This is a genomic window from Scytonema sp. HK-05 (assembly GCF_963872035.1).
Classification (GTDB): Bacteria; Cyanobacteriota; Cyanobacteriia; order Cyanobacteriales; family Nostocaceae; genus Kalymmatonema.
In genome coordinates this window covers 1-222,175 of sequence record NZ_CAWMYC010000103.1, presented here as the reverse complement: position 1 = coordinate 222,175, position 222,175 = coordinate 1, and the positions used below count along the sequence as shown (strand labels likewise).

The following is a 222,175-nucleotide window of genomic DNA, read 5'->3' as shown; positions in this document are numbered from 1 at the left end:
TCTTAACTGTCTTAACTGTCTTAACTGTCTTAACTGTCTTAACTGTCTTAACTGTCTTTTTCTTAACTGTCTTAACTGTCCTTGACAAAGAATTGCAATTTAAGAGATATTAGGTACGATGTTTACTGATTGCCAAACAACAAGCAGTTAAGTGAATGCCGAAACATTGAAATTTCAAAAAGAAGCGCAAAGGCAAAGTCAGAATGAATCTTTGTAAAGATGCTTTAGAGATTCTCAAAGAAACCAGTCGGACTTTTTACATCCCAATTAGTCGTTTGCCAAAAGGACTTCTAGAGGCTGTTGCTTCAGCATACTTATGTATGCGTGCGATTGATGAAATTGAAGACGATCCAGATCTGGATAACTCTACCAAAGCAAAGCTGTTGCGAACAATTAGCGTCAGTTTACAGGCAATGGGTGGCGCTGTTACTGCTGATGAACTGTCTTTGGCATTGAGCAAGCACCAGACGCCACTTCCAGAAGTATCGATTCGTATTGGTGAATGGGCAATGCTTGCACCAGAAACTATTAGCCCTCGGATTTGGGATGCAACGGCAGCAATGGCTGATAGAATGGCTTACTGGGCTGAGTGCAGTTGGAAAATTAACACAGAAGCCGATTTGAATTGTTATACGTTTAGCGTCGCTGGCTCTGTGGGGTTGTTACTTTCTGACTTATGGGCTTGGTATGATGGTACACAAACCAACCGAGTTGAGGCTATTGGATTTGGTCGGGGCTTACAAACGGTCAATATTCTGGTTAATCGTGGTGAAGATATACAACGTGGGGTTAATTTCTTTCCTGATGGCTGGACTCAAGAGGATGTAAAGAAATATGCACGTTATAATCTCACTTTAGCTGATGCTTATACAAATGCTCTCCCGAAAGGTCCTGCTTTAGACTTTTGTAAAATTCCGCTTGCTTTGGCTTATGCAACACTTGATGTTCTAGCTCTGGGAGAAACTAAGCTTACCCGCAACGCAGTTCTAAGTATTGTAAATCAGGTTGCTAGTAAGAACTGAAAAGTAAAATTTCAAGGCTATTAAACAGTAAAGTATGCAAACTCAAAACAGAGTTACAGTATCTAGCGTTGCAGAGGCAATCTCCAGAAGCCAGAACTATCTACTCTCAATTCAAAATCCAGCAGGCTATTGGTGGGCAGAACTGGAAGCTAATGTTACCTTGACAGCAGAGGTCATCCTGTTTCATAAAATCTTAGGAACGAGTGCAGGAAGACCCTTGTATAAAGCTGAGGCATATCTGCGTCAACAGCAACGCGAACATGGCGGTTGGGAAATCTTTTATGGAGATGGCGGAGAACTCAGTACCTCCGTTGAAGCTTATATGGCGCTCAAGCTTTTAGGCGTACCAGAAACAGACCCAGCAATGAAAAAAGCGCGGGCATTTATTTTAGAGCGAGGTGGTATCAGTCGGACTCGCGTTTTTACCAAATTCCACTTGGCGCTGATTGGATGTTACGACTGGCGCGGTTTGCCTTCGCTCCCACCTTGGCTAATGTTATTGCCAGAGTGGTTTCCATTTAATATTTACGAAATGTCAAGCTGGGCAAGGTCAAGCACTGTCCCGCTACTGATTGTATTTGATAAAAAACCAGTATTTAAGATTGCTCCATTCTTTACCTTAGACGAGCTGTATACAGAAGGCGCTGAGAATGTACGGTATGAATTACCGCGTCAATCAGATTGGACAGAAGTATTTAACCGCTTTGATGATCTGTTCAAATTAACAGAAAGTTTGAATTTGGTTCCCTTTCGTGATGAAGGGATAAAAGCTGCTGAAAAATGGATATTAGAGCGACAAGATGCTACAGGTGATTGGGGAGGCATTCTTCCGCCGATGCTAAACTCACCTCTGGCTCTATACTGTCTAGGTTACGACGTAAATGATCCAATTATTCAAAGAGCGTTACAAGCTGTTGACCGCTTTGCGATTGAAACTGAAGACAGTTACCGAGTTCAATCCTGTATTTCACCTGTTTGGGATACTGGTTTAGTCGTGCGATCGCTTGTAGAATCTGGTGTTGCACCCAACCATCCAGCTTTGGTAAAAGCTGGAGAGTGGTTGTTAAGCAAACAAATCTTAAGCTACGGTGATTGGGCAGTCAAAAATCGCCAGGGCAAACCAGGTGCTTGGGCGTTTGAGTTTGACAATAGCTTTTATCCAGATGTAGACGATACAGCTGTTGTAGTGATGGCTCTTTCTGCATTGCAACTTCCTAATGAAGCACTAAAACGAGCTGCAATCACTCGTGCAGTTAACTGGATTGTTTCCATGCAGTGTCAAGGAGGAGGTTGGGCTGCATTTGATATGGACAACGATCAATATTGGCTTAATTATGTACCTTATGGCGACCTCAAAGCCATGATTGACCCCAATACTGCTGATGTGACTGCAAGGGTTCTAGAAATGCTCGGTCGTTGTAACTTATTGACCGACAATCAAAGCGTTAACCGCGCTCTAGCTTATCTGAGTCGTGAGCAAGAAACCGAAGGTTGTTGGTATGGTCGTTGGGGAGTAAATTACATCTATGGAACCAGTGGCGTACTGGCTGCACTCTCACTTGTCGCTCCCCAGTCTCATAAAATTAATATCGAACGAGGTGCCGCTTGGCTAATCAAATGTCAGAATCCAGATGGTGGATGGGGCGAGACTTGCTTAAGCTATACAAATCCACAGCTAAAAGGAAAAGGGCGCAGTACAGCATCCCAAACAGCTTGGGCATTAATTGGTCTGATGGCAGCAGGCGAGGCAACAGGAACCTTTGCCAAACAAACAATTGAGCGTGGAATTAAATATTTGTTAGCAACACAGCAATCAGATGGTACTTGGAATGAGGCAGAATTCACAGGTACTGGCTTTCCGGGTTACTTTTATATTCGGTATCACCTCTATCGACAACACTTTCCTTTAACAGCCCTGGGTCGTTATCAAGCATTATTTGCCCAGTCTTAGAGATGGTTTATCAAGCATTAACAATTAACTATTTAATTGGATTTGCTATCAAAAATCATCTGAAAAAAGTTAAGACTAAATAAAACTAGAAAAAATCAGATTTTCATTTTTGGAGAAAATGTATGACTACTAAGGAGATACCAGTAGCTAAAGGATTACCACTAATTGGAAATATTATTCCTTTAATACAAAATCCCTATCAGTTTTTTGTCAAAACTTATCAGCAGCTTGGTCCTCTTTACAAAGTTTGTGTTCCCGGAAGAGTATTAACAGTATTAGGGGGGCCAGAAGCAAATATTTTTGTCTCTCAGACGAAGGTAAATTACTTTAGTAATCGTGAAACTTACGCTGATTTTGTTAAAGAATTAGGTGTAAGTCTTTCAGTTGAATTGGATGGTGATGAGCATCGTCGCTATCGCAAGATAAATGAGACCTTTTACTCTCAAAATAAAGCGGAAAAATATGTAAAGCCAATGATCCAAGCCATTTTAGATGTGTCAGAAAAGTGGCAATTAGGTCAGCGTTTGGAAGTAGATCATTTGATGCAACAACTTACTTGTACACAAGTAGGGTTAGCTTTTCTAAGCTGTAAAGTAGGTGATTACTATAAAGATATTAATACATATTTTGACACAGTTATGAAAGTCGCCCAGCTTAGGATTGCATCAAAGCAAGAACTCCATAAAAGAAAATATATAACAGCTAAAAATCGAACTTTCACTTTCATAAAAACACTTATTGAAGAACGAAAAAAAATGGGCATTCTAAGTGAAAATCCAGATATGCTTGATACATTACTCATCATGACTCATGATGATGGACAATATCTTACAGAAAACGAAATATTTAGCTTTACGTTGTCAGTTTTTTTTACCGTACCTGATACGGTTGCTAAAACTGCATCATTTCTCTTATATGAAATTCTCAAAAATCCAGAATTACACGAAAAAGTGATAGCAGAAGTGGATGTTGCTTTTGCTAATGGTATTCCTGATATTGAAGATATTAAAAATATGAAAGTCTTGCGTTGGGCAGCAATGGAAACCTTGCGTATGTATCCAGTCGGATTTATGCTGCCACGCTATGTAAAACATCCATTTGATTTTGCAGGCTATAGAGTTGAGAGTGGACAATTAATATATATTGCTCTGGGAATATCACATTTTTTACCACAATTTTACCCTGAACCCTATACTTTTGATGTAGAACGTTATAGTCCACTTCGGCAAGAACATAAGCAACCAGGAGCATTTGCACCATTCTCTTTTGGGGAACATACTTGTACGGGAGCAAGATTGGGAGAAATACAGCTGATGCTAATAGTAGCAACTCTTTTATACACAGTCGAGCCCGAAATCGATCCACCAAATTACACTCTCAAAACAACAGTCTTTTCCAAGAAAAGCGTAGCATTAACAGCGGTAGATTTTTACATCAAAACAAGAAGTAGAAATCCCTTAGTCTCTCAATCAAGTCTTATTGATTTGAGACGCTAAGATTTTAGAACTGAAGTCATGTATAGATAAACGTCACCATGAATCTTGAAAGGACAAACATGAAACGCTTCCCATTTTCTTCATTCCCAAACGGTTGGTTCCGAGTCGCTTATAGCAAGGAGCTTACTCCAGGAAAAGTGATGCCATTGTATTATTTTGGAAAACATCTTGTACTTTTCCGTACAGAAGACGGTACTCCTTGCGTACTCGATGCTCATTGTCCTCATATGGGAGCGCATCTTGGATATGGTCAAGTTGAGGGTAACATGATCCGGTGTCCATTTCACCATTGGGGTTTCAATCAAGATGGTAATTGCATTAACGTACCATATACCAACAAATTTTCTCCCAAACCACGCATCCACTCTTGGCCAGTGTGTGAAATAAATGGACTGATTATGGTTTACCACCATTCTCAAGGAAAAGCGCCTACTTGGAAAATACCTGAACTTTCTAGATGGACTGCAAACGGCTGGACTTCTTTTAAAAAGCATCATTGGAAAGTTCGTACCCACGTACAAGAAGTGGCAGAAAATAGCATGGACAATGCACACTTCGTGTATGTACATAAACTTGCTTATCGGGCGCTGATAGACACTTCTTTAGAAGTAGATGGCCCGATTTTAACTCGCCATATCAAGTCCAAATTGGCTTGGGGTGGAAAATTAGGCATTGAAGAGGATTGTTCACAGGAATTTACATACCACGGATTGGGCTATGGTGTAATTTATTCCTCTCTCAAATCAATAGTTGATGTCAGCACTCTAGTTGTCATACTCTTAACCCCGATTGATGAAGAATATGTAGACGTTCACTTACTTTTTAGCGTCCAAAATCTTAGTATTGGCTTGTTGACCCCATTATTACATCTCAAAGGTATGGCTGATTGCATTGAATCAATGGAACAGGAAATACCGATTTTTGAGAATAAGATATTTGTAAAGGAACCCTTACTTAGTGAAGGTGAAGGGTCAATTATGCAATACAGACGTTGGGTACAACAGTTTTACTCAGATGAGGCAGAGCAAAGCATCACCTTAAACAACCTTGCTTGTTTACAAGAAAACTTAACCCTATAAGAGTGACAAAACAGGGTTAAGCATACAGAATCTTGCTTCGATTATTGACAAAAGACGGTTAAGCGTTACGATGACTACTAATTTGAACTCTTTCGAGAATTTGAGTCTTGTAGAAGACACTTTACAACTATCTGCAACTACTCACAAAACCCGTTACGTTCCACGTCATCATCGACGTATCCTTTGCATCTTTCCCAAGTACAGCTGTTCATTTGGCACTTTTCACCATTCTTACCCACTCATGGGTGGTGTCAAAGCTTTTATGCCTCCTCAAGGTATTTTAATTGTAGCTTCTTACTTACCTAAAGAGTGGGAAGTCCGTTTTATTGATGAGAATGTGCAATCAGCAACCAGGATTGATTATCAATGGGCAGATGTGGTCATTGTCAGCGGAATGCATATCCAAAAACGGCAGATTAATACAATTAATGAACTAGCCCATCGCGAAGGTAAAATTACAGTCTTAGGCGGACCTTCAGTATCTGCTTGTCCAGAATATTATCCAGAATTTGACATTTTGCATCTCGGTGAATTAGGAGATGCAAGCGATGAGATGATTGAATATTTAGACGCATATGATACACGTCCCCAAAAGCAAATTTGCTTTAAAACTAAGGAACGTTTACCCCTGAGTGAATTTCCAATTCCCGCCTATCATTTGCTGGATATCAATCAATATTTTATGGGCAATGTGCAGTTTTCTAGCGGTTGTCCTTACCGCTGTGAATTTTGTGATATTCCTGAACTTTATGGACGTAATCCCCGCCTGAAGACACCAGAGCAAGTTATATCCGAATTGGATGCTATGCTTGAATCTGGCAATCCAGGTGTAGTTTACTTTGTAGATGATAACTTTGTTGGCGATCGCCGTGCCGCTATGAAGTTGCTACCTTACTTAATTGACTGGCAAAAACGCAACGGCTACCCCGTCCAATTCTCCTGTGAAGCCACACTCAATCTCGCCCAGAGTCCCAAGCTTTTGGAAATGATGCGCGAAGCTTATTTTTGTACAGTATTTTGTGGCATTGAAACACCTGAAACTAATGCCCTCCAAGCAATTTCCAAAACTCACAACTTAAGTATGCCAATATTAGAAGCGGTAAAAGTTTTAAATAGCTATGGCATAGAAGTTGTATCAGGAATCATCATGGGACTAGATACAGATACCCCCCAAACCGCAGACAGAATTCTTGAGTTTATTCGTCTATCCCAGATTCATATGTTGACAATAAACCTAATTTATGCATTACCTAAAACACCATTGTGGCGCAGATTAGAACAAGAAGGAAGGCTACTTTCAGATGAGGATCGTGAGTCAAATGTTGAGTTTTTATTACCTTATGAAACAGTAATACAAATGTGGCGGCACTGTATCACATCTGCCTATAAACCAGAATTTTTATATGAGCGATTTGCTTATAATATCGAGCATACTTACCGCAATCGGATTGCAGTTCCTAATAGTCCAGCGCGGACATCTTGGGCTAATATCCGCCAAGGTTTAACCATTTTAGCTAATGTCTTAATAAGAATTGGGCTTTTTAGTAACTACCGCAAAACCTTTTGGAAAAGGGCTATACCAATGCTGAAAGCAGGCGATATTGAAAACGTGATTCGTATTGGAGTGATGGGACATCATCTCATTAAGTTTGCAGAGCAATGTGCTAGAGGTGAAGAATCTGCCTCTTTCTACTCACAAAAAGTACAAGATAATCACAAAAGTTAGGTTGTGTCTGTTTTTTCCTGACATAAGTCCTAGATTTATACTTGTGAAAAGGAGACGAATCTTTTCAAGACGTAAGGAGTATTGAGTTTGATTAGTACCCCAGCTATCCCAGTTTGAACTGATAGTAAAACATTCTCAGAAGTAGTTAACTGTTTCTACCAATTCTCTATGAGAATGCATAGAATCAAGCTTCTTGAAACAGAGCTTAGAGGATGAAATCATATTAATTGAGTTAGAGAATTCAATCTATTTTAGATAGTTCAATCTAGTTTCTCAATATTATTAACAATTAAGATGCGTTCGCCCTGACTGATCCACTCCCTTTCCTAAGTTTCAGAATCTCGATTCACAGTCTCAGGTGAGAAGGCTGGAAGACAGACGGAAATATATTCTGCACCTTCCTGACTAGGAGTACTATAGCGAACCGACTCACCTGCACGCGCAATCACTGCCTGTCCCGCTTGAACGTCCATTTGACCGCCCTCATATTCAACCCGAAGCATTCCTTTAAGAATAACAGTGAACTCGTCGAAATCGGGTTTTTGTCCAGGTTCTATCCAACCACCAGGGGAACGCATATGGGCAATACTAACAGCTGCGGTTTGAGTTGATACTCGACCGATATACTCATCAATCAATTTGGGCTTATTTCCTGCGGCTTCAATCCGATTCGGTTGAGGTATAAGTTGCGGCATGGTTGTTTTATACAATTGTTGTGATTGTCAAAGTAAAAGTTTACTCTAATCTGAGTTTATTAAAGAAACTGGTTATAACCGATACAGCAAAGTTCTGGAAAGTTCTGGTAAAGTTCTTGAAAGTAGTTTTGCTTAGCTCATAGAAATACGCTTATACGTCCAGATTTTTGTTAACTGGACGTATAAACCTTCCTAAATCACCCATTATGCTAATATTAAGTATTAAGAAGTACAGGTTAAACAAAATTAATAGCTAACCGCTTCCTGTGCGCTGTACCTTGACAACCTAGAATATAGGGTTCCATCCAGTAACTAGATTTCATGCTCAATCGCTTTCTGTGGATGGGTAAAATTCTAGCAGTACAAAGGTTTGAACATTTTGTATTGTTCAACTGTGCGTAGGGGGATCTCGTGCAGTATAAAGAAAGCGAGAGTCTTTGTCCGACGGGATACCGGGAGTCGCTGAGAAGCCCACATTTACAGCTAGCTGAAGTGTGGGAGTATGTCACCATCTGTTAAGTCTACCCTGCTCAAATTGGTACCATTGAGGTTGGCATTCCTCAAGTTGACCCTTCTGTCATTCAGATAACTAAGGTCATATATTCCCAGTTTTCCAAAATTTGCCGCTCCCACCAAGTTGGCTCCACTCAGGTTTGCATATGTGAGGTTAGCATCGCTGAAATCTGCCCCTCTCAAATCTGCCTTGCTGAGATCTGCGCCAAAGAGGTTGGCTCCCCTTAAATCTGCTGCACAAAGATCTGCTCCAGAAAGGTTAGCGCCACAGAGATTGGCTCTGTTGAGGTCGGCAAATCTTAGACTAGCCTGACTCAGATTTGCATAACTGAGGTTCACTCCACTGAGACTAGCCCGAAAAAAAAGACCGTGACTAATAACGCATATACCTAAGTCTGCCCTTGTGAGGTTCACTCCACTTAAGTTGGCTCCATTAAACTCGACTGAACCTAAAAATAATCCATCACTAAGGTCTGCATGAGTCAGGTCTGCTCCACTCATATCTACCATAGTAAAATCTGCTCCTCTCAAGTCTGCATTGCTAAGATTTGCGTTTTGCAGTTCTGCAAAGTAAATTTTTGCACACTTGAGGTTCGCATGACTGAGATTCACATCGTCTAAAATCCCAGACAATTCTACATAACTTAGGTCAGGCTTAAACTCTGGGTTGCTCTCCCTCCTTTTGTTCCAGACTTGAACTCCTAGCTCAAGTAGCGTCAAGTCATCGACATTTACCATAACAGTACTACTGTGAATATTTCTGAAGATAAGTTGCGATCGCAACTAGGATGAAGAGCTATTATATGCAACCTCAAATCTTACATAAAAGTACTGCGAGAGAAACTTTATAATGACTTTTCGATTCCTTTAATATCAATTCCTAAAATGGCTGCTATTTTAGATTTAATTATGTCTGTTTCAGCGACTAGTTTAGTATCAAGTCCTCTGTTTGGAGATTCTTCTGAATTTCCTGCTCTAAGTCTTGAATAAGTTCTGCTAGCATTTATCCGTTGCTCTTCAAACGACTTTCACTATTATGATGCTATTTTTCCTAGAGTAGGCGATCGCCCAAAAACAAAAAATGAAGCTTTCACCCTTAGATGTTTTCTCTCAGTTTTTTAAAGAATTTATAAACTTTAAAAAAATAATATTATCTGTGTACGAATCAAGAATTAATTTCATTTTCGGTAGGAAAAATAGAGAAATTTTCGCTAGCTTTTAGTTATTAAATTTACATAAAAAACACAGTAGCGTACTATTTTACATTAGAAAATATCTGGGTAAAAGTTAAGTTGAGGCTTTATGTTGTGCAAAAGCGTTGAAGAGATGAAAATAGAGTACCGCCCTATTGATAATTATTCTGGAGGTGCTGGCTTTGAAAAAGACAACCTTGAACAATTAGAAATTCGTCAATGGAAGTGGGTCTTGCCAAGGCGAGAGCAGAATAGTGGTTTTTACCTAGGTACTTGGAAATGCTCGTTTTTCTCTGACGATCGCAGTCGTCGCTATTTATTTGGCTACGTTTTAGTCTTTGAAAAAATTGAAACAATTCGAGCATTCATACACTTCTTTGACCGAAATTTAGATTTTGGATGGCAGCGTCAGGAATTAGAAAGTGAACATTTCGATGTAGAATGCGCCAAGAAATGGTGTGAAACCACAGCAGAAGAAATATTGAATCATATTGAACTACAGCGACAGAAGTTTGACGAATTGGTCAGAATAACATAGTAAAATGCAACTTGGTATCAAGCTCTACGTGCATCTACTTTTCTTTCAAGCTAAATCCAACTGCTACAGTGTTTGTAAGGATTCAGCCTAGCCGCCTTAATATATAGCAGTCCTATTGGATTCGTGAAAAGTGGGAGACAAGGATAGACTTGGAGGACAAGGCAGACTTGGGGGAGGTATTTCACAAGTCCTTCTCAACTATAGTCATGTGTACAGGAATTGTGAACTTATCGTTAAGCAAGTCTTGAGTTTAGAGTCAGTTTTGACAAGTGAGATTTTGACTTTTGACTAACCAGACCGTGGGTTTCACAACTCAAATGGGCCTGCTATAGTTTTCTTTTGGCTCACTTTTTCCTGTAGAACTAATATTAAAATTTTTGTGAAGAACTTCTTAAAAATTTGATGAACATCCTTTATCTCTCATATGATTTTCTGTTGTTTCCTGTTCACTATTAAAATTAATTGAATAGAATGAAGGGCTTTGATATTAAGGAGAATCGAAATGGGACTTAGCAATGGTCTGTCAGATCCAAATAAAAAGAATATGGTGGTGGCTGACTGCGCAAAGTTGTTAGACACGCAGGTTGCTTCAATGGGAGGAGTTTCTGGTCTCGCCTTGAAAGCCGGTTACGCGGCTGTAAAAGGGATCGCGCCCAGTTATTGTGCCGAAGCCATCGAGCGACTTTTACCGGAATCTTTCACGGCACTCGATCCGATTTGGAGTGAAGGCGTACAAACGGGCAACCCGGCGGAACACCTGATCCAGAACCGCTCTCGCACGGCGGACGCGTTGCTGGGCATCACTGACACAAAGATCGAGAAAAGCAGAAACACAACCGTCAAAGGCGTATATGGCAAACTCCGCAACTCAGCTAAGAAGCACGTCGAGGACGCGGTACCGGGCTTAGCCAAGATCATTGATAACTACACCAAGAGCTGAGCGCGTATTTGGTGATAGCTGTTGACTGCTGAGTGTTACCACTCAACAGTCTCAAGTTACGTGTTTGAATGCAACTTGGTATGGTAAATATAATTACGGCAGTTCAAATACGTTGTTAAAGACAATTTGTTTAGGCGATCGCCCAAAATGTCCATTCACGACGCTCAAATTATTTGTCGCTTTATTTGTCGCTTTATTTGTCGCTCAACTAGAACGCCTTACAAGTCGCCAACATTCACAAGCAATTTCCCAATCTTCTTCAGTGTGAATCACCAATACCCGCACTGCTGAGTCAGGGGTGGCAATATCGATATCAACAGGCTTGTCTGCATTTTTTTCGTCGTCAAGTTTTAGCCCTAAAAATCCAAAAGCTTCACAAGCGGCGGCGCGAATCTCAGGAGTATTTTCGCCCACACCTGCGGTAAACACCAATGCATCTAATCCCCCTAAGCTAGCGAGCATCGCACCGATATAAGATCGTAGGCGATGCACGTAGATATCCCACGCCAGTTGAGCACGGGAATTACCTTGAGAAATTGCCTCGCTAATCTGCCGCATATCATTAGAGACGCCAGAAATTCCACGTAAGCCAGAAGCACGATTTAGCACATTATCGAGATGCTCAAGCGAGTTATCAGATTGCCGTAACAGGTGAATCAGAATCCCTGGATCAACAGCACCAGAACGAGCGCCCATCATCAATCCATCTAGCGGCGTAAATCCCATAGTCGTGTCAACACTACGACCGTTTTTTATCGCGGCTAAAGAGCAACCGTTGCCCAAATGACAAGTAATTAACCGTAGAGATGCTAATTCTCGACCGAGGATACGAGCCGCACGCGCAGCACAGTACTGATGACTAATGCCATGAAAGCCATAGCGACGGATACCTTGCTCTACCCACTCATAGGGACCAGGATAGATGGCTGCTGCATCAGGGAGATGAGAATGAAATGCGGTATCAAATGCTGCTACTTGAGGAACAGAACCCCAATGTTGTTCAATCGCTTTTATGCCTTCCAGGTTAGCAGGATTATGGGCAGGAGCAAGCTCGGCAAGACGGGCGATCGCCTTTTTCACTTCCTCAGTAATTTCTACACTTTCACGGTAATCTTGTCCACCATGTACCACGCGATGCCCCACCACATCAATTTCTGATGGCTGATCAATCACCTGAGTGGAACCGTTGCACAGTGTATCAAGCATACGAGCCATGACTTGATCTCGGGAGTCTGCCGGGATTTTCTCTTGCAATTCACCCTTGGCTGTTTTGACCTCGATTTCTGCAAAGCCTTGTTGGTGAGTCCAGTCTACTTTCGCTTCCCAAAGCGGTTTGAGGGGTTCTTCGGGGAGAGTATCACCCGTAATTTCGTACACACAACTCTTTTGACTGCTAGATCCGGCATTCAGTACCAGTATTTTCATGAGGAGGCAGAAACTGATTTTCAGAGTGGGTATGGCACAAACAATTATGAGATGATTTCACTAGACGAACATCTGTCTAATGTGCCGTGTCCTAAATATTTTTAACGCTGTTCTATATTTACTGGACATCTTTGGACATCGGTCAACATTTCTTGCTTCAACCTGGGGAGTCGGCTCCTTCCAGTCCACAAGCGTTAAGTTCGGGGCGAACCAACAACGTTATATCCATGATGAGCAAATTCTAAGGCGGTGGCTTTGCCGATTCCTTGCGATGCACCTGTGATGATGACAGTGTTAGTCATGGGATATCTGAGGTATCATTTGTTCTGACTGAACGGCAGTAGGCAAAACATGATCGGTTTTCAGGACTTTTGCCGATTATTTATAACTCATAAATAATATTACCAACAACAAAGAAAAGATGAACTTAAGCAATTTACTGGAAAAAGAACTTGCCCGATGGAATGATATTATTTCTACCCGTACTCATGAGCCCAGAGCTTACATACACCGGGGGATGGTTCATTTTAAGCTAGCTAACATCGATGAGTCGATTGCTGACTTCGACATTGCAGAACAACTGGACTCTCGTTTAACACCATACTTGTGGCAGCGGGGGTTATCATACTACTACGCTGAAAAATTTGCTGATGGTGCCAAACAATTTGAGGTGGACTTGAGCGTCAACTCTCAAGATGTGGAAGAAACAATATGGCGCTATCTTTGCATTGCCCGCCTTTACGGTGCTGCCAAAGCACGTCAGTCTTTGTTGTCAGTGAAAAATGACCCCCGACTTGTGATGCGGCGCGTATATGATTTGTATGCAGGACATTGTTCAACAAATGATGTCCTGACTGTTGGTACGAACAACGACAAGCGTGCCAAGTTTTACGGTTATCTTTACGTAGGATTGTATTTTGAAGCAGAGAACCAAACAGACCAAGCGCGACACTACATGACTCAAGCACTCAACGAATACGAGATTGACGATTATATGTGGCACGTGGCTGCCATACACCAAAAATTGCGAGGGTGGGATTATACCAATTCAAAATTCAAAATTCAAAATTCAAAATTAAGAAAGTCAGATGCCATCTAAATTTTAAAATTTGCATCTGTTGCCGGATTTTAGAGAATTGGTATTAGGTGCGAATCTTGCCTACTGAAAAGTTTCCACTTTGTTTTTCAAGAAGCACCTGAAGTTTAACTGTCCAGTTCAAAAGCCCATAAAATCTCGAATACGAAAAACCTGCTCTTAAAAAGGGGTTAGGGGTGGGGTTCCTTTGAGAATGACTAGTTCTCTATTGCTCAATGCCCACCCCTTAAGATTAGGTAATAACTGTTGGCTTGTCCATTCCAGTCAAGGTACGAATTTGGGCAATTTCATCTGCAATGGTGATAAGTTCTGCCAATGCTTGCTGGGGGTCGAGATTCTGCTTTGCCGGATCGGGTTCGTAGCTTTCTAAATAAAGCCTTAATGTCGCGCCTTGTGTGCCTGTACCGGATAGCCGGAAGACAATCCGTGAACCATCGGTGAAGCCAATACGAACACCTTGCTTTTGACTAACGCTACCATCAATTGGGTCAGTGTAACTAAAGTCGTCACTGTACTCAACTTCATAGGAACCAAACCGCTTTCCTTTGAGTGTTGGCAGCATAGCACGCAGACTTGTTATGAGGGTATTGGCGCGATCGCTATCTACCTCTTCATAGTCATGGCGAGAGTAATAATTGCGCCCGTAGGTTTGCCAATGTTCTGTGACGATCTGCTCTACTGACTGTTGCCGCACTGCTAAGATATTTAGCCAGAACAACACTGCCCAGAGTCCATCTTTCTCGCGGATATGGTTGGAACCTGTGCCGAAACTCTCTTCACCGCAGAGGGTTGCTCTACCTGCATCTAGCAAATTGCCAAAAAATTTCCAGCCTGTGGGAGTTTCATAACTTTCAATTCCAAGATGTTTCGCTACACGGTCTGCTGCTTGACTGGTGGGCATAGAGCGGGCAATTCCAGCAAGACCAGAACTATATCCAGGAACTAATTTAGCATTTGCTGCGAGTATTGCTAAGCTATCGCTGGGAGTGACGAAAAATTGACGACCCAAAATCATATTGCGATCGCCATCTCCATCAGAAGCAGCACCGAAATCAGGAGCATTTTCCCCGAACAGAATTTCCACCAAATCATGAGCGTAAACGAGGTTGGGGTCGGGATGTCCACCGCCAAAGTCCTCCAGAGGTGTGCCATTCGTGACAGTCCCTTGCGGTGCGCCCAAACGCTCCTCAAAAATATTGTGAGCATAAGGACCCGTCACAGCGTGCAACGAGTCGATACACATACGGAACTGCCCGTTAGTGACCAGTTCCCGGATACGGTCAAAGTCAAACAGCGACTGCATTAACTCTGCATAGTCTGCAACAGAATCAATGACTTCCACCGCCATATCACCTATATTAAACTTTCCTAATGTATCAAGATTGACATCAGGAGCTTCCAAGATTTTGTAGCTATCAATCTCTTTGCTACGTTGATACATGGCTTCCGTCACTTTTTCTGGGGCTGGTCCACCATTATCAATGTTGTATTTTATACCAAAATCACCGTCTGAACCACCAGGGTTGTGGCTTGCGGAAAGAATTATACCACCAAAGGTGCCATACTTGCGAATAATAGCAGAAGTAGCCGGGGTAGAAAGAATTCCACCTTGACCAACCAGCACTCGACCAAAGCCATTGGCGGCTGCCATTTTGAGGATAATTTGAATTGCCTGACGATTGTAGTAGCGACCATCGCCTCCCAAAACCAGAGTCTGACCTTGATATCCTTGCAGGCTATCAAAGATGGACTGCACAAAGTTTTCTAAGTAATGAGGCTTTTGGAAGACAGAAACTTTCTTTCTTAGTCCAGAAGTACCTGGTTTCTGGTCGGTAAACGGTTGGGTTTGTATAGTTTTGCTAACCATAGCGATATTTGAGGCAGAGTTCACAACAAAAATTGCTTGATAGTCCTAACACTACTTAAGCAGATGTTGCCGCAACAACCTCGTGTTAAGTTCTAATTTCCCTCCTCAGGTCGAATCTTAATGGAGCTTATATCTCATTTAGCGGTATGTTTGAAATAGGCATTTTGCCTAATGACAGCGCTTTTTACATGATTAGACCACAAATCTTTGGGTGGGTATTGCCCGTAAAAGCCCATAGGGTGCACTTTTGAGATATTTGTGAGCAATGCCCACCTTACAGAAAACCGCTGTATGTTTTGTTATGCAAACAAACTGCATAGCTGCTAAATTGTCAGATTTCCTACATAGATTTAACTGCTTACTTGCACGCTCAACACAATCAATCAGCACACACTCCTTGGTCACAGATGACTTTTATCAAAAGGAGATTGGCAATGGCTAATCACAAATTTTTCCAGCTAAACCTTGCTATTTCCCAGTCACAAGGCATACACAAATTATTTGCCACAGCGATATTGCTGTTTACTATAGTTTATCCGTCCTCATTTGCTCAAGCGGCTGACTCAAATAAGAACCATTTCAACAATACTTTTGGACAAGGAAGTTTAGAGCTAGGAGTCAACCCAGTTGGAGATCAACCTCAACCATTAGTCGTAGCTAGAAGATACGACAGAAGATCCCGAGTTCGTAGAATAATCATTGGCGGACCAGTCAGGCGAAATCAAGTTAGACGAGTCCGTGTACGACCAGTCAGGCGAAATCGAGTTCAACGAGTCTATCAACCAGTCAGGCGAAATCGAGTTCAACGAGTCTATCGACCAGTCAGGCAATACAACAGATACAGGGGTCAGCGGGTGTACGTACGGTGAAGAATGATTGGGGTGCCTCAGCAGGAGCTTGACGCCCCTGCAATGTCTTATTCTGATTTAGAGGGCAAAAATCAAGCTTTTGCGACTTCTACCATCTGAATAACTGCGCCCAACCCAGCGCTCATTTCTTGTGGTGTAATTTTGCCGTCTTTGTTGACATCTAGTGCATCAAACACGGCGTCGGTTCCCATCCATTCTTCGCGGGTGATGAAGCCATCGCCATCTAAATCGTAGATATGAAAAATATCCTGAGTGGCATGGCTGAGGGTATCTTCTCCGTCCAAACGGGCAAGTCGTTCTGCCAGTAATGTTTCTAAGGTTTCCAGTGCCTTGGTAAAACCTTTGATACCTTCTTCCAATTTTTCGGATGCCATTCGGTCAGCAGCGTGCATCTTGTCAAAGGTAGCTTTGTCCATCGGTATCTTTTCGATGTCTGTTGCTGCTGCTTTGGCGGGGTCAAGTTTACGAGGTAGTTCCCCAGTTGTTGCGTTCAACTCAGCTAACAGTGCAGGAGAAATGGTCAGCAAGTCACAGCCAGCTAGTTCTGTAATTTCACCAACGTTGCGGAAACTGGCTCCCATGACTTGGGTTTGATAACCAAATTTCTTATAGTAATTGTAAATATTTGTAACAGAAACGACTCCTGGGTCTTCCGCAGGCGAGTAACTATCGCGTCCAGTGTCTTTTTTGTACCAGTCGAGAATGCGCCCAACAAAGGGGGAAATTAGAGTTACGCCAGCTTCCGCACAGGCGATCGCCTGGTGAATCCCAAACAACAGAGTCAAGTTGCAATGAATACCTTCTTTCTCCAAGATTTCCGCAGCCCGAATCCCTTCCCAGGTAGAGGCGATTTTGATGAGAACGCGATCGCGCGAAACACCACCCGCTTCATACTGAGCAATCAAGTCGTGTGCTTTAGCAACAGTACCTTCCGTATCGTAGGAAAGGCGTGCATCGACTTCTGTAGACACCCGACCAGGAATAATTTGCAAAATCTTCAACCCAAAGGACACCGCCAAACGGTCAAACGCCAGAGTCGCCACTTCCTTTTGGCTTGCTTGCGGTCCTGCATCTTTCTTTGCTTGAAGTAAAGTCTGATTTACAATTTCCCGATAGTTTGGCATCTGTGCCGCAGCAGTAATCAGAGAGGGGTTAGTTGTCGCATCTTGTGGCTTGAACTTTTCTATCGCTTGAATATCCCCCGTATCTGCAACCACAACAGTTATTTCCCGTAGTTGTTCTAGTAAATTTTTAGACATATGAACTCCTGAAATCAAAGATTTAGATGAGCAACAGACTGCTGGCAACTGTTACTTTTTTGGGAAAATTAAAAATTATACATTTACAATTATTTTCTCACGGATGAATCAGCACTACACTTCTTACACAAGTCATTTTTTGGAAATCAAACCACAGATAAACAACAGATGCACACAGATAAATTATCTGCGTATATCTGCGTGCATCTGCGGTTCCAAATATCCCATTACCGGATTGCTGCTACAAATGTAGTTAACAGTTCTCAGTTATTACTATTTACTAATATAGCGGTAAGAACCCGGAGTAAGGTAGACCAAAGAAATAATGAACCACAGATGGACACAGATGGACACAGATAAATAATGACTTCATTCAATTGAGCTGCGCTATAACTGTTAAGCTACAGCAGTCGCTACGCGTTCCAACAGACCTTCCTTCTGTGCCATAGACAACATGAGGTCAATAACGCGATTCGAGTAACCCCACTCATTGTCGTACCAGGCAACAACCTTAAAGAAGTTAGAATTCAGTTCAATACCAGCACCCGCATCAAAGATGCTAGAACGGATATCGCCCTGAAAATCTGTAGAAACAACTTCGTCTTCTGTGTAGCCCAAAATACCTTGAAGCTCTCCTTCGGAAGCCTGCTTCATCGCAGCGCAAATTTCTTTGTAGCTGGTGGCTTTGGCAGTTTTAAAGGTTAAATCAACTACAGAAACATCGGGCGTCGGAACCCGGAATGCCATACCAGTCAACTTGCCCTTTAACTCCGGCAAAACAAGTGCTACAGCTTTTGCTGCGCCTGTAGAAGAGGGAATAATGTTTTGTGCCGCACTGCGACCTCCTCGCCAGTCTTTTTTGCTGGGACCGTCTACAGTTGGTTGAGTGGCGGTCATGGCGTGTACTGTAGTCATCAGCCCTTCAGTTAATCCAAAGTTGTCGTTGATGACCTTAGCGACAGGAGCCAAACAGTTTGTGGTACAGCTAGCATTAGAGACGATGGTGTCTTTTGCGGGATCAAATAGGTGATGATTTACACCTACTAGCAGAGTAGGAACCCTGTCTGGGTCTTTCGTAGGAGCAGATATTATAACCCGCTTGGCTCCTGCTTTGAGGTGATTTGCTGCTCCTTCATGGTTGGTGAAAAGCCCTGTAGATTCTACTACATAATCTGCACCGGATTTACCCCAAGGCAATTCTGCTGGATTCCTAATTGACACACAAGGAATGAAATGTCCGTTGACAACAATGCCATCATCCTTTGCTTCAACTTTGCCCTTAAAGGTTCCGTGGGTTGAATCGTACCTGAGTAGGTAAGCGAGGTTATCTGGTGGTACTAGGTCGTTAATGCCGACAAACTCGATGTTGGGGTTGTTGATGCCAGCGCGAAACACAAGTCGCCCAATCCGACCAAATCCATTAATACCAACTTTCAGCTTAGTCAATTTGAAAACTCCTGTTGTTGAAAATCACAACACTAGGGATTTCTGGGGGTTTTGGTCCCAAAAGAGAGTCGGGGAGAGTAGGAGGAGCAAATTTTTCCTCATTTCCCTCATCTTCCCCTGGCTCTTCAATATCTTCTTGACCCAATCCTGACAGTATATGCAACAGAAGGCGGATTTAATTGGCATCTTTTAAGGTTTGTTAGGGTTTGAGGACTTAGGAATTTACCCAGTCCCCAATCACTAGTCCCTAGTCCCTTTAGTGGGGCCACTTCCAGTTCTGAATTTCCGGCATATCCTCGCCGTACTTGTGAATGTAGTGCTTGTGTTCGATCAGCTTGTCTTGCAGCATCTGCTTGACATAAGCCGCCTTGTACCCTAGATGTGGCACACGATTAATCACGTCTATCGCTAGGTGGAAGCGATCCACATCGTTAACTACGGTCATATCAAAGGGCGTAGTGGTCGTTCCCTCCTCTTTGTAACCCCGCACATGAAGATTTGCATGATTTGTCCGGCGATATGCTAGACGGTGAATCAGCCAAGGATAACCGTGGAAGGCAAAGATAATCGGTTTGTCGGTGGTGAAAATACTGTCGAAGTCTTTGTCGTTGAGTCCGTGCGGGTGTTCGCTTTCAGGCTGAAGTTTCATTAAGTCCACCACGTTCACTACCCGCACCTTGAGATCAGGGAAGTTCTGCCGCAAGATGTCCACCGCCGCCAAACTTTCCATAGTGGGAATGTCTCCTGCAGATGCCATGACCACATCTGGCTCACCACCTTTGTCATTGCTTGCCCATTCCCAAATACCGAGACCTTTGGTGCAGTGTTTGATTGCTGCATCCATATCCAGGTATTGTAGAGCGGGTTGTTTCCCAGCAACGATGACGTTGACATAGTCACGGCTTCGCAGACAGTGGTCAGTAACTGACAGCAAACAATTGGCATCGGGGGGCAAATACACCCGAACAACTTTTGCTTTCTTGTTGACTACAAGGTCGATAAAACCGGGGTCTTGGTGAGAAAAGCCGTTGTGGTCTTGCCGCCAAACATGCGAGGTGAGCAGGTAGTTGAGGGAAGCAATGGATCTGCGCCAGGGAATGTCCTGGCTGGTGTCAAGCCACTTGGCGTGTTGGTTGAACTGGGAGTCTACGATGTGGATGAACGCCTCGTAGCAGGAGAACAAGCCGTGGCGACCACTGAGGAGGTATCCTTCTAACCACCCTTGACAGGCATTTTCGCTGAGGATTTCCATCACCCGACCTTCAGGAGACAAGTTTGCGTCTTCAGGAAGTCTCTCGGCTACCCAAGTGCGGTCTGTTACCTCAAATACAGTATCTAAGCGATTTGATTTGGTTTCATCTGGACCGAAGATGCGGAAGTTGCGGCTTTCGGTGTTGAGTTTCATCACATCCCGCAGGAACTTTGCCATCACCTTAGTCGCTTCGCCAACATCCCTGCCTCGTTCGGTAACCTTGAGGGCATAATTCTCAAAGTCGGGTATCCTCAAGTCGCGTAGCAGAAGACCGCCGTTGGCATGAGGGTTATCACCCATGCGCCGCTGTCCCTTGGGAGCCAATTGTGCTAGTTCTGGAATGAACTTACCGTTCTCATCAAAGAGTTCTTCTGGTTTGTAACTCCTCAACCACTCTTCTAGGAGTTTGAGGTGCTCTGGCTTGCTTGTCAACTCACCAAAAGGAACTTGGTGCGATCGCCAATAATTCTCCGTTTTCTCGCCATCGACTTCCTTGGGTCCCGTCCAACCTTTGGGGCTTCTCAGGATAATCATGGGCCATTGTGGACGCTGGCTGAAGCCATTGGTACGGGCGTCTTCCTGAATTTCTTTAATTTCGTTCATGGCAGTCTCCAGAGTTGCTGCCATCAACTGGTGCATGGTTTCCGGGTCGGACCCTTCCACAAAGTAGGGCTTGTAACCGTAGCCTACAAATAAGCTTTCCAATTCCTTATGGCTGATCCGTGCCAGCACCGTCGGGTTGGCAATTTTGTAGCCGTTAAGGTGGAGGATCGGGAGAACTGCACCGTCATACGCGGGGTTGAGGAACTTGTTCGAGTGCCAGCTTGTCGCTAGAGGTCCGGTTTCCGCTTCGCCATCGCCGATTACACAAGCAACGATCAGGTCGGGGTTATCAAAGGCAGCACCGTAGGCGTGGAATAGGGAATATCCGAGTTCACCACCTTCGTGGATGGAACCAGGAAGTTCTGGGGTACAATGGCTGCCGACGCCACCTGGGAAAGAGAACTGTACGAAGAGTTTCTTTATACCTTCAGCATCTTGGGAGATGTTGGGATAATACTCACTGTAAGTGCCTTCTAAGTAAACGTTTGCAACGACACCGGGACCACCGTGACCAGGACCAGCAATGTAGATCATGTTCTGGTCATACTTTTTGATCATCCGGTTCAGGTGAACGTAGAGGAAGTTAAGACCAGGAGTTGTTCCCCAGTGACCCAAAAGTCTGGGTTTGATGTGTTCTATCTTCAGCGGTTCTTTCAGCAGTGCATTGTCGAGTAAATATATTTGTCCAACTGAAAGATAATTCGCTGCACGCCAATAGGCGTTCATCTTCCGCAATTCTTCATCTGTTAAAGGCTTTGTCTGTGGAGGACTTGCTAAAGTCATGTCAAAACTCCATTACAAAAGGATGTAGACGAAATCACCTGGAAGTTTAGTTGTCTTCGGCATGATGATCATCTTACTCATGACCAATCTTTCCAGTAGTTAACTGGAAAATGTCGCTTACTTTTCACTGTTATCTGGAAGACCTCGCTTCCATTCCTCTCTGCTATAAGGAGAGAGGAACCTTGATTTTTCCCCCTTCCCTTTTAGGGAAGGGGGCTAGGGGGTTAGGTTTTTCGTGGATTTTTCCACATGGCGTGAAAAGTCAGGAAAATGTCGAAGTAGTAGCTATTTTGTCGTATCTAAAAAAACCTGAACAAATGCGGTTAAAAACCTCTATAAAACGCTAGCAACCCAGGTGTTACCTCGGCTTTTATTTAAGAATCATTTAATCTAAGTCTAGAAATTGAGATAACTTTTTTACTTCTAAAGCTTGACCCAAATTAAATTCTATCTTTAGGTAGAGGAATATTTTCTGATTGACAAGTAATTTAATTCCCCATTCTCTAATCGTTTATTTCCAATAAGCCATCTGGGGGCGTAATTTCAATGCGCCTTGCTGCTATGTCTACAACTGGCGCGATCGCTTTCACAAATGGAATCAAAACAGTCTTCTGTTTTTTGTCTTTTGTCGTTTGACCTTTGTGCTGTTGCTGCGGCAACTGTACTTCCAACAAATCATGACCAGCAGGGATCACATCTACCACAGTACCAACAAGTTCGCCAGATTCCTGCATGAAAACTTGCAAGCCAATTAAATCTACGACATGATATTCATCTTCTCCCAATTGAGGGCGATCGCTCTCTGGAACCATCAATTTACAACCACGCAACTCCTCAGCTTGCTCGCGATTTTCCACAAGAGCAAGTGTGACGATGCATAAGTTTTTCCCTTCAACATAACGTCCTGACAGCAATTCTACAGGTTGCGGTTCCGTCTCGCCCGGACGCAACAACCACCGTTTTCCAGGCACCTCAAAACGTTCGGGGAAGTCCGTGTTAGGGTAAACCCGCATTTCCCCACGCAACCCTTGAGGTGCAACAATCGTACCAATTTCCAGCCAACCTTCTGGTATTGGGGGGGATGAGGGGGATGAGGAGGATGAGGACGATGAGGGAGATGTTGCTCCCTTATCTCCCTTATCTTTTTTCTCTCCCCTTGTCCCCTTATTCCTCATCTTTCCCTCTGCGTCCTTGGCAACGCCAGTCGCCTGCTGTCGGGAAACAAGGACTGCATAGCGCTGGCTTGTCTTAGCGTTTTGTTTAAGCACTTACAGCCGAAAGCTGATAAAGCTGTTGTACAACTTTTGCCAGACGCTGCATACCCGTAGCAATTTCCTCATCAGTTCCGGTCAAGCTAATACGCACACACTGCTGCTTGTGTTTCCACTCTTCGTGTAAACCTGGGAAGAAGGTACTACCAGGTACAACTATGACACCCACACGCTTGAGTTCCTGGTAAAATTCCCAGTCAGTTATTGGCAAATCCGGCAACCACAACCAAGCAAAAATTGCCCCTTCACCGCGATGAAGGAACCAAGGTAAGTCCTTGGGCATCGCCTCGTCTAAGGTGCTTTCTAGAACGGTAAACTTACTTTGGTAAAAGGGGCGGATCACTGTTTCAGCAATTTCCACTAGCGCACCAGATTCAATGGCACGTGCTGCAATAGCTTGTCCATATCGTGAAGCGTGAAGACAGGCATTTGTTTGGAAAGACTCCAGAACTTGAATTACCTGTTCATCCCCAATAGCAATTCCAATACGTTCTCCTGGCAACCCAGCTTTGGATAAACTCATGCAGTGGATAATGTTCTCGCCGAAAATAGGCGTCATTTGGGTAAAGTTTAACGCCGGGAAGGGAGGCGCATAAGCCGAGTCGATAAACACTGGCACATTGTAAGGCGCAGCAAGGGCGGCAATTTTTTTCACTTCATCATCAGTCAGGACATTGCCAGTGGGGTTGCACGGGCGAGAGAAAATGACGCAACCGGTGTTTTCTGTAATTGATAGTTTGCTGAAGTCAGGGCGATATTTAAATTTGTGTGCTGCTGCGTCGATATCTAAAGCTGGTTTGTAGGCAATTAAGGCTTCTGGCACTAAAGTGACGCCGCCGTAACCTGTGTAGTCGGGGCTAAGGGGCAAAACAATTTTTTTCAATTGACCGGTGGTAGTGTAGCCACCAAAGGCATTAGCAGCGTAGAAGTAAAGGCTTTGACTTCCGGGGGTGATGAGAATGTTGCGATCGCTCAAATTTAACCCATACCGCTGATTAAAGTCTTTAACGATCGCTTCAATCAACGGTGCATAACCCTGACTCGATCCGTAGCGACACACTACCTCACCATATTCTGGGTTATTCAGTAATTGTGCGGTACAATCACGCCATAATTGTTCTACCTCTGGCAAAATCACTGGATTGCCAGCACTCAAATTAATCAATTGCTGCCCCGCACTAGCTTGTAAAGTTTCAATAATGTCCTTCATAATGGCTCTGACGCCTGTCAGGTTGGACATATGAGCGCCGAATTGAGTCAGGGCAGGGTTCATAGGCGATTAAAAAATAGGTGTAATTTAGTGGTGGACAAGTTATTTAGTCGTTGCTGCTGATATGCTGTTGCCAAAACAGATGCTACCGCTTTTATCCAATTTAACTAGAAAATGTCATTATCGTATACCAACACTATAATTTATAGCGCTTCTTACTCGTAGAAAAAAGATACAGATTTAGAGAAAACGAATAGTACAGCCGCTGATCTCCTTAATACCCAGGGGAGATATTACGCTCATATTGAATTTATATGTATAAAAAATACCAATCATTGGCAATAAATTCTTGAAATTTTAAAAAAATCTGCTGAACCGCTCCTGGCTCTAAACTCAAATTAGCCCGTTTACTGAACTTAAAGAGGAAGGCGCAAGAGTGGAAGTTAAAGCAGCAGTCGCTTACAGTTCTGGTAAGCCGTTAACTATTGAAACAGTTCAACTAGAGGGACCGCGTGCCCTTGAAGTGATGGTGGAGATTAAAGCCAGTGGAGTTTGTCACACCGACGCTTACACTCTTTCTGGTGCTGATCCTGAAGGTTTATTCCCGGCAATCCTAGGACATGAAGGCGCTGGCGTTGTTGTGGAGGTAGGGGAAGGCGTTACCAGTGTCAAGCCGGGGGATCATGTTATTCCCCTCTACACTCCAGAATGCCGCCAGTGCGAATATTGTCTGAGCTTCAAAACAAATCTTTGTCAAGCAATTCGCGCCACTCAAGGGCGCGGTGTCATGCCTGATGGCAGCAGTCGCTTTTCCATTGATGGGGAAATGATCCACCATTATATGGGCACATCCACCTTTTCAAATTATACAGTGCTGCCAGAAATCGCCGTGGCAAAGATTCGCGAGGATGCGCCGTTCGATAAAGTTTGTTACATTGGCTGCGGTGTGACAACGGGAATTGGTGCAGTCATCAATACGGCAAAAGTAGAACCGGGAGCTAATGTGGTGGTTTTCGGTTTGGGCGGTATTGGTTTAAATGTTATCCAGGCAGCGAGGATGGTAGGAGCCAATATGATTGTGGGGGTAGATATCAATCCCAACAAGAGAGCTTTGGCAGAAAAGTTTGGCATGACTCACTTTGTCAACCCCAAGGAAGTTGAAGGAGATTTGGTTCCTTATCTGGTTGACTTAACTAAAGGCGGTGCTGATTACAGTTTTGAATGCATTGGCAATGTAAATATCATGCGCCAAGCCTTGGAATGTTGTCACAAAGGTTGGGGCGTTAGCGTAATTATCGGCGTCGCTGCTGCTGGCGAGGAGATTCGTACCCGTCCTTTTCAACTTGTGACTGGGCGCGTTTGGAAAGGTTCGGCGTTTGGTGGGGCAAGAGGACGTACAGATGTACCAAAAATTGTTGATTGGTATATGCAGGGCAAAATCAACATTGACGATTTAATCACTCATGTGATGCCTATTGAGCAGATTAATGATGCTTTTGATTTGATGCACAAGGGAGAGTCAATTCGGAGTGTGGTGACGTTTAATTAGGTGACGAACCACACCAGACGCACAGACAGCACAGAAGATTAAGAGCACAGCTAAATAAGCACTCGTTTTTCTCTCGTTCCCAGCCTCCGGCGGGGAATGCCTACCGTGAGGCTCTGCCTCAGATATAACGGTTCTGCTTTGGATGCAACACGGGCTCTTGGGCACAACATTGTTGTGCCCCTACAAAAACCTGTATTTTACCCAATTGATAACTGCCATATTTGTACAATACCAAAGAGGCATCAGCCTCGCAAAGAAGAAAACTATATGTTTTGCGAATTTCTGTAAATAGAAACAGAAAATTTAGTTTTGAGACAAATAAAATTGAATGGCTCATCTCAACCTCATTTCAGAATATAAATCCTTCGGTGGCAAACTCGGCTTTTACTCTCATCCCTCCTCTACCTGCAACGGGGAAATGCGATTTGCCGTTTACCAACCACCGCAAGCCAGTCAGAAACCTGTGCCAGTTCTCTATTTCCTCTCCGGTTTGACTTGCACAGAAGAAAATTTTATGGTAAAATCAGGCGCACAGCAATATGCGGCAAAATACGGTTTAATACTCATAGCACCGGATACTAGCCCCCGCAATACTGGTATTCCTGGTGAAGATGACGATTGGGACTTTGGCACGGGTGCTGGTTTTTATGTGGATGCGACTGTTGAACCTTGGGCATCATACTACCGAATGTATAGCTATGTCGTCCACGAGTTGCCTGCTTTGATTGCTCAACATTTCCCCGTACAACCAGAGCAACAAGGCATTTTTGGTCATTCAATGGGGGGACACGGTGCGCTTGTGTGCGCTATAAGAAACCCCCAGCAATACAAATCAGTATCAGCCTTTGCACCCATCGCTGCACCAATGCGCTGTCCTTGGGGTGAAAAGGCGTTTAGCCGTTACCTTGGCGAAGAGAAAGAAAGTTGGCGTGCCTACGATGCCAGTGAATTGATCAGGCAGTTCGGATACCATAGTTCCATTCTCATCGACCAAGGTACGGCTGATAAATTTCTCAAAGAGCAGTTGCTACCCGAGGTGTTTGAGCAAGCTTGTGCGGCAGTGAATCAGCCGCTCAAGTTGCGTTATCAGCAAGGCTACGACCACAGTTACTATTTCATCGCCAGTTTCATCGAGGATCACATCCGCCACCATGCTGATTCACTAGGGGATTGAAACTGCAAACTAATTCGTCATTGAGTCGCTAAGGGACTTCCAAAAAATAAATGATTCAATCTTGTGCGGGGTGGGCATCCTGCCCGCACAAGATAAGTGGCAGTTCACGTTGCCTGCCTCCACAAGGGGTATTTGGGTACTTTTTTATTTGAAAGTCCTTAATTCCGAATAAGCTTCGCGAAGCCAAAGGCTTGGCGAAGCGTCTGCGTCAGCAGAAGGAAATTTTAGCTATTACGAATTACGCTGCGCCTTTTCCAAGCAATCCTTCAATTTCTCTGCTAGTACCCCTACATTGGGTTCGTCAAGAAAGGTTAGGTGAGAACCGGGAAGGTGATGGATATCTACTCCGCCAGTCACTACTTCGCCCCAACCGAATTGCGGATCGTATTGTACGCCTACAGCTTCGTCGCGATTCTTATCTTCAGTCCGCAACAAGGTCATTCGACCTGGGTAAACTTGGAAGGTATAAACGCTTGCAGCCTCCACATTAGCACCTATGATGCTTAAGTGCTTATCCGTTTCTGGTAAATCATGCACTACATTCAAGTAACGCTTGTATCTGTGTTTAAGATGGTACGTACCCCACTCTCTCCAGCCTGCCAGCTTCTGCCAAAGGTAGGTAGGTCCTTGTTGTAAAACATTCTTGAAATGCAAGAGAATTCTCAGAAGGAATGGCAATCGTTTGCTATAACCAGGACGGCAGGTATCCAACATAACTAGAAGACCTACTTTCTGACCTTGCTTGTGAAGTTGGTGAGCCATCTCGAAGACGATTGTACCCCCAAACGAGTAGCCTACCAGAAAATAAGGACCATTAGGCTGAATAGTCTGGATTTCCTTAATGTAGTGCGCTGCCATGTCTTCAACTCGGGTATAGGGAGGGAGTTTTCCATCTAGCCCTTGTGGTTGTAGCCCATAAACTGGTTGATCCGACCCCAGATGCATTGCCAAAGGGCGGTAACACAGAATTTCTCCACCAAGCGGGTGCATGCAGAACAAAGGCGGCTTGGAACCGTTGGGTTGAATTTCTACTAGGGATGACCAAGGAGTTTTTGATTTTTCCTGATCACCAGATGCTAGTCGCTCTTGTTCTTGGTAGAGCATCTTAGCAAGAGTTTCTACTGTACCTGATTGGAAGAGTGTGGCTAGGGGAATTGATGTACCGAATTTCTTCTCTATTTGAGCGAATAAGCGTACGGCTAGCAAGGAATGCCCCCCCAGGTCAAAGAAGTTATCCTTTATGCTTATGGGTTGGATGCCTAAAACTTCTTCCCAAATCTGCGTCAGCTGGCGTTCTATCTCAGTTCGTGGAGCAACAAAGGTTTCTTCCACCTCTTGCCTGACTTGCTCTGGCATTGGCAACGCTCGACGATCTACTTTACCGTTAGGAGTTAACGGTAGAGCGTCAAGCATCACAAAAGCTGAGGGAATCATGTATTTGGGCAGCTTCTCTTTGAGAAAGCGCCGCAGTTCATCGGTTGTAGAGACTTGCTCCTGCTGTGGAACGACATAGGCAACTAAGCGCTGATCACCTGGTTGGTCTTCGCGGGCAATGACTATCACTTCTCGGACAGCAGGGTGGAGACCTAACACCGTCTCTATCTCTCTGAGTTCAATGCGTACCCCTCGGATCTTAACTTGACGATCCAGGCGACCAAGAATTTCCAAAGAGCCATCTGGACGATAGCGTCCGCGATCGCCTGTATAGTAAAGCAAATCTTGTTCGTCGTTGCCCAAGGGGTTCTTGACAAACCGAGAACGATTTTCTTCCGAGGCATTGATGTAACCTAAACTACGGAATGGTGTCCGTATAACAATCTGACCTGGTTCACCAGTACCACACAGCTGGTTGTTTTCTCCTAAAACCAGTGCTTGGGTTTCTGGCTGTGGTGAACCAACAGGTTGTACTCCAGGCAAAACATCAGCACTGACTCGGTAAAAGCACTTTGCCAAAGTTGTCTCTGTCGGTCCATAGAGATTGACAATTTCGCCTCCTTCTGGGAACGTTTCCCTCCACCTACGTATGAGTGTATCTTTGAGAGGTTCTCCGGCAAAGAAGATACGTTTTAAGGCACGTAGAGAAACGGACGGTGGTACATTAACTAACCACGATTGGGCAAGAGTTGGAACAGTGTGCAGCACAGATATCTGCTCGCGTTCCAACCAACGCAGAATTCGTGTCGGTTCTAGTTCATCCCCTTCTGCTGGTAGACAAAGAGTTGCTCCACTGGTCAAAGGTAAGAAAATATCTCTAAGGACGACATCAAAGGAAAGCCCTGTCAATTGGGCGCTGCGGTCTCGCTGGTCAATTGCAAAAGTTTGTCGTTGCCAGTGGAAAAAATGCGCCATCCCTTTATGACAACCCAACACACCTTTAGGAACACCAGTAGTCCCGGAAGTAAAGAAAATATAAGCTGCATCGTCAGGAGACAGTTGAGGTAGCTGTATTGCACTACTGCTATCTATATCGGCATTTATTGCTACTCCTGTGTCTGGATCTACGCAGATGGTAACTAGGGACTTCCATAACTCCTTCTGTTCTGGCTGCTCGTCACCGATGCACAATAGATACTTTGCCTTGGATTCTTGGAGCATGACCTGCTGCCGCTGGCTGGGAAGCTTCGGATCAATAGTCAGTAACACACCTCCACTCAAGAGTATGCCCATCATACTGGCAATCAACCCAAAGCTTCGTGGTCCGAACACCGCCACAACTTCACCCCGCTTGACCCCATGATTCAGCAGAACCCTTGCTAGGGCATGAGCGCTTGTGGACAATTCGCTGTAGTTCCAGGAGCGATCGCCTTGGCGGACTGCTGAGTGTTCTGGTGTGGAATTTACCCAAGAGGTGAACATTGTAGTCACCAATTCGTACCGTGGCTGGGGCAACACCGCACTCAGATCTGGAAGCAAAAGTCGGGATTCTGGTGTGACGAGCGAATATAACCCGATTGAGCTGTCTGGAGTGGCAATGATCTGCTCAAGCAGATACTGGAATTGATTCAGAAGGCACCTCATGCGTGCAGCAGAAAATAGAGCCCGCTGATACACGAGTTCTAAACTCAGTTCACCTAAGTGTTCCTCAACATACAAAGTCATTGAGAATTTTGATTCAGGTTCGTTGAGTTCTAGCAAGCTCAGCGTCAATCCAGGCAGTTCTAAAGCCGTCTGGGGAGTGTTGATGAAGTTGAACATCACATCAAACACTGGGTTTCGGCTCAAGTTACGTTCTGGATGCAGTTCTTCTACCAGCTTCTCGAAGGGTATGTCTTGGTGTTCATAGGCATCTAAAGCCACCTTACGAACTCGACCTAGCAGTTCCAAGAAACTCGGGTTGCCGCCAAGGTTGCTACGCAAGGGGACCGTGTTAAGAAAACAACCAATGAGTTCCTCAGTTTCAGTCTGGTTGCGACCAGCGATTGGAGTACCGACGATAATATCTTCCTGTACTGTATAGCGGTAGAGTAATGTCTTGAATGCCGCTAATAGCGTCATGAACAAGGTCGTATCTGACCGCTGGCTCAGTGTTTTGAGTGCCTTAGTGAGTTTCTTTGATAACACTAAAGATTCGCGTGCCCCCTGGTGGTTCTGCACTGGCGGTCGCGGTTGATCAGTGGGCAATTCCAAAGGTGTGATGCCCGCTAGCTGGTTTTTCCAGTAGTCTAGCTGGGTGTCCAGTACTTGACCAGATAACCATTGGCGTTGCCAAGCGGCAAAGTCGGCATACTGGATGGGCAATTCTGGCAGGGGATTTGGCAAATCGTTCAAAAACGCTTCATACACGGCTGCCAACTGTTGGGACAGGATGCCCATCGACCAGCCATCAGAGGCGATGTGATGCATGACTAACAGGAGTATATGCTCCTGGTGGTCTATTTGCAGCAAGGTAGCTCGCAACATCAAGTCAGATGTTAAGTCGAAGGGACGTTGTGCCTCATGCTTCAACAGACGCTGCGCTTGCTCTTCTTGATTGCTTGCTTGCTCCTGTGTCAAGTCAATGATTTTAAGTTCTACTGACCTCGGAGAACTGATGATCTGCACTGGCTCACCATCCTCTGTGATAAAGTGAGTTCGCAGGACTTCGTGATGAGCAACGATCGCATCCAAAGACTGTTGCAATACATTCACATTGAGCTTACCCAACAAGCGTTGTGCCAGCGGCATGAGATAAGCCGCGCTGTTAGGCTCTATTTGCTCCAAAAACCAAATCCTTTGCTGGGTAAAGGATAGGGGGGCTGATTGCCGAGCAGCTAGTTGAGGAATAGTCTGCTGTTCTAGGACTTCTGTACTCTGGTTCCCAATCTCAGTGTTAGCCAAGCTTAACGAAGTTATCGCACTTGCTAGACCTGCAATAGTTGGTGTTTCAAACAACAAACGTAGCGGAATTTCCAAACTCAAGCTTTGGCGTATCCGAGAAATCACTTGCGTCGCCAGCAGTGAATTCCCCCCAAATTCAAAGAAGTTGTCGTGGATACCCAAGCGCTCTAAACCCAAAACTTGCCCCCAAATAGCGGCTAACACTTCTTCGGTAGCGTTGCGGGGTTCAACAAAGCTGTTGGCATCACCGAAATCTGCTGTATCCGGTACTCTCAATGCGCGGCGGTCTACCTTGCCATTGGGGTTTAATGGCAGCGTATTTAACAAAACAAAAGCTGCGGGCACCATGTACTCGGGTAGCTTATTCTGCAAAAAGCTGCGCAATTCACTTGGGCTGGGTGAAACTTGTTCCGGGTGTGCCACTAAATATGCCACCAAGCGCTTGTCGCCCGGAACATCCTCTCTGACCATGACTAAGGTTTGTTGCAGCGCAGGATGTGTAGCTAGGGTTGCTTCAATTTCTCCCAACTCAATGCGGAAGCCACGAATCTTGACTTGGTGGTCAATACGACCGAGGAACTCTATGTTCCCGTCGCTCAAGTAACGCGCCAAGTCCCCAGTTTTGTAGAGACGTGCGTTCGGTGCGCTACTAAAGGGGTTGAGAATAAACTTTTCTGCAGTCAGTTCGGGACGGTTGAGATAGCCTCGCGCCAAACCGATACCGCCAATGTGCAGTTCGCCCGAGTGACCGACAGGCACAGGCTGCAAATTCTTATCCAATATATAAGTCTGTACATTGGCAATGGGGCGACCAATGGAAGCAAAGGCATGATGAGTACCGCGCTGGCATATCCAAATGGTGACATCAATGGAAGCTTCTGTCGGACCGTAGCAGTTTATTAAAATATCGTCCAAATTCAATCGGTTCAAGAAGCGTTCCCCAAGTTCGATCACTAACGCTTCACCACCAGTGGTGACGTGTCTCAGAGATTGGCAATTCTCAATTCCCTCTTGTTCCAGTAAAACTTGGATGATTGATGGTACCAAGCCAGATACAGTAATTTGCTGTTCGGTAAACACTTTAACCAGATAAGCAGGGTCTTGATGTCCACCAGGGCGAGCCATGACCAACTGTCCTCCAAACGACAACGGCCAGAATAACTGCCACACAGAGGGGTCAAAGCTAAAAGGAATGGTCTGTAAGACTTTGTCTCGTTCGGTTAATTGAAACGTTGCTTGCCGCCAGTAGAGGTGATTGCAGATTCCACGGTGAGCAACCATGACACCCTTAGGCTTGCCTGTAGAACCAGAGGTGTAGATGATGTAAACTAAGTTATCAATTGTTACCTCAGACACAGGGTTCTCTTCGCTGTGCTGGGCAATGAGTTGCCACTCAGAATCCAAACAAATTACTTGCGCTTGATGAGCTGGTAAGCTGTTGACCAATTTCTCTTGGGTGAGCAACACTGGTGTCTGGGTGTCCTCCAGCATGAACTCTAAGCGCTCTTGTGGATACTCTGGGTCGAGAGGCACATAAGCACCACCTGCCTTGAGAATTCCCAGTAGTCCCACCACCATCTCTAGGGAACGTTCGATACAAATCCCAACGAGTACATCCGGTCCTACGCCCAGAGTTTGTAGGTAGTGTGCCAATTGATTGGCGCGATTATTCAACTGCTGGTACGTAAGTTGCTTGTCCTCAAAAACCACCGCCACGGCATGAGGCGTCTTCTCCACCTGCTGCTCAAACAACTTATGAATACACTGCTCTTGATACTCTGCCTGAGTATTGTTCCACTCAACAAGTAACTGCTGTCGTTCATTTGGAGTGAGCAGTGGCAATTGGGTAACGTGCTGTTGTGGATCACTCACAATTGCTTCGAGCAATGTCTGGAAATGCTCGCTCATCCGCTCGATACTACTGGCATCAAACAAGTCAGTATTGTATTCCCATAACCCGCGTAGTCCCTGTTCTGTTTCCTCAATTGATAAAGTGATATCAAATTGGGATGCCAAGTGATCCACGTCTACGGAAGTGATGCTCAGTCCTGGCAACTCTAATGTTTGATTGGGAACATTCTGCAGAACAAACATCACTTGGAACAGAGGGTGGTAACTTAATGAACGCTCTGGTTGTAGCTGTTCTACAAGCTTTTCAAACGGCAAGTCTTGGTGGGCATAAGCGGACATTGCCGTTGAGCGCACCCTTTGCAACAGTTCCCTAAAGTTGGGGTTGCCAGACATATCGGTGCGTAGAACCAGGGTATTGACAAAAAATCCAATTAGCCCTTCTATTTCCTCGCGATTTCGCCCCGCAATCGGAGACCCGACTAAAATATCTTCTTGTCTGCTATAGCGATACAGCAAGGTCTGGAACGCCGCCAACAATGTCATGAACAAGGTCACACCTTCTTGCCGTGACAATCCATGCAGTGCTTGCGATAAACTCTGGGGTAATACAAAAAATTGCCTGGCACCTCGGTAAGACTGGACTGGTGGTCGTGGTCTATCTGTGGGCAATTCCAGGACTGGGGTTGCACCCGTCAACTGCTGTTTCCAATAGTTGAGTTGCTTTTGCAGCACTTCACCAGAAAGCCATTCGCGTTGCCAAACTGCAAAGTCGGCATACTGAATCGGTAATTCTGGCAATGGATTAGATAAGCCGTCCTTGAACGCTTGGTAAAGCGTTGTCAACTCCTCATATAAAATGCTCATCGACCAACCATCGGTGGCGATGTGGTGCATGACCAACAGCAAGATATTCTCTTGTGGCGATTGCCCAAGGGGCAGTGGCGGAGCCAATCGCTGTATCAAACACGCACGCAGCATCAAGTCTGATGTTAAATTGAAGGGGCGCAGCGCTTCATTTTGTAGCAGTTTTTGTACAGTGCTGCTGTCTTCAGTTAGCGACTCATTGATCAGGTTAATTACCTTCAGTTCCACTGACCGAGGAGCGCCGATAACCTGCACAGGATTGCCATCTTCAGCAATATAGGTGGTTCGCAGGATTTCGTGGTGAGCGACAATTGCATTTAATGACTCTTGCAATGCATCTATGTTGAGGTCGCCTTGCAACTGCATTGCCTCAACAATGTTATATGCTGCACTGTCTGGTTCTAACTGTGCCAATAACCACAGTTGCTGCTGCACATACGATAAGGGGGCTGACTGTCGGTTCGCAACTCGGGCAATAGTCTGGTGTTCCTCTATACCTATACCCTGGTTTTGACTTTGGGTAATGGCAGTTGCTAAATCGGCAATGGTTGGTGTTTCAAACAGCAGCTGTATCGGAATTTCTACACCAAAGGCTTGGCGTATCCGAGAAATCACTTGCGTCGCCAGCAGCGAATGTCCGCCCAATTCAAAAAAGTTATCGTGGATGCCTACGCGTTCCAGACCCAATACTTGCGCCCAAAGAGCCGCTAAAACCTCTTCCGTAGAATTACGAGGTGCAACAAAGTTGTTGTCACTAATGAAATCGGATGTATCTGGTGCAGGCAAAGCGCGGCGGTCTATCTTACCATTAGGTGTTAATGGCAGTGTATCCAACAACACAAAGGCTGTGGGCACCATGTAATCGGGTAGCTGCTCCTTCAAAAAGCGGCGTAGTTCACTCAGACTAGGGGGAATATGCTCTGTCACAACCACATATGCCACGAGCCGCTTGTCTCCAGGAACGTCTTCACGGGCAATGACGACAGCTTGCAGGACAGATGGGTGTTGTCGCAGTACAGCCTCTATCTCTCCCAATTCAATGCGGAATCCGCGTATTTTTACTTGATTGTCAATACGCCCAATATAGTCAATATTACCATCAGGTAAATACCGGGCTAAGTCCCCTGTCTTGTACAGGCGTGACCCTTGTTCCTGGCTAAAGGGGTTGCGGATAAATTTTTGGGCTGTCAACTCTGGGCGGTTGAGATAACCTCGCGCTAGTCCATCACCGCCGATGTGCAGTTCCCCAGGCACTCCAATAGGCACTGGTTGCAGATGGGAGTCGAGCAGATAAATTTGCGTGTTGGCGATCGGGCGTCCAATGGGGATTGATGTCTGAGATAATAATTGCGTTGCTGCTACTTCAAAGACGGTTGACCAAACCGTCGTCTCCGTAGGACCGTACATATTCCAAATCGCAGCCCCTGTTGCTAATAATTGCTGCGCCAAGTCACCAGGTAAGGCTTCACCGCCGCAAAGAATTTTCAACCCAGGAACACCACCCCATCCAGCAGCCAGAAGCATCCGCCAAGTGGCTGGGGTAGCTTGCATCACTGTAGCTCCACCCGCAGCGATTTGCTCGCTCAGCAGTCTGCCATCGCTTGCCACTTCCCGCGTCACCAAGTCAATACGCGCGCCTGTTATTAGGGGCAAATAAAGTTCCAAGGCGGCAATGTCAAATGATATCGTTGTCACCGCTAAGACGACATCGGCCTGTGTTAATCCGGGTTGGCGCTGCATGGATGTGAGGAAATTGACCACAGCACCGTGCGGAATTTGCACTCCTTTGGGCTTGCCAGTCGAGCCGGATGTATAAATAACGTACGCCAAATGAGCGACGGTAGAACAAGGTGTAGGATTTTCGGTGCTAGTAGTGGCAATGCGATCCCAGTCTGTATCTATGCAGACGACTTGCAATGGCGACACTGCATCCTCCCTAATATCTTTGTTTATAGGGAGTTGGGGAGAACTGATTTTTGGTGAAGAATCAGTTAACAGCAGTGATACCTGAGCATCCGACAAAATGTAATTTAGCCGCTCTTGGGGGTATGCTGGATCTAGAGGTACGTATGCTCCACCCGCTTTAAGGATTGCGAAGAGTCCTACCACCATCGAAAGCGATCGCTCTACACAAATTCCCACAAGGGCATCTGGTTTGACTCCTAGCTCTTTAAGGTAATGTGCTAGTTGATTTGCCCGTTGGTTGAGCTGCTTGTAGGTGAGTTGTTCGCTGCCAAACACGACTGCTACCGCATCCGGTGTCTGTTCTACCTGAGCCTCAAACAATTCATGGATACAGACTTGTTTCGGGTAATCTGCTTGGGTGTTGTTCCACGCGAGCAACAGCTGTTGTTCTTGAACACTCAGCAAGGGTAATTCTGAAATGGAGCGATTGGGATGAGCAACAATTTCCTCCAGCAATGTCTGAAAGTTTCGATTCATCCGGGTAATTGTGGCATCATCAAACAACTCAGCGTTGTATTCCCACTCCCCTTTGAATCCTTGTTCTGTCTCCTCCATTGACAAGGTCAAATCTAACTTGGATGTCACCTTATCTAATTCAGAGGCTGTGATGGTCAATCCGGATAAATCCAATGTTTGTTCAGGTTTATTCTGCAAAACAAACATCACCTGGAACAGGGGGTGATAACTGAGCGATCGCTCTAATTGCAATTCTTCCACCAGCTTCTCAAACGGCAAGTCTTGGTGAGTTTTGGCTGACAAAACAACTGATTCCACCTTTTGCAGCACTTCCCGAAAACTGAGATTACCCGATATATCAGTGCGTAGGACAAGGGTATTAGCTTTCAGTCCACTTAGCCATTCATTCTCCACCACAATGGGAGAACCCACTAAAATGTCTTGTTGTCCACTGTAGCGGTGCAGTAAGGTTTTGAATGCCGCTAACAATGTCATGAACAGTGTCACATCCTCTTGCTGTGACAATGTATCCAGCGCTGCAGATAAATTCTGGGGTAGCACGAAAGATTGCTTTGCACTTTGGTAAGTTGGCACTGGTAACCGTGGTCTATCCGTAGGCAATTCCAGTACTGGTGTTGCACCCGCCAGTTGCTGTTTCCAATAGTTGAGTTGCTTTTCTAACTCAATATTTGATGGAAGGTGTAAATTTTTATCTGTTAAGCGCATAGATACCTTGTTACAAAAATGGTTTTGTTAATCAATAGACTCAGTTACCAACTTTTATCACTTGAATACTAGTGCAAGAAGACAGAAGTAACGAGACAGAAGGCAAAATCCTGTAAGGCTGCATTTCACTTTTGTAGATATAGACTCAACGACAAACTCTAGTTGCCGCTTTCGGGATTTCTGAGCATATCTGTTTACACAAATGAAATGCACCCAGGCTCTAATGCTTACAAAATCAAATTATCTGCCAGTTTTTAACTGTCTAGTTATTTCTGTCGAGTAGTACTAGTAATACAAATTCACAGAGATAATATTACTCTTATGAATTAAGTTGGTGAATCAGTAGTTTCTCTCAAGGAGCAACTTGACTTATGGCTGAGTAACATTTAAATGCACTCAATTTTCTTCTTGCAGTTGCTTATGTGCTAACTCCAATAGTTGATGAGCATTTTTTAACTTTTTTTCATCTTTAATTTTATGACCAAAATACTTTAAATAAGCTTCGTGAGAGGTAATACTTAAGCGCGGATCGTCTGCATGATGCATAAAAGTAAGGTCAGCTTCAGTCATAGGGCGGATAACCAGCATGGGGATGGGGCTACGAAGTGGACGGAAGTTTGGGTTGTGCAAACCTGGGCTTTCAGTACGGTTGTGAAATTCCCCTATCATCAGTCCTGCTTTAACAAAGAAAGGCTTAAGTTGTTTGTGGACAACATCAATTATTTTGGGAGCATCCTCTATATCGATATCAGGAAAGATGAATAATATTGCTTTGTTCAGGGCAGCTGGTTTTTCTCTTGGTTCTAACTCAAGGAAGATATCTAGGTAGGGTAAAATAATGTCTGCAATTTCCTGCAAAGCCAAATTTTTAGAACGAAGAACTGTTAGTCGAATGCTGTTTAACTTTAGTGAGGGAGGCACAAAAGGGCAAACAACACCAGATCTCCCTAAATCAGGGTGAGGTTTTGCCACAAAATTTTTAAGCCACTCCATGATTTCAATTAAGTAGGGAAGGTCTTGTTGAAGCTGGTGAACGTCTGTAGGTGTATAAAGTTGCATGGTTAGTAGAGTGATAAGGGATAATGATGAACTTTTTTTCAGGAGTCATCTAAAGTTATGCACAATGAAGCTAATCATTCCTAGAACACCAATTCAGTAGAACTCACCTAGTAAATGTTTGAAAATAGCACGTTAAAACTCGCATTTTCTCATTACCACTCCGATTACTGAATCGATGTTCTAGGCACAGAGAAACTGCGTTGATTTCTGATAGGATAGTTTCTCCTAAGCTCGTGTCTATCCGAAACACAGAAAATAACACTGCAACAACTATTCTTGATTTAACGCCGTTTCGGTAAATATTTGCGTCTGAGCTTAGTGGTATTAACTCCCTGTTTTGTGTCTTTTGTGAGGGTTTAGAAGAAAAATAATTAAGGCTTCTGCTTAAATTATTTTTCCTAAAAAAAGGATGAAACTTTTTTAATCAACCCTGAGACTGATTTGTATCTGTCCACAACACTATTATGATTCTTATTATTAACTAGATTGTAAAGGAGGCATTTAAATGCTTATTGAAATTGTGAATTTTCAGTATAGGGATTAAAGCATTCTTATGGCAAGAAATAGCCATTTTAATACCTCTTTATTTTTTGTTAATAAAAAATCATTAATTGATTGAGGTTATTGTAGTAGATATAAATGTGAACTAGCAGTGCTTTTTATTTAGATATGATGAAGTATGGTAAAGATTTCAGTATGGAAACAGCCATATATCAAGTTTTTTCAAAAAAATATGGATGATCAGTAATATTACTGTTGTGAGATATAAAATTTTCTTGTTTTATGCGTCAAGCAATATTTGTGTAAAGAAATAATACTAAATTAGTATTGTTTATCTGCGTATAGATTTCGATTGTTGAGCGATCGCCCAATCGTCTGTAAGGGCGCTACGCTGTCTGTCGTTTTTCTGTCCTTACTCGGGTACGCTAAGACGCCCTACACCCGAGGACACACCGGATGCAAAGACACCCCGAAGTTCCATTAAGATTGCTTGCTTGTTGGAAGAACAACGCAGGCTTGTTTCCGACAGATAGCGAGAACCGGGACAAAGCCTACACTTACCGCTTGCAGAAGTCTAGGTAGTTTACAAAACCTAACAAGACAAAAACTAAATTAAAACAATGTCAATTAATTTGATGTAGAAAAGCTGTCAAAATTGGCAAAAAAGAAGGATGATTTGGAATGAGTCTGGAAAAAGTAAAAACCGTCGAAAAAATGCTCCACGTATCAGAGGATAATTCCCAGACGCAAAATAAAGCGCAAAAACCGAAAAGGAGCAATTGTTTTGCAAGCAGATTTTGACGGTAAAAGAGAAAAACTAACAGAGAACGTAAAATATTATGAACATCAGCAGTGCAAACACCGCAGCTTTGGCGCTGCGTGAGAAATTACCTTTTCCACTCAAGCGCTTAGGAGATTTGGCTTATAACTATTGGTGGAGTTGGACGAGCGATCGCCTTGCGCTGTTCCAAACCATTGATCCCCAGGCATGGGAACGCTGCGGGCACAATCCAGTAGAAATCTTAAACTTAGCGACACACGAACGCCTCACACAGCTTGCTGAAGACCCCTTTTACCTGAAGCAGATCGGGGCGCTGGTGCGTGAGTTTGACGAATATATCACCACAAAAGACACTTGGGTGAGCCGCGTAGCACCGCAGATTACCCAAGAACATCCGATTGCTTACTTTTGCGCGGAATTTGGTATTCATGAATCTCTCCCTGTTTACTCTGGTGGTTTGGGCATTCTCGCTGGGGATCACCTAAAGTCAGCCTCAGATTTGGGAGTCCCAATGGTTGGTATAGGCTTGCTGTATCGCCAAGGTTACTTCCGACAGCGGTTGAACCGCAACGGTTGGCAAGAAGATTACTACGTTGACAACCCCTTCCCCCAAATGCCTTTGGAGTTAATTAAAAATGAGCAAGGGGAACCAATCACAATAGAGGTAGAAGTTCGCCAACGATTGGTGAAAGTGCAAATATGGCGAGTGCAAGTGGGGCGCGTGAGTCTTTATTTATTGGATAGCGATCGCCACGACAATGATCCCATCGACCGCTGGTTGACAGGACACCTTTACGGCGGGAACCAGGAAACCCGCATAGCCCAAGAAGTCGTCTTAGGAATTGGCGGCGTGAAAGCCCTCACTGCCTTAGGAATTCAACCTTCTGTCTATCACCTCAACGAAGGTCATGCGGCATTCTGTACATTGGAAATTTCGCGGCAAGAAATTGAACGCACTGGCAAATCCTTCTACGACATCGAAGCCGACGTGCGAAATCGTTGCGTGTTCACCACCCACACACCCGTTCCCGCAGGTCACGATGTCTTCTCGCCTGATTTGATAGACTCCTTCTTTGCCCACTACTGGACGAAGCTACGCCTATCCCGCGAGCAATTCTTGGCATTAGGCGCACGGCGACTGGGCGATCCTTGGGAACCCTTTGGCATGACAGTTTTGGCACTGCGGATGTGTCGTGCAGCCAATGGCGTGAGTGAATTGCACGGTCAGGTTTCTCGCAAAATGTGGACGATTCTGTATCCAGAACGTCCTGAAGACAAAGTGCCTATCGGTTATATTACCAATGGTGTGCATGCACCCACTTGGACTGCTCCCTTGTTAGCAGAGTTGTACGCTCAATACTTAGGCGCAGACTGGAAAACTCGTGTCATTGATCCCAAGACGTGGGAGAAAATTGACGAAATTCCAAATGAGGAACTGTGGTGGCGGCACCTAGTCCTCAAAGAGCGACTCATTGCTCACACCCGCTATAAAATTAAGAAAGCACGGGAACAGCGCGGTGAAGAATACGAAAAAATTCAGGCAACAGAAACACTGCTTGATCCCAACGTGTTGACTATCGGATTTGCCAGACGCTTCAGCCCATATAAACGAGGTCATCTGCTTTTACGTGACGCTGAACGGGCGCTAAGAATTTTTGGTAATGCCCAACGTCCCGTACAGATTATCTTTGCAGGTAAAGCTCACCCAGCCGATGAAGAAGGCAAACGGATTATTCAACGCTTGATGGAGTGGTGTCAACATTCAGCAATTCAGCATCGAGTTGCATTTATTGAAGACTACGATATTTACGTTGGTCAAAAACTCGTGCAGGGCGTTGATGTTTGGTTGAACAATCCCCGTCGCCCCTTAGAAGCATCTGGAACAAGTGGGCAAAAAGTCTGCTTTAATGGTGGCATCAATTGCAGCGTCCTAGATGGCTGGTGGTGCGAAGGATACAAAACAGATGCCAATGGTCAAGGGATAAATGGTTGGGCAATTGGTGAGGATGCTCACACCAGCGATCAGGATTTACAAGATAGGATAGATTCGGAATCACTTTATAAGCTCTTGGAAGAGCAAATAGTGCCTTTGTACTATGACCAGGATGCTAACGGCACTCCTCACCGCTGGGTGCAGATGATGAAGGCATCAATCAAGACGAATGCACCGCTGTTCAACACAGATAGGATGATTGCTGATTACGTGTCGCAGGTTTACGTTCCAGAAATCGCCACTCGTGTTGGACCGATTTTAGCGAAGGTTCTGGTTTAGAGAATTTTAGGTTTCTTGGTTCAGCATCCGGGCAGGTTTTAAACCTGCCCTTTTCTTATGTTATTGGCAACAAGATTCCCGACTTCTTGAAGAAGTCGGGAATCTTATTACTTACGTGTCTCCTATCGGAGGAGCTTACGGTAACAAAGTAGCGTGTCCGTAGGCCTTATGATTTAAGATTGCTATATCTGGATAATATAGCGCTTTTCGTTTGGATGAAGTAATGATCTATCTGTGTCCACCCCCCTCATTCCCCCCTCTTGAGGGGGGAAGACAGAGGAAAAACTTTTATTTATTGTCCATCTGTGGTTCTTATTTCTTGATGTAATGATTGTTAAGATGCGCTTACCCTGCTCTTACCCTGAGGCATAAAGTGAGCGGTAGAACCAAAAAAATTAAGAAAATCTTGGCTCTCAGTTAGACAGGGTAGCTTCTTCTGCCCTGGATTCCATTCACCAACTTTTGTTTTTGCCAAAATATATCTGTCAAATTCTCCTGCTGGTAGACTGATTACATGCAATGGCTGAAGGGCATTCGCTTTTCGTACATCAGCATACGACACATTTAATTCAAAGATAGATTGCTCGATATCCGTTGCGAATTGATCTAAATCCTGTGGAGGAGTAGAAAAATCAATGGCAACAACGTAGTGTGGACGTGGTTCAGTCACCGCCGTGCATAAATACTCCCGATGCACACACTGATTCTTTCTTATTGCTTCACTTAGAGCTACTTTTATGTGAGTTTCACTCATTTTTTCCGCTGCTATGTTAACCTCTTTTACCAGCCGTCGTGAATATAAAAATAACAGAGGCTGAGTAGAAACAATTTTAATAATGTCGCCAGGAATATAGGTGGTAAAACCAAGATAATTAGAGATGCAAAATACATACTCCTTACCAGGTTTGACATCAGCTACTGTGTATCGCGTTGGGGTACTTCCATTCTCAAACTTCCAATTGATATACTCATCAACATCTAGAAACTCATAGAAAGCATTGTTTGGCGTGAAAACCATCGCCGGATTGTTTATATCATACTGAAATCCATAAAAACCTTCTGAACCAACGTAACTCTGAAAAATTAGACTATTAGGCAAAATTTCATCTATCCAACTTCTATATTTATATGGATCGACACCAGCTAGTTGTAGACATAATAAATTAGACCATATTCTAGAGATTTTTAGCTTGCCATCTTCTCGATATAATTGCTGTAACTCTGCTGCTCGTTCTGGATTCTTTTCTGCCAATACTGAAAATAGTTTGCCACCAAAAGCATTTTCTATTTCTTGTAAAAACATTAATACGTAATTTGTAATCCCCCCGATGCGCGTGAGATTTCTTTGCACATAATAAACTCCTGTTTGCAGCATTCTCTCCTCCCAGTCTTCAATCGATTGAATACCTACAGGAGGTGCAAAAGGATTTTCTGGAGAACTATGTTTTGCTATCCAGCCACTAGCAAATGCTAAAGTTTTTTTTGTGGCTCCAGTTCCCACAGTGCCACAATTACCACTAGCGTGTATTAATAAACTTTCACCTTCTAATATTTTTCAAGCTTTAGAACCAACACGATGGATAAAACAATTAAGAATAGCATTGCCAGAAGTAAAAAAAGTTTTTTCAAACTCTGTATTATAAGGAAACAGTTTAGGTGAACCAGTTGTGCCTGAAGTTTGAATCCAATGAGTAGGTGGTTCTGGATAAAGTACATTGGTTTCACCTGCAACAATCCGCTGAATATAAGGTTTTAAATCGCTGTAATGCTGAATAGGGGTTTGAGCTTGGAATTGTTCAATACTTTTAATATCAGCGTAGCCTCTTTCTTTACCTACAGCAGTGTCTTTGAGTTTATTTAATAGAGAGAACAGAAACTTTTCTTGAGTGATAAAAATATTATTATATTCTTTGAACCAAGCTTCCATTTCACTTTTAATTTGTTCGTACATAATAAGACCTGGCAATTAATGTCTTCACGAAGTTTACCTAACTAGAGTTTAACCTAACCTGCACTACCTCCTGCTGTTTTTTAGTTCAGTCGAACTCACGTTAAATTTAATAAAGTAAGAAAACCACTGTAGGCAGAACCATGCAATCGTTAAAGTCAAAACCTTTTATTTATTAGATGCAAATGAAATCACCTTATGCACTTAATTTAATAAAGGCGTTGTGTTCGCACCAGCAGAGGTTCTGCCGATGGCGGTGACTACAAGGCAGTCTCAAAATGAGCGGATACTTCAGACTCAGTCTCATTAAGTGCTAAATTGAACTGCCAACAGGCTGATTAGGTTGCTGTTGACGCACGCGCTTTCCCATGTTCACCATCTTGAACCTAGCAGCAGGGGCGAGAAAGAAGCCTCGGCGCTGTGGTTTCACTGGTCTGCTATCAGCCAAAGCTAGTTGATAATTTGATACGATTGTCGCTACTACCAGTTTCATTTCAAACATCGCCAATGCCGCACCAACACAGCGACGATTGCCTCCACCAAAAGCAAAAAACTCAAATGGCGAGTATTGCCGTTCTAAAAATCGTTCTGGTTTAAACTGTTTTGGTTGTGGATAAAGATCCTCTCGCTGGTGAGTCAGATAAATAGAAGGAAGCAGCACGGTATCAGTATCAAAGTGATAGTCTCCCAGCTTTAAGGGAGCTTTCAAAATCCTAGGCCAAGTCAGGAATAATGGTGGATAAATACGCAGTGTTTCTTGGCACACAGCGGTTAAATACGGCAGAGGAACAATGTCTGTGGGGTTAGAATTTTCACTAAGGCTACTGAGTTCTTCCAGTAGCTTGTCCCGTACCTGTGGCTGGTAGTGAATCCAGTATAAAGCCCAGCATAAAGAACTGGCTGTGGTTTCGTGACCAGCTAACAGCAGAGTTATGAGTTCATCGTGCAACTCTTCATCTGTCATCCCCTCACCCTGCTCATCGCGAGCTGAAATCATTAAGGAGAGGATATCAGTACGCTCACGGTCGTTTTGTCTACGCCTGTCCTGAATTTCGGCGTAGAGTAGCTGATCAATTCGCTCCTGGCGACGCCGAAAGCTTCCCCACGGACTCCAAGCCCCTAAATCCTTTTGCAAGAACTTAAAGAACAGCATAGACGCCCGTAAAGGAGAAACTGTCAGATCCATCATCTCTGCTAGCAGTTGTCTCAGTTCCTCATAACGCGGTCCTTCATTAAGACCAAAAACAGCTTGCAAGATGACTCGCAGACTTATTTCTTGCATCGATTCCCTGACACAGAAGGGCTTGCCAATAGTCCACTGACTGCTGACTTGTTTGGCGAGGGTACAAATCAAATCGCCATAGGCTTGCATCCGTTCGCCATGAAAAGGGGGGGTTAAAAGCCGTCGCTGACGCTGGTGGCTAGATCCATCCAACAAAAGCATAGAGTGTTCTCCGACGAAGACTTTTCCCAGTCCATTCCCTCGACCAGAGTCAAACAGTTTAGGATCAGCTGTGAAAATTTCTTGAATTGCTTGCGGATTACTGATGAACACCGCTTCGGGGTAGAGATTTCCCCACCGGGCGGTGAAGAAATCTCCGTAGCGTTGGAAAGACGTTTCCATATAACCTAAAGGGTCAGCAACCCACTGTAATAGTTGCAACCAAGGGGGGGTTTTAGGTCCATCAGGTAATCTCATAGTAAATACCCCTACTTTAATGTCAAAAATTTATTCAAAGCTGTTACCATACTGGGAGGCCAACGCCGAACATTTGCCACCCACTTAATATCTTTATAGCGTTGATCAAGTCCGACTGCTGAGACCCAGTTACTCTCGGCTTCACCTTGTTTTCCCTGTACCCAATAGGCGGCGGTGATGGCGGCGCGCACATCGGCAAAGTTAGGATATTTCCGGAGAATATTGCGCATTTCGCGAATTGCTTCGTCTACTTGACCAGTTTCATACAAAGCAAGGGCGTAGTTAGCACGGGCAAAGGCAAAATTTGGGGCAACTTCAGCGGATTTTTTGTAATCTGCGATCGCCTGCTCCCATTTCCCCAAACCAGCATTGGCATTGCCCCGATTGTTGTATGCCATTGCATCTTTCGGGTCAAGTTCTAGAACGTGATTGTAATCTGCGATCGCCTCTTGCCATTTTCCCAAACCCTCCAACGCCGTACCACGATTCAAGTAAGGGTCAGTCACATTCGGGGCAAGTTCTACCGCCTTATTATAATCTGCCAGTGCTTCTTGCAACTTATTTTGACTAACTCTAGAATTTCCCCGGTTACTCAAAGCAGCTGCATTATCCGGGGATTGCTCAATAATCTGCGTCCAGTAACGTTCAGCTGTCGTAAAATCACCTTTATCTGTAGCCGCAAAAGCCTTTGTCGCTAACTCATCGCGTTGCTGTAACTGTTCTTGACTTAAATTGGGAGACTGAGTTTGTGCCATGACAACCTCACCCCACCCAAACACAAGCAACAGACTCAGAAAAATAACGATTAATCTCATTTTAGTGGTTAGTGGTTAGTAGTGAGTAATTAGTAGTGGGTAGTAGAAATTTTTAACAACTATCAAATGTAGAGACGCGCTATGGCGCGTCTCTACAACTACCTACAAACTTAAGGCAATAATGACAATTGTTCGTTTGGGGGTTTAAAACCCAAATGCTTGTAAGCTGCTGGTGTCGCCACCCTACCACGGGTTGTCCGGCTTAAATAGCCAATCTGCATCAGATAAGGTTCATAGACTTCCTCAATGGTTTGTGTATCTTCACCCGTCGCTGCGGCGATTGTTTCCAATCCCACTGGACCACCGTTAAAGTTTTCAATAATCACACTTAACATCCGCCGATCTGTCCAATCTAAACCGCAGGGATCGACTTGAAAGAGTTGCAATGCTTCTGCTGCCACTTTTTCGTTAATTTCCCCAGATAATTTGACTTGGGCATAATCACGGACTCGCTTGAGTAATCTATTGGCAATACGCGGTGTTCCCCGCGCCCGACGGGCAATTTCTGTAGCACCATCTTCTGTGATGGCTGTTTGGAGTAATTCGGCACTGCGCAGGACAATTTTGCTCAGTTCATCCACTTCATAAAATCTCAGTTTTTGAATTAAGCCAAAGCGATCGCGCAACGGAGATGTCAGCGCCCCAACACGAGTTGTTGCCCCAACCAAGGTATACTTTGATAAAGGTATGCTCCGAGTTTTGGCGCTGGAACCTTTACCAATAGTAATATCTAGGCGATAATCTTCCATTGCCGGGTATAAAATTTCTTCGCTCATCCGCGACAGGCGATGAATTTCATCGATAAACAGAACATCTCCTGGCTTCAGATTTACCAGTAGCCCGACAATATCCCTGGGACGTTCTAAAGCTGGCGCACTGGTAATTTTGCAGTTTACTCCCATCTCGGCTGCTAATATCATAGCCATTGTGGTTTTCCCCAATCCCGGAGGACCGTATAACAGCAGGTGATCCAGCACCTCGCCCCTAGACTTCGCGGCTTTAATGGCAATTTCTAGTACGTCCTTTAAATCTTTTTGCCCGATGTAGTCAGCAAATCGGTGCGGTCGTATACTTTCTTCTTGCTTACCTTCATCAACAGCTGCTTCGGGTTGTAAAAGATTTTCCTTTGGAGGGGATGAAGCAACCGGACGACGCTGCTTTGGTTGTCCGTTGGGTTCTGGGGGCTGTTTTTTCGAGGAGATAATCGCCATAGTTGCTGCTGTTAATCAGTATACGATTGCACCAGGAGTCTTTCGGGGGTAGGGCGTAAGGGTGTAAGCGAACAAAAGTGCAATTGACTCTTAAGAGTTGACAATGCTAAATTTTTCAGCGCTTACACGCCCATTTTCCTACACCTCTACACCCTTATTTTCTCCTGCCCCCTTACTCACGTACGAAAATTTTGTTTCTGTAATACTCTCGTCAATTTAAAATTTAGATTCCGGGTAATCACAACAGGAGTGTAAAACGAAGGAATGCTAGCTAAAAGAATCTTACCGTGCCTGGATGTGAAGGCGGGACGAGTTGTCAAAGGAGTTAACTTTGTTAACTTGAAGGATGCAGGCGATCCGGTAGAACTGGCAAAGGTTTACAACGATGCAGGTGCAGATGAGTTAGTGTTTCTGGATATTACAGCCACTCATGAAGACCGGGGCATTATCATCGACGTAGTGTACCGAACTGCCGAACACGTCTTTATTCCCCTGACTGTAGGTGGTGGCATCCAATCCTTAGAAAATGTTAAAAATCTTTTACGAGCTGGAGCAGACAAGGTTAGTATTAATTCTGCGGCGGTACGTGAGCCAGATTTTATTAATCGAGCAAGCGATCGCTTTGGCAACCAATGCATAGTCGTTGCTATTGATGCCAGACGACGACTAGACCCCAATAACCCTGGTTGGGATGTATATGTCCGTGGTGGAAGAGAAAATACTGGCATTGATGCCCTATTTTGGGCGCAAGAAGTTGAAAAACGTGGCGCAGGAGAACTCTTAGTCACAAGTATGGATGCTGATGGCACTCAAGCAGGTTATGACACAGAGTTAACTCGGGCAATTGCTGAAGCCGTACAAATTCCAGTGATTGCATCTGGTGGTGCAGGTAATTGCGAACACATCTATACCGCCCTTACAGAAGGTCAAGCAGAAGCAGCATTACTTGCCTCGCTTTTACATTACGGACAATTAAGCGTTGCTGAGATTAAAAGTTATCTGCGCGATCGCCAAGTTCCGGTGAGAATGTAATCTCCAGTAACAAATCTTTATCTAACCAAAGATAGACCAAAACTAGAGTATTTCAACACAGTTCTTGAAAATGATGTTAATATAAATTAACTAGATTTAAGAAATATTAAAAAATATGTTGATACCTATTTTAGTTTTTGATGTAGCGCTAGTAGCCTGGTCGCTGCACCTGATGGAAAAGGCATATGAGAATAAAGAATTTTCCTTAATGTTAGCTGGTACGCTGGTTGGCTTAGCGGCAGCTGCCATGCTAGTGGTTTACTTCCTGATGGGGCATTGTATGAGCTACTTGCTGCAACTATCTTGAATTGACAATTGCGCTCGGCTATTTGCTAATAGCAGTAATTAGCAATTAGCAAATAGCCAGTCTTTAATTAGCAGTATTGACAAATAGTAAATTTATAAACTAAAATTTCTAATGCACGATAGTGCGGGGTTATAGCTCAGTTGGTAGAGCACCTCAATGGCATTGAGGGGGTCAGCGGTTCGAATCCGCTTAGCTCCATGTAGGCTGATATTATGACGTTTTTTGGCGACAGCAAGTATTACTTGCCAAGAATGGTCATATGTTGCCTTTAAGTATTACTTTATTTTGTCAGCGTTAAAAGATTTACTAATTGCTCTGGGCTAGGGTTGCACTTGACGTGGTGGTAGTCGCTTCCTTAATTTTTAGAGTCCCAACAACTGTAAGCTTCACAAAGAAGCAAATTTAATACCATTAACCACAGAAAATTGTTACCAGAAAAACAGCCAGGAGAGTATATCCGTAAATTGGGTGAGGAGCGACGCCAGTCAGCAATCCTGCTTTATGCTCTTGCAGTGGGTGTTCTGATTGGTACAGTGCTGTTATTCAGTATCTTAAGGACTTCTTCCTTGAAAGTTTTGCTCTCGCTAGGGGGATTGGTAGGCTCATACTACCTATACTGCAATGGGCAACACCTGGTCAAACGAGCTGGTGATGCTCAACGTGGTGCTATAGCCGAAACCGAAGTAGCTGCATTATTGCGTTCCCTGGAACGTCAAGGATGGCAAGTAGAATACAACATACCAATTAAGAGATGGGGAGATGCCGATGTGGTATCGCACTCTCCCAAAGGCAACTGGTACGTAGTCGATGTCAAATCCCACGGTGGAACCAAAGTTTATGAAAGCGATCGCCTGCGAAAGCGCTACGGCAGAAACACCTATGATTTTAAAGAGGGCGATTTGATTGAAAAAGTCAAAGGTCAAGCAAAAGAAGTGAGGCGCAATATATTTAATGGAGCAAGATGGAAATGAGCGATAAGTTTACTAACGGTCATGCACTATTAATTGGCGTGGGAGAGTCTGCTTATAGTAAATTGTCACTACCAGTAACTGTCAAAGATACTCAGGCAATTTATGCTGCTTTAATTGACTCGGAACTTTGCGCCTATCCCGATAACAAAGAGCATATTCGGGTGCTAAATAATCAGGAAGCAACGAAGGCAGCTATTGTGGATGGATTGAATTGGTTAAAAGGAAAAGCAGAATCCGACCCAAATGCAACCGTATTTGTTTACTATTCAGGACATGGCTGGGTACATGAAGAAACCAAACGCTATTACTTACTACAACATGATGTTAAGCCTACCAAGCTTGCCAGTTCTGCACTATCAGCAGAAACTTTCACCGATGCATTGCGACAAATTCAAGCTGAACGTTTGTTAGTCGTCATTGATAGCTGTCATGCAGCAGGAATGGCAACTTCTAAAGAGGCAGATGCTGAATTAGAAGAAGAATTTGATGATTTCCTCCGAGTTGCCCCATCTAAAGGCTTTATTGATGAGTTGAAACAAGGTGAAGGCAGAGTTGTTTTTACTTCCTCCAAAGGACAGCAAAAATCTTGGATAAAAAATGAATCAAGCAGCATCTATACTTATCACTTTCTCGAAGCTTTGCAAGGTGCAGGAAACAAACCTGGTGATACAGAAGTAAAAGTTTCTAATTTAATGAATCATCTGGGTAAAGCAGTGCCTGAAAGTGCTCGTAAGCTGTACAACACAGAGCAAATTCCTCATTTTGACATGGATGCTGGAGATTTTGTGATTGCCAAGCTTCGGGGTGGTAAGGGTTTACCCGATAAAGGATGGGATGAGGTTAAGCCTCAAGCGATGCAAAAGATTAATAAAATTGCCGACGTGATAAAGCAAAATGGGAAATTTATCACTAATATCAATGAAGCCAGTAATTTTCACATCGGTGATGTTTACAATAAATAACTGCGGCAAGTGCGATAGGGAATGACTAATGGCTATCCCAGATGAACTGAAGGTTATTATTGAAAAACTTGCAGCAGGTATTGCAACAGATGAGGAAATTGAAGCCGTCCGCCAAGCTTGTAAAGGTAGTGAAAGGATATCATCCCAACTTGGGAAGTATGTCATCAATATTGAGCAGGGACAAGGAATACAGATTGGCGATCGCATCTATATAGAACTTAACAGTGAGGCACCGCAAGCTCCGATCCAGCTTCCAACGCTAAGCCCAGAAGCCCTACGGGAAGCTGTCCGTCAGTTTCTAGAAGACATCGAAAACACCTTCAAGTCCATTCACCTATTCCATACACCGCAGCCGATCACCCTAGAAGACCAATACATTCCCATCCAAGTCTCCCTAGAGCGTCGCTACCGCCATGAAGTAGAAAGCACTTGGAGCTATGCGGAATCGGAAGCTGATCTCAAACGTGCTTATGCTCTTAAAAGTGGAGACAACGAAAGCCCGCAGGAGCAGGTGAACTGGAAGACGGCGAAAGCCCAGCATAAAAATATCATTGTGTTAGCAGATCCCGGCATGGGCAAGTCTACACTGTTACGTCTGGAGGCGCTATCCACTGCCCAGCAAGCACGCCAGGAAATTGAGAACGGGCAAGAGTTGGATGTTGTTGTCTTTCCGCTCTATCTGCGGCTTTCGGATTTAGCCGATAGTCCGAAAGAAGAAGAAATCCTTGAAAGTGTGTCTCGCTTGATACAACTGGACTATCCGAAGATAGCACCAAATATTCTACTGTTGTTGCGAGAAAAGTTGAAAGTGGGGCAGTGCTTGTTACTGTTGGATGCTCTAGATGAGGTGCCACAGGAGAAACGCATTTCCCTCTCACAGAAGCTGAACCGCTTTGCTCAAAATTATCCTTGCCCAATTGTTAGCACATCCCGAATAGTCGGTTACTACAGTGGGGCATTTGTGGACGGGGTGAAGGAAGTGGAAATTGTCCCTTTTAGCCACCGGCAGACGGAGCAGTACGTAGAAACTTGGTTCCGCAATGCGGCGAGGTACTTGAATAATAATACTGTGTTGGCATCGGAATTGATTCGAGAGTTACGCAATAAACCCCAGATTCGAGGCTTGGCGCAAAATCCACTGCTGTTATCGTTAATTTGCAGTCTGTATCAGGAGAAAGGGCTGACATTGCCTACACGACGCTGGCAAGTTTATGAGAAGGCAGTGGAATACATATTGAGCAGATGGTGTATTGATAATCGTAGGCAAATTCCAGATAGTGCATGGGTGTCAGTCAAACAAGAGCTACTGGGAGAACTTGCCTATCAATTTAGCTGCGAGAGGAAGGAGATTTTTACTATGTATGACCTCCGCAGCAAGCTCGAAAAATATTTGGGAAATGAGTCTATCTCAACAGATTTCAGAAGTATTAGGACTTCCGATCTAATAGCAGAACTATCTGAAAAAGATGGCATCTTGCAAAAGTTGAGTAGAGATAGAAAGCAATACTTGTTTCTGCACCGGACGTTCCAGGAGTATCTAACAGCCTGTTACTTGAAGCACTCCATAGAAACAGACCTAAGCAGAGGTGTTTCTCTAGTAAGAAAATATTTCCGTAAATACGAATGGCATGAAACTTTAAGCCTTCTAGCAGGATTGCTGGACGATCCAATTCCTTTGCTCCAAGCTATCACTACAGAAAAGGACGATATTTTTTATAGTCTTTTACTGCTGGCGGGTCAGTGTATTGCTGAATGTGAAGATAAATCTCATCCCCTCATCCAAGAAATTATTGAAAGAATCTATAAATTATGGTACTCACGCCCGTCTATCGGTTTTTTTAGCTTAGCTGTCGAAAGACTCGCTTGTACGAATAGCACAATGTTAGAAAAATTATTACGCCAAGCACTAAAAGACGGTTCTAAAGAGGTTAGATGTGGGGCTGTAAAGATTTTAGGGAATATTGCTACTTCACAAGTTACTGAACACCTAATTACAACTATTAAAGATGACGATGTTTCTGTAAGATTTTGGAGCGCCCTATATTTAGGCAGTATTACTGAAGAAAAAGCAATCACAGAATCTTTAAGACAAGCGCTAAAAGAAAATAATGCTAACGTAATAAAAGTTATTTTTTTAGTTTTAAGTAAGAATAAGAACGATCAATTTTTAATAAAAGTAATTACCAGTTTAATGATTCCTGTAGATGATTATATTATCGAAAATTTTATTATAGGAAAAATTTTTGACTACATTAAGAAATCTGTGATTATTTTTGAATATCATAAATTTCATTTAAATAATTTTCAGAGAATCAATACTTTTTGTTTTGTTAATTTTTTACTAGAATGTTTTAAATTTCTGCATGGCTCTTTTATAAAAGAAGCTATAACTTTACTGGGAGACTTGGATGATTTAAATGCGCTTGCAGGGTTAACGAGAGTGTTGCAACCCTTAGACAAGGATATTAGAAGATGGGTCACACAAGCTTTGGCAACCATAAAGGATTCGCAATTTATTCAAGTACAAATCCAAGATACCTATGATTATGATTATGACGATGAAAGTGAACTTAGTAAGAAACTAGCTAAAGAATTAGCAAAAATTGATAGTCAAGAAGTCACAGAGAAAGTAATCCAAAAACTTTATATTCGTTGTAGCGAAGTCAGAAAGAAAGCCGCTATTGCTCTAGGGAAACTTGGTAATTCACAAGCAGTCGATATCTTGAGCCACACTCTTAACGATTCAGATAGCGAAGTCAGAAGGGAAGCCGCTATTGCTCTAATTAAAATCGATAATTTACAAGCAGTTGAAACATTAAGGCAGGTTGTAAACAATTCGGATAGCAAAGTTAGACGGGAAGCAACAATAGCTCTGGGAGCAACTGATATACCTCAGGCGATTGAATTACTCACTCAACTTCTCAATGACCAAGATGGCGACATCAGATTGTGTGCAACCACAGCCTTAGGAGAGATTGGTAGTTCCCACGCTGTAGAAATTTTAATCCGCACTCTCGGTCATCCAGATGGTGACGTCAGACGAGAAGCTGCTGCGGCTTTGGGAGAAATTGGTAGTCCAGAAGCGGTTGACGCCTTAATTAACGCTCTCAAGCATGAAGGAAATAACGAAGATAGAAGGTGGATTGCAGCAGCGCTCGGAAAAATCAAATGGGCAGCAAAAGACTTAAAAAATCATAGAAATACACAAATAGTTGAGAGTTTAATTCATACTCTTAACGATTCTGACAGTTATGTTAGAAGATGGATTGCAGTTACCTTAGGTAAGATTCGCCATTCTAAAGCAGTAGAACCATTGATTGGCGCTCTCAGTGATCAGGATATCAGCGTTAGAAAACATGTTGCGATCGCCTTAGGCAGAATATGCGACCCTAAGGCAGTTGTAGCATTGGTTAACGTTATCAAGGATCGAGACAATGAGGTGAGAGAACAAGCCATTTTGGCTTTAGCGAGGATCGGCGATCCGCGAGCGACAAAAGCTTTAATTTCAGCTTTAAGTTCTCCGGATAACAATTTCAGAATGGGGGCTGCTGCTGTTTTAGGAAAGATGCAGTGGGGTATATATGTCATTGTGCAAACTTTTAATAAAATTCGCATACCTAGAATCTTGCCTGTATTTCCATCTTTAACGTCTCCATCTAGAAATTTTCAAGTGTTACCTCCTATTACTTTAAGAAAAACTGAAGATGTACAAGTATTTTCAGCAATAATCCGCGCTCTCGATCCTCCAGACAGCTGTGTAAGATGTCGAGCAGCAACAGCTTTAGGAGAGATAGGTGATTATGAAGCGGTCAAATCATTAGTTCGAGCGCTTGTCGATCCAAATAGCGATGTTAGGGGACGAGCAGCAGCAGCTTTGGGAAAAATTGGTAGTCCACAAGCAATTAAAGCCTTAATCCAAGCTCTAAGCCATCCGGATAGAGGGGTACAAAAAGAAGCTGTAGCAGCCCTAAAAGAGCTCGGTACATCAAAAGTTCTAAAGAGTATTACGCACTCTCCTAAGATAGACCTTTACGATCCTGATGTATATACCCTGGCAAGAATACTAGCGATTAAAGCTAGCATGAGCGAGCAAAAAGATAAATTTTTTCCTGTTTATCCTACAAAAGTTCAATGAATTGATATATCTGTCGTTATCTGCTATGAATTTGTTTGAACTTTTTCTTTGCTATAAGTAACTAACACCCATGCTTCTCCTTTATGATGCGAATTTGCTCTCGAAATTTAGCTCCCTTTTCAGGATCAACCATGTAAACAAAATTTGCAAAGCCCTGAATTGAGGCGATGAGATCCTCGGACTTCCCCCAGTGTTTACCCTCTAAACCATCTTTCTCAATTTGATAAAGAGTTGCACGAAAACGTTTCAACTTTTGCCTAGAAATACTGAGTTTACTGTTGACTACAATACCAGTAACTTCTAGCCGATTGCATTTACGCAGAATTCTGGTCTTGTCTTTGTTGATTTCAAAACCCTCATGTCTCACAATCGATTCTGTCTGCCTAAGAATATTGCAGATATTGCATAGGCTTTCATTAGAAGCTGAAAAGGTGAGGTCATCAGCATAGCGAGTATAACGAAATCCAAAGCGCTCACCCATCTGAGTTAATCGTCGGTCAAGACGGCGGCATATCAGATTCGTAATCATTGGACTTGTTGGTGCGCCCTGTGGCAAATAACTGCGATGGTTTACAAAGGTGACAGTACAAAGTAAACCAAAGATTGTTGAAGCTGACTCTGAATATCCAAAAGACTTGAAAAGACCCTTAACACGCCTATAGGAGATAGAAGGAAAAAAGTCTTTGATATCTATATTAATAAGTACATCTGCTCCCACATGAGGCTCTGCATTTGTCACAATTGAGCGGCGTTTTCCAAATTTTATTTTGCTGGAGGACAAGCTAAGAGTCAACAGATAAATTGTAGATTTTATTCTTCTCCAAAAATTGAAGAGATTACCGAAATGTCTTGGTTCTAAATGTTGTAGCGACCGTAAGAAATCATTTTTCCCATTAGTTTCTGTCTTTATTACTCTGCTACTACGAAAACCATGGGCAGCATCGTGAAGAGAAGAGTCTAGCTTCTTTAGAATGTTATTTAGAATCCAATACTGTGCATCTTTGAGACGTCGTGTAGGAGCAGAAATAACTCGTTCCCCACCTGTCTTTTTAGGAATATAAAAGCGAATATAGTGATGTTTCGTTGCTGCGTCTAGTTTGGGCGAGAAAACCAACAGACGTAGCTCTTCTAAGTCAACTTCCATTGCTTGAGAGATCCCCCGGAAGGAATTGCATTTAGGCAACCCATATTTCCGTAGTATTTCCTCGTTACCTTGTTGGTTTCGCTTAGCTTTACCCTGTAATTGCTTTTGCTGCCAGTAGTTTTCTGCCACAGCATTTGTCTCTTGCCACCATCTATTTAGTTGTTTCTCTATGTCTTCATCATCTTCATAATTGTCGCCAGAAGTTCCCCTTGGATTAACTTGCATTCACCCACCCTTTCTCTCATTCCTCACACTAATTTTCCAGGTCAAGTACAAATAACTGAGTTACTCAATGTGGAAATTTGAACGTAAAGTAAAAGAGGGTAAGCATAACAGTTAGCAGGTTTCCCCTTCGTGAACATCGAGTTCACCAAAGCTAAAATTTAGCGTTAACTTGATACATGGACGGCGATCCACCGCCCAGATTGCAAGGTTGTTTTTCCTACCAAGTTATGCACATTACCCTCATATGTAGTATAACAAGCAGATGTTTCAAAAGTTGATTATTGATGATATGAAGCAAAATCTGAGCGTCCATGGCCACACTCTCATGCAGTATTGCCTCATTTTATCTCTGATCTACTCTCTACACCCTGCACGAAGCACATCGAGATTCTTGCCCCAATTTGCATACGTGTGACTCAGTTTTTTAAGAGCGTAAGTTAGGGCAAGTCTTTAGTCTTGCATTTTCTCTATCACCCTATCAAAATAAGCATATCTAACTACTATGAGTCAACAAGTCTACCAATAGACAGTTGTTTGCATCTTTCTAAGTAATTTCCGCAAGCGCTTCCCTAAAAATTTGCAATCCTGGTAATCTTTCTCAGATGTATTTCCGTTTTCTCTGAATTCCTGATCAGTTCAGCTTAAAAATTCCGCAAATGTACTATATGTAATACCGGGTGTTTGATTTTATTCTAGGTATTTAACCAAGAAAAAGAGTGTAGGAAAGTGACCCAACCAAAGTTCGCCAATCGAGTTCGTTAGAGGAGAATTTAAGGAAGAGCGATGCCAAAAAATGAGCGGGAAAAAATACGCCACCTGTTGGTTATCAAAGACCTTCAAGGACAGCGAACTATCCCCCTTCAAGAGGCGACTTATTCTCTCGGGCGGGATTTGAGGAATGGTATTGTTCTACGTTCTCGGTCAGTTTCTAGGCAACACGCAATTCTATTACGGGTCACTGTTCCAGAAACGGATCAATATGCTTTTCGGATTATTGATGGGAGCTTTAAGGGGAAAAGAAGTACAAATGGCTTATTTGTAAACGGTACAAAATGCTTTTCTCATGACCTGATGCATGGAGATGTGATAGAGTTTGGCAACAATCAAGTTCAGGCTCAATATTATATCATTTCTAACATCTCAGAACAAGCTTTTTCTGAATCTTGTGAAGCTGAAGACATATCTAGGTTGATATTGGAGCAAACCAATTCAGCTAATGCTTTTGAAACCCTAAGTTTCCCTCCTAATACCGCCCTTGAAGGAGCGGGTGAAATCGCCTTAACTCGTTTAGCGTCTTTTCCTGAACTCATCCCCAATCCGATTATTGAGATCGATTTGGAGGGAAGCGTCACTTATCTCAATCCCGCTGCTGCACGCAAATTTCCCAATCTTAGGGAAGCACGTCAGCAGCATCCCATATTGGCAGGGGTTCTCACCGCAGTTCAAAATGACCAGGAAAGTTCTTTTGTTCGGGAAGTGGTAGTTGGCACAGAAGTTTTTGAACAATCAATTCACTACCTTGCTGAAAGTGATTTAATCAGGACTTTTATTATTAGAGACATTACAGAACAAAAGCAAGCCGAAGCCGAATTACGCCAACGCGATCGCTTGCAGCAAGCAGTTGCTGAAGCCACAAATTATCTACTGGCAGAATTGAACTACGAAATAGCTGTTGACAAGGCTCTTGCTGTGCTGGGCGAAGCTGCTAAAGTGGATCGCGTCTACGTGTTCGAGAAGCATCCTCATGTTGCAACAGGTGAGATGGCTTTGAGCCTAAAGTTTGAATGGACGAGTTCCGATTATCAACCTTCGCTTCAGTACTGGCAAAACCAGCCTCAGCAGACTTCCGCACTCGCTCGCTGGAACACAGTTCTTGAAAGTGGAAACTCGATCAGCGGACTGACCGGAGAATTTCCCACTGCTGAACGAGAACTTCTCACTCAATGCGGCATTGCGTCTCTGCTTTTAGTACCTCTGCGGTTGGATGAGAAATTCTGGGGTTATCTTGGTTTGGCTGACTGTTCCTCACAGCGTCAATGGTCAAGGCATGAAGAATCAACTCTCTTAACAATGGCAGCCAGTATTAGTGGTGCTAAGCAACGTCAGCAGGTGGAGCAAAAGATTCGCTACCAGGCGCTGCATGATTTGTTGACTGAGTTGCCCAATCGCCTGCTATTTGGCGAGCTGCTTTCCGTTGCTTTAGCCAATGCAGATCGGAGTGAGGAAAGTTTAGCTGTGATATTTCTCGACTTGGATCGCTTCAAAACCATCAATGACTCTCTTGGACACACCCTCGGAGATCAATTATTAAGAAGCGTTGCTCAAAGATTGCGAGATGCCCTCAGAACAGGGGACACTGTTGCCCGTTGGGGAGGAGATGAATTTACAATCCTATTACCTCGCATTCATCAAGTTGAAGAAGTCGTCCCTGTAGCCCAAAGAATTCTGCAAGCATTTGAGGATGCCTTCTATCTTGAAGGAAACGAACTTCACGTCACTGCCAGCCTTGGCATTGCTCTGTTCAATGACGATAGTCGTGATGCCGAAACTTTAATCAAACATGCGGATGCTGCTTTGTATCAAGCCAAAGATGCCGGCAGGAATAACTATCAGTTCTACACCACTTCCCTAAGTACCAAAACTCCCAATCTCCTAATTTTAGAGAAGAGCTTACGCTATGCCTTGGAACGGGAAGAATTAGTCGTATACTACCAACCTCGAGTGAACATTGCAACGGGAAAAATTACTGGTATGGAAGCTCTATTGCGGTGGCAGCACCCTGAGATGGGATTGGTGGCTCCCAATGTTTTCATTCCCCTTGCTGAGGAAAGTGGATTAATTATCCCCATTGGCGAGTGGGTTCTGCAAACAGCCTGTAAACAAAATAAAGCCTGGCAGGAGGCGGGATTTCCTCCTCTGACAATGGCTGTCAATCTTTCTCCCAAACAGTTCCGCCAACCCAAACTGGTGGAGACTGTGGCAATGATTTTGAAACAGACGGGGCTAGATCCGCACTTTTTAGAGTTAGAAATTACCGAAAGCACCGCTATTGAGAATTTAGATTTTACTACAAATGTGTTGCAAAAGCTAGAGACTATGGGCGTTTACCTCTCGATTGACGACTTTGGTACGGGTTATTCTTCCCTGTCACGCTTGCAACTATTGCCACTCCATATTTTAAAAATTGATCGGTCGTTTATCCAAAATTTAACAACTGATTTCAAAGTCGCTCAGATTGTCAAGGCGATCGTTGCTTTGGGGAATAGCTTGGGCTTGAAACTCACCGCTGAAGGGGTAGAGACGCAAGAAGAACTCGAGTTCTTAAAATCTATCAACTGCGAGAATGTACAAGGTTTCCTGTTCTATCGACCGCTTCCTGCCGAAAGAGCGACAGAAATCCTCATAAATGGAGGCGCAACATAACAGCATCAAGTTTTCCCCGTGGAGTAAAGATAAATTTGGATAAGCGCCTTTCTAAGGCAAATATAGTCGTTTTCAATTGAGCTTGTAGGGGCAGAGGATGTGCCCCTACCTTGTGGTGCATACAACTGAGAACCGCTATAAAGGCGGCGATCGCCAGAAACTTTCTCTTATTGACATCCCAAAGACTCACGCGTGGAAACACCAGTTTTAGAATTCACCCCACTTGCCTCAGCACAAAGTTTTTTGACTTCCAGACGATCTAAAACTGCATTGCTAAAATCAGCGCCTGTAATGTTTACATTATCAAAAGTAGAACGCAACATCATTGCGTTTGTAAAAATTGCATCGCTTAAATCAGCGCCCTTGAAGACGACCAGGTAAGCTATGCCATCACTAAAATCTACACCATGCAAATTTACTCCCTGCAATACCGAACCGTTAAAAACGCCACCACGCAAATCAGCATCGCTAAAGTTAGCGTTCTCCAGAATGAGATTACTATACTCTTTTCCAATCAAGCTTTGACCAGAGAAATCCTGACCTTTGAGTGCATTGCCTGCAGAACGGCTGATACTGGAAGAACTTGCTGCTTCTGCCGACAAGGGAAACAAGAAAAGAACTATAGCTAAGACCAACCCAGCTAGAACTTGCCAATATCTCATAATGCCAATTTAATAAATCTCAACATTTTATTATTAAACCTTATTAAGAAACCCGATTTCTTCAAGAAATCAAGTTTCTCGGCTGGCAGCCCCTCATAAATTTTCAAACATCCTCTTAGGAATTCCAGACCAACTTTGCGGTACAGCCTGGAATTATGTAAAATTATTTACAATTAACTTTAACAACAATCACAACGGAGAGTGTATTCCTAAGGTAGACTTGGGAATGAAACATTCTCTAGATCCTACCTTTAACCAATCTCCTCATATTGAGTTGAATGTGGCAACTTATCTCCGTTTTCCTGTTGCTCATCGTTACTGTTATCAAAAGCACTATAGCTAGTATTAGTACTCATGTGATCCATGTGTGGCGTCTTAGCACACACTAGCAATAGCGCACCCAGAATAAACAGTAACCCACAAATTGATGCAGTTTGAACCCAAGAAATTTCCAGCACTCCGTGAACAACCACTTCTCGCAGTACAGATACTATTGTTACCTCCACAGCCACCCCTACAGCGACGCTATGCTCCTGCAAGTAGACTATTAGCAGTCGGAATAACTCGACCAAAATCAACAAAAATAGTATTTTTGCAGTTACTTGTTGATGATCTAATGGCAGCACGAGATTGGTAAATATCTCCCATAACTCCATAACCATATAGGCAAACAAACCCAAACACAGGACAATCACAATTAAGTCTTGGAAAGCCTCCATGTTACGAACAATTCGTTGTCTGTCAATCCAGCGATTGCGAAATAAATATTGACTCTTCTGGCGCTTTTTCATTTGCATTTTCATTCTCATAAGCACAACTACAGAACAATTTAGTCAGTCCACCTAATGCTATTAACAAGAATTCAGGTTGTCGAGAATTATTTGAATCACAAGCCTCAGACAAAAGTCATTTGCCATTGCTTGCAAAATCTCTTCAAACAAACATTTTCGTGATTTTATTTAGGCAATAAAATCGCGGAATGCCATGAAAATATAGCAGGCACAATCTCTGAGAGAGGTGTCGTAGAATAAACACTTTTTATCTCTGATGAGAGAGTATTTGATACCAAAACTTGGGTAAGTAGGTCAACCTAATTAAACGTAATATCATGTCCGGCTAATTAGTTATGATTCCGACGTTGACTGCACCCCACACGCCAGTCGCCTAGGTCGGGAAACCCTCCAAAGGGCGCTGGCTCCCCTTTATCCCCTCCCCCTTCGGGTTCGCCAGTCGCCTACGGCGGGAAACCCGCCTGCAGCGCTGGACTCACCGCTCGCGGTTCGGGGACGTGAAGCGTAGCTTTACGGGGGACTCGGGGCCCCCTCTGGGGATAGGGGGAGGGGGTTCTTCAGGAATGATAAGTAATCAACCGAACCTGATATAAGACCTCGCTTCCATTCCTCTCCCCTTGTAGGGGAGAGGCTTTGACTCTCCCCCGGACCTTATAGGGAAGGGGGCTGGGGGGTTAGGTTTATTTTATGTTTTTTAAGGTTGACCTACTTACAATCCCTTCTAATTTTATAGCTTACTTTGTTAGACCGATGGCTTTCCAAAAAGTAGAGCAGACTCGATGCTTAAGCTGCTATGTCTTGCCCAAATTCGCTCAAGAATCTGAACGCCTTCATAGCTTAAGCCTCTCTCAGTTCACAATTCCCCTGCAAGACGTAAAGCATTCTCAATTAAAGGCTTTGCAATGCGAAAATCTACTTGCGCTAATGCAGTTAACAGCGGTTTCACCTCAGCAATGACACCTTTTTGTTTGGCGCGTAGCAGCATTCCCACTGTGCCAATAACTTTTAAACCTAATTGTTGAAAGGCTCAGATTCCCGACTTCTTCAAGAAGTCGGGAATCTTGTTGTTCACGAGTAAGTCTATGAATGTTCGTTTGGAATAATGCGCTAACTTTGCAGCTTGTCCTAATGATAGTTTTCCAGTTTCAAAGAGCTTAACTGCCAGCAGCAGTTGTGCTTCCTCAATGGAAATATTTGGGGGTAGTTCTATCGTTAATTGGTTGATATTTTTGTTTCTTTTTGGAAAAGAATCTAATTCATATCTCTTACTTTAGATAGGTGCGTTAACGCAATGTAACGCACCCTACGCCTGCTTAAGCTGCTATATCTTGCCCAAACTCGGTCAAGAACCTGAACGCGTTGACAACATAGGTGGCGCACTCTCTAGGAGAGGTGTTGTAAAACGATCGCCATGCGCTCGCTTTATCCTCATCGTACCGCTCCCTTCTTCCAGGATTACCTTCTAACCATGCCAATCGTACAGCGTGACCAATTAACACATCTAACACGATATATTCTTCGATGTGCAAGTTGGGGTTGTTGGATACAATTGCTGCCAATTCCATCAACGTCTCAATATTAACTTGTCGGTACTCTGGAGCTTCAATTTTATTCAACAGATGCTCTACCTGCAAGGCAAAATTCTTTTCCCCTGGTGTCATCTCCGCCAGAACTAACTGACTATCCAAGCGGTTGCGGCGCTCTAACTTATCACCAATCACCAAGCCTTTGCAATGTTCCATCAACAGCCAAACATTCTGGAAAAACTCTTTTGGCACGCGTCCCGTTGCTCCCTCGGCTTGGCGGAAGCGCCGCCAACCACCAGGGGCTACTTCTATTTCCTCAATAAGTCCTGGTTGCACCACCCAATCAATGTCACTTTCTTTTTGTTTGACGTGCAGAGATTCTTGCTGGCGTAACAGTTGGCTCATGCTACCGTATTCAAATAATACCTGACGTACCCGTGTTCTCACGTCAAAAGGCGAGAGTTGCATCAGGTGTTCGTATGCCTCATCTTGGGTGACATTAAGCTCGCGTGCCAGTTCGCTGGTAATCAAAAGGATGAAATAGCCCACTCTGAGTGTCAGGAGTCCTTTAAACAGTTCCGGTTCTGACTTGATTAAGTTACTCAGATTAATCAGAATTTCTTGAGTCAGAACGCGATCGCTGATATCCTCCCGACAAAAGTGATTGATTTTCTCAACAATTTCGCTGTGCGACAGTGGCAAAGTTATCAGCGAAGCTTCACTATAAGCTTTACCTACCGCAATTTGCTTACCGCGCACCACAATACTCGTCACCACGTCCGATAAGCCGATATCGCTCATTTGCCGCAACCCTGCTGCACGACGCACAACTGCCCAAATGCCCGAGGCACCTGCTTTGGTGTAAACTTCATCGAGCAAATCTGCCACCGTCACGGGACGCCCCGGTCCGCCAAAGCCTGTATCAAACTCTAGCCCTTCCAAACGAATCAAAGTCTGCAACAACTCAATTTGCTCGTAAAGATTTTCTGATGAGCGCAAAGAAGAAAGCAAGAATTTTAAGTTGGTTTCACACTCCATCTGGAATTCTTGAGTATGCTTTAGAGTCCAGTTTTTGTCTGGATTGTAAATCAGATAAGAGCAGCGAAGTGCAGCATCTTTGACGGAAGACTGAGAAAATTCAAAATCTTCTTGAAGAAAATCAACCCGTTGTGTTCCAGCCGTCAACATCAACTGATTAAGCCGCCCCAATTTCACCCGGACACCGTTACAAACACCATCTTTCAGTTCTTGTATCAGGGCAAGTAATGCCTCACTACCGGTTTCTAACATGGTGTGAGTTAACATTAAAGTGAGGATAGGACGCCCCAAATCAATCCAATATTTTTGAATGTAAGCAAGTTCACTTTTAATTTCATACACCAAAAAATGGTAATCAAGAGTTAAGTAGAAAACTTGAGCATCCAAAAACGAGGGCAGAAAGACAACTGTTTCGCCACGGAGGCGAAAAATTTTAGATGTTGTCAAACTCCGCAGACGCCGCACTGGACGCCCAGTTAAACCAAGTTTATCGTTGCGCCCAATTTGAGTATAAATGGCTGAAAGGTCGTCTGCTTGTCGAACCTGAATTGGTTCTACTTGCTTGGGCGTTTGCGTTTCAATGCCGTGAACTGCGAGTTTTCCTTGTAAATCCTCATCTTCTGCTAGTAAGGCGATTTGTACCAAAGGTTCCCGGTATTTTCCCATGTACAAATGCCTTCCCAAAGGGTCGATATCTCCAACCGCTATTAACCCTTCACTCAACATTTGACCAAGAAAATACAAACTCTGCGCCCATACTAAGGGAATATTTTCGTTAGGTAAACGCGGCTGACTTTGGGGTGCTAACTTCTCTGCCTCTACAAACTCTTCTGGGACATAATAAAGTTCTGGCAGCAGATGCAAGCCATCATGTTCAACTAATAAAGACTCTAAACGCTCTTGGTAATGTTTCACGTGTTCTTGTTCGCCACGAAACAAACCATCAAGAAATAAATAGGTGAAAAATAAAGGCCATTCACACTCAATATGCTCAAATTGTTTGAGTTCCAACGGTTCGTAGTGCAAGCGGTTTGTGTCTTCTAAAACTGTTTGGTGTCCGTCGCGCAGGAAACGCTTGCAACCGTATTTTCCTTCGAGTTTATTGATGATATCATTGCGGGTGCGATCGCGCAGTTGTACATCTTCTACGGCAAACGCCGGAAAACTAATCACACTCAACAGCGCCGCATCGATTTCTTTTGATGGCGATTCTCTCGGCAATAGAGATTCTAGCGTAATTCTGGCACGGGCAATTTCATCTGGCAATGCGTGAATCACCGATGCTTGACAACCATGTACGCCAAATAAATCCAAGCCATTAATCGCTTCCAATGCGGCTTTTGCCATACCCACAGAACTGGCGTTCAATTCTGCGTTGCCATGATTAATTTTATTGCCTCGTTCCCAAATACCGTAATCTGGAGTACGGTACGCTCGTCCAATATAATAAACCAAATTTTGGACGAAATTCACTTCGTCAAACGTGTAAATGATTTGCAATCCTGAAGCAGTCATCTGCGCCAATATCAGTAAAAATATTGACGTTGCATCAAGTTGCAAATGTCCCCATTCGTCATCGCCAACAACGATATCACCAGTTGCAGTATTATATTTGGCGTGTAAAGCATCCAAAGGCGATTGGGTATGCTTGAACTGCTCTACTTTAGAACTCTGACGCATCATGGCAAACAACAAACCCCGCATCAGCTTGACGACGCTGTGTTCTAACTCGTAGGCGCGTCCCTTGTCTTCATCAACCTTGCGGTAAGCAAGTGCCAACCCCCAAACCGCCAGAATGCTGTAAACGTTATCACGTACCCAAGCATCGGTATAATCACCGTGTGCGGTTATTGCTGTACTTGCAGGCAGCAAACCTGTAATCGGATTCTGACGGGCAAGGATGATTGTCTTGATTTGCTGATAATAACACTCAAGACGAGCTTGCAGTTGAGTCGCTGTTTTCATACTTGATTTTTTACGCTGTTTCCGGAATACAACCCTGAGACTGTGAAGTAAATTATGTTAGCACCAAGATTACTCTGTAGTAAGCAATGATATAGCAGCTTTAAGTGAAAAATGAATTTGTTGTCTCCTGTTAAGATACAAGCTAGTTTTTCAGTTTCTAGAATATACTCTAAATTTCATATTCTTTCAATTGTTTCTCAGTCGCTAGTCGATTCTCTCTTTCTAATTCAATGATTTTCATAATTATAAATCAGGGAAAAGGCAACAAATCACCACATAACAAAAATCATTATACAAAGGCTCGTTAAGTTGATAAAATAACACAATTAAAATTATTTTTATGAATCAAGGAGGTTTTTTATGTCTGTGCGTTATAACCAAAATAATTCTCCACTAGTAAAAGTTGTTTACTCTCAAGTTAAAGTCAATGGCAAGATTGAACTGGTACCACTAGAGTTATACGCCGATGGCTCACTTAAGCGGGTTGCATAAACTTGTTTATTATTAGTCCATAGTTCAAAGTGGGTCATTTAATAACTAAAATTTAATATTCCTCCTCGCATTATCCTCCCATAACCAAAGGTTGTGGGAGGTTATCTATATTGCTGGGAACCAACGCTCGTAAGATAGGTTTAACACTGTTTAATGTATGCCTTATGTGGAGAAAATATGCAGATAAAAGAAGTGCCTTTCACTCTTCGGTTTGGGATACTGAAGAAGTACCACACAATGGTAGAGGTGGAAACTTTTCACTGAGAGGAACCAGTGGAATTCATTGCATCAAAAGTCTTTTTTATGATTGAGGTACCAGACAGTAGCTTAAAATACGATTGCGAGACTAATGCTAAAATCTATGCTCAATCAGCAATTTGACATATTGGGAACTAGATGTTACTAACCACAAATCCCATCTATTTGGAGAACCTATTCAGGCGAGATATCAAAGTGAAGTTATTCTTCTGTGAAAATGCAAGTATTTCAGCTTTGGATTTTTCTGTCTTAATCATTGCGATCGCTGATATATTTCCACTAGTGATTACCAAATCATGACCAAAATAGTTCTGAATATCTAATGCTGTAGCTCCCAGGAGAGGGTCTTCGCGCGTGGTAGAGTGTGATGATAGTATTTTTTATTTTTTATTCTCCGGACGAAGTATTCAGTACTGAGAAAAAGATTGTATACAGACGATTTATTTAGGGAGAAAAAAAAGCTTTTTTTCCTTGTTCTATCCTCCGGTTCACCCGTGTGGATCGATTTACAACTCAGGATTCAGCACGCTATGTAGAAAATCTGATAGCTGTTATTGTAGAGCAGGATGAAATTGCTTCAACCGCACTTGGCAACTGCTTAGAGCGACGTTTGTCTAGCAAATACCTGGACTCTGATAGTAGTCCAATATGATGACACCGCCTCTATCTTTAGTATGTAAATAAAGGTTGTTGATCGTGAAGTAAAGATTTTAACTATATGAAGTTTCTTTGGAAATGAATTTGTACGGTTGACACAGATAGCAACAATAGTAGAATCTACTCAAATCAACAGGCATCAGGGCGATAGGAAATTCAGCAGGGTGCAAGCGGATTAAATTCCTGACACTGAATTTTCAGTATCTACCGGATTACACTGTCCTGAGTTAGGATTATTAATTAGCGATGCCATTGATTGGTAATCGATGTTGAATTTTTGAGATTTTATGGACCAAAGTCCACAAGATGGCAGTACCAACCTCCTCTGAGCTGTGAGCTTGTCTCCCAGCGCGGGGGAGACCATAGGAGGTTTTATGATGCTCATGCAGGATGTTCGCAATTCAGGTATTGACATTGCCGACTTAAACCAGCTCAAGTTGGATTTGAATTGTTTACAACCCGTGGATGCGGGAGAGTACATAACACAATTGCCCAAGCAACAACGGGCGATCGCATTCCGTTTACTCAACAAACATCAGGCAATTGATGTTTTTGAATATCTGCCAAAAGAAGTGCAGGAAGAAATCATAAATTCCCTGCATGATGTTCAGGTTGCGCAAATTGTCGAGGCGATGAGTCCGGATGAACGGGCAGAATTGTTTGACGAGTTGCCGGCTGGAGTTGTCAAACGCCTGTTACAAGAACTGAGTCCAGAACAACGGCAAGCAACAGCAACAATTCTCGGCTATTCTGAAGGCACCGCAGGACGCGTGATGACAACAGAATACGTGCGTTTGCGGCAAGGATTGACTGTCGGAGAGGCTTTGAGTAAAATCCGCTGCCAAGACGAAGATAAGGAGACGATTTACTACGCCTACGTGACAGATGATAACCGCAAGTTAGTGAGTGTTGTCTCGCTGCGACAGCTGCTGTTTACGTTTCCTGATGTTTTGATCAGAGATATTGCCAGCGATCGCGTGATCAAGGTGAAAACGGAAACACCCCAGGAAGAAGTTGCCCGAATCATGCAGCGATATGACTTAATCGCAGTACCTGTGGTTGATCGGGAAGATAGACTAGTGGGTATTATCACGATTGATGATGTGGTTGATATCTTGCAAGAGGAAGCCACAGAAGATATTCAAAAACTAGCAGGTGTGAGTGGAGACGAAGCAGCTTTGTCTCCTCCTCAAGTCACGATTCGCAAGCGCTTGCCTTGGTTATTGGGAAATATTGCGTTGTACATTGGTGCAGCTAGTGCGATCGCCCCTTTCCAAAGTGTTATTTCTCACGTACCTGTTCTGGCAGTCATTATGCCAATTTTATCTAACACCAGTGGTAATGTTGCTATTCAAGCCTTATCAGTGACAGTACGAGGTCTGGGTGTCGGAGAAGTGACACCGATGGATACCATGAAAATTCTCCGTAAGGAAATCCTAGCTGGGTTAGGCACCGCTATAGCTTTAGGTACTGCCCTCGGCACACTTTCATTAATTTGGTCGGCTGCCCCAGAAAGATGGGTATCTATAGTTGCAGCTACGGTTATGGTAGTGAATGTCTTCATAGCCGCCTCCCTGGGAACAGTGCTGCCAATGACTTTGAAGCGGTTAAACCTCGATCCAGCCTTAATTAGTGGTCCCTTGTTGACGACTACCTTGGATGCGATCGGGTTTTTGACATTCCTATCGATGATTTCAGTGGCGTTGCAAATATTTAAATAAGTGTGCATCCATTTGGAAGAAATTGTTAGTTGTTAGTTGTAGAGACGCAACCCGGCGCGTCTCTACATTGTGTTCCTGATAAGGATTCTGGTCTTATCTGAACGGTATTGAACTATGTTCACAATATGTGTTGGATGCCATTTTCGGCTACGTTAAGAAGAATGCAGAACGCAGAACCGCAGCGCGCGAATATCCCCACGGATGGAATCCGGGGGATTTGAGAATGGAAAAATTTTCTTTTTCTCTCGCATTTAAATTCGGGGGCAGCCATACCAATACTCAAAAACCAGAACTCTTGACTCATAACGAGAAAACGCGTTTCATATTCTGATCTCTGAGTTCTGTACCTATCGTTCTTTTTTGGTGATGTTTTTTACTTTGTTAATCTATCTTGCGTACTGATGGATTTACCGTCAAAAAAATAGTTGAGAGCAGCATAATGCCACCTGCAACACTGAAAAGAATTGTCAAATTTAAATCAGCTAAAACACCAGCTAAAGCATAGGAAAAAGGAGCAATACCAAAGGAAGAAAGCATCCCCAAACTCATAACTCTTCCTAACATTTCAGGTGGAGTTCGCTTTTGAATCCAGGTAATTCCTACAACAGTAAAACAGCCACTGCACAAGCCCAGTACAGCGATTGTTATACTAGCCAGTATTATATTTGGTATAAAACTAAGTAGGAACAGACCCAAACCTTGTATGCTAGCAAGACTAAGCATCAAAACTCCAAGCTTGGGAAGGTTTTTGAGGACTTGAGGCATCAGCGTTCCTAACAACCCACCACCACCCCAAGCGGAATTCATTATTCCTAGAGCAACAGCACCGCCTGGAAAACGACTATGAGCCAATGAAGTGATGCCGACTTGTAATGGACCAATAAAAAGAAAATTTAACATTACCAATACCAGCAAAACTGCTCTAAGAGCCGGATTATGCCATGCATAGTTGAGTCCCTCACCGATACCAGCAATTAAACTAATAGTCTTATTTGTTGAGGTAGGATTTTGAATAGATGAGTTATAAGCTTCTTTTAATTCCTCACGCAACACAGTCTCTTTAGTCGTCGTCACAGTATTTGACTTAAGACTGCTTTTCATCAGCAAAAGTGTTACGGTTGTAAAAATAAAAGTGGCAGCGTCAATTGCAAACGCTGTCTCAATACCGCTAGTTGCAATGAGCAAACCACCTAAAGCTGGTCCAATCAGCAGAATCAGTTGGGAAGTTCCTTGGCTCAAGGTGTTACTTGCTACCAACTGTTCTTTTGTCACAAGGCTAGGTATGATTGACTTTGCGGCTGGGATAAAAAAGCCATCTGTGATTCCAAAGCTGATAGCAAACAGATAAAGATGCCATAGTTGTGTTACTCGAAAGGCAACGATCGCCGTTAGTAAAATTGTCAGCACCACACGGAAGCCATTAGAAACAAGCATGACTAACCGGGGTGAGAAGCGATCGCTAACTACACCACCAATTAGCATCAACACAGCGCGAGGAATTGCAGCTGCCATTAGGACTGTGCCTAAGCTAACACCAGAGTTAGTTAACTGAATAGTCAACCAAGGCAATGCTATTAAATAAAATTGATCGCCAAGAAGCGAAACACTTTCACCTACATATAAAAGTAGAAAATTGCGTACAGTTAATGGTTGCCAAAGAGGAACCCGGTCTTTACTAGAAACTGTTTTCATCCTTCTGCCCTCTGCTTTTATTGGTCAATTAACATGACGTTGATAGCCTTGCCAATATTTTTCCCGCAGTTTGCCCTTTTGTAATTTACCACTTGGTGTTCTTGGTAAGGATTGAGTAAATTCAACACTTCTAGGTAACTTGAAATCGGCAATTTTACCCCGTACAGAACTGATAATATCTAGTGCGGTTGCCTTCATCCCTGGTTTTAAAACAATAATTGCTTTAACAGTTTCTCCAAAATCTTGATCAGGAACACCAATTACCGCCACCTCGGCTACTGCTGGATGTTCATATAAAACATTTTCAATCTCTGCCGGATAAACATTTTCACCGGCATAGCAAATCATATCTTTAACGCGATCGCAAATATAAATGTAGCCTTCTTCGTCAAAATAGCCTGCATCACCCGTATGAATCCAGCCATCTACTAATGTGTTGGCTGTAGCTTCGGCTAATTTCCAATAACCAATCATATTTGCAGGCGATTTGATACAAATTTCACCCACTTTACCTAATGGTACGTCTTTGCCCTCCTGATCTAAAATGGCTACTGACACGCCAGGAAAGGGTTTACCTGAAGATTTCAATCTGTTTGGATTTGTAGAGGTATGGGCATCCGCAGGTAAACACACAGCACAATTTCCCGTTTCGGTCATACCATAAATTTGTACAAAGTTACAGGCAAATGTAGCGATCGCCTTTCTTAATAATGATTCAGCAATCGGAGAACCGCCGTAAACAATGTATTTTAGTGAGGAAAAATCTGTTTTTTTACACTGAGGTTCAGATAACAGAACTTGAATCATGGCAGGAACCATACACGTTTTGGTGATATGGTACTTTTCGATAGCAAACAACACCTCAATTGCGTCAAAAGTTTCCAGCAAAATATTTTCGGCTCCAGATGCCAAACCACGGATAGCCCACCATAAACCTCCGATATGGAATGAAGGTAAAGTTATCAAGCTTTTATCTTTTGCGTTCCAACCGATCCAGCTTTTTCCTTGCTGAACAAATTCTTTGGCGATCGCAAAAAAACTATAATGCCCTAGTTGAACACCTTTAGGTCGCCCAGTCGTACCACTGGTATATATTTGTACAGCTACATCATTTGGTTGAATGGCGACATCAGGCTGAACATCACTATGTTGCTGCCACCAAGTATCATAAGTGAGCCAATTATATTCAGATTTTTCTAAGGCAATGAAGGTTTTAATACCATCAAGCTCATCTTTAATAGATTCAATCAACCGATGAAACTCAGATCCAACAAAAAGAACTTCAATGTTAGCATCTCTGAGAATATAGCTGATTTCTGGAGCAGCTAAACGCCAATTAATAGGCACTAAAACAGCATTGATTTTAGAACAAGCAAATAATATTTCATAACTATGAAGTGAATCTTTAGCTAATAATCCAACTCGCGATTGCGCTTCCACTCCTTGGGCTAAAAGAGCATTAGCGACACGATTACTTTGTAAATCTAGCTGTAGATAGGTGAGAGCATTATCCTTAAATATCAATGCTCTAGCATCTGGAAATTGGTGGGCTTGTACACGCGGTAAATCTGCTAATGTTGAAATTTCATCGTTATATATCATTGGTATTTTCCAAGAGTTGTGAAACGCAGAGGGACGCAGAGGTAAGCGCAGAGGGACGCAGAGGTTTTAGTTTTTCTGGTTGTTTAACTCAGGCGATTGCACAGTTAAAAGATATGCTTGCAATTCTTGTGCTAGTGCCGTAATGTGGGGAGGACGCATGATGGTGAAGTGGTTGCCATCTAAAATTTCTGTGTGAGTTGTGTTGGTAGTATACTGACTCCAATTGGTATGAGATAATTTGGCTGCAAGTTGTTGTGAAGCCCACCAAACATGAAGTTTAGCTTCAATTTGGGGTACACGGTGAATTCTTAGCAGTTGTTGGTGAATTTCTGTCAGCTCTAGCTGTTTTTGCAAAATCTCAATTGATACTTCCGTTGAGAGTAGATTTCGTTCTTCTCCCCAGATCTTCATCCGCCGCAAACGTTCAACATAGGGTAAACCTGTCAATTCGTCTCGCAATTTCTGCTGTTCAATAGCATCCAGCGTTATAAAAGCATCAACAAAAGTACCGCCAAATACCAACGCTAATTCGTACAATGGATCGCGTTCAAAAGTTGGTGCGTTGTCTGGAATTAAAAAGGAATCTACAAGTCCGACAAAAGCTACCCTCTGCCCTTGTTGCTCTAAGTGTTTAGCAATACTGACAGCAATTACCCCACCCATAGACCATCCCATGAGAAAATAAGGGCCATCAGATTGAGCTTGGCGAATAGCTTGAGCGTATTCAACAGCCATATTATCAATGCTGTTATGCTCTTGATCTGGGTTGTTGAGAGCGCAAGACTGGAGAGCATATACAGGTTGATCCAATCCTAGACAAGCAGCTAGATGTTGATACACCATTACTTGTCCCCCGACTGGATGAATACAGAACAACGGGGGTTGAGTTCCTTTTACCTGGATTGGAACTAAATATGTGGTTTTTAATGAAGCATCAGTATTTTTAGTAATAAAATTTGCTATCTCCGCCAGAGTTGGACGCTGGAAAAGTATACCAAGGGATATGTTTGTACCCAGTTTTTGATTAATTTTAGAGATCAGTTGCAACGCCAAAAACGAGTTTCCACCCAACTCAAAGAAGTCATCATGGATGCCTATGCGATCGCTTTGGAATACTTCAGTCCAAATTCTTGCCAGCAACTCCTCAAGCGGGTTGCGAGGAGCCACAAAAGTTTTTTCTAACTCTGGTATCCTGTGTTCAGGTACCGTAAGCGCCTGACGATCAACTTTGCCGTTAGGTGTGAGCGGCAGTGACTCTAACAACACGAAGATTGAGGGTATCATGTACTTTGGCAACTTCTGTTGTAAGTACTCCCGCAACTGCACAGAAATTGAGTTAGAACCGCGATCGCTTTTGGCAAACCACTGCTTAGTTTGAGTTAAATCGATTTTTCCACCCACAAAACTATAAAGCAGAACCTGACTTGATTCGAGCTTAAATAAATTTTGCAGTTCCTCAAATTCCAGGTAGCCAATTGGACATAATCCGATTTGGTTTTTTGGTGCAGAACTCATCAGCAACTGACCAATGTGACCTGCTTCTAAAAGACAGAAATCTTTTGCCAGTTCCCCATATATCGGGGCGATCGCACTTAGTTGTCCAATCAAAAATAGTGAAAAAGCTGATTGTTCAAAAAGTGGTTGATTACCACCATAAACACTGCTCTCAATTTCACTGGTGACACTAAGTAATACTAAACGGTGAGCGGCGGGATGATAGTAGTATATTCCTGCTTCAAGACCTTCGACTCGATTGGGTTTTATTAACAAATATGTCTGCACGGGATAGAGACTCCCGGCGGAAGGATAGTGATATTTCGGTAGAGGATAATCATCCAGTTTCATCTGCTGCAAGCAGCTTAAAAACTGACTAAGCTGTTCCAAGGAAATAGGTTGAGGCAGAAATTGCCGATAACTCTGACGCTCAAGGTAAGCTTGGGTGAGTACTTCATCAAACTCTGGTTGGGGCAATTGTATGCTGGGTAGAGAAGATTCTAGCTGTCGTAATCCGGGTTGCTTAAGTTTAAATTCGATGCGTTCTCCAGGATCGGTCAAGACTCCTTCAAGTTGACGGGGTTGGTAAGCTTCTGCTGAGTTTTGAGCTGATATCAACTCGCTATTAGGGACGACATAAGCCACAAGTTGCTTATTCTTTTGTGATTCTCCCACCGCAGTAACCACCGCCTGTTTAATAGCGGGATGTTGTTTCAAAGCTCCCTCAATTTCCCCGAGTTCAATCCGGTAGCCATTGATTTTGACCTGAAAATCTTCCCGACCCAAAAACTCAATATTGCCATCGGGTAAATAGCGTCCCAAATCACCAGTTTTATACAATCGCTCCCCGGTAAGTGGATGAGTCATAAAGCTGGCGTTTGTCTTTTCTTCATCCTGCCAGTAACCTTTTGCCAGTCCAATCCCTGCAATATAGAGTTGTCCAGTCACCCATACGGGACAGAATTCTAATGCTTCATTAAGTACATATAAACGCTGATTATTCAGTGGTTTACCGTAGGGAATACTTTTCCAATTGGGGTCAACTGTCTCAATTGGATAGTAAATCGACCAAATGGAAGCTTCGGTTGCTCCTCCCAAACTGACTATCTGCACATTTGACCACAGTGCTTGCATTTGCCTTGGTAAACTCAGAGGTAGCCAATCCCCACTTAACAAAACTAAACGTACAGATGATAGTGCTTTTTGTGGCTGCTGGGATAAATATTCCACCAACATCTGCATTAAAGCCGGAACTGAGTTCCAAAGAGTGACTTGCTCAGATACCATTAACTCTAGCCAGTGCGCGGGGTCTTTAATTTTGTCTGGGGCTGGGATAACAATCGCTCCCCCCGCCGCTAGGGTGCCAAAAATATCGTACACTGACAGGTCAAAGTTCAATGCCGAGAGTGCTAGCACTCGGTCAGATGACCCGACTCCAAAGCGGTGGTTGATGTCCAGAATTGTATTAACTGCAGCTTGATGAGCGATCGCAACCCCTTTGGGTAAACCTGTAGAACCGGAAGTGTAAATGACATAGGCTAAATCACTGGGAGCCTGCACTGATTCCAAGAAGCTAGAGCCGCTCTCCCCTAACTCCTCACTCTCAACACACAAGCGCTGAATACCTGATAGCCAAGATAGGTTGCGATCAAGGTAGGGCTGGGTCACAACTAGCCCCACTTGTCCTTGTTCAAGCAGATACCACTGTCGTTCTTGGGGGAGTTCTGGGTCGATGGGGAGATAAGCCGCCCCGGACATCAAGATTCCCAGTACCGCGACAATCTGCTCCCACCCCTTATCCATTACTACAGCAACTAGAGTGTTGGGAGTGGCTCCCAACTGCTGCAAACGATATGCTAAGTGCTGGGCGCGTTGGTATAATTCCTGGTAAGTAAGGGTGCGGTCTGGGCTAATTACTGCTGGGGAATCAGCTCGCACTTGTACCCGCTCGATAAACAGACCGTGCAAAGTCTGCTCAGAAATGGGTGCAGCAGTATTATTCACCGCAGTTCGCACTTGAAGTTGAGCCTCGCTTAACAATTGTCGGCGGGTCTCAACCCAAGCTGATTGTGAGGTAGCTAGCTGCTCGATAAAATTGCAGTAAGCCTCAAACATATCGTCAAAAAGACCTGTTGGGAAGAGTTCTTCGACTGCATCCCAGTTGAATACCAATGCCCCTTTTTGCTCTGTAACTTGATGATCTAACCAAACTTGTGGGGTTTGGCTGATACTATAAACCACTTCTCCTAACTGATTTAGCGTTGATAAGTTTTGACCAAGTGAGTCCAAACCTAGGGTGCTGGTAAAGACAACTGGCATAAATTGATACCTTTCTCGCCGACGGCTGAGTTCTCGCTGAACCTGCAAACCACTAACGTAGCCGTGGTCTAAATCTTGCCACAGTTGTTGTTGTAATTGTTGAGCGCGGGCGGTAAATTTATTAGGGACTGAGTTGTCTACTTCCAAAAGCGTCAGGGAGGTGAAATCTCCGACAATTTCATTGACTTGGGGGTGCAGGGGTAGACGCTTAAAGAGTGTGAGATTGATAGTAAACTTTGCACTTTTGCTCCACTGACTGAGGATTTCGGCAAAAGCACCCAATAGCACCCCGGAAGGCGTTAAGTTTAGTTGGTTGGCTCGGTCTTTCAATTGTTGCCATTGGGCTTGTGAAAGTTGAGCGCTACGACGTTTAAATCTAGGCTTGGTGATGGAATTTGGGTTTTTAGCTAAGGGTAATTCTGGCGGTGGTGATAAGGTGTCTAGGCGGTTAAACCAATACTCCTGAGAACGCTGGTATTGTGGTGTATTTTGTAGAGTTAACTCCGCAAGCACATAATCTCGGAACGACAGTTCCAGTGGTGGTAATACAAGCTCAGGATTTTGATACAGTTGCGACCACTCTCGGACAATCACAAACAAACTCCAAGCATCGCCGATCAAAGCGTCAAAGCTGAGGTGGAGTCGAGTACGCTGTTCATCTAAACGAGTAGCTTGTAGCTTGAACAGAGGCCATTGATCCGCAGGTAAAACTTCATGAGACATGCGATCGCGAATCAATTCTAACTGTGTCTCGATATCTTCAGGTGTCTGTTGCAAATCCACAACTTCTATTTCATATGCAGGTACTGTTGTAAAAATTTGCTGTTGACCATCTGGTAAAATCACTGCCCTAAGCATATCGTGACGCAAGACGAGTTTTTGCCAAGCCTGGTTCAACCTTGCTAAATTTAAGCGATCGCAATCTAGCTCTATATAACCATGAGCAGCAATATTCCCCAGTTCAAAGGCTTCATTGCGCCCCAACCAGTATGCTTGTTGAATCTCGGTGAGGGGAAAAGGCTGATAGCGCTGCTCTGGATCTGGGACAATTGTTGGTAAATTAACCAAAGATTCTGTCTTTGTTAAAGATGCAAGCGCCTCATTTAGTCCGGCGACTGTGGGATATTCTAACAAAGAGCGTAGCGGTAACTCAATATTTAAGGTTTGTTGTAAGCGAGAAATAACTTGAGTTGCAAGTAAGGAATGTCCCCCTAATTCAAAGAAGTTATCATGAATGCCTACTTGTTTTAGTCTCAAAACAGAGGCGAAGATGTTGGCGATCGCTTCTTCAGTCGGTGTCCGGGGCGGTACAAACTCTAAGAGTCGATACTGTTCTATATCTGGTGCTGGTAGGGCGCGTCGGTCTACCTTACCGTTGGGTGTCAAAGGCAGAGCCTCCAGGATCACAATAGCAGACGGTAGCATGTAATCGGGCAACTTCTGTTTGAGGAAGTTACGCAGTTCATCAATGCTTAGAGATTCCTGACGAGGAACAATATAGGCAATTATGGATTTGTTGTCAGCTTGTTCTTCTCGGACGATAGCCACTGCTGCTTGTACTTGAGGATGCGTACTAAAAACGGCTTCAATTTCCCCTAGTTCGATACGAAAGCCACGAATTTTCACTTGATCATCAATTCGACCAAGCAACTCGATATTTCCGTCAGGAAGATAACGTGCTAAGTCTCCTGTTTTATAGAGACGATCTGAAGAAGGCAAAACAGAAGAATTTACCTCTGTTTCTTTTTCCTTTTTACTTTTTACTTTTGCCTTATTAAAGGGATTAGGAATAAATTTCTCTTTGGTCAAGTCTGAGCGGTTGAGGTAGCCTTGAGCTAAACCAACACCTCCTATGTGGAGTTCACCCGCAACAAGCATCGGAACTGCTTGGAGATAGCGGTCTAAAATATAAATTTGCGTATTGGCAAAGGGACGACCAATTGGGACTAACCCATTTCCTAGTTCCCCAGTCCCTAATTCAAAATACGTACTATCAATAGTAGCTTCAGTTACTCCGTAGGAATTAATTAAGCGAGTCTCAGAACCGCAGAAACGCTGAAATTCCTGATACTCTTTCACATACAAGCTATCTGAACCAACTACTAGCAACCGCATGAAGTGAAGATTTTGCGCTTGTCTTTCTAGATACTGAACCAAGTTTCTGAGAACAACTGGAACAAACTCGGCGCAATCAATCTTTTCATACAGCATCAATTTATACAGCTTATCTGGTTCCAAAAGCCACTCACGCGGGCATAATACTAACTTAGCCCCAGAACAAAGAGCGCGAATCAGATCCCCTGAAAAAACATCAAAGGAGAAACTAGCCATTTGCAGATGACTTGTTAGAGATTGAAGCTGATAGGCTTTTTCCCAAGCCTGATAGGCATTTACTAGACTGCGATGAGCGATCGCCACTCCTTTAGACTTGCCTGTAGAACCCGATGTGTAAATGACGTAGGCTAAATTTCCGCCTGTAATATTGCTAACCGGATTCGTTTCGCTTTCCTGGGAAATTACCTGCAAATCTGTATCTAAACAAACTACACGTACATTCTGTACTGGCAGACTTGCTACCAGTTTTTGTTGAGTTAGTACCACTGAGACTTGTGAATCAGAGAGCATGAAAGCCAAGCGTTCTTGGGGATAGGCGGGGTCTAATGGCACATATGCCCCACCCGCTTTCAGAATCCCTAGCAATCCCACGATCATTTCTAGGGAACGCTCAACACAAATGCCTACTAGCACTTGTGATCCTACTCCCAAAGAATGCAAGTAGTGTGCTACCTGATTAGCTTTGGTGTTTAACTCTTGGTAGGTAAATTGCTCTTGTTGAAATACCACCGCCACAGCGTTTGGTGTCTTTTTCACACAGTTCTCAAATAACTGATGAATGCACTGAGTTTGGGGACACTCAACTTGGTTATTGTTCCACTTCCACAGCAAATCACGTTGTTCGGCTTCCGTCAGTAGTGGTAGTAAGGCAATTTGCTGCCCTGGATTAGTGATAATCCCCTCTAGCAATATCTGGAAATGACAAGCCATTCGGCTAATTGTCGTCGCATCAAATAGGTCAGTATTGTACCTAAAAATACCAAGTAGTGATTCACTCATCTCCATCATGTCAAGGACAATATCATTCTGTCCTTCTTGCTGGGGAATCACAAAAGGCTCTAGCGTTAATCCGCCCCAATCTTTTCTAGTTCTTGTTTGATTAGATACAGATAATTCATAATCCTGAGCCATTTCCCCTAATTTCAACAGGTTAAACGAAACTCGGAAAAGTCCTGGAAGGCTGGGATCGCGGTTCACCTGCAATCGCTCGATTAATAAAGGAGAGGGATAATCTTGATGTGCGATCGCGTTCAATACTGTCTGGCGTACTTGGGATAGAAGCGCAGAAAACGTGGAATTGCCAGCAAGATTGACTCGCAAGGCAAGCATATTGACAAAGAAGCCTACAGTCTCAGCAAATTCAGGCTGACTCCTACCCTCAATTGGACAGCCAACTATGATATCTTCCTGACCCGTGTAGCGGTAAAGCAACACTTGAAAGGCGGTCAGGAGAGTCATGTAAAGGGTTGCTCCTTGAGTCTTCGCCATTTCCCTTACCTTAGAAGTCAGCTCTTGATTCAACTCAAAGGTATGGGAAGCTCCTTGATAAGTCTGAATTGGCGGTCGAGGTCGGTCAGTCGGCAACTTTAATACTGGCAAATTACCAGCCAATTGTTTCTGCCAATAAGCCCAAAGATTATCTCCAACAGGGCTTGCCAACATTTCCCGTTGCCATTGCACGAAGTCTCTATATTGCGATTTAATAGGCGGTAGAGATACCGCTCGACCTGTATTATCCGCCTCGTATAGCAAACGCAATTCATCCAGAAGAATTCCAAATGAGAAGCCATCAACAACAATGTGATGTATTGTCAGTAAAAGCACATAATCTTGAGCAGAGCGAGTAAACAGATTTACCCGCAGCACAGGTTCTCGTTCCAAATCAAAGGGACGCTGATATGCCTCGATTACCCTTGTAGTCAATTCATCCCAATTCCAAGTTGAAGCGTCAATCTCGTCGAAGCATACTTCCTGATCTTCGTGAACCTCTTGAAAGGGTTCAGCATCTCGTTGACCGAATGTAGTACGTAGTGTGGGATGACGAACTATTAACGTCTGAAAAGCCCGTTGCAAAGCCGGAATATTTAAATGAGAGCGTATACGTGCTGTAAAAGCAATGTTGTAAGCCGCACTCTGGGGGACAAGTTTATACAGAAACCACAGACCTTGCTGACCGTAGGTAAGGGGATAGAATTTAGAAGTGGAAATATCCTCGCGCAGCAAATTGATAATTTCTGCTTTGTGCTGCTTAATTTTGTTTAACAGTGTAGAAGTCAATGCGTCTTTAGCAGCACGATAACGCAGTTTATCACCATCAAGCCACAGTTCCACATTCTGCTGCGAGAGGTCTTTGAGAAACTCAACTAAATTCATATTTCACCTTCCAGCCAATCATCATCGCTCATCGCTTTTCGCCTGAAGTTTTCCTTATCTTTAGGGAGGAGTTGTTCATTCAGTTGCGTTGCTAGACTAGCAACACTGGAATCCTCCATAAATTTCACCGCAGACAAGTCTACTTCTAAGTCAGTTCTGAGTCGGTTTCTCAACTTAACAGCTATCAGGGAATCAATTCCCATAAAATTAAAAGGCTGTTGCACGTCTAATTCGGATGCACTGATTCCTACAGCTTGAGCAATCTGCTCTTGAATGTAAGCTATTAATATTGCTTGACGTTCATTTGCAGTTGCTTGTGTCAATTGTTGTAAAATTCTATTTCCCTGTACTGACACCTGACCTGCTACTTTTTGTAGTTTAGTTTCATCAATAAATTCGGAGTGCATGGAAGAAATATAGCGCAACTTAATGGAATAAAGTACAAACTTATCTGTGTCCATCTGTGTCCATCTGTGGTTCATTATTTCTTTGTGTACCTTATCCAATTGCAAACCGCTATAAGTTTTTTCGGTTTTGCCTAACAATAAGCCCTAACCCTTAAGTAAGTACAGTCTCAGGACAACTATCAATAGTGTTTTCCGGTTTACGATTCAGTATGGCGATGGTAACATCACCTTCAGACCAACCACCATTGCGATCGTAAAAGGCGCATGATGTTTTTATCATAATTAAATCGCCGCGACCAGAGTATTTATTAATTGATAGAGTTCCTTGAAAATTACTAGAATTAATTGGTTTCTTAAAGGTGCTAGAAAATTTAACAATGAGAAAATCACTTAACTGACGGCGTTTATAAGTTTCTAAATCCCAATCTTTCATGACATCTAATAACTTATTTTCTAGCAAATAAGCTATCATGATATAAAATAACTGATTGTAGCAAATGTTGAACTCTACCGAATTAAAGTGTCCAGTGTCAGCAATGTAGCAAGATTCAGGAATAGAAAAATCAGCTTTGATAAACCACAAACCTTGATGGTCGCTTTTCGATTGCTCAAGTAAATTACTTGGTTCGGCATATTGAAATTGAGCTTTTTTCAAATACTTACAATCTTGTTTGTATGGCTCCAAAAAGACATCTAATAAATTTTGATTGACGTCGTCTATTTTGGTAAATTTCTGGTTAATATCCATAACTATTCCTCATCAACTAAGTAGTATCTGCTCTCCACTTTCAAGCAGACCTAAGTTTGGCGAGCGCACATTGCCAAAATCTTTATTTCGTAAGTATTTCTGGTTGTTTATTAACCCCAACAGAGGAAACATAAAATGGTAGTCCATCGTAAATACCTATACGATAGCTGACACTTGTCTCGCCTTCTGGTACTGCAGATGCTTTATGATTCAGAGTTCTGTTCTCCCACAAGAGAATGTCACCGTCTTTCCATACGTGCGTATGAATATGCTCATCACGTTCTATAAATGAAAATAATTCTTGTAATATTTTTTGATTTGTTTCATAATCCAAACCTACAATACCAGTAGTAAAACCTTGATTCATGTACAAGATTTTTTCATCAGTAACGGGATGCGTAATAATAGCTGGATGTTTAACAGGCGGAAATTTCTTTTCAAATTCATTCATGATATCAATGATAGCTTTGTCGATATCCCACTCTTGCACTTTATAGCGCCATTTCGCCTCGTGTACCATGTATTTTCCATCGACAAAGCTTTTCAAATTTGCAGGTAGTTTTTTATAAACCTGCTGCATATCTATGTAATAAGTTTCTCTAATTGAATTTGGTAAAACTTGTGGGTATAACATGGTAAATGGCAGAGGTTCATCAAGAAATGCACAGTCCGTATGCCAGTATCTGCCAGTTCCCCTAACTCCAAATTTCTTTCCATCTTTGGGAACATTAGAAGACACAAATATTTCCGGATAATCTGGGTGATGATAGTTATCTTGAGGATAGATTTGTGGCGTTCCAATTTTGCGAGCAAATTCTAAATATTGGTCTTCGTTAATATTCTGGTTTCTGAAGACGACCAATTTATGATCGTATACAAGTTGTTTAATTGTATCTACCTGAGCTTCAGTAACCGCAACAACATCTATATCTACAACTTCGGCACCGATAGATTCTGAAGATGGTCTATTTATTTTCATCGTTTCACCCTGATTTCTTTAACTTGAACCTTTCAAGAAAGCGTTACTAATCTCAAACTCAAAAGGAGCGATCGCTAGTGTTTATGGACATGAAAATAGCACTATTTTCCTAAATAGCTGTGAAGTTTGAAGAATTAAATTTGCTGTATTCTTAATGGTGTCAGTAAAACCAACTTATGCACTTTTGAGAGAACTCAAAAATAATGTCTGCAAATCCTCAAGTTAATTATAAACTTAGTGGATAGCAGGTTATTTTCTCAATAAGGAACTCGGCTAACCAGTTAAATCTGAGAATACCTCTCATTGAAAGACAGTTCACACTCCATTTTCAGTAACACTTCCAAAACTGTCAAACGACGACTTGTCAAACATTACAATTTGTGAGGAAATTATCCCTCGAATCTGGTGCTATTTCCTACCATTTGACGAAATTCCAGAGTTTACAACTTCTAGCAAGTTGGTATCTTGAATCTTTGCTAATGAGTTTTGATACTAATAAGGGCTGTTGCGCGACGCGATCGCTTGTGGTTATGACATCAGTTCTGCCGTTTAAGTTTGACAACTCGTCGTTTGACACCATTACCGCAAAGGCAAACAATTTAGCACAGAGGTGCTTTTGTCACTTTGCTACCAATAGCCTTACAATTGTCAATTTTTATTAAAACGATTATGATTATCGGTTTTTCATGCTGATTTGTATAAATGGGCTGATGCATACTAATCCCATTCTGGAGTGAAAGAGTCCATTTGTGTTTTCAATGATTTTGGTGTGAGAATTTAATGAGCCAATTGTATCCGTTCTTAAATGTAGGACTAGCCGTAATACTAGCCGTATTTGTAAATCAACAAGCTTTAGCAACGACAAAAGAAGATAATGCAAAAACCGCTGTTCCAGTCACAAAGATTCCCCGACTCTCGGATATCCAGCGTCCTCACACAAGTGTCAAAGAATGGCTGGCTCAGCAACAGCTTTCTGGGGTTCTTTTAGTAACAGGGGTAAGGTTGAATCAGACTCGTAGTGGCTTGGAGGTGATTTTAGAAACAACCGCATCTGACAAGCTGCAACCTACAATTAAAAGTGAAGGCAATAACTTTATTGCAAATATCCCTAATGCTCAACTGCGTCTAACTGGTGGTAATTCCTTTCGTCAAGAAAAGCCAGTGGCGGGAATTACTGAAGTCACGGTGACAAATCAGGATACAAATAGTATTCGGATCACGGTGGTGGGAGCGGCGAGTGTACCAAAAGTCGAACTGTTTGACAGCGATGAAGGTCTAGTTTTAGGGCTGACACCGACAGCAACACCGACAACACCTGATACAGATAAGCCTAATAGTGAAACACAACCAACTCAACCATCAGCTGATAAAAAACCCAATGAACCAGACATTGAAATAATCGTTACCGCCCAGAAACGACCAGAACAATCGCAAGAGGTACCCATTAGCATCACGGTAATTCCTCAGCAAGAACTCGAAGACGCTCAAATTAGTTCTTTCCAAGATATCGCCAATAACACACCCAACTTTAGCTTTTTCCCAACCACTGCTGGAAGTGCTGACTTTAGTTACTACAGCATTCGCGGTTTAAATAATTTCAATTTTCTGGCAAACCAGGATACAGTCGCGTTTTATGTTGATGATGTTCCGTTGGACTATGGTGGGTTTTTAGATCTGGGCTTGATTGATTTAGAACGAGTCGAGGTGCTGCGAGGACCACAAAGTACACTATACGGCAGAAGCAGCCCAGCTGGGGTAGTTAATGTCATCTCTCGTCCCCCAACCAATCAGCCAGAATTTAAGGTAGGAGCCAGTTATGGTAATTACAACAGCCGCGAAGTGCAACTTTCTTTCAGCGATGCGATCATTCCCGATCAGCTCTCGTTTCGGCTCGCGGGAGCGTACAAAGCACAGGATGGTTTTTTTGACAATGTGCTACTTGATCGCCAAGTTGGAGAGCGATCGCAATTAATAGGACGCGCTCAAATCCTCTGGACACCTACGCCAGAATGGAATGTATCTTTTAACACCTATGCCAGCGACAACGATAACGGTAGCCCCACTTTTAATCGGCGTGATGCTCCTGACCCCTTTGAAGTCTCTCAAGAAATTGATGGTTTTAATCGAGTCAGTAGTAACACTCAGGCACTGAGAATTGGCTACAACGGTTCTGGATTGCGTGCTACGTCGATCACAGCACGACGCTTTACTAATCAAAGTACCTTTGTCGGTGACAACTTTCCCGGCGACTTAGCACGCCAGAATGTCGGTATAAATTCAACATTGTGGTCACAGGAATTTCGGCTTCAGTCTCCCGAAAGTGCTGACCGTTTTCGCTGGCTGCTCGGTGGGTACTATGAGTCACGGGAGTTTAATGTGGTCGATGACAGCCTAGAGTATACTGACCTCGGTGCAGCTGCGTTTCGATTATCCGCGCCAGGAACTAACCGCGTTTCAGCAGAACAGTTTCGCAACACCTATGCAGTATTTGGACAAGTAGACTACAAGCCAATTGAACCTCTGACCGTATTTGCAGGGCTGCGTTATGAATGGGCAAATGCCTCGCTTGACCGCCGTCGTGTGTTTGAAGCAGCTAGCGGTGGAACTACTCCCACCAGTCCAGAACTACGGGACGCAGAAATAAATAGCGATGAATTGATACCCCGCTTTGGGGTACAGTACCGCTTCAGCCCGAATTTAATGGCATACGGTACAATCGCCAAAGGCTATCGCCCAAGTGGATTTAACTACCGCGCTGACATTGAATCAACCCGTAGATTTGAAGAAGAAACCTCCTGGACTTACGAAGTGGGCTTGAAATCCTCCTGGTTTAGCGATCGCCTCATCGCTAACCTATCAGTGTTTCATACAGATGTTGATAACTACCAGGTGCTGCTAACCGATAATTTTGGCTTTTTTACAAATGTCGCCAATGCGGGAGTTAGCGTGACTGGGCTTGAATTTGAGATGAAAGCACAACCAATACAAGGGTTAGATTTAGTGGCTGGTGTTGGCTATGTCAACAGCCAATTCAAAGACTACACCAATCCGTTTACAGGTGGAAACTTCAGCGACAATCGCGTTCCCTTCGCACCGGAAGTTACTTACAACGTTGCGGCTCAATATCGCAGTCCAGGCGGTATTTTTGCCCGTCTGGAATTGCGCGGTTACGGCAAAACTTATTTTGATGATGCCAACCAAGTTAAGCAAGATCCATTTGCGCTGGTGAATGCCCGAATTGGTTATGAAGGAACCAATTACGGTATTTACTTGTTTGCGAATAACTTGTTTGATACGCGCTACATTACGTCTGGGTTCTTGTTCCCACCGGCGAATGTAACTGCGGGATTTGGCGAGCCGCGCACTTACGGAGTGCAAGTTCGTGCCAATTTATAACGACATTATGACTTCAAAGCTAGTTCTGCTCGCTACCCTTTATATTTCTCAGTTCATCCCTACCACGTTCTTTATCCAAGCACTACCCGTTTTCATGCGACAACAAAATATGTCGCTCGATGCTATTGGATTTTTGGGTTTGTTAGTGATTCCGTCAGGGTTAAAGTTTCTCTGGTCGCCACTCATTGACCGCTACCGTCTAGGTAGGCTAGGACATTATCGTGGTTGGATTATTTGTTTTCAATTGTTGTTGACATCAACCCTGTTTGTAAATGCTTTTGTTGATATTCAAAATAACTTAACTGTATTGCTCATTTGTATGTTATTGGCGTCTTTGTTTTCCTCTAGCCAAGATATTGCAACTGATGCATTAGCGGTAAATTTGCTTGAACCCCAAGAACGCGGATTGGGAAACGCCATTCAATCTGGGGGAAATGTTTTGGGAGCGGTGATTGGCGGTGGTGTGATGCTGATTCTGCTAGAGAAAGTGGGATGGCGGTATAGTCTAATTGCGATGTCGGTTTTCATGCTACTAAATTTAGTACCAACATTGCTTTATCAAGAACAAGTCACTGCAAAATCAAAAAACTTAAACTTTTTTAAGTCGTACTTCCAGCCGTTTGTTAGCTTCCTCTCCCGTCCAAAAATGCTATCGTGGCTTTTCGTCGTGTTTCTATATATGACTGGCGATAGTGTGACGAGTATATTGATTCGTCCGCTCCTGGTAGATAGGGGTTTGTCTTTATTAGACATTGGCTGGATATTGGGCATAGTCAGTTACAGCGCCCGCATTGCGTCAGCCTTGATTGCGGGAGTAATGATTATGCGGTGGGGACGCAAGCATTCTCTAATTTTGTTTGGAATTGTAGCAGCCCTGACCACGCTTTTGTATATCGTGCCAGCAATGGGCGTTGCTAGTTTACCTGTACTGTACGCGGTATGTATTTTGGTTAACGCAACCCAGAGTATGGCATATACCGCATTGCTTAGCGCCATGATGGACAAGAGCGATCGCGCAACTGCCGCAACCGATTATACGATACAAGTTTCAATAATGTTTTTAGGTGGAATTGCCGCCACAATTTTGAGCGGGATTCTTGCACAGCGGACGGGATACGTCCCCACGTTTATCATCAGTGCGGCGGTGAATTTGTTAAGTGTGTTTTTTATTACTAAAGTATACGACCAAGAAAGACTGCGTTTCTGACTTACTGCCTTCTGACTTGAAAGTGCTTATTATATCAAATCCGGTAGCATCTGAATGATTACTTAAAGTCAAAGCCGCTAAGATGTCAAACATCTAAACCAACGACCGTTAACTCAGGCGGATGCTCAACCGTAAACTGGTAATATATCTCACGTGTGGCGTGCGGTGGAAGAGTGAAAGCCCATTCCAATATGCCCATCTCACCAAGTTGAATTTGTGGGTTGCTACGGCTGAGGCGGACTTTAATTTGTTCGTTGCGACTTATTGGTAATTGTTCAGTGAGTTTTAAATTTGCTTCTTGATTTTGTAAGTTCGTAATAACTATCTGATAACCATAAGTAATTTTCCGATTGTTGCCAATCAGTTTTTTGTCTACCTGACGCTCAATTAAATCACGCTCAATTTTCAAACCCTCGTCAATCCCTAAGTTAAGCGTGAACTCTTGCCCTGGTGCAACATTCTCTAATTGAGTTATGCCAACAAATATATTATCTCGAAAAATATTTGCTTTCCCTGGTAACAAAGTGACTCGATTGGCAGCATTTTTCACATTTGCTTGTAGATAAGCAAAGCTGAACAAGCGCGGTACTGCTACATACTCAAAGGTACAAGGGAAATCGTCATGAAAAATTGTCGTTTTATGAGGTGCGCCATCACTGGGAATGTTTCCGCCACTACTCAGTTTAAAAGTAGCTGCACTTCCTTCTCTGGAAACTTCTGCAACAAGAGTTTCAGCAAGAAGAAGGTTTTCCTCTGGTTGTTCGGTGTCTATAGTAGTTTGATTTTCTCCACTAGCAGGAGCAGGTATAGCCACAGAAGCAACTTGTAGAGGCGATAATCTACGCATACGCGTTAACTCTAACGGGCGTAGTACGTCAATATACCAAGGTTCCAATTTAGGTGGTAGAATTCCCAGCCCTGGTTTAGCGGTAGAAAGGGTAAGAGATACATTTGTCCAATCTTCACCAGTATTTTGGGTAACTTCAGCAAGATAGGCAAGGTTGATACAATTACTACTCGTACTTGCCTGCAAGTCATACAGCGGAGTCCAACTGGCAGAACTAACCACGTAACAGACTTCTAGCTCAAAGTTTCCGGCACCTCCAGGCTCAATTGCCACACTCAAGCTAAAACTTTCTTTAGGATGGGGTGTTTGTATCTGTTGTAACTGCTGACGCAGGACTTGTAGCTGCTTGTCTAATTCCTGCTGTTGGACTTTGTACTCTGCTGTGGAAATAGCATACTCGCTGTACTGGCTTCCTAGAAAATTGAGAAAATCCAAAGTTTCGCTTAGGCTAAGATTTTTACGCGACAGACTCTGTGCAAAGGGTTCTTCTGTCTTTTCACGCAAGCCTTCAATAAACCTGGACTGCAAAGCCAAAGCATCGATTTGCGCTTGCAGAAGGTTGGATTCTGCTTCTAATTGCTGGATTTGCCTTGTCAAATGGATCAGTCGTTCGGCGGAGGGTTCGGTGGAGAAAACCCGTTCTGTACTCACTCCCAGCAACCGCACTGCAACCTCACCTGTACCCCTAACCCTGACTGACTCAGTTTGTATGGTGGCTGGGATTTGGGTAATTTCTAATTCTCGTTCCAGTCCGGTTAGCGCTATAATACCCCGTCGGTTCACAAGGGCTTGGTCAGTATACACCGTCACAGCTACAATCTCGGTTTCTACTGTTTTTCGCACAGGTAGTGCTTCCGGGTTAGTCACTGCCAGTCCCCCATTGTGAATGTCTTTGCTGGTTACTCAATAGTAAAGTAGAACGTCGCCCCTCGACCGACAGCCGCCTCTACCCAAATGCGTCCTCCATGTTTATGGATAATGCGTTGTACTGATGCCAGCCCTACACCTGTGCCGGGAAACTCATTGTCGGAGTGCAGGCGCTGGAAGGGGCGGAACAGTTTATTGGCGCGCTTCATGTCGAAGCCAGCACCATTATCCCGCACGTAGAAAACTGATGAATTATTTGTTTCTTTTTTGACGGCAAACTCAATGCGTGGTTGTTCAACTTTGGCAGAATACTTCCAGGCGTTGGACAGCAAATTTTCCAACATCACCCGCAGGAGAACTGGGTCTCCATTCACCGTTAGTCCTTGTGCAACGTGTGTTTCCACTTGACGATTTGCTTCAACAGCCTTGATATTAGATAAAATCTCCTGAACCATGTTGCTAAGGTCAACTGTTTCTCGCTTGAGTTCTACCTGTGTCAGCTTGTGTAAAGACAGCATGGCATCAATTTGCGTGTTTAAACCCTTTGCGGAGGTAGACACGCGGTTCAGGTATTGCTTTCCCTGCTCGTCCAGTTGGTTGTTGTATTTCATCTGCAAAAGCTCACTGAAGCCTATAATGCTCCTGAGGGGCGATCGCAAGTCATGAGAAATGGTATACGAAAAGGCTTCTAATTCCTGGTTTGCAAATTCTAACTGAGATGTTCTTTCCCGCACGCGTTGTTCCAGTTCGCTGTACACCTGAACATTTTCCATCGCTACGGACGTGCTGTCAGCCAAAGCTTGGATCAGGTGTACCTCCTCTGGGGTAGAAGTGTGTTTTTCCGCCCAATAATTGCCAATAGCGCCAATAGGTGCTTCCTTGCGAATTGGCACCATAACCAAGCTTTTGATAAAAGTTGGTTCATATGCTTCAATTGGGATGCGCTCATCACCGTACACATCCTCAATGATGGCTTGCTGTCGGTTCAGCATACACCAACCACCCATACAGATGTCAATTGGAAAGCGCCGACCTTTCCACAACGGCTGGATGGCATTTTCCTCAGCGTAGTAGCACATATTGCCTTCACGCAGGACAAAGGTTGCTCCGTCAGCTCCGGTCAGTTCTCGTGCAGCATGACGTACTATAGCCGTAATCTGATCTAAACTACGTGCTAGGGAGAGTTTCTGAACAACAGTCACCAGGAGTTCCATCGAGTGGTTGTAGCGCTCTAGCTGCTGACATGAAGAACGTTCAAGAGCATATCGAGCGACCAGTGGCAATCGCCACAATTGCTCTTTATAAATGTAGTCTACAGCACCGATACGTAAGTATGCTGCTGCTTCCTCCTCATTGACATTCCCAGAAACAAAGATGAAGGGAAGTTTGGGGTACTTTTGATGAGCAATCTCAAAGGCAGAACGCCCAGAAAACCCTTCAACTCCATTTTCACAGAGGATTAAATCAAAACCGCCTCGTTCCATAGCAGCGATGTACTCACAGCGCGTCTTGACCACCTGTGCTGCTACTTTCCAGCCATCCTTATCCAGCACGCTTTGAATACGATGCGCGTCAAAGGCGTTGTCTTCAAGATGGAGAATGGCTAGAGCGTTCATAATTCCAACCCCAAGGCAGATTTTTTACTGCCGCTAGAAATGATTCTAATAGAAGGTTTTCTAAATATAATTTTGCCTATTTAACTATTTTCCTCTATATGAAAATAACTAGAGCTTGTGGTTTTATCTGCAAATTGCTTTGCTGCTTCGAGTAAATATTCAAAATAGGTACGAGCAACAATAGATAGCTGTTTTCCTGATGGGTATACCATGTACCAATTGCGTGGAATTGGAAAGTGTTCGACATCCAAAATGGTTACATCCTGACCATCGGTAATTAATGTATGTCGAGATAAAACTGAAATTCCTAAACCACCCGCAATTGCTTGTTTAATCGCCTCGTTACTCCCTAATTCTAGCTTAACCTTCACCACCACTTCATGCTCATCGAATAATTTCTGCACGGCTCGCCGCGTTCCTGATCCTGGTTCCCGCATAATAAAAGGTTCATCAGCAAGACGTTGAATGGGGATATTTTTTTCCTTTGCAAGCGGATGATTAAGCGGTGCCAAAACGACCAAGGGATTTTCTAAAAATGGCTGGCAATTGACATCTAGATGTTCGGGGACTTGACTCATGATATACAAGTCATCCATATTGCCGCTCATGCGTTCCAAAATGCCTTCATGATTTGTCACTTGCAGCGCGATATCAATTCCTGGGTAAAGTTGGCAAAACGGACCTAATAAACGTGGAATGAAATATTTAGCAGTCGTAATTACTGCTAAGCGTAATTGCCCTTGCTTTAACCCTTTTAAATCTGCCACCTTCATTTCAAATTGGGCAATTGTCTCGAAAATCTGCCGACAAGTGGCAAAGAGTTCCCGTCCCGCTTCCGTAAGATAGAGACGCTTTCCTACCTGCTCAAATAATGGCAACCCGACTGATTTCGTCAGTTGCTTAATTTGCATCGAAACAGTGGGTTGGGTGAGAAAGAGTTCCTCTGCGGCGCGAGTAAAGCTACCGTGACGTGCCGCCGCCTCAAACACCTTCAACTGGTGCAGCGTCGCTTGATTCAAGGGTTATTCTCCTCTAATAGGGATTCTATAGATATAGTCTAGTATCACTGAACACTTGAAATTGATGTAGTTTTGCTTATGTAAAAGTTACAAGTGAAAGATATAGATAAAAATCTATTGTTCCTATTAGAAGAATGGTATTTTCTTTATAATTTTGAAAAGTTATTATTCAAAAAAGCAACAACAGCGTAAGATACCTTCCAGGCAAGGTGGCACACCTTGATGGTGGACGACTCAGGTTACGAGTTATGAGTTATGAGTTATGAGTCATTCACTCTTAACTCTTCACTCTTAACTCCTAACTTTTTTAGTCTCAATCATTCTTCAGTCATTTTTAGAGGTAACCTGCTCAAATTGGGCAATTGCACGAGTTCTGTTTCTACAACTTGCTCCTTGATATTTACTGGTAAGTTTAACGGTTGACGTTCTTCTATCCAGCAACTTGCGACTGGCAAGGTTTGCTCTAATTCATCCAATGGTCTTGGAATCACCATCACTGCGTTCAATTCCCCAATCCGTTCTGCCTCGTACATACCAGCTTCCACTGCCACCGCCACATTTGCCACGGAGCCACGAATAATGGCTGTACACAAACCCGCACCAATTTTTTCGTACGCTGCTAATTGGACATCGGCAGCTTTCAGCATCGCATCGGCTGCTCCCACCAACGCCGGAAATCCCCGCGTTTCTACCAAACCAATTGCCTGATCGCTCAGACGGTTGTAGCTGCCTTCAGCAATTGCGCTCAGACGACTATTGATAGGCAGCACAACTTCCAAGTTGGGATAAGGTCGGGGAATCACCAAGCTAGAAACTAACTGACCAAATTGTTCAGCAGTTTGAACGCCAGATTCTACCGCCAGACGCACATCGGCGATCCCACCTCTGACAATAGCAGTACAGTGACCACTGCCGATTTTTTCATATCCAATCAGGTGAACTCCAGCTGTCTTGAGCATCATGTCCGCTGTACCAACCATTGCTGGGAAACTACAGGTAGACACTAATCCCAAAGCACTGTCGTTAAAAATCTCTCGACGGTGCGATGCCTGTTCACTTGTAAAGCGTTGATTGTAAGCCTCCATTTAAATTCTCCAGGATACTGAATTGTTAGTTGCTCTTTAAAGCTAACAACTTAACAATTAACACTTATTGAGACTGACCGTCAGATGTGGGTTTGTTCAAGGATTGCTTATGGGGAAACAATGTAACCAACAGCTTTTGTATGCTTTCTTGCCCGTAAATGTAAGTACTGATTTGTGAGTCCTGAGGGGGAGATGAGGGAGATGAGGGAGATGAGGGAGATGAGGGAGATGAGAGAGGTGGGGAAGAATTGGGAATTAATTCTTTCTCCTGTTGTGTTTGTCCGCCTGTCCCCAAGTCTTTTTGTCTGCCTGTCCCATTTTCCGACTTCGTATTACTAGAAGCAAGGTCATTTGTGGATAGTTCCGGCTGTTTTGTCTCACTGGTTGGCGCAGGAGATTCAGTTAGGCGCCGACTCGAATCTCCGAAAACAGAGCCAGCAGCAACCACTTGTCCAGGTTCAACAGAACAATTGAAAATTGTTGTCGCTGCCCCTATACAAGCATTTGCCCCAATTTTGCCTTGACCAACCATCAAAAGACCGGCTCCCAGGTTTGCTCCTGCTTCTACCTCTAAGGTTCCTTCATGGACTTGGAGAATTGACCCCATACCAACGCAGACCCCTGAACCGATGATTATTTTGCTATTTGGAGCCGCTTGGAGTATCACACCTGGTGCAAGTACTGCACTGGGATGAATTATCACCTCGCCACTTATGTAAGAATCAAAGTCATAACTTGGGCGCAGTGGCGGCACAGACATGGGATGTAACCTCGGAAGCCGGAATAATGTAAACAGTGAAGAAACAAGAGTGAAGAAAGAAGAATGAACAAAAAAGAAAAAATGCTTTTATCTTCCTTCTACCTTCTATTTTTCTTCACGGACGTTGAATGATTGTTTCAAGTACGCGGCGCTTAGCTTTGGGCTCGATACCAATCAGCCGCACATATTCCCCTTGGTATTCACCAAGGTAGCCTTCTAATGCTGCTGCTGCTTGTTGTACAGAATTAGCCTGAATTTGTCCAGCGCTCGCCCAGGAGCCTATACGGAACCGTCGTTGGTCTACGTGTTCTACACTAATTTTATACCCACTATTTATGAGTTGCTGTAGCTGTTCTACTACCTCGGAACTTAGGCGGGTACTGGTCGCTGATGCCTTTGCAGAGGAAGTCGCTCCAGACGCACTAGCTACTACTGACTTAGAACTGCCAGATGAACTGCTAGATGAACTGACAGAACCGTTAGGGCGTTGGATAATGCTTTCTAACACTCGCCGTTTTGCCTTGGGGTCAATACCAATCAACCGCACGTACTCACCCTGGTGACTATCTATACAATCTTCTAAGGCAGCAACAACTTGTTTTATGGAAGTTGCTTCTATTGGTGTGCAACTTTGCCAAGAACCTGTGCGGAAGCGACGCTCATCTACGTGTTCCATGCCAATTTTGTAACCACCTGCTAGGAGTTGGTTGACTTGGTCTACAGTTTCAGCACTGAGTTTGCCACTGCTACTGCCACTACCATTACTGTAACTATGAGCGTTACCATTCGCGTTGTAGCTTTTATTTGTTTGGTTGGTAGGAGCTTTGAAGTTTGTTGGTGCTTGCACCGCCCCATCTGGACGTTGGATGATGGTTTCTAGGACGCGCCGTCTGCCTTTGTCAATGCCAAATAGACGAACGTACTCGCCCGAGTGTTCCTGAAGACAACCTTCCAAAGATGCGATCGCCTCACCAACCGATCTAGCTTCTATTGGTGTGCAACTTTGCCAAGAGCCAGTGCGGAACCGCCGTTGGTCTACGTGTTCCGTTCCAATCTTATACCCTTGCTCCAACAGATACCGTAATTGCTCTACTGTTTCAGCACCCAAGCTACTGCTCGCCACGTCATTACTCCTTTCTAACTCTTCAAATTCAAACTTATTACCGTTGCTTGTATAAGATTTAGCTAACTCATCCCGAATGGTTTTAATACACTTACTATCCCCAGCACAGATATAACCAGATCGCAACGCTTGATTAATCCCAATTACATGATGAGCAAATTGCTTATCCTGTGCCTGCACATCTGGCAGACGGTCAGCTTGTTGTTGATTAGTAATTATTGCTCCTGAAGGTACGTATTTTCCCGCCGGAATTTCCACATCTTGAATCAGAGCGTGCATCATTACGATGCAACCTGCTCCCACCCTAGCGTTAAACACCGTGGAGCGAAAGCCTATGAAGCAACTATCCCCAACATAAGCTGGTCCATGAATCAGAGCCATGTGGGTAATGGATGCATCGCTGCCAATCCATACCGAGTATTCATTTTGGTCATCGCCAACGACTCGACCTTGCTCCAGCCCATGTATGACGACACCATCTTGTAAATTGGTGTTTTCACCTATATGAAAGGGTGTGCCTTCATCCGCTCTAATCGAAGTCCCCGGAGCAACGATTACATTTGCATCTATATGTACATCTCCAATAACGTTGGAAAAAGGATGTATAAATGCGGTTTCATGGATTTTTGGCTCAGCTAAACTCCTTGACCACGGGGTTGGGGGTGCCGCCGTGCTGCGGACTGCCATCGCTAGATTCCTCCTCTATTGCACTGCTTGTCATTTGTCATTTGTCCACATTTAGTAACAAATGACTCATGACTCCTAACTATCTATACTGGTCTTTTTTGCTGTAAATCAGGCGGTCTTTGACGTTAACCGTATCAATTATTGCCACCACTGCTGCGTCTACTGGACGCTGTTCGTTACCCAGAACTTGACGGGCGGCACTACCACGACTAACAAGTACCCACTCATCCACTCCCGCACCAACATTATCGGCTGCTACCTCGTATTCTGGCAGAATACGTCCTTCTTCATCCACTAATTGCAACAGCAGTAGTTTGACACCTCTGAGACTTGGGTCTTTTTGAGTGCTAACTACTGTGCCGCGAACTTTGGCAATTTGCATTACAAGTTATGGTCTTCTATCGTAGGGACGAATTGCGTTCACATTCTCCCGGAACTGCTCCACATCTTCTGTATAACGAATTGGCAGCACGTATTCCAGGTTCTCGTGAGGACGAGCAATGATGTGGGTAGACAACACTTGTCCGCCGTTGACTCGCTTCACTGATTCAACTCCAGCACCAACTGAAGCTTGTACTTCAGAAACGTCTCCCCGCACAATCACTGTAACCCGGCCGCTACCAATTTTTTCGTAGCCTACTAAAGTCACGCGGGCTGCTTTCACCATCGCATCTGCTGCTTCTACGACCGCCGGGAACCCCAAAGTTTCCACCATTCCTACTGCAATTGACATGAGTTTTAATCCTCAGTTTTCAAAATAATTAAATACAAACAAAGCCACAACTCGGCAACTCCAACAAGAGTTTTAGATTTTCAAGCTGTCAGCTATAAGCTGTAGGCTCATAGCTTGATTCATCTGTGAATCTAAAATTGTTACGTCCGGAACTGATCCACAGCTTCGGTGTAACGAATAGGCAATACGTATTCCAAGTTCTCATGAGGACGAGCAATGATGTGAGTGGATAACACCTCACCACCATTCACTCTTCTAGCTGCTTCCACTCCCGCAGCAACTGAAGCTTGTACCTCAGAAACGTCTCCCCGAACAATCACAGTCACCCGAGCGCTACCGATTTTTTCGTAACCCACCAGAGTGACGCGAGCGGCTTTCACCATCGCATCAGCAGCTTCCACTATCGCCGGAAACCCTTTTGTTTCAATCATTCCAACTGCAATTGGCATCGCAGAACTCCCACAAAATTACTGAAATATGTACTGGAACATGAAATTTTTTGACGGGGATGCTCATCTTGAGCTGCAAAAGCATTTCCTAATTAAGCATAGAAAAGCTTTGCGCCCCTGACAATATAAATTACCATAATAGTTTATAATAAAATAAATTAAAAAAGCTTAACATCATTTGATAAAGGCGATTTTACTCAACCGAACTTCACAGAACCCTGGAGTAGCCACTTCTGGTTTATAATTTTTTTATAACAATTGCTCAAACTCGTTCATAAAGGCGGAAATTCTGTCTTAAGAGGAATGACTAAAAACTCAAGGAGTGATGACACAGTAGTCTTTCCTCGTTTTTTGCTGCTTGTGCAAAAAAAAGTCTCAAAGAATATATAATATTTTATTATCTACCTTATAAACGGAGGTTTTTAAGTTAGTAATTTCTGCTTTCCAACTAAAGAGCAGTAAAGATAAGAAAATAAGAGTTTCTAGAATATATTATATTTATTTTGCCTTTGGGAGCTAGAAAAATGAAAGAAGATTATTGAAATAATCTAATTTAAATTGTTGAAGTTATATCAGAAAAAATAACTTCATAAAATGAAAAAACAATTCTTTAGGTAAGCCATTAAGGAATATTTAAATGAATCAGTTGCTCTTCTCAACAAGTTGGTGGATACCTTTTTATGGGTTAATAGGTGCGCTTCTCACCTTGCCGTGGGCAATCGGATTAATTCGGCGCACAGGACCAAGACCAGCTGCTTATTTCAACTGGTTAACAACCGTTTTCGCTTTTGTCCATAGCGTGTTTATATTTATTGATATTTGGGATAGAGAACCAGAAAATTTCTTAATTACCTGGTTTAAAGCTGCGGATTTTGACCTATCCATTGCTTTAGAAGTCTCGCCAATCAGTGTTGGAGCAACAGTTTTAATTACAGGGTTAAGTTTACTCGCACAAACTTACGCCCTTGGTTATATGGAAAAGGACTGGGCTTTAGCGCGTTTCTTTGCACTGATGGGATTTTTTGAAGCAGCGCTGAGTGGATTAGCCATTAGTGACTCTCTATTTCTCAGCTATGCCCTTTTGGAAACGCTGACTCTTTCCACTTACTTGCTGGTGGGCTTCTGGTATGCTCAACCGTTAGTGGTTACAGCAGCGCGAGATGCATTTCTCACTAAGCGAGTGGGAGACTTGTTGCTGCTGATGGCAGTTGTGACACTTTCCACCATAGCAGGCAGCTTGAACTTTTCCGACTTATATGAATGGGCGCAGACAGCAAACTTAAGCCCGACGACATCAGCTTTACTAGGTTTAGCGCTGATAGCAGGACCTGCGGGGAAATGCGCTCAATTTCCGCTGCATCTGTGGTTAGATGAGGCGATGGAAGGTCCCAACCCAGCTTCAGTGATGCGAAACTCTCTGGTGGTTGCTGGTGGAGCGTATCTGCTATTTAAACTACAACCAATCTTAGCGCTATCGCCAGTCGCATTAAATGCTTTGATAATCATGGGTACGGTGACAGCAGTCGGTGCATCGTTAGTGTCGCTCGCCCAAATTGACATTAAACGAGCGCTTTCTCATTCCACCAGTGCATACATGGGATTAGCGTTTTTGGCGGTAGGGATGGAGCAAGGAGGAGTTGCTCTGATGTTGCTACTCACTCATGCAATTGCCAAAGCACTATTATTCATGAGTTCTGGTTCAGTCATATTTACGACTAACACTCAAGATTTAACAGAAATGGGCGGTTTGTGGTCAAAGATGCCAGCAACCACCACAGCGTTTGTTGTCGGTGCGGGTGGGATGGTAACGCTGCTGCCATTGGGAAGCTTTTGGGCAATGTTAGGATGGGCTGATGGCTTGGCATTGGTTAGCCCTTGGGTAGTTGCCGTCTTAGTGCTGGTCAATGGTTTAACGGCATTGAATTTGACACGCCTATTTCGCTTAATATTTTGGGGTACACCGCAACCAAAGACCCGCCGCACCCCAGAAGTTGGTTGGCAGATGGCATTGCCAATGGTATCCCTGACTGTAATAACTTTGTTATTACCTCTGATGTTGCAACAATGGTATCTACTACCTGATTGGGAAAGTATAAATTGGATAGTAGTAGGGTTGTTAGTATCCTCTACAGTGCTGGGGATAGGCATAGGGTCTAACATCTATTTGCACAAGGCTTGGTCGAGATCCACAGTCCTTGCCTGGAGATTCTTGCAAGACTTGTTGGGTTATAACTTTTACATTGATCGACTCTACCGAGTGACGGTAGTGAGTGCCGTCGCGCTGCTTTCTAAAATTTCTGCTTGGAGCGATCGCTTTGTTGTTGATGGTCTCATTAACTTAGTTGGGTTTGCAGCAATTTTCGGTGGACAAACCTTGAAGTACAGCGTTTCGGGTCGCTCTCAAGGATACCTGTTGACCATTCTTGTAGGCATCAGCGTCTTGGGTTTTTTCATTAGTTGGTCATTGGGCTTGCTGAATAAATTTCCGTTTTAGTCTCCTTGTCCCCTTTCTTTTTGTCCCCCTTCGCTCTGTTTGTCTATGCTCAGTGCTTTGCTTTTGGTGCCGTTGCTAGGTGCGGCTTTCATCAGTTTCTTGCCTTTTGGCATCTCCGCAAAACTTTCCCGCCGAGTTGCTTTGGTCGTTGCGAGTATCGCCTTCTTATGGACTGCGGTACTTTCAAGCCAGTTTGACCCTGGGGAAGTCAGTCAACAGTTTACCGAATTCTTTCCTTGGGTAGATGCTTTAGGATTGAGTTATCACCTGGGACTAGATGGTTTGTCACTACCTTTGTTGCTTTTAAATGGGTTGTTGACTTGCATCGCCATCTACAGCACCGACGAAAATATTGCGCGTCCTCGATTTTATTACTCTTTGCTGCTGCTGTTAAACGCTGGCGTGACTGGAGCCTTCATGGCACAGGATTTACTGCTGTTTTTCCTGTTTTACGAGATAGAACTGATTCCCCTATATTTTTTGATTGCTATTTGGGGTGGTGAAAAGCGGGGCTATGCAGCGACTAAATTTCTGATTTACACCGCTGTTTCTGGGATTATCATTTTGGCAAGTTTTCTTGGCATAGTTTGGCTGAGTGGTGCTTCTACCTTTGCTCTAGACGCCTTGAATACCAAGTCTCTGTCTTTGGAAACACAGATATTACTGCTAGTAGGAATTTTAATTGGTTTTGGCATCAAAATTCCCCTAGTTCCCTTCCATACTTGGCTACCAGATGCTCACGTCGAAGCATCGACACCGATTTCAGTGTTGTTGGCTGGAGTACTGTTGAAGTTAGGAACCTATGGTTTACTGCGGTTTGGGATGAACTTGTTGCCGGAAGCTTGGAGTTATTTGGCTCCCGCTTTAGCAACGTGGGCGGTGGTGAGCGTGCTTTATGGTGCATCTTGTGCGATCGCCCAAACAGATATGAAAAAAATGGTGGCATATAGTTCGATTGGACACATGGGCTATGTGCTTTTAGCCGCAGCTGCTGGAACACCTCTCAGCGTGTTGGGAGGCATCATGGAAATGATTAGTCACGGCTTGATTTCTGCCCTGCTGTTTTTGCTTGTGGGGGTTGTGTATAAAAAAGCAGGAAGCCGCGATTTAGATGTTCTCCAGGGACTCCTCAACCCAGAACGAGGTATGCCCGTGATTGGAAGCTTGATGGTGTTGGGAGTGATGGCAAGTGCTGGTATACCGGGAATGATTGGATTTATTGCGGAATTTATAGTTTTTCGCGGTAGTTTCGCAGTTTATCCAGTACAGACTTTGCTCAGCATGATTGGTACAGGCTTAACCGCTGTTTACTTCTTAATTCTCATGAATCGTGCCTTTTTTGGGCGCTTATCTGCACAAGTCATCAACTTGCCATGCGTATCTTGGGCAGATCGTACACCTGCGGTGGTTTTAGCTGTGCTGATTGTGATTTTTGGTATCCAACCCAATTGGTTAGTACGTTGGACAGAACCAACAATGACAGCGATGGTTAATACGCCAAACCCTATAGCAACGGTGTCTTTAGTTAAGGCAAAAGGCAAAAGTTAGACAGCCTTGGCTACACTAACAAAGTCCATCTACGCGGACTTTAACCATTTTGAAACCCACGTAGGTGGGTTTCGTCTGTGTCGGTGCACCTGTGCCAAGTACAAAATATGAGTCAAAAACCTTTACTCAACAATGACTTTTGGAGAAATGGCAATGGTAAACATCCAAAATAAGCCTATTAACTATCCATTAAGTGAGTATATTGAGCGACTAGAATCAGGAGGAGCATTACTTCCTGATACCCCAGAAAATTTGTTAGAAGTCGTTGGTATTCTCAAAAGCTACGGAGTTGTTTTAGATGCTTACTCAAAAAATTTGATATACATTGCTGAACATCAATTTTTTGTGTTCTTTCCGTTTTTTAAATATTTTAACGGAGACTTTTCTTTTAAAAAACTACTACGGCATTGGTGGCATGACAGAATAAATTTTGAATATGCCGAGTATTGCATGAAATCAATGATGTGGCATGGTGGCGGTGGGTTAGATAAATATCTCGATTCAACAGAATTTAAAGAAAGAGCGCAAGCTGTTATCAAAGCAAAATTTAAAAACAATCCCATCATAACGGGAGTTAATCAACTCTTTCCTGATTTCTTATTTGAACAGTTGCGAGTTAGTGCTTACACGACTGGTTTAGGTCAATTTTGGCGCGTGATGGCTGATATTTTCCTCACTTTATCAGACCGTTACGACCAGGGAGAAATCAAATCTATTCCTGATGTTGTAGACCATATCAAAGCAGGTTTAGTAGCAGATGCCAGTAAGCCAATTACCTACTCTGTGAAAATTCGGGATAAAGTTTACGATATCATTCCTAAATCTGTAGGCTTAACATTCCTTGCAGACACAGCAATACCTTATGTAGAAGCAGTTTTCTTCCGGGGAACGCCATTTCATGGCACAGTTTCATATAATGCTAAAGCATATCAAATTCCCCCCGATCAATCTCGATTTCAATATGGCGCTTTGTATGCTGATCCGTTACCAATTGGCGGGGCGGGTATTCCTCCTACTTTACTGATGCAGGATATGCGTCATTATCTTCCAGATTATTTGCACGAAGTTTATCGTCGCAGTCGTCGAGGAGAAGATGATTTGCGGGTACAAATTTGTATGAGTTTCCAAAAATCGATGTTTTGTGTCACCACAGCAACGATTTTGGGACTGATGCCAAATCCTTTGGATACTCAAGATCCAGATGAGCAAAAGGTAAACCGAGTCTTTATACAAAAGTGGCTTGATAGGTTAAAGACTTCGCGGTTGGAAGATGTGAACGACCAGACTAATTTTTGTCTTGTGGCATTGCCAAGGTCGGTTTAATAAATTTCTTGCAAATTATTGCAAAAATTGGTTTAGGGCTATTTGGAACCGCAGATAAACGCAGATAAACGCAGAGAATTTATAACGCAACTCAATTGAATGAACTAATTATTTATCTGTGTCCATCTGTGTCCATCTGTGGTTCATTATTTTTTTCTGTACCTTACAAGGGTTGCAAACCGCTATACCTGTGTGCATCTGTGTGAGTCTATGGTTTAATATTTGAAAAAATTGACTTTTGCATAAGGTCTATTGTAGACAAAGTACAATTTTTTAAGAGGCACAATAGAATTAGCCCCAGTAACCATTGCTAAAATTATTTGAACGTTTTGTGCGGCAGTCCCCACCCTCAGCGCAGCGGGGTGGGGAAGGATAGCGCTTCAAGGTCGAGCTTGATTTTGGATATATTTTTTTAGGACTTCTATTGGCGCACCACCACAAGAGGAAACATAATAAGAATTTGACCAGAACGAAACATCACCCCAATAATACTTTTTTACTTCTTCAGGAAATTCTTTTTTTAACATTCTTGCAGTAGAACTTTTTAAACTTCCTACTACTGCTGCAATCGAGTTTCTAGGATGGAAATCTAACAGGATGTGTACATGGTCTGATTCACCATTAAACTCAATTAACTGACAATCGATTTTGTTTGATACTTGCTCGACCATTTCTTTTAATCGGTCGAGCATTTTTGCGTTTAGCGCTTTACGTCGGTAATGAGTTACAAACACAAAGTGTAGTCGCACGCTAAAAACACTATGAGAACCTTTTCTAGCTTGGATATTGACAAGGTATAGCCGCATAAATACAAGAGCTAATATAACAGATAGGTCGAGATGTTATGGCTACCAAGCGAATTACTTTCAGGCTTTATCCTTCAAAGATACAAGCCGATAAAATGCACTATTGGAGACGACTTCATAAAGATTTGTACAATGCTTGTATTGAGCATCGTAAAACTTCATATAAAAAGTTCAAGAAATCAGTAGATTATTTCGACCAACAAAATTGTCTACCTGAGTTTAAAGAGTGTTGGTCAGAGTATAAAGAGCTTGGTAGTCATGCTTTACAAGACACCGTAAAAAGAGTTGATTTTGCATTCAAGCGATTCTTTAAGCTCAAGTCTGGGTACCCAAAGTTTAAATCAAGTCGCCATTATAAAGGATGGACTTATCCTTGTATATCTGGCTGGAAAGCTTGCACGAACGGCAAGAATGGTTATCTAAAAATCTCTAATTTAGGTAACTTAAAAATGCGCGGTCAGGCTAGAGATTGGGGTAAGCCTAAAACTTGCACAATCATGTTTAAGCAAGGGAAATGGTATGCTTCAATCACTGTTGATTGTGTTCCATCTCGTTATCAAACAGATACAGGTGCTATTGGCTTAGACTTTGGTACTCACCATGCTATTGCAGATTCTAATAGCAATGTGATTGAGAATCCCAGATTTGTTAAATTTGCTCAAACCAAGATTAACAAGATAGCTAAAACCAGTCGTAGAAAAAGATCACCGACAAGAAGTGGAAAGCCTTCTCGACGTTGGAAAAAAACAAATAAAGCGGTAGCCAAGATACAATCTAAGGTTGCACGTCAAAGACAAGATTGGCAGCACAAAGTCTCTACACAAATAGTTAGCTGTAATAGCTTGGTAGCGACTGAGAAGTTAAATCTTAAGGGGATGACCCGCAAATCTAAAGGCAAGAAAAAACGTCAAAAGTCAGGACTTAATCGTTCATTGCTTGATGTAGGAATTGGGAACCTCAAAGACTTGATTAAGTACAAAGTCACCGAAGCAGGTGGTTTTTATGTAGAAGTACCGACAACCAAAGTTAAGCCATCTCAGACTTGCCCTAATTGCGGTCACCAAAAGAAGAAAACGCTCGCAGAAAGAGTACACCATTGCGAAAAATGCGACTACCAATGTGATAGGGATGTAGCAGCAGCAATGGTTATGCTTAATTACGCAAGGGGTATGGAACGTGCCTCTACAGACGGTGATGAGTTAACCTCAACAGGAGTGCGGAAGCTTCAAGCAAGTGACTCAAATGAAGCGTCAGAAACAGCTAGCTCAGCCGAAGGCGGCTAGCTTGTAGTTCATATTAAAGAAAACAGGAGATACAAAAATGAGTACAAAAGAAAAAATCCAAGCAGAAATTGACAACCTTGACGAAAAACATCTTGATGAACTCTATCTCCTCATCAAAAATTTTACCCAATCTAAACAAAGCTCACAGAAACTAAGCTTCATGTCTAAACTAAAACAGATCAAGATTGATGCACCAGAGGATTTTGCTGCCAATCTTGATTTATATGTAAGTGGGGAAAAGGGTGTCGAATAAAGTATTTGTTGACACTTTATTTGTTGTAGCCTTGATTAACCAGCGTGACCAGTATCACCAAAAAGCCTACGAATTAGCCGAAAAATTGGAAGGATATTCCTTACTCACAACTGACGCTGTATTGCTGGAAATTGGTAACGCTTTAGCACGAAATTATAAAGACAAGGCGGTTGAAATCATTGAGCAGTTTTTTTCTTCAGAAGAAGTAGAAATTGTGCGGCTTACTCCACAAATATTCGAGCAAGCGTTTATACTCTACAAAACGTACCAAGATAAAGCATGGGGTTTGGTTGATTGCATTTCATTTGTAGTCATGCAAGCACAAGTGACTCAAGCTTTGACCTTTGATCAGCATTTTGTACAAGCAGGCTTTCAAGCATTAATGAAGTGAAGATAATATAGCGCTTGAGTGTTGAGTGCAATACATCAAGAAATAAGAACCACAGATGGACACAGATGGACACAGATAAATTTGTACTTCATTGAAACGAAAAGCGCTATATATAGCAGTCTGCCCTTGGATTTGTGAAAAAACAAGATCCCCGACTTCGCCAAAGTTGTCGGGGATCTGAAGAACTCAATTTTCAATTATAAATTTACATCATTTAAACTTTCGAGCGATCCGTCAAAATTTCGTATCCCGTCTCTGTCACCAACACAGTATGCTCAAACTGAGCGGATAGAGAATTATCTACCGTCACAGCTGTCCAACGGTCAGATAAGGTGCGTGTATACTTAGAACCAGCATTCAAAATTGGCTCAATTGCCAGCGTCATTCCCGCACGGAGTTTAACATTTGGCATTTCGCGGGTGCGGAAGTTGAAAACTGAAGGTTCTTCATGCAGGTTACGACCAACACCGTGTCCGGTAAAGTCCTGTACTACACTAAACTTATTTGCCTTCACATGGTCTTCAATTGCTCCAGCAATATCCATCAGGCAGTTTCCTGCTTTCACCTGTTCAATGCCTTTGAAAAGAGCTTCTTCTGCTACGCGAATCAGTCTTGCAGCTTCTGGAGTGACTTCGCCCACAGCAATTGTAATACAAGAATCACCATGAAAGCCTTGGTAATATGCGCCGGTATCGACTTTTAAAACATCTCCAGGGCGGATGACTTTTTTGGCATTAGGAATGCCATGTACAACTTCATTGTTGATACTGGAGCAGATAGAACCAGGAAAACCGTGATATCCTTTAAAGCTAGGTGTTGCATCCATTTCCCGGATGCGTCTTTCCGCATGAGCATCCAAATCAGCTGTGGTCATACCTGGCTTTACCAGCTCGGAAATTTCTTTTAGCACGGTTGCCACTATTTTTCCTGATTGCCGCATAATTTCAATTTCACGCGGCGATTTGATTTCAATTCCTCGGCGTTGCTTTTTTTGAGGCTTGTTTTGAGCTGGTTGAGAAAGCAGGTTACTAAGAATGTTCATGGGAAATTAATGAATATCTGTGCCTTGTCGCTTGTATATCAATAGTTCTTTTAACTTTAGTTCTTCTAACTTGTTGAGAAACAATACCTATATTTAAGTTAACTTATTTTTTGCCAAAAGCTGTCTTATAAAGCTTAAGAGTACTTAAACTGCACTCTAGCGGCAATAGATCCAGTTTGCAGTCTTAGAAGATGTTTGTAAACTACCGATTTGTATCGAGATCCCCCCTAGCCCCCCTTAAAAAGGGGGGAAAATAATCTCAAAGTCCCCCTTATTAAGGGGGATTTCGGGGGATCGAAAAGTTTGTGATACATAACTAGCCACTTTTAAAACATCCTCTTAAAAAAAATTGAATTTTGCACTGTTAATGACTTGTGATTATTTATATCAAGTTCTCATAATTACTGATAAGTCAAAAATTTTTATGTCCCCGCGTTTGCGTTTCCGATCAAACCTGATACTATCCAGTCATACCCCATCACTGTAGTTTCAGGCTTTTTTACTACTGTAGAGACGTGCTATGGCACGTCTCTACAACACTGCGCCATCGCGTCTGTACAACTAATGACTCATCATGCCTTGGTCTGCAAATACAGCAGGTCCAGCTGTCACTACAACAATTTTATCTGGATAAAGTAACTCACGGGCTGCTTGATTGACTTGGTCAAGGTTGACTGCTTGAATTTTTTCGGTACAATGGCGCAATTCCTCTTTATCTAGCCCGTACACTTCATTCATCAGAATTTTATGTGTTAATTCCTCTGGATCTGCCAGGGATATGATGTAGTTGCTGATCAAGATGCGTTTAGCTGTCTCTACTTCCGGTTCAGTGACGCCTTTTTCATGAATTTCCTTGAGGAGTTCGCGGGTACTGGCGATCGCCTGACGTGTATCTTCTGGAGAAGTTTGCATCTCAATCAAAAATGTTCCAAAATTGCTTCCAGCAAGGAAGTTGCTGTATATTCCGTAGGTTAGCCCAAGGCGATCGCGCACTTCTGCTCCTAGCCGACTCGATAAAGTATCGCCCCCCAAAATCTGATTCAATACCTGAGCTGCAAAAAAGCGCGGATCTTTGCGGTTAATCCCTGTGTTACCCATGTAGGTAATCGCTTGAGCTTTACCCGGAACAACAGAGTTGACGCTCACAACTTTTTCTGGTATTATATCCGCTGGATAGTTCAAAGTTGGTGGTGAACCGCTTGCTTTCCAGTTACCAAACTCACTTTTTATAAGTGCTTTGACTTGATCTGGAGCAAAATCTCCTACCAGCGCTAGGACTGTCGTGTCTGGACGGTAATGTTTTGTTTTAAATTCAAGAACATCCTTACGGTTAATCCGTCGCAAAGTTTGCTCTGTTGGAAATGTATGTAAGGGATGTTTTTTCGGGTAAACCGATTGTACAAATGTTCTTTCTGCGACTTCTGAGGGATCATCTAACTCATGCTTCAACGCAGTCAAGGCGTGTTTGCGAGTCAGTTCTAACTCTTTGGTGGGAAAATTAGCATTTTTGACAACATCTGCTAATGTCTGAATCAGAATCGGTAAGTCAGCCGCCAAGCTATCACCTTCAATCCGCACACCTTCTCGGTACGTTTCAAACTCAAGGCTTGCTCCCCGATCTTCTAAGGTTTTGGCAACAGTTAAAACGTCCTTTGTTTTTGTGCCATTCATTAAGTTTTCTGCCACAACAGACGCCAGTCCAGCTTTATCCTCTGGGTCAAATTCCCTACCAGCTTTGACGTAACCTGAAAGTGTCACTGTGGGAGTGCTAGTGTCAGAAACGAGCAATACCCGTAAACCGTTAGATAATGTAAATTGCTCTGGCAGCGTATGACTTCTAGGAACACTAGTCAAATCTACCGTCGGTAGGTATTTTGCCACTTCCTGTGTATTCACAGCACCTGAAGCAAAATTTTCCGTGTTGTGTTTGGAGTTCGTCTTCTCACCATTCCCCGTTGCCTTGACTTGAGTTGGCTTAAAAAAGCCCACTGTACGTGCTTCCGGTTTGAGGTATTTTGTTGCGACACGCTGCACATCCGCCGCTGTTACTTGGCGAATAGCTGCTAAGTATTTTTCTGTATAGTGATAATCACCTGCTGTTGTTTCGTCATTACCCAATTGCAACGCCAGACTGGTGATATCACGGTTACTCAAAATCACAGACGCTTGCAACTGCGCCTTGGCTCGATTCAGTTCTTCTATTGTGACTCCTTTTTGTGTAAGTTTGGCGATCGCACTTCTAAGAACTGAGTCAATTTTTTTCAAGTCTTGATCGGGATCAGCCGTTACCGACAACTCATACCAGCCTGATTCAAGCAAGCTAATTACAGAAGCGGAAACATCACTCGCTAAACCAGATTCTACCAATACCTGCTCAAGGCGAGAATTCCGTCCGTCTGTTAATATACGATCCATCAAATCCAACGCTGGCACATCCGGATGATTCGCATCCGGTAACGGATATACTGCGTGCAATAACGTTCCAGCTCCTGGTTCCCTCAAAACAATGGGAGTCCTCTGTTTTGATTCTTTACTCCTGACTCCTGACTCCTGACTCTTGACTCCTGACTCCTGACTCCTGACTCCTGACTTCTCACTCTTAGGTATTTTCCCAAAAATCTCTTTAACTGCTTCGAGGGTTGGTTCGGTTTGGAAATCTCCAACAATCACTACAACAGCATTATCAGGAGTGTAGAAATTATCATAGTACTTCCGCACCTGCTCTAAATCAAACTTTTGCACATCAGCTTCAGTACCACCAACAGGTAATCCGTAAGCATGGTTAGGGAACGCCGCTTGCATGACAGCGCGGCTGAGGCGGTACTCAGGGCTATTTTCGTAACCTTGCAACTCGGAAATCACAACTCGCTTTTCGCTTGCTAGTTCCACAGAATCAATCACAGCATTTTGCATTCTGTCTGCTTCTAGCTCTAACAAAGCTGTCAGCTTATCGCGCTCTGCTGTATTGTAGTATACCGTTTGGTCATAGCTCGTGAAAGCGTTTGAGTCACTGCCCAAAGCACTTAACAATCTTCCAAATTGAATTGGACGATTTTTTGTGCCTTTAAACATCATGTGTTCTAACTGATGAGCAATGCCATTTAATCCAGGTTCTTCGTTACGTGATCCCACTTTGTACCATACCTGCACAGTCACCACTGGGCTGGAGTGTACTTCTCTAGTAAGAACAGTCAGACCATTGTCCAAGACTGTTTTGCAAACATTTTCTATCAACGGAGGTATTGTTTTTTTTGATACGATTATTTTATCTGAGTTTAACCAGGTGGAAGCGGCTGTAATCTTGCTAAAAGAAGATGCATCTCCAAGCAACAACACCGTCATCAACCAAAAACTTAATAATAACAAAGGAAAACGATATCGATGCAATTTACGCAACACAGGCATGTATTTTACTACGCAAACTGTAAATTAAATTACAGATTTTTTTCTTCAATATAGTTGAGCTTCTCTGAGTCCGGTGTGCTCTCAACAAGACTACAGAGAAGAAAAATTTATTTTACAGACAAAAAATTTTAAGTTCAACTATTCAACTATGAAAGTGTTGCTAATACACGGATGAATTCCAAGGGCAAACCATCAGGATCTGCAATAAAAGCTACTTCGTAAAGATGATTACCTATTTGCTGCTGTGTAGGTTCTAAAAGAATTTTCAGTGGTTCTAACAGTTCAGAATTATTTTTTGCTAAAACCAAAAAGTTTTCTTTTAAATTTGTTAACCAACTCGGTAAATCTGATGTGATCTCAGTCAAATCAAATGAGAGATGGTAGTATCCCACATAGTGTTCATCTCCAAAAGCATCTGGAGCAGGTTTTGGTTGAGGAATTTGGATAAGTTCTATTCTGCCGTTGAGTCCTTCTAGCCAACAAGCAAGAGTGTAGCCTGTCGTGAAGCGTTCGCAAACGCTAAACCCTAGCTGTTCGTAGAAGGCGATCGCCCGATGAATATTTGCTGTACGAATAGAAGCGTGATGCATAATTTTAATTATAAGTCATCAGTCATTAGTCATAACTTATGAAAATTTAGACTAATGACTTTTGACGTTGGATCTTTACTCAAATAATCTGAAATAGGGATAGCGCACTGGCACACCAGGCTCTTTTTCCAAATCGAAATTAATCACTTCCCAACAGGGATCTTCCGAAGAATCGGGGCTAAACTCTACAGGCAAACCATAAAGTCGCGCCGAAGTCATCTCCGGCTGTCCAGAACGCCAAGGGGTGCTACGCTCTAGGTAACCACTCATCAACTCTTGATAGCGTCTGGCAATGATCACCCGTGTTGCTCGGTACCCTTGGGTATAGAGCTTGTCTAGTGCTTCGTGAATTTCAAATCGAATGCCATCGGGATGAGTATGCTGCCGATACCATTCGCCATTCCATCGTCGCCAATGACGCCCTGATTGTAGGTGGATTAATTCTCCAGTTTTCGGATTAGCTTCAAACGCGCCGTGACGTGGACATAAATACGTATCTGTTAGTGTCAAAGCCGGGATTGTTTGGCGGCAGTGGGGACACTGAATTTCTGGACCGAATATAGGGTACTGCAAGCCTGGATTCATCATGAAGTGCGTAAAAACATATTTTTGTCTCCACCAGTAATATTGGTTCCTTTTACACTTCTGCTCCACCTCACTCGGGTACTGACTTACTGCTGCTCTTGATATTCAAGACTGTACACCGTGATATCCTGGTGAATGCGACCTACCAAGGTTGGAGTTCCTCCAGTGTTCCTGGGTACCACATTTTTATTCTACCGTTCTATTCTACCGTGTCTATCGCTTCCTACTGGTCTTCTCCCGATATTTCTCAAGCTGCCTTCATAGCAGCGAATGCTGTTGTTATGGGTTCGGTAAAAATTGCAGCAGGCGTGAGCATATGGTACGGTGCAGTTGTCAGGGGAGATCTGGAAAGCATAGAAATTGGCGAATGTACAAACATTCAGGATGGAGCAATATTACACGGTGATCCAGGTAAACCTACGGTATTAGAAGATCATGTTACCGTAGGGCATCGCGCTGTCATACATTCCGCTTATATTGAACGCGGCAGCTTGATCGGGATTGGCGCAATTGTTCTAGATGGGGTACGGGTAGGGAGTGGTAGCATTATTGGTGCAGGCGCAGTCGTTACTAAAGATGTACCGCCTTTATCCCTTGTTGTAGGCGTTCCTGGGAAAGTTGTGCGCCAAATCTCACCAGATGAAGCAGCAGAACTCATCGAACACGCCCAACGTTACAAAAAGTTAGCCGACTTTCATGCTGGCAAGGGTACGGATATCGGGTTTACGGTACCTGAGTGAGAGAAACGCGGAAATTGTAAATATTCTTTACATTTTGTTTGGGAAAATTCACCACTTCAGTTAAAAATAAAAATGAGAGTACTTGACAAAACTTTATTTCTACATAACAGAGGGGTTGTAAATATGGACATTGATATGCGTGTAGCAATTGTTTTAGCGCCAGTTCTGATTGCTGCTAGTTGGGCTGCGTTTAACATTGGTGCTGCTGCTTTAAATCAATTACAAAACTTTTTGAATAGAGAAGCCTAGAATCAAATTATCACTATAAATATTTAACCGACTGTTTTTAATGATACGAGCAGTCGGTTTTATTTTTACTGAAGAACTCAGAATTTAGAATTCAGTAGTCAGAATCAAAAAAGGATACAAGCCCCCGTGGCGGTTATGGGAAAAAAAGAAAGATATATTTCATGTCCAAGGCAGCTTTTCCAACGCCCGGTTATGGGGATCTATTGTGGGTTCTATGTTCTGTGTTCTGCGTTCTTTTTAAATTTTCCTCACCTTAGCCTCCTGACTATCTTTCGTGGATATTAACTCCTTACTACAGCCCTTCCAACACTTTGGCGTCCATCTTGGATTGGAACGCATTGTTAAACTACTGGCAAATCTTGGAAATCCCCATCATCAAGTTCCGATAATTCATGTTGCAGGTACTAACGGTAAAGGTTCCGTCTGTGCCTACCTTTCTTCTATTCTCACCGCAGCGGGTTATCGTACAGGACGCTACACCTCACCTCATTTGGTTGATTGGACAGAACGCATTTGTCTCAACGAACAGCCGATTTCCTCTGAACAATTGTGCCAAGTATTACTGCAAGTGCAAGCTGCTATTCAACAAGATGAAGAGCCGCCAACGCAGTTTGAAGTGATTACCGCAGCAGCTTGGTTATATTTTGCACAAGCTAAAGTCGATGTGGCAGTGATAGAAGTTGGATTGGGAGGACGCTTGGATGCTACAAATGTTTGCTTGAACCCCCTCGTCACCATCATCACTTCCATTAGCCGTGAACATTGGCAGGTTCTTGGTCCTACTGTTGCCGATATTGCCAGAGAAAAAGCTGGTATTCTCAAATCTGGATGTCCTGCTGTTGTGGGAACATTGCCAAGCGAGGCAGAACAAGTCGTGCGATCGCGTGCTTTAGAATTACAATGCCCTCTTATAACACCGCAGCCAGCACGTCAAATTGACGCAGGATGGGCAGAGTATCAAACAATTCATCATACCCTCCGGGAAGCCGCCGATAGGGCGTCTACAAAGTTCATTAAATACCCCTTACCGTTACAGGGGCAATTTCAGTTGACAAATTCAGCTTTGGCTTTAGCTGCTATAGAAATTTTACAAACACAGGGTTGGCAGATTTCTGAGCAAGCCATCATTACAGGAATGGCGAATACTAAATGGCTGGGGCGAATACAATGGACAAGTTGGAAAAACCATAAATTGTTGCTAGATGGCGCTCATAATCCAGCAGCCGCGCAAGTTTTGCGAGATTATGTGGATAGTTTAACCCCACCCCCAGCCCCTCCCCCGCAGTCGCCTCAACGGGGGGAACCCCCGCACGGCGCTGCTCTCCGCAAGCAGGGAGGGGAGACGACTCAGCACTCTGTGAATTGGGTGATGGGAATGCTCTCCACAAAAGACCATGTGGATATTTTCAAAGCCTTACTGCGACCAAATGACCGATTATATTTAGTGCCAGTTCCAGATCACAGTTCAGCAGATCCTGGGGAATTAGCAAAACTGGCTCAGAGTGTTTGCTCAGAATTAAGTTTTTGCTGTACTTATCTAGATTTATTACCAGCGCTAGAGGCAGCTTTTACCTCGACGGACAATTTGGTAATCTTGTGCGGTTCGCTATACTTAGTCGGGCATTTTTTAGCAACTACGGTTCAAAATGAGTAGGCTTCTTGCAAAAGTCAATTGAATGAAAATGAAACCACAGATGGACACAGATGGACACAGATAATTTATAGCGGAGCTGATCGACTACCGAATCGCGGTCGTTTACGGCGACGAGGATGTCAAATCTTTGCAATATACTATTTCTGTTTGTATCTGCAAATTCTCAATCACACCTGATATTTTGTATTCTCTCTTCTCAAATAACTTTATCATCGCCAAATTATCACTCTCGGTTGAGGAAAATATGATTTTTCCTTCACATATTTGCTCTACAAATTCCATGATTTTGTTTCCGATTCCTTTTCTTTTGAAATCAGGGCGGATACACAAAAATCGAATAAAAGGTCTGCTGTAAAAAGTATAGTCAAACGTTACATATCCTGTAATTATTTTTTCGTGTGTAGCCACATAACATTCTTCTCTTTGTATTTCCGCTTTTCTATCTCCGGCAAAAATATCAAATTTATCTATTTCTTCAAAGTCGCTTAATGAAGCTTTTCCAATTCTGATTTTTTCAAGCATTTTCTATTCTGATTTTGTTAATCAAGCTAACTAACGCTTCTATTAACGTCTGATTTTGCTCATCCGTACCAACTGTAATCCGCAGCTTATCTTCTAACCCAGGTTGCTTATAGTAACGCACCAAGATTCCGAGTTCTTTCAGAGCCAAGTAAAGAGACTCTGCATTTCCCTCGTGAGGAGTTGCCAAAACAAAGTTACCCTGAGAATCAAGCACTCTCCATCCCAGATTCTTCAAGTCTAGGGTTAGCTTTGTCCGCGATATTTTCACTTTATCTGCACAAGCATTTTTGTATGCTTGATCCCGCATTGCTGCTGTACCGACTGCTATGGCGATCGCATCAATGTTGTAACTGTCTTTTACCTTAAATAACCCCGAGCCAAGTTTTGGATTTGCCACTCCAAAGCCCATCCGCAAGCCTGCCAAGGAATACCCTTTCGACAAAGTACGTAACACAATCACGTTCTCGAATTCTTGCACTAATGGCAACGCGCTATACTCAGCAAAGTCAACGTAAGCCTCATCAATCGCCACAATTCCTGAGACTTGCTGCGCTAATTCCCGCAGATCATCCAAAGGTACCACATGACCAGACGGACTGTTCGGAGAAGCAATAAACGTAATTGCTCCATTTGCCGCAACGAGTTCCTTGATTGGTAACTGAAAGTTGGCAGAGTAAGGAACTTCAACCACTTGGGCAGGTTGGATAGCTGCTAAAGTCCGATACAGCACGTAGGTTGGTACGGGATACACGACTTTGCGTTCATTTCCCTCCGCACAGCAGCGTATCAGCACATTCAGCAGTTCATCGCTCCCATTACCCACAATGATCCAATCTGCAGGCACTCCCAACGCATCACTGACTGCCTGACAAAACTCTCTCGCAAATGGATCAGGGTAGCGCCGTAGCCACTCACTATCTAAATTTTGCAGCACTTCCATCGCCTTTGGGGAAGGCGGATAGGGATTTTCATTTGTGTTGAGTTTGATAATTTTTGTTCCTGGTTTGGGCTGTTCACCAGGAATGTAGCCAGTCATGGTATCAATGGCAGGACGGAAGTAGCTCATAACGAATCGTGGGAACTCATGTAAGTCGGGGTCTATTGTATGACAACAGCCCACATCGCTTCACAGACTGTCTTGTTTGTTTTACATTTTTGTACGGTGGGCACTGCTACTAAAGCCCTCGTATAGTGGGCAGAATCTGACTGGCAGTGCCCACCCTACGTGTGTTTGTACGTATGTTTCTTTTTACTTTTTTCAATTCTATGAGACTGCCAAAAACCGTTTCTAAAAACCTACGCAGATCTAGGAAGAAATCCGTAAATATGCACAAAATTTATCGAACAGCAGCGAACCCCTGATGGCGATCGCTCTCCCTAGGGTTTTATTTATGTTCAATCGTCGCATTTACTCAAATTAGGGCTGGAGTAAGTTCAACCCCAGCCCTAATAATCGATGCTTGCTATTCTTTCACAAGTGTTAAAGCTTCTTCGCCGTTATGTAAAATTACTAACTTCTTACCATTTTCTTCAGATTTCACTTCCCACTCAAAGCCTGGTTTGAGTGGACGTATGGGAACAGATGTAATATTCCATTCACTTTTATTTAAGTTAGAACTTGGGTTACTTGATTGAGAACCTGATGAAGTGGAATCTTGAACTTGTGGTTGTGCTTGGGAATCACTTGTCTTTGCAAAGCTAGGGTTCTGAAACAGAAAACACACGCTAAGCATAACAAAGGTAAAAACGATTACTTTTTGAAAGAAACGCTTCATGGCAAGATATTACCTTCAATCACTTTACTACGTAAACCGTTGTAACAGTTGAGCTAAAGATAGAATATCATCCCGGTTGCCGCACAAGGGCAACGCCCTCCCCGAAATTTCAATGCGTTTCGCGAAATTGTTGAAACGCTTGCTGACAAGGCTGAAATGGAATTTCAAAGAGAACCAGGCGATCGCTCAAATCACCCCAAAAGCTTGGTATCCAACCGGTGCGCCGTTGCACCAGCGTCGCGTGAGGGATACGCGTCTAGGTATAACCGTACAGGTACAGTGAAGTTTCTTTTGGATTAAGCTAACTTCTGGTGCTATTCCACTCCTGTGCTGCATCCTCTACAGCTTTATCTACTGTCTTCTCACCCAGCATTGCTGCTTGCAAATTCTCGTAGATTGCCTTTTGCAAAAGTTTTATATCCTTAAGCCTGGGAGTTAATACCTCTGCTTGTTGCAGTTCTTGGGCGCTAATTACTCGCGCTTGATCTAAAGCCGAGGCATTGGCGGGTGCATCTTTGAAGTAGCTGTCAGCCAGCGACTTGACTGTAGACGGGAGAACGTTGGCTGCTTTGGCAAAAGAGAGCTGATTCTCGTCATTTGTAAGAAACAAGGCGAATTTGAGGGCGGCGTCGGGTTGTTTGCTGTCGCGGGGGATAACGACGTTCATCACAGCGACATTTTTCTTGCCGTTTTCACCTGTGATTTGTGGTGCAGTTGCGGAAACTTTAGCTATTGCTGGGGCATTTTTGTTAATGTTCTCAAGAAACTCCCCACCAGAAAACAGCAACGCCGTTTCTCCTGCTTGGTACAAATCTATTGCATGACGGTGTCCTTGTGTCAATGTTTCTTTGGGTAGAAGCCCTTTTTTGTATAAATCTACCCAATACTGAAACACTGCTTTACCTTGTGGGGAGTTAAAAGCTGCTTTACCCCCAGCATCTAGCAAAGTGACCCCCATTTGTGCAAAGGACTCTAGCACCTCACCAGCATCTTGGGGGACGAACGTCACAAAAAAGGCATACTTACCGGTTTTGTCTTTAATTTGTTGAGCCACCTGCGCTAATTCAGGGTAGGTAGCAGGTGGCTTGTTGATACCTGCCTGTTTTAATAAATCGGTGTTATAAATGGTTAGCCGAGTGGTGAGGTACCAGGGAATCCCAAAACTCTTGTCATTGAGCGTGCTAGCTTTCCAGATATTCGGTAAATATGAGGAACGCACTTCATTTGGAAGTTTTGCATCCAAATCTAACCAGGCATTTCGTCCTGCAAGTTGGGAAGCAAAATCCGGATTGAGGTTGACAACATCAGGTGGTGTTTTTGCGGAAACAGCTGTTAAAATTTTGTTCTCCATTGCCGTCCAGGGTACATCAACCCAGCTAACTTTTATACCTGGATTTTGTGACTCAAAAGACGCAATTAGGCTTTTAAAGTAGTTGGTAAATTGAGGTTGGAGTTGCATTGTCCAAAACTCAACATTTGCCGCTCCTGATGATGCCTGTTTTGTGGTATTGCTGACATTTCCTGTACCACAACTAACAATCCAACTGGTCAATACACCGAGTAACGCCCAAACAATTAATCTTTTGAACTTTTGAATTCTAACCATCGTGCTTGTACTTTTTTATCTTGTTCAGGGTGAAGTGCTTATGCAAAATTGTGGAGATTATAGGCTAAAACAATTTTCTAGCTACAATATCAATTCTTAATATCATTTGATTTTTCGATTGGTAGTCGAACGGGCAAAACTGTGGTTAGGCAATTCAAGACTTTATTTGGTAAATATTACCAAGGGGTTGGCATAGAACTAGCACCGCAACGCGTGAATTTAGTTCAGCTACGCAAGCAACGCCAAGGTTTGAAACTAGAAACTTTAACATCAGTGTCGGTTCCAGAAGGTGTTTTTGTTAATGGTCAAATCACTGATCCCGCAACAATGGCGGAACTCATCCAGGAAGCGATCGCTGAAAGTAAAATCAAAGCTTTTCGTGTTGCTACCGCTGTACCAGGGCGATACTCAATTATACGCCTTATATCCGTGCCAGCAGAGTTAGATGACAAAGAACTACAGGAGATGGTACTTAACCACGAAGCAGGTTTGTATTTACCTTATCCTCGTGAAGAAGCTGATGTAGACTATCAGAAACTTGGGTACTTTGTAGATCACGATGGCATCGAAAAGGTACAGGTATTGCTAGTTGCTACTCGTAAGGAAATTACCGATAGCTTTATAGATACATTTGAACAAGCTGGATTGCAAATTGATGTTTTAGAGATTAACAGTTTTGCTCTGATTCGGACACTTCGCGAACAATTGCGACAATACGGACCACAAGAAGCAGCAGTGCTCGTGGATATAGAATTCGACAGCACAGAAATAGCGATCGTTGTGAATGGAGTGCCGCAATTTTCGCGTACCGTTCCCATTGGAACGTATCAAATGCAAATTGCTATATCTCGAGCAATGGGTTTACCCGTTTCACGAGATATAGAACTTTTGTATGGAATGTCTATTCCTTTAACTCCTATAGATGATGAAGAGAAAACTGGCGTTCCTGAAATGAACCCAGGTATGGTAGCGATGATGCGGGTGTTAGGAGAACTCACAGATGAACTACGCCGTTCCATTAATTTTTATCTACATCAAAATGAAAATTTGGAGGTAGCGCAAATCATGCTAGCAGGACCAGGCGGCGGACTGGAACAAATTGATGAGTTTTTTACACAACGATTAAGTTTGCCAACCTCTCAAATAGACCCAATAGCCGCTTTGTCATTGCAAATTGACGAAGAGAAATACCCCGTAGCCCAACGTCCTGGATTGGGGGTAGTGCTTGGTTTAGGAATGCGGGAGGTACGATGAAAATTCAAAATTCAAAATTCAAAATTCAAAAACAAGAGAATCACCTAAAAGTGGTAGGTTTCCTGTCTGTTGATACTATGCAAATTAAAGAGTAAAAAATATATACAATGTACAGCTTAGAGATTAACTTTCTCAAAGACCGCTCAATTTACCAGAAGAATTCTAAAAAGAACCGACCAGCAATATCTCTACGTACTCGAGATTTCACCCCACTGTATATAGGAATAGCAGTCAGTATATTTTTACCATCTTTAATGGGAACGAGTTGGTGGTTTTTGCAAGCAAAAAATCGTGAAATAGAGCAGAACAGAGCACAATTAGAACAGGAGAATCAAAGGCTCAGGATAGAAATAGCAAATATCAACAAAATCAAAGAAGAAACAAACAAAATTAAGCAGGAAACTCAAGCTTTAGTTAGTGTTTTTGACCAGATTCGTCCTTGGTCAGCTGTGTTACAAGATTTGGGCGATCGCATCCCAGCAACTGTGCAAATTGATAGCATCAAGCAAATTCCACCCACAGCCCCAACAGAAGGACAACCAGCACCCAATCCTGCTGGAGGTGTGGAAATTTCAGGGTTTGCTCGCTCCTTTGGCGATGTCAACGATTTTATGCTGAGTTTGCAACAGTCTCGTTTCTTCAAAGCTGCACAGACAAAAATTATCACAGCAGAGTTAGTAGATGCACCGATACAACTCGGCTTTCAATCTACTACGAGCATAGAAATTAAAGCACCCCAAATAGTCAAATACACAATTCAATCCAGTCTCAGTGATGTTCCCGCTTCTGAATTAATTCGGGAATTGGAACAAAAAGGCACAGTAGGACTAGTGAATAGAATCCGCAGTATGCAACAGATAGGAGTCATTCAGAAATGACTTTCAATGATGATTTCAACTTTGTAGAAAGCACGGAATTTGATACAGCTTCTCCAAGTTCACTCGTTATTTTTGGCATTCCCCTAACACCAAAACTTATCGGTATTATCCTAGGGAGTTTAGGGCTTGCAGGAGCAGTTTATATGCTGATAAATTCCGTGATGCCAGCATGGAATACTCTTCAACAGCAGCAAACAACAGAGAAGCAATTACAGGAAGTTGTTGACCAAAAGAAAAGTATCATTCAACAAATGGACACAGTCAAACAGGAGCAAGTACTTTCCAAACAGCAACAACTCCAAGTTTTAGCTTTATTTGCTAATGAAAAAACCTTGGATACACTACCGCTGGATCTCAATCGCTTAGTTGAATCTGGCAATACTCAAATTCCTCTTAATGCAGTGAGAGCAAAACTAAGGAAATACGTCCCTACTGGAAAGGCTGAACCGATTACTGATGGCAGTCTTGGTTCATTGGTAAATGGCAAGCTAAAACGCAGCAGTATCAATATCGAAATCATCGGAACCTACGAGCAAACACAATCCATTCTCCGTAATATAGAGCGGTTACAGCCTTTGTTAATAGTGAAAGACTATCAATCAAGTTTGGCACCAGAAGGAGCAACTCAACAGGACAAAACTGTGATGCCTAGAGTTGGACCAGCACCTATTAGTACATCTTTCCAGTTACAAGCATTAATGCCACTCAGTCAAGAGGAAGTCGCGGCTGCTGCTACGGCAAAACCAAATAATAAGTAGATGGGCATAAATAAACACTTTTAAATGTAGTAAGGGCTTGATTTATAGATAGTTTTCTAATTATGAGGAATAAACTGTGAAACAGCTTCACGCTAGTAGTGTTGTATTAGATGCTGCTGCAATGGTTTTTTTAGCGGCTCAACCAGTATGGGCACAGACTACTCAAATTACTGAAGTGCAGCTTAGTCCAGTTGATGGTGGAATTAACGTAACATTGACAATTGCCTCAGGCTCACGCCCACAAATTTTTACGACAAAAAAAGGTAATACTTTAGTCGCAGATATTATTAATACTCAATTACGTTTACCACAAGGAAATAGTTTCCGCCAAGACAATCCGGCTCCAGGAATTGCCTCAGTGACGGTTAATCAGCTCGATGCTACTAGCATCCAACTAAGAGTGACTGGAACCAGCAGCACCCCCAACAGCCAACCTGTAGTGCGAAACCAAAATGAAATTATTCTTGGTTTTACCTCAACACAAGGAACACAAGCAGCACCGCCTTCTCCTTCACCTCAACAAAGTCAAAAGCCAGACGTTCTCGTTCCGAACCCACAAGTTAGCATTAACGGCACACCTACACAAGCACCAGGTTCAAACACGAACCAAGCTCCACCTTTCTTACCTAGAGCCGTTGCACCACCAGTAGGTGATATAGCCATCTCAAATATTGATGCTTCTCCTAGTAATATTGACTTGGGAACTCAAGAACGAGTGTCTCGCTTAGTTTTGCGGGACGCTCCGGTACGCGAGGTTTTGTCACTGCTTGCCCGTGCTGCTGGTCTTAACCTGGCTTTTGCAGCAAGAGAAGCAGGTGAGCAAGCTGCTGGAGGACAGCAAGGTACTACTGGGGGTGAGGGACCAACAATTTCGTTGGATATAGAAAACGAGCCAGTTCAAGATGTTTTTAACTATGTCTTGCGCCTCAGCGGTCTTGAAGCGAACCGCAGCGGAAGGACAATTTTTGTGGGAGCAAAACTGCCCAATTCTACCCGTGATGTGATTGTGCGTGGTATGCGACTCAATCAGGTAACGGTGGGAGTAGCATTGAACTTTTTAGTCGGCTTGGGGGCAGAAACCGCCGTCAGTCGCGAACGAGCCGTTACCAGTGTTAATGCTGTGCCTGTGGGGGCTGGAGCTAACCCCATAACCCAAACCCAGACTACTACAGAAACTAGAATTGAAACTCAACGCATTGATTTTAAAGACTCTAATCCTCTACTGCGAGGTTTACAAGCATTAGGAGACGAGCGCACCAATTCGATTACTTTAATTGGTCCTCCCAGGCAAATTGAAATGGCGATCGCTCAACTCACTCAGCTTGATATCCGCCGTCGGCAAGTTGTAATCAATGTAAAAATTGTTAATGTTGATTTACAAAACACAAAAAACTTTAACACCAGCTTCTCCTTTGGCATAGGCAACAACTTTTTTACCAATGATGGCGGTGCTGCAGTTCTGAATTTTGGGGGTTCCAGACCAGCTAACGCTAATGAAGTGACCAATAGTCTAAGTAGTTCTCCAACAATCAATAACCCTCAACCAGATAATCCCTTAAAATTCCCTAGACGTTTGCTAGCTAGTTTGCAAGCTCAGGTGACAAATGGTAATGCGAAGATTTTGACTGACCCAACTCTAATTGTGCAAGAAGGTCAAAGCGCTAATGTTAACTTGACTCAAGAAGTGGTAGGCAATATTCAAAGGCAAATAGTTCGCGATCAGAATCTTGCCACAGAAACGATTACAGCGGATAAAGAGCAAGTAGGTTTAACGCTAGCTGTTAAAGTTGAACGGATTGACGATAATGGTTTTGTTTCTTTATCGGTAGCTCCTGTTGTAAAAGCACCCCAAGCTCCAGTTGACATAAATGTTGGAGGCGGTAGCCAACAAATCTTTTTGGTATCTCAGCGTTCGCTAAATTCTGGCTTAATTCGCCTCCGAGACGGTCAGACGCTAATTCTTAGCGGTATCATTCAAGATTCAGACCGGGTGACTGTGTCCAAGATTCCGATCTTGGGTGATATTCCTATCCTCGGTGCTTTATTTAGAAGAACAAACAAAACTAGCGATCGCAGCGAGGTGATTGTATTGCTCACGCCTCAAATTGTAGAAGATTCAGAGCGCTCGTCTTTTGGCTATAACTACACCCCTAGCCCAGATGTACGGCAAATGCTCGAACGTGGTGGAATGCATGTGCCAAAGCGTTAAAATACAGCGATGAGCGAAACAGCTTCCCTACTGAATCGGAGTCACGAATCAAAACAAGATCCCCGACTTCGTAAAAGTTGTCGGGGATCTCAATAAGCTCAAGCCCATAAATTCATGAAATACAGTCATGAAACTTAACATTGACAAACTACCAACCCACCTGTTTATTCCTCCACTCCCCCCTGTTCCCCTAGCAACAGGGGTTTTTACTAAGTATTTTTTCCTACTTTAGGGGTGGTTTTTCGTGAAACTATTGCCCGATTTATAAAAAAAATCCTGAAATCTATATAAATTAATGGTTTCATCTATCCACATCTGGCTACGACACTTTAGAATGATTCATTGAAAAGTCGAGCCTATGGGAATTACAGCCTCTTTAAGCATAAAGACCCATAAGGCCGGCTTTTGTAAATCTCCAAACAGAGATTTAAGTAAAGATGTGTCAGGGCGTATCTGTACACAATCTCAAGTAAACCTAAGGAGTTTGACATGAATAAAGGTGAATTGGTTGATGCCGTAGCTGAAAAGGCTAGTGTTACTAAAAAACAAGCTGATGCAGTCTTAACTGCGGCTTTGGAAACCATCATCGAAGCTGTTTCCTCTGGCGATAAAGTCACCTTGGTGGGATTTGGCTCATTTGAATCACGGGAACGTAAAGCCCGCGAAGGTCGTAACCCCAAAACAAATGAGAAGATGGAAATTCCAGCAACAAAGGTGCCTGCTTTTTCAGCTGGAAAATTGTTTAGAGAAAAGGTTGCACCCCCAAAATCTTAGGTTCTTTTTTAGGGCACCCTTTTTCTATGCGGCAACCTGCACACGGGGGAAATCTAGCTTGGGCAGCAGCGTTAGCTGGCTGTCCCCCAAGTGCTATTCTGGATTTTTCTGCCAGCATCAGCCCGTTGGGACCTCCAAACAGCGCTTTAGCGGCAATTGAATCCCAATTGGGCAACCTCAGGCACTATCCAGATCCTGATTACGGTGAACTGAGACTTGCTCTCAGTCACTTTCATCAACTGCCTCCTGAATGGATTTTGCCGGGTAACGGCTCGGCAGAATTACTTTCACTGGCAGGTCGGGAATTGGCACAGTTAGCCGCAACAGCTTTGATAACTCCAGCCTTTGGCGACTACTACCGGGCGCTGGCGGCATACCACGCTGAGGTACTGGAGTTCCCTATTATCAGTTGTGAGCAACGAATACCGAGTTCTGAGTTAAAGGCAGTACTCAGCACTCAGCATTCACAACTCAGCACTAACTGGGGCTTGCTGCTGAATAACCCCCATAACCCTACGGGAAAATTATTTTCGCGGGAAGCCATTTTGCCATACTTGAAGGAATTTGCCTTGGTGGTGGTGGATGAAGCTTTTATGGATTTTCTGCCCCCAGAACAGGAACAAAGCCTGATAGAGGTGGTGCAGGAATATCCAAACTTAGTGATTTTGCGATCGCTCACCAAGTTCTACAGTCTTCCTGGTTTGCGACTGGGATATGCGATCGCCCACCCCGACCGTTTGCGGCGCTGGCAATTGTGGCGTGACCCCTGGCCCGTAAATACCTTGGCAGCAGCGGCAGCAGTCGCTGCCGTTGGCGATAAACAGTTTCAAGACCAAACCTGGGCATGGCTACCACCAGCACGAAATCAACTCTTCCAGGGTTTAGCTTCTTTAAGTGGATTGCAACCCCTGCAAAGTGCGGCTAATTTTTTACTCGTTGAATCACAACAATCTAGTTCGCAGTTGCAGCAAAAATTACTCAAGCATCACCAAATTTTCATTCGTGATTGCCTAAGTTTTTCGGAACTAGGCGATAGGTATTTCCGGGTAGCCGTACGCTCCGGGTTAGATAACCAGCGCTTGCTGGAAGCTCTATCATTAGTCATTAGTGATTAGTCATTAGTCATTAAGAGAAAGGACAATTGACCCTGACGGGTTCGCCAGTTCCCTACGGCGGGAAACCCCTTCGGGTTCGCCAGTTGCCTGCGGAGGGAAACCCTCCTTCAGCACTGGTCTCACCGCCTGCAGGACTGGTCTCACGAAGGACAATTGACAAAAGACAAAGGACAAATAACGTGACTATTGACTACGATGTTGTGATTATTGGTGGCAGTTTAGCTGGACGCTATGCTGCCCTTACTGCTTCTCAACTAAGAGCCAAGGTAGCTTTGGTGGAACCAACGACCAACGGTGCGTTTAACTTTGTTAATGCACCTTACGAATTTATTTCTCACCATGCTCTAAGCCATATCAGCAACCTTGCCAAGCAACTGGGTGATGCAGCCCAAATTGGGCTTCATACTTCGTGTGCTGATAACTCAGAAAAATGCCAAATTTCTGTAGATATACCCCAAGCAATGCTGTATGCTCATGGCGTTGTCTCCAATCTCCAAGAGCAGCATTCACCTGCCGTTATAGCTGCCCAAGGAGTGGATGTCATCTTGGGCAATGGTCAATTTGAATCGTCACCCCATCTCTCATTTGCCGTTAATGAGCGAACGCTACGCGCACGTAATTATTTGCTTGCTACAGGTTCGCGTCCGGCAATTCCAGAGATTGAAGGATTACAAAGAACTGGCTTTCTGACCATTCCTCAAATTTGGCAAGCGCGATCGCGTTCTACACCACCATTACAGTGGGTGATTATTGGCGGTATTCCCCAAAGCATCGAACTAGCTCAAACTCTAGTACGGTTTGGTTATGATGTGACCTTGGTTGTAGAACACCCGAATATTCTTCCCGATGTTGATTCTGAGATAGCCCAACTGCTTTGCAGTCAGTTGGAAGCAGAAGGTGTGCGCGTCTTTACCAATACACGAGTCACTCAAGTAAGACAAATTGAGGATAAAAAATGGCTTCAGGTGGGAGATAAGGCAATTGAAACAGATGAAATCGTAGTCGCGAGGGCACAGCAGCCAAATATTGAATCTTTAAATTTGGCAGCGGTAGACGTGAAATGGAATCAGCGCCGCCTGCTGGTGAATGACAAACTGCAAACTACAAATAAGCGCATTTGGGCTTGTGGTGATGTGATTGGTGGGTATGAATTTGTCAATATTGCTCATTACGAAGCGAGAGTAGCTTTGCAAAATGCACTCTTTTTCCCTAGGTTGAAAGTTAATTATCGGCATATTCCTTGGGCAGTATTTACGAACCCAATGTTTGCACAAGTCGGTTTAACAGAAGCGCAAGCCAAACGCGGATATAGTCCTGATGAAGTTATTGTTTTGCGGCAGTTTTTTAAAACATTATCAGCTGCCCAAATCCGAGATGAAACTACGGGTATGTGTAAACTAATTGTCCTACGTAATGGAGAAATTTTGGGCGCTTCGCTCTTTGGTGCAGAAGCAGGAGAGTTAATTAATGTTGTTGCAATGGCGATCGCCCAAAAAATCAAAGTCAATCGCCTCGCTGATCTGGCTCCTCTGTGTCCCAGTTTCTCAGAGATTTTTGAGCAAGCTGCACTGTCTTGGAGTCAGCAAAAATTGAGCCGCAATCTTGCTTGGCAAGAGTGTCTGGAAAGCTTCTTTGACTTCCGACGGAATTCAAAGTTCTAAACTTTCACTCCTATCAGAGAAAGAACTAATTGGCAATGCATTTTAGGGCTGAAGTTAACCGATACAGGACAAGTTCAAACTCCGAGCAGGCAAGCCAGATCATCGAGAATGGTGCAACATATGAGCGCCCCACGAGGGGGAAGTCAAAAGTGAAGGTAACAAATCAAAAGTATTAAACCGCCTCGCAACAAATAAAACAAACACCTGCATTCTTGTTTGGCTAAAAGCCCTGCTCTATAAAGGTTTTAAAATGTGTTAGTTAGGAGTTGAGCGACTACCCCAAAATTGATTTTTATGCGACGCCCAAATACCAACTAGATTTCATTAATGTTATATTTAATAGAACTTAATATTTTTCACATAATTCTAGATGAGCTGATTGTGCCGCAGAGAGCGCCACTTATGAGCAAAAATACTAACAAAGTTCGGTGATCCCTTCTTAGAACAATTAGCAGCTTTTTATGTAGCAAGGTAGTATTAGTAATACGTTAAAAGGTTTGCAACAATAGTTTACTAAGTTTTAAAAAGAAAAGTCACAAGTCGTTAGACTTGCTAGCCCCCACCCTGCTTAGTCCGCCTCTATCTGCACACAGTCAGGAAAATCGCTGGGTTTGCTGCAAAAGCAGGCATTTTTTGCGGCATTAGTGCTCACTCTGTGCCGTGTTGGACAGATAATGGCGGCATCTTGCCCGTCAAGCAAGAAGCGCGCTTCGGCAAAAACCACCACTCCAAACTGCACAAGACTGTCCTCCCCATTTGACGAACCTACTGGTATGAGTACCAATCAAAGAAGTTCCACCTGCCTAAAAAAGGAGAATAGCGGCTTGGCAATCAATCGTTGGAAACAAGACCTCAAAAATGACCTGATTGCTGGGTTGCTAGTCGTGATTCCCCTAGCAACTACCATTTGGCTTACGATTACTGTTGCAAATTGGGTCATCAACTTTCTCACCCAAATTCCTAAACAACTAAATCCATTTCAGGGAATGCACCCCATCTTGGTGAATCTACTGGATCTCTTAGTGGGACTGATGGTACCACTACTGAGTATTCTGCTGATTGGCTTGATGGCTCGAAATATTGCAGGACGGTGGTTACTAGATGTAGGTGAGCGACTGTTGCAGGCAATTCCCTTAGCTGGACAGGTTTACAAAACTCTCAAGCAAATTTTAGAAACACTCTTAAAAGATAGCAACGGCAAGTTTCGCCGTGTAATTTTAGTAGAATATCCACGGGCAGGAATCTGGGCGATCGGCTTTGTTACGGGTATCATTAGTAGCGAGATCCAGGCTCAGATGTCTCGCCCGATGTTGAGCGTTTTCATACCAACAACCCCCAATCCCACCACTGGATGGTATGCAGTTGTTCCGGAAGACGAGGTTATAAATCTGTCATTGTCCATTGAAGATGCCTTTAAAATTGTAGTGTCTGGTGGCATTGTTGCTCCCAATACCCCCTTACCTCAGTTGGTTATCTCTAAAGAACGCCAACTAGAAGTGCCACCCTTAGAAGCAAAACGGCAGATTATTCCTCTCGAAGAAACTTAAAATCATGTAGTCATTGGTCATTGGTCATTAGTCATTAGTCATTAGTCATTAGTCATCGGTCATTAGACAAGAGCAGTTATTCTTCTTGTCTGCTACTTCTGAATCTAAAACCAAAAATTCTTCCTCATATACTCTCAACTCACTTTTATGCAAGAGCGTAAACCGCGTCAAATAGCTCGGGAATTGGCACTATTAAGCCTAAGCCAACTGCCGATGAACCCGAAAAAATTAGAAAAAATACCACCAGATCAACTCGTATCAAAGTTGGTGCTAGCAGCAGTACGCACCCTGCGATCCGAAGTTCAAGATACTTTAGACAATGCGGCGGGCGAACTGCAACGCAGTAACGATCGCCTTCTCACTAGCCAAACACGCGCCAGTGACCTAAATACCGCCAGAACAATGGTCAAAGAGGCGATCGTCTACACGCAAACAGCAATTAACAAGTTGGCTGCGACTGTTGAATTTCCGGAACTCATTCAACTTGCTAATCAAGACAGAGAAGTCCGCGAGTACGCCAAAGAGATTATCATCACTGTTAATGAAAACCGAAACACCATAGACGAGGAAATTTCTACTGCCCTGGTAGATTGGCAAGTCACTCGCTTAGCACATATTGACCGGGATATACTGCGAATCGCTGTGGCAGAAATGAAGTATCTTCAAGTTCCACAGAGCGTGACAATTAACGAAGCCATAGAGTTAGCTAAACGCTACAGTGAAGAAGACAGCCATCGATTTATTAATGGTGTTCTGCGTCGAGTGACTGAGCAAAAAAAGGTAGCAAGTACTCCATAGCAAAAAGCTCGCTTTGATTAAGTGGTAATGCCAAGTGACTTGATTGGTCGCACTCCAACCTTAAATTTTTTTTCCTTATCTCTCTTTTGCTTGCAGGGGAGTAAAAGAGGGTAGGGGGGTTATCTTTGGTAAACATTTCGCTAAAAAAGAGTGAGAAGTTGAATTAAACTCATAATTTAGATAAAAACTTAAGTTTTATAACAAACTAGCTGCAATGGTTTTTAATTGGTTCCGTCGTCAACATAACGAGCCTTCTGGTACTCCCTCTCCACAGAAGCAGGAAGAAACTCCTGCTGCAAAAGAACCTCAACCACAACCAGCCGAAACCTCAACCTCAGAAACTGCACCTGAGGTAGCGACTGACTTACTGGCTTATGCGAAAGCTGCTTATAAGAATATCCAGCAAAGGCAACAACCCCAGCCAGCAGAAACGCCAGGAAGTGAGGTAACAGCTGAAGCACCACCAGAAGAACCTGAAACAGAACCAGTTCAGGCAGAAACGGCACAACCACAACCAGCAGCAGAAACGTTACAACCTCCACAAGAAGCTGTTGTGACTGCGGATCAAATTACTGCCGAAGAACCAGATGGCACAGATGAACTCAGCACACCACCAGAGGTGCCAGTCATTGCCGAAGAACCAGATGCTGAAAGCTTTTTTACCACAGAAATCGCTTCACCAGAACCCACTGAACCAACAACACAAGAGGTAACGCAGCCATCAGCACCTGCCACTCTATCATTTTTAGAAAGAGCAGCAGCAGAACGGCAAGCAAGACAAGAAAGACTCATAGCAACCGCAATAGAAGTCCCAGAACCAGAGGTTCAACAGCAGGTAGCTGCAACTACCACTGCGCCAGAGGTAGCAGGGGAAATTCCTGGGCTTGACTTAGATGAAGGGTTCTTGTGGTCAACAGAAGTCCTGGCGGCACAAGGTAGGCGTCCAGAAGATATTTCTTTTGAAGAAATCACTTGGCTGAAAAAGCTGCGGCAAGGCTTAGACAAAACCCGCCGTAACATCCTCAACCAACTCAAGGCAATTGTCGGACAAGGACCACTTAACCAAGCAGCGGTAGGGGAGATTGAGGCATTGCTTTTACAAGCCGATGTCGGTGTGGAAGCAACAGATTACATCATCAGCACTCTCCAGAACAAGCTTCGCCAAGAAGTCCTGCCACCAGAGGAGGCGATCGCCTACCTGAAAAGCATCTTGCGAGATATGCTGGATGCACCAGTCAAACAATCTAGTAAACCTATCTTTGTCCCAGAAAAAGAAACTCTCAACGTTTGGTTAATTACTGGGGTAAATGGCGCTGGCAAAACCACCACTATCGGTAAACTCGCACACCTAGCAAATAAATCTGGCTATAAATGCTTGATTGGTGCAGCGGACACCTTCCGCGCTGCCGCTGTGGAACAGGTTAAGATTTGGGGCACTAGAAGTGGTGTCGAAGTTATTTCCAATCCTGCGAAGAATGCAGATCCAGCAGCAGTTGTGTTTGACGCCATCTCTGCTGCCACAGCACGAGGAATAGAATTGCTTCTCGTGGATACCGCCGGACGACTACAAAATAAGAAAAATTTGATGGAGGAACTCAGTAAAATCCGTCGCATTATTGATAAAAAAGCCCCTAATGCTAAAGTCGAGTCCCTTTTGGTTTTAGATGCAACTTTAGGTCAAAATGGATTGCGACAAGCTGAAGTCTTTTCCCAAGCGGCACAACTGAGTGGTGTCGTTTTGACTAAGCTGGATAGTACTGCTAAAGGAGGCGTTGCCCTTGCCGTGGTGCAGCAGTTAGGCTTACCTATTCGTTTTATTGGTGCTGGCGAAGGAATTGAAGATTTGCGTCCTTTTTCTAGCTATGAGTTTGTGGAAGCACTCTTGAATGGTTAGCTTGATAAATTATTGAAGATTGCTGCACAGGGATTTGATTGTGGAGACGTTCTGCCTTACAGCGCTTCTGATTTGGTTGCAATACAGTTATACCAAGCGTGAAAAAAGAATGCGACAGATATACACTGCCAAACCCTGGTTATATCTCAATACGGTTCAGTTAAAGATTGTTGGTGATAGCGAACGCGAGTGCGTACCCGCAGAACACTTGTAGAGACGTTGCATGTGAGTCCAGCGCTGCGGGAGGGTTTCCCGCAGCAGGCGACTGGCGTTCGCGTAGCGTGCCGAAGGCATACCCGAAGGGCAACGTCTCTACATTCACGTCCATATAACGGTTTTCGTCTGATTTGAACCGTATTGGGTTATATCTGGCTTTCTTAATGCCGTACAGAGATGAATTTTGAATTGGTATTATGGCGGTTCTCAATTGAAAAGAATACTGTTTTAGACTCTTGTGGGATGGGCATCCTGCCCGTCCTACTATCCGGGCGGGCAGGATGCCATTGGTGTCAATTTAAGCCAAAACCCTGTCTTTAATCTCGGGCGCGGTGAGACACCCCTGCAGGCGGGTTTCCCAACCTAGGGGACTGCCTGCCTCATTCGGGAGGAGCTGAGTGCCAAAGGCACACGCACTCGCGTTCGCTAACGCGCAGCGTCTCCGTGCCTCTTTCAGAGGTCGCACGGTACAGGCCTCAAGCCGTGCCCGTAAGCGCAAAGCGCACACCGAAGTGAACGCGCAGCGTGTCCGTAAGGACTCAGGGCTCAGGAGATACCCGAAGGGTGGTTCCACCTGGAAATGCGGTGGGTGCGGCTCTTGAGCAAGCCTGGGAGGCTCTGCCTCCCAGTAGGCATTCCCAGCCTGAGGCTGGGAACGAGGCAAACAAGACAATCTCTCAAAACATTGTCGCTTACTGACTTTCACCTTAAGTTGACACGCATGGCAGGATGCCCACCCCACAAAACTTGTATTGTACTCAAGTAAGAACCCCTATATTCGTGGCAATGCCCACCCGAAAGAAAACCGCTGTAAGTCAAAATTCCCTGACTTAATATTTAAAAATATTCTCTAGTGGTAAATTAAAGATTTAAAGAGTGACGGTGAAACAGCAACTGATTGTCTAACTTTTAGATGAAACGTTCTATTTTATACTGTTTTTCGATTTGGTGCCGCAGCTTGTACCTGTTGGTGTGATGATTTATCTACAATGCATTTTTGTTTACATATTTTTAGCTATGTGGATAAGGGTAAGCCTTTACAATGATCAGACCCTGAGGTGCAAGCAGGCATTTTTGACACTTAACGGTTGAGAAGCCAAGCTATTTTATATATCCAAAGGTATATGACGAAGTTATTAAAGTATGATATATTTTGGAGCTTATCAGCGTGTATCTAGAATGGTTGTTTTTTGCAGGTCGTTTTGTGCTAAAAGTATATGACTCTAAATTGTATATATTAAGAAATTAAATAAGCAAATGAAATACGAAAGACTTTTAGAATTTACACCTTACGTTTTTCTACTCTTGCTAAACTGACAGGCTTGTCACAATATAGTTTAGCAATCCAAAAACGAAAGTATTTATAAGGAATATAAAACAAGAATAATGTAAATCACAATGGTAACTGTGCCTCAACCACCGTCTCAACCAACTGACAGTAATAGTGGTGCCCCGACAACTCAGGTCACTCCAGTTGTGGCACTCAAAGAACTCGTGGCACGGTTGCACCGAGAACAAAATAAAATTCAAGATTTACTGAGTTCTTTGGGATTTGCTTTGCGAAGCTTCAATAATTTGAATCAGTTTTTGGAACTGATTCCTTTGATGGCAACAAGAGTCACAGATGCAGATGGTAGTGCCCTATTTCTGTACAAACCTAATGGTCAAGTAAGATTAGAACAGCTGCATTGGCAGGATAGTGGGCAGCGTAAGAATATCCGCAAGGCACTAGAAACAGCAACGAGTCAAATCACATATGTCCCCAATACCCAACCTTTAGCAATGACCACGGGTGCGTTGGATGACTATATGCATCGCTGCTTGGGACCAGATATACAAATCTTTGGTACGGCGATTCTGGTAAAGCATACAGAACGGGGATGGCTTTACGTTTTGAGCCGCGAACCAGAATATACTTGGACAGAAACCAGACAAAAGTTAGTCCGCCTAGTGGCAGATCAAACGGCTGTAGCAATAGAAAATGATGAACTTGCCGTAGAACTCAGAAAAAAAGAACGCCTAGACCAAGAACTAGAAATTGGCGCAGAAATTCAAAGGCGACTTCTGCCACGCCAATGCCCTAATATTTCAGGTGTTGCCCTTGCCGCACGCTGTAAACCAGCTAATCGTGTTGGCGGAGACTACTACGACTTTATTCCTACAAATCATAATCAAATTCAGCCAAACAACAAAAGCAGTTTAGATGCAGATGGTCGCTGGGCTTTGGTGATTGGTGATGTTATGGGCAAAGGAGTCCCTGCAGGACTGATTATGACTATGATGCGGGGAATGCTGCGGGGAGAAGTGTTACACGGTCATCCTCCCAAACGAATCCTGCAAAACTTGAATCGAGTGATGTATGCAGATTTGGAAAATTCCCATCGCTTTGTCACTCTATTTTACTCAGAATATGATCCGAAAACACGGATTTTGTCTTTCAGCAATGCAGCACACAATCCGCCAATGTGGTGGCATGCGGCAACGAAAACAGTGACTCGTTTAGATACCTTTGGAATGCTTATTGGTTTAGATGCTAATAACCAATACGAAGATGGTCAGGCACAGTTAGAGCCTGGAGATATCATTCTTTATTATACAGATGGCTTGACCGATGCAGCTGCTGCAAGTGGCGATCGCTTTGATGAAGAAAACCTCGTTGTGGTATTTAGCTACGCTTGTAGGATTTGTAGTGGACCAGAGGAAATTCTAGATTATTTATTTAACCAAGTGCAACAATTTATTGGTGGCGATAAGCAAAACACCGATGATATGACATTGGTAGTACTGCAAGCACAATAGTTAATTGTTAGTAGTTAGCAAGAACAGACACTAACAATTAACAACAAATCAAAACACAATCGTCCAACCCTGCTGTTGGGCATCTTCCTTCGTGTAGGAAACACCGTCAATCTTAATTCCTTTGTCATCAACAAGGGTGATGATGCCCCCATTATTGGAAAGCTGAATATTTTCTCCACTTAAAGACACTGTGACAACTCCGCCAGGTGAGATACTCAACCCTTGAAGGCGGTGCTTACGTTTGAGGCTGTCAGCAATTGCCCAATTGGTCAAATCAACTTTTTCTGGTGAAGAGTTGATTAAAGTAATAGACTCCTTGCCTGTATCTTCCTTACGAGGATTCACCAAAGCAGCAACAATTTTTACCTGCGCCTTCACAGCAGAAACACCTGGTTCCACTGGTTCAGTTCCCACCCTTTGATCTATGGCTATGGGATTGCCAGTACGATCATCAGTGTGGAAGGACTGGGATTGAAATGCAAAAAATGCCGCAACCCAGTGGTCGTGTGAGCCTTGCGCAGAGGGATAATGAATCAACAACGCCCCATCTTGAAAAACCCCATTTTCCCTGGCAAAATTCCCACTGTTGCCCTGGTTCATATGAATATTATGAACGCCTCTTCCCGGTTTAAAGTCGAACACTTTGTCAGGCTTATTTTCTGGTCCCCACGGTTCCCCAAAGGCATAGACAACTGCTTGAGTGTCAATTGCCCGTTGAATGTGCGAGTCAATCAACTCGTTGAGGTCGTTGTTTTCTCCAGGTAAATTGAAGGGCAATGGTTTGAGATTATCGACTTTAAATAAGTTTGCTCGGATGTAGTCCAGTGCAATTTCCCCAGCCTTTCTCTGTGACTCCTCAATCTCCGTAAAGCCAAAGTTCAATTTATCGAGTTTGTCAGTGATGAAATGTTCAAAATCATCATCGACAAAATAGAACAAATCGAAAGGTTGCTCAACTGATCTAACGTTGATTGCAAGACGATACGAAAACTGATCGTCCTTCACATGAACTTGATAATGCGGGGCTTCTTTGTCAAGTTCCTTCTTGCCAGCGATCGCATGACATTTTAAAACACCGTAACCTTTGTCCAAACCCATAAAACCTTTCCTTGTAATTATTCTGACCTGGATTGATTGAGTAACTCAAAGAGTGGCTAATGACAAGACAAGCCGATGGTCTGATGATGGATACAGCTTGTCAGTCCCAAAGGCGAACAATTCCTCGTGTTGCAACTCTTTATGAACTTCGGTACCTTTACAGTTATTGGTGTGTGCCAAAACAGCAATAGTATAACCTTTTACACCTGGTTTGTCCTCTGATATCCTAGTTCCCTGTTATTAGGCACAGCAGTACCCAGCTGGGTGATTTTTGCTTGTTTTGTAACTTGTTTTGTAAACAGTCACCGACAAACAAGCGCTAGCCAACTTGGGTACGCGTAAGAATTAAGAGCAAGTAACTTTAAGCCACGATAAGTCTTAAATACCCAACTTGCTGTTGTCTGAAGGTTCTCCATCAAACGAGTATCTTCGCCAAAAGCTTCAAACGCAAGACTCCACCAAGCATTTTCTTGAATGATCAAATGGGTAAGTTCTACTGTACAACCGTTGTCGATACCTTCATTTTTTGAAACAACAGGTTGTGGTGGAAACTCAGGGAAAACTTGGTAAAGTTGTGAATAGCGAATTTTCTGGACACTTACCCATGAAGCGTTGTCTAGAACGAGGTTTGGTTGAAAACTTTCTTCTGTAGGATCACAACACAGCCACTTGCCCCATTTCTCTGTGTTACCCAAGACGAATTCGCCAAAACGCCCAACACCTAATTCTGCTTTGCGCCATTTGACTTCTAGCCGTCCTTGACGCAATTTGATTCCCAAGAAGTCACACGTTGGTGAGTAAAGATACAAATCTTCCCGTTCTTCTGGTGGTTGTAGCGGTTCAATCAGACAATTTTGCTTAAACCAAAGTTCAACCTCTTGCGGTATTGTGCCTGGGTAAAACCAGCGTAGTTCGTAAGTTGTCAGCATACATGGGACAATGAAAACGAGAAATTACACTTGCCTTGTGTTGCTTCCAGCCTAAAGGAAACTGTAGAAATGTGGAAAAGAATTGTATTGATTTTGCTATTGGTGTTTAGCTTCAGCTTGAGTCATTCTAGCGCGGCGGCGGCTGCGGGACTTAAAAGCTATGTAGACACCACTGATGGTTATGAGTTTTTATATCCTAACGGCTGGGTGCAAGTTAAAGTTGCCAACGGTCCGGATGTGGTGTTCCACGACATAATTGGGGTGACTGAAAATATTTCTGTAGTGATTAGTCCAGTTCCAGAAGGCAAAACTTTGAAAGAACTAGGGACACCAGGAGAAGTAGGATATAAGTTGGGAAAAAACGCTCTTGCTCCTGAAGGTTCTGGTCGCACAGCTGAGTTAGTCAATGCCGCAGAGCGGGAATCTAATGGAAAAACATACTATCTTTTAGAGTACACAATTTCTCTACCTAAGAACCAACAACGCCACAACCTTGCTAGTGTTGCTGTCAGCCGTGGCAAACTTTTTACGTTCAATGCCTCAATTCCTGAAAGACGTTGGGGTAGAGTCAAACGATTAATTGAAGAATCACTAGAGTCTTTCTCAGTTTACTAGTTCTTACTTCCATACTCCTCCTATGGGCAGCCCATCCTTTGTACTCGCCTCTGCTTCTGTTGCACGACGCCGCTTGCTGCAAACAGCCGGAATTCAGCCTTTCGTTTGTGCCAGTGACTTTGATGAGTCACAAGTTCAAATAAATGAACCTGCACAATTGGTAAAAACTTTAGCCCAACGAAAGGCAGAAACTGTCGCCCCTCAGTTTCAATCTGCTTTAATCATGGGTTGTGATTCGGTTTTGGCTATTAACGGCGAAATTCATGGCAAACCAGCAGATGCTGAACAAGCACGTCAACGCTGGCAAAAAATGCAAGGTGGTTTTGGCGACCTTTACACGGGTCATGCCTTAATAGATAACACACAGAACAGAACTTTAGTCAAGTACCAGGTAACAAGAGTTTACTTTGCACAACTGAGCGATCGCACCATTGACGCTTATGTCGCCACAGGTGAACCTTTAAAGTGTGCTGGTGCGTTTGCCCTTGAAGGTCGTGGAAGTCTGTTTGTGGAAAAAATCGAAGGTTGCTACAGCAACGTGATTGGACTGAGTTTACCTCTCTTACGGCAAATGCTAGCCGAACTAGGGTATAATGTTACGGATTTTTGGCATTAAAGCCATGTGTAAAACCCCCTGTGTTCCTTTTAAGGGCACGGTTGTTTCAATCCACAAGGGAGAATAGTTTGTCAATATCGTTGGATAGAAATCTGTAAGCGGAGGCGATGGAACAATAACTCTTTCGGCGCAAAATATTAAATTGATTCATCTCCTGGTCGAGGTGGTTCACCACCAGAACGACTCATAATCCGGTTGAAAGCAGCAAAGTCAGCTTGTGCCTTACGTTCAACAAAAAACTCAGATGTTTTCATCGCTGAAATTTTCTCTGCTACAGCAGTGGCAATAAATTGATTGACACTGACACCATCTTGTGCTGCCAGGCGTTCGACCTCCGTCTTAAGAGAGCGTGGTAGCCGCAAGGCGTAATTTGCTGGGGAGTTTTTCATCTTTTCTGATTGCTTCTCTTGGGAGAAGAACTTCAATATCAGAGAGCAAAATTAAATAGCCAAAAACTTTGCTAAACTTACTTGTAGTTATTTAGTGCGAGTAAGTTTTTGGGGTGGAAGGTAGGAGAATTTGCAAAACTGGTTGGCGTTTCTACATCTACGCTGCGAAGATGGGAAAGTCCTGCGGGTCTTTCTAGAATAAAGCCGACGCATTTGGGTAAGGGACACGGCAGACTTGGTTGATTAACTAGTCAGCGTGGATATTTGTGAAGTATCCACACTGTCCCCCGCTCTTAGACAGCGATCGCACAAGGTAGCACACTGTCTTTGGGCAAATCGCCCTTTGGTATCACTTTGGACCGTAGAAAAAGGCAATTTCTTTTTCTTTTAAGGGGGCAAAACCAGCATCTATCAGCTGTTGGTTGAGTTCTGCTTGGGGGATGTGTTTTGCTCCAATTCGCACAATGCGCGATCGCATAGTATTGCTAACTCCGCTGCGCTGTCTGTTCGCTTCTAGCCCCATGACTTTGTGATAAAGTTCCAGCTTAACGGGGGGAATAGGGGAACCATCAAAATCAATTCCGCGTGCAATTGCTTCATCAATGGCATCAGCGCCTTTGGTTGTTTGGTTCTCTTGGTTAATTTCAGTAGTCATGCAATTTAGTCTCACCCTTACTAGAGAATTTTACCAGCCAAGGTGCATTTCCTTTCTTTCGCAGGGCTTTGTTGCCCCGGACATAATTTTTCGTGTTGTACCCCCCAATCCCCAATCTCCCGCTAATCCCCAATCCCTAATCCCTAATCCCCAATCCCCAGCCCCCTTCACTTCATGGAGGGAAAAGCGCTATATTCTTGACTTTTGGCTTCTGTTGAGCTTTTTTGCTGTATGTTTCGACATACGCTTGTCACTTTTGGAGCTTTTGGTTTAATCTCAAACCAACGGTAAAGCATAATAGTTGCGCTATGTCAGACCCTCACACTCCTCGTCAAAAAGACCGTGCCCTAGAAAAAGCTCTAACCAACAAAATCATTGATGATTATTTTGATAACTCAGAAAGCTGGTTGCGAGCAATTTTGCGGATGTGTATCTTCTCTTTGGGTCATTTGGATGGACAACCTGTATTTGTCGTAGAGTGTCCCAATCAAGCAGTAGCTAAACGGTTGAGTCGAAAAACTCATCCTTTTAGAGGAATTGTATATTATTTAACTGATAACTTTAACGCTGGCGATCGCACAGGTGCCAGCCCCGTAGCAGGCGATCGCTCTATGTTTTGCTACCGAGAGCCTTCTGATGGAACTTGGCGTTGTTTTGACACCAGGACAAACTCCTGGAAAACTCTGAGTAAACCACAAACGCCAGCAGCCCCAACTGATAGTTAAGAACGAAGAGTCAACACAGAAGACTCAAGAAGGAAACTTTTCTTTCTTGTTTCTTCTTTCTTCTTCCTATTGCCGACTTTGGCGTGTCACTAAACCCCCAACAAACGCACCCAAAACAGTTCCTGTCCACAGTCCTGTTGTGCTCCCTTGCCAAACTGCCCCTGGTGTTACCAAAGCGTTACACATCTCCTTCAAGCCCCAAGGTTGGTTTTGACACTTCTGACTGTGGAGACTTATAGCCATTTGCCCTGCAATGTAAGCCCCAGAAAACCCTGACAGGAGTGCTAAAAAGGTGCAAATTAAAGTTCGATTTTTAGTCATTAGTCATTAGTGAGCCAGCGCTATGCAGGAGGGTTTCCCGACAGCAGGCGACTGGCGAACCCGAAGGATCATTAGTCATTGTAGAGACGCGCTGTTTGAAGCGTCTCTACATCTTAGTCATGAGTCCAAACTTCTGGGCTTTGGACTCATGACTTTTGACAAGAGTGTAGCGGATCAACCAGTATTTCTCATGCCTGCGGCGATCCCGTTGATGGTTAACAATGCCCCTCGCAACAACTCGCCTTTGCTGTAACGAGAGTGAATAACTCCGGAGGTTACATTAGTTCGAGCTTGGCGCAGGCGCTTGAGCAGGGAAACCTGTATGAACCCTAGCGGTACGATTGTACCATTACGTAACTGCACCGAACGTTGCAATATGGGGTCTCCATCCAAAAGCCGTTGATGACCGGTGATTTGCAAAACCAAATCCCGTGTCTGGTAGAATTCATTGGCAATTTGTTCAAAAACCTTCTCTAAACGAGGTTTGTCTTCAGGCTGGGACAATTCCTGAACATACTGCCGTGCCATTTGTAAGTCTACTTTTGCCAAGGTCATTTCTGCCTTGGAAATCACCATTTTGAAAAAGGGCCACTTGATATAAAAATAACGCAGCAACTTCAGATGTTCTTCTGGTTCTTCGTTTAAGAATTCTTGCAATGCTGTACCAACACCATACCAAGAAGGTAGCAAGAACCGGGTTTGCGTCCAGCTGAACACCCAAGGAATTGCCCGCAAACTGCTTAAATCTTTCTTCCCAGATGGACGACGCGCAGGACGAGAGCTAATTTGTAGCTGGCTAATTTCCTCAATTGGGGTGACTTGATGGAAAAAGTCAATAAAATCAGGTTGTTCGTAGATGAGGTTGCGGTAGTGAGCACGCGATCGCGCTGCTAGCTCTTCCATGATTTCATTCCAAGGTTCTATATCATCGAACCCCGTTCGCAGCAAGCTTGCTTGAATGACAGCAGCGGTGATAGTTTCCAGATTATACAGTGCTAAGTCTTGTAAGGAGTACTTAGAAGCCAAAACTTCTCCCTGTTCGGTAATTTTGATGCGTCCATTGATACTATGACCAGGTTGAGCCAAAATAGCTTCATAAGCTGGACCACCACCGCGTCCAACAGAACCACCGCGTCCGTGGAAAATCCGCAAATTCACACCATATTCTTCTGCAACTTTCTGTAGTGATTTTTGAGCTTTATGGATTTCCCAGTTACTGCTTAAAAATCCAGAGTCTTTATTACTGTCAGAATACCCCAGCATCACTTCTTGTAAGTTGGGCGTGAGCGGGGATGAAGGGGATGAGGAAGATGACGAAGATGAGGAGGATGACGAAGATGAGGAGGATGTTGCTCCCCCATCTCCCTTATCTCCCTCATCTCCCTTATCTCCCCCTGCTTCCCCTGCTTCCCCTGCTTCCCCTGCTTCATATCCTCCTGCTAGTAAAGCGCGATACAAGGGCAATGCAAATAGCTCTCGCATGACGCTTGTTGAGCGCCGCAAGTCTTCTACGGTTTCAAACAAAGGAACAACCTGAATACTACCAACAGCAGTACCGGGGTCATAAAGCCCGGCTTCCTTAGCGAGTAGCAACACTTCCAGCACGTCGCTTACTTGGCGACACATACTGATAATGTAAGTTTGGCAGATGTTATAACCAAACTCTTGTTGCAGCGATCGCACAACCCGTAAAGTTTGAATGACATCGTTCGTTTTTTCGGAAAATGGCAGTTCTGCTGGAATTAACGGACGGCGTGTTTGCAGTTCTCCAACGAGCCAAGCAACTCTCTCGTCTTCTGTTAGTTCGTCGTAAGGAACTTTTAAAACTCCCAAGTACTCTAGGACTTCGTTTAAAGCATCTGAGTGACGTGATGATTCTTGGCGGATGTCGAGATGCGTCAGGTTAAAACCAAAAATTTCTACCTGACAGATGAGGTTTTCCAATTCCCTACAGCTTAAACCTGTTTCTGTCAAGTTGCGTTCAATCAAACGCAGTTCTGCTAAAAACTCTGCTCCTGAGTGGTAAATGGGGATATTATTCCTCTTGAGAGTTTCTCGTTTATACAGAGCCAAATTGCGATCGCGAGTATTTTCCAGCCGCTTGAGCACATAAGACAGCTTCAAGCGATATGGTTCTTGGCGAAAGCGCAGAGCCAGTTGCTCGTACACTTCACTGAGTTGGGACTGCTCCAACTCCAATGATTCCAGCAAGTCTGGTAAAATATCACTCCAGTGCAGCGATAAACTCAACAAGTTAATTAACTTCTTCACCGACTTGATGTATTTTTCCAACACCATATTGCGCTGATAGCAGGCTGTTTCCCAGGTGATATCTGGTGTCACCGATGGGTTTCCATCCCTATCTGCTCCTACCCAAGAGCCAAACCTACAGAAGTTTTTCCTGGGAGGTTCCAACCAGGGAAAAGTGCTAGATAATGCATATTTGAAGCGTTTGTACAAGTGGGGAATGGCATCAAATATCACTTCTTGGAAGTAGTGCAAGGCATAGTCTACTTCATCTAATACCTCAGGTTTAAACTGGTGTAGCTCGTCGGTACGCCACCACAGGCGGATTTCTTCGAGCAATTGTTCTCGCACTTCCTGTGCTTCCCAAGCAGGAGCACCATTGGTAGAGCGTTTTTCCACTGCATCCAACTGTTGCAACAGATCAACCACGCGCCGCTGCTTATCGCGAATTGTATGACGGACAATTTCCGTTGGGTGCGCGGTGAACACAAGCTGCACGTCCAACTGAGCAATGAGACGTTGAATTTGCTGTGGTGGGACGTTTAGATTGAATAAATGAGGGAACAAACTGGCAAAAGTCCCTCTTTTTTTGCCGTTGGAGTTGACTTGCCAACTTTTTGTCAGTAAATCTGCTCCTAGTCCACTGTTAACAGGATTTTCTGCTTCTTCCTGGTTAGATGAACATATGAAATCTGGTAGAGTTTGTTGAGTGCCTTGCTCTGTTTCTACCTCATAACGAATTAATTGCTGCCGTTGTTCGTAGTCCTGTTCTATGATGTTGATCAACTGGAAATACAAAGCGAAAGCACGAGCTGCTCGAATTGCTTCGTTGATGTTCAGCTGCTCTATCAACTTGAATACAGAGGAAGCTTGGTCGTTGATTGCTTGTCCCTCTGGCGAACAAAAATCCCGTAGTTGGCGCAGTAAGTCTACCATCTTTTGACCGCATTCTTGCCGAAGAACAGACTCCCACAATTCCTCGACGACTTGGAGGCGATGGCGCAAAAATAAATCGGAGGCGGGGTAGATATTTACTGCCTGAGTAAAAGAGTATAAAAGGGAACTCATATCCTCTATTGTGGTTAAGGAGGTTAATATTTATGAATCTTTGTTTGGAACTTTCTTCGTTCTGGCAATTGCCACAGAAGCATTGAGTATCCAAAGTCTATTTTTTCGCTTCGTTATTCTTCGTTCTGCTCAGGGAAGTTAAGAATGGGTAGGCTCACGCCTCGAAACAATTCTTCACTTGCTTCTCCGAGCGCTTGTAAGTTTTCTCCGGCAGTTTTTGAAGCTAAAAGCAGCAGTAATATAGACACTGTACCAACTTGCAACACAAAAGACTGGGGAATGGTAAACAAAACTAGATTTAATCCAGAATCAGATGAAGGACGGTCCGTGACAGGTGACATTGGTATTTCCTAGGAGTTCAATAATGAAAGGAACGAAACCCAAAACTAGACAAAAGTGAATCCTGCTTTGTTTACACAACTATCTTTGCCGATTGTGCAAAGTTATAAGGTAACAAAATTGTTAAAAAAAACGACATAGTGTGATAATTCTATGGTTCTAGTTTACAAGGAATTGGGGATTGGTGATTCAGAATAATGAATTGAGAATCATTCTACTTACCAGTCCTTAGTATCCAGTCCCTTAATCACTCAATTCACCGACATGCACACCCGCATGAAAACCCTTATTTTCTGCTTGCTCCTCGGTTACATGCCTTGGGGGTAGGGTGCATTGCGGTGAGCCAAAGTACTATCCCCCAACACTCGCTTCCTGTAAAGTCAACTTCCCATGAAAAGAGAATTACCAGAGCGCCAAAAATTTTTAGTGCAGTGGGTAAGCAAAGCAACAGGGATTAGCACTTTCGGGGTGAAAGTCCGGTTGCAAGGAAACGACCTACACATTATGTGTGAAGGTAGAGAATGTCCTCAGCGTTGGCGAACTCTGTCTGATTTGCTGCGAGCATTACAACAAACAGACTTGGATATGCTAACTAGCTTTGAGCAACCCGCGATTTACCAAGTCTTCGTCTACGGAAAGAAAAAAGGGGAAAAACGAGCGAAATGGTGTCATAGGGTTTACCTGAATCAACTTGATCGGCATTTAGAACAGGTGGATCAAGCCCTGCTAGAAGATGAGGAATCCAAACAACCTCGCGGGGCGCTAATTGTTTCTAACGAAAGTTTGGCACGCCAAGGACATCCAGAGGCGATCGCTCGCTACCTTAGTGAAACGCTAAGTCCTTTTGGTATCGCTGTACAAGTTAAAATTATCAAGCAAAAATCCACACAAAACAATCAGAAAAATCAAAGTCGCCTGTGGATATTTTGTGAATCGAGTTACAGCCCAGATCCATCTTTAATTGCTGAACCAGTCGCCCAAAAATTACGTAATCTTAAGCTTTCTGGCTACCAAGATGCTGTGATTGCTTCGCGAGTCAGTGGTGAAAACAAGGTAGATTGGGTGATTAGGGTGGATTTGACACCATCCGAGGTCATGCTTAAGGAATGGGCGCGTTGGGGAGATGTGCAAGCGCTGTCACGATTGTTAAATGAGACGTTGTCAGAATCGAAAGTGGCAGTAGAGGCAAATCTCAAAGAATCTACACTACATATATTTTGTACCCCAGCTTCAGACCCACTCTTCAGTGCCTCAGCACCAGAGAAGGAGCTGTGTTTAGGGTTTATAAGACCCCTTTTGGAAGCAATAGCCCCCCAAGGCATTGTTGCTGCCACAGTGTACGGACAAAAAACAACAGACAACAAACCAGCATGGGTTGATTGGTTCTCCTTACCTGCTAACGAACATCCAGCTTTAGCAATATCAGCCCTAGAGCTGGCGAGTTCTGGCGAGAAAGATGCTATTGTTTTCTTACTTGAGCGTTTGCTCAACCCTGAGCTGGATTCGCGTCTCAAAACGGGAGGTATTCGCGTCCTTTTGCTCTCTCGAGGGGATTTGTTACACATCATGTGTGATGCACCCGTTTGTCCAGCACGCAAACAAGTTGCCTCACAAGTGACTGAGTTTGTGCGCCAGTTAAAAATCCCTGGAATTATGGGTGTGCGTGTCTATGGTCGTCGTGCTGGCAACAAGGAACCTTTTTGGCACTACGGCGTCGATTATCAGCACCGCCAACATTTGGTACCAGAAGCGACTCCAGAATTTGCCGCGACTTCTGCCTACGTTCGCGAGCTTTTACCCTCTGTTACTGACGAGCCAGTGCTGCGCCCCGAAACCACTGAGGAAGTTTACACTTTTGTCACCCAAGTGGCTGAAGATTGGAGCGCAACTGTAAGAAAAATTCTTTTGGCAACGCAGCTATTTACTGATGTCGAACAGTCACACGAACAAACGACAGATCACCATCATGGACTGAGAGTTGCCTTGGTGTGGGGTACGTTGGGATTATTGCTGACCTTACAAACCGATTGGATTTTGGGTAAAGTTATGTCTGGCAGTATACCCTTAACACCCACGGTTGCCAACGTTTCGCCCAAATCACCCTCTACGACTTCTGAGGCTGAGCAGAAACAAAGAACTGTGTTTTTTACTAGCACGGATGCAGAAAAATCTCCTCAACCTGGGAAGAATATATCGAATGGTTCTGGGTTGACGCAAGCAGATAACACCCAGCCAAGAAATTTGCCAGCCTCACCATTGAAGCAAAAGGCAACACCAACTGCCATTCTTTTAGCAACACGTTCTCAGAAAGCGGGAGCATTGCTAACGCAGATACCAACTTTCAATGCTCAGCAGTTAGATGAACAACTCGCACTGTACAAACAGCGTCTGGCAAAAACTGGTCATCCGCCAGATGTGCTGATTATTGGCTCTTCCCGCGCTCTTAGGGGAATAGATCCTGTCGCTCTTTCCAAATCTTTGACAACTCAAGGTTCTTCTAGTATCGATGTTTTTAACTTTGGCATTAATGGTGCCACAGCGCAAGTCGTCGATTTTATCCTGCGTCGAGTTCTTCAACCAGCAGAACTGCCAAAACTGATTGTTTGGGCAGATGGTTCCCGTGCTTTTAACAGCGGTCGAGAGGATATTACCTTTAGAGCGATCGCTACATCACCAGGATATCAGTACGTATTGGAAAAAACACCAGAACAAACAAGTTCTACTGACAGAATCAACAGCATAGAGCAGCAAACAGACAAAGAAACAACAACCGGGGAAACCCAGCAAGGTAGCAGCTACAAAGCAGTAGATGAGTGGTTAAATAAAGGTCTAGCTGCTTTATCTGCTAGCTATCAAAAGCGCGACAATCTCAAAAATCTTTTGAAGCAACAATTCAATTCTTTGCCTATTATTAGCGACGCAACCCAACTAGTCAAGAAAAAATCGAATAGCATCAATCCAGAAGAAGATGCTTCACAAGCAGTTGACTTTGATGGATTTCTTCCTCTTTCTATCCGCTTCCAGCCTGCTACGTATTATCAAAAACATACAAAAGTCTCCGGAGACTACGACAACGACTACAAATCTTTTCGACTCGAAGGTGATCAAGATGCTGCTGTACAAGCACTACTTGAATTTACCCAGTCTCAAAAAATAACCTTAGTCTTTGTGAATATGCCTCTCACTGCATATTATTTAGACGAAATCCGCTCAAAATATGAGCAAGAATTTCAGCAGTATATGCGGCGTTTGGCTGCTAATCCAAACTTTATTTATCGAGACTTAAGTCAATTATGTCCCAAGGCAATTGACTACTTTTCTGACCCCAGCCACCTCAACCGCTACGGTGCCTACAAAGTCTCGCAAAAGCTTGGTAATGACCCGATGATTCCTTGGCCCTCTAAATAACAGATGGGGGAAAGTCAAAATACTTTACTTTTACTAATAACTAATGACTAATGAAGATGTACAGACGCTTCAAACAGCGCGTCTCTACAATGACTAATGACCCTTCGGGTTCGCCAGTCGCCTAGGTCGGGAAACCCTCCTGCATAGCGCTGGCTCACTAATGACTAATGACTAAAATATGAACTTTATATCAATTCTCTACGGGCTGTTCTTGTTAAGTGTGCTAGGAATTTACTGGTCTGTGGCACAACAAAAGTTACGGCTATGGACGTTGCTAATTGCTAGCATTGTGTTCTATGCATCTTTGCAAGTTCATTACATTCCATTACTACTAGCACTCATTTTTATTACCTTTCGTCTCGGACGAGAAATTGGTGAAAGCACTATACCAGAACCAGATACTTTAGATTGGCAGTTTAAGAACGAAGAGCGGCAATATGCTCAAATTGATTGGAATCTTCGCCGTCTCAAACTTTTATGGCTGGGTATAGTTTTGAATGTTTTTTTACTACTGGGTTTTAAATATTTGCTGCCTTTCTTAAGGTTTCTTTTCCCCAGTATTATCACCTCCGAAGCTGACTCTTTTAAATTAATTGCACCTTTAGGAATTTCATTTTTTACCTTTGAGTGCATTGCATATTTAGTTGATGTGTACCGTGGCGCACCTCCTGCAAAAGAATTTCTCCAATTTGCTGCATACAAGTTTTTCTTTGCCAAACTCATTTCAGGTCCCATTACTCGTTTCCACAACTTAGCGAATCAATTTAAAAATCTCGGCTTGCTCACTCCTGATATTGTGGCAGAGGGACTATGGCTGATTGCTAGGGGTGCAGTTAAAAAAGGTATTGTAGCAGACCACTTGGGAATTTTTGTTGATTTATGTTTTAGCAACTTGCAAAGAGCAGGTAGCACGGATTTATGGTTGGCGACTTTTGCCTACGGCTTCCAGTTGTATTTGGATTTCAGCGGTTACGTAGATATTGCCCGTGGGAGTGCTTTGCTATTTGGGTTGGTTCTACCTCAAAATTTTGACTTTCCCTACTTCAGCACCAGTATTGCAGACTTTTGGCGACGCTGGCACATCACTCTAGGGGATTGGCTGCGTAATTATCTGTACTTCCCCTTGGGTGGTTCCCGTCAAGGATTGGATCGCACCTGTTTGAATTTGATGATTATCATGCTGATTGCGGGTATTTGGCACGGAGCCGCATTAGGTTTTGTCGTCTGGGGTCTATTGCACGGGTTAGCTTTGGCAATTCATCGGTTCACTGATGCTATCAGCGATCGCTTTGAGGATTTGGAAAATTTTTGGCAACAGCCACTAGGTACAATTTTGGCTTGGTTCCTCACGCAGTTTATGGTTTTCACCTCTTGGATCTGGTTCCGCCTACCGAACCTCGAAGAATCTTCTTTAGTATTTCAACATCTTTGGGGTTATCCTGCCGATGAGCAATTTGCTCAAAAGGTTTATGTCGATGCCCTCAATCTAAGCCAATACCAACTGGTGATGCTGCTCCTGATTTTAGCTACTGTCATGGCTGTGATCTACGCCTTTAACCGAACACTCAAGTTACAGTTCAACTGGCCCGTAAAGCTTGTGTTCGTGCCTTTGTGTTTCTACAGTGTTTGGTTACTCGCTCCTGAAGGTAGCTTGCCTTACATATATTTTGACTTCTAGTTGAAATTGGGTGTGAGACAATCCTGACTAACTTTGTAGTGAGGAATGCGCGTCCTCTTCCACGAAAACAAGGACTGAAGTCCTCACTACATAAAAGTTTTATCCTCAAAGAATTCAGGAGTCAGGAGTCAGAATACAGCTTGGGTATTCTGTACGAAGCCGCGGATGAATGGATGGGTTTAAAACCCCACCGTCTACACGGTGTTCACTTTCGTTGGTGCTGCACCGATCCAATTGATTCTGACCGAATCAGTTACCAGTTATCAGTTATCAAGTACCATGCTGGTACTGGTGACGCTTCCTTGCCCCTCAATTTATTGATGGAGAAATAATGAAAGTGCATCCTTATTTCAAGCCCCTCAATTCATTGATGGGGATTGACTGGTAACTGGTCACTGTTCACTGTTCACTGTTTTGACTCCTGAATTCTGGCGTATCTGTTTTCTTCTTCAATATGGGTTAATTTACCGCTTTTGGTATAAGAACTTCGTTGATGAGTGTTTGAAACTCGTACACGAGTATTAAAACTTCGTTGATGAGTGTTTGAAACCCGCACACGAGTATTAAAACTTCGTTGATGAGTGTTTAAAACTCGCACACGAGTATCACCATTCAAACAGTATTGGCAGTGTTCTTACGCTCAGGTGTATTTCACACAATAGAGACCGCTATAAACTTGTTTTATTTTAAAAAACTTAATTTATTTCAATAAAACTACAAAATGTAAATAATCATTAAGTCACGACTTCAACTGTCAGTAAATTCATGTAAATATAGCTAGTACAGGTAAATAACTGAATTACCTGATTTATATTTTTCAAAAAGTTCAAAGCACTCAGTTCAAAGCACTCATAAGAACTATGACCACAACCTTACAACGTCGCGAAAGCGGTAACGTATGGGAGCGGTTCTGCGAGTGGATCACCAGCACTGACAACCGTCTATATATCGGTTGGTTCGGTGTGTTGATGATTCCCACCCTGCTTGCCGCTACTATCTGCTTCGTTATCGGCTTCATCGCTGCACCTCCCGTTGACATCGATGGTATCCGCGAGCCTGTTGCAGGTTCGTTAATCTACGGCAATAACATAATTTCTGGTGCTGTTGTTCCTTCTTCCAATGCCATTGGTTTGCACTTCTACCCCATCTGGGAAGCAGCTTCCCTCGATGAGTGGTTGTACAACGGTGGTCCATACCAGTTGGTAGTATTCCACTTCCTGATTGGTATTTTCTGTTGGCTGGGTCGTCAATGGGAGCTAAGCTATCGCTTAGGGATGCGCCCTTGGATTTGTGTAGCTTACTCTGCTCCTGTAGCTTCTGCGACCGCAGTATTCTTGATTTACCCAATCGGTCAAGGTTCCTTCTCTGATGGTATGCCTTTGGGTATCTCTGGAACCTTCAACTTCATGTTGGTGTTCCAAGCAGAACACAACATTTTGATGCACCCCTTCCACCAATTAGGTGTGGCAGGTGTATTTGGTGGTGCGCTTTTCAGCGCAATGCACGGTTCCTTGGTCACTTCTTCTCTGGTACGTGAAACAAGCGAAACCGAGTCTCAAAACTACGGTTACAAGTTTGGTCAAGAACAAGAAACCTACAACATCGTTGCAGCACACGGCTACTTTGGTCGTCTGATCTTCCAATACGCGAGCTTCAACAACAGCCGTTCTCTGCACTTCTTCCTGGGTGCATGGCCTGTCGTTGGTATCTGGCTCACCGCTTTGGGTATCAGCACTATGGCGTTCAACCTCAACGGTTTCAACTTCAACCAGTCAGTTATTGACTCTCAAGGTCGCGTGATTAACACTTGGGCAGACGTCCTTAACCGCGCTAACTTAGGTATGGAAGTGATGCACGAGCGCAACGCTCACAACTTCCCTCTCGACTTGGCTGCTGGTGATGCTGCTCCTGTTGCTTTGAGCGCTCCTGCAATCAACGGTTAATTTTGAATAATCCACAGACGTGATGTATCGCGTCTGTACAAGTGGAAAGCGTCCTTCTCAAGTAAGAAGGGCGCTTTTTATTTTGAGTAGGGTAAAAGGGACTGGGGATTGGGGATGAGGGATTGGGGTAATGGTTATCAAACGAAAAATTATCGAAGGGGCAATAAAGCCCTTCCCCAAGTTGGGAGCATTTCCAATCTTGAGCCAGTCCCCAGTACCCAGCTTTGCTAGCGGCATACAGTCGCCAGTACTGCAGGAGGTGAGACCAGCGCTATGCAGGAGGGTTTCCAACGACAGTTACCTACGGCGGGAGACCCCCCTCAATCCCCCCTTGTAAAGCAGCGAAGAATTACCCCCCTCAATCCCCCCTTGTAAAGCAGCGAAGAATTACCCCCCTCAATCTCCCCTTGTAAAGGGGGGAAGAATTAGTCTCCCTCCCCAATGCATCGGGGAGGGCTGGGGTGGGGTAATCCTCCGCATCTGGCCAATGATTTGCCTGATTGCCTCCACCACCCCATCGAGATCCTCATAAACTTTTTGGTTGGTAAATCTCACGACTTTCGTTCCTTTGTCTTCCAGAAACGCCTGCCTTTCACGGTCATACTCTGGTGCGCCATCTTCGTAATGACTGTCTCCGTCAATTTCGATAGCTAGTTTCAATTCAGGGGAGTAAAAGTCAACTACAAATGCACCAATACTGTACTGCCTACGAAATTTGCAGCCTTCGACTTGCTGACTTCTAAGCTTTGCCCAAACCATTTTTTCGGCTGGTGGTATATTGTTTCGTAGTGCTTGGCGCTTTTGTTTTTCTGAAGTTTTGTTGTAGAGCTTTGTCATAACTGGTTTCCAAACATCGACTCTACTCAGTGTTCCCGGAATTAGCCCCTCAATAAAATCAGCAGTAGCGTGGCGGACTACTAGTAGTCCGCACCTCACGGGGAAACATCCTCATGATTCGTTGGGTTAATGGAATGACTAAAAATATTTAGTCTAAATGGTTACAATGACTAAGTTTTGGATGGTTTACAGTGGATGGTTTTAGATTTTAGCGTTTAACTAGAATTTAACCCATCAATTGCATCTAAAATCTAGAATCTGAAACCCACAATCAACAAAGCATGGCAGACCTGACCCCTAATTCTAGTTTTGGCTTGACACTCCGTGTGGAAATTCCCAACCGCATCGGGATGTTGGCTACCGTGACCAAGGCGATCGCCACCAGTGGCGGTAACTTCGGTCAAATTGATTTAATCGACCAAACAAGGGCTATTTCGATTCGCGATATCACTGTCGATGCAGCCAGCACGGAACACGCTGAGACGATTGTCCAAGCAGTGAAAGCCTTGCCAGATATTAAGGTGTTGAATGTCTATGACCGCACCTTTAATTTGCATCGCGGCGGTAAAATTAGCATTGCTAGCAGAATTCCTCTCAGGAGTGTGTCCGACTTGGCAATGGCTTACACGCCAGGAGTAGGACGAATTTGTAATGCGATCGCCCAAAATCCAGAAGAAGTTTACAACTTAACCATTAAACAAAACACTGTTGCTATTGTTACCGATGGCAGTGCTGTTTTGGGATTGGGAAATCTTGGTCCAGCAGCAGCCTTGCCAGTTATGGAGGGTAAAGCTATGCTGTTTAAGGAATTCGCTGGCATAGATGCCTTTCCCATCTGCCTTGATACCCAAGATACAGATGAAATTGTCCGTACAGTAAAAAATCTCGCTCCAGTATTTGGGGGTGTGAATTTAGAGGATATCGCAGCTCCTCGCTGTTTTGAAATTGAAGCGAAACTACGACAAGAATTAGATATCCCTGTTTTTCACGATGACCAACATGGCACGGCGATTGTCACTTTAGCAGCGTTGTTTAACGCCTTGAAGCTGGTACATAAATCAATGGCAGACGTCCGCATCGTAATTAACGGTGCTGGCGCAGCTGGGATAGCAGTCGCCCGGTTACTTCAGAAAGCTGGGGCAGAAAAAATCTGGATGTGCGACTCAAAAGGTATTCTTTCCACCAGTCGCACTGACTTAACAGAAGAAAAGCGCGAATTTGCAGTGAAAGCTCAAGGGACTTTGGCGGGTGCATTGCAAGGTGCAGATGTCTTTATCGGTCTCTCAGCACCAGGAGTTGTAACACCAGAAATGGTGCGTTCAATGGCGAAAGACCCAATCGTGTTTGCTATGGCAAATCCCATTCCGGAAATTCAGCCAGAATTAGTCAAAGACGATGTTGCAGTCATGGCAACAGGTCGCAGTGACTATCCAAATCAAATTAATAACGTCCTAGCTTTTCCTGGCGTGTTCCGTGGTGCTTTAGATTGTCGGGCAGCAACGATTACCACGACAATGTATCTAGAAGCAGCCAGTGCGATCGCGTCCTTAATTAAACCTTCAGACCTTGACAAGGAACACATCGTTCCTTCTGTGTTTGATGAGCGCGTGGTAACTGCTGTTGCTGGTGCTGTGCAACGCGCAGCGCGTCAAGAGGGTATCGCTCGTAGTTAATTAACTTAAGAATGATTTTTGTGGGATGGGCATCTTGCCCGTCCCTAAACTTGCGTTATGGGTAGGGACTGCGCTCAACATTTCTGTTCAACGGTTCGTCCAGTAAGTTTTGCCACAACTGTAACTAGCTCCTCAGAGTAAAATGGCTTAAGAATAAACATCTGAAACCCGGAATTAAAAGCTAGGCTACGATTTTCTGGAAGCACACAACCTGTAACAGCAACGGCGGGAAGAAACCCACCAACCTCTGCTTCTTTGATTCTGATAGAGCGAATTAGCGAATAGCCATCCTTATTTGGCATATTGATATCGCTGATGAGAACGTCTGGTTTCCACTCTTGTATCACTTCAATAGCTTCATCCACTGAACCTGCCGTGTTCACTTCGGCTTGGTACTGTTCAAAAATGGTCTCCAGCAAATCCAAGTTATTTGCATCGTCATCTACCACAAGTACACGCAAGCCATCAAGGACAGGAAATGGAGAATGACTTGGTGGTATTTGGTAATTTTCAGGATGCGAGTCGCGAAAAGTATTTTGCATATTAATTTTAACCTCCTAGTTAGTGATTACAATGACTGGAATCGCATTCTAGCGCTTGAAAAACTTTGCCTATTGCTACTCACCAAGAGCTATAGATAGCGGTAAGTAATTCAACTAGAACATCCTCGGTAGGTTTATCGCTTGCCAACAACTTTTTAGTTAATTCCATCGCCTCATTAATAGTTAGCTTGGGATTGAGTGCAGCGCATAATTCTTGATTTGTATAACTCAACTCTTGCTTTATCTCTTCCAACTCGTAATTTTTGTAACACAGTTCTAGCTTATAGCTCTCTATGAGTTCGAGTAAAAACTCTACTTTCTCCTCAAGTTCCTGGATTTTCTCCGCGTCAATACCTCTCCATACTTGAAGATCACTCTCTAGATTGGATATTTGGTAAGACATATTGACTCTCTCACTTCTAGTTACTTGACTATGCTTAAAACTTTCAATCTTGTTTACACTAAAAGCTCTTGGCTCACTGAGGAAATAGCCCTGTCTAACTGGAAAAATGAGTCAGAATGGAGAACTCAGAATACTCCACCCACAAGATCTGACATCTTGCACCAAAAAAAGTTTATGTAATTTTATCACTCAGTATCAAACCCAAAGCCCTTTATTTAGCGGAAAAAGTCCAAAAAAGTAATGTAACTTTATCGCACCGTTTTTTACATAGGCTCGGTTCCTATAAATAGGTGCAAGATCTGAGCATGGAGATTTGAGAAGAATTTTTTAACATTTTTTTCGCACCACTTGCGGGACGAGGTTTTAAACTAATGGCTCATCACCCACTCGTACAGAATACACTTGTCCTGAATTCTGGCTCCTGAGTTCTTAGTTAAATATAAAAAAAGTAAGTGAAGATTTTGTGAATGAGTCGGTAGATAATATAAGAAGGTGTTTAAAAAAGTGGCGCTCTTTCTCAAGTCAACTGCAATCAAACTGCGAGTCATGTAACAGATTTGCCTATTAAGTTAGAGCAAAAATATTCCTAGAGAGGGATGTTTAAAAAAGGTGACGAGAATCTAGCAAGGATCAATAGTTATCAATGAAAATTCTGCTAGTAGAGGATGATGAAGGGAGTGCTGAAATCTTGAAGAATACTCTGATAAGTCAGCATTATGTAGTCGATTTGGCGATGGATGGTCAGAGTGGACTGTCCCTAGTCGAAGCGTTTACTTATGACTTGGTTTTATTAGATATCATGTTGCCAAAACTGGATGGTCTAAAGTTTTGCAGACAGCTACGCGATCGCGGAAATAGCACCGCAATTTTGCTTTTGACAGCTTTGGACAGTAGCACGAGCAAAGTCATTGGATTAGATGCAGGAGCTGATGATTATGTTGTCAAACCTTTTGACACCAATGAGTTATTGGCTCGGATACGTGCTTTGATACGTCGAGGAACTCCAGTTCTCTCCTCAGTGATACAGGCGGGAAATATCAGGCTTGAGTCCAGTAGCTGTAGAGTGAGTTGCGATGGACAACTTTTGCATTTGACTGCTAAGGAATATGCTATACTCGAGCTGCTTTTGCGTAATAGCCATCGGATATTTAGCCAAACACACCTGCTCGATTATCTCTGGTCATCTGAAGAAATCCGTTTAGAGAATACTGTCAGAGCACACATCAAGGCTTTACGGCAGAAACTTAAGAAAGCTGGGGCGGATGGATTGATTGAGACAGTTTACGGACTAGGGTATCGGTTCAAATTAGGAGAAGATGAAGTTAAGAATCACGCAGCGGCAACGGTTCAGTCCCAAACTGTAGTAGATGAACCTCAGCCACAAATTTCGTCGGCACTGGCTGCCATTTGGGCGCGATTTAAACCCAAGTACAGCGCTCACGTTACGGTCTTAGAACAAGCTATTACGACCCTGGTTGCGGGTACGCTCACTGAAGAATTGGGGCAACAGGCACAGCAAGAAGCCCACTTGCTGATTGGATCGCTGGCAAGCTTTGGTTTTGCGGAAGCCTCGCATCTGTGCGGTGAGATTGAACAAATTTTTCGGGCTGGAATCAAACAGACTCAAGCTCAAGTTGAACGTCTCTCTCAACTTGTTGTAGCGTTGCGGCAAGAACTGGAACGACCAGCCGCAATCGAGCCACCAGTTGAGAAGAAGCGATTTGACATCGTTGAGGCAAAAATTCTGATTGTGGACGATGACCCCCAATTGTTGCAGATTCTGCGCACTTTACTAGAGCCTTGGGGATTCAAGCTCACTCTGCTGGATAACCCCCAGCAGTTTTGGACGATTTTGGAGGTGTCTAACCCCGACTTGCTGATTCTAGATATGGAAATGCCGGAGTTAAGTGGCATTGAACTGTGCGAGGTGGTGCGAAACGATTCACGCTGGAGTGACTTACCCGTGCTGTTTCTATCTGTTGACTCTGATGCGGAAACTGTGAATCGGGTGTTTGCTGCGGGTGCAGATGACTATGTAAGTAAGCCAATTTTGCCACCAGAATTAATTGCTCGTGTACTGAATCGGCTGGAACACACACGCACATCAAGAGTTTCCCATCTGATTTAGCTGAACAAGTTCCGCAATCATTGATGCCAAGCGAGCTGGTTCAACTGGTTTAGCAAGATGCCTTTGAAAACCTGCAGCAAGAGACTGGCTTTGCTCTTCTTGCCTGACATATGCCGATAAGGCGATCGCCGGAATTCTCCCTAACTCGCCATCAAGCGCCCTCACCTGACGGAGCAGCGCGTAGCCGTCTTCATCCGGCATCCCAATGTCTGACAACAGAACATCGTACTCACCAGGATTCGCTCTTAGAAGGGCGATCGCCTCTTTTGCCGAGGTAACCGCCATCACTTGCGCTCCGTACTCTTCAAGAATTGTCCTCAGTAACTCTAATAGACCCGCCTCGTCATCAACCACAAGTACCCGCACGCCTAAGAGCGTTGGCGTGGTATCTAATGGCACTTCTTGCCCTGCCCTCGATACCTGCAACAAATTACTTGACACAGAAGTCTGTGTGTGATATATACCTAATGGTAGCCTCACTGTCATTGTTGTCCCTTGCCCCTCACCCGGACTTTCTGCTTGAATCGTGCCACCGTGTTGCTCTACCAAATGAGACACAATTGAGAGTCCGAGTCCGAGTCCACCATGCGACCGAGTGGTGGTGCTATCTGCTTGACGGAAGCGCTCAAAGACATGGGGTAGAAAGTCGGCGCTGATGCCCTCACCTGTGTCAATGATTTGAATTTGGGCAAATGAGCCAATATGCTCAAGTTTGACTGTCACTCGTCCCCCGACTGGGGTGAACTTGATGGAATTAGAAAGCAGATTCCAGAACACCTGCTGTAAACGCTCCGGATCGCCTGACACCCATAGGGTGTCAGGCGGCGATTCAAGCACGGTTTCTATTTGAATGTTTTTAGCCTCAGCTGATAGACGTGCAACATCAATGGCTGCCTCAATTACAGGTGCCAGAGCAATCAAACTGACATTAATGTGGAGCTTGCCTGTGGTAATGCGTGATATGTCTAGGATATCTTCAACCAGGTTAGCTAGCGACTTGCCACTAGCCTCAATTATCTCCAGTGCATTAGCAGTCTGTTCGGCGTCAAAAGAGTGCTTACGCAGCAGCCTAGCCCAGCCTAGTATGGCGCTCAGAGGGTTCCGTAGTTCGTGAGAGACGATTGATAAGAACTCATCTTTAGTACGGTTGGCTGCCTCGGCTGCAGCGCGAGCCGACTGCTCATTAATCAGTAGCTGGTTACGTTGTGACTCAAACAGCTGACGCTCAGTGATGTCACTTATGGCGAGGAGTATCATTTCATGATTGTTTGCTCGCAGGACTTTACAGGCATTAACCAGCATTGTCTTGCGTCCGATGTTCTCAAATGTATGCTCAACCTCAAAATTATCGATCTGGTTGTTTTGAGGGAGAACTTCTTCAAGCAGCGATCGCAGCTGGGGAATGTTCCACTGACCATTTCCAAGCTCGAAGATACTATGATGTTCTGTTTCGGCTTGTGAAACCAGGAAAGTCTCATAGAAATACTGATTCGCTGTCACCACTCTCAAGTTGATATCAAGCACTAAGAGAGGTTGCTGTATTGTCTCGACGATCGCTTCGGCGTAATCACGGGATTGTTTAAGCTCCTCGGTGCTGCGTTTGAGGGCGTCAATATCGACCAACACGAGCACCGCGCCATCAATTTGATTTTCCAGGGTTTTGTAAGGGCGTATCCGTAGGTCATACCAATGACCCTCAGTGTCTTGAACTTCTTGTTCTTTAATGACCAAGGTGTCAATCACCTCTAAGATCATTTGCTCTAAGTTAGGAACGTTAATATTGGGCTTGATATGATTAAGCGGTCGCCCCATATCAGTGGGGATCAGGTTGAAGATTTTCTCCGCCATCGGGGTGAAACGTCGGATAGTTAGATCATTTGCTAACATCACAATGGGAATATTGACACTGCTAAGTAGATTGCGCAGATCGTTGTTGACCTTGTTTAATTCTTGAATCCGACTGTGCAATTCGTCGTTAGTTATGCTCAGTTCTTCATTAGTCGATTGAATCTCTTCTTTGGCGGTTTCTAGTTCCTCATTTGTGCTTTGTAACTCTTCGTTGCTCGACAGGATCTCCTCATTCGCGGTCATGAGTTCCTGGTTAGTTGCTTCCTGATCCTGAATAATCGATTGCAGATACTCTTTAGTTGCAGTCAGTTCGTGTTTAGTGGCAGCAAGTTCTTGTTTTAGCTGGATAAGTTCCTGCTTTGTGGCTGTCTGCTTCCCCCTACTAGGCTTGATCCTAGGGTCGTCATCAGCTGAGTGAGGAAGAGCTGACGCTTGAACGTCCTCAAACAAAACTAAAAAGTAGCGTTCTTGTGAAGGGGGAACCTGGAAAGGAATAACCTCAAAATTGAGTTCTCTCAATTGCTCTTTAGTTGTGAGTTGGATGCCTTCCTTTCTCACCGCGACATCTAAGCGTTTCGCCTGGAGGAACGCTGTGCGCAGCTCTAACCGCAAGCTTGCTTGAGCCATTTTGAGCAAATTGAAGCTTGGCTTTCCGGGTGCTGGTGCAAGGTAGGGACTGGTTTGTCCCCGAAATTGTACAATTTCCAGATCGCTGTTGATAATCACACCAGGCGGGGCATATTTATTCCAGACAATCCGGTCAGCTTCTTTGTGCAAATCAAGACCTTCAAGAGCATCCGAGTCCCTAGCCTCATCCTTCATTTTCTGTCCTGAATAATTGCTGGTAAAGAAGTCAAAATTTAGCCGAGTCGGTGTCAACTTTCGGGAATAAATTTTCTGCTTTTTGTTTACTAAGGTAAACAAGTCTGAGTACTCGCCCGTACTCTCCGAGGTTCCCAGCAGAAGAAAGCCTGTTGGTTTGAGGCTGTAATGGAACAACGGTATCACCTTCTTCTGCAAAGCGGGTCCCAAATAAATCAGTACGTTCCGACAACTAATGAGATCCAGATGCGAAAAAGGTGGGTCACCGATCAGGTTTTGCTTGGCAAAAACACACATCTGGCGGACAAACTTGCTGACCTGGTATCCGCCCTCCACTTTGTTAAAAAAGCGTCGTAGACGTTCTGGTGAAATCTCATCTACTAAACTCGGTATGTATGTAGCTCCTCGGGCTTTCTCAATAGCAAAATTACTGATATCTGTGCCAAAAATCTGGATTGTGGGCAAACTTTGCCGATCATCCAAAAACTCCAATAAGCAGATGGCAATCGAGTAAACTTCCTCACCTGTTGAACACCCCGCCACCCAGATGCGGATTGGCTCCTCGGGCGCTCTATTCTGCATTATGCTGGGAAATACCTGATTTTTTAAGGCTTGAAATACATCACTGTCTCGGAAAAAACTCGTGACATGGATCAATAAATCCTGGAACAAAGCTTCCACTTCCGCAGAGTTGTTCTGAAGATACGTAACGTAATCCTCGAGTTTTTCCAACCTGTACAGAGCCATCCGCCGCATCATTCGCCGCTTGAGGGTGGTGTGCTTGTAATTGGTAAAATCAATTCCTGTGGCAGTCCGGAGCAACTTGAAGATGTTATGCAGAGGATTCTCGCCGAGTGAGGGTTCCTCAACCGTTTCTACTGGCGTTGGGTGGGTGACATAGGGATGGCGGCTGATATGAGCCAGTTTCTCGGCGATCGCCGCAGGAGGCAGAATAAAGTCCACGTGACCCGTAGCAGCAGCCGTATTCGGCATGGTAGTGAATTTTGCCGTTGCTTCACACTGAGCAAAGGTAATCCCGCCAGCCGCTTTGATTGCCCTTAGTCCTTGTGCACCGTCTCCATCCGACCCCGACAGAACGATTCCAATCGCTTTGCTCCCCCGCTCCTCTGCCGATGAACTAAAGAAAACATCGACTGGCATATACATCCCACGCGTCTTCTCACGGGGCAAGAGTTTAAGCCTGCCTTGGGTAATGGTCATCTTTGTGTTCGGCGGAATGACGTAGACGTGGTTAGGTTCCACGGACATACCATCGTGCACTTCAATGACTGGCATTTGCGTTGCCCTGCCAAGAATCTCGCTCAACAAGCTCTTGTATTCGGGAGCCAAATGCTGAATCAGCACAAATCCCATGCCGGTATCAGTCGGTAGATGCCTCAGCAACTCCGTGAATGCCGCCAATCCACCAGCAGAAGCTCCAATCCCGACGATAGGAAATAATTCTTTATTTGTTTCCTGCTCCTCAACTATTTCTTCCTTAGCAGTGGATTTAGGTTCGTTAGACTCACGGTCATTCATTATTTATAGCCAAGGACATATGTCGAAATAGTTAAAGGAGCAGTTTTTCTGTCCATAATTATAACTCGCCGTTGCCTTAGCGAGTTCAAAAAGATTAACGCGTCTACGTGTCTAGCCTTGTCCTTACAAGGATAATCATAGTGCTAGGAAGCAGACTAATAGCTATTAGCTAGAATAAGGTTGCTCGTTTGCGTAACACTTCGCCAAGGGTCAGGTTTAACACAGCTTCCCCATTAAACACTGTCCCAACCTCACCTTGATGGAATTGAACAAAATCCAGGTGATAAACTTCCTTTGATAGGGGAATGTAGCCAACCTGACTAACCAAGTTTGGAGCTTTTTCCAGGTAGAAATCCACAAATTCTTTCACTGCGGGTTTGGTTTGGGCAGACTGGGAGTTGACGTAGATAAACAGTGGGCGAGATAGGGGTTGATATTGAATTTTCTCCACAGTTTGACGTGTAGGCGGCACAGGACCTTTGCCGTTGTTAACCGCTAAAGCTTTGACTTGACTTCTGTTGGCTTCGTAGTAGGCAATGCCAAAGTAACCCAAAGCATTCGGGTCTTGGCTAACTCCCCGGACCAGTACGTTGTCATCTTCATGAGCTGTGTAGTCGGTGCGCGACGCTTTGCGTTTACCCACCGTTGCTTGTGTGAAGTAGTCAAAGGTGCCAGAATCCTTGTCTGGACCATAAAGGTTGAGGGGTTTGTCGGGCCAGCTGCTACGAACCTGGTTCCATTTGGTAATTTTCCCTTCGGCGGCTGGTTCCCAAATTTTCTTTAACTCAGCAACCGTAATGTCCTTTGCCCAATCATTTTGGGGATTGACTACCACAGTGAGGGCATCAAAGGCAATAGGGAGTTCTATATAGCCGACCTTGTTTCGCTTGCAAATTGCCATTTCCTCTTTAAGGATGGGGCGCGAGGCATCGCTGATATCGGTTTTTCCTTCGCAGAACTTTTTAAACCCACCGGTGGTACCGGAGATGGCAACCTTCATTTGCACCTTGTTTTCTCGGCTGCCGTTGAACTCTGCAGCCATCAAATTTGTGATCGGATAGACCGTGCTAGAACCATCAATCGCAATTGACTGCTTTTTTTGTGGCTGGGCACTCGTGAATGGATCGTTGACTAGTGCCGTAATAATGGTCATGAAACCGAGAATTCCAAGCGGGATACCCCATCTTTGTAGTGTTGTGCTCATAACCTTAATCCCATGGTATGAAATAAATTAGGTATCTTGCCTGTCGTACACTTGATCTTGCTATCAATTCGCGCTCGTATTTGACAATACTGTACTTAGTTAAATTTTTAGAGCCGCTGAAAGAAAAATATGCGCTTTGAGGAATTTGCTTGCGGCAACGTCAGCCTAGTTAGTTGATTGGGCAGGAAGAGCAAAGATCGTAGGTATTGCGAAGCATTGTCTTACAAATGGCATCTAAAGGTAAGTCGTTTGCATCATGACCGAAAGGCTCTTCAATTTCCGCCCCGATTTCATCAATACCAAGCAAAATACAGCTTAAGAAAGCTAATATCGGTCCAGTCCACCAAGTTAAACCACTCACCAATTCCCAAGGAAGCAGCAGGAAATAAAACGTCAACAGCATCTTGAGAGTAATGGTATACACCAGAGGCACTGGTGTTTTTAAAATGCGCTCACAGCCACCCAAGAGATTCACCATTTCATCCAGCAATAAATGTAGAGCATGCAACTCTATGACATCGATACATTCACGTTCATGCTGATGCTGGAAATAATCTCCAATCCAGTAAGCAATCTGGAGCGGAGGATGATTTACGTCTTGGAGTGCTTCATATTTAGAGGATGATATCAAGCAAGCTAATTCAGAATTCACAGGTTCTCTTCGCAGATGCAGCTTCATTGCCACAGCAAAGGCAACGACGAGTCGCAACATAGCTTCTTTTTCTGTTCTATCTTCTGGTTGGCGTTCTTGAATGACGATGGAGATTCTCCGAGTTAGGTTGCGAACAGTGTTGACCATTCCTCCCCACAATTTACGAGCTTCCCAAAAGCGATCGTGGGCTGTATTTGTTCGGAAAATTAAGAGTAACGATAAGACGATGTTGAGAGAAATGACAATGTTGGGAATAGCTTTAATGTCAGCATTAACTTTTGATATATGCCCATAGTAGTTAAGCAGTGAAATGAGAAAGCCATATCCTCCCCATAAGATGACCCAGGGAAGAATTGCCTGAAGCACTGACTCGGTAAGGCGTAAGGTTACTTTAATTGCAGAGTGTTCTTCGCCAGTGTAAAGCCCAAACCTTTCTCTGAATGATCTCTTGGCAACATATTTCTCTCGCGAGAAAAACTTTCTTTGAGATTCTGCCAATAAAGATTCTGCCAATAAAAATCTTTTTTGAGAACTCAAACTCGAAGATTTTTCTCTAGATTCTTTAGAGTTATTTTTGTTCTGTTCTGGCGGAGAAGCAGTCTTTTTATTATTCGGTCCTTGCATCTCTAAACCTCCAATATAATGTTCTGGCTTTAATATTTGACAGAAACTTAAGCTATTACAACCAAAGGATAATATCGTGGATTGAGTAACATTCAGGACGGCTTGACTCTGGCAAAGCCAGAGTCGGGCGTAGGCGAAGCCTGCATCCTACCTTAAAGTGCTGCAACAGATAATGAACGCAATTCCCATTGTTTAGTTGAAACGTCTAGGTCTTTAATCAAGCCGGTGCGTATATCCACTACCCAGCCATGAACCTCAGGCGCTTTTTGCTGTTCGAGTACCTGACGCATAACAGAAGTTTGGTAGAGATTTTTGACCTGCATGACCACATTCAATTCTGCTAGGCGATTCCAGCGTTCTTGTTGTGTTGGTAAGGCATCAATTTCGTCTTGTTTTTGTAAATAGATTTCTCGAATTGGATTCACCCAATTATCAACAAGTCCGATTGCTCGTCCTTCTAACGCCGCCTTAATTCCACCGCAACCGTAGTGACCAGAAACAATAATGTGTTTTACCTCAAGATGGACAACTGCGTATTCTAAAATGGCTAAAAAGTTAATATCCGTGAGAGAAACTTGATTGGCAATATTGCGATGGACAAATAATTCTCCGGGTTCTGTACCAGTAAATCTTGTGAGGGCTAGACGACTGTCTGAACACCCAATGTAGAGATAAGGCGGTTTTTGTCCAGTTGCCAATTCTTCAAAGTAAGTGCGGTCTTGGGCTACTTTTTGTGCAGCCCAAGCCTGATTATTTTTGATGATTTCTTCAATCTTGTTGTATTTCATACTTGAAACCTCGAATGTATGTTGTTGATTCTTCTTTGTTGCCTACAAGTGTTATCTAGGATGAAACTTGATAGCACTCGCACTCTTGCTGAATTTTGTGGATTAGAAATATCACTCATTCATGGTTTTAAGAGTTGCAAGTGCTGAAATTGAAGTCACTTTTGATTTTATTAATCGTTCTCCCGATTGACCTAGGCAGGACTCCTGTTTTATCAGTGACAGTCTCAACGTCAATCGCATTTTCAGTTGGTAAATATGACTGATTGTTAGCTTTGATGAGACTATGGTTGACAGGGTTGACAGGTTCGGAAAGCCGTATTTCAGCAAGTAAATTATTCTCTTGGTCTGTATATTTATATTTATCTAATACTTCATCCACCAACCTTAGCTTTGCCAAATGGTTAGCGTTGAGATTATCAAGGACGAAGCTACTCACTCTGAATTCTACCAGTCTCAGCTTAGCAATATTCAAGTTTTTCTCTAAATTTACCCGCAGATAAGAGATGACAGAAGCAGTGTGATTGGTCGATTCTGTGGATATTTTGCCACCATTAAAGTACTCATTTTCAATAGCTTTAATTTTTAACACAGCTTGATAAGCTTGCTCAAGCGATCGCTCTGGTGTTCTCTGCAAGTGTTGATTAGCCGATTGGAAAGAGTTTTTGAGCTTTGTAACTAAGTGATTTTTATTTGGCAAGGTAGAAGCCATGACAAAATTCCAGTTAGTGTATGCAGCCTGTTCACTCGAAATAAATAAGCGTTATTCACACTTATGATCACTAAGTTTCAAAGTTATAACTGCTATTTTTATAGCCCTTGAACAACGTCACACCACTTTTATGGAAATGAGCAGAAATCAATTTTTTAAGCGTCGGAAGATTTGTTAATAAAAAGCTACCACTACACTAAATTTGTTTTTGGCTTTTTATTTCTCATAAAAAGCCACACTTAATCTACCACACATTTGCTTATTAAAAAAATAAGAGCAGTTAATCAAATTCAAATAAATAATAATAAAAAATAGTAGTTCAAAATCATCTCTCTCAAGTAACATATTAATTTTACAGAAATATAGCTTACAACAGATTTGGTGCTTGTTTTCTTTTTTTTTAGCGAAACTACCTTTTGAGTCGTGCCAATTTGAAACAAAATAGTCTTGATATAAAGAGAGTTTAATATTTTCTTAAATTAGATTTAATTTAATTTAAATCATAGTTTTCAAACAATCTATCAACGCTTGCAAGAGTTGAAACTAGTCGTTCGCTACAGCAAATTTGTGGAGTTATAAAGTCGGCATAAGCACTCTTTGCTTACTTTGTGCAACCGTAGTTATAAAGCGCTAATTGACACTTGTATTTTGGTGCTTTTCTGATGGAAAATGAGATGGACTTGATATTAAGAAGGCGAACACACAGGTAATAAATTTATCATGCTGTTGCAATTGGTAATTTAAAAAAATTGGCGATCGCCTTCTTTTTTCTTGTGGGATGGGATTGGTGCCCGTCCTATTAACTGGGCGGGCAGGGATGCCCACCCCACTGTTAGGGGGTAATTTATTTGTTGGAAATCCCTTCACTGGACAACCTATGGCAATGAACGTGCCACGCTTCGCTATCGCAGTAGTCCTGCTTACACGCGCGAAATTTACGCCGCTTGTAAATACAGGACTACTGCGTCAATAACGTCAACTCTAACTAGTAATATTTGTAAAAGGAAGTCCCGCGTTTTGTCATGGGTTCACCCTTCCCTGACTCCAGCCGCGTCAACTCAACCTACTAAGAGTACTATTGAATCTTTTTTGCCTCTAAATCTTGTCCATTTTGGTGCAGAATTAAATGAGTGACTTGCCCTTTTATATTTTTAACAAATGTGATTTGAGCATCAACTTCTTTAATAAAAAACTCCATCTCTGATTCAGGAAATAACTCTAGCCTGGCTTGACCTGTTGCTTGGGCATATAGTTGCTCTTGCTCCTTAGATATTGTAAGAATAAAGTTTGGTGCAAGCTGATATTGCCCTATATAAGTATCAGATTTTTTTGGGTCTAATACAATAGATTTGCGTTCTTTTGGAGGAGTACGTTTTGCTAGTTCAAATTTTGGCTCCAGTAGGTGTAATCCAATATCATCAATATCATTGACAGAATTAGAAAGGACAACAACCCCCAAGCGCTTCTTTTTATCAAACCCAATAAAGCTATGGTAGCCACCAGTACCGCCATTATGCCAAATGATTTCTCTGCCATACCTTTTCAAAATATGCCAGCCCAAGCCAATCTTTAAATCAGGAATATTTGCATCATGTTGAACCAGATGGGTTCTCTGTATTGCTGGGGATAAATGAAATTTGCTCAAATCCAAATTAGCAGCTAAGAATTTCAGTAAATCGTTAGCCGTAGAACGTAACGCTCCTGCACCTGCGAGAGTGGGAATATCCCAATTTTTTACAGGTTGTCCAAGTTGATTGTGTCCAGTTGCAAAGCGCGCTTGCATTTCTGGTGAAAGTTGAATGCTTGTACTGTCCATTTTGAGTGGTTGACAAATACGTGTCGTGACCAAGTTTTCGTAATCCATTCCTGCTTTGAGACTGAGGATATGTCCTAACAATCCAGCGCCCAGATTTGAATATTCATATTCAGCACCAATGTCTCTTGTCAACTGAAAATTTGATAAGAATGAATAAAGCTGTTCGACTGTATAATCAGAGTAAGGATTTTCTATATCCTTAGGGTCCAAATTATTCGGCAATCTAGGCAGACCTGAAGTATGAGTTGCTAAATCTAGTAGTGTAATTTCTCTGCCTTTCCTTGTTGGTACTTTTACAGATTTCGGCAAGAATTTTGAAATAGGGTCTTGCAGACTCAGTTCTTTACGCTCTACCATGTCTGCTAACACAAGTGACGTAAAGACTTTACTGACAGAGCCGATTTCAAATACAGTGTCACCATCAGGTTGGCGGGAACTTGTTTGATTTAACTTGCCATAGCTGACTATTGTGCTACCTTTAGGATTGATTAAGCCAACGACAATTCCAACGCTCTGCTTCTCTTTATCGATGCGTTGTTGAAGAATTGCTTGGATTTCAGTATGAAACGGAATGTTTCCAGAGGCAAGAAGGGCTTGAATTGAAATACCTGTAATAAATAAAATTACAATGAGTAACAGCACAAATGACTTCATAATTTGTTACCCTCTTATTCTTTGTTCAAACTGTCAATCATCCAGGACTGACGCTGAAAACCTAAAAGCTTGATCCCCCTTAGCTCCCTTTTTAAGGGAGTTGAGGGATCAAGCCCTATCATCGTTTAATGTGCGTTTAAAAACTCCAGATACCCGCTGCTGAGTTCCTTCACCGCCAACTCATAAAACTGCTGACCGTGTTCGGGTGTCGCCAAAGCGGGATTTGAACCCATTCTGCCATCTGGATATTTCTTTTGAAAGTCAGCAGCACCATAAATTCTGTGCCCGGTGCCAACTTCTTTTGAAAGGGGTGCTTGCTTAATCGCCTCTGGATAGACATACTGAGTTACAGCCACTTCACTGGGGGTTGCATGGGAGCCTTCTTGGTCGCCGTATAATTCTTTAGCAAGCTTGTAAACTGAACCGCACATAAACCAGTTACCCACTTGGCATTGCACCCGTTGGGCGTTGGGAATTTGCAAATCTTCTAAGTGTGCGTATGTTTCAGAAAAAGCCGCCTTGAGGGTGGCGATGTTACCCCCGTGTCCGTTGATGAAGAAAAACTTGGTAAAACCAGCTTTGGCTAAACAAGTGACATAGTCTTTTACCAGCAGAATCAGAGTGCTGGGACGCAGACTTATTGTGCCGGGAAAGGCGGTATGATGCAATGCCATCCCCACATTAATTGTGGGACCAACGATTGCTTGAGTTGCTTCACCCACACCACGGGCGATCGCTTCTGCACAAATCGCATCTGTGCCAATTAAGCCTGTGGGTCCATGTTGTTCTGTGGAACCAATCGGCAAAATAATACCCTGAGATTGCTGTAGATAAGCTTCAACTTCCTGCCAGGTGCTTAAATGTAATAACATTTTTTATCAGCGTCCTTATTAAGATTGCACCTTTTCAAGGATAGATGATGAATGCGGAATTATGAATTATAGCAATGCTCTTGGTTCCATAATTCATAATTCATAATTTGTTTGCTAATCAAAACAATAGTGTTTCTTCACATCGCTTTTAATTTCCCATGTGCAGGACATGCCAGCAGGAAAAGTGACTAAATCTCCTTTGCCCATTTGCACTGGTTGTCCGCCCTCGGGTGTAACGATGACATCACCTTCCAAAAAATAGCAAGTTTCTTGAGTGTCATAAGTCCAAGGGAACTTTGAAACTTCCTTTGTCCAAATATCCCATTTGGACACACCCAGTTCATTAAGACGCTCTTTGCTAGGTTGACTCTCTACGTTAATTTCCATTGTTTTATCAAAAGAAGGAATTATATTCAATCAATGTTTACAATACATACTTTACATTCTGACCTTTCAACTGGCATCTTAGATATTTTTCACGAAGCAAGGAGAATTGTAGCAATTTATCTCCGATTTCGTCTCAATAATTAGACTTACTTGAGAACAAACAACAGTAGTTCAATTGAACTACTGTTGTTTGAAAATATTATATTTTATAGGTGTTTCATACTTAATCTCTGAGTGTGAAACTTTAAGGCTGAAATGTGAGTACACTCTTATAAGTAGTTACAAATAATTCTATATATGCAGAATAAACTCAGCAAGTTCAGCCGACTCTTGGTAAAAACGTGTGGCTTGAAGAATTTGCTCGCATTGTTGGCGACGTGCGGATAGGAAACAATAACGTTGTCGGACGGCGCACTTCAATTCGTGCCGATGAAGCTTCATCAATTATTATTGGCGAAAATGCTAAGATTGAAGACAGCGTAACCTTCCATGCCCTTAAGGGTATTAGCATTCGTATCGGCAATAACCTAGATACAGATGATAATATCGTTTTTCATGGTCCTCTAGAGGTGGCAGACAACCTGACTATTGGAGATGATGCGGTGCTATTCCCCTCTCAAGTTGGTAATAAAGTGACGATTGGGACTAGGGCATTGGTCGTTGGCGTTACTCTACGTGATGGTGTGCAGGTTCCAAATAATCCAGTTATCACGACACAGCAGCAAGCAGACGCATTGAAATCAATTTAAATAGCTCAAAGTGAACCCAAACTACCTGCACTACATCAGGTACTTTTTCAGATTTTAGCAGTAGGATTGAATATCCTCACCGCAGACATCCGCTAGATAACACAAAGCGCGAAAACGTAACCCCACAAGTTCGTTGTACAGCGGATTTAGCTTGCACATAGGGGGAATGTGGGCAATTTTGCGACCAAAGAGAATAATATCCCGCTCAAAAGGACATTGAGCGGGAATCATTTTAGCAATAAATCTCGCCAATTTACGATTTTGAATGTCCAAAGAATCAAGCGAATGACGTAATGGTTGCAGTAAATCAAGTTTAGGTTGAGCAACTTGATTTTGATTTACTGTTTTATGAGTTTCTAAACCAGAATGAACAAAGGCAGAGAAGATAATATGCTGATGATTCTTGGTTTTAAGCATAGTCTTAAATACGTTTATCCTAGGGTTTGCAAGTGTTTAGTTGCGGCTCCTTGGCTGTTCATACAACTATTTCAGTAGGTTTGAAAATAGTTACATGCCAACACAAAATATATGTATATACGAAATATTTACTTTTGTAAATACCGTATATGATTTTCATTTAAACTGACGGCGGGGCGGAAAACTGTCCTACTGAATACAATACTATAAAAAAAGTCTAAAGATATTTTTGATACTTACCGAAAGCTAATATTGGTAATAGCCATTTCATATCTTGAATGTAAATGAGTTCACCAAAAACTACACAGTATCTTGAGGTATAATTTTTTAGGTACAAGAGCCGTTTTGCTCATACTTAGGCTATATTTCACAACGATTTTAGCGAAGAAAGGCAGAGGACAAAAGGAGAAAAAAGTAATTTTTAATACAAACGCAACTCCTCTGTGGTCAATACGGTTCGGATAAGATCCCCCCGCCTGCGGCGACCCCGGATAAATTCGGGGTAAATGGGTTAAAATAGCCCCCCAATTTATCGGGGGGTTGGGGGGGATCTCCCTTGAGATAACCTCCTTAACCGAACCGTATTGCGTCTGTGGTCTGCCATATGGTTAAAGACCAAAGCTCCTCAGGCGCGGAGGCACGGGCACTGCACTATGAAGAATTAAGGTTTATATGACGCCAACAATATCCTTTTAAGCATGGGAGTATCAATCAATAGCATCAGGGTTAACGCCGAGCGATCGGCGAAGCCGCGTCCTTCGGACGATCGCAACCTTTCCTTCAATTGTTGAACCTGTAATTCTGCTTGTTCTGTGCGTTGGCGTTCTTGTTCTGCCTGTTCCTCTGCTTGCTGCCTTGCCAAAACCTCTTGACCTAACGCCCTAAATTTGTTTATGGAAAAAGAAAAAATGTATTTCATCGAGTAGGCGCAAGCGTCTACGGCGTCCGGTGACTCAAGCCCCCAACTTCAGTTATGGGGTTCTTACTTTTGAATGCGTGAATGCGTGACTTCCCCGTAAGCGCAAAGCGCACGCACTCGCGTTCGCGGAGCGTGTCCGTAAGGACTCAGGGGCTGACCCTCTTCCCAAATTTTATAGTTGTCGCGACCGCCAGGAGGAACATCAAAAATCACCATCACATCTGGGGTTGGGTCACAACGATTGAAAAATCTGCCGAGCCAGAGGAAAAATCGCCCATGTATAAATACTCATTTTTTTATAAAAATCTACGTTTGGGCATCTTAGCGCCCAGAGTGTCCTCCGGACACGCTACGCGAACGTTGGCCCGCTCACCAACGCGCTTAGTAATGAGGCACCGCAGTTTTTCCGGTTTTAATGAAGCGGCGACCGGCAGTTTAGGAAAACCTTGTGCGTAGTAAAGAAACTGATTGGCTAAAACAGTCGCTTGACGACCTGCCAAGTATTGTTTCAGAACTTCCAGAGTTGTCAGCAAGGCATAAAGGTGGTCGTAGGTTTCCGCCAGCGGTTCACCATCGGCACTAGCGTAGAACGGTTGAGTTGATTGGGCGACAGGTAGAGTAGCTGTCATGGTTGGAAAATCAGTGACGATAAATAATAATATATTTTAGACCTTTTGTCAAATTATTTCTGCGCCGTTAGATTAGTAGTTCATCGCATTAATTATGATGGTTGTAAGTAAGTCGGCGCAAATAATCATCACTGGTTTGTAGTAGCGCTTTAGCGCTGTTCGCGCAGCGTGGCGTCAGCCATAGCGCTACTACGAGCCAAATACAGAGATTTTACTTTTCTTTACATAGTTTGGTTTTTTCTTGCCGACTTACTTATAAGTTCGTAGTAAGGACTTTAGTCCTAGACTCTTTGAGCGATGGCAGCGCTCACTACGAAGCCTTCAAAACTAATGCGATGACCATTAGACTTCTTGTAAAAATCCAATTTATGAATTTTTGAACCACAGATGGACACAGATGGACACAGATAATTTATCTATGTTTATCTGTGGTTTTTTTATCATAAAATTGACTCCATACAAGAAGTTTATTGTAAGTACATGGCTACACAGACAAATCGGTCATTAGCACGTTAAATATGTTTTTTACTCTTCACTCTCTGCAAAATTTACGCGATCATAAATATCCTTGAAATTAATTTGAAACTCGATAGAACCTAATTCCAAAACCGCCTCTTCAGATTCATACTCAGTTAATAGCCATTTTCCATCAAAGGTTTTAGTATGCTGCATGACATGATGTCTCGTCTGGTCAATTAAAATATATTCATACAACTCAGGAATTGACCGATAGTAGAGAAACTTATCACCTTGGTCGTAGTTTCTAGTAGATTTAGATAATACTTCAACAATCAGCAACGGATTGATCACTGTAGTCGTACCTCCTCCTGTATAGAGGGGTTGACCCTGGATGACCATGACATCGGGATAAATATACTGGCGATAACGAGGTATCCACAACCGTATGTCACTGATATAGATATCGTAATTTTGCCCCATTAAATAAAACTTCAAGTTGGCATAAAAATTACCAGCAATTTTATTGTGATTTGTTGTAACACCTGTCATCGGCATGATTTCTCCGTCGCGGTATTCACTTTTATGATCAGCCGCCTGCACGAGTTCTAAATATTCTTCTGGAGTGTAGTGGCGTTTGGGTATTTGTACTTGCATGAATGATATAAACTCTTGCTTTACTTCTATTTAAGCTTGCGGATTTTCGAGTTTGGGGAAAAAGCGTGAAACCCCCTCCCCTTTTAACAGTGAACAGCTACCTACGCAGTTATCAGTTAAATACGAGTGGTCGCGCGTCCCCCACCAATTGGATCTTTATGCGTTGGTGGTGAGCCACTGCGGTCTTGGGGTTTCCCCAAGTAGAGCAAGTGGCGTTCGCGTATGCCTAGCGGCACGCTTTGCGCTCAGCGTCTCCGTTCGGCCTCAAGCCGTGCCCGTTCGCGCAGCGTGTCCGTAAGGACTCAGGGCTCAGGAGATACCCGGAGGGCGGTGAGCCCATCCCCCAAAGCGCCCGCCTGACTGACTCAGGACTCAGGACTGATAACTGATTTAATACGGTTCGGATAAGACTTGATCCCCGCAACCCCACTTTTTGGCGGTTCAGCATATCTCCCAATGTTTCGGCAGTGATGAGGGCTGTTTTCCCTTGTTTATCCTCAAACAACAGATAACCCGTATCTACTACTTGCCAACTTTTCATTTTAGGCGATCGCTTCCTCCACAACCGCACCCTGCATCTTACCCAACGCATCAATCAACGTTTGCAATTGTTGATCTGCTTTCATAACTCCTAAACCTCGCACTGTCACTTTACCAGGAGAGTAAACAAAGCGTGACCTGAGGCTTTCCGGCAAATTTTCTGCCAAGTTCTTCCAACCAGGTTCTTCCATCTGCGTTTCTAAAACGATGTGCTGCTTGTTTTCTGGTTTAATGCGGCTAAATCCTAGTTTCTTCGCCAGCTGTTTGAGTTCCATCACTCGCAATAGTTGAGTCGCTGGTTTAGGAATTGCACCGTATCTGTCATTCCAGTCAGCAGCAATCTGCGACAATTCTTCTTTAGATTTCGCAGCTGCAACTGCACGGTAAGCACTCATCTTTTGATCCAAATCGGTGATGTAATCAGCTGGGACAAACGCTGTGAGGTTGAGGTCAATCTGTGTATCATCAACTTTGGGAATTTCTTGCCCTCTGATTTCACGGATAGCTTCTTCGAGCATTTCCATGTATAAATCAAAACCTATTGCTTCCATTTGCCCCGACTGTTCTGCACCCAGCAAGTTACCTACACCCCTGATTTCCATATCGCGCACTGCCAGCTGATACCCAGAACCCAACTGTGCGAATTCCTGTATCGCCCGTAACCGCTGGCGTGCGGCATCGGATAGCGTCCGCTGCTTGGGATAAAATAACCATGCATGAGCTTGAATTCCCGCACGACCAACACGACCCCGCAGCTGGTAAAGTTGGGATAATCCGAAGCGGTGAGCATCTTCAATTAAGATAGTATTCACTCGCGGGATATCCAAACCAGATTCAATAATCGTGGTACACACAAGGATATCTGCTTCCCCGTTGCTGAAGGTAAGCATCGTTGATTCTAAATCGCTTTCTTCCATTTGACCGTGGGCGATCGCAATTCTCGCCCCTGGTATCATCTGCCGCAACTCTCCTGCTATCTCCTCAATTCCCTCGACTCGCGGAACGACGTAAAACACTTGTCCACCTCGGTCGAGTTCTTGACGAATTGCACTGCGTATGCTTTCCGGATTGGTCGGTGACAAATGAGTTTGAATCGGTCGTCTGGATGGGGGTGGTGTGGCAATCAAACTCATTTCCCGAATCCCCGATAAAGACATATACAAGGTACGGGGAATCGGAGTTGCTGAAAGAGTCAGCACATCAACCAGAGTTTTCAGGCTTTTGATTTTCTCTTTCTGATTGACCCCAAACCGCTGTTCTTCATCTACCACCAAAAGTCCTAAGTCGCGGAAGGTGACGCCTTTACCCAAAAGTTGATGTGTCCCGACGACTACATCTAACTCCCCTGTTGCCAATCTTTTGAGAATCTCGCGGCGTTCTTCGGCGCTGCGGAAGCGGTTGAGTAACCCCACGTTGATAGGGTAGGGAGCAAAGCGTTCTTTGAGGGTGTGGTAATGTTGCTGAGTCAGGATAGTCGTCGGGGCAAGCAGCGCGACTTGTTTTCCGCCAGAAGTAACAGCTTTGAAAATGGCGCGAATTGCCACTTCTGTTTTCCCAAAACCGACATCCCCACAAACGAGACGATCCATTGGGCGATCGCTTTCCATATCGCGTTTTACATCTTGCGTAGCTTTAAGCTGATCGGTTGTCGGTTGGTAAGGGAAGGAGTCTTCCATCTCCTGCTGCCAAGGTGTATCCTGCGGGTAGGCAGTGCCTTTTTGTTGCGATCGCGATGCATAAAGCTTGAGTAAGTCCACCGCCAATTTCTTAATTGCCTTGCGGACTTTGTTCTTGGTATTTTCCCAAGCCTTACCCGTCATTTTGTTCAGTTCTGGTGGCTTATCGGCTGCCGTGCGCAACCGCGACAAAACACCAACTTGGTCAGCTGCAACACGCAATAAGCCGTCCGCATACTGCACTACCAAATACTCACGGGTTTCGTCGTTAAGTGTAAGACTTTCTAACTTGAGGAATTTACCTACACCGTGGTTTTTGTGAACGACGAAATCCCCTGGACGCAGCTTATTGGGATCAACTTGTTTAGAAGCAGCTTTTCTCCGCTTACGGATGTAACTGGGCGTCGCGAGGGAGTGCTGACCATAAAATTCTCGGTCAGTTACCACAACCAGCCGGAACGTAGGCAGAATGAAACCTTCGAGTTCCGCAAGACCAGAATATTTCAGGGCAACTGGTGTGTGATTAAGTTGCTGCTTGTCAATCGCTAGGTAGTCGCGGGGGTTAGGAATAAACTGGGCAGGACAGTCGTGTTCTTGCAGTAGGGAGACAGAACGCGAAGGCTGGGCGGAAAGCAACCAAACCGAGAACTTGCGATCGCGTTCTTGTCGCAGTGTTTCTGCAATTTTGGCAAATTGGTGCGGCGTGACCGGCAACCTGCGACTGGCGAGATTAATGCCGCTGTTTTCCTCGACGAGTTCCGATAAATTTAATTTTTTAAATTCTGCCGTATCAGCCAAACATTCATCAAATGAGCGATGGACTCTCGGCAATAAGGTGGAAATCTCCTCATCCGTCCGGCTTGCCAGCAGTTGCCATTGTTCTTCTGCATTTTCTACCCAGCGATCGCTGTGGGCGTGGCACTGTTCTGGTTCATCAACGGTAATTAGGGTGTTTTCTGGTAAATAATCTAATAGCGAAGCAGGTTTATCAAAAGCTAAGCCTAAAAAGCGACGGCTCCCCTCCAACAGTTCTGAGTTCTCAGTAGTCGTCCTGAGTTCTGAGTCATCATTTAACTCAGCGCTTAGAACTTGAAACTCAGCACTGTTTTGTACTGCTGCCATAACGATGGGAGCAAAACTTGTGGGGGTAAGAATAAGCTGGTCAATTTTGTCAAGGGCGGCGGAACGTTGGGTTGCTGGGTCAAATTCCCGTAACTGCTCAATCTCGTCGCCAAACCAATCTAATCGTACGGGCAACTCTGAGGAAACTGGGAACACGTCAACAATATCGCCGCGCCGACTCCACTGCCCTTCTGTTTCCACCAAAGGCACCCTTTCGTACCCCAGTCTGGTGATTTGTTCACTAAAGGTATCTAAGTCAAATTCAATACCGCGCCTGAGAGTGATGCAGAAAGGTTTAAAGGCTTCTGCTGGTGGTAGATGAGGTTGTAGCGCTGCAACAGTAGCGACAATCGCCATCTTAGGTGAGGGGGATGAGGATAATTTTGCTTGCTTATCTCCCTGATCTGTGGTTCCGCCGAATTGCACCAAATCCGCAAGGACTTGCATCTGTCCCCAGGTCATCTCGGTTTCGGGGTCAAATGGTTCGTATGGGGATGCCTCAGAGGTTGGGTAGAAATGTACTGTTTGCCACCCCATTGCCTCGAGTTGTGTTGTCCAGCGTCCGGCTTCTTCCAAAGTCGCACAGACCACGAACAAATTCTTTCCCTCAGTTTGAGCCAACGCCGAAGCTACTAAGCCTTTTGGCAAGCGAGGAATGCCACTTAACAACAACTCTTGTTGCCGATTGAGCTTGGAGAGGAGTTCAGTGGTGAGCGGAGACCGCCCTAAAGCACGCACAATGGAAGAAAATGCCATAGGTTACAAAATATGAGGAAGTCCTTCTCACAGGCAAGCATAATAGTAACGCCTACCTTAACTTATTTTAAAAGTCCAGAGCAGGGGAACAAGCCTGGCTATAGGGTCATTAATACTTACCAAGTCGCGCCGAAAATGCCCCCACCATAATAAAAATGAATTGGTGATCCGATGAATGGGCGCTTTGTAAGTGTTTAGGGACTGGCGACAGTTATCAGTTATCAGTTACCAGTTATCAGTTATCAATCATCAGTTATCAGTTTTCAGCGTAGTTTCGAGTTTTTGGTCACTGTTCACTGGTCACTGGTCACTGTTCCCAATCCCTAATCCCTAATCCCCAGTCCGCTTCACTACAATGACGGCTTACAAATCCACGGACTAATCGTTAATATACGAATCAGTGTTAAGAGCTAACTTATTACTCATGGTTGATTGCTTTTCTGTATTGAGAGTGTTTCGTAATTACACCTTAGATACCAGATACTAAGAAGTTAAGGTTAAGCACAATTTGCCAGGAGCATCGGCAATTTTAGAAATGTCCCCAACAATCGAAATTCTAACTATTTTTCTTTTGATCCTCGCCAATGGTCTGTTTGTCATGTCAGAATTGGCGATTGTCTCAGCACGAAAGGTGCGTCTACAACAGCTTGCTGAACGGGGTGATGCTAAAGCCCGCGCTGCTTTAGAACTGGGATCTTCGCCGAATCAGTTCTTGGGAACCGTTCAGATTGGGATCACACTCCTTACTATCCTGTCTGGTGCCTATGGCGAAGAAACTATAGCTAAGAGACTTGCACCTATTTTAAGTTCTATCCCTTTGCAGCAAAATTATAAACAACAGTTGGCAAAGGGCTTAGCAATTTTAATTATTACCTATTTAACGCTGATTATTGGCGAATTAGTGCCCAAGCGGCTGGCATTAAGCCGTCCAGAACCAATTGCTTCTATTGTTGCCATACCGATGCAGATGTTGGCAAGAATTGGCTCCCCCATCGTTTATCTCTTGACGGTTTCTACGGAGACGGTGCTGCGGGTGTTAGGCAGCAAACCGTCTACTGAACCACAAGTGACAGAGGAAGAAATCAGAGTCTTGATTGAGCAAGGCACGGAAGAGGGTACATTTGAAGAAGCAGAACAAGATATGGTTGAGCGAGTGTTTCGTTTGGGCGATCGCCCCGTGAGTTCGTTCATGACACCTCGACCGGATATTGTTTGGCTGGACTTGGAAGACACTCCTCAAGAAAACCGCCAGAAAATTATTGATGGTGGTTATTCGCGGTATCCCGTTTGTCAGGGGGGACTTGACAACGTACTGGGCATTATCCCAGTGACTGGCTTGTTAGCCCGAAGTTTCTGCAATGAGCAGTTGGACTTGACGGTGGGATTATTACAGCCGACATATGTGCCAGAAAGCACACGTGGTTTAAAAGTTTTAGAATTATTTAAGCAAACCATCACTCACATGGCGCTGGTTGTGGATGAATATGGAGTGATACAGGGAATAGTGACTCTGAACGACGTCATGATTGAAATCGTTGGTGATGTGCCTTCTATTGAGGACCAGGAAGATCCTGAGATTGTGCAGCGAGAGGATGGTTCTTGGTTGTTGGATGGAATGTTGTCTGTAGATGAGTTTTTTGAACTATTCGATATTGAGGAGTTGTCACCTGAAGACCGAGGAAGCTATCAAACATTAGGTGGTTTTGTGATTACTCACCTCGGTCGCATACCCTCTGCGGCAGATAATTTTGAATGGCAAGGTATGCGGTTTGAGGTCATGGATATGGATGGTAACCGTGTTGATAAAGTTCTCGTGGTGCCAGATGAGGTTAAATCTGGTAATAATAACAAACCAGATTAGCAGTAGGTGAGGAATAAAGCTGTTTTAAATTGAGTGGAATATAAGCGTTTGTACGGGCAAAAGCAATGCTCACTGGTGTCAATTTAAGCCAAAACCGTTCTAAAATCTCGTTAAAATCTCGTTTGCAGGTCTAAGCAGGAAATGCCCCAATACGGTTCGGTTAAGGAGGTTATCTCAAAGGAGATCCCCCCAACCCCCCGATAAATTGGGGGGCTATTTTAACCCATTTACCCCCTTTTTAAGGGGGTCGCCGCAGGCGGGGGGATCTTATGCGAACCGTATTGGGAAATGCCCTTGAAGCGGCTAGTAACGCAAGTAAGGGAGGCAGAGCCTCTCACTAGGCATTCCCAGCCTCAGGCTGGGAACGAGGCAATCTCTAAAAGCTTGTTCTATACTGGTTTTCATCTTAAGTTGACACCAATGAGCAATACTGTGCCCCTACGTGTGGTATATGCAAAGGCATAGCCTGTCTGCACAACTTACGGCACTATGCTTTGCGCGATGGTACGGAGTGTCCGCCTGCGGCGATCGCCTCTCTAATTACCTGCACTAATTGACAAAAACCCTCACCTTCAGCAGCAGAAGTCACATATGCAGGCTGATGCTGAAGTTTATTAGCATATTCCAGCACATTTGCAACGCCCACAGAGAGAGAAAAATAACGCTCATCAAATAAACTTTCATCGTTGGGACTATCGCCAACAGTCACAACTTGTTCTGGAGTGTACTGGGGGAAGTATTCCCGCAAGACTTGTAATAACCCAATTGCTTTATCTTGTCCCAGAGGTTTAATGTGGCACTGTACATTGCTGTAAGTGAAACCCCAACCCATTTGTTCACAAAGATGACTCAGAGTTTTTATTTCATCTGTGGTTAACCCTTTCACATCAAATGTCCAGTCAGTAACGCGAAAACGATTATCAGCAGATTCTTGGATGTGCGGAAATTGCGTTTGTAATTGTTGAAAAGCCGATGCTAATTGCTGACGATGTGCTACTAAGTCGGGAATGGGTGTTAAAGCGACTGGTTTCTCACTTTCACCAAAGAAAAACAAACCGCCATTTTCCGCTATAGCACCAACGATAGGCAGATAATACGCTAAACCACTCACCCAACCGGCACTGCGTCCAGTGACAATCACGACCTCAATCCCCGCTGTTGCTAAATCCTGCAAGCTTTGCAATAGTTCACTGGTAAATTTTCCTTTCTTGGTTAGGGTACCATCCATATCTGTCGCCACCAGACGAACATTGCTAAAGCGGTTTGTCGATGAAACCTCTGACAAAGGCAGGAGTCTGTGCATAAGAGTTTGGTAAAAAATTAATTATCAGTTATTAGTTATCAGTAAACCATTACCTGATAACTGATACAGCAGATTGCACTTTTTGTGAAGTACAGAGATACCCCACCCGCGCTGTCGCGCACCCTCCCCGATGCCTTGGGGAGGGTTGGGGAGGGGTGTACTCCATTTAAATACAAAGAGCTGTAACTGTTTTAATTTTTTGACTAATGACTAATGACTTTAGTTTGTGAATCACGAGCTAAAATACCATCTTCCATTTCCACAATGCGATCGGCTATATCCAAAATACGGTTGTCGTGGGTGACTAGCAATATAGATGTTCCATTTTCTTTAGCAAGGCGCTGCATCAATTCCACAACATCGCGCCCTGATTGTTTGTCCAAAGCTGCTGTAGGTTCGTCTGCTAGCACCAACGGTGGACTATTCACCAAAGCGCGGGCGATCGCAATCCTTTGTTTTTGTCCTCCAGAAAGATTTTCTGGATAATAATCAATTCGGTCTCCTAAACCAACCGCTTTGAGCATACCTTCTGCTTTAGCAATGGCTTTTTGCTGAGAAATATACTTATTCAGTTCCACCGCCATTTGTACATTTTGCCTAGCAGTTAAAAACTCCAACAAGTTATGAGCCTGGAAAATATAACCAATTTTTCGCCGGATATTGACTAGTTTGTTCTGGCTAGCCCTATATAATTCTACACCTAAAAATTGTAAACTTCCCTCTTGCACAGACCGCAAACCACCAATCAAGCTTAGTAATGTTGTCTTACCTGAACCTGATGGTCCCGTCATAATGACAATTTCTCCGGGATAAATTTCTAGATTAATATCAAATAGAATTTGTTTTTTCAGTGCGCCTTTTCCGTAGTAGTGGTTGAGATGTTTAATTGAAATGACAGGTTCTTTACTCAGCATATGTTAATCTTCTTCAAATGTGATTCTTGATCATTAGCTATTTAAAAATCATAAAACTTAACTTTATTTTCATTTATCATTTTTTAGAATATATCTGCTGGGTCAGCAGACTGCAGTTTTCGTACAGCGATAGTACCAGACATAAAGCACATAATCAGAGTTAAAATGAGTACCATAATAGCTCTTTCACTACTCATAAAAACTGGTAATAGTGTTGCAATTCTTGCCCTATCATACAAAAACATAGTCACAGCAAATCCAGGTATATATCCTAAAAATGCTAAAATAAAAGCTTCTTGTAGAATCACAAACAACAAATAATTGTGTGTATAACCTATCGCCTTGAGGGTTGCATACTCAGCTAAATGATCCGCCACTTCTGTATAAAGTATTTGATAGACAATCACAGTTCCTACAATAAAACCCATGATTGTGCCTAAAGTAAAAATAAAACCTATTGCTGTACTGCTTGCCCAGTAATTTCTCTCATAATCAATAAATTCTTGCTTAGTGAAGACCTTGATATCTTTCGATAAATAATTCCTTAAAGTTTGGGCAACAACGGTTGCATCTGCTCCTGGTTTTAATCTAATCAGACCAATGTTAATTAGACCTCGTTGATGTTGTGGGAATATCCGTAAAAAGTTGACATCACTCGTAATTAAATTACCATCTGCTCCAAATGATGCACCTAAAGTAAACAGTCCTCCTACTTTAATTTTTCGACGATTAACTTCAGCTATTACATTTTTTCCTTGTTCAAATTCAGCAGCGATTGGTCCATACTCCTGCCTAGAGGAACGGTCATATAAAACAACATCTGGCAGTTTAAGTTTATCTAAATTTTCCTGAACACCAGCTAAATTAAAAATATTAACTTCAGGGTTCATTCCAATGACTAAGAGATTACGAGGACGACCTGTAACAGGATTTTTCCAGGCAGTATAGTCTACATATATTGGGTGGACAGTTTGCACGCCAGGTAAATCTAAAGCTTTATACAACCGTCGTTGAGAAAAAGTTTTCATTGACAGCAAAGCGTTAGATTGATTGTTTATTAAAACAATGTCACCTTGCAAACTTGTATGAAATCGAACGTTACTAAAATACAGAGAATCCCGAAAACCAAGCTGCATAAACATGAGAATATCGGCAAAGGCAATTCCTGCCAGTGCCACAGCTAAACGAGTTTTTTCTCGCTTCAGTTGTAACCACGCCAGAGGGATTTTCCCCATCATTTTGTATCCTCAGTTATTAGTCATTCGTCATGAGTTATTAGTCATTAACTAATAACCAAGAAATATCAAGTTATTTTTTATATTTCAATATCAATAACCACCTTGGCGTAGGTTAAGCCTGCAACTTTTTTGATATCTTGTGGAGTCAGGGTGATTTTCACTTCCACAACTCTGGCATCAACATCTGCTGCTGGATCTGTATTTAAGACATCTTTTTTGCCAATTTTTCTGCCAATCTCGGCAACGGTTCCTTGTAATTCTCCGCTAAAAGCTCCATTATCACTGGTTATGGTGGCTCGTTGACCAAGACGCACTTTACCAATACTGTCTTCGGGAACTTCAGCAATCACCATCATCTGATCGGTTCGTCCAATTTCAGCAATGCCATTGGCGCTCATACTTTCTCCGGCTTTGGTATGAATTTTTAAAATTTCGCCAGAAATTGGTGCTTTGATGTAGCTCAAATTCAATTGAGCTTGTGCTTTTCTCATAGTGGCAACTGCATTGCTAACTTGTGCCTGTGTTACTAGCAAATCAATTGGACGGACTTCTCGAATTCTGCTAAGTTTGGCTCTTTCTTCCTCAATTTGTCTTTGCAAAGTTGTGAGAATTTTGTTTCGATTCACCCTCGCTTCAACGAGTTGCTGTTGCAAAGTTGCTATAGTTTTTAGCTGGTTAGCTCTAGCTTCAGCTAGTTGCTGTCGCAAAGTTGCAACTGTTTGCCTTTGGTTTGCCTGGGCTTCTGCAAGCTGCTGAGTCGAAGTTTCCTTACCCAATTGCCTTCTGTCGCGTTCCTGCTGGGAAATTGCCCCTTCTTTGTATAACATCTCATAGCGTTCAGCATCGACTTGAGCATTGCGTTGTTCAGCTTGTATACGCGCAACCGTTGCTTTGAAAGCATCTCTTTGCCCTTGGAGTTCGGCTTTTATCCGATTAAGAGTTGCTTGTAGAGCAACTTTTTCGCCGCCTAATTCTGCTTCTATGCGAGCAATTGTTGCTTCCTGAGCATCTAGTTCCCCACGCAATTGTGCTTCTATGCGAGCAATCACGGCGCTTTGAGCTTGGATGTCTCTTGGTGAACCTGCTTTGACATTTGCTAAATTAGCACGCGCTTCTTGCAGTTTTGCTTTAGCTTCTTCCACTGCGGCTTGGTTGCTTGAGAAACTATCCAAAATTGCAATGATTTGGTTTCTCTTAACCCGCTCTCCTTCTTTGACAAAAATTTGTTCCACTCGCGACGTCCCGGAAAGCCCTGCTGGGGCAGACAGTTTAATAACGTCCCCTTGAGGTTCCAAACGCCCCAACGCATTGATAGTTGTAGCGACTGGCGCACTGGGTGCAGGTGTGTTCAACTGTTTTAATTGCTCCATTTTGGCTATGCTTAGGACTCCAGTAGCAACTATGACTGGCAAGGATACAGCAATTAACCACCAAATCTGTGGCTTCTCATTCTCAAGTAACTGCTCCCTTGACCTTGGTTCTTGACTCACCCTTGACATGGTATTGCTCATTATTCGGAATTTTGCATATACAAAGTAGAAAAGCGAGTTAGGCACAATTGGATTCAGTCAAAAAGGGTTTTTAACAAACAGTTATCTGCTTTTCTTAACTCAGATCTTGAACCCAACAAGAGCCAGAGGCTCTAATATCTCGTTACCAGGTTGAACCTGGTAACGAGGGTTTGGAGGCTTTGCCTCGTCACTGTTGCAACTCTTGCAAGATCTCAGTTAATTGAAAAACCCTTATTTTGGCAAGCATCCAGACGACAAGGAGGTGCGTTACAGCGTACAAGTTATGTACTGCAAATAACCAAGCACTTAACGCAACCTACGGCAAATTAAATACAGGACTACATAGGATAAGTGACATTAGAGAAAAACTATCACCAACGGGGTAAGTTGATTGCCTTTCGATGAACAGCAACTCATTTCAACTTGACCAAGAACATCATAGACAAGCTCTTTGGCGATGAAGGTTACATTTTAGAAAGAACGATTTTGTGGCTCGATTTTGCTCTAGTTAAATGAATTCTACATTTATCGTTTGCTGGAAAACGTAGCAGAATCTACAGTTGAACCTTTACTGTCCGCCTCTGGAACGAATAATCTGCCCTGTTATCGATAGTCCTTGTGATGAGGCAAGAAATAACACTATACGTGCAGCATCTTCTGGTACTGGAGTTTAGACTAGTTCCCCACTGCGTAGTATCCATGTAAGAAAATATTTACAATAATGATCTAGGAGTTACGCATCATACATAAGTACTATACGAAATTTGGGTGTTTCAGCCATGTTTAGCACTACCGCGATCGCAAATATGCAAATAAATCAGGGTTATGCTAAGCGCCTGAAACGACCAAATACCGTTATACATATTATGGTTAATTTATACAGTGCGTAAGTCCTATGATCATCAACCAGAATTCAAGAAAACAAGTGATCGTGGATTAGGAATGCATATGCCTGAATTGTCTGAATTTTGGCGATATTTGCAACGTTTTGCTGTAGACCACTGGTGAGTCAGCGCGGTCTTGGGGGTTTCCCCCATGAGCGACTGACGTTGGCGCAGCCTCTTTGGAGGAGATACCCGAAGGGTATCGCTTTGCCAAGCAGCGCTTGCATTGGACTGTTCCGAAACTAAGTACCCCAGAACAGTACCAGTCTTGGAGTGACTTGTTACCACTGATGACCTGGCAACTTTGGTTAGCCCATGATATTGTGAGACCAGTGCTGCAGGAGGGTTTCCCACCCCCAGGCGACGGGCGTTCCCGAAGGGTGATTGATAACCCTCTGCTTTGGCAGAAGAAGATGGTAAGACCATTAGAGTATTTCAGGGGTTTTTTATGAGTCAAGTTGTGGTGGTACTAATCAAACAATGGTTGACTAGTGAAGCACAATCGGCTAGTACCGCAAGGCGGAAGTCATGCATTCAAAAGTCAAAAGTCAAAAGTATTATGGAATTGGCTTTTTGGGGATTTTAAATGGTGAACCAGCGCTGCAGGAGGGTTTCCCGACCTAGGCGACTGGTGAACCCGAAGGGTTGCTCTATTTACGCCGACCTGTACTAGTGAGTTAAAAAGGTGAAAAATTGCTTTGAATTAGAGTTTGCTGATAGTGCGGCTGATATGATGATTGTTGCGATAATTCATGCCTGAATTTTACAAGTGATGTTTTATGGGTGAAGTTTATTCCAAGCTCATAGGAATTTTTCAGAATGTTAATGAGTGGCTAAAGTTTGCCGAGGCTAAAAACGGTATTCTGCTTGCTTTTTCTGGGGCTGGTATTACTGCAACCATAACTCTTTTAGCTACAGCACAAAATATTCCAAAATCATTGAGTTTTGGTGTATTGCTAACAACAATTTTACTTTGCATCTGTTCTTTAATATGCTCAGTTTCTTTTCTTCCTAAAAGAAATTTGGAGCGTCTTGTATGGTTGCGAACTAGACCGCCTAAGAACTCAAACTTTGTCAGAAAAGACACAGATAATTTTTATTATTTCGGGCATTTACAGAAATATAGTTCAACCGAACTGTTAGATGCGCTGAACAAGCACTACTTTAAGAATGAAATCACTAAACCTTATACAAAGGAATATGAGGATATCGCCGAACAAATTACTATTAATTCTGAAATTGCCTTTTTAAAATTTCAGGTTTTTATATATGCCATATATATTTTAATTGCTTCAATTTTGGTAATTCCAGTTTCAGTTGTTATAAGTCTGGTTATTTATCGAAAACTATAATTTATTTTATTGTATATCAATCACAAATTATAATAAAAATTATCTTAAATTGATTAGCGTAATTATTCGGAAATAACTAGGATTTGAATGGAATCTAATAATATTACATTAACTGTTATCCAACTCGATTTAGACAAGTCTACAGAATCTACTTCTGTCATTGAAAAAGAACTAGGGGTAGAAGGAACACGACTATTAATCAAAAGTCTAAAAAAAGAATTTGTCGAAAAAGCTTTTGATTTAGTTGCCAATCGTTCTGAATATGACCTGATTCAAGATTTGGGCGGAGATGGTTATCGAATTTTATTTAAAGATGTTAATAATGCTTATCAATTTGTCAAAAAGTTTGCCAAACTTGTTGAAGAACATAATATCAACCCCGATGTTAAAAAGCGAATATTTCGCATTGCTGCAACAACTGGAGAGGTTGATTACGATCAATCTGAATCAGGTGTTAATCTAATAGTTGGACATGTGGTTTTAGCCAAACTTTCACGGCTTGTTACAGCCACTCCAGGCTGGTTTTATATTGATAAAACAACCTTTGATATTCTTCCTGTTGATGTACAACAGGATTTCACGAAGGAATCAGTCAAAGGTAAAAAGCATGAAGATGATTTCGATGCTTGGCGTTGTCAGATTTTTTCTGATACCTCTATACCCACTATTCAACCAGTAACACTACAGGAAATTTATGATTTGTTTAAAAAATTAACTCTATCGGCTCAGATTACCAGGGTCGCGCAATTCATAGGAATGCCAAATGATTTTCGCCCTTCAAATTATGCCAATCTCTATCAAGCGAAAACTGCTATCGTTGATTGGGCAGAGGGAGACGAGGAAGGGGAAGAGTATAGATTAACAAGATTAAACAAACTTAAAGATATTATACTACAGGTTAGTGTGAATAGCTGATTGATTATGCCTCTATAGTCACTGTTAATAATGACGATAATAAAAGAAATTTATGACCTATTTGAACAACTAACTCAACCTGCTCAAATTGAAAGGGTCATGCAATTAATGGAGATGCCGAATGATTGGCGTCCTTCAAAGCATACTAAACTCTATAATGCAAAAACTGAGATTGTAAGTTGGGCAGAAGGAAAGGAGAATGGAGAAGATTATAGATTAGAAAGATTAAAAAATCTCAAAACTAAAATCATATTTGTGATTGGGGAAATAAACTTGCCTTCAAAGCAGCATCGTAAAGAATCTGTTGAGCAGAAATTTGCAGAACTGTTATCTTCCTTAAACTGCGATGAACAGTTGAAAAGTTTTTGTCAAGTGTTAAACTCCCAATCAGGAGGAGTATTTCTCATTCAAGCAATGCATGACGAAATTCAGCGTTGGCTAGTTCAACGCTTGGTTAATTATCAGCCTAGTCTTGCAACTGGAAAACAAATTTATATAAAAACTCAAAAACACAATGTTCGATGGAATTTTGAAGCGTTTTGGACAGAATTTAACTCTGTGTGCAAAAATCCAAGTTGTGATTCTGTAATTCAGGAATTAACTGAGTTATGCAAAACTAAATCTATTGTTATTACCATATATGGTCTTCGTTTACTAAATGAGAACAACAGAAGACAACTGTATAACTTTTGGCTGCGTTTATGGGAACAGTTTCGCCAATTAGAAAAACATTCATTTCTTGTATTATTTCTGGTAGAAGAAAATAATGCTAATTGTAAACTAAGTCCATTTAAATTTATTGAGTCAACTTATGTAGGAGAATATCAGCAAAATATTTTGTTACCACCACTAGACAATATTTCATCAACTCATGTAAGAAGTTGGTTAACAACAGAACAAGTGATTTCACAACTCAAGATTATTTTTCCTAAGAGAAATTTAAATAATATTGTCGAGCATTATCACTTTGAAGAAGAGGAGCCTTTAGCATTGCTTAACGAAATTTGTCAGGAAGTGTTTCAAATTCAAGATGGTATTGCAGCAATCGAACCTTATTGGAAGTTAGCAGGATGATTAAAAAACTAGTGCCAAACGAGAAGTTACTGCAATACGCAGGAGAGCCTCAACCTCCTCAAGCAGGAATTAAAGACTTGAACCAGCGAGTGTATTATCCATATATACCGAGTGAAGATTTAAAAGAGGCGGTTAATTTAGCCATCTCACTTAACCGACCATTACTTTTGGAGGGCGAACCAGGCTGTGGTAAAACTCGTTTAGCCGGAGCAGTTGTCTACGAATTTACCCAAAAATATCTGGGAGGTCAGAAAGATGAAAATGGTGAACAAAAGTGGTGGGATTATTATATCTGGAATATTAAATCTACAACTCGCGCCCGTGATGGGCTGTATACCTATGATGCCGTTGCCAGATTACGAGACGCTCAATTAATGGGAACTGACCCCCAAAGATTAGAAGAATTTTTGGGTAGATATGAGACTAAAAAATTAAAGACTCGATTGCAGAATAAGAAAAATTATCTAGAATTTGGAGCTTTAGGAAAAGCATTACAAGAACATTCTCATCGTCCTATTTTATTAATAGATGAAATTGACAAAGCTGACGGCGATTTCGCTAATGATTTATTACTTGAGTTAGAAGAATTGCGTTTTGAAGTGCCGGAAACTGGAGAGCGATTTCCTACACCTGAGCATAAGCCCATTATTTTTATTACTAGTAATCGGGAAAAGCCATTACCAGAACCTTTCCTTCGTCGCTGTCTTTACTTCTTCGTAGATTTTCCTGATAATAATCGATTGCAGCAAATTATCGAACAACGATTTGGTAAGCAGCTAAACAAAAAGAAACTTATTGAACAAGCTATAAAACGTTTTTATGATATTCGCAAAATGCTAGAAAATCAACCAGGAAGTAGACCACCAGGAACAAGTGAATTTATAGAATTTCTTATTGCCCTCTTAAATAAAGAAGATATTAAAAAAGCATTAGAAGATTTAGAAGAATTATCCGAGCGATTGCCCTTACTAGGAACTCTCCTGAAGACAAAACAGGATCAGGATTTATATTCAGGAAAAAAATAGTTTGACCTGACCATTATGAGCAGTTCTCAGTCCGTCTTAATCGATTCATTATTACTAGATTTGTTCCAAAAGTTGCGAGAAGCTGGAATGACTTTAACACTGGAACAATATGATTTATTACGGCAAGCACTTGCTCAAGGTTATGGTTTAGGGGGATGGCAAGATATCAAGCGAGTCTGTCGGTTATTGTGGGTCAAATCCTGCGCTGGCGATGATGCTAATATTTTTGACCGCACTTTTGACCGCTATATCCAACAGTATCAGAATAAAATGCCCGTGCAGCCCGATAAACCACCTCCAGAACCAACACAAAAAACTCCACCACCAAAACCACCATCAAATCTGCCCCAAATTCCACCCAGAAAAAGAAGTCCTTCAACTCAAAAACCCGGTGAACTGCAAGTTCCAGTTGCTGTTCAAAGTAAACCAGCTTCTTTTACTTTTCAAAATACCAGGAATGATTTTCACGTCACTCCTACTGATTTTCCCATTCAACTGTCAGATGTTCTGGTGAGTTGGCGGTTACTGCGACAAGCAAAGCAGGTTGGATGGGACTATGAATTAGATATCGAAGCCACTCTTTACCAAATAGAACGCGAAGGTATTTTTACTGATGTGGTAATGCGTCCGGTACGGGTGCGACGGACTGAACTTTTATTATTAATAGATGATAGTCCGACAATGATCCCATTTTTTCCTGCCTTTGCGCCTTTTATCCAAGCAGTTGAAGAAGCTCGCATTACCCCCGCCCGGATTTATCGATTTACCAGCTATCCCGACGAATATCTTTATCATTGGCATCGTCCGGCTATTGCACAACCTCTAACTGACATCTTGCCAAAATTGCATCGTCAGCGCACAGTTGCCTTAATTTTAAGTGATGCTGGAGCTGCAACAGCAACTTACAGCCAAGAACGAATAGAAGGAATATCCAAATTTTTGACAGCATTATCACCTTGTATTCGCCAATTAATCTGGCTTAATCCTTTACCGCTTCAACGCTGGGAGCAAACTCCAGCCTGGACAATCGACGCGGTACTCAATGGCAAGATGTTAACTTATGAAAGAGCGAGTCTACTAACAGCAGCACGGGCAATTCCACAGGAGAATATGATTCAGATATGGCAAATGTACTCCCATTTGTAACTCAGCCCAACAACAGAGAGGATTTGACAACTCGCCGCATTCGGGTTTTTGAAGGACGCTACGGAACGAATGCGCTCTTATTGGCTTGCCATGCTGCTTTCCCCCTTACTCTCACTTCAGATTTACTCTACTGTTTGCGTGAAAATTTTTTGCCTGATGTCCCTTGGTATGCTGTTGCTGATGTGCTGCTATCAGGGTTATGCCAACCCGCAGGCTATGATTTGTATGAAATGGAAGCCAAAACCAGAGATGGCTTACTTCGTCGTTTGTGCGAACAGTTTGGGGAAAAGCGACTCAAGGAACTGGCGAATTTTATGTGTGAGTATATTCGCAGTCGCTTGCAGGTTGAAAATAATGACCGTGCTTTGGTATTTGGACAACGCCCAGACTGGACAGCATTAGCATACTTTAGCTCAGATGAAGAAGAAGTAATTAAGGCTATCAAACAAGAGTTACAAAAGTTGACAGCCTCCACAGATGCTAAAGAGCGTATCAGATGGGCAGTATTAGTAGAAAGTTATGCCGACCTGTTATCGGAAAAGGGTTTTGAGCCGTTGTTGTTGCAATGGTCACAGCAGATATTTGATGGCGAACCCATACAGGATGAAGAGGAGAAAGAAATTGCCGCAGCGATGGGAGTTTCGTTGCAAACTTTTGAGTTTGACGTGGCAGCTATAATCCCAGACGATGAAGCTGGGGAAGAGTTGCAAACTTTTGAGTTTGACACAGTAACAGTTGATGCTCGTGGAAAAGTCATTAATAAAGAACGAAAGCAAGCATTTTATTTTGCAGAGTTTCTCGGTGAAACCGCAGGAAAACCATCAGCACTCTTAATAGAGATGGTGGCAATTCCCGGAGGAACTTTTGAAATGGGGTCACCACCAGATGAGCCGGAACGTGATGACAGTGAGAGTCCCCGGCATACAGTCACTGTGCAGCCCTTTTTCTTGGCTAAGTATCCAGTCACTCAAGCGCAGTGGCGATTTGTGGCGCAGTTACCCCAGGTGAACCGGGAGCTAGATCAAGATCCATCTGATTTTAAAGGCGCAAATCGACCAGTAGAGTGTGTTTCTTGGTACGATGCAGTTGAATTTTGCTTGCGTCTATCTCAATATACAGGCAGACCCTACAGCCTCCCTAGTGAAGCGGAATGGGAATATGCTTGTCGCGCTGGAACAACAACACCATTTCATTTTGGCGAAACAATTACGTCGGAATTAGCCAATTATGATGCTACCGAAACTTATGGGCGAGGGTCAAAAGGAATTTATCGAGAAGAAACAACAGAAGTAGGGAGTTTTGGAGTAGCTAACGCTTTTGGGTTATATGATATGCACGGTAACGTGTGGGAATGGTGTCTCGACGATTGGCACGATAACTATGAAGATGCGCCAACAGATGGCAGTCCTTGGTTTGACGATAATGATAATATTTCCCAAAAAAAAGGAGAAGCCGTGCTGCGGGGCGGTTCCTGGATCTTCTATCCTAAGTTCTGCCGTTCCGCGTCCCGCTACGACTTCAATGGGGCGGAGCGCGACGGCATCCACGACGTTATTGGTTTTCGTGTCGCCTGTGGGGTTGGGAGGTCTTTTCAGTAGCCCTTTATACTTTATTTCTTTTGCCCTTTACTCTTGTTTTTTTACCCTTTGTTAGCGGAGCGTTATAAATTTTTTTTCAAATCAAGCCAAGCCTGGAAACAAAATAAACATTAATTGAGCAAGAAAGTTAAGCAAAAGGAATCAAATACAAATAAATGGTAAAAATACTTACTGAACAACAGACAGCGCAATGTTTTCGCGAAGACTTGGGTAATGGAATTACCCTAGAGATGGTGCTGCTGCGGCGTGGCAGTTTTATCATGGGCGCTCCAGAAACGGAAGAAGGTAGCAGCGACTGGGAACGCCCCCAACACGAAGTAACGGTTCCTACTTTTTTTATGAGTAAATATCCTGTCACTCAAGCACAGTGGAGAGCAGTAGCAGCACTACCCCAAGTCAACAGAGAGCTAAAGTCTAACCCATCACGTTTCAAAGGAGATAATCGACCAGTAGAACAAGTTTCCTGGTACGATGCGATTGAGTTTTGCCAGCGCCTCACCTCCCACACAAAAAGACAGTACCGCCTCCCCAGTGAAGCGGAATGGGAATATGCTTGTCGTGCCGGAACTACTACCCCATTCCACTTTGGCGAAACAATTACAACTGATGTCGCCAACTACGACGGTACAGATGACAAAGAAAATAAATGGTCAGGTTCTTATGGCTGGGGACCAAAAGGAATTTCTCGAAAGGAAACAACAGAAGTAGGAAGCTTTGGCGTAGCAAACGCCTTTGGGTTATACGATATGCACGGAAACGTGTGGGAATGGTGTCTGGATGATTGGCACAATAACTATGAAGGAGCGCCAACAGATGGCAGTCCTTGGTTTGACGATAATGATAATATTTCCCAAAAACAAGGAAGAGCCGTGCTGCGGGGCGGTTCCTGGTTCTTCAATCCTAGGTACTGCCGTTCCGCGTCCCGCCACGACAACGGTAGGGCGGAGCGCGACGTCATCGACAGCGATGTTGGTTTTCGTGTCGCCTGTGGGGTTGGGAGGATTCTTTAGTAGCCCTTTATACTTTAGTCCTTTTGCCCTTTACACTTTTTCTTTTTTCTCTTTTCCGCCGTCAGGCGGCTCGATTTTTTTAGCCAAATATGAATCTTTATAAAGAAATAAAAAATAAAAATAATAAATAATTAAAAAATGAAAGAACTATCTGTCATCCAAAAGACTTATGATTGTATCAAATGGTATGTGCCAATTCTGGAGCGATTACCCAAAATTCATAAGTTTAGTTTAGGAGACAGAATAATCAATGGGTTATACGATTTATTAGAGGGATTAATTCAAGCTAAATACGCCAAAAATAAACTTTCTCAATTAGAACCTTTAAATACTCAGTTGGACATTTTACGCTATCAGACACGAATGTTACTTGACTTTCAATTTTTCTCTGTACACCGATATGAATATGCAATTAAACTGATAGATGAAATTGGTACAGAGCTAGGTGGCTGGATTAAAAAACAAAGAGATAGAGAAAGATGAAGCGTTATGGTAGTCTCTACCCTCAAATTATTGAATTTGAAAACCTACTTTTATCAACTCGTCAGGCACAAAGAGGTAAACGATTTCGGGACAATGTTTTAGATTTTAACTATCATCTCGAAACCGAATTAATTAAATTACAAGAAGAACTAACAAATAAAACTTATCAGCCTGGAAGTTACCGAACATTTCACCTCACAAATCCCAAAAGTCGCCTCATCTCAGCCGCACCCTATCGAGATAGAGTTGTTCATCATGCGCTGTGCAACATCATTGTGCCAATTTTCGAGAAAACATTCATCCACGACTCTTACGCTAACCGACTTGGTTTTGGAACCCATCGAGCCTTAAGAAAATTTACTCACTTTGCCCGTAACAGTCGCTATGTACTTCAGTGCGATATCAAAAAATACTTTCCTAGTATTGACCATATAATATTAAAACAATTACTGCGCCGCAAAATAAAATGCCATGATACGTTGTGGTTAATTGATACCATTATAAACAATAGTAACGAGCAAGAAACAGTAATTGATTATTTTCCTGGAGATGATTTACTCACTCCTGTAACTCGGAGACGAGGTTTGCCAATAGGTAATTTAACCAGTCAATTTTTTGCGAATATTTTTTTAAATGGCTTTGACCATTTTGTGAAAGAGCAGCTAAAAGTTAGCAAATATGTGCGCTATGTCGATGATTTTGCCTTGTTCTCGGATGACTGGCAATTTTTAGCCGCAGCACGATTAGCTATAGAAGAATATTTAGCGCAATTGAGGTTGCAAATTCATCCAATTAAAAGCCAATTATTTGAAACAAAAATAGGTGCAAGTTTTTTAGGATTTAGAATCTTTCCAGATAGAATTCGGGTGCGAAATAGTAATTTACATCAAGCAAGGCGGAGACTCAAACGCTTGCAAACAGACTATGCTCAGGGTATAATTGACCGGGAAAAAGTGAATCAATCGATACAAAGTTGGTTTGCTCATTTAGAGCATGGAGACACTTGGCAGCTGCGCCAACAGATATTTACTTTTCTCGCTTGGTCGAGAGAGTAGAGAAGGGATAGGCGAACCCGACTGCGGGGCGGTTCCTGGATCAACAATCCTAAAAACTGCCGTTCCGCGTCCCGCAACAACAACAATAGGGCGGAGCGCGACAACATCAACAACAATATTGGTTTTCGTGTCGCCTGTGGGGTTGGGAGGTCTCTTCACCGCGAGAGTCGGCAGGTGGGAATCTGTCGAGGGTGCAACCGAAGAGTCCAGCCTGTTCCTGCGATGCTGGTGACAGTATCCGAAAATCAGCTGAGTTGGGTAGCTTGGTAGGTGAAAACCGAACAGTTGCTCAACTCTACAAACAGATTGCTGTGCTGACGGTGTTACGCTGTACATCCCTGAACAAACAGGGCATACGCGATAGCAATCCCCTCACTACTAAGAGCAAGGGAAAAGGAGCCGTCCCTCAAAGCCCGGATCATAATGTTCCGATCGCCGTAAGTCCTGCGGAGGCTTGTGCCAACGCGTTGCGTTCCGCAGGAAAGGCGGCTCCTCCGGAGCATCGCTGCACCAATTCCAATCTGTCGGGTGACCCTAGTAACCAAGGCAACCTTACCCGACAAAGCATAATCTATCAGGTGAGAGCGAGAGGGTGAGAACCCCCGAAGATGTAGTTTGACGTACGAAGGAAAACTACATCTGTGCTTTTAGCCGGGGGATGAAACCCGATTCGTAGGACTTCAGTCCTAAGTTTCTCTACTTTCCGCGTTGATTCTCAATATACTTTTTAACTACCTCAGTGCTGACTTGACCTGTTGACGCTACAAAATAGGTCGGTGTCCATAAAGCAGGTAGTTTTTTTAATTCGGGGAATTCCTTCCTCAAGTGGTGAGATGCCCTTCCTTTGACCCACATAGCAATTTTGGCTGGGGCTTCATCTGTTGGAGCGTTGATGAACATATGCACGTGGTCTGGCTGGATTTCCAGGGCAATCAACCGCCAGTTATGCTCTTGTACCAATTCAAATATGATTTCCTGCAATCTTTGAGCCACTTTGCTGACTAACACGGGTCTTCGTCGTTTCGGTACAAACACAAAGTGGTAATTGACGCTGGAAACAGAGTTTTCGGTACGTCTGTACTCGTGATCTTCTTTAGAAAGGCTTGCCATTATCCGGAACTTTGTTGATATATTGTATAGTAACTACTATAATTAACAACAAAAACTGATGACAAGATGTACCGAGCAATACCAGTTAAAGCAAAGTTTACGGATGTTGAGCTAGCGTTTTGGGTTAACCAGTGTGAACACGCCAACAGTCTGACAAATTCAGCAATCTACCATACTCGTCAAAGCCATTACAGCAAGTTAGAGCAACAAGGTGACGCATTCACGCTCTACTGGCGTGGTGATGAATTACGCTATGGCTGGAAGACATATAAGTGTGATACTACTTACCCAGGACTAGACAAAGCCCTTAAAGACAGTCCTCACTACAAGGCAATGGCAGCCCAGTCTGCACAACAGACTTTAAAGACGGTAGGTGAGTCAATTGTTGGTTACAACGGTTTGGTGCAAAAGTACTACAAAGGTGAGGTTGATAAACCTTCATTGCCAAAGTACAGAAAGCGTGGTGGGCTTGCGGCTGTGACGTTTCCAAGACAAGCGCTTAACTACAAAGATGGCTGCTTTTACCCGTCAATTAGCCGTGACACAAAACCTCACCTACTGACCGAGATTAAGCTGCAACTACCTGATTTCATTGACTCGGACTGGGTGCGAGAAGTCACGGTACGTCCTCGGCTCGGAGAAATGTGGATTGACTGGGTGATTGACGACGGCAAAGAGCCAGTTGACAACAACCCAAACCTTGACTATACCCACGCATGGTCATTTGACCACGGTGGAACCAACTGGCTTACAGGTGTCTCGACTCATGGCAAAAGCTTGATTATCGACGGTCGCAAGCTAAAAAACATCAACCAGGGTTACTGCCGCCTAGTCGCCAAGTACAAACAAGGGAAATCTGAATTTTACTGGGACTCCAACCTTGACCGGGTACAGTGCAAACGAAACAACCAGATGCGTGACGCCGTAAACAAAGCAGCACGATTCATCGTAAATCAATGCTTAAATGACCGAGTTGGAAATATTATTGTCGGTTGGAATGAAGGTCAAAAAAGCGGTTCCAACATGGGAAAACGCAACAACCAAAACTTTGTTGTCATCCCCACAGGACGGCTAATTGAGCGGCTTAAACAACTCTGTAAAGAGTATGGAATTGTCTTGACAGTTACGGAAGAAGCGTACACGTCAAAAGCGTCATTTCTTGACGGTGATTCTTTACCTAAACACGGTGAAAAACCCGTGGGGTGGAAACCATCGGGTGATAGGGTGAAGCGCGGACTGTACCGGAGTCGTGATGGTCATCTCATCAATGCAGATTGCAATGGGAGCGCCAACATCATGAGAAAAGTAGCCACACAGCTAGGTTTAAACCTAGTCGAGGTGGGTAGGGCATCTTTGACAGTGCCACAACGATTTGATTTGTTTACGCGATTAAACAGATCATATCGTAAACGTTGCGCAGGGGCGCTTCTAGCCCCCGTAGCAACATCAGTTTAGAATCCCCTTACTTCTAGTGAGGGGAGATGTCAACATTGCTACCAAACCGTACAAAATAACTTTTTAGTCATTTGTCATGGCTAATCTGGTATATCAAATAATACTGTCGTCATATATTGTTCTGCCCAATCTGGACCAAAAGCTTTTTCCAGTACGCGGCGGGTTTTGTCGTTTTGCTGCTGTTTAGTACAGTAGTTGCGTTGTCCGGCTAAATTTTGCACCACCTGTTGAGATGGAACTGGTTGAGAGATGCTAGCTTGCGTACAATGTATTTCTAAAAATTCCCGTGTGCGAGAGAGAAATAGACTTTCTTCTTCAGGGGAACCGGGACGCACGAAAATGCAAAATTCTGAAAAAATGTTTCCCCACTCAGGTAATTCTCGCGGTTGGGAAAAGTTTAACTGAGGTAGTGCCGCCAGTGCAGAAGTATATGATTCTGGTAGAGTGTGTTGGGAGTTGACTGGAGAAAGGTCTGCGATCGCCGCACTAATTTGACCTCTCCCTCCCACTAAATCGCAACCAAACATTGGTATGTCATATTCTGGACGGGGAAACATCACGCAGTGCAAGATATCCAGCATATTTCCCACCTTTGCCAGTTCTAGATGCATTTTGCGGAACTGGGGTGTTTGATAACAGCGGTTTTCAATCGTCAGTTTCTCGCCCTCTAGCCGACCTTCCACATACCCAAACTCACCAGGCAAATGATAGGGCGATAAGTCTAAATGCTTTTGCCATGTTGCTTCTATACAATCTGCTAGTTGACGAATCAGCGGATGTTGTTGCTCGCGCAGCGACGGTAAAGGAGTTGTTGTCATACCTTATGGGATTTATAACCGGGGAATTTGATTCAGTTACCAGTCTACCCCCCACAAAGTCTCACCCGAGCTAGCTTGCAACACAACCAAACACTTGCAACGACAAACGTAAAGTTATAAAACAGTCGCTTTCCAAAAGTATGATTAATTTTGTAGTCTTAGTTACAGAAATAATTTTGTATTAGCCCATTAGTCAAGGCTAGGTAGAGCCATGAAACTAGATTCAAGTAAACCAGATTGTGCTACACGCCTTGCATGGCACAATCTGGATTGGTCAAGCAAGTCTGACCTCAAATCACTCCAGGATTTCCAACCTAATAGTTGGGTAAAGCTCTCAGAACTTCCCAACCCCTACAGCTTTGATGAAGCACTACTACTGTGTCAGGTTTCTCGTGACGAGTGGTTAACCTGGATTCCAGATCATGGCGAAGCACAACTGCATATTAGCCAGTTTTTTGCTAACTAGTGCAATTCCTTAGGAGGCAGAAGTCAGAAGGTGAGCGACTGCGGTGGAAGGATTCCCCGACATAAAGCAAGTGGGATAAGCACAAAGTATGCCGCAGGCATACGCGTAGCGTGTCCGTGCCTTCTAGATCCAAGCTTACGCTAACGCCGCAAGCGTGCCGTAGGCATAGGACATACCCGAAGGGCAGAAGGAAAAAAAGCTTGTGCACTAAGCTTTTTCAACTGGATATTTATTTCCACCACGCTCCCGTTGCGGGTGAAACGTGGGGCTTGCGACGTTCTTTGCTAATGTCTGTTTGCGTTTCAGAAGTAAGCCTGTAGATAAGGCTCCGAAAGCTAATATACCAAAGATACTTGTATGTTCGGGGACAGATTGTGTTATGGCAGACTTATTATCTTTGAAACCACGGAATTCGCCAAACTCGTAGGATTCTAATCTGTAGCTAAACAAACCATCTGAATCGCCGATAAGTTGCAAAGGTGCTGAGAATGTTAGGACAGTACCATTAAGAGTGTATGGCACCGAACCACGAAGCGAACCCCACCCTCCTGAATTTGGTTCATCTGAACCGATGGGAAAGACATTACGAACTCGAATGTCACCAGCAACGTGAATTTCTTCTCCGCGAACAATTGTCTCAAGTTGACTATAGTATGGAGAGCCTCTAAAAACGGGTAACTCACCATCTGCCTCAATAAAGTACTGAAACGAGTCGGCTTGGCGATTATAGGCATCAAGTAAGAAAAAGTTTGGAACTTCATTAAAATCTATTGTGAACAATACTTGCTGAGTATTAGGATTGACAACGGCTGACTCTGAGTTCACTACTAATGCTGCTTGTGCTGTTCCAACTGTTTCCAAAGCAGTAAATGCAGCTATAACGATAGACAACTTTTTCAAAAATGCCATATAATTACTTACTCATTTATTTAATGACATCAAAAGGTGCTGTTGCACGTAGTTTAATTTGCCGTGAACAATAGATACACCCATTGTGCAACAAATCATGAGGTGGGATATGCCAGTATTGTGAGAATCGCCTTGGTATCAGGAAATTCTCACTGAAGATGAGCAAAGATGACTTGATTATGTTTCAAAAAGCACCTGTAAGCCCATTCTCCCTCCTACTCCCACTTCACGCTGCTGGTTGAGGTTCTTTTTCTTGTGCTAGTGCGATTGGATCAACTGATTCTAGTTCACCGTGCTTAAGAGTCCAACAACGGTCGGCGATCGCTAACAAATCTCCTGCATCGTGTGTCACAACCAGCAGCGTCCAATCTTTTTTCAGTTTCGCCAATAAAGTTACCAGTTGCTGACGCATTGACCAATCTAATCCAGCTGTGGGTTCATCCAATAATAATAGATGTGGCTGGCGAATCAACTGCACTGCTAAAGCTAAACGCCGCTGCTGACCTCCACTCAAAGCGTGGGGTGGTGTGCTAAGCGATAAATGCTCTAATCCTACTTCTGTTAGTGCTTGCCTCACTCGCTCTATTCCTAACTCTGGATGTCCCAAGCGCAATTCTTCTAAAATAGTACCGCCGCAAAAATGCCTCTCGGGAAATTGAAAGACCAAGCCAGCCAATTGTTGCACCTGTTCGGCTATCAGTTCTTGTTCGCGCCAGAAGACTGAACCTGATGTTGGTTCAGCAAGTCCAGACAAAATTTCGAGTAACGTACTTTTGCCAGAACCACTGGGTCCGATAATCAGACCAAGTTGTTTGGATTCTAATTCCAGGTTGATTGATTTAAGAATAGCTGTCGGGCAAGCCGTAGGGTGATAAGTTAGATTTCTAAGATAGAGCATTTGTTGAGTTTACCAAAAAGTCAGCAACTTATTTAATTAACTACACTGCAAGCAACTGCAAAGTTCCGAAAAATTTTTCGCGCATTCGATCCGCCAGCAACGTCTATTTTGCAGTAAGAAACATCCTGCTTCTCTTTATTGTGGCAAAATTACTCTTGAACAATAGCTACAACAAGTATGGGAACCTAGAAAACTTACCAAAGTCATATAATATAAAAAAAATTGCCTCAAACAGATCTACCTTAAAGCGAATAATCTTTAGAATTATAAGTAAAATATAAAACTTTTTTAAAGGTAAATATGCTGAAGTCAAAAATGACTGTACGGTTCCCAGTTCTGCAAACTATTGTGCCTGCAAAACTTTACCGCCTAGTCACGGTAGCTTTTGCAGCTACCTTGGCACTCAATGTTTGGGCAAACCCGTCTTGGGCAGCAGACCCGTTTCGGACTAAAGAGCCTCGTAACATTGGCAACAAAACAGAGGCAGCATTCAAAGCCATTTTCCAACAAGGAGACTATCAAAGTGCAGATCGTTACCTACAAGAAGCATTATCTGCAGAGCCAAAAGAACCTTTAGCATATGCTATGAAAGCATCCTTAGCATATACGAATAAGGATTTGGCTACATTAGACACTTACAGCAAGAAAACTTTAGAAACCGCACAAAATTTGATTTCCAGTGACCCTTTGCGCGGAAATTTGTATGCTGCTGTTGGTCTGTTTTTAGAGGGAGCAGTGATTCTACAGCGTGAAGGTACAGTCAGCGGTGCGCCGCAAGCCTTAAGCAGGCTGCGGGTAGTCTATGACCATTTGGACAAAGCCGAAGCAGTTTCACCTAACGATCCAGAACTAAATTTACTCAAGGGATACATGGATTTAATGCTTTCGGTGAATTTGCCTTTTGCGAACCCAGAACAGGCAATTCAAAAGCTAGAAAAAAATGCTAGTCCCCAGTATCTAGTTGACCGGGGTATCGCCCTTGCCTACCGGGATTTAAAACAGTACTCTCAGGCGCTAGAGTATGCCAATCGTGCCTTGAAAGCGACACCCGATAACCCAGAGTCGTATTATCTTAAAGCTCAAATCCTTCGGGAACAAGCCAGAAAAGAGAAAAACTCGCAACTGATGCAAGAAGCAGTTGGTAATTTTGACAAAGCCCTAAGTAAGAAGTCTCAACTCCCAAGCGATTTGACAAAACAAATTGAGCGCGAACGGCGGAGGGCGGCGGAAAGCTTGAGTAATCCTGCTAAGTAGGAGTAAGGGAGTGAGGGAGTGAGGGAGGGAGATGGGAAAATATTTTCTCCCTGTGCTTCCTCTACTTCCCCTACTTTCTTCACCTTTATTTAGGGGAAGCCGCACTCTTGTGACTATGAACTCTTCTACAATGAGCTTTGAGAAAGACTGATTTAGACTAGATATCTTAGGAAAATGCAGATACAGTTTCGTGAAATTAATCCTTTTGATTTGTGGATTTGGTTGGAGTTCAGCACAATTCCTTCTGAACAAGAAAAAAAGTATGTAGAAGAGGTTTTCAATTCCTGGTTTTATCTGGGCAAGTTGGGTGCGTTTAATGCAGAAAATCTCCAGGTACAGGAAACTGGATTAGACCTCAGCTATATGGATTACGACCCCGAAGGGTATGACAAAAGTTTGCTGGCGCTGATGCACAATATGGGTCAGTTTGAGTATGAGGGGACATGGGCGCGTTGCTGGTTTGACTTGGGAACTTCTGACGCGATCGCCCTCGATATTCTCATTAACGCCCTCAAGCAGCTCAACCAGGAATACGTCACTATTGAGCAATTGTACATCGGCGGCGAAAATGAAGATTGGTCCGTCGAGGATAGTGAAAATGGTCGTTCTTCGTTTATTTACGATAACTAGCAACACAAATGCATAAACCAGGGGAAATTCGTGTCCTAGCATTGGGGCTGATTCGGGATGGTAAGTACGCAAAGCGTACGCTACGCGAACGAATCTTCGTTTCTCAAGGCTACGATCCAGTCAAGCAACAAACTTTTTACCGTGCAATGGGCGGTGGAGTGGACTTTGGTGAAACAAGTTTAGAAGCACTCAAACGCGAATTCCAAGAAGAAATCCAAGCAGACTTAACAAATATTCGCTACTTAGGCTGTTTGGAAAACATATTTACTTTCAACGGTCAATCAGGTCACGAAATTATTCAACTTTTTGAAAGTGACTTTGTTGACCCCAAATTTTATCAACTTGACAAGTTAGATTTTTCTGAAGGTGAGCGGCAGAAAACTGCTCTGTGGGTAGATGTTAACCGTTTCAAATCTGGAGAATTAAGGTTAGTGCCAGAGCAGTTTTTGGATTATTGGTAAGAGCTAATTTTTGTCAAAGATAAACAGAGAATCTCACGGTTCATTTAGGACTGGTATAGTTACAGCACTGTTATCGCAAATAATTAGTAAAGCGCTTTTACAGCGCTTTACACATCATTATACCACAAATCGTAGCGTGGGGATTGCCCGTAAAAGCCTATCTGACGCACATTTGAGATATTGGTGAGCAATCCCCACCTTACAGAAAACCGCTGTAACTGGGTCTTTTGGTTTGCGCGCTCAGCTATAAGCAAAGGGGTTCATCTATCTAAAAAGTGCATAAGTTTATTTTGCCTACACTTGTATAAAATACAAGAGGGAAGCTTTGAAGCAATTCCCCTCAATTAATAAGTCAAACAAGAAAGAGAAATTCGGATGAAACTATCAACAATGTGGATAGCAGGTATTAGTTTACTTATTGGCGCTTCTGCTTTGGGAATCGCTGCACTTTCTCAAGTTAACTCAAAAGCTCTTGCTACTGCACCAAATATTCCACCAACGTTGACTAAACTTGGCGACAAATCTTATCTACTAACTTGGACAGATGATTCTGCCGTATATGTCGCTTGCTATCCCACAGTTAAACCCATAATGAAACCTGCACCAATTCAGCAAACACCAAATAGATATGTCATTACCTGTAAAAATAAATAGGTTGTGAACACATCAAATCAATTCCCTCAAAACTTGGAACGGAAAGAATATTCAGTTGCTTTAGATAATAAACACCCAACAAGTCGAGAGCGAAAACTGCATCAGTTAATTTCAGTGATACCTATAGGAATCCGGTTTGATTTAAAAAAAAATACAAGGGTGTGTTAGCGCGAGAGTACGGCACCAAACCCTTGATAATGGTGCGTTACGGATTTCATCCTAACGCACCCTACAATACCTAATTTTGTTCAAAAATCAAATAGTAGTTCTATATATAAACTTGAAGGTTTCGACAGCGGCAAACTTGTTCTGTAACGAACCAACAGTCCAGTCTTAAGCCATTCAAGAGGTTTTGAATATGAAACTTTACTATCGCGACGTTAGCTACGAGTACGACTCAACAAAGGTTGGAAGCAGAAAAATAGGACAGGCATTCAAGCAAGTTCGTGAATTTGAACCAGCTTATAACCTGATTTACCTGGTAAACCTATCAAAATATGAAAATCGCTCTTTCAACCACTCCCTTCGATTTCAAAAATAGACGCAGGTTAGTCATCGCAGAAATGTTGGTAAAGTCTGAAGATAACCCTAAATAGCTGTCATTGAAATCAAACGGTAGTTCACTCTTTAATAATCTATGAATCAACAATCCGTGACTTGCCGTCTATTGGACTTAACCTGTCCGCGCTTGCTTTTATGGTCAAGGCGTTTTTGCTGAGAACTGCGAGTCGGTTTTGTGGGTTTGCGTTTTCTTTTCAGTACAACTACGCTTTTAATAAGTTCTTCAAGTCGTTTTAACGCTTCCTCTCGGTTCTGCTCTTGGCTTCGATGCTCCTGAGCCTTGATTACGACGACTCCCTCCTGGGTGATGCGTCGGTCGTTCAACTTCAAAAGCTGTTCTTTATAAAAATCGGGTAATGATGAAGCCCCAATATCGAAGCGCAAGTGGATAGCGGTAGAAACTTTGTTGACGTTTTGACCTCCTGCTCCTTGAGAACGAATTGCACTAATTTCAATATCGCTGTTTGGGATGATGATTTTGTTGGAAATTTGTAGCATTACTCACAAGTTTTTTGATTTTAGTCTTCATCAATAAAGTAATTGATTATGTGCTGCGCTAGTAAATCATATTGCTCATCCATTCGTTTCATTAACTGTTTTTGATACAATGACCATGATGGGAATATAGTTGGGGTTTGGCTTGATAGATATTTCAGTGGAACATTTAATTTTTGAATCTCCGAAGCCATAACATTCAAATCTTCAATTTTTACAACTGGCTCCAGACTTATAAAATTAGGCACACATTGATGAGCAGATATCGCTTCTAATTTTGGAAATAATACGTTTTTAATAGTTGCTTTAATTTTGTCTAAGTGAACTTGGTCTGCCCCTATTTCTTTACGTTCGCCAGTGCTAGTGTATTTTTTAGTGTCAAATCCATTAAAAATCCATCCACCAAACTTTGGTTTACCTTTTAATGGAATAAGTTTGTCATATCTATTTGAAACTTCATAGCGTCGTTTACCTTGGTTCCAATCATCAATAAAAGTTGGTAAAACTTCACCAATCAGACTTACACAGTATGCAGAAAAAGAATCTGGGGTACAAGGAACTAAGAAATAATCTGAACAGTATAAAGCAGAACGGACAAGCGTATTAAATGATGGAGGCAAATCAATTAATACATAGTCATAAACTTTATTGCCTTTTTTTAAATTCTCTACTAACAAATAAGGAATAAGAAATCGATATAAACTAGTACCTTGTACAACGTCTGTACCAACAGTGAGTGTGTCAGCAAAACTATTCAACCAAAAATCACCTGGAACTACATCTATAATGGCTTGACCATAGATAGTAGTAATTTGATTGTTGATGATATTTTTTTGATATTTTGGTTGAGTAAGATAAACTTCAGCATTCTGTGTAGGTTGAAGAGAGGGTTGAGCAAAAGCCCTGATTGTTCTTCCGTATTGATAATCTTCTGTTCTTTCCAAGTAATCAGCAAATTCATCATATCCAATCGTTGCAATAGAAAGATTGCACTGCGGATCGAAGTCAATCAATAAAACTTTTTTACCTACTGCTGCTAGTGATGCACTCAAGTTAAAAATAGTAGTTGTTTTACCTACGCCACCTTTGTTATTAAATAAAGAAATTATTTTAGTCATAGATATAGAAAATTTTGAACAGTGTAATTGTAGCTAACATAATGCTAAGTATGTATAAAAAGTTATCTTCTTTTAAAAAAGACTTATTTGAATCGCACTTAACAAGCTTTATCAGCAGTTTTGTGGAAGCAGCTTTCCTTCGTCGCTTTTTGTTCCACTGCTACAAAAACGCCGACACCGCCTTAGGTATGACACTCAGGACTTTAGACGCCAATAGCTAGAGCATCAATTTTATGTATGAAAGTGACTGGCTTTTTACCCTCAACCTGCGACACAACACGCGCGATCGCACAACTCGATTCATACCCCAAGTCTTTGAGTGCAGCCAAACAGCTACTAGCTTGTGACTCTGGAATAGAAGCTAAGAGTCCACCAGCGGTTTGTGGATCGAATAACAAAGGATAATGCGCATGACTCTCAACTTGCTCCAAGTTATCAATATAACGTGATGCTCGCAGATTTTCTGGATGGAGCGAGCTAAAAATCCCTTTTTCTGTTGTCTGGCTTGCTCCTGCCAAAACTGGGATAGCTTCTAGCTGTAACTCAATCGCCACATTGGAAGCTAACACCATCTCCATTAAGTGTCCCAGCAATCCAAAACCTGTGACATCAGTGCAAGCAGTTGCCCCATGTTCCAATAAACACGCAGCAGCAGCTTGATTTGACAGTAGCATCGACTCTACAGCATCATCAATCCAATAACCTTTAGCCTGGCGGCGCATATCAGCAGCAAAGAGTGTCCCTGTTCCGAGTGCTTTGGTCAAAATCAGCACTTGTCCTGGTTGCATTCCGCTTTTGCGTAATAGTTTGTCAGGATAAGCTAAACCGTTGCAAGATAACCCAAATCCCAGTTCTGCGCCTTCGGTAGTGTGTCCGCCAATCAGAGGTGCTTGAGATTGGTTGAGTACTTTCACCGCACCTGATAATAACTGATAAAGAGTTTCTTCGACTTTAGCTGCTTGGGCGTAGGGAATCGTGGCGATCGCCAAACTACTTTGAGGAATAGCCCCCATTGCAAAAATATCACTCAAGCAATGATTAGCGCTAATTTGTCCAAAGATATATGGGTCATTGATCAAAGAACGAAAATAATCAATAGTATGTACCATCAACTGTCCTGTTGGGACTTGCACCACCGCCGCGTCATCTGGTGCATCCAAACCAATGACGATATCTGTTCTTTCTTCTCCACTCGGTTGTTCTGATTTGATACGGGACAAAACTCTCTCTAGAACTGTACTACCCACCTTTGAACCACATCCAGCACAACGCATCACCAGGGATTCGGTATTGGCGATTGGCGATTGGAGATTGGGAAAATTCTTCCCCCAGTTTCTAGTCCCCATTTCTGGCAAATTATTGAAGCGTTCCATAAAAGAGCGGTCAATCCAGTCTTTCGAGCGCCATAGGAGTTTGTTAGGTGGTAAGGTAAACGAACCACGTGTAGCGATCGCGCGTCCATCTCCTGTACCAATTAAACTTAAATATTGTTTCTGTGGTTTATACGGTTTGAGGGGCTTTCCTAACAAAACTCGCTGCAAATTCTCAAACAAAGGCTTACCTTGTCTTACAGCAAACACTCCAGCTTTGGGACGAGGATGATTTATCATTGTGGCAATATCACCAGCAGCAAAGATGTGCGGGTGAGATAGAGATTGCAATGTATCCTCAACCAAAATAAAACCTTGCTCATCAGTCGCGAGTCCCGCTGATTTTAACCACTGGGGTGCTGATGCTTGTGTCACCCAGAAAATTGAATTGCACTCAACTGTCAACCCAGATTCACATACCACTGTATGCGGTTTGACTTGACACACACTTTCCCCAAGATGCAACTCAACACCCTGCTGAAGCAAAACTTGCTTAACTAAACCTCGCACCGACTTGTGATAATGAGGCATCAGTTCCGCTTCGCGCTGGAATAGATGAATTTCCAAAGCTTTTGTCTTGTTTCCAACCTCACTCAAGGCACCAGATAAAATCCGATGTAAATGAGCTTGCATTGACAACGCCAATTCTACGCCGCCTGCACCTCCACCCACAATTGCAATTTTCATGGCTTCTTGAGAGACGCGCCACCTCTCGTCTCTACAAATTTGATCCCAGTATTGTAGCAATTTAGATACAGGCTTAGCCGCAATTGTATATTCTGCTGCACCTGGTACAGATATTATGGCGGGAGTGCTACCAATATCAATTGACAGCACATCGAAAGCTACCGCAGGACGGTTAGCACAAAGAACTTTGTTGTTCTCCAAATCAAGACCAACAACTCGGTCAATATACAACTGCGCTTGAGCAAAATTCGCTAAGCGTCGTAAGTCAATATGGCATTCGTCATGACTGTAAAATCCGGCAATGTGTCCTGGTAGCATTCCAGAGTACGGTGTATCCGAACTTTCGGTAATCAACGTTAAACGCACTCCGGGTATTGGTTTCATGCCAAACATTCTTAGCACAATGGCATGGCTGTGACCGCCACCAATCAGCACTAAATCTCTAACAATCGGCTGTAAATTTTCCTGCATCTTTTGCGGTGAGGCAAATGCTTACGCTGTTTCTGCTATCAGGGTTCGGGCTACTAACTGTAACTCGATTTCTGTACACATCTATACAAAGAAAGGTAATTTTGTATAGATGTGTATCGGTGACATATTCTGTCAGCCTTATTGCTAAGTAACGTTTGCCGAACCTAAGAGGTTCCGCTTCGCTAACGTCAATGTTCAAATGGCTTGTTAAGAAGGCGGCACTAGAGCTATAAACCTGTTTACTCATTACTTAACCGCCTTCGACAGAGCCTGATGGCTCACGGTACTATCAAGGTGTCATGACCAAATGAACGTAGTCAGTTAAGACTTAGACTGCACGCTCCGACTTGTCCACAAATGACTATTTCTGTCTAGCTTTGGGTAGGTTTTTCGGAGCGGTTACTATGTGTAACAGTGTCAGCAAATCATTTATTTTCTTAACTATTATATCGCTTAAGTGTTTTGCAATTTTTTATTCTATCTAACAATGCCAGTTTTGACATCATTAATCATACAAGTTACACAATATATTTTTTCTGTTTTGTTGGGTTTAATTATCTGTGTATAGAAATCGCTAGCAAATCGTAAGATCCTCCAAACTCTCTTTAGTCTGTGTTATGTAGGATTTTAAAAAAAAGTCAAGTTCACAAACCAAACAAAACCGCTATATTTATCAAATCTTTATAATTTGAATTTTCTGTAAAAACCGTATATGGTAGGTCAAGTATTAACTATTACTGTCTAATATTAAGGATATTAGCTGTAGTTATTTATTGATGTCCCAGAGAATTAGAAAAATTATTTTAAGAAATCAAATAAAAAAAAGTTTCCTTAGAGGGTTGCGTCATTTCTCAAAATCAATCAAGATAATTACTTTAAATAAAATAGAGGGATGGTAGTCAGACAACTGTTTGATGAAAAGATGGAACCTTCTCAGGGTGCACTTGATTTTGTAGAACAATTCGCAATGGAAATTGTTGCTAATTTTTGCGATTCTCCTTTGATGCCTTAAAGGAGATACAAAGCAATATAGCGGGCAAAAATTTCCTTGAGACAAACGATTTGAAAAAGACAATGTCAGGGCGCAAACTTTAATGATGGCAACCAACAATAAACAATTCTCTACCAAGCTACCCTATTTGCAACAGAGTTTTATGGTACTAGGATGTATCAAAAATAATTCAGATAAGTCAGTGTCTATGGGACGCATACCAAAGGCTCTCAACACTTGGAATCACAAGAAATATCATCAAATATGGGTGATATCTGGTGAAAGGCAAGCTTTTTGTCTAAGAGCAAATTCTCAAATGGGCAATGCAAAGCAACAGCAGCATCTACCGAGCTTTCGGCAGATATTGAAATTTTGAGACAAATGCTATACTCTTTTTTCAAATAATCTACGTAAATAATCGGTGTTTTGAGGGACACAACAATTATGTCTGCTAGGAAGACAGACGTACTAAAAAATTGGTTGATAGTAATAACAGCGATGTTTACTTTATCACCAACGGTGATTTTCTTAACATTTTCCCAAAGCTCGGGGTTGTCAAACCAAGAAAAAATAGAAAATAGAACTCAAGCATTATCAACGACTGCGACCCTTTTTTTGGGATTAGCAGTGATGATTCATGCATATGTGGCAGCGAAAGGAGTGGAAGCTAGTCAAAAAAGGGCGATCGCAGCTGAAAAAAGCAATGAGATTGAAACGAAGAATGCCCTCCTAGGTCAAGAACAGCTAGTTGCAGAACGCTTTATGACAGCAATTACCCAGCTTGGACATGAAAGTGTTGCAACACGCACAGGTGCAATTTACGCCTTAGAAAGAGTTGCCCAAGATTGTCCCAAAGAATACTGGACAATCATGGAAATTCTGACAGCTTTTGTGCGAGAAAATGCTGCTAGTCAATCGCAAGAGGAGGAAACACAACAAACACCAGCAAGAATTCGTACAGATATTCAAGCAGCTTTGAGCGTCATCGCTAGACGCGATGCCGAAAAAGAACAGCCAAATCAGAGAATTGATTTACGGTATGCCAACATGAGGGGAGCAGACCTGCATAAAGCAAACCTGCAACAAGCAGACTTACGGGGAGCTGACCTGTGTCAAGCAGACCTACGAGAAGCCGACTTGAGTGAGGCAGATTTGGAGGGTGCTCAACTGTGTGGGTCAATTCTGTATGAAGCCAACTTGCAATCAACCAATTTACCAGATGCAAACCTCTGTGGGGCAAACCTCAATCGGGCTTGGGTGTGTGGGGCAAACTTGCGTGCAGCAAATCTTACAGGAGCAAGTCTGCGTGGAGCTAATCTACAGGGAGCTAACTTATATAAAGCCAATTTGGCTGGGTCTAATTTCAAAGTTGCTAACTTACAAGGGGCAAAGCTGTTTTTAGCTAATTTGCAAGGAGCAAAGCTGGGTAAAGCCAACCTTCAGGACACAGGTTTGATAGGAGCCAATTTGCAACAAGCAAACCTCAATGGAGCGAACCTGCAAGGTGCAAACCTTAATGCAGCTAAACTACAACACACAGAGGTGTTTTTTGCCAACTTTTCTGAAGCAAGCCTCAGAGAAGCTGACCTTGGTGGAGCAAATCTGATGGGTACCAATCTACAAATGGCAATTCTCGACCAAGCAAACCTCTGTGGCGCAAATCTCATGGGAGCCAATCTCAGTGCAACCAAGATGAGTGATGTCAAACTCGAAGGAGCAATCCTGACAGGAGCGAAAAACTTGGAACCCCATCAGATTACACTGGCACTAGGTGATGTCACAACTCGCTTACCAGATGATGTGGAACTCCCAACTCATTGGTCGCGAATTGGTTAAGGACGAGCAAATTAGAAGCGCAATTATCTATCACAAAATTTTTTTGCATATTATATGCAAACAGGGTGCTTCCCTCAATAACATGACATTTAAGATAAAATTTTAAACCGCTGAACTGACTCAGGTCATTCGTGTCTAGCTACTTAAACTAATGAAACGAAATTGTAACTCTTCTGTTAAGAAAATTATTTAGTTCACGCTTTCATATGAGTGAGGAACCCAAGCAACTAACGCTACGAATTTTGATTGTCGAAGATGACCCCATGATGCGGATTGGACTGAAACATTCGCTCTTTAGCCAACCTCAGCTTGAAATTGTTGGCATGGCAGAGGATGGATATTTGGGCGTGGAAGCCGCCATCGCCCTCCAGCCAGATGTGGTTGTCATGGATGTTGGGATGCCCCATATGGATGGAATTGCTGCTACGCAAGAAATTAAGCGAGTCTTACCGAATGTGAAGGTCGTGATGCTCACATCCCATACCTCTCAAACTGAGGTGATTGCCGCGCTTTCCAGTGGTGCTGAAGGCTACTGTGTCAAAGGAACGAGTGCGGAGCAGTTAGTCAAAGCGATCGCTGTGGTTCATGAAGGAGCAACTTACCTAGATGCCCAAGTGGCTCAGTCTGTGATTGACCAGCTCAAACCACCTCCAAGAGCGACAAAACCCACTCCATCCATTCCTCCCGGAACACTATCAGACAGGGAACTGGAGGTGTTGCGGCTGATTGTGGATGGTTGCAGCAATCCAGACATTGCCAAGGCGTTGTACCTAAGCGAACACACTGTTAAAACTTATGTGCGAGGAATCATGAATAAGCTGCTGGTGAATGACCGAGTGCAAGCGGCAGTGGTGGCGTTGCGATCGGGCTTAGTCGGATAGGTGCCTTAACTACCACCGATGATATGCAGCACGATATCAGCACAGAAATGAGACAACATGGCGTATTCCAACCCCCACTGCCAGTAGAGGAAGCCAAATGCTATCCCCAGCAGGGAGTTTAGCACCATCGTTCGGGTAATGACAATTGGGGTCAATGACCAGAGGGCAGCAGCGCTTGGCAGATGACCAACCCCAAACAGCAGGGCAGAGAGCGCGATCGCTAGCCAGAACGCCAGCCGTGAAGGTTGTTCGCCTTCTCGCAACCCAATCTTCCAGAAAACCCAGGCAATCAGCGTCATCAAAAATAGGCGCAGTAATAGCTCCTCCGTAATCCCACCATAAAAAGAAGCGAGTGCGCGCTTCCACAGGGCAATGTTGACAGTTGTAGACTGTGCTGTTTGCGGCATAAAGGGTTGAAACAGCAAAGCCAGCCCAAGGATGACAAATCCCCCTAAAAAACCGCTGATCAGTGCAAAATTAATGGCACGTTTCGATAGGGCGGGTGGTTTTAACCCATAAACAAAGGCACGCGCAAAGGGGGTGTCGAGTCCTAGCGATCGCCCCAACCGTAGCCCAATCCAGCCCAGGATGAAAAGGAGAATGCCGCTTTGGGTTGCGCTGGCGATTGCTAATACAGGTAACGGCAGAGGCAGTGATGCAGTTGACGACTGGTTGATTGTTGCCAGGTAAGGGAAAACAGCAAGCGTCCCCAGCGCACCGAGGACAGCCCAAAAGGCAGCGAGACGGGTGTGCTTGCTGGCGGCTTGATTGGTATGTATATTATTGACGTTCATCGTGAACTCACTACTAAACGGGCAGTGTAAACCAAAACGTGGAGCCATGATCCGGACTGCTGATCACGCCTATCTCGCCGTCGTGGGCGGTAATAATTTGCCGACACATATAGAGTCCTAAGCCGAGACTAAGGGATTGTCGCCTGTCGGGACCACAAGTGTAAAGTTCAAAGAGGCGATCGCATTGCTGCTGAGTCATGCCAACACCATTGTCACTCACCGTACAGCGAACCCACTGGCTTTTAGCTGTTAGGTTTTGACTGTTAGCTTTGGCGTGAAAAATTCTCCGCCGCCTAGAACCTTTGCCTTTCTGCTTCCCTTCAATAACTTCTGCAGTAAACGTCAAATGCAAGCCAGGACGGTTGTATCGCAGCGCGTTGGAAATCAAGTTTTCGTACACCCGCCGCAGATGTAGTGGATCAGCATTCACCAATGGCAAGTCAGGCGAGATGACCTGAGTTAACGTTGTTTGTGCTTGCCCAAAGAATGGCTGAAAATCAGTGATGATTGAATTTACCAATGTATCCAGTCTGATTGGCTGACGGTGAAGGACAATGCCATGCAACTCAGTGGAATGCGCTTCCAGCAGCGAGTTAATCAGTTCAACTTGGCGATCGCCACTTGCAATCATTTGCTCGAGTAGTTCTTGAGGAATCTTTGCATCTTCACCCGATGGCTTCAAAAAGCTTTTTAATGTCATCACCATCCCCAACACGGGATTGCGTAAATCATGAGAAACCGCATGGAGGAACACTTGCAGTTGTTGCCGCATTTTCAATTCCCGTTGCAAGGAACGTTCGTAGAGAAACACCCCTAGATCCGCTATAAAGCAAATCAAAACGGTATAAAAACCTCCTAGCACATACGTTGCTAAGAGTGGCACATCGGGATCTCTCAACCCCAGCAGTACCGCAAGGGTGAAATGCCCCAAGACAACCACTTGTGATATAATATGCAACCGCCATTGCACTGGAATCAGGATTGCTTGAATGGCATAAAACAGAATCCAATCACCTGCGTCAAATCGGGCTTCTTTATAAAAAGTGTCGATGATTTGAGGTGATAGCAGAACAGACCAAGCAAACAGCAAAAATAACCGTTCTGGGTGAGCGCGCATACTGGGATGCTTGAGGAGCAGCAGACACAGCAGTACACTTACAATCTGAGTTCCACTCGTCAGCATATACCTCAAGGTTCTTTCTGCACCAAATGCCATCTGTGGATTACCCAAAGCATTGAGGCTGGGAATGTTGATTGTCAGGTTGAGGATTGTCACCAACAACAACACAATTAGGACAACCCAAACCAGTAAACGAACACGGTTGAACAAAAAGCGATGCCGCCACGTCAAAAACTCCTGGGAAACCGTAGAATGTGCGGGTTGCCTAATCGCTCGAAGCGTATTGAGATAGCGAGCAAAGGACATCCTGACAGGTAAGCAAAGGTGAACACTTTTCATTATGCGTTTGCTGATCAGTTGCAGAGCGGGAATTGACCTAGCCATTGCTCATTCCAAACAGTGATCATTAGACAAGATTGCGGAATGTGAGTTCCATCTGTGTCCATCTGTGTCCATCTGTGGTTAATTATTCTTTTTTTGGAATCAATGCAAGAAGTCTATTGATTTCTCGTTAAAGATAAAAGGCTCTTTGATATTAGAGTTACTGGTTTGACCACTTCAGCACTTCCTGCTAACGCGCCTGTTTGCTCCATCAGTCGATTCACCCGACCGGATGAATCAATCGCGCAAACCGATCATGCGAGGTGGCAAACAAGCGACAACCATACGATTTAGTTACAGCGCCCGAAGCAAGACAGAGAAGCTAAAAGTTCAATGAACCGCATTCAATCTCCCGTTCAATTCACTAGGTTATTAGTCCCTATGAGCCTGAGTGCAACAACACTCCTCACTTGTTTCCTAACCACTTCCACCCAAATAGCTCAAGCAGGATCTTGTCGCACGGTTGCAAAGGACTGGGACGGCTACGCCGATGTTCGATCAGCACCCAAAGTTCGCTTTAACAACCTGATTACCATGCTGCCTAACGGCACGGAGTTAGAAGTTATCGGACAGCAAGGCGATTGGCTGGAAATCTATGCTCCAGAACCAGGATGGGTGGCAGAAAATCAAACCCGGCGAATCTGTTCTAGGGACGGTAGAAGCCGCCGAATTTATCGAGATTACAACTACCGAGATTACGACAGCTATCGAGATTAGCTGCTAGGAGGTAGGGGAAATGCACCAAAAGATTACAGCTCGTACATTACTTGTACTGACTAGTTTATTTACTTGCTGCATAAGTCAACCAAAGTGCCACCTATTTATCTATAGAACAGTGTTTTTCTACAGTTGACCAAGTTTCTGTACAACTATGAAGGCTAAAAGCATGAAACTCTTCTACCGCGTCGCTCGCTCGCTCGCTGCTTTTACCCTACTTGGGAAGGTCTGACCCTAAGTACTCCTGAAGCTGATGGGCGCTCGCCTACCTAATGCACCTATTCAGAATACACGATTCATCACTTGGAGAATTTCAAAATGGTTGAAAGGCAACTATCTAAATTGGATCTTGAGTCATTCATCGCCGACGGAGATTACTACCCGTCCCCGATTGCTTGGGAAGATCAAGTGTTCTACTTTATGATGCTTGATCGCTTTTCCGACGATAAAGAAATTGGATACAAGGACATTGAGGGAAACGTAGTTCCTAAAAGCGAAACCCGCACAACCTCAATGTTCAAAGAGCAAAACAAAGAAAATTCCGTAAAAACTCCTGAAGACGCAGAACGTTGGCGTAAGGCTGGAGTCAAGTATGTTGGCGGTAATCTCAAGGGGCTAAAAAGTAAAATTGGTTACTTAAAGCGCTTAGGGGTGACAACCATATGGATTAGCCCAATTTTCAAGCAGATAAGATTCCAAGAAACCTACCACGGCTATGGTATCCAAAATTTTCTTGAAATTGAGCCTCGTTTTGGAACCCACAAGGATTTGAAAGAGTTAGTGAAAACGGCTCACGCCAATGGCATCTATGTGATTTTAGATATTATTCTGAATCACACTGGCAACGTGTTTAGTTATGCTGCTGATCGCTATTGGACGCAGGACGGAAATGGCAATTGGTTTCTCGATAGCCGTTGGGATGGAAATCCTTATCAAGTCAAGGGATTTAACGATAAAGAGGGACATCCCACCATACCTTTTCAGAAAACTGACCCCGACAATCCGTCAACCTGGCCGGATCTGGATGCCGCAGTTTGGCCCGTTGAATTCCAAGACCCGTCTTTCTACACCCAAAAAGGACACATTAATAATTGGGATCACAATCCAGAGTATTTAGAGGGAGATTTTTCCGATTTAAAAGATGTCAAACACGGTCAAGGAAACCTGGACAATTATAGGCCTTCGGCTGCGCTCACACATCTGTGTAAAGCGTATGCATTTTGGATAGCTGATACAGACATTGATGGATTCCGCATCGATACTGTCAAACACATGGAAGTAGGCGCTACCCGCTTTTTTGCTTCGGTTATCCATGAGTTTGCTCAAAGCATTGGTAAGGAAAATTTCTTCTTAGTCGGTGAGATTACTGGAGGACGGATAAATGCATTTAGAACCTTGGAGCAAACGGGTTTGGATGCAGCTTTGGGTATTGATGATATCCCCGACAAACTCGAATACCTGATTAAAGGATACCGCAATCCCAGAGATTACTTTAGCCTATTTCGTAATTCTGAGTTGGTCGATAAAGAGTCTCACATTTGGTTTAGAAACAAGGTCGTTACAATGTTTGACGACCACGACCAAGTACGCAAGGGAGAAAACAAAGGTCGGTTTTGTGCTGACCGAGATGCCTCGAAAGTCGTGTTGAATGCTTTAGCTCTCAATGCGACAACTCTGGGAATTCCTTGTATTTACTACGGCACCGAACAAGGCTTTGACGGCAGTGGGCGTAGCGATCAGTATTTGCGGGAAGCCATGTTCGGCGGCGAGTTTGGAGCATTCAGAAGCCGGGGAGTACACTTTTTTAATGAAGAAAACCCAATCTATCAAGAACTGGCAGAGATTTTGAAAATCCGAAGTGAGAAAAAAGTTTTGCGCCGAGGTCGCCAATACCTGCGAGCAATTTCTGGAGATGGACAAAACTTTGGTTTACCGGAAATGATTGGAGGTCAGATACGTTCCGTTGTTCCTTGGTCTCGTGTTTTCAGTTTGAAGGAGATGCTTTTGGCTATTAATACCGACTATTATCAGCCTCAAACAGCCTGGGTAACCCTTGATAACCAATTGCACAACGAAGGCGACCTCCTGAAGTGTATCTACTCCACTGATAAAGAGCAAATAGGCAAACAGATACCCGTTGAATCTAGAAATGGCAAGTCTATTAAGATTACAGTTCCAGCCGCAGGCTTTATTATTTACGAGTAGCTGAATGGGTAATGGAAAAAGGGAGAAATAAGTACATTTTTCTAGTGATAAAGACTGATGAATTCGATAGACGAAAGCTGCTTGTTACGGAAGTAACTTTTAACTAAGCAAGTTCTTACTTATAAACGAAGAGGGCGCTGCTAACGGTAGGACAACCAGCTTTTAGGCAGATGCAATCGTCCCGAGGGCGCAGTAATCCCCACCCTACTTTGTACGTTGAGGGTGGGGACTTCCGCTATACCGTTAAAGTCATATACGCAATGCCCACCAAAGCCCTACGGAGGTTTTGGGAATTGGGAGCGAGGCGATCGCTATTCACAACGGCTTTTTCTGCATAGGTGTTAGCGCCTTCAACATTAAATGCCACGCGATCGCCAACCTTGACCTCTGTCACTTCATCACCAATTGCTTCCTTAAACGTACCCCCACAAAAGATTGGTTTATTTACCACTTTTGATAGCAGATTCATTTAAATCATCCAGTTTGGTCATTGGACTGATACTTGCTAGCATACCTGTGGCAATTGCGATCGCAGCTTCACAGGTAGGAAGACTGACAAGACGGTTTCCAGAAACAACTTTAATTAGAGTATCTTTTGTTTTTTATGCTTTAGCTCTATTGAGCGTGCCATTTGTATCCAATCTTTGGTTACTCTTAATCCAAACCGTGATGTTTGGAATTGGCTTTGGCATTTGTTCCCCCATTATCCTATCACTCGTTGCGGCGCGAGCATCCAAGGAGTATTTGGCTACGGTCATTTCGGTTAACGGGGCATTTTGCAATTTAGGACGAATACTAGGACCCCTGCTGATGGGAATTGCCTTTGGCATTGGCGGAATCAGTGGCGTGTTTTATGCGGGTGCTGGGATTGCGATCGCAACTCTTCTTATTTTTAAGTATTTTCGCTCTTGCTTATATGCGTGATTTGGGCTAAGCATTGACTATTGCCAATGACATCACATCGAACCCATGACAACACCCCAGAAATAATCCTCGAATGGTTCCTCATCCAGGTCAATATGATATTTTCTCGCCCAAGAGTAGACATCCAAGCTGATGCGTCCCCTTTGTTTGTCTAACCAATCACCCCCTTGAATCGAAATATTTCCAAGTAAGGTAATCCAGTGATTAGGGTAAGGTAAAAGGGGTTTGTTGCCAGTACCTAGTAAACCTGAGGCGGTAATTAAAGCGAAAACCACACCACCAGAGGCAATAACTGCTGCTGCTTCATTCAAAACCTCGAATTCGCCGTATAGGTAAGTAGGAATGTGCTTTACTTTACGATAACCTAGTACCTCCTGTGTCCAGCCTTTCATCTCCCAGGATTTGGTCATACCTGCCAAATTTCTCAGTATATCCGGACCGTCTGGTTCAACAGAAAAAAGTAGGTTTTCTGAATCCCGTAGTGTTGCCAAAATCATCCAATCGGCTTGCCCCATTCGTAGTCTGCCTCGGCTTTGACGCAACCTATACAATGTTTCAATGCGTCTGGTTTGCCCTTGAAAACTACCAGTTTCAAACAAACTCCGACAAATTTGCACGTAGCGCAGCGGTTGTTTGCGAACTAACTCAAATAAAATTGATGCTGGACCGCAAAATGGTTGTTGACCTTGGTTGACTTGAAAGGGGTCATTCAGGCGTATTTTCATGTCCGCCAGCACTTGGTTTTTATCTAGACTTGACCAAACACCGGGCGCGTTGGATTTTTCAAAGTCTGCTAGTGCAGAGGCGACAGATGGATCTAACGTTGAGGAATTCATTTATTAAGTAGATGGGTACACATAAAAGTACGTGAGTTCGACGGGGTTGAAAAAGGCACAAAAAAGCGCTCGACTGTGTATAGACTAAAAATACGCATGGTGTCAAGCGCAATGGAAGAAAGTTCATCACAAACCAGCCATTTGCTGTTCATGTGCGGACAGCATCATCTGCGCCAGTTCTAGGTAGGTGTCGTCACCCGTCAGCAGCACGAACATCGCGATCGCCATAGGGTAGGCGCAATACAGCTCAACGATGTGATCGTGCATTCGAGACCACACCCGACCTCCGGCGTCCTGGTACCGCTGAAGCAGATGAGCAAGTGCAGACTCACCGAAAATGCCGTAGTACATGGCAAAGTCCGTCGCTGGATCGCCAACCTCGGCTTCTGTCCAGTCGAGCAGTCCCGTTACCCGATGCTCCTGGTCAACCAATATGTGCCCTGGGTGCAGGTCGCCGTGAACTAGTGCCGAGTAGTTGGGCCAGTATGTGTCGTCGGCAAGCCAGTTCTGCCACCGCTGCCATATCGATTCCGAGACTCCCAGCAGAGGTTTCGCCTTATCCATCTTCTTGGCGAGTGACTGCCGAACCTCGGTAGGCTGCAGCACCCGGACGCCAGCTTCGGACGCCGCATCGTGGTCAATCGCGTGCAGAGCCGCGATCGCAAGAGCCAATGAGTCAACGAAGGCGACGGGGGGCGACTGCTGGTCGATGTACCAATCGTAATTCTTGGCTACCGGATCTATGGTGGCGGCTGGAGTGCCAGCAAGTCTGGGGTAGGCAATCAGCTCTTCTGTATTCACTCGCCATTCCGGCACGGCGACTGGGAGGTGCTTGCGCAGCAGATCCAGCACCCGGTTTTCGCTGGCTGCCCTTTCGATGACATCAGACCGCCTGGGTGCTCGTAACACCCATGGAATGCCGTCCTCATCAGTGGCGAACGCAACGAGGAAATCGACTCCTGATGCGTTGAGTTCTACGTTTTCGGCGTTCAGTCGAAGACCGTGCTTTTGAGCGACAGCCAGAAATTCCGCAGTGCTGTTGATGATCATTGGCTTCATGGGAGATGAATCTTTGGATATCGAACTCAATATTTATTGATACCCATCTACCTTGATTAATTACAGAATTTTTCTACGCAGCGAACAAACATCTCTACACCCATCGGCAAGACGGTTTCATCAAAATCAAACCGGGGATGATGATGAGGATACGCCAAGCCTTTCTCAGGATTAGCGGAACCAAGGAAGAAATAGCAACCAGGAACTTCTTGCAAGAAGTAAGACATATCCTCGCCGCCCATTGTTTGGCATTCAGGAACAACACCCACAGGCGTTTCCACGACTTCTTGGGCGACTGAGCGTACCAGTTCGGCTATAGTAGCATCATTAATTACTGGTGGGTAAAGTGACCAATAGTCCAAGTCATACCTTGCGCCATGACTCTGACAGATTCCTGCAATAATTTGCTCGACTCGCTGGTGGAACAAGCCTTTCAATTCTGGATTAAAATAGCGTACTGTACCACGCATCCAAGCTGTATCAGCAATGACGTTCTCGGCTGTTCCAGCATGCAATTCACCGACTGTCACGACTGCTGAATCAATCGGATTGACATTACGAGCAACAATGGTTTGCAAAGCATTGATAATTTGTGCAGCAACCACAATCGAATCAATGGTTTGATGAGGCATGGCACCATGTCCACCTTTGCCCAACACTGTGCATCGGAATAATTCTACAGCTGCCATCAATGCACCAGCCCGGACACCTATCGTCCCCAAAGGCAGATTATTCCAAAGGTGCAAACCGATAATTGCGTCAACATCGGGGTTTTTCAACACCCCGGCTTCTATCATCGGCTTTGCGCCTCCTGGTCCTTCTTCCGCTGGCTGAAAGATAATTTTGACAGTACCACCAAAAGTGTCTCGATTCTGCTGGAGATAGTATGCTGTCCCTAGGGCGATCGCTGTATGTCCGTCATGCCCACAAGCGTGCATAACTCCATCGTGTTGTGAGCAGTAGGGCACCTCGTTGAGTTCTTGAATAGGCAAAGCATCCATATCTGCCCGAATGGCCAACACTTTTTCAGTGCTGTTGTTACCCCGAATCGTGGCGACAATGCCAGTTTGGGCAATGCCAGTTTGATGCTCAATTCCCCATTCTTGCAATTTCTGCGAGACAAATTGGGCGGTTAGTTTTTCTTGGAAACCCAATTCTGGTTTTTGATGCAAACGCCGTCGCCACTCCACAAGTTGTGGTTGCAGTGAACGGATGGAGAGTCGGACGCGAGATAAATCAACAGAAGAGGGATTTGGGAATGTAGAAACCATGTCTCACATTTTTTAAATTTAAATGACGGCTGAGTATTTTTATTTTTACGCTTTAAACTTTTGCAAAAGGTAGCAATCGTTCTAAATCTAAATTTGATGCGACTTGTGCCATTTTTTCCAAATCAGTTAGATTATCCACATACGGTAAGCAGCCCAAAACTGGAATGTAAGTCAGCGATTCTATCAACTCTATTGGTGTCCAGTCAGCAATTTCTTCATTTCTTCGAGGTTGAACGCAGTTGAGAATTATTCCTTTTAAATTCACTCGTAATTGTCGTGCTAATGCAACATTCGCGACTGCTTGGGCTATTGCACCCAATTTGACGGGTACAACCAACACCGTAGGTAAGTGCCATTCTCCCGCTAAGTCAGCGACGGTGAGTTCATTTGTGACTGGCGAACCTAATCCTCCTAAAGCTTCTACTAATAGAAAATCACGGCGCTGACGCAAAGCTGTAAAAGTTTGCCACACTTTTGCTAAATCTATGGTCTTATTTTCTTTTGCTGCAGCAATGGGAGGGGCTAGGGGTGCTTGAAAATATAAAGGTGTCAGTTCTTCAGGAGATTGGTCTAAAGAAAATAATTTTTGATACCACTCGCGATCGCCCTCTCCCGATTGCATCAGTTTCATAATTCCCAAGCTGCGGGAAGAATGATATTTTTGCCAGTAAGCTGCCAATGCTGTCGTTAAAACAGTTTTGCCAACCTCTGTATCCGTCCCTGTAACCAGCAGTGCGTTCAACAGTTTATCAGTCATTAGTCATTAGTCATTAGTTGCTAATAACTAATATTTAACAGTTACTATGATAAATCGCTTATCGTTCCATTCTATGGAAATTTAGCATAAATTTAATGTCATTTTTGCATAAAGCTCTACAGCCTTGGCAGCGTACCTGTTTGACCAGGAACAGGATTGGGTGTTTCACTAGCAGGCGGGTTATTTTGTTGGTCAATCGGAGGAACTGTGGACGGTTGTTCTGTGGGTGTGGGTGAAGGTGAGATGTCTGTGGGTGTGGGTGTAGGTGAAGGTGGGGTTTCTGTGGGTGTAGGTGAAGGTGGGGTTTCTGTGGGTGTAGGTGAAGGTGGGATTTCTGTGGGTGTGGGTGTGGGTTTGACTGGGTTTTCTAATCCAACACTAAAACTGTAATTGCTTTGAGGAAGTTCTGGGACAGGACGTACCTGAATCGTGTATTTCCCAGTAAAAGGCAATGTTCCTTGGTAAAATGAAAACTCTCTGGCTGCATTGTCGATTGGTTCTTGATTTGGGGCCAAAACTGACAGCAAAACACTGCCTTTTTGGGCAAGCAATACAGTTAACTGTTGCCCTTCTTCAGCAGAAAAAGTGTACTCAATTGTTTGATTAGCTTTGAGAGTCCCCTCAACGTTAGTAGTGTTAGATGTTCCAAAATTTAGGCGCTTGCTATAAACAACAGGTTCATTGTTGGTAGGTGTGGGTGTCGGTGTGGGTGTCGGCGTGGATCTGGGTGTAGGTGTTACGGTAGTTCCACCAGGAATCACAGGTGAAGGGAAAGTTTGCGGCTGTGTTGATGCTGTTTCTGGTGTTGCTTGTGACTTATTGCGGATGGACATAACCACCGCCCAAGAACCAACTCCAGCGACAAGAATAACAATAATGGTGATTCCTAAAAGTGCCAAAGGATTATCTAAAACTGAACGGTTGGTCTGTTGTGGAATGACTGGCTTAGGTTTGTTGGGAGTAGATGGTTGTACTGATGGTTGTACTAAATCCGGGCGGCGACCAACGGCAATTGTTTGTACATTGGAAAGATTAGGAGTTGAAACGTTGGGTTGTTGGGGAGCTTGTAATGCTTGTAATACATCAGTAGCATTTTGGTAGCGATCGCCCGGTTTTGAGTTCAACATCCGATTCAACACAGACGCAAATTGTGGATTGACACTCACCCAGCGTTGCCAATTCCAAGTAAGATGGTGTTCATCAAATAAATCTTGAGGTTCTTTCCCAGTCAGCAACACGATTGCTGTCACCGCTAGTGCATACAAATCACTGCTAGGATATGCTCGACCTGTTTGGATTTGCTCACTAGGGGCATAGCCATATTTTCCTACAGTGGTGACTGGCGTTGTTTTATCTGGAGACTTTAATTTCGTTGCCAGTTCTTTGACCACCCCAAAGTCGATTAACACTGGTAAATTGTCGCTGTCTCGCAGAATAATATTATCTGGTGCGATATCCCGGTGAATAATTCCTTGACTGTGAAGATACTCCAACACTGGTAACAAAGAGCGTACCAGTTGCAACACTTCTTGTTCTGTAAACGTCCCACCAGAGGCTTTGCGTTCATCGAATAAAGTACGATAAGTTTTTCCGGCAACATAGTCTTGCACCAAAAACAAGCGCTGGTCTTGTTCAAATCTCTCCCGGAATTGAGGTACTTGCGGGTGTTGTATTTGATATAAGATTGCAGCCTCTCGCTCAAACAGTTCTTTTGCCTTCTCCCAAGCGTAGCCCCCCGTTACTGTTGGAATTAATTCCTTAATGGCACAAAGTTCGTTAAAGCGTCTTTGATCCTGGGCTAAATAGGTTCTACCAAATCCACCCTGGCCGAGAGTTTGAGTGATCCGGTAACGGTTTTGCAAGACAGTGTCAGCTGTAATGGGTGGTTGCATCGTCAATCAATTGAGTGTAGTAGCAACAGAGGAGGACTTCACTAAGATACGGATAGTTTCCAGACCGACATTGTAGATAGAGCTCTATATATTTATAGCGATTTTCATTTGAACCGAACACATCTTGCGTACGTGAATGTGGTACTCTATATAAAATCGGGGCGGCTTTCTGTATAAATCCGTATCACGATTTAAACAGATGAGTAACGGCTTATTAACTTCCGCTACCTTTGAATCATGCTGTTTGATCCAAAATTGGAAATAAAGTTTAACACTTTCTCAGTTTGCAGTCAGAACTAGTATCATTAAATATCCAGTTGTCCTTATTTAGGATAGCTTTTAAGTGTTTGTACTTACTTTTCTCTTAAGATAACAGTAAGTTAAGCTGTGAATGCTTGCTCACAGTGATAAATGAGGTGGTTAAAGGGGAGCATTCTGCTAAGCATACATCCAAATTAAGTTGGATTTTTTCAATGAAAGCCAAAAAATCTAAATCATAGGTATGGTTTAGAGACTTAATGTCAGCTAAGCTATCAATTGTTTGTATGTGCAAGGGCTGGAGAATTAGCAAAATGTAGTTTTGTAGAGGTATGTATAAAGTTTTTATGAAAGCTTCAAAAAAGCTCACAGATATTTTTTTTGAGTATTTTGGGTTAAAGCTGTCAAATGTCTGGTGATAAGATTGCCATGAATGCACATAGAGGATCTGCTGTGCTCAGTTCTGCAACTTTAAAAGTGCAGCCGACTGCAACAGGACTATCTGAAAATAATCGCCTGCGGCTGTTCTCTGGCTCTGCCAACGTACCACTGGCTCAAGAAGTCGCTCGTTACCTGGGCATGGACTTGGGACCAATGATTCGCAAACGATTTGCGGATGGAGAACTATATATTCAAATCCAGGAATCGATACGGGGCTGTGATGTTTATCTCATCCAGCCCTGTTGTCGTCCTGTGAATGACAACTTGATGGAACTGCTGATTATGATTGATGCCTGTCGGCGTGCTTCCGCACGGCAGGTCACTGCAGTCCTTCCTTATTATGGTTATGCTCGCGCTGACCGGAAAACAGCAGGAAGAGAATCAATCACTGCCAAGCTGGTAGCAAATCTCATGACAGAAGCAGGTGCTAACCGTATTCTGGCAATGGATTTGCACTCAGCTCAGATTCAAGGCTATTTCGATATACCGCTAGATCACGTCTACGGTTCTCCAGTGTTGCTCGATTATCTAGCGAGCAAACAACTGCCAGACCTTGTCGTGGTTTCCCCAGATGTCGGTGGTGTAGCACGAGCTAGGGCATTTGCGAAAAAGCTCAACGATGCGCCCTTGGCGATTATCGATAAACGTCGTCAGGCTCACAACGTTGCCGAAGTGTTAAATGTCATCGGTGATGTCAAGGACAAAACGGCAGTGCTGGTGGATGACATTATAGACACTGGCGGTACCATCGCTGCGGGAGCAAAACTGCTGCGTGAGGAAGGAGCTCGTCAGGTGTATGCCTGTGCCACTCACGCGGTATTCTCGCCACCTGCGATTGAGCGCTTGTCAAGTGGCGTATTTGAGGAAGTCATTGTCACAAATACGATTCCAATTGCAGAAAGCGATCGCTTTCCACAGTTGGTAGTCTTGTCAGTGGCTAATCTGCTTGGGGAAACCATCTGGCGGATTCACGAAGACAGTTCTGTCAGTAGTATGTTCCGCTAGCGAAGGCAAAACAGTCATTCCAACTACATTTGTGCATCAAGCGTAAAGGATGAAGGATGAAGTCTGAAAAACTTCATCCTTCATTTTTTATTTAGACTGGTTCACTCGCGGGTACAGCTAGCAGCCGGGGAATTAGCATATGAGCAGGTTGTTCCAGGGTGACATCCTCCCACACTAACCGTAAGCGGTATAGTGTGGGCTTCCTCAAATCAC

General features: G+C 43.5%; 169 protein-coding genes, 1 tRNA gene and 4 pseudogenes. 81 read left to right on the top strand and 93 right to left on the bottom strand.

Going from position 1 to position 222,175, the window contains the following annotated elements; translation table 11 throughout:
* Positions 1-203: 203 nt before the first annotated feature.
* From AACT52_RS18865 to AACT52_RS18845, 5 genes are all read left to right on the top strand, one after another.
* Positions 204-1,022 (top strand): squalene/phytoene synthase family protein, encoded by an 819-nt coding sequence (locus AACT52_RS18865; RefSeq protein ID WP_073627150.1) that lies wholly within the window; start codon positions 204-206, stop codon positions 1,020-1,022.
* Positions 1,023-1,056: 34 nt separating this feature from the next.
* Positions 1,057-2,973, top strand: coding sequence for a squalene--hopene cyclase (gene shc, locus AACT52_RS18860; protein WP_073627148.1), 1,917 nt, complete (start codon positions 1,057-1,059; stop codon positions 2,971-2,973).
* A gap of 122 nt (positions 2,974-3,095) precedes the next feature.
* Entirely contained in the window at positions 3,096-4,469 is a 1,374-nt protein-coding gene (locus tag AACT52_RS18855; protein ID WP_073627146.1) for a cytochrome P450, read from the top strand.
* A 38-nt stretch (positions 4,470-4,507) separates the two neighbouring features.
* On the top strand, positions 4,508-5,548 hold the full coding sequence (locus AACT52_RS18850) for a Rieske 2Fe-2S domain-containing protein (protein ID WP_083629970.1): 1,041 nt from the start codon (positions 4,508-4,510) through the stop codon (positions 5,546-5,548).
* A 70-nt stretch (positions 5,549-5,618) separates the two neighbouring features.
* Positions 5,619-7,274 carry a B12-binding domain-containing radical SAM protein gene (locus AACT52_RS18845; RefSeq protein ID WP_073627141.1) on the top strand — a complete coding sequence of 552 codons (1,656 nt, stop codon included), beginning with the start codon at positions 5,619-5,621 and terminating at the stop codon, positions 7,272-7,274.
* Positions 7,275-7,600: 326 nt separating this feature from the next.
* On the opposite strand, the gene AACT52_RS18840 is transcribed toward AACT52_RS18845, so the two are convergent.
* Positions 7,601-7,969: a cupin domain-containing protein gene (locus AACT52_RS18840; RefSeq protein ID WP_073627139.1), complete on the bottom strand. Its 369-nt coding sequence runs from the start codon at positions 7,967-7,969 to the stop codon at positions 7,601-7,603.
* Positions 7,970-8,452: 483 nt separating this feature from the next.
* Positions 8,453-9,220, bottom strand: a complete 768-nt coding sequence (locus AACT52_RS18835; RefSeq protein ID WP_073627137.1) for a pentapeptide repeat-containing protein — start codon at positions 9,218-9,220, stop codon at positions 8,453-8,455.
* Between the two features lie 588 nt (positions 9,221-9,808).
* On the opposite strand from AACT52_RS18835, the gene AACT52_RS18830 reads away from it, so the two are divergent.
* Positions 9,809-10,213: a hypothetical protein gene (locus AACT52_RS18830; protein WP_143172700.1), complete on the top strand. Its 405-nt coding sequence runs from the start codon at positions 9,809-9,811 to the stop codon at positions 10,211-10,213.
* A 502-nt stretch (positions 10,214-10,715) separates the two neighbouring features.
* Positions 10,716-11,153 carry a DUF6918 family protein gene (locus tag AACT52_RS18825; RefSeq protein ID WP_073627133.1) on the top strand — a complete coding sequence of 146 codons (438 nt, stop codon included), beginning with the start codon at positions 10,716-10,718 and terminating at the stop codon, positions 11,151-11,153.
* A 204-nt stretch (positions 11,154-11,357) separates the two neighbouring features.
* Here the strand turns inward: AACT52_RS18825 and AACT52_RS18820 are convergent, their stop codons facing one another.
* Both AACT52_RS18820 and AACT52_RS18815 read right to left on the bottom strand, forming a co-directional pair.
* Entirely contained in the window at positions 11,358-12,578 is a 1,221-nt protein-coding gene (locus tag AACT52_RS18820) for an acetate kinase (protein WP_073627131.1), read from the bottom strand.
* Positions 12,579-12,778: 200 nt separating this feature from the next.
* Positions 12,779-12,880, bottom strand: a pseudogene (locus AACT52_RS18815) (SDR family NAD(P)-dependent oxidoreductase); the annotation flags it as partial.
* Positions 12,881-12,999: 119 nt separating this feature from the next.
* On the opposite strand from AACT52_RS18815, the gene AACT52_RS18810 reads away from it, so the two are divergent.
* Entirely contained in the window at positions 13,000-13,677 is a 678-nt protein-coding gene (locus AACT52_RS18810) for a tetratricopeptide repeat protein (RefSeq protein ID WP_073627127.1), read from the top strand.
* 229 nt (positions 13,678-13,906) lie between these two features.
* On the opposite strand, the gene AACT52_RS18805 is transcribed toward AACT52_RS18810, so the two are convergent.
* Positions 13,907-15,541, bottom strand: coding sequence for an alpha-D-glucose phosphate-specific phosphoglucomutase (locus AACT52_RS18805; RefSeq protein ID WP_073627125.1), 1,635 nt, complete (start codon positions 15,539-15,541; stop codon positions 13,907-13,909).
* Positions 15,542-15,975: 434 nt separating this feature from the next.
* Between AACT52_RS18805 and AACT52_RS18800 the strand changes: the two genes are divergently transcribed.
* Positions 15,976-16,410 (top strand): hypothetical protein, encoded by a 435-nt coding sequence (locus tag AACT52_RS18800; RefSeq protein ID WP_143172699.1) that lies wholly within the window; start codon positions 15,976-15,978, stop codon positions 16,408-16,410.
* Between the two features lie 71 nt (positions 16,411-16,481).
* Here AACT52_RS18800 and AACT52_RS18795 read toward each other — a convergent pair whose 3' ends face one another.
* The 6 genes from AACT52_RS18795 to AACT52_RS18770 form a co-directional block, all read right to left on the bottom strand.
* Entirely contained in the window at positions 16,482-17,669 is a 1,188-nt protein-coding gene (locus AACT52_RS18795) for a transaldolase (protein ID WP_073627123.1), read from the bottom strand.
* A gap of 396 nt (positions 17,670-18,065) precedes the next feature.
* Positions 18,066-19,115, bottom strand: a complete 1,050-nt coding sequence (gene gap / locus AACT52_RS18790) for a type I glyceraldehyde-3-phosphate dehydrogenase (protein ID WP_073627121.1) — start codon at positions 19,113-19,115, stop codon at positions 18,066-18,068.
* A complete protein-coding gene (locus AACT52_RS18785) occupies positions 19,108-19,260 on the bottom strand; it encodes a hypothetical protein (RefSeq protein WP_339374995.1) in 153 nt (50 codons plus the stop codon). Before AACT52_RS18785 ends, gap begins: the two co-directional genes overlap by 8 nt.
* 111 nt (positions 19,261-19,371) lie before the next feature.
* Positions 19,372-21,753, bottom strand: coding sequence for a phosphoketolase family protein (locus AACT52_RS18780; RefSeq protein ID WP_073627119.1), 2,382 nt, complete (start codon positions 21,751-21,753; stop codon positions 19,372-19,374).
* A 503-nt stretch (positions 21,754-22,256) separates the two neighbouring features.
* The gene (gene rimM, locus AACT52_RS18775; RefSeq protein ID WP_073627175.1) at positions 22,257-22,928 is read right to left on the bottom strand and encodes a ribosome maturation factor RimM; all 672 of its coding nucleotides are present in this window, start codon (positions 22,926-22,928) and stop codon (positions 22,257-22,259) included.
* 85 nt (positions 22,929-23,013) lie between these two features.
* Entirely contained in the window at positions 23,014-24,297 is a 1,284-nt protein-coding gene (locus tag AACT52_RS18770; RefSeq protein WP_073627115.1) for a valine--pyruvate transaminase, read from the bottom strand.
* Between the two features lie 373 nt (positions 24,298-24,670).
* Between AACT52_RS18770 and AACT52_RS18765 the strand changes: the two genes are divergently transcribed.
* Together AACT52_RS18765 and fghA are read left to right on the top strand one after the other, a co-directional pair.
* Positions 24,671-25,783, top strand: coding sequence for an S-(hydroxymethyl)glutathione dehydrogenase/class III alcohol dehydrogenase (locus tag AACT52_RS18765; RefSeq protein ID WP_073627113.1), 1,113 nt, complete (start codon positions 24,671-24,673; stop codon positions 25,781-25,783).
* 328 nt (positions 25,784-26,111) lie between these two features.
* Positions 26,112-26,957, top strand: a complete 846-nt coding sequence (gene fghA, locus AACT52_RS18760; RefSeq protein ID WP_073627110.1) for an S-formylglutathione hydrolase — start codon at positions 26,112-26,114, stop codon at positions 26,955-26,957.
* Between the two features lie 231 nt (positions 26,958-27,188).
* Here the strand turns inward: fghA and AACT52_RS18755 are convergent.
* Together AACT52_RS18755 and AACT52_RS18750 are read right to left on the bottom strand one after the other, a co-directional pair.
* Positions 27,189-37,136: pseudogene (locus AACT52_RS18755) on the bottom strand (amino acid adenylation domain-containing protein); the annotation flags it as partial.
* A 396-nt stretch (positions 37,137-37,532) separates the two neighbouring features.
* Entirely contained in the window at positions 37,533-38,195 is a 663-nt protein-coding gene (locus AACT52_RS18750; protein ID WP_073627106.1) for a DUF6875 domain-containing protein, read from the bottom strand.
* A gap of 1,340 nt (positions 38,196-39,535) precedes the next feature.
* Between AACT52_RS18750 and glgP the strand changes: the two genes are divergently transcribed.
* Complete coding sequence (gene glgP, locus AACT52_RS18745) at positions 39,536-41,749, top strand: alpha-glucan family phosphorylase (RefSeq protein ID WP_073627104.1); 2,214 nt, start codon at positions 39,536-39,538, stop codon at positions 41,747-41,749.
* A gap of 334 nt (positions 41,750-42,083) precedes the next feature.
* On the opposite strand, the gene AACT52_RS18740 is transcribed toward glgP, so the two are convergent.
* From AACT52_RS18740 to ruvB, 5 genes are all read right to left on the bottom strand, one after another.
* Entirely contained in the window at positions 42,084-43,250 is a 1,167-nt protein-coding gene (locus AACT52_RS18740; RefSeq protein WP_073627102.1) for a GH3 family domain-containing protein, read from the bottom strand.
* Positions 43,251-43,304: 54 nt separating this feature from the next.
* On the bottom strand, positions 43,305-43,700 hold the full coding sequence (locus AACT52_RS18735; RefSeq protein WP_073627100.1) for a GH3 family domain-containing protein: 396 nt from the start codon (positions 43,698-43,700) through the stop codon (positions 43,305-43,307).
* Between the two features lie 310 nt (positions 43,701-44,010).
* Positions 44,011-45,396 (bottom strand): cytochrome P450, encoded by a 1,386-nt coding sequence (locus tag AACT52_RS18730; RefSeq protein ID WP_073627098.1) that lies wholly within the window; start codon positions 45,394-45,396, stop codon positions 44,011-44,013.
* Positions 45,397-45,407: 11 nt separating this feature from the next.
* Entirely contained in the window at positions 45,408-46,211 is an 804-nt protein-coding gene (locus tag AACT52_RS18725; protein ID WP_073627096.1) for a tetratricopeptide repeat protein, read from the bottom strand.
* Between the two features lie 110 nt (positions 46,212-46,321).
* Positions 46,322-47,422, bottom strand: coding sequence for a Holliday junction branch migration DNA helicase RuvB (ruvB, locus tag AACT52_RS18720; RefSeq protein WP_073627094.1), 1,101 nt, complete (start codon positions 47,420-47,422; stop codon positions 46,322-46,324).
* A 264-nt stretch (positions 47,423-47,686) separates the two neighbouring features.
* Here ruvB and hisF point away from each other — a divergent pair, with 264 nt between their 5' ends.
* The 6 genes from hisF (at position 47,687) to AACT52_RS18690 (ending at position 54,829) form a co-directional block, all read left to right on the top strand.
* Positions 47,687-48,454, top strand: coding sequence for an imidazole glycerol phosphate synthase subunit HisF (gene hisF / locus AACT52_RS18715; RefSeq protein ID WP_073627092.1), 768 nt, complete (start codon positions 47,687-47,689; stop codon positions 48,452-48,454).
* A 115-nt stretch (positions 48,455-48,569) separates the two neighbouring features.
* Complete coding sequence (locus AACT52_RS18710; RefSeq protein WP_073627090.1) at positions 48,570-48,761, top strand: hypothetical protein; 192 nt, start codon at positions 48,570-48,572, stop codon at positions 48,759-48,761.
* A 125-nt stretch (positions 48,762-48,886) separates the two neighbouring features.
* A tRNA-Ala gene (locus AACT52_RS18705) sits at positions 48,887-48,959 on the top strand.
* A 227-nt stretch (positions 48,960-49,186) separates the two neighbouring features.
* The gene (locus tag AACT52_RS18700; RefSeq protein ID WP_073627088.1) at positions 49,187-49,732 is read left to right on the top strand and encodes a nuclease-related domain-containing protein; all 546 of its coding nucleotides are present in this window, start codon (positions 49,187-49,189) and stop codon (positions 49,730-49,732) included.
* Positions 49,729-50,694: a caspase family protein gene (locus AACT52_RS18695; RefSeq protein WP_073627173.1), complete on the top strand. Its 966-nt coding sequence runs from the start codon at positions 49,729-49,731 to the stop codon at positions 50,692-50,694. The genes AACT52_RS18700 and AACT52_RS18695 overlap by 4 nt, the downstream gene beginning before the upstream one ends.
* Positions 50,695-50,722: 28 nt before the next feature.
* Positions 50,723-54,829 carry a HEAT repeat domain-containing protein gene (locus AACT52_RS18690; protein WP_073627086.1) on the top strand — a complete coding sequence of 1,369 codons (4,107 nt, stop codon included), beginning with the start codon at positions 50,723-50,725 and terminating at the stop codon, positions 54,827-54,829.
* Positions 54,830-54,890: 61 nt separating this feature from the next.
* Here AACT52_RS18690 and AACT52_RS18685 read toward each other — a convergent pair whose 3' ends face one another.
* Positions 54,891-56,198: a reverse transcriptase family protein gene (locus tag AACT52_RS18685; RefSeq protein WP_083629967.1), complete on the bottom strand. Its 1,308-nt coding sequence runs from the start codon at positions 56,196-56,198 to the stop codon at positions 54,891-54,893.
* 783 nt (positions 56,199-56,981) lie between these two features.
* Between AACT52_RS18685 and AACT52_RS18680 the strand changes: the two genes are divergently transcribed.
* On the top strand, positions 56,982-59,621 hold the full coding sequence (locus AACT52_RS18680) for an EAL domain-containing protein (protein ID WP_073627084.1): 2,640 nt from the start codon (positions 56,982-56,984) through the stop codon (positions 59,619-59,621).
* A gap of 167 nt (positions 59,622-59,788) precedes the next feature.
* On the opposite strand, the gene AACT52_RS18675 is transcribed toward AACT52_RS18680, so the two are convergent.
* The 5 genes from AACT52_RS18675 to AACT52_RS18660 all read right to left on the bottom strand — a co-directional run bounded on the left by AACT52_RS18675 (position 59,789) and on the right by AACT52_RS18660 (position 65,603).
* Positions 59,789-60,283 carry a pentapeptide repeat-containing protein gene (locus tag AACT52_RS18675; protein ID WP_073627082.1) on the bottom strand — a complete coding sequence of 165 codons (495 nt, stop codon included), beginning with the start codon at positions 60,281-60,283 and terminating at the stop codon, positions 59,789-59,791.
* Positions 60,284-60,534: 251 nt separating this feature from the next.
* Positions 60,535-61,074: a phosphate-starvation-inducible PsiE family protein gene (locus AACT52_RS18670; RefSeq protein WP_073627169.1), complete on the bottom strand. Its 540-nt coding sequence runs from the start codon at positions 61,072-61,074 to the stop codon at positions 60,535-60,537.
* An 853-nt stretch (positions 61,075-61,927) separates the two neighbouring features.
* The gene (locus AACT52_RS18665; RefSeq protein ID WP_198940811.1) at positions 61,928-62,065 is read right to left on the bottom strand and encodes a DUF3368 domain-containing protein; all 138 of its coding nucleotides are present in this window, start codon (positions 62,063-62,065) and stop codon (positions 61,928-61,930) included.
* A 36-nt stretch (positions 62,066-62,101) separates the two neighbouring features.
* Positions 62,102-62,284 (bottom strand): UPF0175 family protein, encoded by a 183-nt coding sequence (locus tag AACT52_RS41445; protein ID WP_443216589.1) that lies wholly within the window; start codon positions 62,282-62,284, stop codon positions 62,102-62,104.
* A gap of 103 nt (positions 62,285-62,387) precedes the next feature.
* Positions 62,388-65,603 carry a glycoside hydrolase family 15 protein gene (locus AACT52_RS18660; RefSeq protein WP_073627080.1) on the bottom strand — a complete coding sequence of 1,072 codons (3,216 nt, stop codon included), beginning with the start codon at positions 65,601-65,603 and terminating at the stop codon, positions 62,388-62,390.
* A gap of 360 nt (positions 65,604-65,963) precedes the next feature.
* On the opposite strand from AACT52_RS18660, the gene AACT52_RS18655 reads away from it, so the two are divergent.
* Together AACT52_RS18655 and mgtE are read left to right on the top strand one after the other, a co-directional pair.
* Entirely contained in the window at positions 65,964-66,095 is a 132-nt protein-coding gene (locus tag AACT52_RS18655) for a hypothetical protein (protein WP_272937053.1), read from the top strand.
* A 1,292-nt stretch (positions 66,096-67,387) separates the two neighbouring features.
* Positions 67,388-68,731 carry a magnesium transporter gene (gene mgtE, locus AACT52_RS18650; protein ID WP_073627078.1) on the top strand — a complete coding sequence of 448 codons (1,344 nt, stop codon included), beginning with the start codon at positions 67,388-67,390 and terminating at the stop codon, positions 68,729-68,731.
* Between the two features lie 381 nt (positions 68,732-69,112).
* Here the strand turns inward: mgtE and AACT52_RS18645 are convergent, their stop codons facing one another.
* From AACT52_RS18645 to AACT52_RS18620, 6 genes are all read right to left on the bottom strand, one after another.
* Positions 69,113-70,423, bottom strand: a complete 1,311-nt coding sequence (locus tag AACT52_RS18645; protein WP_073627076.1) for an MFS transporter — start codon at positions 70,421-70,423, stop codon at positions 69,113-69,115.
* Between the two features lie 24 nt (positions 70,424-70,447).
* Positions 70,448-72,025 carry a fatty acid--CoA ligase gene (locus tag AACT52_RS18640; RefSeq protein WP_073627074.1) on the bottom strand — a complete coding sequence of 526 codons (1,578 nt, stop codon included), beginning with the start codon at positions 72,023-72,025 and terminating at the stop codon, positions 70,448-70,450.
* A 66-nt stretch (positions 72,026-72,091) separates the two neighbouring features.
* Positions 72,092-80,326, bottom strand: coding sequence for a non-ribosomal peptide synthetase (locus AACT52_RS18635; protein ID WP_083629965.1), 8,235 nt, complete (start codon positions 80,324-80,326; stop codon positions 72,092-72,094).
* A complete protein-coding gene (locus AACT52_RS18630) occupies positions 80,323-80,808 on the bottom strand; it encodes an acyl carrier protein (protein ID WP_083629964.1) in 486 nt (161 codons plus the stop codon). The genes AACT52_RS18635 and AACT52_RS18630 overlap by 4 nt, the downstream gene beginning before the upstream one ends.
* Positions 80,809-80,884: 76 nt before the next feature.
* Positions 80,885-81,481 (bottom strand): FcoT family thioesterase, encoded by a 597-nt coding sequence (locus AACT52_RS18625; protein WP_073627070.1) that lies wholly within the window; start codon positions 81,479-81,481, stop codon positions 80,885-80,887.
* 82 nt (positions 81,482-81,563) lie between these two features.
* Positions 81,564-82,460, bottom strand: coding sequence for a TauD/TfdA dioxygenase family protein (locus AACT52_RS18620; RefSeq protein ID WP_073627068.1), 897 nt, complete (start codon positions 82,458-82,460; stop codon positions 81,564-81,566).
* A 780-nt stretch (positions 82,461-83,240) separates the two neighbouring features.
* Here AACT52_RS18620 and AACT52_RS18615 point away from each other — a divergent pair.
* Together AACT52_RS18615 and AACT52_RS18610 are read left to right on the top strand one after the other, a co-directional pair.
* Positions 83,241-85,856 carry a TonB-dependent receptor domain-containing protein gene (locus tag AACT52_RS18615; RefSeq protein ID WP_073627066.1) on the top strand — a complete coding sequence of 872 codons (2,616 nt, stop codon included), beginning with the start codon at positions 83,241-83,243 and terminating at the stop codon, positions 85,854-85,856.
* Between the two features lie 7 nt (positions 85,857-85,863).
* Positions 85,864-87,063, top strand: coding sequence for an MFS transporter (locus tag AACT52_RS18610; protein ID WP_073627064.1), 1,200 nt, complete (start codon positions 85,864-85,866; stop codon positions 87,061-87,063).
* A gap of 85 nt (positions 87,064-87,148) precedes the next feature.
* Here AACT52_RS18610 and AACT52_RS18605 read toward each other — a convergent pair whose 3' ends face one another.
* From AACT52_RS18605 to AACT52_RS18565, 9 genes are all read right to left on the bottom strand, one after another.
* Positions 87,149-88,777 carry a mucoidy inhibitor MuiA family protein gene (locus AACT52_RS18605; RefSeq protein WP_073627062.1) on the bottom strand — a complete coding sequence of 543 codons (1,629 nt, stop codon included), beginning with the start codon at positions 88,775-88,777 and terminating at the stop codon, positions 87,149-87,151.
* A gap of 32 nt (positions 88,778-88,809) precedes the next feature.
* A complete protein-coding gene (locus AACT52_RS18600; RefSeq protein WP_073627060.1) occupies positions 88,810-90,393 on the bottom strand; it encodes an ATP-binding protein in 1,584 nt (527 codons plus the stop codon).
* Between the two features lie 80 nt (positions 90,394-90,473).
* Entirely contained in the window at positions 90,474-91,412 is a 939-nt protein-coding gene (locus tag AACT52_RS18595) for a LysR family transcriptional regulator (protein WP_073627058.1), read from the bottom strand.
* A gap of 317 nt (positions 91,413-91,729) precedes the next feature.
* Positions 91,730-92,497 (bottom strand): carbon dioxide-concentrating mechanism protein, encoded by a 768-nt coding sequence (locus tag AACT52_RS18590; protein ID WP_073627056.1) that lies wholly within the window; start codon positions 92,495-92,497, stop codon positions 91,730-91,732.
* A gap of 64 nt (positions 92,498-92,561) precedes the next feature.
* Positions 92,562-93,257, bottom strand: a complete 696-nt coding sequence (locus AACT52_RS18585; protein WP_073627054.1) for a transferase — start codon at positions 93,255-93,257, stop codon at positions 92,562-92,564.
* 115 nt (positions 93,258-93,372) lie between these two features.
* Positions 93,373-95,067, bottom strand: coding sequence for a ribulose bisphosphate carboxylase small subunit (locus AACT52_RS18580; RefSeq protein ID WP_073627052.1), 1,695 nt, complete (start codon positions 95,065-95,067; stop codon positions 93,373-93,375).
* Between the two features lie 79 nt (positions 95,068-95,146).
* Positions 95,147-95,449, bottom strand: coding sequence for a EutN/CcmL family microcompartment protein (locus AACT52_RS18575; RefSeq protein WP_073627049.1), 303 nt, complete (start codon positions 95,447-95,449; stop codon positions 95,147-95,149).
* A gap of 6 nt (positions 95,450-95,455) precedes the next feature.
* On the bottom strand, positions 95,456-95,800 hold the full coding sequence (locus tag AACT52_RS18570) for a carbon dioxide-concentrating mechanism protein CcmK (RefSeq protein WP_073627047.1): 345 nt from the start codon (positions 95,798-95,800) through the stop codon (positions 95,456-95,458).
* A gap of 140 nt (positions 95,801-95,940) precedes the next feature.
* Complete coding sequence (locus AACT52_RS18565) at positions 95,941-96,249, bottom strand: carbon dioxide-concentrating mechanism protein CcmK (RefSeq protein ID WP_017315569.1); 309 nt, start codon at positions 96,247-96,249, stop codon at positions 95,941-95,943.
* Positions 96,250-96,886: 637 nt separating this feature from the next.
* Between AACT52_RS18565 and AACT52_RS18560 the strand changes: the two genes are divergently transcribed.
* From AACT52_RS18560 to AACT52_RS18550, 3 genes are all read left to right on the top strand, one after another.
* Positions 96,887-98,743 carry an NAD(P)H-quinone oxidoreductase subunit F gene (locus AACT52_RS18560; protein WP_073627045.1) on the top strand — a complete coding sequence of 619 codons (1,857 nt, stop codon included), beginning with the start codon at positions 96,887-96,889 and terminating at the stop codon, positions 98,741-98,743.
* Positions 98,744-98,788: 45 nt separating this feature from the next.
* Positions 98,789-100,291, top strand: coding sequence for an NADH-quinone oxidoreductase subunit M (locus tag AACT52_RS18555; protein WP_073627043.1), 1,503 nt, complete (start codon positions 98,789-98,791; stop codon positions 100,289-100,291).
* Between the two features lie 153 nt (positions 100,292-100,444).
* On the top strand, positions 100,445-101,614 hold the full coding sequence (locus tag AACT52_RS18550) for a CO2 hydration protein (protein WP_073627165.1): 1,170 nt from the start codon (positions 100,445-100,447) through the stop codon (positions 101,612-101,614).
* Positions 101,615-101,994: 380 nt separating this feature from the next.
* Here AACT52_RS18550 and tnpA (AACT52_RS18545) read toward each other — a convergent pair whose 3' ends face one another.
* Positions 101,995-102,420, bottom strand: a complete 426-nt coding sequence (gene tnpA, locus AACT52_RS18545; protein ID WP_073627041.1) for an IS200/IS605 family transposase — start codon at positions 102,418-102,420, stop codon at positions 101,995-101,997.
* Positions 102,421-102,458: 38 nt separating this feature from the next.
* On the opposite strand from tnpA (AACT52_RS18545), the gene AACT52_RS18540 reads away from it, so the two are divergent.
* The 3 genes from AACT52_RS18540 to AACT52_RS18530 are packed head-to-tail and all read left to right on the top strand — an operon-like array spanning position 102,459 to position 104,347.
* Positions 102,459-103,703, top strand: coding sequence for an RNA-guided endonuclease InsQ/TnpB family protein (locus AACT52_RS18540; protein ID WP_143172698.1), 1,245 nt, complete (start codon positions 102,459-102,461; stop codon positions 103,701-103,703).
* 37 nt (positions 103,704-103,740) lie between these two features.
* On the top strand, positions 103,741-103,956 hold the full coding sequence (locus AACT52_RS18535; protein WP_073627039.1) for a hypothetical protein: 216 nt from the start codon (positions 103,741-103,743) through the stop codon (positions 103,954-103,956).
* The gene (locus tag AACT52_RS18530) at positions 103,946-104,347 is read left to right on the top strand and encodes a type II toxin-antitoxin system VapC family toxin (protein WP_073627037.1); all 402 of its coding nucleotides are present in this window, start codon (positions 103,946-103,948) and stop codon (positions 104,345-104,347) included. The genes AACT52_RS18535 and AACT52_RS18530 overlap by 11 nt, the downstream gene beginning before the upstream one ends.
* A 214-nt stretch (positions 104,348-104,561) precedes the next feature.
* On the opposite strand, the gene map is transcribed toward AACT52_RS18530, so the two are convergent.
* From map to AACT52_RS18510, 4 genes are all read right to left on the bottom strand, one after another.
* The gene (map, locus tag AACT52_RS18525; protein ID WP_073627035.1) at positions 104,562-105,389 is read right to left on the bottom strand and encodes a type I methionyl aminopeptidase; all 828 of its coding nucleotides are present in this window, start codon (positions 105,387-105,389) and stop codon (positions 104,562-104,564) included.
* A gap of 561 nt (positions 105,390-105,950) precedes the next feature.
* Positions 105,951-108,794: a M16 family metallopeptidase gene (locus AACT52_RS18520; protein ID WP_073627033.1), complete on the bottom strand. Its 2,844-nt coding sequence runs from the start codon at positions 108,792-108,794 to the stop codon at positions 105,951-105,953.
* Between the two features lie 146 nt (positions 108,795-108,940).
* Positions 108,941-109,384, bottom strand: coding sequence for a VOC family protein (locus tag AACT52_RS18515; protein ID WP_073627031.1), 444 nt, complete (start codon positions 109,382-109,384; stop codon positions 108,941-108,943).
* A 75-nt stretch (positions 109,385-109,459) separates the two neighbouring features.
* On the bottom strand, positions 109,460-109,969 hold the full coding sequence (locus AACT52_RS18510; RefSeq protein WP_443216588.1) for a TIGR02652 family protein: 510 nt from the start codon (positions 109,967-109,969) through the stop codon (positions 109,460-109,462).
* A gap of 209 nt (positions 109,970-110,178) precedes the next feature.
* Here AACT52_RS18510 and AACT52_RS18505 point away from each other — a divergent pair, with 209 nt between their 5' ends.
* The 3 genes from AACT52_RS18505 (at position 110,179) to AACT52_RS18495 (ending at position 112,612) form a co-directional block, all read left to right on the top strand.
* Positions 110,179-110,709: a gamma carbonic anhydrase family protein gene (locus tag AACT52_RS18505; protein WP_073627163.1), complete on the top strand. Its 531-nt coding sequence runs from the start codon at positions 110,179-110,181 to the stop codon at positions 110,707-110,709.
* A 123-nt stretch (positions 110,710-110,832) separates the two neighbouring features.
* Positions 110,833-110,958 carry a photosystem II protein Y gene (locus AACT52_RS18500; RefSeq protein WP_041040054.1) on the top strand — a complete coding sequence of 42 codons (126 nt, stop codon included), beginning with the start codon at positions 110,833-110,835 and terminating at the stop codon, positions 110,956-110,958.
* 274 nt (positions 110,959-111,232) lie between these two features.
* Complete coding sequence (locus AACT52_RS18495) at positions 111,233-112,612, top strand: bifunctional folylpolyglutamate synthase/dihydrofolate synthase (RefSeq protein ID WP_073627027.1); 1,380 nt, start codon at positions 111,233-111,235, stop codon at positions 112,610-112,612.
* Between the two features lie 102 nt (positions 112,613-112,714).
* Here AACT52_RS18495 and AACT52_RS18490 read toward each other — a convergent pair whose 3' ends face one another.
* The 3 genes from AACT52_RS18490 to AACT52_RS18480 all read right to left on the bottom strand — a co-directional run bounded on the left by AACT52_RS18490 (position 112,715) and on the right by AACT52_RS18480 (position 114,909).
* A complete protein-coding gene (locus AACT52_RS18490) occupies positions 112,715-113,134 on the bottom strand; it encodes a GNAT family N-acetyltransferase (protein WP_073627025.1) in 420 nt (139 codons plus the stop codon).
* Positions 113,127-114,200, bottom strand: coding sequence for a histidinol-phosphate transaminase (hisC, locus tag AACT52_RS18485; protein WP_073627023.1), 1,074 nt, complete (start codon positions 114,198-114,200; stop codon positions 113,127-113,129). Before hisC ends, AACT52_RS18490 begins: the two co-directional genes overlap by 8 nt.
* Positions 114,201-114,597: 397 nt before the next feature.
* Positions 114,598-114,909, bottom strand: coding sequence for a hypothetical protein (locus tag AACT52_RS18480; protein WP_073627022.1), 312 nt, complete (start codon positions 114,907-114,909; stop codon positions 114,598-114,600).
* A gap of 112 nt (positions 114,910-115,021) precedes the next feature.
* Here AACT52_RS18480 and AACT52_RS18475 point away from each other — a divergent pair, with 112 nt between their 5' ends.
* On the top strand, positions 115,022-115,192 hold the full coding sequence (locus AACT52_RS18475) for a hypothetical protein (protein ID WP_158054485.1): 171 nt from the start codon (positions 115,022-115,024) through the stop codon (positions 115,190-115,192).
* An 18-nt stretch (positions 115,193-115,210) separates the two neighbouring features.
* Here AACT52_RS18475 and AACT52_RS18470 read toward each other — a convergent pair whose 3' ends face one another.
* Positions 115,211-116,515, bottom strand: a complete 1,305-nt coding sequence (locus tag AACT52_RS18470; RefSeq protein WP_073627020.1) for an ABC transporter substrate-binding protein — start codon at positions 116,513-116,515, stop codon at positions 115,211-115,213.
* A 141-nt stretch (positions 116,516-116,656) separates the two neighbouring features.
* Here AACT52_RS18470 and pilM point away from each other — a divergent pair, with 141 nt between their 5' ends.
* The 12 genes from pilM (at position 116,657) to AACT52_RS18410 (ending at position 132,418) form a co-directional block, all read left to right on the top strand.
* Positions 116,657-117,769 carry a type IV pilus assembly protein PilM gene (gene pilM / locus AACT52_RS18465; RefSeq protein WP_073627018.1) on the top strand — a complete coding sequence of 371 codons (1,113 nt, stop codon included), beginning with the start codon at positions 116,657-116,659 and terminating at the stop codon, positions 117,767-117,769.
* A 107-nt stretch (positions 117,770-117,876) separates the two neighbouring features.
* On the top strand, positions 117,877-118,647 hold the full coding sequence (locus tag AACT52_RS18460; protein WP_073627017.1) for a PilN domain-containing protein: 771 nt from the start codon (positions 117,877-117,879) through the stop codon (positions 118,645-118,647).
* A complete protein-coding gene (locus AACT52_RS18455) occupies positions 118,644-119,405 on the top strand; it encodes a pilus assembly protein PilO (RefSeq protein ID WP_073627015.1) in 762 nt (253 codons plus the stop codon). Before AACT52_RS18460 ends, AACT52_RS18455 begins: the two co-directional genes overlap by 4 nt.
* Positions 119,406-119,481: 76 nt before the next feature.
* Positions 119,482-121,614, top strand: coding sequence for a type IV pilus secretin family protein (locus AACT52_RS18450; protein WP_073627013.1), 2,133 nt, complete (start codon positions 119,482-119,484; stop codon positions 121,612-121,614).
* A gap of 489 nt (positions 121,615-122,103) precedes the next feature.
* Positions 122,104-122,388, top strand: a complete 285-nt coding sequence (locus AACT52_RS18445; protein WP_009457351.1) for an HU family DNA-binding protein — start codon at positions 122,104-122,106, stop codon at positions 122,386-122,388.
* A 26-nt stretch (positions 122,389-122,414) separates the two neighbouring features.
* On the top strand, positions 122,415-123,503 hold the full coding sequence (cobD, locus tag AACT52_RS18440) for a threonine-phosphate decarboxylase CobD (protein ID WP_073627011.1): 1,089 nt from the start codon (positions 122,415-122,417) through the stop codon (positions 123,501-123,503).
* A 179-nt stretch (positions 123,504-123,682) separates the two neighbouring features.
* Positions 123,683-125,164, top strand: coding sequence for a dihydrolipoyl dehydrogenase family protein (locus AACT52_RS18435; RefSeq protein ID WP_073627009.1), 1,482 nt, complete (start codon positions 123,683-123,685; stop codon positions 125,162-125,164).
* A 773-nt stretch (positions 125,165-125,937) separates the two neighbouring features.
* A complete protein-coding gene (locus AACT52_RS18430; RefSeq protein ID WP_073627007.1) occupies positions 125,938-126,711 on the top strand; it encodes a DUF502 domain-containing protein in 774 nt (257 codons plus the stop codon).
* Positions 126,712-126,858: 147 nt separating this feature from the next.
* Positions 126,859-127,509 carry a transcription antitermination factor NusB gene (nusB, locus tag AACT52_RS18425; RefSeq protein WP_073627005.1) on the top strand — a complete coding sequence of 217 codons (651 nt, stop codon included), beginning with the start codon at positions 126,859-126,861 and terminating at the stop codon, positions 127,507-127,509.
* A 214-nt stretch (positions 127,510-127,723) separates the two neighbouring features.
* Positions 127,724-129,403, top strand: coding sequence for a signal recognition particle-docking protein FtsY (gene ftsY, locus AACT52_RS18420; protein ID WP_073627003.1), 1,680 nt, complete (start codon positions 127,724-127,726; stop codon positions 129,401-129,403).
* Between the two features lie 780 nt (positions 129,404-130,183).
* A complete protein-coding gene (locus AACT52_RS18415; protein ID WP_272937052.1) occupies positions 130,184-130,318 on the top strand; it encodes a hypothetical protein in 135 nt (44 codons plus the stop codon).
* Positions 130,319-131,017: 699 nt separating this feature from the next.
* A complete protein-coding gene (locus AACT52_RS18410; RefSeq protein WP_073627001.1) occupies positions 131,018-132,418 on the top strand; it encodes a GAF domain-containing SpoIIE family protein phosphatase in 1,401 nt (466 codons plus the stop codon).
* A gap of 48 nt (positions 132,419-132,466) precedes the next feature.
* On the opposite strand, the gene AACT52_RS18405 is transcribed toward AACT52_RS18410, so the two are convergent.
* On the bottom strand, positions 132,467-133,516 hold the full coding sequence (locus AACT52_RS18405; protein ID WP_073626999.1) for a DUF2278 family protein: 1,050 nt from the start codon (positions 133,514-133,516) through the stop codon (positions 132,467-132,469).
* A 59-nt stretch (positions 133,517-133,575) separates the two neighbouring features.
* Here AACT52_RS18405 and AACT52_RS18400 point away from each other — a divergent pair, with 59 nt between their 5' ends.
* Positions 133,576-133,707 carry a hypothetical protein gene (locus AACT52_RS18400; protein ID WP_272937051.1) on the top strand — a complete coding sequence of 44 codons (132 nt, stop codon included), beginning with the start codon at positions 133,576-133,578 and terminating at the stop codon, positions 133,705-133,707.
* Positions 133,708-133,818: 111 nt separating this feature from the next.
* On the opposite strand, the gene AACT52_RS18395 is transcribed toward AACT52_RS18400, so the two are convergent.
* A complete protein-coding gene (locus AACT52_RS18395) occupies positions 133,819-134,445 on the bottom strand; it encodes a hypothetical protein (RefSeq protein WP_073626997.1) in 627 nt (208 codons plus the stop codon).
* Between the two features lie 69 nt (positions 134,446-134,514).
* On the opposite strand from AACT52_RS18395, the gene psbP reads away from it, so the two are divergent.
* Both psbP and AACT52_RS18385 read left to right on the top strand, forming a co-directional pair.
* Positions 134,515-135,060: a photosystem II reaction center PsbP gene (gene psbP / locus AACT52_RS18390; protein ID WP_073626995.1), complete on the top strand. Its 546-nt coding sequence runs from the start codon at positions 134,515-134,517 to the stop codon at positions 135,058-135,060.
* A 22-nt stretch (positions 135,061-135,082) separates the two neighbouring features.
* Positions 135,083-135,676 (top strand): Maf family protein, encoded by a 594-nt coding sequence (locus AACT52_RS18385; protein ID WP_073626993.1) that lies wholly within the window; start codon positions 135,083-135,085, stop codon positions 135,674-135,676.
* A gap of 137 nt (positions 135,677-135,813) precedes the next feature.
* Here the strand turns inward: AACT52_RS18385 and AACT52_RS18380 are convergent, their stop codons facing one another.
* Positions 135,814-136,065, bottom strand: coding sequence for a toxin-antitoxin system HicB family antitoxin (locus AACT52_RS18380; protein WP_073626991.1), 252 nt, complete (start codon positions 136,063-136,065; stop codon positions 135,814-135,816).
* A gap of 108 nt (positions 136,066-136,173) precedes the next feature.
* Here AACT52_RS18380 and AACT52_RS41440 point away from each other — a divergent pair, with 108 nt between their 5' ends.
* Positions 136,174-136,308, top strand: coding sequence for a MerR family DNA-binding transcriptional regulator (locus tag AACT52_RS41440; RefSeq protein WP_143172697.1), 135 nt, complete (start codon positions 136,174-136,176; stop codon positions 136,306-136,308).
* Positions 136,309-136,414: 106 nt separating this feature from the next.
* Here the strand turns inward: AACT52_RS41440 and AACT52_RS18375 are convergent, their stop codons facing one another.
* Positions 136,415-136,720 (bottom strand): small RNA NsiR4-regulated ssr1528 family protein, encoded by a 306-nt coding sequence (locus AACT52_RS18375; protein WP_041040093.1) that lies wholly within the window; start codon positions 136,718-136,720, stop codon positions 136,415-136,417.
* 308 nt (positions 136,721-137,028) lie between these two features.
* Here AACT52_RS18375 and AACT52_RS18370 point away from each other — a divergent pair, with 308 nt between their 5' ends.
* On the top strand, positions 137,029-137,445 hold the full coding sequence (locus AACT52_RS18370) for a hypothetical protein (RefSeq protein WP_073626989.1): 417 nt from the start codon (positions 137,029-137,031) through the stop codon (positions 137,443-137,445).
* A gap of 66 nt (positions 137,446-137,511) precedes the next feature.
* On the opposite strand, the gene AACT52_RS18365 is transcribed toward AACT52_RS18370, so the two are convergent.
* The 3 genes from AACT52_RS18365 to AACT52_RS18355 form a co-directional block, all read right to left on the bottom strand.
* Positions 137,512-137,766: a hypothetical protein gene (locus AACT52_RS18365; RefSeq protein ID WP_073626987.1), complete on the bottom strand. Its 255-nt coding sequence runs from the start codon at positions 137,764-137,766 to the stop codon at positions 137,512-137,514.
* Between the two features lie 174 nt (positions 137,767-137,940).
* Complete coding sequence (locus AACT52_RS18360; protein WP_073626985.1) at positions 137,941-141,081, bottom strand: phosphoenolpyruvate carboxylase; 3,141 nt, start codon at positions 141,079-141,081, stop codon at positions 137,941-137,943.
* 113 nt (positions 141,082-141,194) lie between these two features.
* The gene (locus AACT52_RS18355) at positions 141,195-141,422 is read right to left on the bottom strand and encodes a hypothetical protein (RefSeq protein WP_073626983.1); all 228 of its coding nucleotides are present in this window, start codon (positions 141,420-141,422) and stop codon (positions 141,195-141,197) included.
* A gap of 388 nt (positions 141,423-141,810) precedes the next feature.
* On the opposite strand from AACT52_RS18355, the gene AACT52_RS18350 reads away from it, so the two are divergent.
* The 4 genes from AACT52_RS18350 to psbA all read left to right on the top strand — a co-directional run bounded on the left by AACT52_RS18350 (position 141,811) and on the right by psbA (position 148,449).
* Positions 141,811-144,828 carry a DUF1574 family protein gene (locus AACT52_RS18350; protein ID WP_073626981.1) on the top strand — a complete coding sequence of 1,006 codons (3,018 nt, stop codon included), beginning with the start codon at positions 141,811-141,813 and terminating at the stop codon, positions 144,826-144,828.
* Positions 144,829-145,006: 178 nt separating this feature from the next.
* Positions 145,007-146,506 carry an MBOAT family O-acyltransferase gene (locus AACT52_RS18345; protein ID WP_073626979.1) on the top strand — a complete coding sequence of 500 codons (1,500 nt, stop codon included), beginning with the start codon at positions 145,007-145,009 and terminating at the stop codon, positions 146,504-146,506.
* Positions 146,507-146,646: 140 nt separating this feature from the next.
* On the top strand, positions 146,647-146,838 hold the full coding sequence (locus tag AACT52_RS18340) for a hypothetical protein (protein WP_096549375.1): 192 nt from the start codon (positions 146,647-146,649) through the stop codon (positions 146,836-146,838).
* A gap of 528 nt (positions 146,839-147,366) precedes the next feature.
* On the top strand, positions 147,367-148,449 hold the full coding sequence (gene psbA, locus AACT52_RS18335) for a photosystem II q(b) protein (protein WP_073626975.1): 1,083 nt from the start codon (positions 147,367-147,369) through the stop codon (positions 148,447-148,449).
* Positions 148,450-148,845: 396 nt separating this feature from the next.
* Here the strand turns inward: psbA and AACT52_RS18330 are convergent, their stop codons facing one another.
* Positions 148,846-149,286, bottom strand: a complete 441-nt coding sequence (locus AACT52_RS18330) for an endonuclease domain-containing protein (RefSeq protein WP_073626971.1) — start codon at positions 149,284-149,286, stop codon at positions 148,846-148,848.
* A 281-nt stretch (positions 149,287-149,567) separates the two neighbouring features.
* Here AACT52_RS18330 and AACT52_RS18325 point away from each other — a divergent pair, with 281 nt between their 5' ends.
* A complete protein-coding gene (locus AACT52_RS18325; RefSeq protein WP_073626969.1) occupies positions 149,568-150,959 on the top strand; it encodes a malic enzyme-like NAD(P)-binding protein in 1,392 nt (463 codons plus the stop codon).
* Positions 150,960-151,033: 74 nt separating this feature from the next.
* On the opposite strand, the gene AACT52_RS18320 is transcribed toward AACT52_RS18325, so the two are convergent.
* On the bottom strand, positions 151,034-151,501 hold the full coding sequence (locus AACT52_RS18320) for a response regulator (protein WP_073626967.1): 468 nt from the start codon (positions 151,499-151,501) through the stop codon (positions 151,034-151,036).
* A gap of 79 nt (positions 151,502-151,580) precedes the next feature.
* Positions 151,581-151,904: a hypothetical protein gene (locus tag AACT52_RS18315; protein ID WP_073626965.1), complete on the bottom strand. Its 324-nt coding sequence runs from the start codon at positions 151,902-151,904 to the stop codon at positions 151,581-151,583.
* A 643-nt stretch (positions 151,905-152,547) separates the two neighbouring features.
* Here AACT52_RS18315 and AACT52_RS18310 point away from each other — a divergent pair.
* The gene (locus AACT52_RS18310) at positions 152,548-154,032 is read left to right on the top strand and encodes a response regulator (protein ID WP_073626963.1); all 1,485 of its coding nucleotides are present in this window, start codon (positions 152,548-152,550) and stop codon (positions 154,030-154,032) included.
* Here AACT52_RS18310 and AACT52_RS18305 read toward each other — a convergent pair.
* The 8 genes from AACT52_RS18305 to AACT52_RS18270 all read right to left on the bottom strand — a co-directional run bounded on the left by AACT52_RS18305 (position 154,009) and on the right by AACT52_RS18270 (position 165,947).
* Positions 154,009-158,241 (bottom strand): chemotaxis protein CheB, encoded by a 4,233-nt coding sequence (locus tag AACT52_RS18305; RefSeq protein WP_073626961.1) that lies wholly within the window; start codon positions 158,239-158,241, stop codon positions 154,009-154,011. The genes AACT52_RS18310 and AACT52_RS18305 overlap by 24 nt on opposite strands.
* Positions 158,242-158,410: 169 nt before the next feature.
* Positions 158,411-159,445, bottom strand: a complete 1,035-nt coding sequence (locus AACT52_RS18300) for a PstS family phosphate ABC transporter substrate-binding protein (RefSeq protein ID WP_073626959.1) — start codon at positions 159,443-159,445, stop codon at positions 158,411-158,413.
* Positions 159,446-159,614: 169 nt separating this feature from the next.
* The gene (locus AACT52_RS18295) at positions 159,615-160,721 is read right to left on the bottom strand and encodes a bestrophin family protein (protein WP_083629963.1); all 1,107 of its coding nucleotides are present in this window, start codon (positions 160,719-160,721) and stop codon (positions 159,615-159,617) included.
* Between the two features lie 152 nt (positions 160,722-160,873).
* Positions 160,874-161,509, bottom strand: coding sequence for a carbonic anhydrase (locus tag AACT52_RS18290; RefSeq protein ID WP_073626957.1), 636 nt, complete (start codon positions 161,507-161,509; stop codon positions 160,874-160,876).
* 127 nt (positions 161,510-161,636) lie between these two features.
* Entirely contained in the window at positions 161,637-162,218 is a 582-nt protein-coding gene (locus AACT52_RS18285) for a hypothetical protein (RefSeq protein WP_073626955.1), read from the bottom strand.
* Positions 162,219-163,293: 1,075 nt separating this feature from the next.
* Positions 163,294-164,688, bottom strand: a complete 1,395-nt coding sequence (locus AACT52_RS18280; RefSeq protein WP_073626952.1) for a serine hydrolase — start codon at positions 164,686-164,688, stop codon at positions 163,294-163,296.
* A gap of 125 nt (positions 164,689-164,813) precedes the next feature.
* Positions 164,814-165,560, bottom strand: coding sequence for a creatininase family protein (locus AACT52_RS18275; protein ID WP_073626950.1), 747 nt, complete (start codon positions 165,558-165,560; stop codon positions 164,814-164,816).
* Between the two features lie 114 nt (positions 165,561-165,674).
* Complete coding sequence (locus AACT52_RS18270; protein WP_073626949.1) at positions 165,675-165,947, bottom strand: cupin domain-containing protein; 273 nt, start codon at positions 165,945-165,947, stop codon at positions 165,675-165,677.
* A gap of 341 nt (positions 165,948-166,288) precedes the next feature.
* On the opposite strand from AACT52_RS18270, the gene AACT52_RS18265 reads away from it, so the two are divergent.
* Positions 166,289-166,696, top strand: coding sequence for a DapH/DapD/GlmU-related protein (locus AACT52_RS18265; protein ID WP_083629962.1), 408 nt, complete (start codon positions 166,289-166,291; stop codon positions 166,694-166,696).
* A gap of 54 nt (positions 166,697-166,750) precedes the next feature.
* On the opposite strand, the gene AACT52_RS18260 is transcribed toward AACT52_RS18265, so the two are convergent.
* The 7 genes and pseudogenes from AACT52_RS18260 to mfd form a co-directional block, all read right to left on the bottom strand.
* Positions 166,751-167,113, bottom strand: a complete 363-nt coding sequence (locus AACT52_RS18260) for a Mo-dependent nitrogenase C-terminal domain-containing protein (RefSeq protein ID WP_073626948.1) — start codon at positions 167,111-167,113, stop codon at positions 166,751-166,753.
* 661 nt (positions 167,114-167,774) lie between these two features.
* Positions 167,775-168,032, bottom strand: coding sequence for a hypothetical protein (locus tag AACT52_RS18255; protein WP_073626946.1), 258 nt, complete (start codon positions 168,030-168,032; stop codon positions 167,775-167,777).
* A 153-nt stretch (positions 168,033-168,185) separates the two neighbouring features.
* Positions 168,186-168,257: pseudogene (locus AACT52_RS18250) on the bottom strand (Uma2 family endonuclease); the annotation flags it as partial.
* 197 nt (positions 168,258-168,454) lie between these two features.
* Positions 168,455-168,661 (bottom strand): annotated as a pseudogene (locus tag AACT52_RS18245) (Uma2 family endonuclease); the annotation flags it as partial.
* 525 nt (positions 168,662-169,186) lie between these two features.
* Positions 169,187-169,774: a Uma2 family endonuclease gene (locus tag AACT52_RS18240; protein WP_073626944.1), complete on the bottom strand. Its 588-nt coding sequence runs from the start codon at positions 169,772-169,774 to the stop codon at positions 169,187-169,189.
* A gap of 226 nt (positions 169,775-170,000) precedes the next feature.
* Positions 170,001-170,315, bottom strand: coding sequence for a hypothetical protein (locus tag AACT52_RS18235; protein ID WP_073626942.1), 315 nt, complete (start codon positions 170,313-170,315; stop codon positions 170,001-170,003).
* Between the two features lies 1 nt (position 170,316).
* The gene (gene mfd / locus AACT52_RS18230; RefSeq protein WP_073626940.1) at positions 170,317-173,868 is read right to left on the bottom strand and encodes a transcription-repair coupling factor; all 3,552 of its coding nucleotides are present in this window, start codon (positions 173,866-173,868) and stop codon (positions 170,317-170,319) included.
* Positions 173,869-174,403: 535 nt separating this feature from the next.
* Between mfd and AACT52_RS18225 the strand changes: the two genes are divergently transcribed.
* Complete coding sequence (locus AACT52_RS18225) at positions 174,404-175,729, top strand: hemolysin family protein (RefSeq protein ID WP_073626937.1); 1,326 nt, start codon at positions 174,404-174,406, stop codon at positions 175,727-175,729.
* Between the two features lie 487 nt (positions 175,730-176,216).
* Here AACT52_RS18225 and AACT52_RS18220 read toward each other — a convergent pair whose 3' ends face one another.
* The 5 genes from AACT52_RS18220 to AACT52_RS18200 form a co-directional block, all read right to left on the bottom strand.
* A complete protein-coding gene (locus AACT52_RS18220) occupies positions 176,217-177,032 on the bottom strand; it encodes an HAD family hydrolase (RefSeq protein ID WP_073626935.1) in 816 nt (271 codons plus the stop codon).
* A gap of 203 nt (positions 177,033-177,235) precedes the next feature.
* Positions 177,236-177,943 carry a DevA family ABC transporter ATP-binding protein gene (locus AACT52_RS18215; RefSeq protein WP_073627158.1) on the bottom strand — a complete coding sequence of 236 codons (708 nt, stop codon included), beginning with the start codon at positions 177,941-177,943 and terminating at the stop codon, positions 177,236-177,238.
* An 86-nt stretch (positions 177,944-178,029) separates the two neighbouring features.
* A complete protein-coding gene (gene devC, locus AACT52_RS18210) occupies positions 178,030-179,184 on the bottom strand; it encodes an ABC transporter permease DevC (RefSeq protein ID WP_073626933.1) in 1,155 nt (384 codons plus the stop codon).
* Between the two features lie 77 nt (positions 179,185-179,261).
* The gene (locus AACT52_RS18205) at positions 179,262-180,683 is read right to left on the bottom strand and encodes an HlyD family efflux transporter periplasmic adaptor subunit (RefSeq protein ID WP_073627156.1); all 1,422 of its coding nucleotides are present in this window, start codon (positions 180,681-180,683) and stop codon (positions 179,262-179,264) included.
* A gap of 914 nt (positions 180,684-181,597) precedes the next feature.
* Positions 181,598-182,005, bottom strand: a complete 408-nt coding sequence (locus tag AACT52_RS18200) for a hypothetical protein (protein WP_073626931.1) — start codon at positions 182,003-182,005, stop codon at positions 181,598-181,600.
* A 353-nt stretch (positions 182,006-182,358) separates the two neighbouring features.
* On the opposite strand from AACT52_RS18200, the gene AACT52_RS18195 reads away from it, so the two are divergent.
* The 10 genes from AACT52_RS18195 to AACT52_RS18150 all read left to right on the top strand — a co-directional run bounded on the left by AACT52_RS18195 (position 182,359) and on the right by AACT52_RS18150 (position 191,833).
* Complete coding sequence (locus AACT52_RS18195) at positions 182,359-182,931, top strand: hypothetical protein (RefSeq protein WP_073626929.1); 573 nt, start codon at positions 182,359-182,361, stop codon at positions 182,929-182,931.
* Positions 182,932-183,018: 87 nt separating this feature from the next.
* Positions 183,019-183,846, top strand: coding sequence for a hypothetical protein (locus AACT52_RS18190; RefSeq protein WP_073626927.1), 828 nt, complete (start codon positions 183,019-183,021; stop codon positions 183,844-183,846).
* Between the two features lie 30 nt (positions 183,847-183,876).
* Positions 183,877-184,920 (top strand): hypothetical protein, encoded by a 1,044-nt coding sequence (locus AACT52_RS18185; RefSeq protein WP_073626925.1) that lies wholly within the window; start codon positions 183,877-183,879, stop codon positions 184,918-184,920.
* Positions 184,917-185,945 (top strand): AAA family ATPase, encoded by a 1,029-nt coding sequence (locus tag AACT52_RS18180; protein ID WP_073626895.1) that lies wholly within the window; start codon positions 184,917-184,919, stop codon positions 185,943-185,945. The genes AACT52_RS18185 and AACT52_RS18180 overlap by 4 nt, the downstream gene beginning before the upstream one ends.
* A gap of 15 nt (positions 185,946-185,960) precedes the next feature.
* A complete protein-coding gene (locus AACT52_RS18175; RefSeq protein WP_073626893.1) occupies positions 185,961-187,091 on the top strand; it encodes a hypothetical protein in 1,131 nt (376 codons plus the stop codon).
* Positions 187,067-188,689 (top strand): formylglycine-generating enzyme family protein, encoded by a 1,623-nt coding sequence (locus tag AACT52_RS18170; RefSeq protein ID WP_073626891.1) that lies wholly within the window; start codon positions 187,067-187,069, stop codon positions 188,687-188,689. The genes AACT52_RS18175 and AACT52_RS18170 overlap by 25 nt, the downstream gene beginning before the upstream one ends.
* Positions 188,690-188,844: 155 nt before the next feature.
* Positions 188,845-189,699 carry a formylglycine-generating enzyme family protein gene (locus tag AACT52_RS18165; RefSeq protein WP_073626888.1) on the top strand — a complete coding sequence of 285 codons (855 nt, stop codon included), beginning with the start codon at positions 188,845-188,847 and terminating at the stop codon, positions 189,697-189,699.
* A gap of 138 nt (positions 189,700-189,837) precedes the next feature.
* A complete protein-coding gene (avd, locus tag AACT52_RS18160; RefSeq protein WP_073626886.1) occupies positions 189,838-190,182 on the top strand; it encodes a diversity-generating retroelement protein Avd in 345 nt (114 codons plus the stop codon).
* Positions 190,179-191,237, top strand: coding sequence for an RNA-directed DNA polymerase (locus AACT52_RS18155; protein WP_073626884.1), 1,059 nt, complete (start codon positions 190,179-190,181; stop codon positions 191,235-191,237). The genes avd and AACT52_RS18155 overlap by 4 nt, the downstream gene beginning before the upstream one ends.
* Before the next feature lie 191 nt (positions 191,238-191,428).
* Positions 191,429-191,833, top strand: a complete 405-nt coding sequence (locus AACT52_RS18150) for a hypothetical protein (protein WP_073626882.1) — start codon at positions 191,429-191,431, stop codon at positions 191,831-191,833.
* Positions 191,834-191,933: 100 nt separating this feature from the next.
* Here the strand turns inward: AACT52_RS18150 and tnpA (AACT52_RS18145) are convergent, their stop codons facing one another.
* Entirely contained in the window at positions 191,934-192,347 is a 414-nt protein-coding gene (gene tnpA / locus AACT52_RS18145) for an IS200/IS605 family transposase (RefSeq protein ID WP_073626880.1), read from the bottom strand.
* 66 nt (positions 192,348-192,413) lie between these two features.
* Between tnpA (AACT52_RS18145) and AACT52_RS18140 the strand changes: the two genes are divergently transcribed.
* A complete protein-coding gene (locus AACT52_RS18140) occupies positions 192,414-193,802 on the top strand; it encodes an RNA-guided endonuclease InsQ/TnpB family protein (RefSeq protein ID WP_073626878.1) in 1,389 nt (462 codons plus the stop codon).
* An 80-nt stretch (positions 193,803-193,882) separates the two neighbouring features.
* Here the strand turns inward: AACT52_RS18140 and AACT52_RS18135 are convergent, their stop codons facing one another.
* Positions 193,883-194,620, bottom strand: a complete 738-nt coding sequence (locus tag AACT52_RS18135; RefSeq protein ID WP_073626876.1) for a phycocyanobilin:ferredoxin oxidoreductase — start codon at positions 194,618-194,620, stop codon at positions 193,883-193,885.
* Between the two features lie 211 nt (positions 194,621-194,831).
* Between AACT52_RS18135 and AACT52_RS18130 the strand changes: the two genes are divergently transcribed.
* The gene (locus AACT52_RS18130) at positions 194,832-195,086 is read left to right on the top strand and encodes a hypothetical protein (protein ID WP_073626874.1); all 255 of its coding nucleotides are present in this window, start codon (positions 194,832-194,834) and stop codon (positions 195,084-195,086) included.
* Between the two features lie 207 nt (positions 195,087-195,293).
* Here AACT52_RS18130 and AACT52_RS18125 read toward each other — a convergent pair whose 3' ends face one another.
* Both AACT52_RS18125 and AACT52_RS18120 read right to left on the bottom strand, forming a co-directional pair.
* Positions 195,294-195,995 (bottom strand): hypothetical protein, encoded by a 702-nt coding sequence (locus tag AACT52_RS18125; RefSeq protein WP_073626872.1) that lies wholly within the window; start codon positions 195,993-195,995, stop codon positions 195,294-195,296.
* A 226-nt stretch (positions 195,996-196,221) separates the two neighbouring features.
* Complete coding sequence (locus AACT52_RS18120) at positions 196,222-196,893, bottom strand: ABC transporter ATP-binding protein (RefSeq protein ID WP_073626870.1); 672 nt, start codon at positions 196,891-196,893, stop codon at positions 196,222-196,224.
* A 315-nt stretch (positions 196,894-197,208) separates the two neighbouring features.
* Between AACT52_RS18120 and AACT52_RS18115 the strand changes: the two genes are divergently transcribed.
* The 5 genes from AACT52_RS18115 (at position 197,209) to AACT52_RS18095 (ending at position 200,433) form a co-directional block, all read left to right on the top strand.
* A complete protein-coding gene (locus AACT52_RS18115; RefSeq protein ID WP_073626868.1) occupies positions 197,209-198,147 on the top strand; it encodes a Sll0314/Alr1548 family TPR repeat-containing protein in 939 nt (312 codons plus the stop codon).
* Between the two features lie 174 nt (positions 198,148-198,321).
* Positions 198,322-198,777: a DUF3531 family protein gene (locus AACT52_RS18110; protein WP_041040136.1), complete on the top strand. Its 456-nt coding sequence runs from the start codon at positions 198,322-198,324 to the stop codon at positions 198,775-198,777.
* An 8-nt stretch (positions 198,778-198,785) separates the two neighbouring features.
* Positions 198,786-199,238: an NUDIX hydrolase gene (locus AACT52_RS18105; protein WP_073626866.1), complete on the top strand. Its 453-nt coding sequence runs from the start codon at positions 198,786-198,788 to the stop codon at positions 199,236-199,238.
* Between the two features lie 375 nt (positions 199,239-199,613).
* Positions 199,614-199,892 (top strand): hypothetical protein, encoded by a 279-nt coding sequence (locus tag AACT52_RS18100; protein ID WP_073626864.1) that lies wholly within the window; start codon positions 199,614-199,616, stop codon positions 199,890-199,892.
* Positions 199,893-200,250: 358 nt separating this feature from the next.
* On the top strand, positions 200,251-200,433 hold the full coding sequence (locus tag AACT52_RS18095) for a hypothetical protein (protein WP_073626862.1): 183 nt from the start codon (positions 200,251-200,253) through the stop codon (positions 200,431-200,433).
* Positions 200,434-200,534: 101 nt separating this feature from the next.
* Here the strand turns inward: AACT52_RS18095 and arfB are convergent, their stop codons facing one another.
* The 3 genes from arfB to selD form a co-directional block, all read right to left on the bottom strand.
* Positions 200,535-200,951, bottom strand: coding sequence for an alternative ribosome rescue aminoacyl-tRNA hydrolase ArfB (gene arfB, locus AACT52_RS18090; protein ID WP_073626860.1), 417 nt, complete (start codon positions 200,949-200,951; stop codon positions 200,535-200,537).
* 20 nt (positions 200,952-200,971) lie between these two features.
* Positions 200,972-202,066 (bottom strand): ParA family protein, encoded by a 1,095-nt coding sequence (locus AACT52_RS18085; RefSeq protein ID WP_073626849.1) that lies wholly within the window; start codon positions 202,064-202,066, stop codon positions 200,972-200,974.
* Positions 202,067-202,269: 203 nt separating this feature from the next.
* Positions 202,270-204,594, bottom strand: a complete 2,325-nt coding sequence (gene selD, locus AACT52_RS18080; RefSeq protein ID WP_073626847.1) for a selenide, water dikinase SelD — start codon at positions 204,592-204,594, stop codon at positions 202,270-202,272.
* Positions 204,595-206,029: 1,435 nt separating this feature from the next.
* On the opposite strand from selD, the gene AACT52_RS18070 reads away from it, so the two are divergent.
* Positions 206,030-207,421, top strand: coding sequence for a pentapeptide repeat-containing protein (locus AACT52_RS18070; RefSeq protein ID WP_073626843.1), 1,392 nt, complete (start codon positions 206,030-206,032; stop codon positions 207,419-207,421).
* Between the two features lie 206 nt (positions 207,422-207,627).
* The gene (locus AACT52_RS18065; protein WP_073626841.1) at positions 207,628-208,302 is read left to right on the top strand and encodes a response regulator; all 675 of its coding nucleotides are present in this window, start codon (positions 207,628-207,630) and stop codon (positions 208,300-208,302) included.
* A gap of 5 nt (positions 208,303-208,307) precedes the next feature.
* On the opposite strand, the gene AACT52_RS18060 is transcribed toward AACT52_RS18065, so the two are convergent.
* Both AACT52_RS18060 and AACT52_RS18055 read right to left on the bottom strand, forming a co-directional pair.
* Positions 208,308-209,144: a CPBP family glutamic-type intramembrane protease gene (locus tag AACT52_RS18060; protein ID WP_083629961.1), complete on the bottom strand. Its 837-nt coding sequence runs from the start codon at positions 209,142-209,144 to the stop codon at positions 208,308-208,310.
* Positions 209,110-210,600 (bottom strand): sensor histidine kinase, encoded by a 1,491-nt coding sequence (locus AACT52_RS18055; protein ID WP_073626836.1) that lies wholly within the window; start codon positions 210,598-210,600, stop codon positions 209,110-209,112. The genes AACT52_RS18060 and AACT52_RS18055 overlap by 35 nt, the downstream gene beginning before the upstream one ends.
* 330 nt (positions 210,601-210,930) lie before the next feature.
* On the opposite strand from AACT52_RS18055, the gene AACT52_RS18050 reads away from it, so the two are divergent.
* Together AACT52_RS18050 and AACT52_RS18045 are read left to right on the top strand one after the other, a co-directional pair.
* Positions 210,931-211,314 (top strand): SH3 domain-containing protein, encoded by a 384-nt coding sequence (locus AACT52_RS18050; RefSeq protein ID WP_073626834.1) that lies wholly within the window; start codon positions 210,931-210,933, stop codon positions 211,312-211,314.
* Between the two features lie 318 nt (positions 211,315-211,632).
* Entirely contained in the window at positions 211,633-213,519 is a 1,887-nt protein-coding gene (locus AACT52_RS18045; RefSeq protein WP_073626832.1) for an alpha-amylase family glycosyl hydrolase, read from the top strand.
* Between the two features lie 235 nt (positions 213,520-213,754).
* On the opposite strand, the gene AACT52_RS18040 is transcribed toward AACT52_RS18045, so the two are convergent.
* The gene (locus tag AACT52_RS18040; RefSeq protein ID WP_073626830.1) at positions 213,755-213,988 is read right to left on the bottom strand and encodes a hypothetical protein; all 234 of its coding nucleotides are present in this window, start codon (positions 213,986-213,988) and stop codon (positions 213,755-213,757) included.
* A gap of 14 nt (positions 213,989-214,002) precedes the next feature.
* On the opposite strand from AACT52_RS18040, the gene AACT52_RS18035 reads away from it, so the two are divergent.
* On the top strand, positions 214,003-214,443 hold the full coding sequence (locus AACT52_RS18035) for an MFS transporter (protein ID WP_233153776.1): 441 nt from the start codon (positions 214,003-214,005) through the stop codon (positions 214,441-214,443).
* A 32-nt stretch (positions 214,444-214,475) separates the two neighbouring features.
* On the opposite strand, the gene AACT52_RS18030 is transcribed toward AACT52_RS18035, so the two are convergent.
* The 5 genes from AACT52_RS18030 to AACT52_RS18010 form a co-directional block, all read right to left on the bottom strand.
* Positions 214,476-215,279 (bottom strand): hypothetical protein, encoded by an 804-nt coding sequence (locus AACT52_RS18030; protein WP_073626826.1) that lies wholly within the window; start codon positions 215,277-215,279, stop codon positions 214,476-214,478.
* 126 nt (positions 215,280-215,405) lie between these two features.
* Positions 215,406-216,338: a macrolide 2'-phosphotransferase gene (locus AACT52_RS18025; RefSeq protein WP_073626824.1), complete on the bottom strand. Its 933-nt coding sequence runs from the start codon at positions 216,336-216,338 to the stop codon at positions 215,406-215,408.
* Positions 216,339-216,394: 56 nt separating this feature from the next.
* Positions 216,395-217,609, bottom strand: a complete 1,215-nt coding sequence (locus tag AACT52_RS18020; RefSeq protein WP_073626822.1) for a M20 family metallopeptidase — start codon at positions 217,607-217,609, stop codon at positions 216,395-216,397.
* A 52-nt stretch (positions 217,610-217,661) separates the two neighbouring features.
* The gene (bioD, locus tag AACT52_RS18015; protein ID WP_073627154.1) at positions 217,662-218,351 is read right to left on the bottom strand and encodes a dethiobiotin synthase; all 690 of its coding nucleotides are present in this window, start codon (positions 218,349-218,351) and stop codon (positions 217,662-217,664) included.
* A gap of 131 nt (positions 218,352-218,482) precedes the next feature.
* Complete coding sequence (locus tag AACT52_RS18010; protein WP_073626820.1) at positions 218,483-220,258, bottom strand: serine/threonine-protein kinase; 1,776 nt, start codon at positions 220,256-220,258, stop codon at positions 218,483-218,485.
* Positions 220,259-220,945: 687 nt separating this feature from the next.
* Here AACT52_RS18010 and AACT52_RS18005 point away from each other — a divergent pair.
* Positions 220,946-221,962, top strand: a complete 1,017-nt coding sequence (locus tag AACT52_RS18005; RefSeq protein ID WP_073627152.1) for a ribose-phosphate pyrophosphokinase — start codon at positions 220,946-220,948, stop codon at positions 221,960-221,962.
* The last annotated feature ends 213 nt before the right edge of the window (positions 221,963-222,175 follow it).

What these genes read in the sequence shown, in the direction of transcription:
- AACT52_RS18865 (WP_073627150.1), top strand. Translation starts at nt 204, where the DNA reads ATGAATCTTTGTAAAGATGCTTTAGAGATTCTCAAAGAAACCAGTCGG.
- shc (WP_073627148.1), top strand. Translation starts at nt 1,057, where the DNA reads ATGCAAACTCAAAACAGAGTTACAGTATCTAGCGTTGCAGAGGCAATC.
- AACT52_RS18855 (WP_073627146.1), top strand. Translation starts at nt 3,096, where the DNA reads ATGACTACTAAGGAGATACCAGTAGCTAAAGGATTACCACTAATTGGA.
- AACT52_RS18850 (WP_083629970.1), top strand. Translation starts at nt 4,508, where the DNA reads ATGAATCTTGAAAGGACAAACATGAAACGCTTCCCATTTTCTTCATTC.
- AACT52_RS18845 (WP_073627141.1), top strand. Translation starts at nt 5,619, where the DNA reads ATGACTACTAATTTGAACTCTTTCGAGAATTTGAGTCTTGTAGAAGAC.
- AACT52_RS18840 (WP_073627139.1), bottom strand. Translation starts at nt 7,969, where the DNA reads ATGCCGCAACTTATACCTCAACCGAATCGGATTGAAGCCGCAGGAAAT.
- AACT52_RS18835 (WP_073627137.1), bottom strand. Translation starts at nt 9,220, where the DNA reads ATGGTAAATGTCGATGACTTGACGCTACTTGAGCTAGGAGTTCAAGTC.
- AACT52_RS18830 (WP_143172700.1), top strand. Translation starts at nt 9,809, where the DNA reads ATGAAAATAGAGTACCGCCCTATTGATAATTATTCTGGAGGTGCTGGC.
- AACT52_RS18825 (WP_073627133.1), top strand. Translation starts at nt 10,716, where the DNA reads ATGGGACTTAGCAATGGTCTGTCAGATCCAAATAAAAAGAATATGGTG.
- AACT52_RS18820 (WP_073627131.1), bottom strand. Translation starts at nt 12,578, where the DNA reads ATGAAAATACTGGTACTGAATGCCGGATCTAGCAGTCAAAAGAGTTGT.
- AACT52_RS18810 (WP_073627127.1), top strand. Translation starts at nt 13,000, where the DNA reads ATGAACTTAAGCAATTTACTGGAAAAAGAACTTGCCCGATGGAATGAT.
- AACT52_RS18805 (WP_073627125.1), bottom strand. Translation starts at nt 15,541, where the DNA reads ATGGTTAGCAAAACTATACAAACCCAACCGTTTACCGACCAGAAACCA.
- AACT52_RS18800 (WP_143172699.1), top strand. Translation starts at nt 15,976, where the DNA reads ATGGCTAATCACAAATTTTTCCAGCTAAACCTTGCTATTTCCCAGTCA.
- AACT52_RS18795 (WP_073627123.1), bottom strand. Translation starts at nt 17,669, where the DNA reads ATGTCTAAAAATTTACTAGAACAACTACGGGAAATAACTGTTGTGGTT.
- AACT52_RS18780 (WP_073627119.1), bottom strand. Translation starts at nt 21,753, where the DNA reads ATGACTTTAGCAAGTCCTCCACAGACAAAGCCTTTAACAGATGAAGAA.
- rimM (WP_073627175.1), bottom strand. Translation starts at nt 22,928, where the DNA reads ATGAGGAATAAGGGGACAAGGGGAGAGAAAAAAGATAAGGGAGATAAG.
- AACT52_RS18770 (WP_073627115.1), bottom strand. Translation starts at nt 24,297, where the DNA reads ATGAACCCTGCCCTGACTCAATTCGGCGCTCATATGTCCAACCTGACA.
- fghA (WP_073627110.1), top strand. Translation starts at nt 26,112, where the DNA reads ATGGCTCATCTCAACCTCATTTCAGAATATAAATCCTTCGGTGGCAAA.
- AACT52_RS18750 (WP_073627106.1), bottom strand. Translation starts at nt 38,195, where the DNA reads ATGCAACTTTATACACCTACAGACGTTCACCAGCTTCAACAAGACCTT.
- glgP (WP_073627104.1), top strand. Translation starts at nt 39,536, where the DNA reads ATGAACATCAGCAGTGCAAACACCGCAGCTTTGGCGCTGCGTGAGAAA.
- AACT52_RS18735 (WP_073627100.1), bottom strand. Translation starts at nt 43,700, where the DNA reads ATGTACGAACAAATTAAAAGTGAAATGGAAGCTTGGTTCAAAGAATAT.
- AACT52_RS18730 (WP_073627098.1), bottom strand. Translation starts at nt 45,396, where the DNA reads ATGAGATTACCTGATGGACCTAAAACCCCCCCTTGGTTGCAACTATTA.
- AACT52_RS18725 (WP_073627096.1), bottom strand. Translation starts at nt 46,211, where the DNA reads ATGAGATTAATCGTTATTTTTCTGAGTCTGTTGCTTGTGTTTGGGTGG.
- ruvB (WP_073627094.1), bottom strand. Translation starts at nt 47,422, where the DNA reads ATGGCGATTATCTCCTCGAAAAAACAGCCCCCAGAACCCAACGGACAA.
- hisF (WP_073627092.1), top strand. Translation starts at nt 47,687, where the DNA reads ATGCTAGCTAAAAGAATCTTACCGTGCCTGGATGTGAAGGCGGGACGA.
- AACT52_RS18710 (WP_073627090.1), top strand. Translation starts at nt 48,570, where the DNA reads ATGTTGATACCTATTTTAGTTTTTGATGTAGCGCTAGTAGCCTGGTCG.
- AACT52_RS18695 (WP_073627173.1), top strand. Translation starts at nt 49,729, where the DNA reads ATGAGCGATAAGTTTACTAACGGTCATGCACTATTAATTGGCGTGGGA.
- AACT52_RS18690 (WP_073627086.1), top strand. Translation starts at nt 50,723, where the DNA reads ATGGCTATCCCAGATGAACTGAAGGTTATTATTGAAAAACTTGCAGCA.
- AACT52_RS18685 (WP_083629967.1), bottom strand. Translation starts at nt 56,198, where the DNA reads ATGCAAGTTAATCCAAGGGGAACTTCTGGCGACAATTATGAAGATGAT.
- AACT52_RS18680 (WP_073627084.1), top strand. Translation starts at nt 56,982, where the DNA reads ATGCCAAAAAATGAGCGGGAAAAAATACGCCACCTGTTGGTTATCAAA.
- AACT52_RS18675 (WP_073627082.1), bottom strand. Translation starts at nt 60,283, where the DNA reads ATGAGATATTGGCAAGTTCTAGCTGGGTTGGTCTTAGCTATAGTTCTT.
- AACT52_RS18670 (WP_073627169.1), bottom strand. Translation starts at nt 61,074, where the DNA reads ATGAAAAAGCGCCAGAAGAGTCAATATTTATTTCGCAATCGCTGGATT.
- AACT52_RS18660 (WP_073627080.1), bottom strand. Translation starts at nt 65,603, where the DNA reads ATGAAAACAGCGACTCAACTGCAAGCTCGTCTTGAGTGTTATTATCAG.
- AACT52_RS18655 (WP_272937053.1), top strand. Translation starts at nt 65,964, where the DNA reads ATGTCTGTGCGTTATAACCAAAATAATTCTCCACTAGTAAAAGTTGTT.
- mgtE (WP_073627078.1), top strand. Translation starts at nt 67,388, where the DNA reads ATGCTCATGCAGGATGTTCGCAATTCAGGTATTGACATTGCCGACTTA.
- AACT52_RS18645 (WP_073627076.1), bottom strand. Translation starts at nt 70,423, where the DNA reads ATGAAAACAGTTTCTAGTAAAGACCGGGTTCCTCTTTGGCAACCATTA.
- AACT52_RS18640 (WP_073627074.1), bottom strand. Translation starts at nt 72,025, where the DNA reads ATGATATATAACGATGAAATTTCAACATTAGCAGATTTACCGCGTGTA.
- AACT52_RS18635 (WP_083629965.1), bottom strand. Translation starts at nt 80,326, where the DNA reads ATGAATTTAGTTGAGTTTCTCAAAGACCTCTCGCAGCAGAATGTGGAA.
- AACT52_RS18630 (WP_083629964.1), bottom strand. Translation starts at nt 80,808, where the DNA reads ATGAACCACAGATGGACACAGATGGACACAGATAAGTTTGTACTTTAT.
- AACT52_RS18625 (WP_073627070.1), bottom strand. Translation starts at nt 81,481, where the DNA reads ATGGATATTAACCAGAAATTTACCAAAATAGACGACGTCAATCAAAAT.
- AACT52_RS18620 (WP_073627068.1), bottom strand. Translation starts at nt 82,460, where the DNA reads ATGAAAATAAATAGACCATCTTCAGAATCTATCGGTGCCGAAGTTGTA.
- AACT52_RS18615 (WP_073627066.1), top strand. Translation starts at nt 83,241, where the DNA reads ATGAGCCAATTGTATCCGTTCTTAAATGTAGGACTAGCCGTAATACTA.
- AACT52_RS18610 (WP_073627064.1), top strand. Translation starts at nt 85,864, where the DNA reads ATGACTTCAAAGCTAGTTCTGCTCGCTACCCTTTATATTTCTCAGTTC.
- AACT52_RS18600 (WP_073627060.1), bottom strand. Translation starts at nt 90,393, where the DNA reads ATGAACGCTCTAGCCATTCTCCATCTTGAAGACAACGCCTTTGACGCG.
- AACT52_RS18590 (WP_073627056.1), bottom strand. Translation starts at nt 92,497, where the DNA reads ATGGAGGCTTACAATCAACGCTTTACAAGTGAACAGGCATCGCACCGT.
- AACT52_RS18585 (WP_073627054.1), bottom strand. Translation starts at nt 93,257, where the DNA reads ATGTCTGTGCCGCCACTGCGCCCAAGTTATGACTTTGATTCTTACATA.
- AACT52_RS18580 (WP_073627052.1), bottom strand. Translation starts at nt 95,067, where the DNA reads ATGGCAGTCCGCAGCACGGCGGCACCCCCAACCCCGTGGTCAAGGAGT.
- AACT52_RS18575 (WP_073627049.1), bottom strand. Translation starts at nt 95,449, where the DNA reads ATGCAAATTGCCAAAGTTCGCGGCACAGTAGTTAGCACTCAAAAAGAC.
- AACT52_RS18570 (WP_073627047.1), bottom strand. Translation starts at nt 95,800, where the DNA reads ATGTCAATTGCAGTAGGAATGGTGGAAACTTTGGGGTTCCCGGCGGTC.
- AACT52_RS18565 (WP_017315569.1), bottom strand. Translation starts at nt 96,249, where the DNA reads ATGCCAATTGCAGTTGGAATGATTGAAACAAAAGGGTTTCCGGCGATA.
- AACT52_RS18560 (WP_073627045.1), top strand. Translation starts at nt 96,887, where the DNA reads ATGAATCAGTTGCTCTTCTCAACAAGTTGGTGGATACCTTTTTATGGG.
- AACT52_RS18555 (WP_073627043.1), top strand. Translation starts at nt 98,789, where the DNA reads ATGCTCAGTGCTTTGCTTTTGGTGCCGTTGCTAGGTGCGGCTTTCATC.
- AACT52_RS18550 (WP_073627165.1), top strand. Translation starts at nt 100,445, where the DNA reads ATGGTAAACATCCAAAATAAGCCTATTAACTATCCATTAAGTGAGTAT.
- tnpA (WP_073627041.1), bottom strand. Translation starts at nt 102,420, where the DNA reads ATGCGGCTATACCTTGTCAATATCCAAGCTAGAAAAGGTTCTCATAGT.
- AACT52_RS18540 (WP_143172698.1), top strand. Translation starts at nt 102,459, where the DNA reads ATGGCTACCAAGCGAATTACTTTCAGGCTTTATCCTTCAAAGATACAA.
- AACT52_RS18535 (WP_073627039.1), top strand. Translation starts at nt 103,741, where the DNA reads ATGAGTACAAAAGAAAAAATCCAAGCAGAAATTGACAACCTTGACGAA.
- map (WP_073627035.1), bottom strand. Translation starts at nt 105,389, where the DNA reads ATGAACATTCTTAGTAACCTGCTTTCTCAACCAGCTCAAAACAAGCCT.
- AACT52_RS18520 (WP_073627033.1), bottom strand. Translation starts at nt 108,794, where the DNA reads ATGCCTGTGTTGCGTAAATTGCATCGATATCGTTTTCCTTTGTTATTA.
- AACT52_RS18515 (WP_073627031.1), bottom strand. Translation starts at nt 109,384, where the DNA reads ATGCATCACGCTTCTATTCGTACAGCAAATATTCATCGGGCGATCGCC.
- AACT52_RS18510 (WP_443216588.1), bottom strand. Translation starts at nt 109,969, where the DNA reads ATGAATCCAGGCTTGCAGTACCCTATATTCGGTCCAGAAATTCAGTGT.
- AACT52_RS18500 (WP_041040054.1), top strand. Translation starts at nt 110,833, where the DNA reads ATGGACATTGATATGCGTGTAGCAATTGTTTTAGCGCCAGTTCTGATT.
- AACT52_RS18490 (WP_073627025.1), bottom strand. Translation starts at nt 113,134, where the DNA reads ATGCTTGAAAAAATCAGAATTGGAAAAGCTTCATTAAGCGACTTTGAA.
- hisC (WP_073627023.1), bottom strand. Translation starts at nt 114,200, where the DNA reads ATGAGCTACTTCCGTCCTGCCATTGATACCATGACTGGCTACATTCCT.
- AACT52_RS18480 (WP_073627022.1), bottom strand. Translation starts at nt 114,909, where the DNA reads ATGAAGCGTTTCTTTCAAAAAGTAATCGTTTTTACCTTTGTTATGCTT.
- AACT52_RS18475 (WP_158054485.1), top strand. Translation starts at nt 115,022, where the DNA reads ATGCGTTTCGCGAAATTGTTGAAACGCTTGCTGACAAGGCTGAAATGG.
- AACT52_RS18470 (WP_073627020.1), bottom strand. Translation starts at nt 116,515, where the DNA reads ATGGTTAGAATTCAAAAGTTCAAAAGATTAATTGTTTGGGCGTTACTC.
- AACT52_RS18460 (WP_073627017.1), top strand. Translation starts at nt 117,877, where the DNA reads ATGTACAGCTTAGAGATTAACTTTCTCAAAGACCGCTCAATTTACCAG.
- AACT52_RS18455 (WP_073627015.1), top strand. Translation starts at nt 118,644, where the DNA reads ATGACTTTCAATGATGATTTCAACTTTGTAGAAAGCACGGAATTTGAT.
- AACT52_RS18445 (WP_009457351.1), top strand. Translation starts at nt 122,104, where the DNA reads ATGAATAAAGGTGAATTGGTTGATGCCGTAGCTGAAAAGGCTAGTGTT.
- cobD (WP_073627011.1), top strand. Translation starts at nt 122,415, where the DNA reads ATGCGGCAACCTGCACACGGGGGAAATCTAGCTTGGGCAGCAGCGTTA.
- AACT52_RS18430 (WP_073627007.1), top strand. Translation starts at nt 125,938, where the DNA reads ATGAGTACCAATCAAAGAAGTTCCACCTGCCTAAAAAAGGAGAATAGC.
- nusB (WP_073627005.1), top strand. Translation starts at nt 126,859, where the DNA reads ATGCAAGAGCGTAAACCGCGTCAAATAGCTCGGGAATTGGCACTATTA.
- ftsY (WP_073627003.1), top strand. Translation starts at nt 127,724, where the DNA reads ATGGTTTTTAATTGGTTCCGTCGTCAACATAACGAGCCTTCTGGTACT.
- AACT52_RS18410 (WP_073627001.1), top strand. Translation starts at nt 131,018, where the DNA reads ATGGTAACTGTGCCTCAACCACCGTCTCAACCAACTGACAGTAATAGT.
- AACT52_RS18405 (WP_073626999.1), bottom strand. Translation starts at nt 133,516, where the DNA reads ATGGGTTTGGACAAAGGTTACGGTGTTTTAAAATGTCATGCGATCGCT.
- AACT52_RS18400 (WP_272937051.1), top strand. Translation starts at nt 133,576, where the DNA reads ATGACAAGACAAGCCGATGGTCTGATGATGGATACAGCTTGTCAGTCC.
- AACT52_RS18395 (WP_073626997.1), bottom strand. Translation starts at nt 134,445, where the DNA reads ATGCTGACAACTTACGAACTACGCTGGTTTTACCCAGGCACAATACCG.
- psbP (WP_073626995.1), top strand. Translation starts at nt 134,515, where the DNA reads ATGTGGAAAAGAATTGTATTGATTTTGCTATTGGTGTTTAGCTTCAGC.
- AACT52_RS18385 (WP_073626993.1), top strand. Translation starts at nt 135,083, where the DNA reads ATGGGCAGCCCATCCTTTGTACTCGCCTCTGCTTCTGTTGCACGACGC.
- AACT52_RS18380 (WP_073626991.1), bottom strand. Translation starts at nt 136,065, where the DNA reads ATGAAAAACTCCCCAGCAAATTACGCCTTGCGGCTACCACGCTCTCTT.
- AACT52_RS18375 (WP_041040093.1), bottom strand. Translation starts at nt 136,720, where the DNA reads ATGACTACTGAAATTAACCAAGAGAACCAAACAACCAAAGGCGCTGAT.
- AACT52_RS18370 (WP_073626989.1), top strand. Translation starts at nt 137,029, where the DNA reads ATGTCAGACCCTCACACTCCTCGTCAAAAAGACCGTGCCCTAGAAAAA.
- AACT52_RS18365 (WP_073626987.1), bottom strand. Translation starts at nt 137,766, where the DNA reads ATGACTAAAAATCGAACTTTAATTTGCACCTTTTTAGCACTCCTGTCA.
- AACT52_RS18360 (WP_073626985.1), bottom strand. Translation starts at nt 141,081, where the DNA reads ATGAGTTCCCTTTTATACTCTTTTACTCAGGCAGTAAATATCTACCCC.
- AACT52_RS18355 (WP_073626983.1), bottom strand. Translation starts at nt 141,422, where the DNA reads ATGTCACCTGTCACGGACCGTCCTTCATCTGATTCTGGATTAAATCTA.
- AACT52_RS18350 (WP_073626981.1), top strand. Translation starts at nt 141,811, where the DNA reads ATGAAAAGAGAATTACCAGAGCGCCAAAAATTTTTAGTGCAGTGGGTA.
- AACT52_RS18345 (WP_073626979.1), top strand. Translation starts at nt 145,007, where the DNA reads ATGAACTTTATATCAATTCTCTACGGGCTGTTCTTGTTAAGTGTGCTA.
- psbA (WP_073626975.1), top strand. Translation starts at nt 147,367, where the DNA reads ATGACCACAACCTTACAACGTCGCGAAAGCGGTAACGTATGGGAGCGG.
- AACT52_RS18330 (WP_073626971.1), bottom strand. Translation starts at nt 149,286, where the DNA reads ATGACAAAGCTCTACAACAAAACTTCAGAAAAACAAAAGCGCCAAGCA.
- AACT52_RS18325 (WP_073626969.1), top strand. Translation starts at nt 149,568, where the DNA reads ATGGCAGACCTGACCCCTAATTCTAGTTTTGGCTTGACACTCCGTGTG.
- AACT52_RS18320 (WP_073626967.1), bottom strand. Translation starts at nt 151,501, where the DNA reads ATGCAAAATACTTTTCGCGACTCGCATCCTGAAAATTACCAAATACCA.
- AACT52_RS18315 (WP_073626965.1), bottom strand. Translation starts at nt 151,904, where the DNA reads ATGTCTTACCAAATATCCAATCTAGAGAGTGATCTTCAAGTATGGAGA.
- AACT52_RS18310 (WP_073626963.1), top strand. Translation starts at nt 152,548, where the DNA reads ATGAAAATTCTGCTAGTAGAGGATGATGAAGGGAGTGCTGAAATCTTG.
- AACT52_RS18305 (WP_073626961.1), bottom strand. Translation starts at nt 158,241, where the DNA reads ATGAATGACCGTGAGTCTAACGAACCTAAATCCACTGCTAAGGAAGAA.
- AACT52_RS18300 (WP_073626959.1), bottom strand. Translation starts at nt 159,445, where the DNA reads ATGAGCACAACACTACAAAGATGGGGTATCCCGCTTGGAATTCTCGGT.
- AACT52_RS18295 (WP_083629963.1), bottom strand. Translation starts at nt 160,721, where the DNA reads ATGCAAGGACCGAATAATAAAAAGACTGCTTCTCCGCCAGAACAGAAC.
- AACT52_RS18290 (WP_073626957.1), bottom strand. Translation starts at nt 161,509, where the DNA reads ATGAAATACAACAAGATTGAAGAAATCATCAAAAATAATCAGGCTTGG.
- AACT52_RS18285 (WP_073626955.1), bottom strand. Translation starts at nt 162,218, where the DNA reads ATGGCTTCTACCTTGCCAAATAAAAATCACTTAGTTACAAAGCTCAAA.
- AACT52_RS18280 (WP_073626952.1), bottom strand. Translation starts at nt 164,688, where the DNA reads ATGAAGTCATTTGTGCTGTTACTCATTGTAATTTTATTTATTACAGGT.
- AACT52_RS18275 (WP_073626950.1), bottom strand. Translation starts at nt 165,560, where the DNA reads ATGTTATTACATTTAAGCACCTGGCAGGAAGTTGAAGCTTATCTACAG.
- AACT52_RS18270 (WP_073626949.1), bottom strand. Translation starts at nt 165,947, where the DNA reads ATGGAAATTAACGTAGAGAGTCAACCTAGCAAAGAGCGTCTTAATGAA.
- AACT52_RS18260 (WP_073626948.1), bottom strand. Translation starts at nt 167,113, where the DNA reads ATGCTTAAAACCAAGAATCATCAGCATATTATCTTCTCTGCCTTTGTT.
- AACT52_RS18255 (WP_073626946.1), bottom strand. Translation starts at nt 168,032, where the DNA reads ATGAAATACATTTTTTCTTTTTCCATAAACAAATTTAGGGCGTTAGGT.
- AACT52_RS18240 (WP_073626944.1), bottom strand. Translation starts at nt 169,774, where the DNA reads ATGCAAGTACAAATACCCAAACGCCACTACACTCCAGAAGAATATTTA.
- AACT52_RS18235 (WP_073626942.1), bottom strand. Translation starts at nt 170,315, where the DNA reads ATGAAAAGTTGGCAAGTAGTAGATACGGGTTATCTGTTGTTTGAGGAT.
- mfd (WP_073626940.1), bottom strand. Translation starts at nt 173,868, where the DNA reads ATGGCATTTTCTTCCATTGTGCGTGCTTTAGGGCGGTCTCCGCTCACC.
- AACT52_RS18225 (WP_073626937.1), top strand. Translation starts at nt 174,404, where the DNA reads ATGTCCCCAACAATCGAAATTCTAACTATTTTTCTTTTGATCCTCGCC.
- AACT52_RS18220 (WP_073626935.1), bottom strand. Translation starts at nt 177,032, where the DNA reads ATGCACAGACTCCTGCCTTTGTCAGAGGTTTCATCGACAAACCGCTTT.
- devC (WP_073626933.1), bottom strand. Translation starts at nt 179,184, where the DNA reads ATGATGGGGAAAATCCCTCTGGCGTGGTTACAACTGAAGCGAGAAAAA.
- AACT52_RS18205 (WP_073627156.1), bottom strand. Translation starts at nt 180,683, where the DNA reads ATGTCAAGGGTGAGTCAAGAACCAAGGTCAAGGGAGCAGTTACTTGAG.
- AACT52_RS18200 (WP_073626931.1), bottom strand. Translation starts at nt 182,005, where the DNA reads ATGGTCTTACCATCTTCTTCTGCCAAAGCAGAGGGTTATCAATCACCC.
- AACT52_RS18195 (WP_073626929.1), top strand. Translation starts at nt 182,359, where the DNA reads ATGGGTGAAGTTTATTCCAAGCTCATAGGAATTTTTCAGAATGTTAAT.
- AACT52_RS18190 (WP_073626927.1), top strand. Translation starts at nt 183,019, where the DNA reads ATGGAATCTAATAATATTACATTAACTGTTATCCAACTCGATTTAGAC.
- AACT52_RS18185 (WP_073626925.1), top strand. Translation starts at nt 183,877, where the DNA reads ATGACGATAATAAAAGAAATTTATGACCTATTTGAACAACTAACTCAA.
- AACT52_RS18180 (WP_073626895.1), top strand. Translation starts at nt 184,917, where the DNA reads ATGATTAAAAAACTAGTGCCAAACGAGAAGTTACTGCAATACGCAGGA.
- AACT52_RS18175 (WP_073626893.1), top strand. Translation starts at nt 185,961, where the DNA reads ATGAGCAGTTCTCAGTCCGTCTTAATCGATTCATTATTACTAGATTTG.
- AACT52_RS18170 (WP_073626891.1), top strand. Translation starts at nt 187,067, where the DNA reads ATGGCAAATGTACTCCCATTTGTAACTCAGCCCAACAACAGAGAGGAT.
- AACT52_RS18165 (WP_073626888.1), top strand. Translation starts at nt 188,845, where the DNA reads ATGGTAAAAATACTTACTGAACAACAGACAGCGCAATGTTTTCGCGAA.
- avd (WP_073626886.1), top strand. Translation starts at nt 189,838, where the DNA reads ATGAAAGAACTATCTGTCATCCAAAAGACTTATGATTGTATCAAATGG.
- AACT52_RS18155 (WP_073626884.1), top strand. Translation starts at nt 190,179, where the DNA reads ATGAAGCGTTATGGTAGTCTCTACCCTCAAATTATTGAATTTGAAAAC.
- tnpA (WP_073626880.1), bottom strand. Translation starts at nt 192,347, where the DNA reads ATGGCAAGCCTTTCTAAAGAAGATCACGAGTACAGACGTACCGAAAAC.
- AACT52_RS18140 (WP_073626878.1), top strand. Translation starts at nt 192,414, where the DNA reads ATGTACCGAGCAATACCAGTTAAAGCAAAGTTTACGGATGTTGAGCTA.
- AACT52_RS18135 (WP_073626876.1), bottom strand. Translation starts at nt 194,620, where the DNA reads ATGACAACAACTCCTTTACCGTCGCTGCGCGAGCAACAACATCCGCTG.
- AACT52_RS18130 (WP_073626874.1), top strand. Translation starts at nt 194,832, where the DNA reads ATGAAACTAGATTCAAGTAAACCAGATTGTGCTACACGCCTTGCATGG.
- AACT52_RS18125 (WP_073626872.1), bottom strand. Translation starts at nt 195,995, where the DNA reads ATGGCATTTTTGAAAAAGTTGTCTATCGTTATAGCTGCATTTACTGCT.
- AACT52_RS18120 (WP_073626870.1), bottom strand. Translation starts at nt 196,893, where the DNA reads ATGCTCTATCTTAGAAATCTAACTTATCACCCTACGGCTTGCCCGACA.
- AACT52_RS18115 (WP_073626868.1), top strand. Translation starts at nt 197,209, where the DNA reads ATGACTGTACGGTTCCCAGTTCTGCAAACTATTGTGCCTGCAAAACTT.
- AACT52_RS18110 (WP_041040136.1), top strand. Translation starts at nt 198,322, where the DNA reads ATGCAGATACAGTTTCGTGAAATTAATCCTTTTGATTTGTGGATTTGG.
- AACT52_RS18105 (WP_073626866.1), top strand. Translation starts at nt 198,786, where the DNA reads ATGCATAAACCAGGGGAAATTCGTGTCCTAGCATTGGGGCTGATTCGG.
- AACT52_RS18100 (WP_073626864.1), top strand. Translation starts at nt 199,614, where the DNA reads ATGAAACTATCAACAATGTGGATAGCAGGTATTAGTTTACTTATTGGC.
- AACT52_RS18095 (WP_073626862.1), top strand. Translation starts at nt 200,251, where the DNA reads ATGAAACTTTACTATCGCGACGTTAGCTACGAGTACGACTCAACAAAG.
- arfB (WP_073626860.1), bottom strand. Translation starts at nt 200,951, where the DNA reads ATGCTACAAATTTCCAACAAAATCATCATCCCAAACAGCGATATTGAA.
- AACT52_RS18085 (WP_073626849.1), bottom strand. Translation starts at nt 202,066, where the DNA reads ATGACTAAAATAATTTCTTTATTTAATAACAAAGGTGGCGTAGGTAAA.
- selD (WP_073626847.1), bottom strand. Translation starts at nt 204,594, where the DNA reads ATGCAGGAAAATTTACAGCCGATTGTTAGAGATTTAGTGCTGATTGGT.
- AACT52_RS18070 (WP_073626843.1), top strand. Translation starts at nt 206,030, where the DNA reads ATGTCTGCTAGGAAGACAGACGTACTAAAAAATTGGTTGATAGTAATA.
- AACT52_RS18065 (WP_073626841.1), top strand. Translation starts at nt 207,628, where the DNA reads ATGAGTGAGGAACCCAAGCAACTAACGCTACGAATTTTGATTGTCGAA.
- AACT52_RS18060 (WP_083629961.1), bottom strand. Translation starts at nt 209,144, where the DNA reads ATGGCTCCACGTTTTGGTTTACACTGCCCGTTTAGTAGTGAGTTCACG.
- AACT52_RS18055 (WP_073626836.1), bottom strand. Translation starts at nt 210,600, where the DNA reads ATGGCTAGGTCAATTCCCGCTCTGCAACTGATCAGCAAACGCATAATG.
- AACT52_RS18050 (WP_073626834.1), top strand. Translation starts at nt 210,931, where the DNA reads ATGAACCGCATTCAATCTCCCGTTCAATTCACTAGGTTATTAGTCCCT.
- AACT52_RS18045 (WP_073626832.1), top strand. Translation starts at nt 211,633, where the DNA reads ATGGTTGAAAGGCAACTATCTAAATTGGATCTTGAGTCATTCATCGCC.
- AACT52_RS18040 (WP_073626830.1), bottom strand. Translation starts at nt 213,988, where the DNA reads ATGAATCTGCTATCAAAAGTGGTAAATAAACCAATCTTTTGTGGGGGT.
- AACT52_RS18030 (WP_073626826.1), bottom strand. Translation starts at nt 215,279, where the DNA reads ATGAATTCCTCAACGTTAGATCCATCTGTCGCCTCTGCACTAGCAGAC.
- AACT52_RS18025 (WP_073626824.1), bottom strand. Translation starts at nt 216,338, where the DNA reads ATGAAGCCAATGATCATCAACAGCACTGCGGAATTTCTGGCTGTCGCT.
- AACT52_RS18020 (WP_073626822.1), bottom strand. Translation starts at nt 217,609, where the DNA reads ATGGTTTCTACATTCCCAAATCCCTCTTCTGTTGATTTATCTCGCGTC.
- AACT52_RS18010 (WP_073626820.1), bottom strand. Translation starts at nt 220,258, where the DNA reads ATGCAACCACCCATTACAGCTGACACTGTCTTGCAAAACCGTTACCGG.
- AACT52_RS18005 (WP_073627152.1), top strand. Translation starts at nt 220,946, where the DNA reads ATGAATGCACATAGAGGATCTGCTGTGCTCAGTTCTGCAACTTTAAAA.